The sequence below is a fragment of the Mesoterricola sp. JemC181 genome, from assembly GCF_055384585.1.
The window spans coordinates 1,221,488-1,445,623 of record NZ_AP045076.1 but is presented as its reverse complement, the minus strand read 5'-3'; the positions used below and the strand labels follow the sequence as shown (position 1 = coordinate 1,445,623).

Sequence of the window (224,136 nt, the reverse complement as noted above, 5' to 3'; positions counted from 1 at the left end):
CGCCATGGGCCTCGCCCCGGTGTCGCCCAGCGAAGCCCAGGCCATCACCCAGGCCTCCCAGAACGCCCGGGGCGAAGTGCTCAGCCGCCTCCGGGCCAACGTCAAGTCCGAGACCAGCGTCTCCAGCCGGGCCACCGTGACCCAGCAGACCGGAGGCAGGGCCACGGGCACCTCGGAGCAGCAGGTGGGCCAGAACACCAACATCCAGGCCTCGGCCACCGAACTCCCCGGACTTTCGGTGGAGGAGACCTGGGTCGACGTGAAGGGGGCCACGGCCTACGCCCTGGCGTACCTGGACGTGCCCATCGCCGAGCGGGAGCTGCGGGCCCGGTTCACGGCCCAGAAGAACGACCTGTTCCAGGAGTCGGACACCCCCACCGCACCCCGGGAGCGCATGCGCCAGCTCAACCGCCTCAAGAACGCCCAGGTGGAGCTGGCCAAGCTGGACGACATGGCGGCGCTGCTGGCCGCCGGCGGCGGCGACCCCCAGCTCCGCAAGGACATCCGCGCCGGGAAGCTGTCCGTGGACCGCCAGATGGACCAGCTCAGGGGCTCGCTCACCCTGTCCCTGGAAGGGGGTTCCGGCGCCAGCCAGATCGCGGCGATCCTGCGCAACGCCGCCCTGAAGACCGGCCTGGGCTGGGCCGAGCGCGACGGCGAGTTCCAGCTGGTGCTGGACTACCGCTCCGACGCGAAGACCGCCAAGGTCGACGCGAGCCAGAAGCAGTGGAACGGCTGGTGGCGGGGCGGCTGGGTCAGCCATTCCACCACCAAGGACACCGGCATCATCGTGGCGCGGGGCGTCCTCTCCATCACCCTCCGGGACCGCGCCGGCACGGAGTACGAGTCGGTGGAGATCGAGGCCAAGGGCCTGGGCGTCTCGGACTTCCAGGCCGAGAACCGCCTGAAGCAGGACTTCCGCGAGAAGGTCGAGAAGACCTTCACGAAGTGGCTGGAGAACCTGGTGAAGTAGCTACAGCCCGGCGCTGATCTTCTTCATGACGTCTCCCGGCAGGATGCCCGCGGGAGGGTTGGCCTTCTGGAGGCGGATCTCCTGCGCCAGGGCCTTCTTGAATGCGGGGGCGGCCTGGAGCATCTGCCCGACCGTGAGGCCCGAGGCCATGGCGCGGTTGAGGCCGCGCTCGAAGTCCCAGGCGTTCCGGCTCTGGTACAGCGCCGCGAGGTAGAGGCCCTGGACCTCGGCGTTGCCGGGGTCGGCCGCGGCCATGGCCTTGGCCTGGGCCGCGGCCTGGCGGGGATCGGTGTCCAGGAGGGCCAGGACGGCCTTGGTGCCGGTGGGCTCGGCCTTGGGAGGCGCCGCCTTGGGGGGTTCTGCCTTGGGAGGTTCCGGCTTCGGGGGCTCCGGCCTGGGCGGGGCGGGCTTGGCGGTCTCGGTTCTGGCAGGCTCGGCCTTGGCGGGCCCGGCCTTGACGGGCTCGGGCCTGGGCGGCTCGGCCTGGGGCGCGGGAGCCGTCCCGGGGGACCCGGCCTGCGCGGCGGGGGCGGGTTCAGGCCGCTGCGGGGCGGCGGCGGGGGCCGGAGGCTGGACGTCGGGGAGGGGCGCGGGCGTGGTCCTGGGGCGCAGGGCCAGGTAGCCGCCGCCGGCGACGGCCGCCAGGGCCACGGCGCCCACGGCCGCGAAGAGGCCGGTGCGGCTGCCGCCGGCCTTGGCCGGGGCCGGAACGGAAGGCATGAGGGCGGTGCCCTCGGCCGGCGCGACCCGGCCCATGACGGTGGGCGGGGACGGGAGCGGCTGCCGGATGACCTCGGTTTCGTCCGGATGGGCCGGCGGCGTCGCGGCCAGCGCCTCCTGGTGGCGGGTGATCATGGCGGTGGCCTCGTCCAGGGTCCCGGTCCAGCTGGGGTCCTTGCAGGCCCGCAGGGCCTTGCCGAAGTCGTCCGCGGTCTGGAAGCGGTCCCCGGGCTCCTTGGAGAGGGCCTTGTCCAGGACGTTCCGGATGCTGTGGCTGATGCCGTGGATGGTGCTCAGGTCGATGGGGGGCGCCGTCTCGGAGACGATCTTGAACAGGATGGTGGTGGTGTTGTCCCCGGCGAAGGGCTTGCGGCCCGTGAGGCACTCGTAGAGCATCACGCCCACCGCGAAGAGGTCGGACTGGGTCGTGGCGTGGCCGTTCCGGATGTACTCGGGCGCCATGTAGCTGACGGTGCCCATGACGATGCCGGTGGCCGTCATGTTGCTGTCCTCCACCCGGGCGATGCCGAAGTCCATGACCTTGGCCTGGAGGTTCTTGCCGTCCCGGATCACCCGCACGTTGGCGGGCTTGATGTCCCGGTGGATGATGCCGTTGCGGTGGGCGTGGCTGAGGCCGTCGCACACCTGGGCCAGCACCTCCAGGAACTGGGAATGGGACAGGGCCTGGTGCTTGATGACGTCCTCGAGGTCGTCGCCCTTCACGAACTCCATGACCAGGAAGAACGTGTCCCCGTCCTTGTCGAAATCGAAGATGGTGACGATGTTGGGGTGGCTCAGCTTGCCCGCGGCCTCCGCCTCGCGCCGGAACCGGCCCTCGGCCTCCTCGCCCTTGGCCACGTTGGGGAGGATGGTCTTGATGGCCACTTCCCGCCCGATGGCGGCCTGCCTGGCAAGGTACACCTCACCCATGGCGCCTGAACCAAGGGAGCGGATTATTTCATACTTGCCGATGGTCTTTGCCATGTTCAGCCCACTCGAGGATCGATCTCATCATACATGGGTCCGCGCCTTTCACCTTGGGCGTTAATGTAGGACAATCGGGTTTTCAAGCCCACCCATTCGCGAGGTCGGAAATGCCCCATTTCGATACGTTCAATCTCCTCAGGAGTCTCCATGTCATCGCCTTCGCCCTGGCTGGAGGCTCGGCCGCAGTGGTCCTGCTCCTGGTGGGTTTCGAGGAGACCCGCGAGGACCTCCAGGGCCTGACCTCCGTCCTGTGGAAGCGCACCGCCGCCTGGGGATTCCGCATCGCCCTCCTGCTGGGCATCGTGCTCCTGGTGATGAAGTTCCGGGCCGGCGCCGAGCCCTTCCAGGCCCTCTACCTCCACTGGAAGCTGGTCCTGGTGCTCCTGGTGATGATGTTCTCCGAGATGAGCCCCAAGGCCCTGGCGGCCCGCAAGCGCGGCGCGCCGATGCTCGCGTTCCTGCTGTTCCTGCTCACGGTGTTCGTGAGCGTGAACCACGACGCCTTCGGCTTCAGGACCCCCAAGGCGCACCTGGGGACCTACACCGGCAGCATGGAGAAGGGGAAGTAGGTCAGGTCAGAGCGTATCCAGCCAGGGCTCCAGCCCTTCGATGACGTCCCGCACGCCCGGGCCGAACCGTGCGTTGGAGAGCCAGTGGATGCCCTGGGGCAGGCCCTCCACGGCCCTGCGCACGCGGCCGCGGTGGCCCTTCTCGGCGCGGGGGATGGCGTTGGGGCTGATCTCCTCGCGGGTCTGGTACGCGTCGGAAAGCGCGGGCACCCAGTTCCGGAGGCGGCCCAGGGTCCAGGCCCAGTCCTTGGCCGCGCCGGGGTCGGGATCGCGCCACAGGTCCGGGTCGCCGATGAAGCTGCGCAGCTGCATGCGGTCCCCGGGGGCGCACCCGGCGTCGATCCAGCTGGGCACCAGGGAGCCCAGGTAGGGGCGGCCCTCCTTGGGGTGGATGAGGAAGCCGAAGCCGTCCTTGAAGGGGGCCAGGGGCGCGTGGCGGCTGTGCCAGAGCTTGACGGAGGTGTAGGGGATCTCGGCCAGGGCCTTGGCGGAGGCCTCGGCGTGGGGCGCCAGGAGGCGCGCGGCGTCGAAGGCGGGCAGCGCGAGCAGGACCCGGTCGGCGACGCGCTCCAGGCCGTCGCCCTTGACGAGCCACCTGCCGTCGGCGGTGCGCTCCAGGGACTCGGCCCTGAGGCCGGTCTTCACCGCGGCCAGGCGCGAGGCGACGCGCACGGGGAGGCTTCCCATGCCGCCCTCGGGCACCTGCAGGTGGCTGACTCCGGACTTCATGATGCCCTGCAGGAGGCTGCCGTACGCCTCCCACTGGCGCAGCTTGGGGATGGCGTCCACGCTGAGCAGCTCGGCGGGGGAGGCCAGGATGCCGGCCACCATGGGCGGCAGCAGCTCGGTGGCGATGCCCTGGCCGGCCCTCCGGGCCATGAACTCGGACAGGCCCTCCTCGGGCTCCGCGGGCCTCACGGGCATGAAGGGCTCGAAGCACATGCGGAACTTGGTGGACCAGGACATGAGGGCGGTGCCGAAGAGACCCACGGGATGCGCGGGCACGGGCACCAGGCGGCCCCCGGTGCCCACCCAGCGGGCGCCCTTGCCGGGGCTCTTGAGCTGGAGGTCCAAGGCCCTGAAGAGCGTGTCGGTGCGGCTGCCGGGCGTGACCAGGACGCCCTGGGGGCCCTTCTCGATGCGCCCGGGGCGGCCGTCCTCCGTGGCCCAGGGGAGGGTCTTCACCCAGCCGCCCACGGCCTCCTCGGCCTCCCAGACCTCGGTGGCCTCGCCCCGCTCCTGCAGGTAGTAGGCCGCCAGCAGTCCGGTGATGCCTCCGCCGAGAATCAAGGTGGTCATGGGAGCCTCGCTTTCAGATTGCCGACAGGGTGCGCCGCGCAAGACAGCGGATGTACGCGGGGTCGGCGGCCGGGGCGGGGAGGCGCCGGTAGCTGCGGACGCCCGCCTTGAGCGCCACGTCCTTGAAAAGGATATCAAGCTCGTGGAGGGTCTCGATGTGCTCGGTGACGAAGCTCACGGGGAGGACGATGATGTCCTTCCCGCCCAGGGTCCTCAGCACCGAACCCAGCTCGGGCTCCAGCCACTTGATGGGGCCCACCTTGCTCTGGTAGGCCAGCCGGAACCCGCCGGGGATGTCGCCCACACGGGCCTTGAGGGCCTCCACCGTGGCCTCGATCTCCCGCTGGTAGGCGTCGCCCTGCTCGATCTGCCTTGCCGGCAGGCTGTGGGCGGAGAAGACCACGGTGGCGCCGGGCACTTCGCGCAGCGCGGCCTCCAGGGGCCCCGCGAGGCTCTCCAGGTAGTCGGCGTCGGTGGCGTAGTGCAGGACGCCGGGCAGGACCTCCATGCCCAGGGCCCTGGCCTCGCGCTCCAGCTCCACGAGGCTGGAGCCCGTGGTGGCCTTGCAGTCGTGCGGATAGAGGGTGACGGGCACGATGCGCCGGATGCCCTGCCCCTTCAGCGAGCGCAGCACGCCCGCGGCCCGGGGCGAGGTGTAGCGGAAGGCGATCTTCACGGGCTCGGGGCGTCCGGCCTCGCGCAGCGCGGTGCGCAGCGCCGCGGCCTGGCGCGCGGTCTCCCGCAGGATGGGGCTGCCCCCGCCGATCTCGTCGTAGCGGCCTTCGACTTCCTTCCTGCGCCCCTTGGACAGCAGGGTGGCGAACAGCGGCTGCAGGAACGCGGGGCCCGGGAACTTGATGATGTCCCGGTCGGAGAAGAGGCGGTAGAGGAAGCCCTCCACGTCCCGGGAGCGCAGGGGGCCGCCCAGGTTCAGCAGGACGACGGCGGTGTCAGGCTTCACACCGTTCTCGAGAACGGGGTGCTGGCGGCCAGCTTCTTCAGGTAGGCGTCGAAGGGCTGCACGATGTTGCGCACGAAGCGCCGGCCCAGGGGCGTGATGAAGACGCCCTCGTCGCGCACCTCGACGGTGCCGAAGGGCACCTCGGCCCTGAGCTCCTCGATGGCGCCGGCGAAGTGGACCGGGCCGTCCACGCCGAAGCGCTGGCGGAGGTCGTCCCAGCGCAGCTCGAAGGTGCCCATGAGCTCGTGGATGAGCCAGCGGCGCATGAGGTCCTCCCCGTCGAGGCGGTGGCCCTTGTGCACGGAGAAGCGGCCTTCGGCGATGTCCCGCTCCCACTTGGTGAGGATCTTCTCGTTCTGGGAGTAGACGCCGGCCACGTTGGAGATGGCGCTGGGGCCGAAGCCCAGGAGGTCGGAACCCGCGGCCACGGCGTAGCCCATGAAGTTGCGGATGAGGCGGCCTTCCTTGACGGCCTTGGCCATCTCGTCGCCGGGGCGGGCGAAGTGGTCCATGCCGATGGCCACGTAGCCGTGCTTCTCCAGGATGTCCACGGCCAGGAGCAGGAGGTCCAGCCGCAATTCGGGGCTGGGCAGGGTCTCGGCGGGGATGCTGCGCTGGTAGGGCATGACCGAGGGCAGGTAGGCGAAGCCGTAGATGGCCATGCGGTCGGGGTTCAGCTCCAGGGTGCTCTCCAGGGTCCGCCGGAAGGTGGCCATGGTCTGGCCGGGCAGGCCGTAGACCAGGTCCAGGTTCACGCCGGGAAAGCCCAGTTCGCGGGCCTGCTTGACGGTGGTCAGCGTCTGCTCCCAGGTCTGGCCCCGGGTGATCAGCTCCTGCACGTGCTCGTCCAGGTCCTGCACGCCGAAGGACACCCGGTTGAAGCCCATCTCGCGCAGGGCGGGAAGCTGGTCGGGCTCCAGGAAGGTGGGGTCCACCTCGATGGAGACCTCGGCCCCGGGCAGCAGCGGGAAGCGGTCGGTGATGAGCTTGAAGGTGCGCTTGAGGTCGGCCACGTTCAGGTAGGTGGGCGTGCCGCCCCCCCAGTGGAGCTGGATGGCGCCGCGGCGGGTGGGCAGGTGTGAGGCCCACATCTCCACTTCGGTCTCCAGGGACTTCAGGAAGCCGTCCACGGGCGAGTAGTGGGGGCTCACCACCACGTTGCAGCCGCAGTAGGAGCAGCGGCGCTTGCAGAAGGGGAGGTGGGCGTAGAGGGAGAGCGGCTCGGGGTCGGCGTCGGCGCGCGCCAGGGCCTGGGCCACCTCCTCCTGGGGGAACCCCTCGGACCACACCGGCGGCATGGGGTAGCCGGTGTAGCGGGGTCCGGGGCGGTCGTAGTGCTTGATCAGGTCGGAGAGGGACAGGGCCATCTTCGGAACCTCCAGAGTCCATTTTCGCAGATAAAGGGGATGATTCCGGTCAACTATCCCTTGACCGCGTCGATCACCGCACCCACCACCGCCGGGTCCGTCTCGGGCAGCAGCCCGTGGCCGAGGTTGAACACGTGGGGGGCGCCCTTCATCACCTGCACGATGGCCTTGGCCTTGCGGACGGCCGTCTCTTCGCCAGCCAGCAGGGAGGTGGGGTCAAGGTTGCCCTGGAGCACCTTGCCGGGGAACTGGGCCCGGGCCTGGGCCATGGGGACCTGCCAGGACACCGCGAAGCCCTCGCACGGAAGGGTCCCGAGGCTGGCGGGGAGGATGCCCCGGGGGAAGTAGAGCCGGGGGGCGCCTTCCACCTGCGCGAGGGCCCGGTGGGCGGCGGGCAGGGCGAAGGCCTCGAAGTCCTCCCGGTCCAGTTCCCCGGCCCAGGTGTCGAAGAGCTGCACGCCCTGGGCGCCGGCGCCGATGTGGAGGTTGAGCAGGCGCGCCGAGGCGTCCGCGAGGCGGTCCAGCCACTTGCGGGCCTTCTCGGGCTCCTGGTGGAGGTAGGACTTGGCCCGCACCCAGTTCTTGCTGCCCTTGCCCTCCATGCCGTAGGCCAGGAGGGTCCAGGGGGCGCCGGCGAAGCCCAGCAGGGCCTTGTCCTCGGGCAGGGCGGCGCGCACCTTGCGCAGCGCGGCCTGCACGGACTCGAACACCTTCTCGTCCAGGAGGATGTCCGGGTCGATCTGGTCCAGGGTCTTCGTGAGGCGGGGGCCCCCCTCGGGGATCACCACGCCGCAGCCCAGGGCGTCCAGGATCACCAGGATGTCCGAGAAGATGATGGCGCCGTCGAGCTTGGGGAAGCGGCGCACCGGCTGGAGGGTGACCTCGGCGGCCAGGTCGGAGTCGTAGAGCAGGTCCTCGAAGGTGGCCTTCTCGCGGATCTTCCGGTACTCGGGCAGGAACCGCCCCGCCTGGCGCATGAACCAGATGGGGGGCGTGGGCAGAACTTCACCCCGGAGGGCGCGGACGAGCTGAGGAGTCATGGCGGTTCCGTTCTAGGCTTCGTTCTTGAGGGCGGCGGCGACCACGCCGATGGCGCGTTCGACGTGGGCCAGTTCCTCCTCGCCGTGGGCGGCGGAGAGGAAGGCCACTTCGTAGCCGGAGGGGGGGAGGTAGACGCCCTCCTTCAGCAGAAGGCCGTGCATCCTGTTGAACCGGTCGATGGCGCCGGACTCCACGCGGTCGGCGCGCTTGACGCCGGGCTGGAAGAGCGGCCACAGGAGGCTGCCCACGCGGGGCACGTGCAGGCCGGGCATCTTCTCGAAGGCGGCGGCCCACTGGGCCCCCTTCTGGTCGAGGTCGCGGTAGAGGTTGGGGGTGAGGCGCTCGAGGGTGGCCAGGCCCGCGGCCATGGCCACGGGGTTGCCGCTGAGCGTGCCGGCCTGGTACACGGGGCCGTCGGGGGAGATGACGGCCATGATGTCCTTGCGCCCGCCGTAGAGCCCCACCGGCATGCCGCCGCCGATGATCTTGCCGTAGGTCACCAGGTCGGGGGTGATGCCCAGGAGCTCGGCGGCGCCGCCGGGGGCCACGCGGAAGCCGCTGATGACCTCGTCGAAGATCAGCACCACGCCGTAGGCGGTGCACAGTTCGCGCAGGCGCTTGAGGAAGGCCGTGTCCTGCACCAGGAGGCCGTTGTTGGCGGGGATGGGCTCGATGATGGCCGCGGCCAGCTCGTGGCCGAGCTTGTCGAAGGTGGCTTCGAGGGCCTCCAGGTCGTCCAGGCTGATGACCGTGGTCAGGTCGGCGAAGCCCCGGGGCACGCCGGCGCTGCTGGGCTCGCCGAAGGTGACGAGTCCGGAGCCCGCCTTCACGAGCATCGCGTCGCTGTGGCCGTGGTAGCAGCCGTCGAACTTCAGGATGCGGTCGCGCTTCGTGAAGCCGCGGGCGGCGCGCAGGGCGCTCATGACGGCCTCCGTGCCCGAGGACACGAAGCGCATCTTCTCCACGAAGGGGACCATCGACTTGATCCGCCGGGCCAGGGCGATCTCGCGCCGGCTGGGGGCGCCGAAGGTGAGGCCCTCCTGCATGGCCTCCACGGCGGCGGAGATGATCTCGGGCACGGCGTGGCCGAGGATCAGCGGGCCCCAGGACATGCAGAGGTCCACGTAGCGGCGGCCCTCCTCGTCCTCGAAGCGGCTGCCCCAGGCCTTGCGGAAGAACTTCGGGGTCCCGCCCACGGCGCGGAACGCGCGCACGGGACTGGAGACGCCGCCAGGAAAGTGGGTGAGGGCTTCCTGGAACAGGGTGTCGTTGCTCATGGTCAGATCCACTTCTTCTCAAGGGCCTCGCGGGCCACGTAGGTGACGATCCAGTCGGCGCCGGCGCGGCGGATGGCCAGCAGGTGCTCCCTGAAGAGGTTGGCCTCGTCCAGCCAGCCCATGCGGGCCCCGGCCTTGACGCTGCTGAATTCGGAGGAGACGTGGTAGGCGGCGATGGGGCAGAGGGTCTTCTCCCGCAGGCGCCAGATCAGGTCCAGGTTGGGCATGGCGGGCTTGACCATGAGGGCGTCGGCGCCCTCCTCCAGGTCCAGCAGGGCGTCGCGCAGGCCCTCCCTGGCGTTCCTGGGATCCATCTGGTAGCTGCGGCGGTCGCCGAACTTCGGGGAGGAGTCCGCGGCCTCGCGGAAGGGCCCGTAGTAGGCGCCGGCGTGCTTGATGGCGTAGCTGAGGATGCCGGTCTGGGTGAAGCCCTGGGCGTCCATGGCCTCGCGCATGGCGCGGATGCGGCCGTCCATCATGTCGGAGGGGGCCACCATGTCGGCGCCGGCCTCCGCGTGGGCCACGGCCATGCGCGCCAGGATCTCCACGGACTTGTCGTTGACGATCACGGGCCCCTCGTTGACGCCGCAGTGGCCGGTGTCGGTGTAGGCGCAAAGGCACACGTCGGTCATGACGATGACGTCCGAGCCGAACTCCTTCTTCAGGCGGCGCACGGTCACGGGCACGATGCCCTCGTGGTCGTGGGCGGCGTGGGCGTCGGAGGCCTTGTCGGAGGGGTCGGGGACGCCGAAGAAGAGGTGGCTGCGCAGGCCCAGCTTCAGGTCGGACTCCACCTGGCGGACGGTGGCCTCCACGCTGTTGCGGGAGATGCCGGGGAGGCTGGAGATCTCGGTGGAGTCGTTGCCGGGCTGCACGAAGTGGCCCTGGATGAGGTTCCGGGCCTGGACGGTGGTCTCGGCCACGAGGTCCCTCATGGCGTTGGTGGTGCGAAGGCGGCGGGATCGGATCAGCATGGTCAACCTCGTGAAGACAGGAGTTGCTGCAGGGCGGACAGGTGGGGCTCGCACCAGCCATGGGAAGGATATCCCACTTGGGCGAAGGCCCGGTCCGTTCGTTCACCCCAGGCCAGGCGCAGGCGGTCCCCGGAGAGGGGGCCCAGCACTTCGGCCTGGAGGGGGCTGAGGGCCAGCATGGCGTCCAGATCCGGAAGCTCCGGCGGGGGGTCCAGGGGCACTTCCCGGTGGGTGATCCAGGGGAGGACGGTCCACGGGGTGCCCCTCAGGGCCTCCTCCAGGTGCTCCCGGCTGCGCTCGGCCCGGGCCAGGAGGAAGGTCCCGCCCCCGGGGAAGCGGTCCTTGAGCAGCTGCACGAGGCCCTCGGCCTGGGGGATCGCGCTGGTGACCACCTGCCGGCCCTCCAGGGCCCGCGCGGTGGCCGCGCCCTGGGCCAGGCAGGGCACGCCCGGAGGGATCTGGGCGAGCCGGGCAGCGGCCGGGCTGAGGACGATGACGCCGTCGGGGCGCGGATGCGGAGCCGGGGCGCCGGTCGCCTCGAGCGTGGTGACCCGGAAGGTGACGGGTTCCCAGCCCGCGGCCGAGACGGCCCGGCTCATCGCGTCATCCTGGGCGCGGGCGAGGCCCACGCGTTTCACAGCCCCAGCCCCCGGAGGACCTCGGTGACGAGGACATCCTCATCTTTGCTGCGGGACTGGCCCCACCGGATTCCGTCCGGCCCCGCGTAGGCGGCCTGGAGATGGAAGCCGCCGGCCTCCTCCACGCAGAGGGCGCCCAGCGGCTGCTGGCAGCCGCCGCCGATGCCCCGCAGGACTTCCCGCTCGAGCGTCACGCACTTCAGGGTCGGGGCGTGGTGGAAGCCCTTGAGGGCTTCGATGATGGCGACGTCTTCCGCCCGGCATTCCGCCAGGAGGGCGCCCTGGGCCGGGGCCGGGAGCAGCTCCCGGGGCCCGAAGGGCCGCACGTCCAGGCCGGCGAGGTCCAGGCCCAGGCGGCGCAGGCCCGCGGCCGCCAGCACGGTGCCGTGGAGGGGCTCGTCGCGCAGCAGGCCGTCCTTGACCCGCTGGAGCCGGGTGGGGACGTTGCCGCGGATCCAGGTGAAGGAGGCCTTGGGAAGGGCCTGGGAAAGGAACCGCAGGCGCCGTTCGGAGCTGGTGCCGATGACGGGGTTCTCCGGGGCGTCGGGGCGCATGACGAGCCAATCGGCCGAGTCCTCCCGCTCCGGGACGCAGGCGGTGACGATCCCGGCGGGGCGGTCCAGGGCCACGTCCTTGAAGGAGTGGATGAGGAGGTCCACGTCCTTGCACAGGAGGGCGTCCTCCAGTTCCTTGGTGAAGAAGCCCGCGCCCTCCTCCTTGCCCAGGGGGCCGGCGAGCCACTGGTCGCCGTGGGTGGTGAACCGCTTCCAGAGGACTTCATGCCCGGCCGCACGCAGGTGGGCCACCAGGTCTTCCGATTGCTGCACGGCGAGGAGGGAACCCCGCGTGCCCAGTATTATTTTCATCGTCCTTCCAGGGCTGGCTCACGGTGGAGGTTGAGGGCCCGGAAGGCGAGCGTGCGCCCCCGCTTGAGGAGGGCCTCCAGGGCTTCCATCTGGACGGGGTCGAGACCGGCGAGCACACTACCGGGCGCGACGGCTTCCGCCTCCAGGGCCTCCCAGGCTTCCGTGAGGCGATCCTGGGCGGTGCGGTTGGCGTGCTTCTGGATCCGGGCGTCCGCGCGGCGCCGAAGGCGCTCCACGGCGCCGACGATGTAGGGCTCGGCGTGCACCGCGGCTTCCCGCCGCTTCATGCGCCCGCCCTCGGTCTCCGCCAGGAAGGTGGACAGGTCCACGCGGGTGACCCAGGGGATCTCGTCCATCTCGGGTTCGGTGTCGTAGGGGAGGGCCAGGTCCACCAGCCTCACGGGGGGCCGGTCCAGGCGCTCCCAGTTGCCCTTGGTGAAGATGGGGGCCGAGCTGGCGGTGGCCGTGACCACCGCGTCGAAGCCCTCGGGATCCATCTGGAGCTGGGCCAGGGGCACCAGCGGCAGGCCGAAGGCCTCGGCCTTGGACAGGGTCCGGTTGCTCATGGTGATCTGGAAGCCGCGCTCGGGCAGGCGCTGGGCCAGGTACCGGCTCATGGGGCCGACGCCCACGATGGCGACCTTGGCGCCCGGGGCCAGGGTCGTCTCCAGGTGGCGCAGGGCGGCGGTGGCCACGCTGGCGCTGCCGTCGTCCAGGCCGATGCGGGTACGCAGGCGCTGGGCCTCGCGGAGGATGTCCTCGAAGGCCGCCTGGGCCTCGTGGCCCGCGGTGCGGGTCTCCTTGGCCGTCTGCAGGGCCTGCTTCATCTGGCCCACGATCTCCCGGTCGCCCAGGTTGGCGCTGTTGAGGCCGGTGGCCACCTCCAGCAGGTGCCGCCAGGCGGCCTCCCCCTGGAAGCACTCGATGTCGGGGTCGAAGCCCAGCGTGGTGCCGTCCCCGCCCCAGAACATGAAGATGACCCGCTGGCAGGTGGCGAGGTAGACCAGCTCGCAGGCGTCGGAGATGCGCCGCCACATGAGCAGGTGATCGGCCAGATGCGCACGGACCACGTTCCTGGCCACAACCTCTGGGTCATGCCTCGGTATGTAGTAGGAGTAGAGAACAGGATCCATGGGCCGCCATTTAGTCTGTCTAAGGGATCAGGGTATCTTAAATTATTGAATCGACCGAACCGGAAAGTTCACGTTCCGGCGGGAGTCCCGGCGGGTCAAGAGCAGGGTAGGCAGGTAAATTCCCTTTCGCCATATTGTTTTCCCATCGACCGGAGGAAAGGATGAGGAAAGGCGAAAAAAAAGGGTATTGATGGCCATCACAGGGGTCTAGGGTTCCAGGAGCCGTCCGGGCATGTCCGCCAGACCGTACACCGCCACCGCGAGGATGGCCGAGTTCCGGGCCAGGTCCTCCTTGTTGATCTTGTCGAAGGTGTCGGCCTTGGAGTGGTGGACCTCCCAGTACTTGGACGTATCGTGGTTCATGCCCAGGCCGGGGACGCCCACCATGACCGAGGGCTCGATGTCCACGCCGCCGTGGCCCAGCACCAGCCGCCCCGCCTCCAGGGGCTCCAGCATGGGCCGGAGGCCCCCCAGCACCGCCAGGGCCTTCTGGGCGTCCGGGGCCCTGCCGCCCTCCGGGGCGTGCAGTTCCAGGGAGAAGCCCCGGGCCGGGCCGTTGCCCGAATCCGTCTCGATGGCCGCGACGTGGTCCTTCAGTTCGGCGCGGTGCAGGGCCAGGTAGCCCTCCCCGCCCCGGTTCCCGTTCTCCTCGTTGGCGAAGAACACCACCCGCACGGTGCGGGCGGGCTTCAGGCCCTGCTCGCGGATGAGGCTCGCGGCGGCCAGCGACAGGATGCAGCCCACCCCGTCGTCCTGGGCCCCCTGCCCCACGTCCCAGGAATCCAGGTGGCCCCCGACCAGGACGATCTCGCCCGGCCGGGTCGCTCCGGGAAGCTCGCCCACCACGTTGGCGGCCTCGGCGTCGGGAAGCGTCTCGCAGCCCATCTCCAGGTGGACCATGATGCGCTGCCCGCGGTCCCACATCCGCCTCATCATCATGGCGTCCTCCACCGAGACCGCGGCGGCGGGAATGGCCGGCGCGTCGGCGTCGTAGTGGAGGGTCCCGGTGTGGGGCGTGTCGTAGCTCAGGGAGGCCACGGACCTCAGCAGCATGCCCACCGCCCCTTTCCGGGCCGCGGCGGAGGCGCCGGAGAAGCGCATGCGGGCGCCGGGGCCGTAGCCCCTGAAGGGGGACTCGAACAGGACGATGCGGCCTCTCACCTGGTCGTCCTTGAGCCCGGCCAGCTCCTCGAGGGAGGCGACCACCACCACGTCGGCCGTGATGCCGCCCTTGGGCGTGGGGACGCTCATCCCCAGGCCCAGGATGGACACCTCCTTCAGGTTGGGAAGCACCATCCAGGCCGACTCCTGGTTCCGCACCCAGTGGGGCACCATGACCTTCTCGGCGTGCACGTTCTGGAGTCCCGCGTCCCGCATGGCCTGGAGGCCCCAAAGGACGGCCTTGTCGTAGTTGGCGGAACCGCTGAGGCGGTGGCCCACGTCGTCGCAGAGCGAGGCCAGGTTCCGGTAGGCCCGGTCCGAGGCCAGCGCCCGCGCCGCCAGGGCCGAGGCCTGGGCCCGGACCTTCGCCAGGGGGTCCTCCGGCGTCGTGCCCAGCAGGGCGGACGCACCGAAACCCAGGGCGAGAAGCAGGGAGAGGGAACCGCGCATGAAGCCTCCGTCGATGCCTCATTATGTGCGGTATCCACCCCCCTGCCTACCGTTTGGGCGGCGGCGGCTCCCCCTTGTCCTGGAACCCCGGGAGGATCGCCCGGAAAAGCCCGTTCCCGATGAGTCTCCGGATGACCTGCCACTCGCTGGTCTCCGGCGCCCGGGTGGAGCCCGAGATGTGGACGACCGTGGCCACCGAGCGGGAGGACCGGTTCTTGAAGAGCTTCCCGAGGAACTGGAGCACGTGCATCTCCACGCGCTTCCCGAAGCGCTTGTCCTTGTCCTTCGCCTTGTCGTAGACCTGGAGGTTCTTGATGAGCGGCTTCACGTAACCCTCCACCCGGCCATCCTTGACCGTGAGTTCGGTGAAGAGGGAGAAGGATCCCGCGGCCACGTCCACCCCCGCGTGGGCCATGAGCATGTCGTTGAGGCTGGGCAACGGGGCGTCGTCCAGCTTGAAGTGGACATCAAAATCCGCCGTTTTCGCGGAGCCCTGGAATTTCCCGGAGAGGGAGGTCGGGCCGCTACCCATGAATGTGCCATGCGCTTGAAAGGGCGATGGACCGTGGCCGACTTGGTTGTTCAGGTTTTCCAGTTTCAGGTTCACCTTTGTCATGAATACCCGGTAGTGCGGCTGGGTCGCCTCGTTCAGGAACCCCACCTGGCTGTTGGTGAGTTTCAGGGTGTCCAGCCGGAGCTTGAGCTGGGGGGCGTTCCGGAGCTTCCGGGCCAGCTTCACCGCCTGCTTCCCATGCTCCTTCTCGACGGCCACGGTGGCCAGGCTGTGCACGTAGTCCACCCGCAGGTCCTCGAGGTGCATCTCCGTGAGGTGGGCCGTCTGGCCTTCCGGGGTGCTCTCCACGTCCCCGTCCAGGGAGAGGAAGCCGCCCGTGGTCTTGATCTGGTAGGCCTGGGCCAGGGGATTCAGCCGGTCCAGGGGCACCCGCTCCAGGTGGATCCTCCCCTGGGCGGCCACGTAGGGCTCCCGCAGGAAATCCGCCGATCCCTGGAAGCGCAGCTTGCCGGTGTCGAACATCAGGCCTTCCAGGCTGACGGGGGAGGGGTAGGTGCCCCTGGCCGCCGCGATGTTGCGGATGTTCAGGGCCAGCAGGGAGATCCGGGTGAGCTGCAGGGGCTTGCTGGCCGTGTCCGCGGAAAGGTAGAGCAGGGAGCCGTTCCGGACTTCGACCCGGTCGAGCTTGAACGGGAAGACCGACTCCACGGCCCGCTGCCAGCCCCGTTCCTTGAGGCTCACCCGGCTCCGCACCTCCTCGGTGGCCTGCGCCAGGTCGATGTGAAGCGCGGGGCTCTCCAGGGTGAGGTTCCCGGCCACCTTGAACCGGAGCAGCTCCCTGAGGAGCAGCGAGAAGCGGAGCGAGCCGAAATCCGCCACGGGCGGGACCGGATGCGTGTTCTGGGCCACCACCACCTGGTCCAGGTCGAAGGCCAGGCGCCAGAGGTGGGGGTGGGCCCGGGCGATGTGGACCGTGTAGCCCTTGAGCTGCTGGTTCATGGTCCGCTCGGCCCACACCTGCATGGGCCGCGCGAGGAGCCGGTCCACGAAGGCGAGGGCCAGGACCAGGACGAGACCCAGGGCGCCAAGGCCCGTGCGGACGGGATGGGCCCGGCACCGGGCCTTCATCCTGGCCAGGAAAGGACCCCAGCCTGGGACTCCCGGGAGAGGATCCGATTCGGTGTCCATGGGAGGCCTGGTTTTCATGGGGCACAACAGGAGAAATCACGAATTGTAAAAACAAGGCATGAAAAATCGGCCCAGGTCCATGATCTCACACCTGCGGAATTCCCGCGGGAAATGCACGGATCTGCTTTTTTATCTTTTCCATCCCCGTCCATCCCCGTTCATCCCCGGCAATTTAAACGCTGAATTTGCCGGGGATGAACGGGGATGGACGGGGATGGGAACAGGATGAAAAAATCCCCGCCTACACCTGCCCCGTTTCGCCGCAGCCGCAGTGCCGGGCCCGGAAGCCCTGCCGGAACTTCTCCCGCTCCTCCGGAGTCATGCCCTCCCAGCGCCGCATCATGTGATGGCGCCGGTGCCAGCCACCGCCGTGGGACCTGTGGAAGCCCCCGAACAGGATCCGGCTCAGCACCAGGAGGCCCACGGCCTGCCAGAAGTGGATGGCCCGCAGCCCGAAGATCGCCGGCATCAGTCCGTTCCACAGCCCCATCACGACGTACCCCAGCACCGCCACCGCCGCCACGCCCAGGACGGCGATGCCGATCCCCTTGCGGACGCTCATTCCCTTGTGCCTAAACATCGACGTACTCCTCGTAGATCGCCCGCAGGCGCTTGCGCAGATGCACTACTGCGTAGTGTTTCCTCGACAGCAGCGTGTTCACGGGGAGCCCCGTGGCCGCCGCCAGTTCCTTGAAGCTCCGCCCTTCCAGCTCGTGGGCCACGAACACCGCCCGCTGCTCCTCGGGCAGTTCCTCCAGAGCCGCGTCCAGCTCCTCCAGCAGCACCCGCCTCGCGAAGGCGGCCTCGGGCCCCGCGTCCCGGGAGGGCAGCCAGTCCTCCAGGGCCCGCTCCTCGCCCTCCGGGTCCTTTTCGAAGGGGGCCTGCCGCCGGAGCTCGTTCCCCCGGCGCCGGAAGAGGTCGGTGATGCGGTTGCGGGCCACCCGGAACATCCACGCCCCCGCTTCGCGCAGCGGCGTCATCAGGCGCTGGGCTTCCACCAGCTCGAAGAACACCTCCTGGAGGACGTCCTCCGCGTCGGCTTCCTCGGGCACCCATTTCCGGATGAAGTTCCGGAGTCTGGACGCCTCGCGCGCGACGGCTTCGGTGATCTGACGATCCTGCTCGGACATCCAGGCGGCTTCCAGGGGTTCCTCCTTCTATACCTGAAGACGGCGGACCCCGGGGAATATTGTGAGTTTCCTTCCCTTTCCCGGGAAGGGAGACCGAACGCCTTTCATTCCAGAATTTCCTGCATCATGATGAGGACCCGGGATGGATCCGGCCGAGGTTTCCGATGGGCATCGAGGCGTCCCTTGATTTCGCGACGTTGGAGCTGCTGCCCCTGGGCGTGATCGTGGTGAACGACCAGGGCGAGATCCTCTACTACAACCAGCGGGAGGAGCAGATCTCCGGCCGGCGGCGGGAGGAGGTGGTCGGGAGGAACTTCTTCCGGGACGTGGCGCCCTGCACCGAGGTCCGGGAGTTCCACGGCCGGTTCAAGGACCTCATGGAGCGCGGCGAGGACCAGGTCGAATTCGACTTCACGTTCCCCTTCGCCCTGGGGGCGCGCCAGGTGCGGATCCACCTCCACCCCTTCCGGAAGGGCGAGGAGTACCTCTGCGTCATCTTCGTGGCCGACGTGACGGAACGGGAGCTGCTCAGGGAGCGCATCCTGCAGAGCCAGCGCTTCAGCGAGCTGGGCTCGGTGGCCGCCAAGGTGGCCCACAACTTCAACAACCTCCTCACCGTCGTACAGATGAGCGCCGAGGCCGCCCGGGAGCGGGCGGATCCGGACGTGGACCGGCACCTGGCCAGGGTCCTCCAGGCGGTGGGGGACGGCACCTCCCTGGTGAACCGCTGCCTGGAGATCGCCAAGCCCGACCTCCCCCGCGGTCCGGGGCGGCTGGACCTGAACGAGGCCCTCCGCACGGCGGTGGAGTTCGCGCGCTCCTTCGCGGACAGGGCCGCCCTGGACGAAGGGCGCGGCATCCGGTTCCGCACCGACCTCGTCCCCGGGAGCCTGCCGGTCGCGGGGGACGGCCCCGAGCTCCGCGACGCCCTGCTGAACGTGCTGCGCAACGCCGTCGACGCCATCCAGGTCCAGGGCACCGTGCGGGTGCACTCGTTCAGGGAGGCTGGAGGGGCGGTGGTGGAGATCATCGACGACGGGGTGGGCATGACCCCGGACGTGCAGCGCCAGCTCTTCACCCCCATGTTCACCACCAAGGGCGAGCGCGGCACGGGCCTGGGGCTCGCCAGCGTCCATTCGACCCTGCGCCGCCACGGCGGCAGCATCCAGGTCACGAGCGCTCCCGGAAGCGGCAGCCGGTTCCGCATCACCCTGCCGGAAGCTACCTGACCCGCACCCGCACCCGCAGGCGGCCCGAGGCGTCCGCCTCCAGGACCTCCCAGGACAGGGGGCCGTCCCTGCCCGCGGGCGCCTCGCCGGGGCCCACGTTGAAGGCGGCGTCGTCCAGCTGCCACCGGCCCCCGGGATAGCTGGGCGCGGGCGGCTCGGGGGTGCGGGGGTGGGCATCGATGATCCGCACGGGGCCCTTGGGCTCGCCCCGGGTGAGCAGCCCGGGATCCACCCGGGCCACCACCAGACCTTCGAACCCGGGGCCCCAGCGGTCCCCCACCCGGCCCCGGTCGAAGCCCAGGGGGCGGCGCACGTTCAGCTCCCAGAACCGGCCCCGGCGGCGGGGGTCGGGGATCACCAGGCGCTGGGGGAGGTCCCGGGGGGCCCGCTCCAGGGGATCCAGCCAGCCCTCCCAGGCCCGGCGCACCTGCAGGGTGCTCACGGTGTCCTTGAAGGCGCCGTGGTACCAGAGGCGGTCGCGCACCCAGCCCATGGGCTGGGAGGGGCTGTAGGCCGTGTCCTCCTGCCAGGGGCCGGCCTCGGGGTGGAAGCGGTCCCACCCCCGGAACATGCCGGCGTCCATGACGTCCCAGGCGCCGGCGGTGAGCGGGTGCCTGGAATCCAGGTAGAAGTCGTCCACGCGGTTCTCGCCCATGGCGTGGAGGGCCTCGTGGACGATGAAGCCCAGGGGGGTCTCGTCCGTGAAGAAGACCGCGGGCCACTGGACGTAGCGGTTCCACGGGAGGGGCTCCAGGAGGCAGATGGCGGTGAGTTCCTTCACGCTCCGGGTGACCGTGCCCGGGGGGCCGGGCGGGACGACCCACAGGTGGTCGGGCTTGCCGTCCGGACGCAAGGCGCCGGTGCGGTTGTCCACTTGGTCGTAGGCCTTAAGGTCCATGGACTTGATCCGCTCCAGGACCCAGGCGACCAGGGTTCCCCGCTGGGCGTCGGTGCGGGGGGCGGGATGGACGGCGTCGGCCAAGTGGAGGAAGGCCCCCTCCTCCAGCTCCAGGCTCCCCTTGGAGATCTCGTAGAAGTAGTTGGCGGCGCTGGCCTCCCCCGCGCCCCGCCCGAAGAAGAGGGCCCGCAGCTCGGCGTCGGTGCGCAACGGGGCCTGGTCCGGGAAGTCCATGCGCACCACCAGCACCCGCTCCTTCCGGAAGCCCGGGGCCCGGCCCATCACCACCGGGGCCGCCAGCTCCCCCACCGGGACCAGGTCCCGCTGGAACCCGGATTTCTCTACCACCACATGGGTATCGGCCGGGTCCAGGTCCAGGGAGAAGGCCCCCTGGGCGTCGGTATAGGCCACCGGGGGCTGGACCCGCGGCCGCACCCGCACCCCGCGGTCGGGGTGGACCCGGACCCCTTCCAGGCCCCGGGCGCCGTCCGTGACCCGGCCCGTCACGGGCACGGCGAGGGCCGGAAGGCTCAGGAGGAGGGTCAATAGCAGACGTACCATGGATTCAACGATACAATGGACGGTTCTAGGAAACCCCCGGACTGATCCTCAAAAGGCCACGCGTGACCGAATCCAACCTCATCCGCAACTTCTCCATCATCGCCCACATCGACCACGGGAAGTCCACCCTGGCCGACCGGCTCCTGGAGCTCACCAACACCATCGCCCGGCGGGACATGCAGGCCCAGATACTCGACGACATGGAGCTGGAGCGGGAGCGTGGCATCACCATCAAGGCCCACGCGGTGACCCTCAAGTACCCCGCGCTGGACGGCAACATCTACACCCTCAACCTCATCGACACCCCCGGGCACGTGGACTTCACCTACGAGGTGAGCCGGAGCCTGGCCGCGTGCGAGGGGGCCATCCTGGTGGTGGACTCCACCCAGGGCGTGGAGGCCCAGACCCTGGCCAACACCTACCTGGCCCTGGAGAACGAGCTGGAGATCTTCCCGGTCCTGAACAAGACCGACCTGCCCAGCTCGGAGCCCGAGCGCGTGCTGGAGGAGATCAACACCGTCATCGGCCTCGTGGACACGGCGCACGCCATCAACGTCTCCGCCAAGACCGGCGAGAACTGCCTGGCGGTGCTGGAGCAGATCGTCAAGTGCGTCCCGCCCCCCAAGGGCGACCCCAAGGCGCCCCTCCAGGCCCTGGTGTTCGACTGCCACTACGACCAGTACCGGGGCGTGGTGTGCCTCGTGCGCATCTTCAACGGCACCCTCAAGGCCGGGGAGACCATGCACTTCATGGCCACCGGCAGCGACCACCGGGTGGACGAGGTGGGGGTCTTCAACCCCAAGATGAGCAAGGTGGACGAACTGACCGTGGGCGAGGTGGGCTACGTCACCGGCAGCATCAAGACGCTGGCCGACATCAAGGTGGGCGACACCCTCACCCACGCCCTCTCCAACACCACCCGCCCCTCCACGGAGATGCTCAAGGGCTTCAAGGAGCTCCAGCCCGTGGTGTTCGCGGGGATCTTCCCCACCAACAGCGAGGACTACGAGGACCTCCGGGACGCCATGGACAAGCTGCGGCTCAACGACAGCTCGTTCAAGTACGAGCCCGAGACCAGCCAGGCCCTGGGCTTCGGCTTCCGGTGCGGGTTCCTGGGCCTCCTGCACATGGAGATCGTCCAGGAGCGCCTGGAGCGTGAATTCGACCTGGACCTCATCACCACCGCCCCCTCCGTGCGCTACCACGTGTTCCTCACGGACGACACCGAGGTGGACGTGGACAACCCCTCCAAGCTGCCCCCCCTGCCCCGCATCAACCGCATCGAGGAGCCGCTGATCGAGGCCACCATCCTCACCCGCCCCGACTTCGTGGGCGGCCTCCTGAAGCTCTGCGAGGACCGCCGCGGCCTCCAGCAGCGCCTGGAGTACGTGGGCAAGGACCGGGTCATGCTCGTCTACGAGCTGCCCCTGAACGAGGTGGTGCTGGACTTCTACGACAAGCTCAAGTCCATTTCCAAGGGCTACGCCAGCTTCGACTACCACATGAAGGGCTACCGGGAGTCCGACCTGGTGAAGATGGACATCCTCGTCAACGGCGAGCCCGTGGACGCCCTCTCCATCCTCGTGCACCGCTCCAAGAGCCAGGCCATGGGCCACGGCCTGACGGTGCGCATGAAGGAGGTCATCCCCCAGCAGATGTTCGACGTGGCCATCCAGGCCGCCATCGGCGCCAAGATCGTGGCCCGCACCAACGTCAAGGCCCGGCGCAAGGACGTGCTGGCCAAATGCTACGGCGGCGACATCTCCCGCAAGAAGAAGCTCCTGGCCAAGCAGAAGGAAGGCAAGAAGCGCATGAAGTCCATCGGCAGCGTCGACATCCCCCAGGAAGCCTTCCTGGCCATCCTCAAAGTGGAGAGCTGAGCCATGGCCCAGCCGTCCATGGAGGTCACCCAGCAGGCGCCGAAGGCCGGCGTGAAGAGCCTCACCGGCTTCGTCCTCACCGGACCCGAGAAGGGCGTGATCCTCTGCGTGCTGCTGGGGCTCATGTACCTCCGCCTCTACCGCCGGAAGCGGTCGCAGGACAAGATCTGCTCCCACTGCGGCACCCGGAACCCCCCGCACCAGACCAACTGCAGGCAGTGCTCGGCCCCCCTGTTCCATAAATAGCGGCTATCATCTCCCCCAGGTGGGCCCATGAGCAAGATCCGAGTCCTGGTCGCCGACGATGATTCCACGAATCTCGCGCTCCTGGTCCGGGTGCTCAGCAAGGCGGGCATGGAGACCGTGGCCGCGGAGGACGGGGCGGAGGTCCTGGCCTACCTGCGCAAGGCGCCGGAGTCCTTCGACGTCCTCCTCATGGACCTGGTGATGCCCCGCATGAACGGCTTCCAGGTCCTCAAGCGCATGAAGGCCAACGCCCACCTCAAGGACCTCCCCGTCATCCTCCAGACCGCCTCCAACTCCCCCGAGGACATCCAGCGGGGCATGGAGGCCGGCGCCTACTACTACCTCACCAAGCCCTTCACCCAGCGGGTGGTCCTGGGCATCGTCAGGACCGCCGCCCAGGACATCGCCCGCATCCGCGTGCTCCACGCCGAGGTGGAGCGCCTGGGCACGCCGCTCTCCATGATGATGAACGGCCGTTTCCGCTTCCGCACCCTTCTGGAGTGCCACGAGCTCGCCAACCTCCTGGCCAAGGCCTGCCCCGACCCCACCCGGATCGTCACCGGCCTCTCGGAGCTCCTCATCAACGCCCTGGAGCACGGCAACCTGGGCATCACCTACACGGAGAAGGGCGAACTCCTGGAGAAGAACGGCTGGAAGGCCGAGATCAACCGCCGCCAGGCCCTCCCCGAGAACCAGGACAAGTGGGTGGAGGTGGAGGTCACCCGCCACCCGGACCGCATCGCCTTCGAGGTGCGGGACCAGGGCAAGGGCTTCGACTGGAAAACCTACGTGGTGCCCAACCCGGCCAGGCTGTTCGACAACCACGGGAGAGGGATCTTCATGGCGAAGATGGACAGCTTCGACCGCCTGGAATACCTGGGGGCGGGGAACCATGTGCGGGCGGAGGTCCGCCTGGCCTCGGCGTCCAGCTGATCCAGGATTCTTCGGACGGTCTCCTGGAGAGGTCCAATATGGTTGGCGACAACGTCCCAGACGATAGCGTCATCCAGTGAGAAATAGGCATGGGCAAGCACGTCCCTGAAGCCGGCGATACGCTTCCACGGGATTTCGTGACAGGCAGCAATGATTTCTGCCGGTAATCGTTTTACGGCCTCGCCCGCCACCTCCAGGTTGTGGAGAACGGCGTCCCGAGTTCGCCAATCATCTGAAAATCCCTCGAGGTCCAGACCTTCGGCAAGGATCAGAATCTTTGAACAGGCAGCCAGGATGTCCTGGAGATACAACCCCGGATCACGCGACACGGTGCATTTCCGCCAGGACGGCTTCCCGGATCCTGGGCCTCAAGCCGGTCGAAGTGACAAGGTCGACATCCCGCAGCAACAAAGCTTCCAGATCCTCCTTCAGGCCCATGAACCGACTAAAAGTAGGGTCGCCTACGAACGTCACGATGAAGTCCACATCGCTATCCGGTTTCGCATCGCCCCGGGCGAAGCTGCCGAAGAGATCCAGATGGAGAACACCATACCGCTCCATGAGTTCAGGGATCGCGGGCTGGAGCGTGGCTATGATTTCCTGCCGGTCCATGGGTAGGTTCCTTCCGCTACAGGATAATGCCGTCAGGCACTTTCCGGTTGTCGTTATCACATCTGTTGAATTGACAACACCTTCTTCGACGCCATGTGCGCCCACACCACCTGGCAGAACCACAGCGTCGACCGGAACCGCTCCATGTAGTTCACCCTCGCCATCAGCCTGAGGGCCTTCAGGCCGGGGTCGTCCGTGGGCGGCGCCGTCCGGTCCAGGTCCAGGAGCGCGGCGGCGTCGTTCTTCAGGTGGAGGGTCAGGGGCTTCCAGGCCTCGGCCAGGAGCGCGGCCTGGGCGTCGGCGTAGTCCGTGGCCAGCTTCCCGAAGTCGGTGTTCGCGCCGTACTCCATGCGGTCCACGGCCATGACCTCCACCCACCTGACGTTGGGGGGGAGGCGCAGCACCGTCCGGCCCTGGCCGGCGGGGTCCTCGCAGAGGACCTCCAGGGTGCTGCCGGCGGGCGGGACCCGGCCCGTGACCTCCGCCTTGCTCGAGGACAGCAGCCGCATGCCGTCGGCCATGCGCTGGGCCTCGGCGGGACGGTCCAGGCCCTGGCGGAGCAGGGTGGTCTGCCACGCGTTCCAGCGCTGGAGGAGCGGATCCTCCAGGGCCAGGAACGCTCCGTCGAACAGGAACCCGGAAAGGGTCCTGGCCTCCCCGGCCAGGGTGGCGGGAAGGGTGAACTGGGCGCCGGCCTGGCCCAGGGCGGCCAGTTCCCGGGTGCACGCCGCCAGGTAGCGCTCGGCCTCCCGGTAGGAGGCGTCCAGGTCCTTGCGGGTCCGGGCGTAGCCCTTCCGGGCCTCCGCGACGCTGGCGGGCAGGGGCGGGATCCCGGTGGTTGCGGCCTCCAGGACCACCACCTTCCCCGGGGCCTGCCCGTACAGGGCCCCGGCGAGAAGTGCCGTCAGCGCGGCGGGCCTATTCCACATCGGTGCATACGGCGAGCACGTTCCCGCTGGGGTCGGCGAAGTGGAAGCGCCTGCCGCCCGGGAAGCCGAAGATCTCCTTCACGATCCGCCCCCCTCCCTTGGCCACCCGCTCCCTTGCGGCCTCCAGGTCCTTGTTGAAGATCACCGCGAGTGGGGCGCCGCCCGGGCCCGGTTCGTCCCGGGTGAAGCCCCCGGACATGTGGCCGTCCTCGAAGGATGCGTAGTCGGGGCCGTAGTCCGTGAAGGTCCACCCGAACACGGAGCTGTAGAAGGCCTTGGTCGCGGCCAGGTCCGTGGCGGGGAATTCGAGGTAGAAGATGGCGTTCTCGGGGTTGCCCATGGTCGAGCCTCCGCCTCCATCATTCCACCATGGCGCCCTCCAGGGGCACCCGGATGGTCATGCGGGTGAGGCTGCCGGGTTCGCAGTGGATCTCGGGGCCGGCCCCGGGGCCGAAGAGGCTCGCCAGACGCTTCTGGACGATGCGCAGGCCCAGGCCCTCCCTGGAGCGCCGGCCCTCGTCGAAGGCGCCGGCGTCGTCCTCCACGTCGATCCTCAGGGCTCCCCCCTCGGCGAAGGCGAGGATACGCACCGTGCCCTGCCCCGGCACGCGGGAGACGCCGTGGCGGATGGCGTTCTCCAGGAGGGGCTGCAGGGTGAAGGTCGGGACCTTCACGGCCCGGAAGGCCGGGGCCACGTCGATCTCCACCCGGAGCCCCTCGAAGCGGGCCTTCTCGATCTCCAGGTAGGCCCGGATGTGCTCCAATTCCTCCTCCAGGGTGCTGAGCTCCCCGTGGCGCTGGAGGTTCTTGCGGAAATAGCCCGAGAGGTGGCCCACCAGCTCCCGGCCGCGGACCGCGTCGTTGCGGAGGATGGCCATGATGGTGTTCAGGGAGTTGAAGAGGAAGTGGGGGTTCACCTGGGCCCGCAGGAGCCTGAGTTCGCTGAGCACCAGGAGGTTCTTCTGCTCCTCGTACTTGGCGATGAGCAGCTGACTGGAGAGGAGGGCCCCGATGCCCTCCCCGAGGCGGCGGTTCATGTGGAGGAACCGGCGGTTCTTGGGCTCGAAGAGCTGCACGGTGCCCAGCACCGTCCCGTCCACTTCCAGCGGCACCACCAGGGCGGAGTGGAGGGGGCAGTCGCCCGAGACCCCGCACTCGAAGATCTGGTGGATGCCGTCGGCGAAGACCACGGCCCGGTCCTGGATGGCCTGCCGCGTGATGGCCGAGGAGATCGCGCTCCCGGGACGGTGGTGGTCCGAACCCAGCCCCACGAAGCCCAGCACCTTCTCGTTGTCGGTCACCGCCACGGCCCCGACGCCCGTTTCCTCCTTGACGATGGCTGCCATCTCCCCAGCCGTGTCCGGACCGAAGCCGCGACCCAGGAGGCCCAGAGCGCGCTCCGCCACCCTCAGGGCGGCGGCGGAGGAGGCCGCGGCCACCCGGTCGAGGTCCCGCTGCCGGTGCATCAGCACCGCCATGAGCAGGGCGGCCCCCACGGGATTCAGGAAGACCATGGGCGGGGCGATGACCTTGACGATCTCCACCGCCGCCGGGAAGGGCCGGGTCAGGAGCAGCACGATGCCCATGTGCAGCACCTCCCCGGCGAAGGTGGCCAGGAGCGCGGTCCGCATGGTGATGAGCACTTCGGGCCGGTCCCGCAGCCTGCGGTTCAGGAATCCGGCCAGCACACCCTCCAGGGTGGTGGCCACGGCGCCGGACAGGGCGGCGATGCCCCCCAGGCTCATGCGGTGGACGCCCGCGGTGGCGCCCACGAGGCCCCCCAGGACGGGTCCCCCGAGGAGGCCCGCAAGGACCGAGCCCACCGCCCGGGCGTTGATGATCGCCCCGCCTTTCAGCACCGGCGTGCCCAGGTAGTTCCCCAGGATGGTGATGCCGGTGAACACCAGGAACAGGCGCACCCTCCCCCGCGGCCGGGCCCAGTCCGAGGACAGGGGCTGGAACGCGGGGGATTCGCAGTAGAGGTAGAACAGAACCAGGAAGGCCGAGATGGTCTGGAAGAGCGTCACCAGAGATCGCACGGGCCCCCTGCTCAGGTCACTTCAGACGTTTCGCGAGCCTCACGGCGGTGTGCTCGACCTTGATGCCGGACCCCAGCTTATCCAGTCCGCCCCGGATCTGCATCACGCACCCCGGACAGTCCATGGCCACGGAGGTGGCCCCGGTGTCCTTGATGTTCTCGAGCTTGCGCTCGAGGATGGGGGCGCTCAGCTCGGGCAGCTTGAGGGAGTAGGACCCCGCCATGCCGCAGCAGATGTCGCACTCCTTCATCTCGGTGACCGTGAAGCCGGCCTTCTTCAGGAGGTCCCGGGGGGCCTGCTGGGCGTGGAGGGTCCGCTTCAGGTGGCAGGAGTCGTGGTAGGTGACGGTCTCGGCCTGCTGGCCGTCCTTGAACTCCAGCCGGCCTTCGTCCACAAGCTTCTTCACCAGGGTGGCGAAGTCCAGGGTCTTGGCGGCGAGCTTGCGCGCGTCCCCGATGGCGTCCTCCATCCCCAGGCTCTCGAAGGTGGCGATGAAGTCGTCCTTGAGGGCCACCGTGCAGGTGGGGCAGGCGGAGACCACGTAGGTCACGTCCTCCTCCAGCAGGGCCTTGATGTTGTCCCTGGCGTTGCCCGCGGCGGTCTCGTAGGCGCCGTTGTAGCGCGCGGGGGCCCCGCAGCACGTCTGGCCCTCGGGGAAGACGACCTGGATGCCGGCCTTGTTCAGCACGCGCACCACGGACTCGCCCATCTCCGGGTAGGAGAAGTCGATGAGGCAGCCCGCGTAGATGGCGGCCTTCTCCTTGCACTCCGGCTGCACGATCTCCTTGAAGGTGTCCCGGAAGGGCCGGGGCGCGATGGCCGGCAGGCTCCGGAAGTCCGTGAGGTCCGACAGGAACAGCGGCAGGTGGCGGATGAACCCGCCCTTGGCGAAGGGCTTCTGGGCCACGGAGGCCGCCCTCAGCAGGGAGTGGAAGAGCCGCCGGTTGTTGACCACCGCGAAGATGGCCTTCTGGACCAGGGGCATGCCCTTCTCCACCGCCAGGCGCCTGCGCAGCTCGAGGATGAGCTCGGGGATGTCGATGCGGCCGGGGCACACGTCCTTGCAGGCCCCGCACTGGATGCACAGGCCCTGGATGTCGTCGGACTGCTTGAGCTCGTCGAACCAGGCGGTGAGGATCGTCCCGATGCCGCCCGTGTACACCTTTCCGAAGACGTGCCCGCCCACGAGCCGGAACACGGGGCACACGTTGAGGCAGGAGGCGCAGCGGATGCACTGGAGGGCCTGGCGGAACTTGGGGTCCGCCGCCATCTCCGAGCGCTTGTTGTCCATGAGGATGATGTGCAGCTGCTTGGGGCTGCCGTCGGTGTTGGGCACCTGGCCGGTGATGACCGACACGTAGCTGGTGAGCAGCTGACTGGTGGCGTTGCGCGGCAGGGCCTGGAGGATGGGCTGGACGTCCTGGAAGGTGGCCACCAGCTTCTCGATGCCGACGACCGCCACGTGGATTCGCGGCAGCGTGGTCACGAGCCGGGCGTTGCCCTCGTTGGTGATCAGCACGAGACTGCCGGTCTCGGCCACCGCGATGTTGGCGCCGGAGATGCCCATGTCCGCGCCCAGGAACCGGTTCCGCAGCTTGCCGCGGGCGAACTTCACGAGCTTGGGGATGTCGGGCTGCTGGCCCTCCTCCACCTTGGTGGAGAAGACCTCGGCCACCTCCTCCTTGGTCATGTGGATGGCGGGCATCACCATGTGGGAGGGGGTCTGGTGGCACAGCTGGATGATCCACTCGCCCAGGTCGGTCTCATAGACCTCGATGCCCTCGGCCTCCAGGTGCTTGTTGAGGTGGATCTCCTCCGTGGCCATGGACTTGGATTTGACGATGGACCGCACGCCGTTCTCCTTGGCCAGGGCCAGGATGTAGGCCTTCACCTCGGCGGGGTCGGAGGCGCGGTAGACCTTGGCGCCCGCGGCCTCGGCCTTGGCCTTGAAGGCCTCGGCCAGCTCCTCGAGATGCGAGGCGCCGTACGCCTTCACGTCGCGCACGGCGTCCCGCACGGCCTCGAAGTCCATGCCCGCGTACGCCTTTTCCCGGCTGATCTTGTAGGCTTCGGAGAAGCGCCCCAGGGCGCCCCTCAGATTGGGGTTGGCCAGGGCGTCCTGGATGGATTCCTTGAACGTGGTGGTCATGCCGCGCTCCCTTCGACGAAGACGATCACGAGGCGCTCAGGCCCGTGGACGCCGATGGTCAGTACCCGCTCGATGTCCGCGGTGCGGCTGGGGCCCGTGATCATGGACAGGTAGCCGGCCTTGGAGGGCTTGATGCGCCCCAGGACGGAAGCCATGTCGGGCAGGAGCCGGTCCGCCCCGACGAGGGCCACGTGGATCTGAGGCAGGGTCGACACCAGGCGCCCCTCCACCCCCGTGGCGTCCACGACCAGCGTGCCGGTGTCGGCCAGGGCCCAGTCCATCTGGCTGATGCCCACCTTGGCCTCGGCCGCGCGTTCCCGGGTCACGTCGTAGGAGAGGCCCGGGAAGGCCGGGCGGCCCTCAGCCTCCAGGAAGGGGCACGGGGCCCAGAGGGCGGTGCCGCCCACCTCCTTGAGGAGGCCCTGGACGAAGTCCCGGGCCTCGGCGGCCGTGCCGCAGCGGTGCACTTCGGCACTCACGGCCTCGGCGCGTTCCTTGAAAGAAGCGAACAGGTTGTCCATGGTTCACCCTGCCTTATGGCTGGAGGTTGAATGAAATGCGGTAGGACGATGATAGGGAAGGCCGGGGCGGGGTCCGCGGTGGAATCTTGCCTATCGGTTTCAATTCGGACCCAAGCGGTCCAAAACCCGCCCCGACCGGAGGCGGGAAACCCGGGAAATGCTATAGTCAACTGCAATTGTCATGTTTGTCGGAGGTCGCGGAATGCTGCGGGCGGTGCTGGTGGACGACGAGCTCCACGCCAGGGAGGAACTGGAGGCCCTGCTGGCCGAGACCGGCGAGGTCACCGTGGTGGGCACGTGTCCCGGCGCCATGCAGGGGCTGCGAACCCTGCGGGAAACGCGCCCGGACGTGCTCTTCCTGGACATTTCCATGCCCGGCGTCGACGGCATGCAGATGCTCAGCATGATCGAGCCCGAGCTGATGCCCTGCGTGATCTTCGTGACCGCGTACGACGAATACGCCCTGAAGGCCTTCGACCGCAACGCCATCGACTACCTCCTCAAGCCCGTGGAGCCCGCCCGCCTCGCCCAGGCCCTGGAACGCGCCAAGCGCTTCCTGGGAGAAGGCCGCCGCCCCGCACCCGCCGGCCCCCCCATCGACCGCATCCCCTGCATCGCCGGCCCCAACATCAAGCTCGTGGACACCGCCGAGGTGGAGAGCGTGCGTTCCTCCGAAGCCGGCGTCTACGTGGTCACGCCCCGGGGCGAGTTCCTGACGGAACTCACCCTCACGGTCCTCGAGGCCAAGGGCGCCAACCTGGTGCGCTGCCACAAGCAGTACCTGGTGAACCTGGCCTGCATCGACGAGATCGACCGCCGGGACCCCGCCGCGGCCTTCATCCGCACGCGCACGGGGAGGACCGTGCCGGTGAGCCGGCGGTTCCTTGCGCCGCTCAAGGAGCGGCTGGGGATCTAGAAAAAACCGAAATTCCAGAAATGCCTGCCCTAAGCGCATTGCCTGGAAAAGGTCGCTTCCTCTACCCGTAGTGGTCGGCGCGGAGGACACCATAACCAGCCACGGCATCCAGAGTTAATCGAAAAAGGCTATTTACCGAAAACCGCTATGCATGCCAAAAATGATATATATTCAATCAAAATTGATGAGAAAAAACAAATCATGTATAGAAAATTTCGATTAATACGCGTCATCATGAGACTATAAAAAACCGATATCATTCCAATAAGCAAAGGCAAAATCAAAGCCAACCAAAATGAAAATTCATTCATAAAATATTTAACATAGAAGCTAAATAACAGTAGGCTAACTGATATTTGGGCGATGGCTACCCCAAGCAACTTAAGCGAAACCGATAGTGCCGCGACCGTTCGCATACCCATGACATTCCTCATCGCCTAGTGGAGTTGTGGATGCGTATTGCCATATTTACGAGGGAGTCCGTGGCGCTCTTGCAGTTTACAATCACACCCAAATTCATATGTTTTTCCGAACTAATGCCTGCATGAACACGATATGCACGATCAACATCATCGACATAATCAGCACCGCCAATGAAGTTGAGAAATTGAAGATCGTTTAGCGCCTGATTTGCCGCAACTCTATCGGCTTCGGCATCCTGGACCCACGAGCCGACAAGGCCTTGATTTCCCCAACTATAGGTATGCAAAAGGGTCCCATCAGGATTCGTTGTGAATGTAAACGTATGGGAAACGGACCCGATCTTGGCAACATTGCCGGCAATCTTCCTGTTCACCCAGTATGCGCCAGCGCCACCAATTTTTTCCTTGATCAATTGCGCCTTGGCGAGCTCCATGGCTGCCCGGTAATCCCCGGAAGCTACCGCCGAGGCGAGCGAACCCCCTGGCGTCCCCGGATTGGCGACTGCGGTGGTGAAACTGAAGCGTTTGGGATCAATCGGATCTGCCTTTGGCAAAGGCGGAAATTCGACATTTGGAAGGGGAGTCGGCGGCCCACCCCAGAACGGCCGGGACCCTGGATCGGGATAGGCGATGGGAGCCGGGCCCGGGAGGGAGGGAACAGGCAACTTGGGGATCGGGGGCTCCACGTTCCGGGGCGGCCCTGGCACCGGGACGAAGGGAACCGGGTCCGGCATGGTGTCTTCCACCACAACGGTCGCTTCACCTCCATCGATCATTCCGCCCCTCATCGGCACCCCTTGCGGTTTCGGCCTGAACATGAAACCGCTGGGATCCGTGCGCAGGAATGGACTTCCAGCGGCATAGGCGAACTGGTTCGGGGACGCGAGATCAAGGCCTTGGTCGGAATTCACGAACCGCTGCCAGGCGGGACAATAGGTTCGACCCCGCATGTAGATGAGGCCCGTGGCGTCCGCCTGCAGATGTCCCGTAAACCCAGTGAGGGGACGGTATCCGGATGTGTGGAGAACCAGCGCTTCGCCGTATGCGCCGAACGCCTGACGTCCCGCCACCATACCGGTCGACCCGCTAGTGATGACCCGCGGGGTGCCGAGGTGGTCCGAATGCAGTTCCTGGATCCCGGCCTTGCCCACTTCGGCGATGGCCTGGGTCCCAAGGTAGACGACGTCCCGGTGCCAGGTTCCGTCACCCAGGTACTCCCCCAGCAGAAGGCCTCCATCCGTGTATTGGAATTGTCGGTTCAAGGACGCGTCCCCCGTGTCGTCCAGGGTGACCCGCAGACCCGATGGCGCGAAACCATAGTGCTGCAAAGCTCCGGTGGCTGAATCCTGGACCGAGGCCAGGCGCCCCAGGCCATCCCAGTTCAGAGCCAGGAATCGCTTGCCCGAAACTTGCGTTCCGAGAGTGGCGGCCTCCCCGTTGGGACTCACGACCCACCCCGTCAAGCCGCCGTTGGGCTGGAACCCCGGCATCCGGTTGTCCTCCAGGGGCCCAAGGGCGAACGCATTGAAGTCCTTGGGGACGGAGCCCGACCCGGCGTGGGTGATGGCGTTGCCGAAGGCGTCGTACCCGTGGGTGGTGCACAGATCAAAAGCCGAGGCGCGGAGAAGGCGGCCTCCCGAATCGTGCTGGAGCGTCCATTCTCCTGCCACGACCAGATGGCCGAGGGCATCGTACCGATAATTCCGGGCCTCCGTCCCATCAGCGTGGGTCAAATTCCAGGATTGGAGGTGCCGCCCATTCTCATCCCAGGTCCAGTCGCTTCTAGCCCCACTTGAGAAAAGCAGGCGGGTGCGGTTTCCCCAGGCATCGTAGTCCACAGATGCTAAGGCCTTGCCGTCCCGGGCGACCTGTACGATCCGCCTGGATTCGTCCCGAAGATAGGTCACTGTTCCGCCGGAGGGATAGGCGATCTTTGAAAGCGATCCGGATCCGTCATATCCATACCGGACGGTACGTTTCACCCCATGAATCGTCAGGGCCTCGGAATCCAACCGTCCGCCCGGCCCATCGTAGGAGAAGGCTTGGCTGATCCCATCGGAGCCGTGTTTTCCGGTAAGGAAGGGGCCGCGGTACTCCATGGACAGGCTCAGGCCCGGGCCACTCAGGCGGAGCAGCCGGCCAGCGGCGTCAAACGTCCTCTGGGTGGTGCGCTGGTTGGCATCCGTGACTCGCTTCGGCTGGCCCAAGGCCGTGAAATCCTCGAAAGTGGTCCTTCCCGTCTCGGGTTCTTCGCGATGTGTGAGGTGACCCAGGCCATCGAAGGAATAGCTCCGCGTCTGGGTTCGCCCATCAGGGTCCCTGCGCACGATCCGGGTGGGCTGGTCCCATTCCCCATATGTGGTCTCCATCTTGCCAGAGGAATCCGAACGGGAGACCATGCGTCCCCATGGATCCCAGGTCTCCACGACCGGCGAAGCCCCCTCCCGAACCATGGTCACGATGTGATGGATGCCATCTGCCCGGTATTGATAGGTGCGCTCCGGTCCCTGGATGGCGCGATCGGAAACCGCCCGGCCGAGGGCATCGTAGAGCATTTGACGAACGATTCGGGTGGCCTTTCCGTTGCATTCCTCGATGGACACGAGCCGGCCGACCGTATCGGTCCGGTAGGATTCGGTCACCCCGTCTTCGCGCAGTCGTGTTTGCAGGCGCCCGAACCCATCGAACCGCGCGGCGCCGAACTGGCTTCCCTTGCGCCACTCGCAGGTCAGCTCATCCGGATAATGGAAAGCAAGGACCGGGCTGCCAGCAACGTGGTGTGTCAAGGGACGTCCCCACAGGTCGTAGGTACAAGCCACCTTCCGCCCCCAGGAATCGGTGTACTGGGCGACCTGCCCCGTGGCGCCATAGGCCCATGCTTCAACCAGAGGCTCTTCGAGTCCGCTTCCAGTGGTGGTTTTCCTGGTGGGACCAAGGGCACCTGGGTCATACGCCCAGGTCGGCCCGGAAGCGGGAGCCCAGGATGCCACGACGCTGCAGCTCTTCAGCCTGCCAGAGGCGTCATAGACGTAGGAATAGCCCTTTTCCTTGCCACCAACTCGAACCGTGTGCTTGGTGAGCTGCTCCTGGTTTGAAAATGCACGAACGTCCTGAATCTCGAGAAGCCCCGGACGGAGGCGGGTTACGGACGCAAGAAGACCGGGACCCAACTCCAGCATGGGCGCATGGAAGGCGAAGGTACGAGTCTGCACGGTGGTCCCGCCAACCTTCATAACTTCCTCTATCCCACCATCCTTCGGCCCGGCCACCCGCAGAATCTCCACGTCCGGTCTACCGGTGGACTCCATGTGGATCCGGCCCGCCCATAATGGCCCGGTCACTTCCCCGGGTTCATAGGTGGTCGTCTCCGCATTCCCGGATTCCCCCCGTATCTGGAGAGATTTCAAGAATCCCCGTCCAGGCCCGCTGCCATTCCCCTGAAAGATAAAGGCCTCAATGATACCTTCCGTCGGCGACCCATCAGAGTAACCCTCCCTTTTTTCCACCGTCCAGCATTCCCCATCGCCAGGGCCCGCCTTCCGGGACCATGTGCTCTCATGGACCACGCCGGTCGTTCCGTCCACCCTTCGCATCCGGTTCACGCCCCGCAGCACAGAACCATCCGGGAAAGACAAGGTCTCGAACGCAATGTGGGTAGTAACGCCCCAGGGGTCCAGGACGGTGCACAGTTGACTGGCACTAGGGTCGGAATACCTGAAGACCCACTCCCTGCCCGGCACGAGTGGCGCGGTCTGGGCCTTTGGCAGACCCGGCACGAAAGCCGGTAACGGCAGACTCCCGGGGGGTCCCATCAGGATCTCGGTGGGCCGCCCGGCGGGAAAGCCTGTGGCCGGCGAGGCCCCGGATGGAGGGTGCACGGCCTGCCCGGGGTGGCCCCGGACGAGTAGGGAGGGGAATGGGATTCCGATGAAATCGGCCCTCAGGAGTTCCACCGCTCCATCAGTGGCGTCGGAAGGACCCCAGGCCACCTGGACGCCCTTCCCTTCCGCATTCGTGGCATGAAGCATCAAGGTACCTGAGCCTGGTGCCCCGGTGGACCACCACTTGAAGGCCACCCAGTTCCCGAACCGGTCCACCCAAAGCACTGGAACGCAGGCCTTCAAGGCCTCCTGGTAGGTGCATATCCGTGCAAGGTTCCTGTCCATGAGCACCTGGAACTCGGTCGAGCGAGGCAACGCCGATACCTTTGCAGCCCACTTGCCGATGCCGGCCACCGTGGTGGTGAAGCGTCCGTAGGTCCGCGTTCGGTCCGTCGCATATCCCTCAGGAGGAGCACTCAAGCCGAAGGCTCCAGGCAACCGGCCGTTTCCGACCCAACCGGACCAATCGTCCGGTCCAAGCGATGTTCCATCCTCCAGTACCTGGAGACCAGGGCATTGGCCGGGACCCGTGGCCGACCCGAACCCGAAGTGCAGGCAAGCTCGGATTCCGGGGTCGACAATCATCGGAAAAGGAGGCCCCAGAACCGTAGGCCCGGATGCAGGGATTCTGCCCGGGGAGGCCTGATACCGCAGCACAACTGGAATCTCGATGGCCCCAGGCACGACACCCACGGGCAACGTCCAGGAGAGGGCCCCCGTATCTGGCGCCACAACAAACCGACCATGCGCCTCGGGATGGACCCGTGGGTAGCCTTCGGCCGCCACCGGCAGGCCTAAGGGCATGCACAGCCCTGCCATTGCTCGGGTGAGCACAGGTGCGTTCACCTTGATCTCCGCGTGGAATTGAGTGAAAGAGCCAAAAAGGACGGGGGCCTATCGCCCGGCCTTGCCCCGCAAGAACAACGTCTTCCAGGACTCCACGGCACTTCGTGAGGCACCTGCCTTTTCCTCTCCGCAATCCGACAGCTCTGAGTGGGCAGAGCCGACCACCGTGACCGTGCCCCCGGCGCGTTCCCGATCCACCTTGGCGTGGGTCGGAATACCCAGCGGGTCTATACCGGACGCAGCGAATTTTGTTCCATGGAAATTATAGAAATCCGGCTTAAAGATTTGATTGTTCCCGCCATCCCAATCTTCACAATATGGGCAGCTACACCAAATCAATTTGTCAGCAGAGAAGACGACTGCCCGCCCACAGTTTTCAAGGCATAGCATTATTTCATTCAGTGGATAGCCGACAGAAGGCGTCCAAAGTTCGATATTCTTTTCAGTCCGCCAAGCCTTGTCGTTGCTGTATAGCGCAAGGTGGTGAAAGTCGTCACCTTCTTTGAGTGAAAGATAGGATCCTCCCGCAACTTTATAGCTTGATTTATCGCCCAGTCGCTTATACATATACATGAAATCGCCATGGCAGCATGAAAGCGGTGTCTGCCAGAAATCTGGCCGATTCTGGTAAGGCTCGGCGGGTGGGAAGAAATGGATCAATGGACGACGGTCCGGAAAGCCATGCGGCGTGAACCTCGCGGCCCAGTATGTCTTCCCGTCCCAGCCCTCAACGAGATTGATGTTGTTCGGATCTGGATTTGTATCGACAATTTCAAGTTCCCCATCGGAATTCAATCCCATCCTGAATTTTCCGTTTTCCGAAGTCAGGTATTCACCTGCGGTGAGCCTCTCACCTTCCAGGAGGAATGCCTTCGCCTCGACGTTCTGACACAACAAGGCCATCAGAAATGGCCCTAGAAGTCGGATTCCCGTCACCCTATTGGTCCACAACGTGTGTGAATAAAATATGCGCATGGCCGCTCCGTTCGTTTGTGACGTATTCTTTTACGCCGCATCCAACATGTGGCCTGCTATTCGAACTAGTTTCTGCGAAAATCAATTTTTATACATTAAAATTTAGTATTGCAATAATGCCTTAGCTTTTTGTATACCGACGCCTGCCGAGGACCTCCAGTGAACTTCAGGGCGTTGGGCGTTCAGCCACGCCTGAACTGATGGGCGCCCATCACAGCCCGGTTCGACAGCTGGGCGGGCAGCCATACAACCCACGACCTCTAATTTGCCTTCTGCAGCACGTAGAACTGGGGCCGCTGGGCGCGGAGCGTGTAGTCGCCGCTCTTCCATTCGAAGAAGAGATAGGTCGCTCCGCCCATGCGCCGGATCTGGTAGGCGGAGGCGGTCTTGTCGGCGGCGCTCAGCACGAGGCCCCGGGTCCAGGTGGACTTCTCGCTGATCCGGTTCTCCCGGAATCCGAACCGGGTCCTCCCCCCGTCCAGGAATTCGATCCGGTTCAGGAAGAGGTCCCCCATCGACCCGTTCCTGCCGGGATCGAAGGCCTCGGGCGTCCTCACGAAATCGACGGCGACCCACGTTCCCCGCACGTCCGGGTCGTCCACGAAGGGATAGTCGATCCTGTCCTCCACGCGCGTCTCGGGAATCACCAGGCGCTCGTCCCGCACCAGGACGTACCATTTGGGCCTGCGGTGCAGGTAGACGTAATCGCCGCTCTTCCACTGGAAGAAAAGGTAGTCCTTGCCGGCCAGGGTGCGCACCTCGTAGGCGGACGCGGTGTGTTCCCCCGGATGGAGGAACAGGCCCTTCGTCCACGACCAGGCCCAGTTGGTGGTCCCGCCGGGGCGCACGAAGAGCTCCTTGAGGAAGAGATCGGACTTCCACTGGCGGCCTGCGGGGTCGAAATCCTGGGGCTCCGCCACGAAGTCCACGGAACGCCAGCCTCCCAGCACCTGGGGATCCGTCACGAAGGGATAGTCGACGCGATCGACGATGGGCCTGCCGGCGACCTCCTCCGCATGCATCCGCACGCCCAGGGCGCAAAGCGCCACGGCGGCAAAGGCCAGAGAGGGGGCCAGGGTCCAGTGGCGGCGGGGTGCGGCTGCGATCATTCGGATCCTCCTTTTGAAGTGGGTGGCGTTCTCGGAAACGCCGGCGAGGCCGGGCAGAAGCGTGGGCGGGACGGGTTCCAGGAGCTTGATGAGGGTGCGGCCGTAGCCGGGGCCCTCGGGAGAGGTGAGCCTCGCCAGCACCTCCTCGTCGCAGGCCAGTTCCCGGTCCCCCCGCATCTGGTGGAAGGCGATCCACACCAGCGGATTGAACCAGTGCAGGAGCTGCAGGGCGGCGCAAAGCCACCCGAAATGGATGTCCATGCGCCGGAGGTGGGCCAGTTCGTGCAAGAACACGTGGCGGAGCTCCTCGCCGGAGAGGTTCTCCACCAGTGCAGGCGGCATCAGGAGGCGAGGGCGGATGAAGCCGAAGAGCGCCGGTCCCGGCACCCGGTCCGTGACCACGATGCCCAGAAGCGTTCGCACCCCCATGGCCCGCTTGCAGTCCTCCAGCTGTTCCAGCACCCGCTGCGAGGTGAGGACCCGGCCGCGGCGCACGGCCACCCATAGCCGGAGGTTCACCTGGGCCAGGCGCAGGGCCAGGATCAGCATTCCCGCCAGCCAAACGGTCTGCGGCGACGGCAAGGGAAGGCCGGGCGCAGGTGCCCCCGGCGCGGCGGCCTCCCTTTCCACGGCGCGGAGGGCCTTCTCCCCGGTCAGCGCCAGGGCGGGAGGAGAGGGCACCGCGAAACTCCGGCTCACGGAAGGCCGCCACGTCACCACCAACGACACCAGCAGCAGCACCCAGAGGGAGGCCTGCCACCGCGCCGACCAGCGGTTGCGCACCAGGGCCCGCACGCCCAGGATCAGGAGGATGACGGGAATGGCCTGCAGGGATTGGGACAAGGTCCTCGCGCCGGCGACCGCAAGGAGATCAGCGGCCGTCATGGGAACCTCCCTTCCTGTCCAGGAGCTCCTTCAGCCGGGCGATCTCCTCCGGACCCAGGTCCTCCCGCTCCAGGAAGGCCGCCAGCATGGGGGTTAGCGCGCCGTCGAAGACCCGGCGCAGGAAGGAGGAGCTCTCGGCCCGCACGCAATCCGCCTCCGAGGCGATGGGGCTGTAGAGGTATTCCCTCCCCTGCTTGACGAAGGCCAGGGCCTTCTTGGTGACGAGGCGGTTGATGAGGGTCTTGATGGTGGCCGGTCCCCAGGACGTCTTCCCGGTCAGGCTTTCGACCACCTGGCCCGCGGTCTGGGGGTGGGAACGCCAGAGTTCCTTCATCACCACCCATTCGGAATCGGAGATTTTCGGTACGTTCGGTTTCATGGGGTCTCCCGCATGATTACAAACGTAATCTGATTACAAATGTAGTCAAGCCCCTTTTCCGCGCACCGCGCCCCGGGGGGTCTTGAGATATTGACTCGATTTCACGCCGCACCATACTTTGACGTCCGCACCGGGGGCCAGGGCGAACCCCCTCCCCGGCCAGGACCCACAGCCAAGGCGCCCCCGGGGCGCCGTTCAGCAGGAGGTCCCATGTACACGGTCATGCGTCACTACCAGGGCCAGAAGGAACTCGCCGCCGAGCTCACGAAGCACGGCAAGGAGGTGGAGAAGATCATCAGCGCGGTGCCGGGCTTCCTCGCCTACTTTCTTGTCAACGGTTCGGACGGCGTCACGACCATCACCATCTGCGAGAACCGCAAGGGGTGTGAGGAATCGACGAAGATCGCGGCGGACTGGCTCAAGAAGAACCTCCCGAACCTGAGGATAACGGCTCCGCACGTGGCCTCGGGCGAGGTGCCGCTGGCCTTCGACCGGATCCACGCCCACGCGTAGGTTCAGCGCCTTCCGAGGGGCCCCTGGCTCCTGAGTTCCGACAGGATCCCCGGCAGGACGGCCTCCACCCGGGCCACCTCGTCCTCCGTGGTGTACCGGCTCAGGGAGAACCGCACGGCGCCCATCGCGTCCGGGGCTCCCATGGCCCGCAGCACGTGGCTGGGCTCCTTCTGTCCGGTGGTGCAGGCGCTGCCGGTGGACACGCAGACCCCGGCCTCGTCCAGGCGCAGGAGCACGGCCTCGCCCTCCACCTCCCCGAAGCTGATCATCGAGGTGTTGGGCACCCGGGGCGCCTGGGCGCCGTTCACGGCCGAGCCCGGGATGCGGTCCAGGATGAAGGCCTCCAGGCGGTCCCGCAGGGTCCGCACCCGGGAGTCCCCGGCCAGGTGGGTGCGGGCGAGGTCCGCGGCCACGCCAAGGCCCACGATTCCCGGCACGTTCTCGGTGCCGCCGCGCCTGCCGCGCTCCTGGCCGCCGCCGATCATGAAGGGGCGCAGGCGCAGGCCGCGCCTCAGGAAGAGGCCGCCGGCGCCCTTGGGGCCGTGGAACTTGTGGCCGCTGAAATTGAAGAGGTCCACAGGGATCCGGGCGAGGTCCACGGGCACCTTGCCCAGGGCCTGGGTGCCGTCCACGTGGAGGAGGACGCCCCGGGCCTTCACGATGCGGGCGATGTCCTCCAGGGGGAAGAGGACGCCGGTCTCGTTGTTGGCGGCCATGACCGACACCAGGGCGGTGGCGGGGGTGAGGGCGGCCTCCAGCTCCGCCAGGTCCAGGCGGCCCTGGGCGTCCACGCCCAGGACGGTCACCTCGGCGCCCTGCTTGCGCAGCCAGTCGGCGCAGGCCAGGACGGCGCTGTGCTCCACGGCGGTGGTGATGAAGTGGCGCCTGGCGGGCAGGGCCTCGAAGACCCCCCGGAAGGCGTGGTTGATGCCCTCGGTGCCGCCGCTGTTGAAGACCAGTTCGGCAGGAGCGCAGCCCAGGAGCGCGGCCACGCGTTCCCGGGCCACGACCACGGCGCCTTCGGAGAGCCTTCCCAGCCCGTGCGCGCTCCCGGCGTTGCCGAACTGGTCCCCCAGGAAGGGCAGCATGGCCTCCAGGGCCTCGGGGGCGAGGCGGGTGGTGGCGTTGTTGTCAAGGTAGACTGGGGCTTCCGGCATCCGCCTATGCTACCTCAGAACCGCCAGGAGGTTCTTGTCGGTGCGGACGGTGACCTGGAAGGCCGCCTTCTGGTCCTCGGGCAGGTCGCGCCAGGCCCAGCGGTCGATGAGGGCGGCCACGGGGCGGGAGGGATCCTCGGCGCGCAGGCGCTGCGCCATGGGGAGGAGCTGGTCCAGATCCTCCTGGAACCAGCGCGCGCGGGTGCCGGGATCCAGGTGGTCGCGGCCGTAGGCGAGCTCGCCGGTGCCCGCCACCACCACCACCCGCTCCCCGGTGAGGAAGGGCAGCACCTGGTAGTAGTCGCCGCAGCTGATCCACTGGGCCCCCGCCGGGGCCTTGCGGATCAGGGAGCTGGCGTCCTTGGTGGGCGGGGCCACCCGGCTGGCGGCGAAGGTGAGCAGCAGCAGGGCCGCGCCCAGGCCCGCCATGAACCTGGGTCCGGTGAGCGCCCTGGGCCGCAGGCCCCAGCAGCCCATGGCCAGGAAGGCCACGCCGAGGGCCAGGATCCAGGCGGGTCCCGTGAGGTCCTTGACGATGAAGGGCGCCGCCAGGAACAGCACGCCGAGCACCAGGAGCTCCCTTCCGGCGCGGGCCAGGGCGGTCCATTCCTCCCCCTCCTTCTCCAGCGCGCAGGCCAGGGCCAGGAGCGGGACGATGGCGGGATGGATGTAGGGGGGCAGCTTGGAGCCCGAGAGGCTATAGAAGAGCAGCGGGACGGCGGCGCCCAGGATGACGGTGGCCACGGTCCACCGGATGAGGGGCGCGCCTTCGGAGACGGGGCCCGACGTCCGGCGCAGGAAGGCCACGCCCCGGCGCAGGCCCGTCACGCAGGCGCCGAGCCAGGGCAGGACGCCCACCGCCAGGAAGGCCGTGAAGTAGAACTTGTCGAGGACGGGGTTCTTGGAACCGGCGCGGTCGTGGACGTGGCTGGTGTACCTGGCGAAGTGCTCGTGGATGAAGAAGAAATTCGCGTGGCCCGGATTGGCCCGCTCCACCAGGAGGAACCACGGCGCCGCGACGGCGGCGAAGAGGAGCCAGCCCAGGGGGTCCAGGAGGGTCCTCAGCAGGGCCGAGCGCATGCGGGGCGCGGACCAGGCGAAGGGCAGCGAGCAGATGAGGATCCCCCCCACCAGCACCGGCGCCGCCAGCCCCTTGGTGAGCATGGCCAGGGCCATGGACCCGAAGGCCAGGAGGCTCCAGCCGGTGGCGGGGCGCTCCTCGAAACGCGCGGCCACCGCCTCGATGCCGGCCACCAGGGCCAGCACCTGGAAGGCGGAGAAGAGCGCGTCCAGGGTGAGCACCTGGGCGCAGACGTAGGCCAGCACGGCCGTGGCGGCCATGAAGGCCGCCCAGGTGGCCTGGCGCGCCCCCAGGCGCGTGGCCAGCTTCCACGCGCACCACAGGGTGATGAGCGTGGCCAGGGCCAGGGGCAGGCGCGCCGCGAAGGCGTGCAGGCCGAAGGCCTTCATGGAAAGGGCGGAAAGCCAGTACTGGAGGGGCGGCTTCTCGAAGTAGAGGACCTGGTTGAGCCGGGGCGTGAGCCAGTCCGCGCTCGCGAGCATCTCCCGGGGGATCTCGGCGTAGCGGGCCTCGTCAGGTTCCCACAGGGGGCGCATGAAGAGCGGGACCAGGCCGAGGAAGAGCCAGATCCAGAGGAGGGTGCCCCGTTCCTTTTTCGTCAACCCTCGGTCTCCACGATCTTCTCCATGGCCTTGTGCTCTTCCACGAAGAAGTCGATGGCCTTGCGCAGGGCCTCCTTGATGCCGATCTTCGGATCGAAGCCGAAGGTCTCGCGCATGCGCCGGATGCTGGGGGTGCGCACCAGGACGTCCTGGTAGCCCTTGCCGTAGAAGGCGCCGCTGGTCTCCTGCACGATGTGCGACAGGGGGATGTTGCGCTCCAGGCGGAAGGGGTGGTCCTTCCAGATCTCCAGCATGCGCTCGGCGATGTCCTGCACGCTATGGTCGTTGGCGGGGTTGCCGATGTTGAAGATCTTGCCGTCGGCCTTGCCGCCCTCGTTGCGCAGCACGCTCATGAGGCCGTCCATGGCGTCCTCGACGTCGCAGAAGCAGCGGCGCTGGGCGCCGCCGTCCACCAGCTTGAGGGGCTCGCCGTTGAACAGGTTCCAGGCGAACTGGGTCACCAGGCGGCTGGAGCCCTCCTTGGCGGTGTTGAGGCTGTCGAGCTTGGGTCCCATCCAGTTGAAGGGGCGGAACAGGGTGAACTGGAGGTTGTCCCGGAACCCGTAGCCCCAGATGACGCGGTCGAGAAGCTGCTTGGAGGTGGAGTAGATCCACCGCTGCATGGGGATGGGGCCGGTGACCAGGGCCGAGGTCTCCTCGTCGAACTCCGCGTCCGGGCACATGCCGTAGACCTCGGAGGTGCTGGGGAAGACGACCCGCTTCTTGTACTTGACGCACTGGCGGACGATGCGGAGGTTCTCCTCGAAGTCCAGCTCGAACACCCGCAGGGGGTCGGTGACGTAGACCTTGGGGGTGGCGATGGCCACCAGGGGCAGCACCACGTCGCAGTTCTTCACGTGGTACTCGATCCACTCCTTGCTGATGCTGATGTCGCCCTCGCGGAAGTGGAAGCGGGGGTTGTCCAGGTACTCGGCGACCTTGTGGTTGCCGAGATCCATGCCATAGACTTCCCAGGTGGTGTCGCGCAGGATGCGGCCAACGAGATGCGACCCGATGAATCCGTTCACGCCAAGGATGAGGATTTTCACAATGAGCTCCGTTCACAAAAACAGTCCAGTCTATCAGGTCGCCATGGGACGGTCATGAACCTCGTGCTCCTCCGGGAGGAGGACTTCACGGCTCCGGGCCGGGTCCGGCTCCATGGGCGCAGGGAGCGGCACGTCCTGGAGGTGCACCGGGCGGCCGTGGGAGACGAGCTGGTGGTGGGCCTCCTGGGCGGATCCGTGGGCCGGGGCCGGGTGGCCTCGCTGGAGGACGGCCTCCACCTGGAGGTGGTCCTGGACCGGCCGCCGCCCCAGAAGCTGCCCCTGACCCTGGTGCTGGCCCTGCCCCGGCCCAAGGTGCTCAACCGCACCCTGGCGGCCGCCACGAGCCTGGGGGCGGCCCGCATCTTCCTGGTCAACGCCTGGAAGGTGGAAAAAAGCTACTGGAAGAGCCCGCGCCTTTCGGAGGAGAACCTTCTCGAGCAGCGGATCCTGGGCCTGGAGCAGGCCCGGGACACCATCCTCCCGGAGCTGCACCTCCGCCGCCTCCTGAGGCCCTTCGCCGAGGGCGAGCTCCCCGGAATTCTCCAGGGCACCCTCCCGCTCCTGGCGCATCCGGGCGTGCCCGGGCCCTGCCCCCGCGACGCCGGGGGCCCCGTGACCCTGGTGATCGGCCCCGAGGGCGGGTTCATCCCCGCCGAGGTGGAGATGCTCACCCGGAGCGGGTGCAGGCCGGTGAACCTCGGGGAGCGGATCCTCAGGGTGGAGACCGCGGTCGCCGCCCTCACGGGCCGCCTTTTCTGAGGGACCGGGCAGGGATCCGATGAGAAGATGAAGGTTAATCAACATTCATAGGAGACCTCATGGCCACAGGCACGGGACCGCGCATCATCCAGGTCGAGGAGAAGCTCCCCTTCCTCGAAACGATCCCCCTCAGCCTCCAGCATCTCTTCGCGATGTTCGGCGCGACGGTGCTGGTGCCCTTCCTCCTCCACGTGGATCCCGCCACCTCGCTGCTCATGAACGGCGTGGGCACCCTGGTCTACCTGATCGTGACCCGCGGGAGGATCCCGGCCTACCTGGGCTCCAGCTTCGCCTTCATCGCGCCGGTGCTGGCCGTGCTGGCCGTGCCGGCCCTGGGGGGCTACGCCGCCGCGCAGGGCGGCTTCATCGTCTTCGGCCTCTTCTTCATCCTGATATCTTTCATCGTGCAGCAGGTGGGCACGCGCTGGCTGGAGGTGGTGTTCCCGCCCGCCGCCATGGGCGCCGTGGTGGCCATCATCGGCCTCGAGCTGGCCCCCACCGCCGCGCAGATGGCCGGCCTCGTGCAGGGTCCCGCCACCTCGCCCCTGCCCCACGGCCTGAGCCTCGTGGTGTCCCTGTCCACCCTGGCCATCGTCATCCTGGTCTCGCTCTTCGCACGGGGATTCTTCACCATCATCCCGATCCTCATCGGCGTGGTGGCCGGCTACTGCATCTCCCTCTACCTGGGCCTGGTGGACCTCGCCGCCATCCACAACGCCCCGTGGTTCGCCGTGCCCCACCTCTACAAGCCCGTCTACAACCTCCAGGCCATCATGATGATCTTCCCGGCCTGCTTCGTGGTGCTGGCCGAGCACATCGGCCACCTGGTGGTCACCGGCAACATCGTCGACCGCGACCTCATGAAGGACCCCGGACTCCACCGCTCCCTCCTGGGCGACGGCCTCTCCAACGTCCTCTCCGGCCTCACGGGCGCCACCCCCAACACCACCTACGGCGAGAACATCGGCGTCATGGCCATCACCCGCGTGTTCAGCGTCTGGGTCATCGGCGGCGCGGCCTGCATCGCCATCGTCATCTCCTTCGTGGGCAAGATCGGCGCCGTCATCCGCAGCATCCCCGGCCCCGTCATGGGCGGCGTGTGCCTCCTGCTCTTCGGCGTCATCGCCGCCGCGGGCATCCGCATGATCATCGAGAAGAAGGTGGACTACACCAGGCCCGCCAACCTGATCCTGACCGCCGTCACCTTCGTGGTGGGCATCAGCGGCGCGAAGATCACCCTGGGCCACGTGGCGCTGCAGGGCATGGCCCTGGCCACCGTGGTGGCCATCCTGCTCGGGCTGGTGGTGTGGGTGGGCGAGATGTGCGCCCCCGCCCCGGCGGCGGCCCCCGAGCCCGAATAGCCGTCAGGGGGCCGTGGCGCGCACCTTCAGGCCCATCTTCAGGTCCAGCTTGTAGACCCGGTACTTCAGGTCCATGGCCGAACCCAGCTTCCTGAAGGCCAGGAGGGTCTGGGCCACATAGAAGTCATTGTTGTCGAAGGAGGGGTCCTCCACCAGGTCGGAGGCCAGGTTTCCCGCGTAGGCCTGGGCCCGCAGCCGTTCCTCGTAGAAGGAGGACTTGGGGGCCGCGTAGTCGTACCCGTAGATGAACACCGCCCCGCCCTTGCCCATTCCGGCGTCCCCCCCTTCGCCGCCCAGGGCGCGGTTGTCCTTGAAGGTGCAGCCGCGGAGGTCGAGGTCGCCCCACCGGAGGAAGACCGCGCCGCCCATGGCGCCGCCCGCGCCGCCCCGGCCCCCGGTGACCCCGTCGCCAGGCACGCCGTCGCCGCCGAAGACGCCCCCGGCGCCGCCCGCGGCCCCGGGCAGGAACAGCCCCGAGGCGCTGCCTCCGCTGCTGCCGCCGCCCCCGCCGAAGCCGCCGTCGCCGCCCCCGCCCAGGGGCCCCACGCTGAACCCGCCGCCTCCGCCGAACGTGGCGGGGCCTCCGGGCAGGTTGTCCGCCCAGAGGGACACCGGATCCGTCAGCAGGCCGCCCCGGGCCGCGCCGCCTCCGGCGCCATCGCCGTCCACGGCCGGGCCGCCGCCGCTGTCCGTGGTGGCCACGCCGTCCAGGCAGCCTTCGCCCCCGACGCCCAGGAGCCACCCGCCGTCGGCACCCTTGCCGCCCAGGGGCGGACTGTCGCCGCCGAAGCCGGCTCCGCCGCCGTTCTCGCCGTCACTGCCGGGGCCGCTGTTCCCGCCCACGGCGCGGTTGCCGGAGAAGGTCATGCGGCGCAGGAGCACGTTGCCGTCGTTGATGAACAGGCCTCCCCCCATGCCCGCGGCCCCGCCTCCTCCGCCCGGGGCGTCCCCGCCCTTGGCCAGGCCGTTGGCCACCGTGAACCCGTCGAGCACCACGTCGCCCCCGTCCACGGCGAAGGGACGGTGGGCCCCGCCCCCGTCCACCGTCAAGGTCCGGCGGGCGGGGCCCAGGATGCGGACCTTGGCCGCGATGGGGGGAAGGCCGCTCTGGAGGTGGATGGTCCACGGCTCGTCCTGCGGCAGGCCGAACTGGATGCCGACGACGCCGTCGAACCCTTCGGCCGCCTGCAGGACCTCCCGGAGGGTGCCGGGCCCGTCGTCCGCGGCGCTGGTGACGATCCAGGCGTGATCGGCCGGGAGGAGGTCGTAGGGCTCGGACACGAGATCCTCGTCCCCCCCGGCCACGCGCACCTGGTAGGACCCGGCGTCCTCCAGGGCCACGGGGTCCAGCAGGAGGACCTGACCCGTGGCCCCTGCAAGCACCTCGCCGTCCTTCAGCCATTCGAAGGTGTGCTCCCCGGACGCGGCGCCGTGGCCGTCCAGCTTCGCTTCCAGGCGCACAGCCGCGCCCGGGCTGGGCATCGGGTCCACGGGACCCCGGAGCGTGACCGCAAGGGTCGCGGGGTCCCCGCCGCAGGCCAGCAGGGCAAGGAGGGCAAGGCCAGACAGCCAGCGGAGGAGGGAATGCATGGTCGTAACCCGGATCAGGGCCCCGGGGGGGGCGGCATGGATCGAAAGTCAATTTATAATTTATCCGATGTGGAACGCCGGGCAAGATACTAATTCAATCACAACGGGCATTAAGTAATAAAAACACCCGATTGGCAATTTCAAATTAGCAATAATTCATTGACAAACCGCGCCGCTTTCCTACCTTGAGTATCAACTTGCCAACCTTCAACGGGCAACCGCACCTCCCACCCCAGGCCCCTCGCTTCCAGGTCCAGGGCCGCAAACCCCCATCAATGGAGTTCTCCGTGATCCGAAAGGTCCTGACCCCCCTTGTCATCTGCCTGCTCGCCGCAGGCTCCCAGGCCGATGCGCAGTCCAAGCCAGCCTCCAGGAAGGCCGAAGACGGGATGACCAAGCTCTACATGCAGATGAACAACCTGCTGTTCGGCGCCAACAATTCCAAGAGCATGCTCATCCTGCAGCGCCCCGGGACCATGCTGCCCGACGACTTCTCGGAGATGAGCCGGGACCAGAAGGTGATGCTCAACGACATCGTGGACGTGGTGCCCATGGCCAACCCCAACTACGTGGCCAATGGCAACATGCGGTACTCCACGATCTTCAGGGCCATCGCCCAGAACGCCCAGCCCACCGAAAAGGTCAGCCTCACCGCGGCGGAAGAGGCCCAGCTGAAGGCCGCGAAGGCCTACGTCAACGACAAGGCCAAGGTCGGCAAGTACGAGGCCTTGCGGGACGCCTACTGGGAGGCCCTCGCGAATGAGGAGGCCGCGGCCCAGAACGGCAAGGAGGCCCCCTTCATCTACAAGCAGAAGAAGGCCGCCGCCATGACGAAATGGGAGAACGAAGGCGGCAAGATCGAGTACGACAGGCAGACCCAGATCCTCCGGAGCCTGGGGGCCAAGAGCGGCGACGCCTACTGGCAGGCGCTGAACGAGCGGTTGCAGATGGCCACCGTGGATCACAACTTCAACACCTTTTTCTACCCCCAGCCCAAGGACTGGAAGACGAACGACGGCTGGACCGAAATCAGCTTCGACTACGCCAAGAAGGTCGACGAGAACAAGATGAGCCGGGAGGCCATCAATGCCAGCGTCAAGGGCTCCCATTCCTGGTTCAGCCTCGACGGCGCCTTCTCCAAGACGGACTACAGCGCTTCGGCCCTGATGGACCACGAGGACCTCAAGATCACCTTCAAGGTCAAGCGCGTGAACATCTACCGGAGCTGGTTCGACGACCTGGTCCTGAAGAACGACCGCTGGAAGCTCCCGGCGACGGTGAATTTCAAGGAGATCTCCTTCGGCAATCTGGTGACCAACCGGGACAGGACCTGCGCCATGCCCGTGCTCACGACCGCGCTGCTTCTCGTGAAGGACCTCAGGCTGGACACCACCCTGAGCGCGGCCGAGTTGAGCGAATACCAGAACAAGATGTCCGTGAAGGCCAGGATCGGCCTCGGCCCCTTCACCCTCGCGGGCGGCTACGACAAGACCCAGGCAGGCAGGAAGTCCACCACCACCTTCACGGCCACCGGCGTGAGCGCTCCGGACGTGCAGATCCTGGGCCTCATCGGCACCGCTCCCGACCGCTCTCCCGCATCCTGGGTCAAGTAGCCTCTCGCGCCACGGACCCAACCCATGAAGCGCCTCGCCGCCACCTTCCTCGCCGCCGCGCCGGTCCTGCTGGCCGGCCCTGACACCGCCCTCGTGGAGAAGGTCTACGCCAAACTGGCGGAATCCTTTTCCGCGGGCGAGGCCCTGGGCCAGAAGGGGGACTTCCTCCTCCTGGCCCACCCCGGCGTGGCCGTCACCGACGACTTCCTCTCCGATCCCTTCCACGTGGCCAGCCTGGCCGACAGGATCCCCCTTCCCGCCCGCTACTACACCACCGGAAGCCGGACGCTCTCCTCCACCTACCGGACCATCCTGGCTTCGGCTGAAATCACCAACTTCGTGGACCAGGCCAGGAAGCAGAAAGCACTGGAGGCCCGCCGCCTCATCTACGACAGGAGGGCCCCCGGCAAGCCCACCCCGGCCTTTGCGGCCTACCTGGCCTGCAAGGCCGCCTGGGCCTCCGCCATGGACGCCCTCACCCTGGCCCGGACCGAACAGAAGGCCACCGGCAAGGCCGTGCCCGCCGACCTCCAGCGAGCGGTGGACAAGGCCGCCCGGGACCTGGAGGAAAAGGGCCACCGCAAGCTCATCGAGGACGCCCAGAAGGACCTGGAGACCCACTACAACGCCAACGTCAAGGCCCTGTTCAGCAACCTCACCTCCGAACTGGCCGCCTGGTCGAACCATGGCCATGGTGAGGAGTGGTTCTCCGTCACCTGCTCCCCGCCCGCGGAATCCTGGCTGAAGGCGGAAGGCTGGAATCCCTTCAGCCTGACCCAGACGGAAAAGAGCCTGGCCCCCGCGAACCTGGCCGTACCGCTCGAGAAGACGGCGGGCGCGGCCCCGGCCCTGCCTCCCGACTTCCTCGGTTCCGTCACGCTGACCATGGACACCAAGCGGGTGAACTTCGCCCGCCCCTGGCTGGACGCGGGCATCTTCAAGAGCTCCGGCTGGCGCCTCTGGAAGAGCAGCGGGTTCACCATGGTCTCCACCGGCAACCCCGCCGACCGGGATCCCGGCATCATGCCCCTTCTGGTCACCGGCATCCTGCTGTCGCGAAACCTCGCCCTGACGGGCGCCTGGTCCGGCGGAAGCCCCGCTCCCATCAAGGCCCTGGGACCGTTCTCGGTGGAAAAGGCGGTCGTGCGGAACGGCAGGCTCTCCCTCACCGCCAGCGGCGCCCAGATCCTCGGCTTCTTCTGCACGACCGTTCCGAAATCTCCGAACCCCGATCCCGCCAAGGATTTCAGGGCTCCCTGAGGCGTTTCGCCATGCCGCTGCGCACCCCCCTGCCCCGCGCGATCCTGCTGACCGGGCTCGCCTTCGGACGCCTTGCGTCCCAGGATCCCCAGGCCGCGCCCCTCGCCAGGTCCATCTTCGACCCGGGACAGAACCCGCCCTTCGCGGTGGTGAACCCCAGCGGGCCTTCCCCTGCCGCCGGCCCGGGCCCGCGGTACTCGCTGGACGCCACCCGCCAGGAGGTGACGGTCCTGCTCAAGGCCCTCGCGCTCAAGAGCGGAAGGCCCATGGTCATCCTGGAGATGCCCGGGCAGCTGGTGAACGTGAGCTTCAGGGATCTGCCCTTCGAGAAGGCCCTGGCCCAGATCCTGGCCGCGGGGGGCCTGGATTTCCGCAAAGTGGACGACGGCTTTGCCGTGGGCATGTCCATGGACCTGCGCCTGAGGTATCCCCAGGCCGGGGAGGCCGAGCTGGACGCCACCTACCGCTGCCGGCGGGTGAAGGCCAGCGACATGGCCGGAACCCTCGCCGGCCTCCTGCCCGGGATCAAGGCCGTCGCCGGCCCCGTGTTCCTGTCGCCGGAGCTCAAGGAGGGCTCCAGCGGCGAATCCCAGGCGGGGCAGGTCAAGGCCCTGGGCGCCACGGACAAGGACTACCGCACCCACGACGTGGTCATCACCGGCCCCGCGGACCTGGTGCGCCGGGCCCTGACCCTGGCCCAGAAGCTCGACCGGCCCAGGAAGATGGTGCGCCTCAGCGTGAAGGTCATCACCCTCTCGGAAAGCGCCTCCCTCAACCTCGGGGTGGACTGGATGAACTCCGTCGACCTCAAGGCCACGGAGCGGGTCAACGTCGACGCCGCCGGCGCGGCGCCTTCCACCAGCACCGCAACGCTGGTGGACGGGCTCCGGATGGGGAAATTCGCCCACTCGCCGCTGGTGGTCAACGCAACGCTCAACGCCCTGGAGCAGAAGGGCATCGCCAGGACCATCTCCAACCCCACCCTCACGATCCTGGACGGCGAGCGCAGCTTCCTCCTCGACGGCAGGAAGTACGCCTACCCGGAGTTCAAGGGCAGGGAAGGCAGCAACGGTACCGCCATCTATGGGGTCCAGGAGGCCAAGGTCGGCGTGTACCTCCAGGTGGGCGTGCAGGTGGGCCTGGACAACGACATGGTCCTGAGCCTCTACCCGCAGGTCACCGCCGTCGCCGGTTTCACCACCGTCAACGGCGCCCAGGTCCCCAACGTCATCACCTCGGAGGCGCAGACCACGGTGAAGGCCGTCAGCGGCGAAGTCCTCGTGCTGGGAGGACTGACCCGCGAGAACACGGATTCAGGCCGCAACGGGGTGCCCTTCCTTTCCCGGATCCCCCTTCTGGGGCACCTGTTCGCAAGCACCCTGAAGGAGTCCTCCAAATCGGAACTGATGATCATCCTCACGCCCGAACTGGTGGAGGACGCGCCGCCCAGGACCGATGTGAACCTCACCGTCACCGAGGCCCCCGGGGCGTAGATCCGGCTACTGGTAGTAGCCGTACAGGTTCACGTCCATCACCACCGGGGTTCCCCCGGCTTCGAGCTCCGTCAGCTCCCCCTGCACCTCGGCGCCCGCGGGCACCAGGAGGCCCGGCGAGAAGCGCTTGCCCACGATGTTGGCGGTGAGGCGGGACTCCAGGCGGGTGGTGATCCCGGCCAGGTCGTAGCTGGTGCTGCCCTGCTTCAGGATGATGCCCAGCCGCAGGGCCCGGGCGGACCTGTTCACCTTCCCGCGCAGGGTGAAGGCGACCTCGGTGATCACGAGGGTCCGGCCCTGAGGCACCCGGAAGAACTCCCCTTCCCTGGGCAGGGAGAAGAGTCCGTTCTCGCTCAAGGACCAGGCCTTGACCCGGGCGGAATTCCGAACGGCCTTGCCCTGCACGAGCACCAGCGTCCGCTCCGCGCCGAACGCCGCAGCCGCGGCGAGGGCAGCCACCGCTGCGATCCTCAACACCTTCGAACCCATGGGGAACTCCTTGCCATTCAGATGCCGGAATCCCCTCCCAGGTTCACGCGTTTCGAGCGCCAGACCGTCGGGGAGAGCCCCGTCTCCCGGCGGAACATGCGAGCGAAGTACGCCTGTGAACTGAAGCCCAGCGCCTCGGCCACGGCGCCCACGGTGAGGCTGGAATCCGCCAGCATCCGGCAGGCCCGGTCCAGGCGCAGGAGGAGGCGGTAGCGCTGGGGAGCCAGGCCCGTCTGGGCGCGGAAGCTGCGCCGGAACCACGAGTAGCTCACCCCCAGCTCGGCGGCGGCGGCCTCCAGGTTGAGGCGGTCCCCGGCGGGGTCGGCCAGGATGCGCCGGGCGTCGCGCACCAGGCGCCCCCGGCGGCCCTCGGCCCCCCCCTGGCGCCCGGCGATCTCCAGCCTCGCCAGGAGGTCCCCCAGGACTCCCGCCATGAGGAGCCCCGCCCCGGGGGGCGGGTTGCGGGCCAGCTCCCTCAGCTTGACGATGGCCCCCAGGAGGCCCTCGTCGAACCCGGCCCGCACCACCCGGGGAGGGGTTCCGAAAAGGTCAAGTCCCGCCCACCGCTCCATCCATGCGCCGCCGAAATCCACGTGGTGGAAGGTGCAGCCCCGCACGGGATCGGGGACCAGGTCGCAGGCCTCCCGCCCGTCCATGAGCACCACCTCCCCCGCCTCCACCCGAAGGCGGTGCCGTCCCAGCAGCGCCTCCCCGCGCACGAGGTAGAGCAGCCGCCAGCCTCCGGAGGGCGCTCCCATGACCCCCTCCATGGAACCCACGGCCGTGGCGTAGAGGCCCCAGGCTTCCTCGAGGGCGGTGGGCGCGAAGGTGGTGAGTTCGGGCATGGGTCCGGTCCAGTGTCAGAAAGTGCTAACAGTCTGCCAGAAGTGCGGCTATCCGGAGTGTCCGGGGACCCCCTATGCTCTCCATGTCCCCCCTGGAGCGGTCATGCGCGAAGTCCTGAAGCACCTCAAGCAGTACCTGCTGTGCGGGGTCTCCCACGTCATCCCCTTCGTGGCCTGCGGGGGCATCCTCATCGCCTTCTCCATCGCCTTCGCGCCCATGCGGCCCGGTCTGGGGCCCGACTTCAGCCACGCCCCCCTCCTCAAGCTGCTCCTGGACATCGGCTCGGCGGCCTTCACCCTGGTGGTGCCGGTGCTGGCGGGCTACATCGCCTTCGGAATGGCGGACCGGCCCGGCCTCGTCCCGGGCTTCGTGGGGGGCTTCGTGGCCAACACCGTGGGCGCCGGGTTCCTGGGCGGCATCATCGCGGGGCTCCTGGCCGGGGGCGCCGTGATGCTCCTGAAGCGGATTCCCGTGAACCGCCTGCTGCGACCCATCATGCCCATCCTCGTGATCCCGGTGCTCTCCTCGGTGGCGGTGGGCCTGCTGATGTACGGCCTCCTGGGCGCGCCCATCCGGGATCTCATGGTCTTCATGGGCCACGCGCTGCGGAGCCTGGGCAGCGGCAACCAGGTCCTCCTGGGCCTGGTGCTGGGCGCCATGATCGCCTTCGACATGGGCGGCCCCGTGAACAAGACCGCCTTCTTCTTCGGGGTGGCCATGATCAAGGAGGGCAACGTGGCCGTCATGGGCGCCTGCGCCGCGGCCATCTGCATCCCGCCGCTGGGCCTGGGCCTGGCCACGCTGCTGGCCCCCTCCCGCTGGAGCGCCCAGGAGCGGGAGTCGGGACTGGCCGCCCTGGCCATGGGCACCATCGGCATCACCGAGGGCGCCATCCCCTTCGCGGCCGCCGACCCCCTGCGGGTCATCCCCGTCATCATGGGCGGCTCCGCCCTGGGCGCGGTCCTGGCCATGCTGGGCGGGGTGGGCGACCACGCCCCCCACGGCGGCCTCATCGTCATGCCGGTGGTGGACCACCGCCTGTGGTACCTCGCGTCCATCCTGGCGGGCACCCTCGCCGTTGCCGTCGCCATGAATCTCGTCCGGGCCGGAAAGCCCAAGGAGGCCATGTGAAGATCATCGCCATCACGGCCTGCCCCACGGGCATCGCCCACACCTACATGGCCGCCGAGTGCCTGGAGCGCGCCGGAACCGCGCTGGGGCACCAGGTCAAGGTGGAGACCCAGGGCGCCATGGGCGTGGAGAACCGCCTCACGGAAAGTGACATCGAGGGCGCCGACGTCCTCATCCTGGCCGCGGACATCCCCGTGACCGGCCGGGAGCGTTTCGCAGGCGTCCCGCGGATCCTGGAAGTGCCGGTGCAGCAGGCCATCCGGAACCCCGCCGAGATCTTCAGCCGCCTCCAATGACCCGGGAAGCCGCGTTCCCCTTCCCCCTCCCCGGAGGGCTCCACGCGCGGCCCGCGGCCGTGCTGCGGGACCGGGCCCTGGCCTTCGAGGCCCACTGCATGTTCATCAACGACCGCACCGGGGCCCGCGCGCCCCTGGGCAACCTCCTGGGCCTGCTGGCCACCGACACCCGCCACCAGGACCCCTGCCGCATCCTGGCCGAGGGCCCCGAGGGAGAGAAGGCGCTGGCGGACCTGGCCGAATTCATCCACGGCGCCTTCCTGGCCTGCGACACGCCGGGCGAGGCCGCCCAGCCCGGAGCCCGGGCCGGCATCGCCATCCACCGCATCCTCGCCCGGGCCGGCTGCGCCTTCCGGGAGGGCGTCCCGGTGGCCCCCGGCGTGGGTTCGGGCCCGGCCGTGCTGGCCCACGCCCCCAAGGCCGAGATCGCCCAGGGGCCCTGCCTGGACCCCGTGGGGGCCTCCCTGGCCCTGCACGCCGCCCTGGCCAAGGTGCTCGGGGCCCTGCGGGCCGCCGCGGCCCAGCCCGGCGATCCCGCCCGCACCGCGGTGCTGGAGGCCCAGGCCGCCATGCTCCAGGACGAGGAGTGGATCGGCGTCATGGAGGAGGGCCTCGCCCACGGGGCCCCCGCGGCCGTGGACTGGGGCGTGCGGTGGGCCCGGGCCCGGCTCCTGGCCTCCAGCAGCGCCTACCTGCAGGAGCGGGCCCTGGACGTCCAGGACCTGGGCGAACGGCTCCTGGCCGAACTCACCGGCGCCGCGCCGGACGTCCTGGACCTGCCCGGCCCCTGCGTGGTCGTGGCCCACGACCTGACCCCCTCCCGGCTCCTGGCGCTGGACCGCAGCCTCGTCCGCGGCCTGGTGCTCGCCGAGGGCGCCGCCACCTCGCACACGGCGATCCTGGCCCGCAATTTCGGCATCCCCTGCGTGGCCGGCGCCGAAGGACCCGCCTTCCCCGCTGGACAGCGGATCACGGTCGACGGGGACCGGGGCCTCCTGATCCCGGATCCCCCCCCGGCCCTGGACGCCTACTACGCCATCGAGGCCCGCGAACGGTCCCGCCGGCCGGCCCCCCAGTCCGGCCTCACCTCCGACGGCGTGCGCATCGAACTCCAGGCCAACATCCTGGGCGCCCCGGAGGCCGGCCCGGCCTTCGCGTGCGGCGCCGAGGGCATCGGGCTCTTCCGCTCCGAGATGCTCTTCCTGGACCGGGAGTCCGCCCCCGGCGAGGAGGAGCAGTACCAGGCCTACCGCCAGGTCCTGGAGGCCGCCGAGGGCAGGCCCGTGGTGCTTCGGCTCCTGGACGTGGGCGGCGACAAGCCCCTGCCCTACCTGCCCCTGCCCCCGGAGGTCAACCCCTACCTGGGGCGCCGCGGCGTGCGCTGGTACGCCGTCCACCCGGAGCTGGTGCGGACGCAGCTGCGCGCGGCTTCGCGGGCGGCGGCCCACGGGGACCTGCGCCTCATGATCCCCATGGTCGCCGAGGCCGTGGAGATCCGCGCGGTGCGCGCGCTGATGGCCGAGGTGATGCGGGCGCCCCTGCCCCTGGGCATCATGGTGGAAGTGCCCGCCGCGGCCCTGAACCTGGCCTCCCTGGCCCGGGAGGCCGACTTCCTTTGCGTCGGGACCAACGACCTGGTGCAGTACCTCTTCGCGGCGGACCGCGGGGACGCGCGGGTCGCCAAGGCCTCCCACGACTGGCACCCGGCGACGCTCCGGGTGCTGGATCGCATCGTGGCGGAGGCCTCCGGGCGCCCCGTCAGCCTCTGCGGCGAGATGGCGGGCCGACCCTGGCTTCTGCCCCTCCTGGTCGGACTCGGCTTCCGCACGCTGAGCATGGCCCCGGCCCTCCTGCCGGAGGCGCGGAGGACCCTGGCGCACCTGGATTCCGGGCAGTGCCGGGCCCTGGCCGTGCGCGCCCTCGACTCGGACGACGCGGACGGAGTGGAGACCCTCTTGCGCGAGCGCGCCGGGAACCCGCAGGCCGCCGAGCTGGTCACCCTGGACCTCATCGAGGCCCGCGCATCCTGCGCCACCAAGGAGGAGGCCATCAAGCTCCTGGCGGAGCGCATGGCGGCCCTGGGCCGGGCCCGGGACCCGCTGGCCCTGGAGGAGGCGGCCTGGGAGCGCGAGCTCACCTATGCCACGGGCGTCGGCTTCGGCTTCGCGGTGCCCCACTGCAAGTCCTTCGCCGTGGAGACCCCGTCCCTGGCCGTCCTGCGCCTGGCGGAACCCGTCGAGTGGGGCTCCCTGGACGGGCTCCCCGTGGACTGCCTACTGTTCCTGGCCACCCCGGCCGACGACGGCGGCCAGGAGCACCTCCGCATCTTCGCGCGCCTCGCCCGAAAGCTCATGGACGAGGCCTTCCGCGACGCCCTTCGCAGCGCGCCCACGTCCCAGGCCATCCTCTCCCACCTCTTGAGCCAGGTCATCACCCCCGTCTGACAGGAAAAACCCATGCGCAGAACCCTCCTCGCCGCCTCCCTCACCACGTCCCTGGCTTCGCTGATAGCCGCGGCGCCGGACCTCGAAAAGGGCCGGACCCTCTTCGTCGCCAACTACTCCCACCTGGACACCCAGTGGCGGTGGGCCTACCCCCTGGTGGTCCGGGAGATGCTCCGCAACACGCTCTACGACAACTTCCGCATCATGGAGGAGCATCCGGAATACGTCTTCAACTGGTCCGGCGCCGGGCGCTACCAGCTGATCAAGGAGTACTACCCGGCCGAGTACGCGCGCCTCAAGGGCTACGTGGCCAAGGGCCAGTGGTGGCCCTCCTCCAACGCCTGGGAGGAATCGGACGTGAACGTGCCCGCCTCGGAGTCCGTCATCCGCCAGTTGCTGGTGGGCCACACCTTCTTCAAGCGGGAATTCGGCACCGAGAGCTCGGACTTCATGCTGCCGGACTGCTTCGGGTTCCCCGCCTCCCTGCCCTCCATCCTCGCCCACTGCGGCCTCAAGGGCTTCTCCACCCAGAAGCTCACGTGGCACTCCGCCGCGGGCATCCCCTTCAACGTGGGGCGGTGGGAAGGTCCCGACGGGAACTCCGTGGTCGCCGCCCTCAACGCGGGAACCTACGACGCCCACCTCACCGCGCCCCTTGACGGGGAGGCCTGGGTGAAGCGCCTGGACGCCAACGGCGCCGCCTCGGGCCTGAAGGTGGACTACCTCTACAACGGCAACGGGGACGAGGGCGGATCGCCCTTCCCGGATTCCCTGGCCACCCTCTGGGCCGGGCTCAAGGCCAAGGGCCCCGTGAACATCGTCGCGGGCCGGGCGGACCTCATGTTCAACGCCATCACGGACACCCAGAAGGCGAAGCTCCCGTCCTACCGCGGGGACCTCCTCCTCATCGAGCACTCCGCAGGTTCGCTCTCCTCGCAGGCCTTCATGAAGCACCTGAACCGGCGCAACGAACTCCTGGCGGACGCGGCGGAAAAGGCCAGCACCGCGGCCCACCTCCTGGGCGCCGCCCCCTATCCCGCCGCCACGCTGGAGAAGGCCTGGGGCCTGATGCTCCGCAACGAGTTCCACGACATCCTGCCCGGCACCTGCCTGCCCAAGAGCTACGAATACGCCTGGAACGACGAGCTCCTGGCGGCCAAGGCCTTCCAGGGGAGCCTGGAGGACGGAGTCGCCGCCGTCACGCGCGGACTGGACACGCGGGTGGCGGGCGTGCCCCTGGTGGTCTTCAATCCCCTGGGCATCGCCCGGGAGGACGTGGTGGACGCCCTGGTCCCCGCGGCCCTGGCCGGGGCCGGGAACCTCGTCGCCACCGACGGGGCCGGCCGCAAGCTGCCCACCCAGCTCACGGTGGGCGCCGACGGAAAGCGCCACGTGATCTTCCGGGCCAAGGTGCCTTCCGTGGGCTTCGCGGTCTTCGGCCTCCAGGCCGGTCCGGCCGCCGAAGGCAGGGAACTCTCCGTCACGGCCCGGGTGCTGGAGAACGCCCGCTACCGCGTCACGGTCCTGGACTCCGGCGATCTCGGCGGCATCTACGACAAGGTGAACCGCCGCGAGCTCCTGTCGGGGCCGGGGCGCCTGGCCTTCCAGCACGAGAAGCCCTCCCGGTGGCCGGCCTGGAACATGGACTGGACCGACCGCCAGAAACCCGCCCGGGCCTTCGTTTCGGGCCCCGCGCGCATCACGGTCCTGGAGAACGGCCCCGTGCGCGTCTCGCTGCAGGTGGAGCGGGAGTCGGAGGACTCGCGCTTCCAGCAGACCTTCAGCCTCACCCAGGGCGGCGACCGCGTGGAAGTGGCCAACCTCGTGGACTGGAAGTCCTCCCAGAGCTCCCTCAAGGCCGACCTGCCCCTGGCCGTGTCCAACCCCCAGGCCACCTACAACTGGGACCTGGGCACCATCCAGCGGGGCAACAACGACCCGAAGAAGTACGAGGTGCCCACCCACGGCTGGATGGACCTCACCGACGCCAAGGGCGACTACGGCGTCACCGTCCTCACGGGCGCCAAGTACGGCTCCGACAAGCCCGATGACCACACCCTGCGCCTGACCCTCCTCTACACGCCCGGCGTGGACAAGGACTACCGGGAGCAGCGCTGGCAGGACTGGGGCCGGCACGCCTTCACCTACGGCATCGCCGGGCACAAGGGCGACTGGCGCAAGGCCGGCAGCCCCTGGCTGGCCCAGCGCCAGGACCGGCCCCTGGAGGCCTTCCAGGCCACCCCGCACGCGGGGCCCCTGGGCCGGGCCTTCAGCCTCCTGCAGGTCTCGGGGGCCCAGGTGGCCATCCAGGCCGTGAAGCGCGCCGAGGACGGCGAGGGCATCGTGGTGCGGCTCCAGGAACTGGACGGCGCCGCCGCGTCCGTGGCCCTGAAGGCCGCCGGCCCCGTCCTTGCGGCCCGCGAACTGGACGGCCTGGAGCGCCCCCTGGGCTCCGTGGCCGTGAAGGACGGCTCCCTCCAGCTGGCCTTCAAGCCCTACCAGCTGCGCACCCTCGGGCTGCGCCTGGACGCGCCGGCGGCCCTGGCGGCACCGGCCTCCACGCCCCTGGACCTGCCCTTCAACCTGCAGGCCTTCACCACCGACGGCCACCGCGAGGACGGCGCCATGGACGGGGCCTTCACGGGCTACCCCGCCGAGATGATCGAGGATTCGGTCCAGGCCGCGGGCGTCACCTTCCGGATGGGCCCCCGCGCCCCCCGCAGCCCCAATGCCGTCGCCTGCGACGGCCAGACCCTGGCCCTGCCCGCGGGCACGCGCCGGGTGCACCTGCTGCTGGCCGCCTCCGCGGGCAACACCACCGCCGTGTTCACCGCGGGCCCCTCCGGCGTGACGGTGCCCGTGCCCGCCTGGACCGGCTACGTGGGGTCCTGGGACAACCGGGTCTTCGACGGCGAGGTCTCCGACAAGACCTACAGCGTGGACAACGCCCTGGTGCGCCTGGATCCCGCGTTCCTGGCTCCCGGCAGGCCGGCATGGTGGGCCTCGCACCTCCACGCCAAGGGCGAGGACCGGGTGTACGAGTACAGCTACATGTTCTCCGTTCCCGTGGAGATCCCGGAAGGCGTGGCCACCCTGACCCTGCCCCGGGACCGCAACGTGAAGGTCTTCGCCGCCACCGCCGCCACGGTGGACAACGCCGGCGGCGCCTCCCTCCGTCCCTTCCTCCCGGAACTCCTGCGGGACGCGGCCTTCCAGGCGAGGTTCTCCAGACCCTGACGGCCGTATACTTGTGGATCTGGAGAACGCATGATCCGCAGATGTTCCGACCTGCCCATGGAACCCAAGCTGGCCATCCGGGGCGGGACGGGACCCGCGCTGAGCGGCGACTACTTCGGCCAGGGCGCCATGGACGGCGTCCTGGCCGCGGGGCGCACCGTGCTGGAGCCCGGCTCCAGCATCGGCGAACATCCCCATCCCAACACGGACGAACTCTACCTGATCATGGAGGGCCGCGGCACGGGGATCCTGGACGGGGAACGGTTCCCCGTGGGCCCGGGCGATCTCTTCATCCTGAAGGCGGGGCACTCCCACGGGCTGGTGAACGACTCCGGGGAGCGGCTCGTGCTGTTCGGCCTCCTCACCCGGCAGGACGCCAAATCCCCCTTGTGCAAATAAATTAATAATACATATTGTGGGGTATGCCAGGCAGCGGGGCGCTCCAGGGCGACGCCGTGCTGGATCCCTGCCCCACGGCCGGTCATGGAGCCCTGGCGACCTCGCCCACCCATCCGGAGCCGTGCCGAAACAGCATGAACGCCTCGCCCTCACACCTTCGGCTTCTCATGCCATTGCGGGACAAGCATTCCAGGTCATCCGCGCGCACGGGTCCACGCATGCCGCCTTCGATCCGCGGTTTTCCGCTCGTTATCGGCCTGGCAACCGGGCTTTGGGGGCAGGATCGCACGGAGCTCGTGAACCGGTCGGGCCAGCCCTGGACCCTCGCCCTCGCGGAGGGGGCGAAGCCCGGCAGGGGGTCCCTGACCCTCCTGGACAAGTTCACGGGAAAGGTCCAGGCCGAACTGGCGAAGGTCGGGGAGAGCGTCACCCTGCCTCCCCAGGGGCGGTTCCTGGTGATCTTCAACCGCAGCGGGGGCTACCTCTTCCGGGATTTCCTGCTCAAGGACGCGTTCGGCTTCTATGCGGAATATGTGGCAAGCGTCGAGTTCCTGTCGGCGCCGAACATCTCGATCCAGCTTGTGGACCACCACGTGGGTCCCCCCATGGACCGATCGGATGATGGAGCCATCAAACAATACGTCATGGATGCCATCACGCTTGGAAGTGGGAACATCATTATTCATCACGCATCTCTCAAAGGAATAAAAGCGTTCGGACAGTCGTCTTCCTTTTTACCTTCATTTGAACCTGTTGAATTACCAACGAACTAATTTATAGATCTATTGACAAGATCAATGAAGTCCCCCAAACTTGAAGTGCGGATTGAGTCGCAGGCTCGATTCGCGTTGGAAATAAATTAAATATTCCTGATCGCCGCAACGACGGCCCCGCCTTTCTTGGAGCACCCCCGTGAACCCATCCGTTCTCGCAGCCATCCTATGCCCCGTCCTCTCCCTTTCCGCCCAGTCCCCGGCCCGGCCTGCCGATGGGCCCGGCGACGTCCTCCGGGTGGGGGACTACCGGCCCACCCCCGTCGACCAACCCCAGGTCCTGGAAGCCAAAGGTTTTCTCCAGCGAAAGCTCCCCAACCTGACCCTTCTGGACGTGACCCGGGCCTACACCCAGGTGGTGGCCGGAATCAACGTCAAGCTGGTGGCCAAGGTGCTGGACGAGGAGGGGACCATGGACTGGGAGTTCGTGGCGTACCAGAGCCTGGACGGGAAATGGCATCTTACTTCGGCGAACCGCATCTGATCGGCGCGCCTCAATCCGGGAGGCTCCACCAGCCGGGGTCCGGAGCGAAGCGGCTGCCGAGGCGATGCTCCAGGCCCTCGAGGCGGGCCCGCTGGACCGCGGCCCCTTCGTTCCGGTTGTGGTTCATGGGGCCCCCCGTGAAGGGGGCGAAGCCGGTGCCGAAGATCATGCCGGCATCCAGGAGGTCCGCGTCCAGGGTGACCCGTTCCCGGTGGCAGGCCACCGCCTCGTTCAGGAGGCGCAGGACCAGCCGCTGCTCCACGGGGCCCCCCGGCGTGGGCAGGGAGGCCTTGGGAATCCGGGGCCGGTCGCCGCGGTAGTCATAGAAGCCCCGTCCGGTCTTGCGGCCCAGGCGGCCTGCGGCCACCAGCTCCTCCAGGCGCCGGGGAACCGCGCACCCGAAGCTGGCCCCCAGGATCCGGGCCACGGAAAGGCACACGTCCAGCCCCACGGTGTCGGCCAGGAGCACCGGGCCCATGGGCATGCCGAAGGCCAGGGCCGCGCGGTCGATCTCGTGGGCCGGCACGCCCTCCCCCTCCAGGGCCACCGCCTCCAGGAGGTAGGGCATGAGGATGCGGTTCACCAGGAAGCCCGGGGTGCTCCGTACGGGCAGGGGCAGGCGGCGGATGGCGCCCACGAAGGCCATGGCCCGCTCCGAGACGCCCGCGGGCGTGGAGGCCATGGACACCACCTCCACCAGCTGCATGCGGGCCACGGGGTTGAAGAAATGGAGGCCCACGAACCGCTCCGGATGCTCCAGGGCTCCGGCCAGTTCCTCCAGGGGGATGCTGGAGGTGTTGGTGGCCAGGAGGGCCTCCGGCCTCATGCGCGGTTCCAGGGTCCGGTACAGGGCCCGCTTGGCGTCGGCGTCCTCGAAGATGGCCTCGATGACAACATCCGCCCGGGCGGCGCCCTCGCCGGCGAGGTCCCCGCCGATGCGGTCCAGGGCCGCGGCCACCAGGCGGGGGTCCTTGAGTTTCCGGCGGAAGAGTTCGGCGGCGCGCTTCATGACCTGGGCCAGACGCGGGCCGTCCACGTCCTGGATGGTCACCTGGAGGCCCTGGAGGGCGCACCAGGCGGCGATATCGCCGCCCATCGCCCCGGCCCCCGCCACGTGCACGAACCGCGCCGGGGGATGGCCGCCACGGGCGAGGTCCTTGAGCCGCTCCTGCAGCTGGAAGACCCGCACCAGGTTCCTTGAGGCGGGACCGGTGACGAGCTGGGCGACGGACCGCGCCTCGGCCGGATAGGCCGCCTCCGGGGCCCTCGCCTGGGCCTCCCAGAGGGCGATGAGGGCGGAAGGCGCCGGGTAGTGGGCCGGGGGGGCCAGCCGTGCCGCGCGGCCCCGGAGGAAGCGGGCCAGGAGTGGCCTCAGCGGCCAGATCCCGGGAAGCCGCCGGGCCCAGGAAGCCCGCCGGGGCGGCGCGGCCCGCAGCAGGGCGGCCCGCCCGGCCCTGGGGAGCTGGCGCTCCGGAACCACCTCGTCCACGAGCCCCAGTTCGCGCGCCTTGCGGGCGGAAACAGACCGCCCCGTGAGCATCAGATCCAGGGCCGCCACGGGTCCGAGAAGGCGCACCAGGCGGACGGTCCCTCCGAAGCCCGGGTGGATGCCCAGAAGGACCTCCGGCAGGCCCAGCCGCGTCCCGGGGTCGTCGCTGGCGACCCGGTACCGGCAGGCCAGGGCCAGTTCCAGGCCTCCCCCCAGGCAGTAGCCGTGGACCAGGGCCACCGTCGGCAGGGGAAGGGCCTCCAGTTTGGCGAAGACGCCCTGGCCGCGGCCGATCCGCGCGGAGGCCTCCCCCGCCTCCGCCAGGCCCCCGAATTCGGACACGTCGGCGCCCGCGATGAACCCGCCGGCCTTGCCCGAGCGCAGTACCAGACCCTTCCACGCGCCCGCGGCCACCCGGTCCAGCACCCGGTCCAGCTCCTCCAGGACCTCGGCGGAGAGGGTGTTGGCGCTGGCGTGCGCCCGGTCCAGGACCAGGTCCAGGATCCCTTCCTCCCCCGCCTCCCCCCGCCAGTGGCGGAACCCGTCGAAGGCCGTGGACATCAGGCGCCCTCCCGTTCCAGGAGCATGGCCCCGCCCTGCCCGCCTCCGATGCACTGGCTGGCCAGGCCCCGCCGGGCGCCGTTCCGCCGGAGCACGTGGAGGAGGTGCAGGACGATGCGGGCTCCGCTGCAGCCCACGGGGTGGCCCAGGGCGATGCCGCCCCCGTCCACGTTCAGGCGCTCGGGGTCGATGGCGTCGAAGGCGGGGGCGTCCAGTTCGTCCCGGCAGTAGGCGCGGTCCGCCCAGGCCTCCTGGCAGGCCAGGACCTGGGCGGCGAAGGCCTCGTTGATCTCCCAGTAGTCAACGTCCCCGGTGCGCAGGCCGTTCCGCAGGAGGATGGGGCCCATGGCATGCACGGGGCCCAGGCCCATCTGGCTGGGCTCCAGGCCCGCCCACTGGCAGTCCGCCACCCGGCCCAGGCTGGTGAGCCCGTGCCGGCGCATGGCCTCCTCGCTGGCCAGGAGGAGGCAGGCGGCGCCGTCCGTGATCTGGGCGCTGTTGCCGGCGGTGACCCGGCCGTGGGGGGGATCGAAGGCGGGCCTGAGGCGCCCCAGTCCCGCAAGGTCCGCCTCCCGGCGCAGGCCCTCGTCCCGGTCGTAGAAGGTCCCGTCGTCGCCGTAGAGGGGGGCCAGCTCCTCCAGGCGGCCTTCGTCCTGGGCCCGGGCGAGGCGCTGATGGCTGGCCAGGGCGTAGGCGTCCATGCGCTCCCGCGTGAGCCCGAAGCGGTTGGCCAGCAGCTCAGCGGTCTGGCCCATGTTCAGACCGGTGAGGGGATCGGTGAGGCCCCTGGCCAGGCTGATGACGGGCCTGAGGTGCGCCGGCCGGAACCGGGCTGCCGCCCTCACCTTCGCCCACAGGGTCCGGGCGCGGCCCAGGTCCGCCAGCACCCGCACCATCCCGTCGCTGAACAGCACCGGGGAGTGGCTCATGGCCTCCGTGCCCCCTGCGAGCACCAGCTCGGCCCTGCCGCAGGCGATGTCCAGGGCGGCGGCATCGATGGCCTGCATGCCCGATCCGCAGTTCCGCTGCACGGTCCAGGCGGGCACCGCCTTCCCGCACCCCAGGCGCAGGGCGAGCAGGCGCGCGATGTTGGCCTCGTCGGGGCCGGGGACGATGCAACCCAGGATGACCTCGTCCAGGGCCTCCGGCCGGAAGGGCTGCCGTGCGAGAAGGGCCTTGCCCGCCGCCACGGCCAGGTCCGAAGCGCGGAAGGGGCCCGGGGCGCCCCGTGCCTTGAGGAAGGGCGTGCGGGCCCCGTCGACGATGTGGACGGGCCTCCCTCCGGCATAGGCGCCCATGGTCACTCCTTGGGTTGGCCGATCCTGGGGAAGTCATCCACGCGGATGGCCTCGCGGCGGGCTTCCAGGGCCCTGCGAAGGGTCTCTCCCTCGGGTCCCGTGAGGATGCCGGCCTTGATCCCGTCCGCCAGCATGGCGTCATCGGGACCCGCGGCCAGCGCGCCCTTGGCGGCGGCGGCCCAGAGCTTCTTCTCCACCGGTTCCGCGGCGATGACCTTGCGCAGGGCGTCCTCGAGGCGGCCCACCGGCTCCCGGGGGTCCATGGGCACGAAGGCGCCGGCGGTGAGGCGGTCCCGCAAGGCCGACGGCTCCAGCAGGATCTCCGCCAGTTGATGGCCAAGCTGGTCGCTGGGCCCCGCGCAGTGGCGCCCGGTGGGGAAGGTGAGCCAGCGGAGCATCCAGGCCGCGGGGCGGTTGGGCAGGTTCCTGAACAGCCCGTCGAAGGCCTCCTCGATCTTCTGGAATCCGTCCTCGCAGGCCCAGCGCAGGAGCGGCCATTCCCCCGCCGGCCGGCCCCGGTCCTCGAACTGCTTGAGGCAGGCGGAGATCAGGTACAGGTTGCTGAGGATGTCGGCGCACCGGCCCGAGAGCTTCTCCTTGCGCTTGAGCCCGCCGCCCAGGGAGAGGAGGGCGATGTCGGACGCGAAGGCGAAGGCGGCGGAATAGCGGGTCGCCCGCTGGTAGTAGCGCCGGGCGGGGCCTCCGGGGGCATCGGCCAGCAGGCCGCCCGTGAGCCCGTGGACCAGGGACCGCGCCGCTACGGAGAGGGTGAAGGCCACGTGGGCCCCCATGTGCCGGTCGAATTCGCCCAGGGCGTCCGGGTGGCGCAGGGACCGCATCTCGTTCAGCACATGCGGGTGGCACCGGATGACCCCCTGTCCGAAGATGATGAGGGTTCGCGTGAGGATGTTCGCCCCCTCCACCGTGATGCTGATGGGGATGGCCTGGTGGGCCCGCCCCAGGAGGTTGCGGGGCCCGAGGCAGATGCCGCTTCCTCCCAGCACGTCCATGCCGTCGCAGATGAGCCGGCGGCTCCGCTCCGTGCACTGGTACTTCACGATGGCCGAGATGACCGAGGGGCGCTCGCCCTGGTCCAGGGCGCCGCAGGTCATGGTGCGGGCCGCGTCCATGACGTAGGTGTTGGCGGCGATGCGGGCCAGGGGCTCCTCGATGCCCTCGAACTTCCCGATGGGCAGGCGGAACTGCTTGCGCACCCGCGCGTAGGCGCCCACCACCAGGGCGACGATCTTGCCGCCGCCGGTGGACAGGGCGGGCAGCGAAAGGGAGCGGCCCGCGGCCAGGCACTCCATGAGCATCTTCCAGCCCCGGCCGGCCTGGGCGGCGCCCCCGATGATCCAGTCGGTGGGGATGAAGACGTCCCTGCCCCAGTTGGGCCCCACCTGGAAGGGGATCCCCATGGCGTCGTGGCGGGTGCCGATGACCACGCCCGGGGTGGAGGTGGGGATGAGGGCCAGGGTGATGCCCTCGCTGCCCTCGGCCAGGAGATGGCCGGGGTCGGTGAGCCGGAAGGCCAGCCCCAGGAGCGTGGCCACGGGGCCCAGCGTGATGTAGCGCTTGTCCCAGTTCAGGCGGATGCCCACGACCTCCCGGCCCTCGAAGACGCCCCGGCAGACCACGCCGGTGTCGGGGATGGAGGCGGCGTCGCTGCCCGCCTCGGGGGAGGTGAGGGCGAAGCACGGGAGGTCGATCCCCCGGGCCAGGCGGGGCAGGAAATGGTTCTTCTGCTCCTCGGTGCCGTAGTGGTTCAGGAGCTCCGCGGGCCCCAGGGAATTGGGCACCATGACCGTCACCACCGCCGCGGCGCTGCGTCCGGCCAGCTTGATGATCACCTGGGAATGGGCCAGGGCCGAGAAGCCCAGGCCGCCGTACTGGCGCGGGATGATCATCCCGAAGAAGCCCTTCTCCTTCAGGAAGGCCCACACTTCGGGAGGCAGGTCCTTCAGGTCCTCCACGATCCGCCAGTCGTCCAGCATCCCGCAGAGCTCCTCCACCGGCCCGTCCAGGAAGGCCTGCTCCTCGGCGGTGAGGACGGGGGCGGGCTGGGCCAGCAGCTTCCTCCAGGCTGGCCGGCCGCTGAACAGCTCGCCGTCCCACCAGACGGTCCCGGCCTCCAGGGCCTCCTGCTCCGTGCGGGACAGGGGGGGCAGCTTGCCCTTGAAGACGGCCAGGAGGGGCCGCATGACCAGGGCCCGGCGCAAGGGGGGCAGGTTCAGGACGAGGGCCGCCGCGCCGAAGGCGGCCCATGCTGCCGGCGGGACGCCGGCGCGGATCTGGAACGCCGCGAGCGCCAGGCCCGCCAGGGCTGTCCAGAAGGCCAGCCCGGCCCGGAAATAGGCCAGGGTGAAGGCGATCACGATTAATGTTGCCGCCGAGTAGAACTGGATCATCGCAATTCCCTTGAAGGTGGGTGGGGATCGGGTGAAGCCAGTCTACTCAGAAAGGGCTCTCCGGCAAGCCGCATATTCCATCGACTTTGATTCATTTTTTTTAATGAATGGCAAGGCCTTTTGATGGATTTTGCAGCTTATTAACGATATGCATATCCAGTTAGTATTTTCAATTTTTCAAGGACGAGCGAACAACTCGCCAAAAAAGTCCTTCATATGTTGCCAGCTCCGGCGGGCCGCAGCCTCCTGGTAGGCCGCGCCCTTGGACGGGTCGTCCCCGGCCTCCTTCTGGGTGAAGGAATGGACGGCTCCCCCGTAGGCGACGAAGGTATAGTCCGCCTTCGCCTTGCGCATCTCGTCGTGGAAGGCCGCCACGTCCTTGGCCGGCACGAAGGGGTCGTCGGCGCCATGGCAGACGAGGACCTTGGCCGCGATGGGCCCCACGGGACGGTCGGCGGGGACGTCCAGGCCCCCGTGGAACGAGACGACGCCCCTCACGGGCATTCCGGCGCGGGCGGCCTCCAGGGCGCCGGTTCCCCCGAAGCAGAAGCCGATGACCGCGAGGCGTCCCGGGTCCACCGAACCCTGCGCCTTCAGCGTGTCGAGCGCCGCCCGGATCCGCCGCTGGTACAGGGGGCGGTCCCCCTTGAACTTGCCGGCCAGGGCCCCGGCCTCCTTGGTGTCCCTGGGCGTGACCCCCTCCCCGTAGATGTCGGCCGCCAGGGCCACGTAGCCCAGCTTCGCCAGCTCGTCGGCGGTGCGGCGCTCGTGGTCCGTCGGACCCATCCACTGGTGGACGATGACGATGCCGGGCGCCTTCCCCTTCCCGGCGGCGGGCGTGGCCAGGTAGCCGGCGAGACGGGTGGTCCCGTCCTGGTAGACGAGAGGCTGGCCGGCCAGCATGGGGAGGGCGGCCAGGGCGAGGGAGAGATGGGCGCGGCGCATGGGCACCTCCGGAAGTTTGAGGAAGCCTACTCCTGTTTGGGTTGACCCTCACGCGTATTTTTCCGGCAAGGGCCCTCCCGGACGAAATGAATGATAAGTGCAATTATTCGCAACTTGGGGATCGACAGCCCGGGATCCGGGTGGTAACAATCGTGGCCGGGCCCCCATGGGTCCGGTCCCCGCAGCGCCCATTCAAAACCCTATCCAACGGAGCCTTCCGCAGATGAAACGCCTCTTCCGGGCCATGGGCGCAGCCCTGGCCATCCTTGCCAGTCCCCTGGGCGCCCAGCCGTCCCCGACCCTCCTTCCCACCCGCCCGGGCGACCCGGCCTGCTGGGGCACCTTCATCGCCTGCGCCCAGTTCGTCGAACAATGGGCGGGCCCCAGGATGCCGGACTGGGTCGTCCACTCCTCCCTGCTCAGCTACTCGGCCCGCAAACCCCTCTACGGCGACCTGGGCCGCCCCCTCCTGGACGACCGGGGCGTGCAGCGCACCGCGTCCATCCACCAGAGCGGCCGGGTCTTCTTCCCACCGGCCTGGCGTCTGGGCGGGCACCGTCGCATGCCCATCGTCATCTACAGCCACGGCACGTCCCTCCTCAAGGAGGGGGTGGCCTCGCAGTTCGGGGGCCACGAATGGATCCTGGGCGCCGCGGCGGCCGCCTACTACGGCTTCGCCGTGGCCATGCCCGACCAGCCGGGGATGGGAGGGGACGGGACCTCCTTCCACCCCTACTGCCACGGGAAGTCCCTGGCCTACGCCATCGTGGACGGGATCCAGGCCATACGGGACCGGTTCACCGAGGACCCGTACGTGGCGGGGAACGACTACGCGTGGGACGGGAGGATCTTCCTCATGGGCTATTCGGAGGGCGGCTACGCCTCCCTGGCGGCGGCGCGGGAGATGGAGACCCACCGGGCCCTGTACGGAGGGGAGGCGGCCTTCCAGCTTGCGGGTTCGGCCTGCATGGCGGGGCCCTTCGACATCTCGGGCACCACGCGCCGGCAGATCCTGGCCCGGAACCAGCCTTTCAGGCATCCGTTCTTCATCCCCTACGTGCTCCTGGGGTACAACGCAATTTATGGGAGAGTCATGGACCCCCTGGAAACCCTGACCCCGCGGCTGCTCGCCACCGGGGAGGACGGGAACATCCTTCAGTGGATCAATGGTTTCACGGACGGGACCCTGGTGGACGGCCGGATCGCCGCCCGCATGGGACGCGCCCCGGGGACCGTCGTCCTCCGGGATCTGCTCAACCCGGACTGGGTGGCCCGGGACCTGGAGGATCCAGCCTTCGCCACGAGTCCGATGAAGGGGATCCTGGAGGAGAACGACGTGGCGGAGGGCTGGACCCCCACCCGTCCCATCCTCTTCTGCCAGAGCCCCGACGACCGGGACGTGCCGCTCGCGAACACCCTCACCGCCCGGTGGCTCCTGGAGGGCGCCGTGCGCAAGGAGGGCGCGGACCCCACGGGGCTGTTCACCTTCCTGCCCCTGGGCAGGCCCGGGGGCGGGATCACCCACGTGGAGGGCGCCCTCCTGGCCATCCCCACGGCCTTCGACTGGATCTACCGGATGGGCCGGGCCTCGCCGGGCCGGCCGGCAGAATGAATTTCAAATATTGATCCTCATGGGGTTTCCATCGAAATTAATCAAAAGGCGGGTTTCTGCCGTTGTTCCTGGGGACCGGAGCCCCCATGGCCACGAAATCCAATCGAAGGCTCAACCTGTTCGGCCAGACCGTGATGGTGGTGACCTTGTCCCTCCTGCCACTCGTCCTGGTGACCGTCCTGCTGGTCCTCCCCACCGTGGAGAAGCAGGTGACCGAGGACCGGGAGAACGCCACCCGGGTGGCGGTGGAGAGCGTCTTCGGGATCCTCCAGGATTTCGACGCCCGGGCCGGCCGGGGGGAACTCACCCAGGCCCAGGCCAGGACCCAGGCCATGTCCATCATCAAATCGCTGCGCTACAACAAGAACGAGTATTTCTGGATCAACGACCTGACCCCCCGGATGATCATGCACCCCTACAAGCCGGAGCTGGACGGGACGGACCTGAGCCAGAGCAAGGATCCGTCGGGCCGGTTCCTCTTCAACGAGATGGTGGCGGTTTGCCGGGCCAAGGGGGGCGGGTTCGTCCCCTACCTGTGGCCCCGGCAGGGGGAGAACCTCCCCGTTCCCAAGATCTCCTACGTGAAGGCCTTCCTGCCCTGGGACTGGATGGTGGGGAACGGGGTCTACATCGACGACGTGCAGCGCGAGTACGCGGGGATCCGCAACCGCATCGCCCTTTTCACGGCCATCGCCACCCTCGTCGCCCTGGCCAACGGGGTGATTTTCGCCAAGCGGGTGCTCAGCCCCGTGACCTCCCTGGCCGGGAACCTGACGGAGCAGATGGAGGGGCTTTCCAGGGGGGACCTGCGGGTCAGCGCCGCCGAGACGTCCACGGGCGACCTGAGCCGCGTGGCCACGGCCTTCAACCAGGCCGTGGGCGCCTTCGGCGGGCTGGTCAGGGACCTGGGCGCCGTGGCGGCCCGGCTGGACGAGGAGGCGGCCACGCTCCAGGCCAGCGCGGGGTCCATGGCCCGGGAGACCCAGCAACTCTCCCTGGAGATGAACGCGGGGCGCCGGGATGCCGAGGAGGTCTCGGCGGCCATCGGGGGCCTCTCCACCGCCCTGGAGGGCATGGCCGCCAGCCTCGAGGAGGCCCGCGGCCAGGCCCAGGCCACGCTGGAGGCCGCCGCCCAGGGGTCCCGGCACGGCCACGACACCTCCGGGGCCATGGCCTGCATCCGGAGCAGCTTCGGCAAGATGGCCTCGGCGGTCCGCATCATCCAGGACATCGCCCGGCAGACCAACCTCCTGAGCCTCAACGCGGCCATCGAGGCGGCGAAGGCGGGGGCCCAGGGCAAGGGCTTCGCCGTGGTGGCCGAGGAGGTGCGCAAGCTGGCCGAGCGCTCCAGCACCGCGGCCAAGGAGATCTCCGCCCTCATCCAGGAGAGCGACACCACCGTGACCGAGGGCGAGTCCACCGTGGCCGGGATCGTCGAGGCCCTGGGGCGCATCGGGGACCAGACGGAGACCATGGCCGGACGGATCCAGGACCTGGACGCGGCCCTCAAGACCCAGGCCGAGGCCAGCCGGCAGGTGGCGGGCCGGACCCTGGGGGTCGTCGAGCGTCTGGCCCGGGACACCCGGGCCGCCGAGGCCCTCAGCGGGACCGTGGCCGTGGTGGCGCAGACCGCGCAGAACCAGTCCGAATCCGCCGACGGCCTCATGGAGCGCATCCGGAAGTTCCGCACCTGACCCGGGCCAGGCCCGCCACGTAGGCCAAGGCCGCCAGGGGGACCAGGAAGGCAAAGCGCACCGAGCTGAGGTCCGTCACCCAGCCCATGAGGAGCGGCAGGACGGCCCCCCCCACATTGGCCATGACGGCCAGGCCCCCGATCTCCGAGGACCGCTCGGGCCGGGCCTCCAGGGAAAGGGCGAACAGGCAGGGCCAGATGTTCGAGAAGCCCATGCCGCAAAGCGCCACGGAGGCGATGGCCACCCCCCGGGAACCCAGGATCAGGCCGCATAGGCCGACCAGGCACGCGACCGCGCAAGTCAGCATGAACCTCCGGGTCGGCACGCGGGCCAGGACCAGCGCACCGACGAGCCGGCCCGCCCCCTGGCTCACCCAGAAGAGGCCCTGCCCCAGGGTGATGGCCTCCTTCTGGATATCCATGCCGAAGGTGAGCCCCATGTGGCTGGCCAGGAAATTGTTCATACCCATTTCGGAACCCGAGAGGAGGAAGATGCCCAGGACCTTCCAGCGCAGCGGCGGCGCCCCCAGCAGGCCGAGCATGCCCTTCAGGGTGGCGGGGCGCTCCGCGGGGGTCACGGGGAAGGGCACCCAGGTGATGACCGCCCACACGGCAAGCGAGGCCAGGGCGAAGACCGGAAAGACGCCCTTCCAGGTGAGCCCGAGGGCCACGGCCGGGGGCAGCAGGCAGGGTCCCGCGATGGAGCCCAGGCTCTTGAAGAACTGGGCGAAGGTGAGGTTCCGGGAATAGCGGGCGGGTTCGGTCACATCCCGCAGCAGCGGATTGCCCGCCACCAGCAGGAACGTCATCCCCACGCCGATGAGGAAGATGGCGGCCAGAAGGTGCTCATAGCGGGACAGCACGACCCAGGGAAGGGCATGGGCGGCGGCGGTAAGCAGCAGGCCGGCCTGGAGGACGAAGCGCTTGCCCTTCCGGGTGGCAAGGAGCCCCACGGGCAGCGCACACAGGGCGAAGGCCGAGGCGCCGGCCAGGGGGATCAGGGCCCCCTGGGCCGCGGAGATGCCGAAGACCTCCCGGGCGATTCCCAGGAAGCTGCCCCTCAGGTCCCCGAAGCCCATCACCAGGAAGGCCATGAGCAGCGCCGCCATCCGCAGGTTCAAGCGCACCCCCTCCGCCCTGAGTGGCCCGAGGGGCCTGTCGGTTCGATCCTGGAGGTGGCAGGATGGACCCATGCCCGACAACGCCTACGATCCGGAAACCTTTCGCGCGCTCGGCCACCGCGCCGTGGATGCCCTGGCCGACCACCTCGCCCAGGTCCAGGGCGGGACGCCGCCGGTGCTGCCCTGGCGGGAGCCCCCGGAGTCCCTCCGGGCCTGGCCCGCGGACTTCACCCGCGGAGGCGGGGCCGATCCCATGCACCTCATCGCCCGGGTGCTGGAGGGCTCCCACCATCTGCAGCATCCTCGCTACGTGGGCCATCAGTGCTCGGCCCCCCTGCCCCTCACCGCCCTCCTGGGCATGGTCGCGGACCTCCTGAACAACGGCACCGCGGTGTACGAAATGGGACCGGTCTCGACCGCCATGGAGCGGAGCCTCGTCCAGTGGTTCTCGGGCCTCGCGGGCTACGATCCGGCCCGGGCCGGGGGCGTCCTCACCCACGGCGGCAGCGCGGGCAACCTCACGGCGCTGCTCGCGGCGCGCCAGGCCTCCACGCCCTACGACGTGTGGGAGGAGGGCTACCGGGCCCCCATGGACCTGTGCCTGCTGGCCTCGGACCAGACCCACTATTCCGTGCGCCGCTCGGCCCAGGTGCTGGGCCTGGGCGGGAGGAACGTCATCGCGGTGCCCACCGACGAGCGCTTCCGCATGCGCCCCGAAGCCCTGGAGGCGGCCCTGGACGAGGCCGAAGCCCGGGGCCGGAGGGTGCTGGCGGTCGTGGGCAGCGCGGGATCCACCGCCACCGGGGCCATCGACCCGCTGGAGGACATCGCGGCCATCTGCGAGGCGCGGGGCGTCTGGTTCCATGTGGACGGCGCCCACAGCGGCGCCTTCCTGGTATCGGACCGCCTTCGTCCGCGGCTCGCGGGCATCGGGCGCGCCCACAGCCTGGTCATCGACGCCCACAAGATGCTGATGATGCCTTCCCTGGTCACGGCCGTGCTGTTCCGGGACGAGGGCCACTCGTTCGAGACCTTCAGCCAGCAGGCCTCGTACCTTTTCGACCGCAGCGCCCGCCAGGAGTGGTACAACCTCGCCCACCGCACCCTCGAGTGCACCAAGCGCTTCCTGAGCCTGGACCTCTACGTGGCCCTGCAGGTGCTCGGCACCGACTACTTCGCCCGGTACCTCGAATCCCGGGTGGACCTGGCCTCCTGGTTCGCCGATGCCATCGAGGCGCGGCCCGGCTGGGAACTTGCGGTGCGCCCCGAGGGCAACATCGTCTGCTTCCGGGCCGGGGGCGGAGGCGACGCCTTCCAGTCCGCCGCACGGGAGGCCATCGTCCGCGAGGGCTCCTTCCATCTGGTGAAGACCCAGCTGCGGGGCCGCACCTGGCTGCGCACGACCCTCATCAACCCGCTCACCACGCGGGACGACCTCACGGCCCTGATGGACCGGCTGGACCGGCCAGGTACACCCTGAAGGTCGCCCCCTGGCCCGGGGCGGTCTCGAGCTCCAGCCGGGCCCCCATGGCGTCGGCCATGTGCTTGACGATGGAGAGCCCCAGGCCCGAGGAGTGCTCCCCTCCGGTGGGGCGCGCGCTGAGCCGGGTGAAGCGGTGGAAGGCCTTCTCCAGGTCCTCCGGGGTGAATCCAGGGCCCTGGTCGCCCACGGTCAGCAGCGCGCCCTCGCCGTCGGCCTCGGCCCGCATGGTCACGGTGGTGCCGGGCCGGGAGAACTTGATGGCATTGGACAGGAGGTTGTCCAGGATCCCCTTGGTGAACCGCAGGTCCGCATGGGCTTCATGGTCGGCGGGCGGATCCACCCGGAGGACGATGCCCTTGCGGCCCGCCACCGGACCGAACCGCGCGGCCACGTGCGCCGAGAGCAGGGCCAGGGGGAACCTCTCGGGCTCGGGCCTCACGGTGCCGGCCTCGATGGCCGCGTAGTCCAGGAACCGGCCCAGGAGTTCGCTCATGCGCATGCCCTCGGCCCGGATCCGGCGCGAGATCTCCCTCACCTGGCCCGGGTCCATCTCCTCCTCCAGGAGCTCCGAGGAGAGCACGATGGAATTGAGCGGATTGCGCAGGTCGTGGGAGGCGATGCCGAAGAGCTGGTTCTTCTGCTCGTTCAGATCGCTCAGCTGGGCGTTCAGGCCGTGGAGCTCCTGGTTGCGCAGCACCAGCTCCGCCGTGGCGGCGTCCACGCGCAGGGACAGGGCCTGGTTCTGCCGGAGCAGGAAACGGGTGCGTGCGCGCAACGCCAGGTACAACGCCAGGGACGCGGAGCCCAGGAAGCCGGCGTAGGCCCACCAGGTCCGGAACCACGGGGGCAGCACCTGGAACCGGAAGGTCTCCTCGGGGCCCACCATCCCGTAGACGTCCCGGGCCCGCACCCGGAACCGGTAGCCGCCCTCGGCGAGATTCGTGTACTCCTTGAACGGGGCCGCGCTCCAGGGGGACCAGTCCCGGTCGTAGCCCTCCAGGCGCACCTGGTAGCGGTTGGCGGACTCCCGGTCGAAGCTGGGCAGGGCGAAGGTGAAGCGAAGGGACCGGTTCCGGTAGGGGACCCGGGGGGCGGTTCCGGCCAGGGTCCCGCCGTCGCCCCCCTGCACCTGGCGCAGGCGCACCCGCAGGCCCTCACGGGAACCGGTGGCCACGCCGGGGTCGTACCGGAGGAGGCCGTCGGGCCCCGAGAACCACACCACGCCGTCGGCGCCGGGGTGGATCTCGGCCAGGTCGGTCCCCGCGAAGCGCCGGAAGGGGGCCGCCTCCCAGGAGTAGCCGCCGCGGCCGTCCGGAACGGCGGCGCCGGCCTCCTTGACGTTGCGCTCCCGGTCCGTGGTCTGCATCCAGATGCGGCCGCCGGGTCCGGGGCGCAGGAATTCGACGGAACGGGGCCCTTCGGGGAAGAGGGCGCCCAGGGCGGGTTCCGGCACGAACCGCGCCTGGGCCCCGTCGAGGGCGAAGACGCCCGCGGAGGTGCCCACCAGGAGCCGTCCCCCCACGTCCGAAAGCCAGAGGAACCGGTCCACCGGCAGCCCCTGGGCGGTGCCGAACCGGGCCAGGGCCGGGGGGCCCCCGCCGGGCGGGAACGTCATCCGGAGCAGCCCCCGGGACCGGCTCGAGGCCCAGACGACGCCCGGCTCGGGCTCCGCCATGGCGAAGATGTCCTCCTGCGTGCCCGGGACCAGGCCCTCCTCCGTCCAGGCGCCGCCGGCCTTCCTCCGGATGGAGGCGACGCCCGCCGGGCCGCCTATGAAGACCCGCGAGGGATCGGCCCTGGACGCCAGGAGGCACGCCGGGAACGGGATCCCCCGGGCGATGACCTTCGCGCGGCCCTCCCGCACCTCCAGGACCCCCTGCTGGCTGCACACCGCCAGGAGGTCGTCGCCCGCCGCGGCCAACGCGAGGCACTGGCCCTCCACGCCCGCGACGTCCCTGAACCGCGGCGCCAGCCCGCGGGGGTCGAGGTACGAGATCCCCTGCCCCGTGGCGGCGTAGAGGACGCCCTTGTGGCGCACCATGGACCACGGGAAGCTCCGGAGACCGGCGCGCTCGTCGAAGCGGGTCAGGACCGGCCACTCCATGCGGGCCAGGCCGTTGTTCAGCCCCAGCCAGATCCCCCACTGGGTGTCCTGGAAGGCCTGGTAGACCGTATCGTCCCGCAGGCCCGAGGCCTGGTCCAGATGGAAGCGCAGCCTGCCCGAGGGGTCCAGGATGAAGGCCCCGGCCTTCACGGTGGCCACGGCGAGACCGCCGTCGGCCAGGCGCGTGCCGCTGTAGACCTGCCCGGGCCTCAGCAGGGCGTCGACCTCGGTCATGAAGGGCCTCGGGACCCGGCCGTCGAACCGGAAGAACCCGTGGTCCCGGGTGCCCACGAGAAGGTCCGGGCCTTCGAGGGGCAGCATGAAGGCGATGCGGAAGGCCTTCAGGGCGCCGGCGCCGGGCACGGGCCGGAGCCCCTCTCCGCTCCACAGGAACAGGTCCCCGGCCAGGTCCTGGAGGTAGAGCCGCCCCGCGACGGAAAAGGTCTTCCAGACGCCGCCGGGCACCAGGAGGCTCGAGGTCCGGCCTCCCTCGCGGCGCAGGAGCCCCTCCCGGGTGGCGAAGAACAGGCCCTGGGGGAGCAGGTGGATGCCGCGGACCGCGGAGAACGCCCCCTCGGGCTTGCCGAAGGAGACGTAGCGGCTTCCGGTGACGCCGGGCTCCATGCACCCGGTCTCGCCGCCTTCCCCGCCCACGTAGAGTTTCCCGTCCGGGCCCCAGGCCAGGGCGCGCACCGTGCCGCCCGCCTCCAGGAGCCGCCACTTCACGCCGTCGTACTCCAGCACCCCCAGGCCGTTCCCCACGTAGATGAGCCCTCCGGGGCCCTGCGCGAAGGCCCAGTTCTGGGGATGGGAACCCCCGGCCTCGCCGGGGGAGAAGGAACGCAGGAAGGGCGTGCCCGCCTCCCTGGGAACGTCCGCGCCGAGCCCGCCCAGGGCGAGCGCGAAGGTCATGCAGGCTGCCAGGAGGGATCGCGTCATGGGGGAGGGGTCCGGTCCCTCAAGCCTACCAGGGCTCAGCGGCCGCTGCGCTGGAGGCTGGCGTTGGCCCCCGCGGAGATGAGCTTCAGGATCTCCACCACCTCCGCGGCGGTCTGGGGGCGGTCCTCGCTGCGCTTGGCCATGAGCCTCGCCGCCAGGGCGGACAGCTCCTCCGGGGCCTCGGGGCAGACGGCGGACAGCAGGGGCACCGGGGCCTCCAGGTGCTGGTTCAGGAGGTCCGGAACCCGGGTTTCGCCGTAGGGCGGGAAGCCCGCGCACAGCTCGAACAGCATGACGCCCAGGGAATACAGGTCGCAGCGGGCATCGACCCGCTCGCCCCGGATCTGTTCGGGCGACATGTAGCGCGGCGTGCCCACGGTCTGGCCCCCCTGGGCGGCGCCGCCCCGGGCCGGCGCGGCCAGTCCGAAATCCATGATCTTGGCGTCGCCCCGCACGTCGAAGAGCACGTTCATGGGCTTGATGTCCCGGTGGACGACCTGGGCGGCGTGGGCTGCCTCGAGGCCCTCCGCCACCTGGCGCGCGATGCGCAGCACCAGGGGCATCGGGAGGCGCCCCCGGCCATCCATGAGGCCCTGGAGGGTCACGCCCTTCAGGTATTCCATGGTGACGTAGGGCACCCCGCCGCTCTCCCCGAAGTCGTGGGTCCGCATCACGAACCGGTGGGTGATCCGCCGGGCCAGGCGGATCTCCTGCTTGAGCTGATCCAGGAAACCCGGGTCCGCGGCCAGCGTCCCGCGCACCACCTTGAGGGCCACGTCCTCCTCCAGGTGCAGGTCCCACACCTTCAGGACCACGCCCATGCTGCCCCGGCCGAGCACGCCGTCCACCCGGTAGCGGCCGGCGAAGATCCCTCCCACCCGGAGCGCGGGCGGCAGGGGCTCGTCGTCGTCCCGGGGAGGGATCACCAGGGCCCGGGTCTCCTCCGCCGCCGGCGCCCCCGGAAAGGCGGTGTCCGCGGCCTGGCCCGCCGAGGCCAGGAGCCCCAGCAGGTCGTCCTTGGCCCTCAGCTCGGCGAGCATGGACCGGAACGTGCGGGTCAGGACGCCCACTTCGTCCGGGGACGGAACCAGGGGCAGCATGTCGGGCATGTGGCCCTCCGCCAGCGCCCCCGCGGCCGAGGCCAGGGCCTGGAGCGGCGCGGTGACGCTGCGGGCGGAGCGCAGGCCCAGCCACAGGGCCAGGAGGATGCCGGCCACCCCCCCGACCAGGATGGCCCGCTGCAGGGTCCGGAAGGGCGCCAGCAGCGGCTCCGTGGGCAGGAGCAGGGCCGAGGCCATCTCCAGGTCCAGGGCGTTGACGCCCCGGATGGGGGAGATCATCCCCAGGTAGCTGCGCCCGTCCAGGACCAGCGGCAGCACCGGGGACCGCCGGGCGTCGAGGATGCCCGCGCGCGCCGAGAGGAAGGAGGGTTCCCGCGCCAGGAGGCGGTCCAGGGGATCGGCCTGCGCCAGCGTGGAACCGAGGGTCCGGAAATGGCTGAGCAGGGCCACCTGGGCCGCGGGCACGCCCTTCCGGGGCGCCGCGATCGTCTCGGCGCGGATCTCGGTGGCGGCCTGGGCGTCCAGGGGGTTGCCCACCAGCATGGCCCCCAGCAGGGCGCCCCCCGGGGACCGCAGGGTGCGGGCCACGACGTGGTAGACGCCGGGCCGGGGCCCCCAGGGCACGTCCAGGAAGCCGCGGTAGGAGGGGCCGGGGTGCCCGGCATTGCGCGCCTCGTCCGGGTTCAGGGCCATCTGGAGGACGCCCACGTCCTGGAATTCCGTGGGGGCCCCGGTTGCGGTGGAGACCAGCAGGGTGCCGCCGGGCCTCACCACGATCGCGAGGCTGGCGCCCAGGCGCGGCAGGTTGTCCACCAGCGTGTCCCCGAGGCTCCCCGTCTCGCCGGTCTTGAGCACCGTCTCGATGATGGAGACGTTGCCCGAGTACTGGGTGAACACTTCCAGCCCCGCGTCCAGGACCCTGCCCTGCTGGGCCAGGAACCGCTCCAGGACCTGGCTGTAGGCCACGAGGCTGGCGCTGGCGGAATCCCGCGCGGAACGTCCCGCCTGGTAGTAGGCGACCCAGAGCATCGCCGAGACCAGCACGAGGATCGTCGCGGCCTGGCGCAGGAAGAACTTCCAGGCCAGCGTCTGATACCATCGCATCGTCGAACGCATCGTGGGGGTTCCTCGGACCTCAAGATATACTTGGATCCATGGACGGAAGGAACCGATAAATGAAGCCGTTCCTCATCAAGGCGGTGCTGGCGGCGGCGGGTCCGGTCCTCGCGGCGGGGAGCCTGCAGGGCCCGGTGCGGATCCTGGACAGGGACGGCAGGCCCCGGCCCACGCTGAAGGACTGCGTGGCCATCCTGGAGCCCCTGGACGCCGCGGTGCGCGCTCCCGGACCCTCGCGGCCCCTGGTGATCCGCACGGCCAACAAGGAGTTCTCCCCCCGCGTCTCCATCGCCACGCCGGGAACGGAGGTGAGCTTCCCCAACATGGACTCCATCCTGCACAACGTCTTCAGCCTGACCCCCGGCAACCGGTTCGACACGGGCCACTACCTGCCCGGGGACTCCCCCAGGGTGCGGCTCTCCGGCCCCGGCCTGGTGCGGCTCTACTGCAACGTGCACCACCAGATGAACGCCTTCGTCTGGGTGGTGGAGACCCCCTTCGCCCAGGTGCTGGAGCACCGGAAGGACCTCCGCTTCGACAACGTCCCCCCCGGGTCGTACCGCCTCCGCCTCTGGCATCCGGAGGCCGGGGAGCGCACCTGGGCCCTCAGCATCGACGGCGCGGCCACCCGCGGCTCCTGGGACCTGGAGGCCACCCTTCCCGCCACGCCTCCCCACAAGAACAAGTTCGGCAAGGACTATCCTCCGCCCCCGGACGAGACGGGATACTAGAAGCGCTTGAGGACGGTGAAGATCGTCTTTTCGGCCACCTTGGGCGACCTTCGGATGCTCTGCCGGAGGTGCACGAGCGAGACGCTCCAGAGCCCCCGCAGGGGCAGGACCAGTTCCGCCCGGGGCCCCCTGGCGCCGCGGTAGTACCACCACTGGTCGCTGTTGAGGACGTAGAGCTCGCCCGTGGAGGACAGGCGCTGCCAGGTGTAGGAGACCTGGGGCCTGAAGGGCCTCGAGCGGCTGCCGGCGAGCACCTGGAATTCCTCGCTGGTGTCCCGGGTGGAACGCGCCCGGTTGCCGTTCCACCGCACCTCCAGCGGCACGGGGCCCTCCCACTTCGCTGCCGCGCCCACCCCGTCGAGCGACAAGCGCTGCCGCCCCCTGCCGCGGAAGTCGGGGGCGTTGAAGCGGCCCTCGTCCTCGTCCCAGGCGAGGTTCCAGCGATCGGCGTGGAAGGTCCCGGAGAATGCCCCCAGGCCGAGCTTGAGCACCGCCTGGAAGGCGGCGAGGTCCACGTCGTTGCGGGGGTAGACCGTCCGCACCCGGCCCAGGGCGGTGCGCATCGAGGCCTCCTGCACAAGCCCCCCGCGGATCCCGCCGGAGGCCCCCGCGCCCAGGAAGCGCAGGTCCGGGTCCCACATGGCCTGGGAGGCGATGAGGCCCAGCTCCTGGAAGCCGAGGGCCGCCTTCCCGAAAAGGCGCTCGGTGACTCCGGCCAGCTCCACCCGCGCCACGTCCAGCTGGGTGCCGTTGGAGGGCTGCTGATCCCACCGGGGCCGGTTGTTGCTGTTGCCGTCGGACCCCACCGCCGAACGCAGCCCGGCCGTCCAGTCCAGGCCGCCCCATTCCGCGTACCACCGCAGGCGCACCTGTACGCCCTCCCTGCGGATGTCCCCCAGGGGGACCAGCCCGTCGCCGAAGATCCCCCGGATGCTCTCGGTCCGGGCCGTGAGTTCCCAGGCCGGCACCCAGGGCGCGCGCGCCTCCTCGGCGAACGGGACGTCCTGGGCGAGGGCCAGGGTGCACGCCAGGATGGGGATCCAGCGGAGGATGGGCATTCGGGTTCCGGAGTTACGCGGACCATCATGCCATCAACCCTCCGGATGGGTTCGCATTTTCAAACCGGATCTGCCGCCGGGAGCCCCTTCCGCGGACACTGGTGGCGGGACGGCGGGTAGTTGTTGACGGACGCCGGGACCCATACGAACCTTGAGTCCCTTCCGGAGCCCGCCCTTGGTCGACTGGGATCTAGCCATAACACTTGACCGCAGCAAGGACGAGCCCCTCTACCTCCAGGTGGTGGGGTCCGTCGTGGAAGGCATCCGCAAGGGCCGGTTCCGGCCGGGCCAGGCCCTGCCCGGCACCCGGGCCCTGGCGGACCAGCTCGGGGTGAACCGCAACACGGCGCTGGCCGCATACCGCGAGCTGGAAGCCGAGGGGTGGATCGAGGTCTCCCCCGACAAGGGGACCTTCGTTGCCATGGAGTTCCCCGTGGACCTGGAGGGGGAGCCCGGCATCTCGGCGGTGGATTCGGCCTCCTGGAAGCGGCGCTCCACCCCCGGGGACGCGTTCTTCCAGCCCGGCGCCCCCGAGCGGGACACCTTCCGCCTCATCCCCGACCAGCCCGACCTGCGCAACGCGCCCACCGCGGCCATCCACCGCGCCTACGGAAGGGTGCTCAAGCTCCACCCGGGCCGGCTCCTGCAGCCCGCCTGGGACCCCCGGGGCCTCCTGGATCTTCGGCTGTCGCTCTGCAAGATGCTCCGGGACATGCGCGGGCTTTCCGTGGACCCCGGCAACCTCGTGCTCACCCGCGGCCTCATGGCCACCCTGAACCTGGTGGCCCGCACCCTCTTCGGCCCCGGCGATGCGGTGGCCGTCGAGGACCCCGGGTTCTTCCGCGTGGCCGAGGCCCTGCGGGCCGCGGGGGCCCGGCTCCATCCCGTGCCCGTGGGGCCCCGGGGACTGGACCTGGACGCCCTGGAGGAGCTCCTGGGCCGGGAGCCCATCCGGCTCCTGTGCCTGTCCTCCAACCCGCAGCACCCCACCCAGGCGTGCCTGGACGCCGCGGGGCGCGCGCGGCTCCTGGAGCTTTCCAGGACCCGGGGCTTCCGCATCCTGGAGGCCGACCCCTGGCTGGGCTTCCACCGGGAGAAGAACCCCAGCCTGCCCCTGGCCAGCGAGGACCGCGAGGGTCGCGTCGTCTACTACAGCGGCCTGGAGCAGATCCTGGCACCGGGGCTCCAGGTGGGCTTCCTGGCGGGCTCGGCCGACCTCATCAAGGAGATGGCCCGGCAGCGCCAGCTGGTGGACTGGCCCGGGAACCAGGTGCAGGAGGCCACCATCGAGGAGATCCTGCGGGACGGCGAGGTCCTCCGCCACCTGCGCCGCACCCGCAAGCTCGCCGACGAGCGCCGCGAGACCATGGTGGACCGCCTCCTCCTGCATCTCCACCCCGCCCTGCAGGTGCGGGACCCCAAGGAGGGCCTGGCCCTCTGGGCCCGGGTGGACGACAGCGTCCCCCTGGCGAAGTGGACCGAGCGCTGCGTGGCCCGGGGCGTGGTCTTCTACCCCGGCTCCCTCTACGACTTCCACCGCCGGGAGATCCCCTGGATCTGCCTGGGCTTCGCCGCCCACGACGTGGACGAGCAGAACGAGGCCTGCGCGCGCATGGCGCTCGCCCTGAAGGACGTGCGGGGTTGAGGGATCAGACCGTCCTGGCCCGGCCAAGCTCCGTCAGCATCTGCGCCAGCACGTTGCCCGTGACCACCTGCCGGTAGTGGGCGGAGGCGCGGATGTCGTCGATGGGGGAGATGTCCTCCAGCACCGCGCGGCGGGCCTCCTCGATGGGCAGCGCGTCCAGCGCGCGGCCCGCCACGACCGCCTCGGCGTGCCGCGCCCGCAGGGGCACGGGGGCCACGGAGCCCAGCCCCACCCGCAGCTCGGCCACCACGCGGCCCTCGATGCGGGCGTAGGCGGCGAGGCAGACCTTCGAGATGGCCTGGGCCTGGCGCGTGCCCACCTTGCGGTAGAAGTGGAAGCCCCGGCCCTGGGGCTTGGGCAGGCGGATGCGCGCCACCAGCTCGTCGGGGGCCAGGTCCATCTTCTTGTAGTCCAGGTGGAAGGCGTCGTAGGCCACCCAGCGCGAGCCCCGCACCGAGACCAGCTGCACCTCGGCGCCGTAGGCCAGGAGGCTCGGGGGGGTGTCGGCGGCGGGGCTGGCGTTGACGATGTTGCCCCCCAGGGTGCCGCGGTTCTGGATGGCCAGGGCGCCCGTGGCACGGGCGCTCTTCACCAGGTTGGGGAAGAACTGGTGAACGGCGCGCTGCTCGAGCAGCTCGGTGTAGGTGATCAGGGACCCGAGGGAGAGCCGAGCGGGGTCGTCCTCGATGCCGCGCAGCTCGTAGATCCGGGAAAGGTCCAGGAGCCTGCGGCCCTGGAGCCGGCCCGCGTTGAACAGCACCATGAGGTCGGTGCCGCCGGCGATGGGGGTCCACGCGCCGGGCTCGGCGGCCATCAGGCGCAGGGCCTCGGCCAGGGTTCCGGGCGCCTGGATGGCGTAGTCGGGAAGGAAGGATCTCATCGGCCCTCCCCCTGCCGGGCCACGGACCGCACCGCGTCCACGATCTTGGAGTAGCCGGTGCACCGGCAGAGGTTCCCGGCCAGGCCCTCCTGGACCTGCTCCTTGTCCGGGTTCGGGCAGCGGCGCAGCAGGTCGTCGGCGGCCATCAGCATCCCCGGCGTGCAGAAGCCGCACTGGGCGGCGTTGTGGGTGAGGAAGGCGTCCTGGATGGGCGAGAGGTCGTCCCCCTCGGCCAGGCCCTCGACGGTCACCACCACCCCGTCCTGGGCCTGCAGGGCCGGGATGAGGCAGCTGTTCACGACGCGGCCGTTGAGCAGGACCGTGCAGGCCCCGCACTCGCCCTCGCCGCAGCCCTCCTTGGTGCCGGTGAGGCGCAGGCCGTCGCGGAGCACGTCCAGGAGCCGTGCCATGGGATGGGTGTCGACCGTGCGGCGCACGCCGTTGACCTGGAGGGTGAGCAGGATGGTGTCAGGCATGGCGGGCCTCCTCCAGGCGGTTCAGGATCCGTTCGGGGGTCATGGGAACCTCGTCCAGGCGCAGGTCGCCCAGGGCGTCCCGCAGGGCGTTGAGGAGGGCCGGGCCCGGGCCGTCCATGGGCAGTTCCCCGATGCCCTTGGCCCCGCCCGGGCCGAAGGGGCTCCCCCCCTCCACGAAGGCCACCCGGATGTGGGGCAGGTCGGCGGACGTGGGGATGATGTAGTTGGTGAGCTGGTTGTTGGCCATGCGGCCTTCCCGGAAGGTGACCTCCTCCCAGAGCCCCCAGCCGATGCCCTGGGCCACGCCGCCCTGGATCTGCCCGGTGGCCAGCGTCGGGTTCACCACGCGGCCCACCTCCTGGACCGTGGCGAAGTCCTCCACCTTGACCTCGAAGGTGACCAGGTCGACGGCCACCGCGGCCGCATAGCAGGCCCAGGAGAAGTTGGGGTAGGCGTCGCCCTGGTAGGTCTTGTCGTCCCAGGAGAAGCCTGGGTTGGCGCGGTACTGGCCGTAGGTCTTCAGGGACCCGAGCCTGCCGTGGGCGGTCCGCATGGCCTCGCGGAACTCCGCGGGCGTGTAGGGCTCGGCGAGGAACCCGCCCTGCACCAGCGCCAGGCGCAGGCCCCGGGCGGCGTCCTCCAGGATGCGCCCGACCACCATGGTGCTGCGGGAGGCGACGGTGGGGCCGCTGTTGGGCACGAACATCGTGTCCACCTCGGCCATGTCCACCATGTCCACCGGCAGGCCCAGGGTCTCGGCCACGATCTGGCAGAACACGGTGTTCTTGCCCTGGCCCATCTCGGTGGAGGCCGCCAGGATGGCGACGGTGCCGTCCTTCAGCCCCTCGACCCCGGCCACGGAGGCCATGGTGGCCTCGCCGCTGCCGGTGAAGCCGCAGCCGTGCATGAACACGGAGAGCCCCACGCCCCGCTTGACGGGGTCGTCCCAGGCGTTGCGGACGGCGTAGGCCTTCTGCAGCTCCCGGTAGTGGATCTCCTCCATGGCGCGGTCCATGAGGCCGTCCAGGCCCGGCTCGTCCCGCATGAGCTGGCCCGTGGCCATGGTGTCGCCCTGGTGCAGGAAGTTCAGGCGCCGGAGGTCCACGGGATCCATCCCCATGCGGAGCGCGCAGACGTCCATGTGGCGTTCGATGGCGAACAGGCTCTGGGGGGCGCCGAAGCCCCGGAAGGCGCCGCAGGGCGGCGTGTTGGTGGCCACGGCGCGGGCCAGGATCCGCACGTGGGGGCAGCGGTAGACGCCCGCGGCGTGCAGGGCGCCCCGGCTCAGCACCACGGGGGACAGGGTGGTGAAGGCGCCGCCGTCCAGGGCGAAGTCGATGTCCAGCGCCAGGAGGCGGCCCTGGGCGTCGAAGGCCGAACGGATGCGGGTGCGCGAGGGATGGCGCTTGGTGGTGGCGGCCATGTCCTCCTCGCGGTCGTAGGCGATCTTCACGGGGCGGCCGCTCTTGAGGGCCAGCAGCGCGGCGTGGCCGGCGATGACGGAGGGGTAGTCCTCCTTGCCCCCGAAGGCGCCGCCCATCTCCAGGGCCACCACCCGCACCTGCTCGCCGGGGATCCCGAAGAGCTGCTTCATGGCGTCGTGCACGTAGTAGGGGCACTGCAGCGAACCCGACACGGTGACCTCGAGGCCCCCGGGTCCCCGCTCCACGGTGCCGATCATGACGTTGGGCTCCAGGTAGAGCTGCTCCTGGGCCCCGGTGCGGTAGACCCCCTCGATGACGTGGGCGGCCCCCGCCCAGACCGGCTCCGGGTCGCCCTTGGCGATGCGGATCTCCTTGAGGACGTTGCGCTCGCCGTGGATGACCCGGGCGCAGGCCAGGGCCTCCTCGATGTCGAGCAGCGGGGGGAGCTCCTCGACCTCCAGCTTCACCAGCCGCCGGGCCTTCTCGGCCACGGACCGGTCCGCGTGGGCCAGGAGGAGCACGGGCTGCTCGGCGTGGGCGATCACGCCGCCCACCGGCACCAGGAAGGGCTGGTCGTCCACATGGCCCGCGACGAAGTTCTTCCCGGGGATGTCCGCGGCGGTCACCACCGTGATCTCGTCCCAGGGGACCCCTTCAAGGAAGGTGATGCCCTTGAGCACGCCCCGGGCGCAGCGGGAGCGGACGGTCATGCCTAGCAAGCAGCCGGGCAGCTCCACGTCATCCGTGTATCTGGCGGAGCCCATGACCTTGCCCCGGCCCTCCTTGCGAATGGTAGAAGCCCCGATCACGTCCACCTCCCAGGAACCTGCGCCTGAAACTCATCTTCAGGGTCCAGTATGACTCAGCGGGCGCCGAGAGGCCAATCCCCTCGGCGCCCGCCGGGCCATTCAGCTTGTTGCGGCTACTTCTTGGGGAGGGTGGAAGCCACGCCCTGGACGTAGTAGTCCATGGCGCCCAGCTCCGCGTCGGTCATGTTCTTGCCCTTGGCGACCTTCTCCTTGCCGTCCTGCGCGACCACGGGGCCGGCGAAGGGATGCAGCTTGCCGGCGGCGATGGCCTTCTCCTCCTTCTCGACCAGGGCCTTCACGTCGGCCGGGATGGCCTTGTTGAGGGGGGCCAGCTTGATCATGCCCTCCTTGAAGCCGCCCCAGACGTTGGTGCCCTTCCAGGTGCCGGCCAGGACCTCCTTGACGGTCTTGGTGTAGAAGGCGCCCCAGTGGTGCGTGGTGCCGGAGAGCTGGGCGGTGGGGCCGTACTTGCTCATGTCGGAGTGGTAGGAGAAGGCGTAGAGGTTCTTGTTCTCCTTGTGCTTCTCCTCGGCGGCCTGGACGATGGCGGTGGAGTCGGTGTGGTGCGTGATCATGTCGGCGCCCTGGGAGATCAGGGTGAGGGCGGCTTCGCGCTCCTTGCCGGGATCGAACCAGGAGTTGACCCAGATGACGCGGACTTCGGCCTTGGGGTTGACGCTGCGCATGCCCTGGGTGAAGGCGTTGATGCCCTGCATGACCTCGGGGATGGGGAACGCCGCGACGTAGCCCGCGATGTTCGACTTGGTCATCTTGCCGGCGATGACGCCGTTCAGGTAGCGGCCTTCATAGAAGCGGGCGTTGTAGATGCCCATGTTGGGGCCGGTCTTGTAGCCGGTGGCGTGGAAGAAGAACTTGTCGGGGAAGGCCTTGGCGACCTTCTCGGTGGGGTTCATGTAGCCGAAGGAGGTCGTGAAGACGATCTTGGCGCCGCCGGTGATGAGGCCGCGGACCACGCGCTCGGCATCGGCGCCTTCGGGGACGTTCTCGACGAACTTGGTGGTGACCTGGCCGGCCAGGGCCTTCTCCATCTCCTTGCGGCCGATGTCGTGCTGGTAGGTCCAGCCCGCGTCCCCGACCGGGCTGACGTAGACGAAGCCTACCTGGGTGGGCGCGGCGGCGGGGGGCGCGGCGGCGAGGACGGAGGCTGCGATCAGGCCGCCCAGGGTGGTCACGACGGTTTTCCGGGAATTCATGTGATTCCTCCAGAAGGATTGAGGTGGGGGGGGGAAATAATTCAGGCTTCGGGACTGAAGGGCTGGCCCAGCGAAGCGGGGGAATTGAGCCGGATGGTGTTCTTGTTGTGGGAGATGATGACCAGGACAATGATAGTGGCCGCGTAGGGCAGGGCCGAAAGGAATTGGGACGGGATGTTCAGCTGGATCCCGGAGCCCTGCACGAACATCTGGGTGATCATGCAGCCACCGAACAGGTAGGCGCCCACCATCACCCGCGCGGGCCGCCAGGTGGCGAAAACCACCAGGGCCAATGCGATCCAGCCGCGGCCGGCCACCATTCCCTCCACCCACAGCGGGGTGTAGAAGACGGACAGGAAGGCGCCGCCGATGCCGGCCATGGCGCCGCCGAAGATGACAGCCACGTATCGGATCCGCACCACGTTGTAGCCGACCGAATGAGCGGCCACGGGGGCCTCGCCCACCGCCCTCAGCACGAGGCCAAGGCGGCTGCGGTACAGGAACCACGCCACCGCGCCCAGGAGGGCCCAGGAGAAGTACACCAGCCCCTGGTGCTCGAAGAACGCGTGGCCCAGCAGGGGGATCTTGTGCAGGCCCGGGACGTTCCAGGCGGCGACGCTGGGCAGGGTCTGGGACTCGTAGGGCTTGCCGATGAAGGCGGAAAGGCCCACCCCGAAGATGGACAGCGCCAGGCCGGAGGCGACCTGGTTGGCCATGAAGGTCAGCGCCGCGACGGCGAAGATGAGGCCCATGCCCATGCCCGCGACCATGCCGGCCAGGATGCCCAGGATGGGATTGCCCGTATGGACGGTGACGGCGAAGGCGGCCACGGCCCCCATGGACATGATGCCCTCGGCGCCCAGGTTCAGGACGCCGGACTTCTCCGTGACGAGCTCGCCCACGGCGGTGATGATCAGCGGGGTGCCGGCCACGATGGTGGCGAACAGGATGGAGGAAAGGAGACTTGGCTGCATCACGATCTCCTATTTCTTCCAGCGGATGCGATGGGTGATGAAGACGTCCGAACAGAGCAGGAAGAACAGCAGCAGGCCCTGGAACACCTTCGAGATGGAGTAGGGGAGGGCCAGGTACTGCTGGGCCTGCTCCCCGCCCAGGTAGAGGAGGGCCATCAGGAGCCCGGAGAAGAAGATGCCGATGGGGTCCAGGCGGCCCACGAAGGCCACGATCATGGCCGCGAAGCCGTACCCCGGCGAGATGTGCTCGGTGATCTGCCCCACGGGACCGGCGATCTCGGCCACGCCCGCGATGCCGGCCATGGCCCCGCCCACCAGCATGCCGATCCACACGGTGCGCCGCGCCGAGAAGCCCGCGTAGCGCCCGGCGTTCTCCGCCTGGCCCGCGACCTTCATCTGGTAGCCCATGAAGCTGCGGTTCATGAAGATCCAGCCCGCGATGAGCGCGCCGATGGCGATGAGGAGTCCGGCGTTCACGCGGGTGCCCGCCACCAGGATGGGCATGGTGGCCTTGGCCTGGAACAGCCGGGTCTGGGGGAAGTTGAACCCGTCGGGGTCCATCCAGGGGCCGTGCACCAGCCAGGACACGATCAGCTCGGCGATGTAGACCAGCATCAGGCTCGTGAGGATCTCGTTGGCGTTGAACCGCGTCTTCAGCCAGGCCGGGATGGCGGCCCAGAACATGCCGCCCAGGGCCCCGGCGATGATCATGGCCGGCAGCAGGAGAAGGCTGCTGGTGTCGTGGAAGTGGAGGGCCAGGCCTCCCCCGGCCAGGGCGCCGATGAGCAGCTGGCCCTCGGCGCCGATGTTCCAGATGTTGCCCCGGAAGCCCACCGCCAGGCCCACCGCGCAGAGGATGAGGGGCGTGGCCTTCAGGAACAGCTCGGCGATGCCGTACTTGTCCTGGATGGGGTTCAGGAAGAAGACCTTGAACCCCTCGACCGGGCTCTTGCCCAGGAGGTGGAAGAGGAGCATGCCCGAGGCCACCATCAGGCCCACCGCGAGGAGCGGGGACAGGTAGCGCATGAGCCGGGAGGGTTCGGGACGCTGTTCGAACTTAAGCCACATGAGGCGCCTCATCCTTGGCGGGTTCCGCGTCCGGCCACATTCCGCTCATCCAGACGCCCACTTCCTCCACGCCCGTGTCCGAGGTGGCCTTGGAAGGCGAAAGGCGGCCCTTGGCGATCACCACGAGGCGGTCGCAGATCTCGAACAGTTCGTCCAGCTCCTCGGAGATCACCAGGACGGCGGTGCCGGTCTCCCGGAGGCCGAGCAGCTGCTGCCGGATGAAGGAGGCCGCGCCCACGTCCACGCCCCAGGTGGGCTGGGCCAGCACCAGGACCTTGGGCTCCTGGAGGATCTCCCGGCCCACGATGAACTTCTGGAGGTTGCCGCCGGACAGGGACTTGGCCTCGCTCCCCGCCCCGCCGCACTTGACGTCGAACAGCCGGATGCAGTCGTCGGCGAAGCTCTTGGCCGCCTTGCGGCGGATCATGCCGAAGCGCACCATCTTCCGGCGGAAGGCGGTGAGCAGCACGTTGTCCGTCAGGGAGAGGCGCGGCACCGCGCCCCGGCCCAGGCGCTCCTCGGGCACGAAGCACATGCCCAGGGCCCGGCGCCTGGAGGCGTTCATGCGGCCCGCGGGCACGCCGCAGACGTGGATCCAGCGCTTGTCCAGCACCGGCTCCTCGCCGGAGATGGCCCGGAGCAGCTCCTGCTGGCCGTTGCCCGAGACGCCGGCGATGCCCACGATCTCGCCGCTGTGGACTTCCAGGCGGATGTCCTTGAGGTCCACGCCGAAGGGGTCGTCGGACTTGACGGTGAGGCCGTCGATGCGCAGGCGCACCTCCCGGCCCTCCTCGGGCTCCCCGTGCCGGAAGGTGGGCAGGTCCTCGCCGATCATCAGGCGGGCCATGGTCTTCGGGGTCTCCTGGGAGGGGGTGCAGTGGCCCGTCACCCGGCCGTTGCGCAGCACCGTGGCGGTGTGGCACAGCTCCTGGATCTCGTCCAGCTTGTGGCTGATGTAGAGGATGCTGACCCCTTCCGAGGCCAGCTGGCGCAGCGTCTCGAAGAGCTTGCGCACCGCCTGGGGCGTCAGCACGGAAGTGGGCTCGTCCAGGATGAGCAGGCGGGGGTTCTGCAGCAGGCAGCGGATGATCTCCACCCGCTGGCGCTCGCCGACGCTAAGGGCGTGCACCAGCCTGCGCGGGTCCACCGGCAGCCCGTACTTCTCCGAGATCTCCTCGATCCGCCTGGAGAGCCCGGCCAGGTCGAGCCTGCCGGGGACGGCCAGGGCCACGTTCTGGGCCACCGTGAGGGTCTCGAAGAGGGAGAAGTGCTGGAACACCATCCCGATGCCCAGTTCCCGGGCATGGGCGGGGTTCTGCACCGACACCGGCCTGCCCTCCCAGAGGATCTCGCCCTTGTCCGGGCGGGTGACGCCATAGATGATCTTCATCAGGGTCGACTTGCCCGCCCCGTTCTCGCCCAGGACGGCCCGGATCTCCCCGGGCATGATCGTCAGGTCGACGTTGTCGTTGGCGATGACCGAGGGGTAGATCTTGCTGACCCCCTTGATGACTAGCCGCGGTGTCTCGGATTGCGCGTTCGGCATTGGTGATCCCACACAGGCTGACGTTCGGTCCGGCAACTTCCGGGCGAGTCCCGAGCTGCGGGAGGATCGCCGTATTAATTGATTATTTCACCAACCCAATGGCGTTGCCTTAAATTATGACCGAGAGGTCGTTTCAAGGCAGGGCAGGAAGAGAAAGAGTCACTGGACGCGGTATGGAAGTGAGGATAAACAAAAAAGAGACCATCGTGTCAAAATATTTTCAGTCATGAACCGCCCAGGTTTCCCCAGCCGTCGCACCGTGTCTATAACCTTATCATTACCAATATTAAAATCAACACGCCCACCCGGAAAATGACAGCAGTCACACCCCTTCCGCCGCCAGGAGCCCCCATGAACGAGCCCAACCTCCTCGTCTGCCGCTGCCGCTTCATGCTCCCCCTGGCCGCACCGGACCGGTCCCTCCGGATCCACGACGGCTACGTCCTCGCCCGGAACGGGGAGATCCTCGAGGCCGGCCCCTACGACCCGGCCGTGGGCAGGCGCCTGGCCGATACCTGGGGCACCCGCCTGCGCGTCCTGCACACCCGGCGGGAGGTGCCCTCCGGCGACCCAGTGCCCATGCAGGACATGGTCCTGCTCCCCGCCTTCGTGAAGGCCCACGGCCACGACCACGAGCAGCCCCTCATCGGGATCGCCCGGGACGAGCCCCTCACCGCCTGGCTCGACCACGCCGTGAACCCCTTCACGGGCTTCCTCAACGCCCGGAGGGAGGAGCTCCGCGAGCGCCTGGGCTGCACCCCCCAGGCGGCCACCTACCGCATGGCGCGCCTGTGCGACATCCACTACGGCATCACCGCCTCCATGGTCCACCACTGCAACTGGAACAAGTACCACCTGGAGGACATCGCCCAGGCCAACGAGGCCGCGGGCACCACCATGATCGTGGCGGTGGGCGGCCAGGACCGGTTCTACGCCAGGGAGCTCCTGGACCGGCCCGGCGACGCCGTCGCGCGCCTGGAGAAGGCCCTGGAGATCCAGGCCGGGTGCGAGCGCACCCGCTTCGTGCCCGGGCCCGACCAGTGCTTCTCCAACAGCCGGGCCGTGCTCGTGCCCCAGAAGGCCTGGGCCCGGGACCACGGGACCCTCTTCCACATCCACAGTTCCGAGGAGCCGCGCACCACGAAGTGGTTCACGGAATCCATCGAGCCCGGCCTCACGCCGGTGGAGTACTTCCAGGAGATCGGCATCCTGGACGAAGGCACCGTCCTGGCCCATCAGGTGAACTGCGGCCCGCGGGACATCGAGCTCATCGCCCGCAGCGGCGCCGCGGTGGTGCACAACCCGCTGGCCAACACCATCCTCGGCTCGGGCATGCCCCCCCTCATCGACATGCTCAAGGCCGGCGTGCGCGTCGCCATCTCCACGGACGGTTCCGGCTCCGCCGACAACCAGAACATCCTCGCCGCGGCGCGCCTGGCCTCCCAGTACCAGAAGGCCCTGCACCAGGACGCCACCCTCCTGCCCTCCCAGCAGCTGATGGAGATGATCACGGTCGCCCCCAACCAGATCCTGCGCCTCAACCAGGGCGAGCTGGCCCCGGGGCGGCAGGCGGACTGGGTGCTCGTCGATCTGGCCCGGCCCAACATGGTCCCCACCCGCCTGGACAACGTCACGGAGAACCTCATCTGGGCCGCGGACGGCTCGGAGGTGGATACGGTGGTGGCCCACGGCGCGGTGCTGAAGCTGGACGGGCAGCTCCTCCCGTGGCGGGACGGCACCCGTCCGGAGGCCATCCTCGCCCAGGTCCAGGCCCTCTCGGAGTGGTTCGCGGACTACCGGGACGGGGCGCCGGAAGTGACGGGAACCGGCGCCCACGGCTGACGGGGCGCCGGAAATGAAGTTTTTTTTACATGTCTGTCGCTTGTTGAAAACCGTGACCCGAAAGCAACAAAATACAGAGTCTCAATCTCATTGCTAAAAGCTGAAAATAGATGACTTGAAAAATAGTTTCTCGATTTTGAAATCATGTAACTTTTTTTCTTGATTTCACGTGAATGGAAATTATTCTTTCAGTCACCAATCAACAGCCAAAGGAGGCTCTGTGCCGAGATCTCGTGGGTCCCTTACCCTTTTTGCATTCGCACTCGTGGCTGTCCCCACCGCCCTGGTGGCGCAGACCAGCTCCACGTCGGCCCTCAGCGGCGTGATCAAGGACGCCTCCGGCAAGCCCGTGGCCGGCGCCCTGGTCCGCATCAATTCCGCCACCATGATCGGCGGCGAGAGGTCCACGGTCAGCGCCGAGAACGGCCTCTACCGCTTCGCGGCCCTTCCTCCCGGCACCTTCAGGATCGCCGTGTCGGCCAAGGGCCTGATGACCCAGACCCAGACCGCCCTCCTGGAGCTGGGCCGCACCGCCACGGTGAACTGGCGGCTGCCGGCCGCCAACGCCGGCGCCACGGTGGAGGTGGTGGCCACCTCCGCCCGCGTCGACGACGCCGCGGTGGGCCAGACCCAGAACTTCGACACCGCGGCCCTGGCCACCCTGCCCGTGGACCGCACGATCACCGCCATCATGGACCTGACCCCCGGCGTCAACGGGAACAGGGCCTGGGGCGGCTACTCGGGCGAGAACGCCTACATGATGGACGGCGTGAACATCAGCGATCCCTCCGGCGGCACGGTGTGGATCTACCCCAACATCGACTGGTTCTCCGAAGTGCAGGTGGCCGGCCTGGGCGCCAACGCCGAATTCGGCGGCTACATGGGCGGCTTCGTCAACGGCCTGGTCAAGCGCGGCGGCAACACCTTCGAAGGCACGGTAAGCGCCTACTACGCAGATTCCAAATGGCAGGCCCGAATCAACGCCAACCACCCCGACCTGCCGCCCGAGGACAAGAACATCCTCCCCTCCAAGAACTGGGACGTGGCCGCCAGCGTGGGCGGCCCCATCATCAAGGACAAGCTGTGGTTCTTCGTCTCCGCCGAGCGGTCCGAGATCCAGAGCACCCCCACGGGCGCCGAGCTTCCCGAACGCGACCAGAAGGTCATGGCCCTGGCCAAGCTCACCTGGGCCCCCACGACCAGCACCACCATCGAGTTCCTGGCCGAGCACGACTACGTGGGCCGGGACCGGCGCTACATCGACAAGTACACCATGCCCATCGCCACCCAGAAGGAATCCGCCCCGAACCGCTCCTTCAGCCTCACCTGGACCCAGACCATGGGCTCGGACAAGGTCCTGACCGTCAAGGCCTTCGGCTACTCCGGCCGCTACGACATGCCCGGCTACGGCGGCAACGCGCTCAGCCTGGACACCGCCGACCTCTGGAAGTACGACCCCAACAAGCCGGCCCGGGAGTTCTTCAACAACTCCACCTACGAGGACTTCAACTACCGGTCCAGGGCCACGGTGCAGGCCACCTTCGACTGGTTCAAGACCGGCCTGTTCACCCCCGGCGACAGCCACGCCTTCCGCTTCGGCATCGAGCGCGAACAGGCGTCGGACGAGGAGCTGGAGCGCTTCCCCGGCAACTTGAACCTCAACGCGACGATCTACGAGTATAACGACGGCACCCTGGAACTGGACGGCGACTATCTCATCCAGGGCGGGGGCTGGAACGTGCGCCAGCGCGTGGACCGCCTCGCCGCCTTCGCCCAGGACACCTGGCACGTCAACGACCGCCTCACCATCAGCCCCGGCGTGCGCTTCGAGCAGTTCAAAGCCCGCTTCTACGGCGGCGAGACCCTCTGGAACAAGAACACCTACGCTCCGCGCCTGGGCCTGGCCTACGCCGTCACGGCGGACCAGAAGACCATGCTGAAGGCCCACTGGGGCAAGTACTACGCGGGCTACTCCACCTACTTCATCGACCGCGCCATCCAGTCCGCCATCCCCATGAAGCGGTACTACAGCTGGGGCAACTACCCGGTCATCGACAGCGTCCTCGACCCCAAGAACTGGCCCGACTACACCCCAGGCACCGCGGACAACTACGAGTACCGGCGCGTGAACGACATCACCGCGGTGGACCCCAACGCCCGCCAGCCCTACACGATCGAGACCACGGTCTCCCTCGACCAGAAGCTCGGCACCCTCTGGAGCGCCAGCGCCTCCTATGTGTCGCGCGACTTCAAGGACAGCCTGGTCCGCACCGACCAGGGCGTCGACCCCAAGGGCGCCTACAACGTCTTCGTGAACCCCCTGAACCACCAGAACATCAACATCTGGAAGCCCGGCACCTACTACGACGCCGCCCTGGACTTCAGCCTCGAGAGCCACAACTACGTCACCAAGAACGACGACAGTGCCAAGCGCAAGTACGAGGCCGTCACCGTCACCCTGGACCGGATCCTGGCGAATGCCTGGAGCGTGAACATGAGCTACACCCACGCTTCCCTCAAGGGCAACATCCAGCGCGCGGACAGCTACGACAAGGTCTACTACAACCCCAACCTCCAGACCAACTCCTACGGGAACCTGCCGGGCGTCAACGACAACGAGTTCAAGGCCCGGGGGATGTACGAGCTTCCGTGGAACATGCGCGTTTCCGGCACGTTCACCTACCTGAGCGGCACCCACTGGACGCCCACCTACCGCACCGACTCCTACAACGGCACCCGCTACGCCGTGAACCTCGAGCCCCTGGGCAGCCAGACCTATCCCAGCCGCACCCTCCTGGACCTGCGCGTCACCCAGATGTTCAACTTCACCAAGAAGGCCCGCATGGAGGTCTTCGTCGAGGTCCTCAACGTGCTGAACCGCCAGTCCGCCACCAGCTACATCACCCGGGCGAACTCCAGCACCAGCGACACCTCCGGAGTCTACGTCGACTACAAGTATCCCTCCACCCTCGATGCGGGCCGACGCCTCCAGCTGGGTGCCCGCTATAATTTCTAGTCCGATCCGAAGAACGGGCGCGGCGCGGCGGGTCTCCGGACCCCCCGCCCGCGGCCTCGCCGAAAGGAAGTCATGCTCCGCAGTCTCTGCCTCCTCCTCCTGACGTGCCTCCTGGGCGCGGCCGCTCCCAAGGGAACCCTGGTCATCGTGGGCGGCCACGGCACCACGCCCGACATCATGGACGCCTTCCTGAAGGGCGCCGGCGGGCGGGGAGGAATCATCGGAATCATCCCCACCGCCACCTCGGACCCCGAGGGGGAACTCAAGGACTGGAAGGAGACCCTTCCCCCCCACGGCATCACCCTGGTGCCCCTGGACGTGCGCAAGCGCGAGGATTCCTCCACCCCGGCCATGCTCGAGGCCGCCGCGCGCTGCACGGGGTTCTGGTTCTCCGGCGGGGACCAGGCCCTGGTGGGCGACAAGATCGTTGGGACGCCGCTCCACAAGCTCATCAAGGACAAGTACCAGGACGGCGCCGTCGTGGGCGGCACCAGCGCGGGCGCCGCCATCATGTCGAAGATCATGCTCGTGGGCGAGGACATCTTCGGAAAACTGGAACTTCGCGAGATGGGGCCCAAGGCCTACATCACCCGCGAAGGCATGGGTTTCCTGCCCCCCGACGTGGTCATCGACCAGCACTTCATCAAGCGGGGCCGCGAGAACCGCCTGCTCAGCATCGGCATGACCTTCCCCGGCGTCCTGGCCATCGGCGTGGACGAGACCACCGCGCTGGTGGTGCGCAAGGGCGTGGGCACGGTGCACGGCGCCAGCGGCGTCCTGGTCTTCGACTCCAGGGGCATGCAGCTGAAGAACGGCGGCTTCACCGGCCTGACGCTCCACTTCCTCCGCAAGGGCGGCACGATCGATCTGGCCACCCGGAAGGTGAAGCCCTGACATGCGCCTCCTCCCCTTCCTCCTCGCCTCGACCCTGATGGCCGCCCCCGGGGAGCAGCGCGTCCCCGCCGATCCCCTCCGCCTGAAGGCCTCCATCTCCTACGCGGACATGGAGGCCTTCCTGGCGGAGGTGGCGAAGCCGGGCCTCATCACGGTCACCGAGGAGGGCCGCAGCGTCGAAGGCCGCGCCATCCGCCTGGTGCGCCTGAACCGGGGCGGCGCCAAGGCCCGCTTCAAGGTCCTCTTCTACGCCCAGCAGCACGGCAACGAGATCTCCGGCAAGGATGCCCAGCTCTGCCTGATCCGGGCCATCGCGGAAAAGCCCGCCCTCCTGCCGGAGGACGTGGACCTCTACCTCATGCCCATGATGAACCCCGACGGGGCCGAGGCCGGGCGGCGCACCAACGGCGCCGGGGCCGACCTGAACCGGGACCACATCCGCCTCCTGCAGCCGGAGACCCGCGCCCTCCACGCCGTGGCCCGGCGCATCCTCCCCCACCTGGCCGTGGACAGCCACGAGTTCACCCGGGACGGCAAGGACTGGGACGCCAAGGGCTGGGACTGCTGGCCGCTGATCACCATGGACGGCCTGAACGTCCCCTGGATCCCCGCGGCGCTGCGCAGGGAGGCCCTGGCCCGGGTGGAATCCGCCCGGCCCGTCATGGCGAAGGCCGGCTACGCCTACACGCGCTACACCGTGGGCGGCCTGCCCCCCCTGGACGAGATCCGCCCTTCCACCACCGAGGTGGACGACGGCCGCAACAGCCTGGGCTGCATGGGCACCCTCTCCTTCATCATCGAGGCCGGCACCCGGCGCCAGCCCGGCGCGCCCCAGGACCTCCCGGCCCGCGCCGACGCCTACACCCGGCTCTACCGGCACCTGCTGGGCACCGCCGCCTCCCGGCGGAAGGTGGAGGCCCTGTGCGAAGCCGCCCGCAGGGAGCCCCTCCCGGCCTACCTGCCCACGAACTTCTTCTGGGCCAGCCTGGATGGACGGGCTCCCGTCGTGAAGGTGACGGAGCGCGCCACGGGCAAGGTGCTGGACATCCCCTCCCCCGGCCTCATGACCGACCTGGTGGTGAAGGGAAGCGTCCCCACCCCCAGGGCCTACGTCATCGACGCCGCGGCCGCAGAAACCTTCAAGGCCCTCCTGGACCGCCACGGGATCCGCTACGCCAGGACCGGCGCCGCCCCCATCCAGGCCGAGCGGTGCCGCCTCCTCCGGGTGGAGGCCGGCTACGACGATCTCTACGGCCGCTATGAGAACCGCCAGATCGTGGCCCGGGACCCCGTCTCCGGCCACGCCTTCCCGGAGGGCTCCCTCGTGGTGCCCCTCGACCAGCCCCTGGCGCGCTGCGCCATCGGCATCCTCGAACCCTGCCTCCTGTACGGGCTCTACAGCTACCGGGATTTCAGCACCCTGGCCCTGCCCGATGGTACCCTTCCGGTCTGGCGAGCCTTCTAGCCGGACCCTGGAGTCGCACGATGCTCCTCATCAAGAACGCCGAAATCCATTCCCCTTCCCCCGAAGGCCGGTGCGACCTGCTCGCCGGCGGGGGAAAGATCCTGCGCATGCATCCGGACATCCGGATCCCCCGCCGCTACTGCGACGTCATCGACGCCCGGAACCTCATCGCCGTGCCCGGCTTCATCGACGGCCACGTCCACATCATGGGCGGCGGCGGCGAGGGAGGTCCGGCCACGCGAACGCCGGAACTGGTCCTGTCCGACGCCGTCATGGGCGGCGTGACCACCATCGTGGGCTGCCTGGGCACCGACGGGGTCACCCGCACGATGGCGGGCCTGCTGGCCAAGGCCCAGGGACTCGAAGCCGAAGGCATCACCACCTTCGCCCTCACCGGCCACTATGCGGTGCCGGTGCGCACCCTCACGGGCACCATCGAGGGGGACCTCCTGTGCATCGAGAAGATCCTGGGCGTGGGCGAGGTCGCCCTGAGCGACCACCGCTCCTCCCAGCCCACCTTCGAGGCCTTCGCCCAGCTCGCCGGGGAGACCCGCCGCGGCGGCATCCTCTCCGGCAAGGCCGGGGTGGTGAACATCCACCTGGGCGACGGCCGGCGCGGCCTGGAGTACCTGAGGCGGCTGCTCCTGGAGACCGAGATCCCGGCCCGCCAGTTCCTGCCCACCCACATCAACCGCAACCCCTCCCTCTTCGAGGAGGGCACCGCCTACGCCCTCTCGGGGGGCTTCGTGGACTTCACCACCTCCACCGTCCCCGCCTTCGTCGAGGCCGGCGAGATCAAGCCCTCGGAGGGCCTCCGGCGCATGCTGGACGCCGGCGTGGACCCCGGCCACATCACCTTCACCTCCGACGGCCAGGGCAGCCTGCCCGACTTCGACGCCAACGGGCGCATCCAGGGCGTGGGCGTGGGCCGGGTCACGAGCCTGTTCCCGGAGGTGCGCGACGCGGTCCTGAAGGAGGACATCCCCCTGGCCACCGCCCTGCGGGTCATCACCTCCAACCCCGCGCGCATCTTCAAGCTCCAGGGCAAGGGAGCGCTGGCCCCGGGCATGGACGCCGACATCGTGCTCCTGGACCCCCGGGACCTCACCATCCACACCATGATCGCCAAGGGCCGCGTCCTCATGAAGGCGCGCAAGGTCCTGGTCAAGGGAACCTTCGAGTGACCGAACTGCTGGGCCGGCCCGCCGGCGACTGGATCGCCGAATACGGCCTGCCCCTCCACTTGACCTGGCTGCCCCGGGTCCGCGAGAACGTGCGGGCCTTCGCCCGGGTCTTCCGGGACCTCTATCCCCGGGGCGCCCTGCGGTACGCCGTGAAGGCCTCCGCCCACCCCGTCCTGCTCGCCGCCATCCGCGCCGAGGGGGCCGGGGCGGACGTGGCCTCCCCCTTCGAGACCCGCATGGCCCTGCAGGCCGGCATGGACCCGCGCACCCTGGACCTCAACGGCAACTGCAAGGAGGACGAACTCATCCGGGAGGCCATCGGCTCGAGGATGCTCATCGTGGCCGACTCCGCAGAGGAACTGGCCCTGGTGGAGGCCACGGCCCGGGGCATGGACCGGCGCGCGAGGGTCCTCCTACGACTCTCCGGCTTCGACCTGGGCCGGGTGACGGGGGACGACATCTTCACGGCCGGCCTCTGGTCCAAGTTCGGCATCCCCCTGGGGGAGGTCCCGCTCGTCCTGGAGAGCCTGGGCAGCTTCCCATCGGTGCGCTTCCTGGGCTTCCACACCCACATCGGCTCCCAGATCACCCGGCCCGAGCCCTACCTGGCCGTCCTGGGACGCATGGTGGAACTGGGCCGGGTGCTCAAGGACCGCACCGGCGCCTGCCCCATCCTGAACCTGGGCGGTGGCTTTCCCGTCAACTACCTGGAGGAGGCGGCCTGGGACGAGCTGCGCCGGCGCACCGCCGCCCGGGACGGGTTCAGCTGGAACCTGGGCACGGCCGGCATGGACGCTGGCGGCGCCTGGCACGGCGAGGCCTATTTCTCCCCCTGGCCCAAGGAGCGGATGCTCGAAGCCGTCCTGAAGGGCGAGGTCACCGTGGACGGCGAGACCCTGGGCACCCTGAAGGCCCTGGAGTCCCTGGACGCCCCCGAACTCCTGGTGGAACCGGGCCGCGCCATCGCCGAGGACGCCGGGGTCACCCTCTGCCGCGTCGCCCACGTGCGCAGGGCCGCGGGCGCCCACAACCTGGTCACCGTGGAGATGGGCGTCCTGAACCACGCCGACGCGATGCTGGAGGGCCTCCCAAACCGCTGGGACGTGCTGGAGGGCGCCGACGACCCGGAGCCCTTCGAGACGTTCGTGGCCGGCAACCTCTGCTTCTCGGGCGACCTGCTGGCGAGGTTCCAGACCCGCCTGAGGCGGCGCCCCCGGCGCGGCGACACGCTGCTGATCCGCGACACCGGCGCCTACACGGCCCACTTCTTGGCGAGCAACGCGAACGCCTATCCGCGGCCGCCTCGGGTGTTGGTGCATGGGGACGGGGACGTGACGGTGATGACGCGGCGGGACCGGTACGAGGATCTGTTCGCCTGACCGCGAGCCGAAAGGCCGGCTCAGGCTCCTGTCCCCTTCTCCCGCAGGAGACGCATCATGGCGCGAAGCCCCAAGGCATGGATGTTCCCCCGCATGGGAAAGGGATCCTCTCCGGGGTAGACGACGAGGGCCTGTTCCGGCCGGAGGTCGTCGATCGCTTCATGGAATCCCCGTTCCACCTTGGGGGCGAGGCCCCGCTTGATCTCGATGACCCAGACGTTCCCTCCTGGCCATTCCAGCACCAGATCCACCTCCGCGCCTCGGGCAGTCCGGTAGAAATAAGGCCTGACGGTATCGGGCGCCGCGGAGATCAGGTTTTCCACCACGAACCCCTCCCAGCTCGCCCCCAGGACCGGATGGGACAGAAGCGTCTCGAGGTCCTGGATCCCCAGCAGGGCGTGGACCAGACCGCTGTCCCGGATATAGACCTTTGGCGCCTTCACCAGACGCTTGCCCACGTTCGCATGCCATGGAGCCAGCCTGCGCACCAGGAGCAGGTCCTCCAGGAGATCCAGGTACCGGGCCGCAGTCCGCTGGTCGATCCCGAGATTGCGGGCAAACAGGGCTGCGTTGTGGAGCCCTCCCTGGCTGTGGGCGAGCATGGTCCAGTAGCGCCGCAGGGGGTCCCCGCCCATCCTGGGATGGAAGAGGGGCACGTCGCGTTCCAGGTAGGTGCGAATGAAATCCTGTCGCCAGCGGAGGCTCCATCGGGCGTCCTCCGCCAGCAGACTGTCCGGAAAACCGCCCCTGAGCCAAAGGGTCTCCAGGGGATGTTGCGAAGCCTCGAGGGCGCTGAGGGGTCCGAGTTCCTGATAGGAGATCCGCCCGGCCAGGGATTCTCCGGACTGATGGAGGATGTCCAGGGAAGCGGAACCAAGGAGGAGATACAAACCTGATCGTTGCCCCGCGTGCCGGGCCTGGTCGATGAGGCCCCGCAGGATGGGGAACAGCGCCGGAGTTCGATGAACCTCATCAAGGATCACCAAGCGGCCGGACAAACTCGGCAGAAACGATTCCGCGTCCGCAAGCTTGATCCGGTCCGCCTCGGATTCCAGATCAAGGTAGACGGCGCCCCGCATAGCCTGGATTTCCCGGGCGAGGGTGGTTTTCCCGGATTGCCGGGGCCCGAGCAGAGCCACTGCCGGCATGTGGTCCAACGCCGCGAGGAGGGTTGGCTTGAGGTCCCGGTCAATCATTGTCGCAATCGTGACATCGTGATGCCACAGATGCAACATTGATATTTAAGTAACTTTATTGCAACCAGAAACGCACGCTAGGCTTCCCCGGAACGCCGCACGGGATAGGGCGCAGGGCTCGCCGCCAAGGCCTTCCCCAGCCAGTCCACGGCCTCGCCAAGGTGCCCCATGTTCCGCAGGGCCTCGGCGTCCGCGGCCACGTCGCCGGGTTCCAGGCCGTAGCCCATGTTCCAGTAGGTGGACCCGGGGACCACCATCTGGGAGATGAAGAAGAGGTGGTTGATGGTGTCGAACACGTGGATGGCCCCGCCCCGGCGCGCGACGACCACCGCGGCGCCGATCTTGCCGGCCAGGCCGCAGCCGTTGGCCATGGCCACGAACCCGGCCCGGTCGATGAGGGCCTTCAGGTCGCTGGTGACGCCCGCGAAGTAGGTGGGCGAACCCAGGAGGATGGCGTCGGCCGCCAGCATCCTCTCGAAGATCCCGTTGAACTCGTCCTTCCCGTAGGAGCAGTGGTTGTCCCGCTTCTCCCAGCACTGGCCGCAGGCGAGGCAGCCGTGGAGGTTCCTGCCGCCCACCTGGACGACCTCGGTCTCCCAGCCGGCCTTGGCGAGGGGCGCCAGGGCGGCCTCCAGCATCTGCCGCGTGTTGCCGTTCTTCCTGGGACTGCCGTTGAGGGCGAGGACTTTCATGGCGGATCTCCTTATTCAAACCTAGCAGACCGAAGGCTTGTAAATTCCTCCTTGAGAATTCAGAATCCATATTCTAAATTTAGATTTGAGGTTCCATCATGAACGCACGCCGCGAAAAGGAACGCCACCAGCGCCGGGGATTGCTCCTCGAGGCCGCCGGCCGGGTCTTCGGGCGCAAGCCCTTCGACGAGGCCACCATGCAGGAGGTCGCCGCGGAAGCGGAGATCGGCATGCAGGGCCTCTACGAGCATTTCGCCTCCAAGCAGGAGCTGTACGAGCAGGTGGTGCAGGAACGGGCCGAGAGCTTCCACCGGAGGGCGAACGCGGCCCTGGCGGAACGCGGGGGCTCGCCCATGGACCGCATCGAGGCGCTGGCCCAGGTGTACGCGGAGACCTTCCAGGACCGTCCCTTCTCCCTGCCCACCTTTGTGCGGGACCGGGTGCAGTTCGACTGGGGCTTCGACTCGCGGTTCATGCCCAGCCTGGGGGAGATCTACCGGGTGGAGCGGGCCCGCCTGAAGGGCCTGGTGCAGGAGGCGCTGGACCAGGGGCTCCTGCGGCCCCTGGATCCTGAGTTCCTCACCCAGCTGGCCATGGAGGTGATCCAGGCCTCCCTGCACTTCGCGCACAGCCGCGTGCCCAGGGAGGAGGCCGGGGCCACCGTGGCCCGGGCCATGGAGTGCCTGCTGCGGGGCGTGGCCCGGGAGGTGCGGTCATGATCCGGCCCGCCCTCCTCCTGCTCCTGGCCTCCGGCGCCCTGGCGGCGCAGGCGCCCCTCACCCTGGCCGCGGCCCTGCGGCAGGCCGGGGCCACCTCCGTGCAGGCCGACCTGGCCGCGCTGTCCCTTCGGGGCGCCCAGGGCGACCGGGACGAGGTGAAGGCCGCCTTCCTCCCCGAGATCGAGCTCAAGGGCGGGCACCTGAACCTGGACCGCGACGCGGCCCTGCGCACGGAGTCCTTCACCGTGGGGCCCATCCCGGTCCTGGGCTCCATCACGGTCCCCTCCCTGGAGCAGCCGGTGGCCCAGAAATCCTCGTGGCGCTACCACCTCACCGCCAGCTACCTGGTCTACGACTTCGGCCGGCGCAGCAGCGCCCTCGCCGCCACGCGGGCCAAGGAACGGGCCGTGGACCTGGGCGGGAGGGACGCCATCAATCGCGCCCAGGCCGACGTGGCGGCCCGGTACATGACGACCGTCAACATCCGGGCCCGGCGCCTCGTGGTGGAGCAGCGGCGCCAGGCGCTGGGGGACCACCTCCGCGACGCGCGGTCCCTGTTCGAGCAGGGCGTGGTGGCGCGCAACGACCTCCTGCGCACGGAAGTGGCCCTGCGGGCCGTGGACGACGCGGGACGGACCCTGGACAACGCCCTGGTCTCCGCCCGGGAGAGCCTGAACATCGCCATGGGCCAGGCCCCGGGCGCCCCCCTTGCCCTGCCGGAGACCCTGCCCCCCCCGCCCGCCATGCCCTGGAACGAGGCGGCGGTGCGGGCCCGGGCCCCCCAGGCCAATGCGGGAGTCAAGGCCCTGGAGGCCAAGGTCCAGGCCGCGGAGGGCCAGGTGGCCTTCCGCAGCCGCGACTTCGCCCCCAGCGTGGTGGCCCAGGTGGGCCACTCCTACGAGGAGAACCGGTTCCTGGCCCATCCCCAGCAGACCACCCTCTACCTCGGGCTCACCTGGAAGCTCTGGGAGGGCGGCGCGCGCTCCGCCCGCGTGAGCCGGTCCAGGGCCGAGGAAGGCTCGGCGCGCCGCGAGCTGATGGAGGCCCGGCGCCAGGTGGAGAACGCCGCGGCCGCGGCCCTGCGGGACTACGGCCAGGCCCTCAACGAGATGGAGACGGCCCGCGCGAACGTCGAGGCCGCCCTCGAGAACCTGCGCATCGTGAGCGAGCAGTACCAGCAGGCCTACGCCAAGAGCGCCGACGTGCTCGACGCCGAGACGGTGCTGGCCGAGAGCCGCTTCAGCCTGTCGGACCGGCTCTGCCGCGCCTACGCCATCCAGGCAGGACTCCTGTCCCTCCTGGGCGAGGACCTGGAAACCTTCTACGCGACCCGTTCGCTGGAGCATTGAACATGGAAAAGCGCACCCGAATGTGGGTCTCCCTGGCCGTGATCCTGGCGCTGGCGGCCGCCGCCGGCGTCTGGGGCTTCCTCAGCTGGCGGCACAACGAGGTCTTCGTGGCCACCGACGACGCGTACGTGAAGGGCCCCGTGGTCGCCGTGGCCTCCCGGGTGCCGGGGGCCATCCTCACCCTCGGGGTGAAGGAGAACGACCCCGTGAAGGCCGGGCAGGTGCTCGCCACCCTGGATCCCAAGGACTTCGAGGCCGCCGAGGCCAAGGCCCAGGGCTCCCTGGCCGAAGCCCGGGCCTCCATGGCCCTCAACCGGTCCCAGATCGCCCAGGCCCAGGCCCAGGTGCGCGCCGCGGAAAGCCAGGAGGGCCTGGCCGCCCTGGAGCGCCAGCGCCTGGAGATCCTGGTGGAGCGGCAGTCCATTCCGCGCCAGAAGCTGGACCAGGCCCGCACGGCCCACCAGGTCGCCACCGCCCAGCTCGACGCGGCCCGCAAGCAGGTCGCCGCCATCCAGGGCGGACTTCAGGTGAGCGGGAGCAAGGAGGCACAGGCCCTGGCCTCCATCGAGCAGGTGCGGCTCCAGAAGGGCTACTGCACCATCGCCGCCCCCTGCGACGGCTACGTCACCCGCAAGCTGGCCGAGGCCGGCATGGTGGTGGCCGCGGGCCAGCCGCTCCTGGCGGTGGTCCCCCTGGGCCGCGACGACCTCTGGGTGGAGGCCAACTTCAAGGAGACCCAGCTCCGGCGCGTGCGCCCGGGCCAGAAGGTCACCCTGCGCGCCGACATCGACGACCGGGACTTCCCGGGCGTCGTGGAGAGCCTCGCGGCGGGCACCGGATCCGCCTTCAGCCTGCTGCCGGCCGAGAACGCCACGGGGAACTGGGTGAAGGTCGTCCAGCGGGTCCCGGTGCGCATCCGCCTGGCTCCCGGCGGCGACCCCGCCCACAAGCTGCGCCTGGGCCTCAGCGTCTCCGCCGTCATCGATACCCGCGAATGAGCGGGACGGACCGGGGCGCGCCCTTCAAGTGGGTCATCGCCCTCGCCCTGATGCTGGGCACGTTCATGGAGGTGCTGGACACCTCGGTGGCCAACGTGGCCCTGCCCCACATGAAGGGCACCTACGCCGCGGGCACGGACGAGATCACCTGGGTGCTCACCAGCTACCTGGTGGCCAACGCCATCGTCCTGCCCATCACGGGGTGGCTGGGCAACCGGTTCGGCCGCAAGCGGCTCTACCTGTTCTGCCTCACGGGCTTCACCCTGGCCTCCCTGGCGGCGGGGGCCGCGCCCACGCTGGGCCTGCTCATCGCGGCCCGGGTGATCCAGGGCCTCACGGGCGGCGCCATGGTGCCCATGTCCCAGGCCATCACCATGGAGGCCTTCCCCCGCTCCGAGCAGGGCATCGCCACGGCGGTCTTCGGCATCGGCGTCATCTGCGGCCCCATCGTGGGGCCGCTGGTGGGCGGCTGGGTCACGGACAACTGGAGCTGGCCCTGGATCTTCTGGATCAACATCCCCGTGGGGATCCTCTCCTACGCCCTGGCTTCGGCCTTCGTGGACGAGGCGCCGGACCGCAAGCCCGAGGGCGCCATGGACTACTGGAGCCTGATCTTCATCGCCGTGGGGCTGGGGTGCCTGGAGCTCTTCCTGAACCGGGGCGAGCGCCTGGACTGGTTCGAGAGCCGGACCGTCACGCTCTACGCGGCCTGCTCGGCCCTGGGCATCATCCTTTTCCTGTGGCGGTCCTTCACCGCCGAACGGCCCCTGGTCGACCTGCGGATGTTCAAGCTGCCGGAGTACGCGTCGGGGATGTTCCTGATCTTCGGGGCGAGCTTCGGGATGTACGCGGCCTTCGTCATGCTGCCGCTGTTCGTGCAGACCTTCCTGGGCTGGACCCCCACCTGGGCGGGGATCATGCTGAGCCCGGGCGGCGTCGCCAGCGTGGTGGCCATGATGGTGGCCGGGCTGATCATGGGCAAGGTCGACGTGAGGTACACCGTGGCGGCGGGCTTCCTCGCCCAGATCTATTCCAGCTGGCTGCTCACGTCGATCAACCTGCATTCCGGCATGGGCTACCTGGTCTACGCCTGGTGCTTCCGGGGCCTGGGACTGGGGTTCGTCTTCGTGCCCATCGCCACGGTGGCCATGCGCCGGATCCCGCGGGAGGCCATGGGCGTGGCCGCGGGATTCTTCAACCTCATGCGCAACGAGGGGGGCAGCGTGGGCATCGCCGTGGCCGCCACCCTCCTGCAGACCCGCAGCCAGTTCCACCACGCCCGCCTCGCCGAGCACATGACGCCCTACAGCGGCGCTCTCCAGCAGGGCGCCCACCGGCTCCACCTGGCCCTGGGCGCCTCCTCCGGCCTGGACCCGCAGAGCAGCGGGAGGCTGGCCCAGGGCATGCTGGGCTTCGAGGTGCTCCGCCAGTCGTACGTCATGGCCTTCGTGGACGTCTTCGCCTTCCTGGTGCTGGTGTACATCGTGTGTCTGCCGTTCGTGATGCTCCTCAAGGACCCCGGCAGCGGGTCGGGCGGGATGCAGATCCACTGATCAGCCTGGAGGGACCAGCGCCTCCAGCTTCCGGTGCAGCTCTTCCAGGGAGAAGGGCTTGGACAGGCTCGCGGCCCTGTCGTCCCCCTGGAGCAGGAGGACCGTGGAAGGGTCCATGAAGCCCGTGGCCACCAGCACCGGAAGCTTCGGCCGCAGCCTGCGCAGGCGCAGGTAGGCGGCCTCGCCGCCCATGCCGGGCATGTTCAGGTCCAGGATCACCGCGTCGGCCTCCAGGCCCTTCTCCAGCAGGTCCAGGGCCTCCTCTCCGCTCATGGCGGCCACGGGCGTGTGGCCGAGGTGGTGGAGCAGGAGCGGGACGGTCGCCTGGATCAGCTCGTCGTCGTCGACCACCAGGATCCTCAGCGCCCGGCGCCGGGCGCCTGCGACCCCGTGGCCGTGCTCTTCCAGGGCGGCCCCGGCCACGGCGGGAAGGCGGACGTGGATCCGGGTGCCCCGGCCCACCGCGCTGCGGATCTCCACGGTGCCGCCGTGCGCCTTTATGGTGCCGTGGACCATGGCCAGGCCGAGCCCCGTGCCCTTCCCGGCCTCCTTGGTGGTGAAGAAGGGCTCCAACGCGCGCTTGACGACCTCGGGAGGCATGCCGGTGCCCGAGTCCTCCACGATCAGCTCCATCCACCCCGGCTCGGCGTCCCGGGTGCGCAGGGCCAGGACGCCGCCATCGGGCATGGCGTCCACCGCGTTCACACAGAGGTTCATGAGGGCGCTCCCGAAGTTGCCGGCCTCGCCCAGGAAGGGCGGCAGGGGCTCGTGCAGGTCCACCTCCAGGCGGATCTTATGGCGGAGGGTGCGTTCCAGGAGGGCCGCCTCGTCCTTGACGAGGCGGTTGAGGTCCAGGGGTTCGGCCGCACGCAGGTCCTTGCGGGCGAAGTTGGTGAGGCCCCGCACCAGGTCCCGGCCCCGGTTGGCGGCCTTGATGATGGTGTCCAGGGCCGAGGCCATCCCCGGGTCCTCCTCGGATTTGAGCTGCAGGACCTGGCCGACGGCGAGGATCGCGGCCAGGACGTTGTTCATGTCGTGGGCCACGCCGGTGGCGAGGCTGCCCAGGCTCTCCAGCTTCTCGGTGTGCCGGATCTGCTCTTCCAGGACCCGGCGCGCGGTCTCCTCCGTCTTGCGCTGGGTGATGTTGTCGAAGACCACCACGAATTCGTCCCGGGCCGGGCTGTAGATGGAGTTGGAATACCAGGTGTCCGTCGTCTGAACGAACAGCTCGAGCCGCTCGGGAACGCCCGTCGCGGCGACCCTGGCGAAGGCCTCCATGAAGTTCGGCTCGGCCTCGAGGATTCCGGGAATGACGTCGGTCAGCCTCTTCCCCACCACGTCCCTGAACCCCGTGAGCCGCTCGAAGGCGGGGTTCACGTCCACGTAGACCCAGTCCACGGCCTCGCCGCGCTCCCGGATGATCCGGGCGTGGGCGTAGCCGTCCAGCATGTTCTCGAACAGCGACCGGTAGCGGCTTTCGCTGGCCCGCAGGGCCCGCTCGGCCTCGAGGCGGATGGAGCGGCCGCGCGCCTCCTCCAGGCAGTGGACGAGGGCCTGGCTGAGCCGGGCCGGGCGGTCCTTCCAAACGAAATCCCAGACCCCCTGCCGGAGGAGCTCCACCGCGGCCTCCTCGCCGATGCTGCCGGAGACCAGGATGAAGGGGACGTCGGGCAGCTTCCTGCGGACCAGGGCCAGGACCTGGGTGAACTCCAGCTGGGGCAGGCTGTAGTCGGAGATGACGGCGTCCCACGCATGGTCCTGCAGGGCCGTCTCCAGGGCGGCCAGGGTGTCCACCCTGTGGAAGTCGGCCACCGTGCCGTGCTTCGTGAGGTTGCGGACGTGGAGGGAGAAGTCCGCCTCGGAGTCCTCCACCACCAGGAGCTTCAGCCGGGGCCGCACCGTCAGCTCCATGAGCGCGGCGCATCGTTCACCGCCACCCAGTAGACCCCCAGCCTGCCCACCTTCTCGGCGAATTCGGCGAAGTCCACGGGCTTGCGGACGAAGCTGTTGGCGCCTCCGAGCAGGCTCGCGAGGCGGTCCTCCTCCTCGCTGGAGGAGGTGAAGATCACCACCGGCAGGGCCCGGGTGCGCTCGTCCTTGCGGATCCGGGCCAGCACCTCCAGGCCCCCCAGGCGGGGGAGCCCCAGGTCCAGGAGCACCAGGGCCGGGAGGTCCGGCCCGGGCCTGCCGGCGAACTCCCCCTCCCGGAACAGGAAGTCCACGGCCTGCTGGCCGTCCCGGACCACCTCCACCAGGTTCCCCAGGTTCACCTTGCGCAGGGAGCGCAGCGTGAGCATCTCGTCCTGGGGGTTGTCCTCGACCATGAGGATCACGGGCACGTTGTTCATGGCGACTCCTGGGGTGCGGAGGAAGGAAGGGAGACCAGGAAGGCGGCCCCCTGGCCGGGGGCGGACTCGGCGCGCAGGCGCCCTCCGTGGCGGCTCACGATGCGCTGGGTCGTGGCGAGCCCGATGCCCAGGCCCGGGTACTCGTCCTGGCGGTGCAGGCGCTGGAACGGCTTCCAGAGCTTGTCCGCGAAGGCCATGTCGAAGCCGCAGCCGTTGTCCCGGATGCGGATCCAGGCCGACCCGCCCTCCTGGACGCGGTCCACTTCGATGAGGGGATCGGGCGACCTTCCGGTGTACTTCCAGGCGTTGCCCAGGAGGTTGGTGAAGGCCGCCCTCAGCATCCGGGGATCCCCCTCGGCCAGGATCCCGGGTTCCACCCGCCAGCGGGGGGGGCGCTCCCCGTCGGCCTTCCGGAGTCCCTCGAGCACACCTTCGGCCAGGGCGGAGATGTCCACCGGCACCCGCTCCAGGTCCCCCCGGGTGGCCCTGGAGAGGAGCAGGATCCCGTCGATGAGGCCGCTCATGGCGTGGCTGGCCTTGATGATCTGGTCCAGGTAGCCCCGGCCTTCGGCGTCGAGGGACGGGGCGCAGTCCTCCAGGAGGGCGTTGCTGAAGCCGTCCATGGCCCGGAGCGGGGCCCGCAGGTCGTGGGACACGGCGTAGGCGAAGCTCTCCAGCTCCTGGTTGGCGGCCTGGAGCTCCAGGGTGCGCTCGGCCACGCGCCGCTCCAGGGTCGCGTTCAGGGTCCGCACCTCGGCCTCGGCCCGCTTGCGGGCGGAGATGTCCTCGATGATGCTCACGAAGTGCATGGCCTCCTGCCCGGGCCCGGTCAGGGGTCTCACGGTGAGCGCGGCCCACACGGTGGCTCCGTCCTTGCGCAGGTAGCGCTTTTCGGAGGCGAAGCCCTGGATCTCACCCCTGGCCAGACGTTGGGTCTCGGTCACGTTCCGGTCCAGGTCGCCGGGGTGGGTCACATCCTGGAACCGCATCCCCAGGAGTTCCGCCTCGCCGTAGCAGAGGATCTCGCAGAACCGGCCGTTGACCCGCACGAACCTGCCGCTGGCCGCGTCCACCTCCACGACCCCCACCCCGGCCTGCTCGAACAGGGCCCGGAACCGCGCCTCGCTGTCGCGCAGGGCCAGCTCCATGGCCTTGCGGTCGGAGATGTCCTGCATGGCGCCCTGCACCTTCACCACCCGGCCGCCCTCCACCACGGGCTGGCCCGTGGTGCGCACCCATTTGCGGTTGCCCGCGGCGCTCACGAGCTCCAGTTCGAGCGCGTAGGGGATCCCCTCCTCCACGGCGCGGCGCACGGCCTCGGCGATGGCCGGGCGGTCCCGCTCCAGATAGTAGCTCAGGCCCATCTCCACGTTCGGCTGGGTGGAGGGGTCCAGGTCGTGGATCCGGGCGACCTCCGCCGTCCAGGAACCCGCATGGGTGGCCGCGTCGAACTCCCACCCGCCCACCTGGGCCGTGCGGCTCGTGCGCTCCAGCAGCCCGTCCCGTTCCCGGAGCCGGGCCTCGGCGGCCTCGAGCTTGGCCTTGCGCAGGCGTTCGTGGAACGAGGAGAAGAGCAGGCCCATGCCGATGAAGGCGACCGCATTGACGTAGGCGCCCGGCCGCGCCTTGAGGAGCGTGTGGACGGGCTCCATGAAGAACCACCACACAAGCCCGGTGGAAAGGAAGGTGGCCGCCAGGCCCGACGCGAAGCCCCCGAGCCAGGAGCTGAGGAAGACCGTCGGATAGAACAGGAACCACACGAAGGGGACGATCACCGGCCAGCACAGCCATTGCATGAAACAGGCCGCCACGGGGAGGAGTGCGGCAGCGATGCGGCGCGGGGCGGAGAGGGATGCGGGAACGCTCATGGGTGGGTGCAACCTAGCATTTGTGGGGGGTTGCGATGAATGATAGACCCTTTGAATTTTTCAAGTGAACTGAATTTCCAAATCCCCAATGACCGGTTTATGCATATTCCTCATTAATGCAATTCGATGAAAAATCCACGATTGCGTTCCTTTCGGATGGCCCTATCCTGAATCTCTGGTGCCCATGGTCCGCCATCTCCTCAACCTCATCGCCCTGCTCGCCCTCGTCCTTTCGGGGCCGGCCCAGGGCCTGCTGGTTGCCGGCGCGCCGCCCGCCGCCTGTTGCTGCTGCGGCGGAGAAGCCCAGGACCCGAGTCCCTGCGGCATGCCCAAGGTCCCCTGCGCCCCCCGCTGCCCCACCGGGGCCTCCCAGTCCACCGTGGCGCCCGCCGCCCTGGTGTCCCGGGTCCGCACCGCGCAGATCCGGAAGGCCGCGCCCCGCAAGGAACCCGCGCCCTGGCCCGCCGTCGCCGCCCGCCCCGAAGGCCGGACCGCCTTCCTGGAGGCGGCGCCCGCCCACGCCCCGCCCCTTCCCACCCGCCGGGATCCCCAGGCACAACTCAGCCAATTCCGTATCTGAGACGCGTTCGCTTGTCGTAGGCTTCATCACGAGCACGCAGTCCCAGCATACGGAGTTCTCCATGCGCATGGCGCCCATTCTGGCCCTAGGCCTCCTCCCCGCGGCGTGCCTGGCCCAGGCACCCGAAGACCCCCAGCTCTCGGCCCTCGTCCAGGAGGCCCTCGCCCGCAACCCTGACGCGGCCCGCTCCCGGGCCATGGCCCAGGCCGAAGCGGAACGCATCCCCCAGGCGGGGGCCCTTCCCGACCCGGTCCTCTCCCTCGGCATCCAGAACGACGGGTTCAAGAAGATCCAGGTCGGCCAGATGGAGAGCAGCTACTACTCGATCATGGTCACCCAGCCCCTGCTCTGGCCCGGCAAGCGGGGCCTGCGCGGGGACATCGCCCGCATGGGCTCCCAGGCGGCCATGGAGTCCTCGAGCCGCGTGCGGCTCACCCTGGAGGCCGACGTGCGCCGGGGCTACGTGGCCCTGCTCCTCGCCCGGAGCCAGCTCCGGCTCCTGGACGAACAGGCCCTCTTCCTCCGCCAGGCCGAGGCCACGGCCCGGTCGCGCTACGAGGTGGGCCAGGGGTCCCAGGCGGACCTGCTGCGGGCCCAGCTGGAGCGCACGCGGCTGGAACAGTCCCGGCTCGACCTCCAGTCCGAGGAGCGCGGCACCCTGGCCTCCCTGAACCGGCTGCGCGCCCTGCCCCCCGACGCTCCGCTGCCCACGGAGCGCACCCTGGAGCAGCTGCCCGAGCCCCCCGCGATCGACGTACCGGAGGCCGCGGCCAGCGCCCGGAACCTCAGCCCCGAGCTGAAGGCGGCGCGCATCGGCGTGACCCAGGCCGGGAAGTCCCTGGAGCTGGCCCACCTGGACCGGCGCCCGGACTTCGCCTTGAGCGCGGGCTACATGCCCAGGGGCGGCCTGGATCCCATGTGGACCGCCAGCGTCTCCATCTCCCTCCCCGTGTGGCAGAAGCGCAAGCAGTCCCAGGCCATCGCCGAGCAGGAGCACCGCCGGAAGGCTTCGGGCTCCGAGGTGGAGAGCCTCGAGGCCCTGCTGGGCCAGCGCGTCCAGGAGCGGGCCGCCCAGATGGACGCGGCCCTGGGCGTCATCCGGCTCTACCGGAGCGGACTCCTGGTGCAGAGCGAGACCAGCTTTCGCGCGACCCTCTCCCAGTACGAGGTGGGCAAGGTGCCCTTCCTGTCGGTGCTGGAGGCCCTCAACGGCTGGATCGCCGACCAGAGCGGGCTCCTCCAGGCCCAGGCCAGGGCCCAGGCCATCCACATCGCCCAGCGCGAACTGAACCTGGGCTCCGCTCCCCCCATCGGCGCCACGTCCCTGGGCGGCACGGCCCTGGGCGGCGGCGGGGGGGCTTCCGCGTCCGCAGGCGCCCGGAAGGGCGCTGCGGCGGGGACCCCGAGCGAATCGTCATCCATGAAATCCATGTAGAGAGAACGCCATGAGCCCCACCACCTCCTCCCTTCCCCGCACCGCAGCCCTCATGCTCCTGGCCCTGGCCGCGGGCGTGGGCGGCACGCTCCTCCTCCGGCCCCACCCCAAGGAGGCCGCCCGCCAGGAACCCAAGAAGGTCATGTACCAGTGCCCCATGCATCCCCAGATCATCCAGGACCACCCGGGGGACTGCCCCCTGTGCGGCATGGCCCTGGTGGCCATGGACGGTTCCGGCGCCTCCGGCCATGACGGCCCCGAAGGCCATTCCACCGTCACCATCGACCTGGAGCGCCAGCAGCTCATCGGACTCACGACCACCCCCGTGACGGAAGGCGCGGTGGGCGGCGAGATCCGCACCACCGCGCGCATCGCCCCGGACGAGACGCGGATCCGCCACATGCACGTCAAGGTGGACGGCTACGTGGAAAAGCTGTTCGTGGACTTCGTGGGCATGCCGGTGGCCAAGGGCCAGCCGCTGTTCACCTTCTACAGCCCCGACTTCGTCTCGGCCCAGAAGGAGTATCTCCTGGCCCTGCGCACGCGCAAGGCCCTCAAGGGCGGTGAGCGCGAGGGCAGCGGCCAGGATCTCCTGGATTCCGCCCGGCGCCGCATGGCCCTTTGGGACGTGGCCCCGGCCGAGCTGGACGAGCTGGAGCGCTCCGGCGAGGCCAGGAAGTCCCTCACCCTGCGCTCCCCCATCGCCGGCGTGGTCACCGCCAAGACGGCGGTGGAGGGCAATCGCCTGACCCCCGCGGACATCCCGTTCGAGATCACCGACCTGGGCCACCTGTGGGCCATCGCCGACGTCTACGAGCCCGAGCTGCCGCGCCTCAAGGTGGGCATGGCCGCCGCGCTCACCCTCGGAGCCTTCCCCGGGAAGACCTTCACGGGCCGCGTCGCCTTCATCGATCCCCAGGTGGACCCGAAGACGCGCACCACCAAGGCCCGCGTGGAGATCGCCAACCCCTCCGGCCTCCTGAAGCCCGAGATGTACGGCGAGATGGTGATCCGCAGCCAGGCCCGCAAGGGCCTGGTGGTGCCCGTGGACGCGGTGCTGGACGCCGGCACCCGCAAGATCGTCTTCGTGGCCATGGGCGACGGCCGGTTCGAGCCCCGGGAGGTGCAGACGGGGGCGAACCTGGGGGAGTCGGTGGAGGTGCTCTCGGGCGTCAAGGCCGGCGAGAGCGTGGTCAACCGCGCGAACTTCCTCGTGGATTCCGAGTCCCGCCTGAAGGCGGCCCTCTCTCACATGGCGCACGGCGCCGGAAAGAGCTGAGGCGGCCATGATCCAGCGAATCATCCGGTTCTCCGCGGAGAACAAGTTCCTGGTGCTGGCGGCGGGCCTCGTCGCCCTCGTCCTGTCCTTCTGGGCCATGCGCACCATCCCCCTGGACGCCCTGCCGGACCTCTCCGACACCCAGGTGATCGTGTACTCCAAGTGGGACCGCAGTCCCGACCAGGTGGAGGACCAGGTCACCTACCCCATCGTCACCAGCCTTCTGGGGGCCCCCAAGGTCAAGGCCGTGCGCGGGCTCTCGGATTTCGGCTTCAGCTACGTGTACGTCATCTTCGAGGACGGCACCGACATCTACTGGGCGCGCTCGCGCGTCCTGGAATACCTCAGCAAGATCACCGCCAGCCTGCCCCAGGGCGTCAAGACCGAGCTGGGCCCGGACGCCACGGCCGTGGGGTGGGTGTACCAGTACGCCCTCGTGGACAAGAGCGGCCGGCACAGCACCGACGAACTGCGGTCCACGCAGGACTGGTTCATCCGGTACGCCCTGCAGGCCGTCCCCGGCGTGGCCGAAGTGGCCACCGTGGGCGGCCAGGCCCGCCAGTTCCAGGTGAGCCTCAATCCCAACAAGATGGCCACCTACCGCATCACCATCGACAAGGTCATCGCGGCGGTGAAGGCCGCCAACAACGAGGGCGGCGGGCGCCTGGTGGAGTTCAGCGGCCGGGAGTACATGGTGCGCGGACGGGGCTACGCCCGCACCACCAAGGACCTGGAGAGCGCCGTGCTCAAGGTCGAGGGGGGCACGCCCGTGCGCCTCTCGGACGTGGCCACCGTCAGCCTGGGTCCCGAGATGCGCCGCGGCCTGGCGGACCTGGACGGCCAGGGCGACGTGGTGGGCGGCATCGTCGTCATGCGCCAGGGCGAGAACGCCCTGGCCGTCATCGGCAGGGTGAAGGACAAGCTCAAGGAGCTCAAGTCCTCGCTGCCCGCGGGCGTGGAGGTCCTGCCCGTGTACGACCGCTCCACCCTCATCGAGAAGGCCATCGCCACGGTGAAGGACAAGCTGGTGGAGGAGATGATCGTCGTCTCCATCATCATCCTCATCTTCCTCTGGCACATCCCCTCGGCCATCGTGCCCATCGTCACCATCCCCCTGAGCGTGGCCCTGGCCTTCATCCCCATGCTGTTCATGGGCCAGAACGCCAACCTCATGTCCCTGGCCGGCATCGCCATCTCCATCGGCGTGCTGGTGGACGGGGCCATCGTGGAGGTGGAGAACGCCTACAAGAAGCTGGAGCACTGGGTGAGCGGCGGCCGCGTGGGCGACTTCCACAAGGTGCGCCTGGAGGCCCTGCTGGAGGTGGGACCCAGCGTCTTCTTCTCGCTGCTGGTCATCGCCATCGCCTTCATGCCCGTGTTCACCCTGGTGGACCAGGAGGGGCGCCTCTTCCGGCCCCTGGCGTACTCCAAGAACCTGGCCATGGCCATCGCGGCCATCCTGGCCCTGACGGTGGACCCCGCCCTGCGCATGCTCTTCGCCCGCATGGATCCCTTCACCTTCAAGCCGAAGTGGCTGGCCTGGACCGCCACCCAGGCCCTCGTGGGCACCTACTACCCCGAGGAGAAGCACCCCGTCAGCCGCTTCCTCCACCGCATCTACGAGCGGCCCTGCCGCTTCGTGCTGCGCCACGCCAAGGCCACCATCGCCGTGGCCGTGCTCATGGTGGTGGCCACGATCCCCGTGTTCATGCGCCTGGGATCCGAGTTCATGCCCCGCCTGGGGGAGGGCACCCTCCTCTACATGCCCTCCACCCTGCCGGGACTCAGCCAGACCGAGGCCCAGCGCATCCTCCAGGTGCAGGACCGCCTCATCCGCACCGTGCCCGAGGTGGAGCGCGTCTTCGGGAAGGCGGGCCGGGCCGACACCGCCACGGACCCCGCGCCCTTCTCCATGATGGAGACGGTGATCCAGCTCAAGCCCGAGGAGCAGTGGCGGGAGACGAAGCGCTGGTACTCCTCCTGGGCGCCCAACTGGGCCAAGTCCGTCCTGCGGTCCTTCTGGCGCGACCGCATCACCGAGGAGGACATCGTGGCCGACCTGGACCGCGCCGTGCGGCTCCCGGCCATCCCCAACGCCTGGACCATGCCCATCAAGGCCCGCATCGACATGCTCTCCACGGGCATCCGCACCCCGGTGGGCCTGAAGGTCAACGGCGCCGACCTGAAGGTGATCCAGCAGATCGCCGTGGAGGCCGAGGGCATCCTGCGCAACGTGCCGGGCACCCGCAGCGCCCTGGCCGAGCGCACCGCGGAAGGCTACTTCCTGGACTTCGAGCTCAAGCGGGAGGAGCTGGCCCGCTACGGCCTGAGCGTCGAGGAGGCCAACATGATGGTCATGACCGCCATCGGCGGCGACAACCAGACCACCATCTTCGACGGCCGCGCCCGCTACCCCGTGAACGTGCGGTACGCCCGGGACTACCGGGAGAACCCCGCCGCCCTGGGGCGCGTCCTGGTGCCCCTGCCCAACGGTTCCGCGGTGCCCATGGAAGCCATCGCCGACCTCAAGCTGGTGCTGGGTCCCGGCATGATCCGGGACGAGAACGCCATGCTCAACGGCTACGTGCTGGTGGACTTCGACACCTCGAAGACGGACGTGGGCACCTACGTGAAGAACGCCAAGGCCGCCATCGAGAAGGAGCTCAAGCTCCCGGCCGGCTACAGCCTGGACTGGAGCGGCCAGTTCGAGAACATGATCCGGGTGAAGGAGCGCCTGAAGCTCATCGTCCCCATCACGCTCGTCCTCATCTTCGGCCTGCTCTACGCCAACACCAGGAGCGCCTTCAAGGCCTCCCTGGTGATGATGGCCGTGCCGTTCTCCGCCATCGGGGCCTTCTGGCTCATGTGGATCCTGGGCTACAACACGTCGATCGCCGTGTGGGTGGGCCTCATCGCCCTCCTGGGCCTGGACGCCGAGACCGGGGTCTTCATGCTGCTCTTCCTCGACCTCTCCCATGAGGAAGCGAGGAAGGCCGGGCGCCTGAACACCACCGGCGACCTGGTGGAGGCCATCATCCACGGCGCCGTCAAGCGCGTGCGCCCCAAGGCCATGACCGTCTTCGCCGCCTTCATCGGCCTCTTGCCCATCATGTGGTCCACGGGCACCGGCGCCGACGTGATGAAGCGGATCGCGGCGCCGATGGTGGGAGGCCTGGCGACGAGCTTCCTTCTCGAACTGCTGGTATACCCCGCCGTCTACTACCTGTGGAAGAAGAAGGAAGTGTCCGAAGGCCCCGAATCTCCACTGGCAGTCTAGAGCGGGGATTACCTGTTCTTCATCCTTCCTTCATCCCCGTCCAGTCGGGTAGGCCGGGGAGCTTGCGCCCCCGGCCCCCCTCAGATCCGGACGTGCGGGACTACCGCATCCGGCTCCTCGTCACGGTCGCTGAGGACGTAGTTTCGATGCGTAACTGATGGCTGGGGCCAGTGGGAACCGAGCCAGAAGCTTGTTCATGCGATCCCAGGTCATGCGGGCCCGCTGGGACCTCCGGTTGAGCCATCCACGCCACCTTCGCCCAACTTCATAGCGGAAGTGCGCCAGGGCCCTGGAGTTCCCCGTGATCCCGTAATACCTGAAGTGACCGACCAGTTTCTGGTTGATCGTCCGCCATTGCTCACGCACCGGGAGGTGGCGGTGTTTGGCCATCCACTCCCCGATCTTCGTGAGCGCCCGACTCATCCGGCTCTTCGCGGTCTTCCGCTTCACCACCCACCGGCCGTTCTTGGCCGTGGCCCAGTAGTGGGTGAATCCCAGGAAGTCGAAGTGGCCTGGTCCCCCATTGGGGTCCCTGGGCTCCCTCGGCTTCCAGAACTCCACCAGCCGGGTCTTATCCGGGTGGATCGTCAGGCCATACCGCTCGAACCGCTTGGGCAGGACTTCCATAACCCGCTTGGCATCCTCCTCCTGGGCAAAGCCCATCACGAAGTCGTCCGCGTAGCGCACCAGGAAGGCCCGACCCCGGAGTCGGGGCTTGACCTCCCTTTCAAACCACACGTCCAGCACCTCGTGGAGGTAGATGTTGGCGAGCATCGGACTGACCACCCCGCCCTGGGGCGAGCCGGTTTCCGGGTGCGTGATGCATCCTTTCTCCAGCACGCCCGCGTTGAGCCATTTGCCGATCAGGCGCCTCAGAACGCCGTCCTTCATCCGCAGGTCAAGGATTTCCCGCAGCTTCCCGTGGTCCAAAGTATCGAAATACTTACGGATATCCACGTCAAGCACCCAGCCTCCCCCCATGTCCATCAACCCCTGCCAAATCGCCTCCAGCGCCATGTGCGCGGAGCGCCCGGGCCTGAACCCGTAGGAGCAGTCCAGGAAGTCCTGCTCATAGAGCGGTTCCATCACCATCACCACGGCCCTTTGCAGGACCTTGTCTTCGAAGGCGGGAATGCCCAGGGGGCGTTGGCTGCCATCCCCTTTCGGGATGTAGGTTCTCCGGACTGGAGGGGCCTTGTAGGTGTCGCCGTTCTTAGCCCGGTTCAGGAGGCTCTGGAGGTTGGACTCCAGGTTTTCCCCGTATTCCTTGCCCGTCACGCCGTCCACCCCGGTCGCCCCATCCTTGCGGGTGCGCCCGAAGGCTTCCTTCATCCAGTCCAGGTCCATGTGGTAGGCCAAGGAGGTGAAAGCCACCTCCGGGTGGATCCTGGCCAGTTCTGCGATCCGTTGTTGTTTCGTGGAGACGCTGTTGGATGTCATTGCACCCATTATCTTTCCCTTCAACGGTTCCGTGATCCGGCAGCTCCTTGGCTCCAGCGGGTCCCGGCGGCCCGGTTCCCCGCGATCATCGCTACTATGAGCTGCTCCGACTTCCGGCCACCCCTCCCGCGCTCCTTCGTTTCCTTCAGTTTGCGGTACCGCCCTGTGCCGGCTGTTCGCTCCCGCCGGGGGCGGCACCCCCCGGCGAGCCTGGGTTCGTTTTACGTGGCTTCCCTCACCACTGGGTTGTTGGCGGAGATGGCTGGATCTCCCAGGTTCCTGGGGAACCCCTGTGCACGTGCCCTGCTCTATGACCCCGGTGGGACCCTACGGTCAGGCCCTTGCGACCTTCGGGTGCTGTCTTCCGATCGGAGAACGGCGTCGACTCCCACGGTTGGATGCTTTCGGGGCTCCATCACACGGCCCATGCACTCCCTGTCTACGCTTCACGAGGTCGGTCGCCCTTCCCCACGCAAGACTCGGTTCCGGCTGCTGGCCAGCTTTGCCGGGCGGGGCTTGCTGCCTCCCCGCTGGGCTCCATTGCGAGGTTTCAGTCTGTCTTAGGTCATCCATCCTCCTCGCCCAGGCTTGGCCTGGCGCACTCCCCGTTCATCCCCGGCAAATCAAGCGCTTGTTTCGCCGGGGATGAACGGGGATGGACGGGGATGAAAGCAGGATGAAAAGCAGTCATCCTCGACTTCTCCGGCTACTGCTCCACCAGGATCGCCTCCACCAGCCTCGCGATGGAGGCCACGCTGCGCAGGCGCTCCAGGTGGATCTGGGCCAGCCGCGTGCCCGCGGCCAGGACCAGGGCCCCCTCGGGGGTGCAGAGGTCCTCGACCAGGCACATGCCGGGCGTCAGCTCCCGGATGGCCACGAGCCTGCGGCCGGGGTCCGCGCCCTCGGCGGCCGGCGGCTGAACCTGCAGGAGCTCCTCCAGCACGCCCAGGACCCGCGGGTCGTAGGCGCCCTTGGCCAGCTTGAGCTGCTCCAGCACGACCGTCTTCGACCGGCGCAGGCGGAGGCCCTCCAGGAAGTCCGTCAGCACGCGCAGGATCCGCGACTCCAGCGGGATCTCCTCGCCGCGGACCCCGTCCTCGGGGTAGCCGGCGCCGTCGAAGTTCTTGGTCGCGTACCGGATGATCCGGGCCACGGGCTGCAGGCGGGGGATGTTCCCCACGATGCGGGCCCCGCTCTCGGGTATCCGCACGAATACGGCCTGTTCGGCCGGGGTGAGGGGCTCCGACCAGTTCAGCTTGGACTGGATCGGCAGGGGCAGGGCCATGCGCCCCACCGGCGCGAGCAGGGCCGCCAGGCCCAGGTCCCAGGGGGACGGGATGCCCAGCTTCCCGGCGATCCTCAGGGCGTACTCGCGGGTCTCCTGGGCCTGGCCGAAGGCCTTGGGATCGAACACCGACAGCAGGTCCACCAGCACCTGCACGCTGCCGGCGAGGGTCTCCTCGAGGAGGACCCGGCTGGAGCAGAGCAGGTCGTACTGGCGCACGCCGGCCTCCAGCACCGCGGCCACGGCCCGGTTGTCGCAGGGCTTGGTGAGGAAGCGGAAGACGTTGCCGCTGTTCAGGGCCTCCACGGCGGTCAGCTGGTCCTCCTGGCCCGTGAGCATGATCCGAGTGGAGTCGGGGGACAGGGACTGGACCTCCTGCAGAAGCTCGACGCCGTCCATCCCGGGCATCCGCATGTCGCAGACGATGGCCGCGAAGGGGGGGGAATCCATGATGAGGTCCAGGGCCTCGTGGCCGGACCCGGCCACGGTCACCTCGTACAGGTCCCGGAAGGTCCTTTCCATGGCCTTCAGGTGGAGAAGGTTGTCGTCCACGAACAGGACCCTAGCTGGCATGGGATTCCCCTTTTTCGGCATTCGCGTGGTGCATGGCCGCAAGGATGCGGGAGACCGTGGCCAGGCCCTCCATGGACTCGGCCAGGACCTTCGGGAGCTCGTCATGCAGGAAGGGCAGGTCCAGTTCGCCCTCCACCCGGAGCAGGTGCTCGGCGACCTCCCGGGGATAGGCCCCCATGGCCGCGTGGTGGGCCTCCAGGATCCGGGAGAGCCGGCGGCACCCGTGCTGAAGGAAGCTCAGATTGAGGGCCAGGTACTGGATGGGCGTGTTCATCTCGTGGAGGAACTCCCCCAGCTGGGAGTCGGCCTCGCTGGTGTCCGGGGGGGTCGTTCGTTCCTGCTCGGCCATGTGCCTCCGGGTTCCGGACCCTTCGGGTCCCGTCCCTGGAGAAAACCTACGCCCACAGCCGAATGATGACCATAGGGTAGATTACCTACACCAGCTGGGCCTTGATCGCGAGCCGCGCCAGGGCGGTGGCGTTGTGCAGGTCCAGCTTGCGCATCAGGTTGGTGCGGTGGACATCCACGGTGCGGGGGCTGATGCCCAGCTCGGCGGCGATCTCCTTGGTGACCAGGCCGCGGCCGATGTTGACGAGCACCTCGGTCTCGCGCTCGGTCAGGAGCCCCGCCAGCTGCTCCCGGGAAACCTGGGCCTCCCGCGTCAGGAGGGGAACCATCTCCTTCCGGCGGAGCCGCCCGCCGATGGCCGCCAAAAGCTCGGACGGCGTGAAGGGCTTGGTGAGGTAGTCATCGGCCCCGGCTATCATTCCTGCCCGCATGCTCTCCCGGTCGTCCAGGGAGGTCATGAAGATCACCGTCGTGTCCGTCAGGAGGGGGTCGGCCCGCACCTCGCCCAGCAGGGCCATCCCGTCCATGCCCGGCATGCGGATATCCGTGACCAGCACGTCGAAGGCCTGGAGCCTCAGCTGCTCGAGGGCCTCCGAGGCCGACCGGGCCATGACCACTTCCCACTCCGGCTGCTCCAGCCTGAAGGAGCGCTGGAGGGCCAGGAGGAGGATGGGCTCATCATCGACGATCAGGATTCGCATGGGGCTCAGGGGAAAATTGAATAACCCAATGATACGCCCGAACCTTCGTCACTCACCAGGGATTCAGAGTTCGAGGGTGATGCCCTGGGCCAGCTCGACCTTCCCGCTGAAGTTGATCGCGCTCGTCTGCCTGCGCATGTAGGCCTTCCACGCGTCGGAGCCGCTTTCGCGCCCCCCGCCGGTCTCCTTCTCACCGCCGAAGGCGCCCCCGATCTCGGCGCCGCTGGTGCCGGTGTTCACGTTGGCGATGCCGCAGTCGCTGCCGGCGGCGGACAGGAAGAGCTCGGACTCCCGCATGTCGTTGGTGATGATGGCGCTGGACAGGCCCTGGGGGACGTCGTTCTGGATGGCGATGGCCTCCTCGATGGTCGAGTACCGGGTGAGGTAGAGCACCGGGGCGAAGGTCTCCTCCCGGGTCATGGGCAGTTCCGCGGGCACCTCGGCGAGGCAGGGGGTGATGTAGCACCCGCCGGGGAGGGGCAGGCGCTCGCCGCCGGCCAGGATGGTGCCGCCCTGGGCCTTGATGGTCCCGATGGCCTCCAGCATGGTGGCCACCGCGCCGCCGTCCACCAGGGGGCCCATGAGGTTGCTGGCGTCCCTCGGGTCGCCGATGCGGGTCTTGGCGTACATGTCCTTGAGCCTGGCCACGAACCCGTCGTAGATGGACTCGTGGACGATCACGCGCCGGGTGGAGGTGCAGCGCTGGCCCGAGGTGCCGATGGCGCCGAAGTAGACCGAGGTCAGGGCCGTCTCCAGATCCCCCTTCTCGCTGACGATCACGGCGCCGTTGCCGCCCAGTTCGAGGATGTGGCGGCCGAAGCGCTCCTGCACCAGCCTGCCCACGTGGCGCCCGCCGGGAACCGAGCCCGTGTAGGACACCAGGGCCACCCGGGGGTCGGTGTTGATGAGGTCGCCGATGTCGCTGCCCCTGCCGATGGCCAGGCTGCAGATGGCGGGATCGTAGCCGAACTTGCGCAGGACGCGCTCGGCGATGCGGGTGCAGGCGATGGCGGTCAGGGGCGTCTTGCTGGAGGGCTTCCACAGCACCGTGTCGCCGCACACCAGGGCGATGGCGGTGTTCCAGCTCCACACGGCCACGGGGAAGTTGAAGGCGGTGATCACGCCCACGACGCCCAGGGGGAGCCACTGCTCCTGCAGGCGGTGCATGCGGCGCTCGCTGGGCATGGTCAGGCCGTAGAGCTGCCGGGACAGGCCCACCGCCAGGTCGCAGATGTCGATCATCTCCTGGACCTCGCCCAGGCCCTCCCGCAGCGTCTTGCCCATCTCCAGGGTGACCAGCTCGGCCAGGGCCTCCTTGTTGCGGCGCAGCTCGTCGCCCAGCTCCTTGACCACCTCGCCCCGCTTGGGGGCGGGCACCAGGCGCCAGGACTTCCAGGCCTCGTGGGTCCGGGCCAGCACGGCGTCGAACTCCTCCTTGGTGATGTTGGCCACGGTGGCCAGCGTGGCGCCGTCCACCGGGGAGACGACATCCTGGTTGCGGCCGCTGCCGATCCATTCCCCGTTGAACCCGCCCAGGTTGTGCTCCGCGATTCCGAGTTTCGCCAGGACCTTCTCCATGACTGCCTGCATGTCGTTCACCTCTGGCCTAGATATATACGCCCATTGAAACTGACACTCAAAATCGTTCTTTTCACGCCAACTATGAGTACAATTCATGGATATGGCCAACCAACTAGACCTGTACCAATTGCGAGCCTTCCACGCCCTGGGCACCACCGGGAGCTTCACCCGGGCCGCCCGGAAGCTGAACCTCACGCAGTCCGCCATCAGCCACGCGGTGGCCAAGCTGGAGGCCGGCGCCGGCACCCTCCTGGTGGACCGCCGGAACCGGGAGCCGCGCCTGACCGAGGATGGGCGGCACCTCTTCCAGGCCTGCGAGGAGGTCTTCGCGACCCTGGAGGCCGCCGCCGAGGGCCTGGGCCTGGCCACGGCGGGGGGGCGCCTGCGCCTGGGGGCCACGGTCGAATTCGGCAGCAGCATCCTCATGCGCCACATGGGCCCCTTCCTGGCGGAGCACCCGGACCTGGAGATCGACTTCACCCTCGCCCACGACCTGCTCACGCCCCTCCTGCGGGACGACCTGGACATCATCATCGACTGCCGGGAGCACCTCCTGCCCGACCTGCAGAAGCTCCCCTGGTTCATCGAGACCTACGTGGTGGCCGCCGCCCCGTCCTTCCTGGCCACCGGCGGGATCGCCTCCCCCGGGGACCTGGGCTCCCGGCCGGTGCTCTCCCTGGACAAGGCGGGCGCCTGGTGGCATCGATTCCTCCTGGCCCTTCCCGAGGAGGGCCGGCCCGACTTCCACCGGATCATCGAGGTCAACCACATCCGGGCCATGATCAACGCCGCCGTGGAGGGCCTCGGGGTCCTGCTGGCCCCCACCTACAGCGTGCTGGGCGAACTGGAGCGGGGGGCGCTCACCGCGGTTCTGCCGGGTGTCCGGCCCCGGGAGGACCGGTTCTTCATCTACCAGAAGAAGCGCCGGGCGGCTCTGGGCCGTCACCGGCTGCTCACCGACTACCTGAGGACCCTCACGCCGCCGGAGTTCTAGTCTTTTTTGTCCAGGAAGGTGGACCCGACCCCCGGTTGGATATAATCACGGCATGAACAAGTCGAGGAAGAACGCCTCCGCCGCCAAAGCAGGAGCCAAATCCCGGCGTCCCATGCACCTGGATGCCCTCCGGGAGCTGGTGGAGCCCGGCTTCCCGGACGCCACGGAGCTCTTCGAGAAGGGCCTCAAGCTGCTGGTGTCCCAGCTGATGGTGGACCGGGCCGTCATCGTCCGGATCACCGACCTGGGCTACGAGACCCTCTGGTGGGCGACCCTGGACGGCTCCGACCTGGACCTCTCCACCTTCGACCCCAACAAGAACTTCTGCCCCCAGGTGCTGGAGCACTCGCCGCGGACGCTGGTGATCCGGGACGCCAAGGAGGACACGGACCTCAAGGGCCACAGCGCCTTCCAGGACATGGCCGTGCGCTCCTACATCGGGGTGCCCCTGCGAAAGGGCGACAAGGTCATCGGCGTGCTGAGCGTCCAGAGCTCCACCCCCCAGAAATACTCCCGCGCCGACATCGTCTTCGTGAGCATGGTGGCCAACCTCCTGGGCAGCGCCATGGAGATCGAGCTCCTCAAGCAGGAGCTCCACATGACGCGGGAGGCCCTGGACCTCACCATGTCCGTGGTGGAGGACAGCGCCCTGGAGGCCCAGGCCACGCGCCTCCCCAGCCGGCGCTACCTCGACATCTGGCTCAAGGCCTACCTCTTCATGGCCCGCAGGCGCTCCGAGCCCATGGCCCTGGTGGCCTGGAAGACCTCGCTGAACCGGGACACACGCAAGGCCCTGCGCGAGATCTCCGACCAGGCCCGCGGCGAGGACCTGCTGGTGGACATGGGCAAGGAGACCTTCCTGCTCCTGCTGCCCCGCACCTCGCTGGACGGCGCGGAATTCCTGGTGCAGCGGGTGCGCGCGAAGTTCGGTCCCATCGCCGTGGGCATCGCCCTGTGGGACCCCGCGGACCCCGCGGACCGCGACGACTTCACGATCCGCGAGGCCCTGCGAAGGGCCATGGATGGCCTCAACCCGGCTCCGGGAGCGCTTGCCTAGATTTTTTTCTCGGCGAACCTCGGCCGCCTCGGCGATGCATTCATTTTCCATGCTCTTGCGGCGCAAAGAATCAATGCGCCGGAGCGTCTTGAAACGGAATGCATCGCCGAGGCGGCCGAGGTTCGCCGAGAAAGGAATGAAAAACGTTCAGTGCTTGCGCTTGCGCTGCATCTCCGCGATCTCGCCCACGGCCGAAACCGCCGCAGCGATGTGCGCGGACGTGTTGAAGGGGCCGATGCCGAAGCGCGCGGCGCCGTGGAGCCTGTCCGTGCCCAGGTGCTCGTGGACCATGGGGGTGCAGTGCAGGCCGGTGCGGCAGGCGATGTTGTAGTCCACGTCCAGCATGGTGCCGGTGTCGGCGGCCTCCAGGCCGTCCACGTTGAAGGTCAGGACGCTGATGCGCTCCTTGCCGGCGTCCTCCTGGCAGTAGAGCGTGACGCCCTCGATGGCCTTCAGGCCGTCCCGCAGCTGGCGCCACAGCTCCATCTCGTGGTGGTGGATGGCCCCGAGGCCGTGGCGGTTCACCCAGTTGACGCCGGCGTTGAGGCCCGCGATGCCGGGGAGGTTGGGGGTGCCGTACTCCATGCGGTAGGGATACTCGTCCAGGTGGTTGCGCTGGGCGCTGCGCACGCCGGTGCCGCCGGCGCGGGTGTGCCGGATCTCCACGCCCTCCCGCACGTACATCCCGCCGATGCCCATGGGGCCCATGAGGCTCTTGTGGCCGGTGAAGCAGACGATGTCCGCCCCCAGCTCGTCCATCTTCACGGGCACCATGCCCGCGGTCTGGCTCACGTCCAGGATGAAAAGGATTCCGCGTTCCCTGCATGCGCGTCCCACCGCCGCGGCGTCCTGCACCGTGCCCAGCACGTTGCTGCCGTGGTTCATGACCACGGCGCGGGTGCCCTTCATCATGCGGGCGATGATCTTCGCGGGATCCACGTAGCCGTCGTCCTCGAAGTCCACCCAGTCCACCTGGGTGCCGGCCTCCTGGAGGTGCCAGAGGGGGCGCAGCGTGGCGTTGTGCTCCAGGTGGGTGGTGATGACGTGGTCCCCTTCGGCGAGGGTGCCGAAGATGGCCAGGTTCAGGGCGTCGGTGGAGTTGTAGCCGAAGACGAGGCGGTTGGGGTCCGTGCCTCCGAAGAAGGCGGTGAGCAGCTTGCGGGTGGTGTCGAGCAGCGTGCCCGCCTCGATGCAGAGGTCGAAGCCGCTGCGGCCCGGGTTCACGCCGTAGGTGCGGTAGAAGGTGTCCATGAACTCGTAGACTTCCGGCGGCTTGGGGAAGGACGTCGCCCCGTTGTCGAGGTACGTCAGCCCCCCCGCGGGGGAATGGGCCTGGAAGGGGGAAAGGGTTCCGGTCTGGGTCATGGCTCACCTGTGGGGGGTTCGGTCACCAGTGCGTCGGCCACCATCTCGGCGACCGTCTTGATCTGGACGTTCAGCTTGTATTCCTTGTTCAGTTCCGAGAGCTGGTCGATGCAGTTGTGGCAGGGCGCCACCACGACCTTGGCGCCCGAGTCGCGTATCTGCTGCGCCTTCATGCCGCCCGAGCGCATGCGGCGCTCCTTGTAGGCGCCCATGGCCAGCTGGCCCCCGCCGCCGCCGCAGCAGAAGTTCTCCGCGCGGTTGGGGGTCATTTCGCGAAAACTGGAGACCGTCTTCGCCAGGATGCGCCGCTGCGGCTCGGTGACGCCGCCGTGGCGCACCAGGTTGCAGGGGTCGTGGAGCGTGACGGCCTTGGTGTTCATGCCCGGGTCCACCCGGATGCGGCCCTGCTCCAGGTACTCGTCCATGACCTCTAGGAAGCTGCGCACCTTGAAGGGATAGGCCGCCTGGAGCCACTCGGGCCCCTCCCATCGGGCGCTGGCGAAGCCGTGGCCGCACTCCCCGATCACCAGGGTCTCGCAGCCCAGGCGCTCCATGGCGTCGACCAGGCTCTGCGTGATCGTCCCGGCTTCCTTGTCGTTGCAGTTGAAGAGGCCGTAATTGGTGAGGTCCCACCCCTCCGAGGCCAGGGTCCAGTCCTCCCCGGCGGCCCAGAACACCTTGGCGCTGGCCTGGAGGGAGAGGGGGAAGAACTTGGGCTCGCGGGGGTTGACGGTGAACAGGATCTTCGCGCCGTGGCGGTCCATGGGCATCTCGGCCAGGGGGTCTCCGGTCTCCGCCCGGAGCTCGTCCTGCAGCCAGTCCACGGTCTCCACCCAGTCCTCCCGGGTGATGGCCATGTTGTTGCCGTGGCGCAGCGAGTTGTCCACGGTGGCCTGCAGGTCCGCGGGCGCCAGGCCCATGGCCGTCAGGGCGGCCCGGGCGGCCTTGAAGACCCGCGGCAGGTTGATGCCCACGGTGCAGTTCAGGGAGCATCGCCCGCACAGGGAGCATCGCCCGTACACCGCGTCCAGCCAGGCCTTGGCCATGGCGTCGTCCAGGGCCGCACCCTGGAGGCCCAGCCTGCCCAGGACCGTGAAGTGCCGGCGGAAGACCTGGGCGACGAGGTCCAGCTTGCGGGCGGGGACGTTCTCCAGCTGCGGGTCCATGCGGTAGTAGTGGCAGCTCTGGGCGCAGAGGCCGCAGTGCACGCAGGCGTTGAGGTGGGCGGCGTCCGCTTCCCCGAGCCGGGCCCGGAAGGCCTGGAGGCCCTTCTCGAGATCGATGGTTTCAACCATGGAGGCGCTCCTGGGCCGCGGGGGGGAAGGTGCCCCGGCGCCCGAAGAAGGCCCCGAGGTGGTAGCGGCTGAGGAAGAAGAAGGCGCAGTGGCGGATCTTGCCCAGGGGGATGTACACCAGCAGGGCCGCGCAGGCCCAGGGCAGGATGCGCGACGTGGCCGGGCCGGCCGCGGCGATGCCGGCGAAGGCCGTCGCCAGGGCATTGGACACGAAGTCGTCGGCGTTGGAGAGCCCGCGCAGGTGGGGCATCACGATCCGCTTCGCCAGCAGCGAGCAGCCCGCAAGCGCCCCCAGGAGGGCCAGGGCCGCCAGGGCCCGGGAGGGGACGAACACCAGGGCGAAGGCCGCCGCGATGCCCAGGTGGTAGGCGATGCCGGCGGCGTACGAACCTGGATTCAGGCGCACGCTCTCCTTCGCCCAGGGCAGCATGGCCCCGGTGAAGGCGTAGCGCACGCCGGCTGCGGGATCGCCCGCGGCCGGGGCGAAGAGCGGCCTGCGTCCGAGGGCCCGGGCCCGCAGTAGCTGGGCCCCCAGCAGGAGGCCGCACCACAGTCCGGCGGGGAGCGCGGGATTCACGGCTACACGCAGCCGTCGGGCTTGGGCAGGCCCGCGAGCTTGCAGGCCCCCCGGGCCGGGCCGCCGGGGAAGAGATCGTAGATCTGCTTGAGGGGCACGCCGGAGCCCTTGCACACCTGGCGCACCATGGGGGCGGCCTCGTGCTCCAGGAAGTGGCCCCGGATGAACCGGATCACGGACCAGTGCTGCTCGTTGAGCGCCTCGAGGCCCTCCTCCTGCCTTGCGAGGGCCAGGGCCAGATCCTCGTCCCAGACCCCGGGATCCACCAGGAAGCCCTCTTCATTCAGTTCCACCGCGGTTCCCCTGCACGTCACACTGGGCATGGCCTGTCCTCCGGGTTCCATTTTGTGTGCACGTGTCGCATGATTGTATGCATGACAATGTGGGTACCTCATCTCCCGGCCTCGGACCAGCCCGCCTACCTCGCCATCGCCGACGCCATCGGTGACGCGATCCGGCTGGGCCGCCTCAGGCCCGGGGACCAGCTCCCCACCCACCGGCTCCTGGCCGATCTCCTGGGCGTGAACGTGAGCACCGTGAGCCGCGCCTACCGCGAGGCCGCCCGCAGGCGCTACCTGGGGGGCGAGGTGGGCCGGGGCACCTACGTGCTGGGAGTGGCCTCCGAGGCCGCGCTGTTCGCCCTGCAGCAGAAGCCCCTGGGCGGGGTCATCGACCTTTCCGCCAACATCCCCCCCGTGGCCGCGAGCGACCCGGACCTGGCCGCGGCCCTGCGCCGCCTGGACGCGGGGGCCGCGGCGCGGCTCCTGCACTACCCCGGGGCCGGGGACACCCTGGCGCACCTGGACGCCGTCTGCCGGTGGCTGAAACGCCGGTCCGTGGAGACCGCGCCTGGGGACCTCCTGGTGTGCGCCGGCGCCCAGCACGCCATGGACACCGCCATCTCCCTCTTCCCCGACGCCGAGGAGATCGCCTGCGAGAGCCTGGTCTACCCCGGCCTCAAGGCCGCGGCCCGGCACTGGAAGCGGCGCCTGCACGCCCTGGCCATGGACGCCGAGGGCATCCTCCCCAGCGCCTTCGAGGGCGCGTGCCGGGCCGGGATCCGGCTCGCGGTGTTCTCCCCCACGCTCCAGAACCCCACCACCGCCACCCTGGGCCTGGACCGGCGGCGCACCCTGGTGGCCATAGCCAGGAAGTGGGACGTCCTGATCATCGAGGAGGACGTCTACGGGCTGCTCAGCGAGGACGCCCCCCCGGCCCTGGCGGCCCTGGCCCCGGAGCGGGTGGTCTACCTCACGGGGCTCTCCAAGACCGTCGCCCCGGGCCTGCGCCTGGGCTACCTCGCCTTCCCCCGGGACCAGAGGGCCCGCGCCCGGGACGCCGAGCACCACACCAGCTGGTACGTCTCGCCCCTGGCCATGGCCCTGGCCACCCGGTGGATGGAGGACGGCACCGCCTGGCGGCGCCTCGTGGCCCAGCGCAAGGAGCTGGCGGCCCGCCACCGGATCGCCCGGGACCAGCTGGAAGGCCTGGCCTGGCGGGGGGAGCCGCACTGCCCCCACCTCTGGCTCACGGCCCCTCCCGGCGGGTCCGCGGCCTTCGCCCAGGCCGCCGCCGCGGCCGGGGTGGTGGTCGTGCCCGCGGGCGTCTTCGCCTCGGGGCGCCAGAACCCGGACGGGGTGCGCATCTCCCTGGGGGCGGCCACGGACCGGGCGGCGCTGGCCGATGCCCTCGGAAGGCTGGCGGCCCTGGGCGGTCGCCCCTGATCCGGCGGGCTCCGAAGTTCCTTGTCACAGGGCGGCCCCTGGGCGCACCCTAATCCCTAGCGACTGAATCCGCGTATCAAGATAGCCGCATCCCGCGGTTCCGGATACCGGATCCACCTGCAAGGAGACAACATGATCACCAAGCTCATCGGGGCAGCCACCCTCTTCAGCGCAGGCGCCGTCCTCCTCACGGGCACCCCCACCATCGCCGCCACCCGGGTCGCCACCCAGGGGCAGGGCGCCGCGCTCACCGCCGCCGGGTCCTGCGGCGCCGACGCCAAGAAGGACGATGCCGCCAAGGGGAAGAAGGAGGAAGGCGCCAAGGCCAAGAAGGACGGCTCCTGCGGCAAGGACAAGAAGGTCAAGAAGGACGGCTCGTGCGGCAAGGACGGCTCCTGCGGCAAGGACGGTTCCTGCGGCAAGGACAAGAAGGAGAAGAAGGACCCCGCCCCGGCGAAGCCCTAGGCCCGCCATGGAGCGGACCCCCTTCACCGGCATCGGCCTGGGCCTGCGGCGTCCCCACATGGAGGCCGTGGCCCGGGATCCGGGGCTGGGGGTCCCGTTCTGGGAGACCTGCCCCGAGAACCTCATCGGGGAAGGGGGCCGCCACCACCGGTGGGCCATGGCGGTGCTGGAACGGGACGCGGTCCTCACCCACGGCCTCGCGATCTCCCTGGGGGGCTTCGATCCCTGGGACAAGGACTACCTGTTGGAACTGGGCAAGTTCCTGACGCGGACCGGCACCCCCTGGCATTCCGAGCACCTGTGTTTCACCAGCGTTGACGGCAGCTGCCTTCACGACCTGCTCCCCCTGCCCTTCACCCGGGAGGCGGCGCGGCACACCATCCGCCGGGCCCGGGACCTGCAGGCGCGCCTGCCGGTGCCCCTGATCCTCGAGAACATCACCTACTACGCCCCCCTGGGCCGGGGGGAGATGGACGAGGCCCAGTTCATCGCCGAGGTGCTGGAAGGCGCTGACGCGGGCTGGCTCCTGGACATCAACAACGTCTACGTCAACGCCCTGAACTTCGGGTTCGACCCCCGGGAATGGCTGGCCTCCATGCCCCTGCACCGGGTGGTCCAGATGCACATCGCCGGGCACCGGAAGATCGGGGACCTGACGGTGGACACCCACGGCGCCCCGGTCATCGGGCCGGTGGCCGAGCTCATGCGCTGGACCCTCCAGCGCATCGGCAGGCGGGTCCCCGTGCTGCTGGAACGGGACAGCCACATCCCGGAGCTGGCCGAGCTCCTGGCGGAGCGCGAGGCGCTCCAGGCCGTCTACGACGAGGCCCTGGGGCCGGTCCATGCCTGAGTCCCGGACCCTGCACCTCCAGCGTTCCCTGGCGGCCCTCGTGCTGGACGCCGTCCCCCCCTCCGGCGAGCCCTTCGACGGCCTGCGGGAGGGGCTCCTGGCCTACCGGGACCTGGCCCGGCCGAGCCTGGTGGACCCCCTGGAGACCATGTTCCCCGTCACCCTGGCCCTGCTCGAGGAGGAGCACGCATGGACACCCTGCGTGGACGCCTTCCTCGAGGCCCGCTGCGTCCCCAGCCAGCACCACCGGGACATCGCGCCGGCCTTCCTGGGCTGGCTGGCGCGCACCGGCTGGGGCCTGGACCGCTGGCCCTTCCTGCAGGAGCTGGTCCACTGGGAGCTCCTGGAGACCCTCGTGTACCGCTTCGAGGACCTGCCCGCCCCGGAGGGCCTCGCCCCCTCGCCCGGACCCGGGTCCCGGGTGGTGCTGGATGCAGCCACGCGGCTGGTGTCGTACGCCCACGCCGTGCACCTCGCCTCGGAGGCGGCTCCCCGCCCGGAGCCGGGAACCGTCCACCTCCTCGCCTATCGCGACCGCGAGGGCCTCTTCGAGGCCCTGGAACTGACCCCGGCCACGGCCTACCTGCTCACGGAGGGCGCCTCCCGGCCCCTGGGGGAGGTGCTCGAGGAGCTGGGCATCGCGGACACCGGGCCTTCCGTGGCGTTCCTGGAGGATTTGCGCGAGACGGGCGCCATCGCGGGGTTTACCCTAGCGGGACGATGACAGGGACTCCCCCGACCGAAGCGCAGCTCATCCGACTGGCCTCCCAGGGCGATTCGGACGCCTTCGGCGACCTCGTGCGGCCCCACCTGAGCCTCTTCCACAACGGCATCAACCGCATCCTGGGCAACGTCTCGGACACCCAGGACGCCCTGCAGGACGCGCTCATCGGCATCTTCCGGGACCTGCCCGGCTTCGAGGGCCGCAGCCGCTTCTCCAGCTGGGCCTACAAGGTGTGCATCAATTCCGCCCTCATGCACCGCCGCACCCGGAGCCGGAACCCCGAACCCGCCGACTTCCCCGGCCTGGGTCCTTTCGACCGGGACGGCCACCACCAGGAGCGGCACGGCCCCGAGTGGCACGTGGAGGCCGAGGCCCACGGCCTGGTGGAGAAGCGGGAGCTCCGCGAATGCCTCCTGGCCGCCCTGGACGACCTCCCCGACGGCCACCGGGACGTCTTCGTCCTCAAGGACCTCGAGGACTGGGAGACCTCCGACATCGCCCGCCACCTCGGGCTGGAACCCGCCACGGTGCGCCAGCGCCTGCACCGCGCCCGCGTCCTGGTCCAGTCCCGCCTTCGAACCTTCGTCCAGGGAGGCCGCCCGTGAAGCTCATGCCCACCTGCCGCGAGGTCCAGACCCTGGCCACCGAGTACCGGGAAGGATCCCTTCCCTTCGCCCAGCGCCTGGGCATCGCCATCCATCTGGCCCTGTGCTGGGCCTGCAGGGCTTTCCTGAGAGGCTTGGAGGCCTTGCCGGGCATCGGGAGGAGGGCCCTGAAGCCGGAGCCCGACGCGCCGCCGGAGGCCCTGGACGCGCTGGCGGGGGCGCTGAAGGAGATCAGGCGTTAGCTATTCGTACCTCAGCGCATCGATCACATCCAGCCGTGAGGCCTTCAGCGCCGGGAGAAATCCCGCCAGCACCCCCACCGTCCCGCTGAAGCCCAGGCCCAGCGCAACGGCCCAGGTCTCCATCACCGCGGGGGTCGTGGTCGCGCTGCGCAGGATCCAGAGGGTCGCGCCGGCCAGGGCGATGCCGATGGCCCCGCCCAGGATGGACATCACCACGGCCTCCGTGAGGAACTGCAGCAGGATCGTGCGCCGCAGGGCCCCGATGGCGCGCCGGACGCCGATCTCCCGGGTGCGCTCGGTGACCGACACCAGCATGATGTTGGAGATGCCGATGCCGCCCACCACCAGGGAGATGGCGGCCGCCAGGGCCAGGAAGAGGGTCAGCACATCGGCCTGCTGGCTCATCATCTTCACCAGGTCGTCCTGCTTGCGGATCGTGAAGGGGGACTCGTCCCTGTCGGCCACGCGCAGGCGCTGCCGGAGCAGGGCCCTGATCTCGTTCTCGGCGAGCTGGGCCCGGCCCTCCTGCGCGCTCACCAGGAGGTTGGAGATCCGGTCCCGGCCCATGAGCTTGTGCATCACGGTGGAATAGGGTGCGACGATGACGTCGTCCTGGTCCCCCATCATGCCGGCGCCCTTGGACTCCAGGAGGCCGACGATCTCGAAGGGGAGCTTGCCGATGCGGATGACCTGGCCGATGGGATCCTCCCCGCCGGGGAAGAGGTTCTTGACGACGGTGGTGCCCACCACGCACACCTTGGCCTGGCTCTTCACCTCGCCCTTCGTGAAGACCCGGCCGTCCCGGACCGTCCAGCCCTGGATGCGCGCGAAGCCTTCCCCTGCGCCCTGGATGCTGGTGAGGTAGTTGAAGCTCTGGAAGACCGCGGCCTGGGAGGTCCTCACCTGCGGGGTGGCGGCCACCACGCTGGTGGCGCAGAGCTCCTGCTCGATGAGGGCGGCGTCCTCCTCACGGAGCACCTCCACGCCCCCCGCGGCCATGGGCCCCATGCGGCTGTTGGCGGAACTCCCGCCGTTGAAGATGATGAGCGTGTTGGATCCCATGTTCTGGATGACGGCCAGGGTGGCCTCCTTGGAGCCCGTGCCGATGCCGATCATCACGATGACGGACCCCACGCCGATGATGATCCCCAGCATGGTGAGGATGGCCCGGGAAAGGTTGCGGGTGAGGGATGCCAGGGCCAGGCGGAAGAGCTCGCGGATGTCCATGGCGGCCTCAGCGGGGAGGAGGGCCGCCCGGGCCGCCCAGGGGCGAGGCCTTGGCGGGCGTGGCGGCGGCGGTCTCGGTGCCGGCGAGGATCGTCAGCCCCTCCCGGACGCCCTCCCCGGACACTTCGGAGAACTGGCTGCCGCTGGTGCCGACCTTCACGGGGATCGCCCTGGGGGCGCCGTTCTCCAGCACCCAGACCTTGTCTCCCCTGGGCGCGGGCTGCCCTCCCGGATTGAAGCGCAGGGCCGCGTTGGGCACCCGCAGCACGTTCCTGCGGTCCGCGGTGAGGATGGACACGTTGGCCGTCATGCCCGGGAATAGCGCCATCTCGCCGCGGTAGACGGGGCTTCCGGCGGGGGCGTAGCGCGCCGTGGCGGAGGCCTTCGAGGTCTGTCCCGCGGCGGCGGGGCGGGGCACGTTGGCCACCTCCATCACCACGGAGTAGGTGACCACGTTGCTCGATACCGTGGGGTTGAGCTGCACTTCGCTCACGGAGCCCCGGAAGGCCATGCCCGGGTAGCTGTCCACGGTGAAGGTCGCCTCCTGCCCCGTCCGGATCGACCCGATGTCGGCCTCGTCGATGGCCGCGGTCACCTTCATGCGGGAGAGGTCGTTGGCGATGGAGAAGAGGCTGGGCGTGCTGAAGCTGGCCGCCACCGTCTGCCCCACGTCCACCACGCGGGACACCACCACCCCGTCCACCGGCGCCGTGATGGTGCAGTAGGCGAGGTTGATGCGCGCCTTGCGCACCGAGGCCTGGGCGGACTCCAGGTTGCCCAGGGCGGTCTCATAGGCGTTGACCTTGGCGTCCAGGTCGGCGGTGGACAGGAGCTTCTCCGCGGCCAGGCGCCTGTTCCGCTCCAGGTCGTCCTTCGCCAGGACGCAGGCGGACTTCGCCTTGCGCAGGTTCGCCAGGGCGTCGGCCACCAGGGTCTCGTTCACGGTGGCGTCGATGCGGGCCACGACCTGGCCCTTCTTCACGATGCTGTTGAAGTCCGCGTAGAGGCTGGTCACCACGCCCGACACCTGGGTGCCCACGGACACCTGGGTCAGGGCGTTCACGGTGCCCGTGGCCGTGACCTTCCGGCTCACGTCCCCCACTTCCACCTTGGCGAACCGCCACTGCGCCTGGGGCTTGGGCCTGATGGCCACCCAGGCGGCGCAGCCCGCCAGGGCGAAGGCGACGGGGATTCCCAGAAGGACGGCAGGTCTCATGGCGGATTCCAAGGAGCAGGCGGGTCAAGATCCAGCTTCCTGAGGATAGACGGGCCAGGCCCGCCGCCGTTCAGACCTGCCGCCGGATCGAGGGCATTCGCCGCCGGGCGTCGATCCTGCGCCGGTGAATGCCCGCCCTTCCGGAATGCGGGGACCGTCCGCTCAGAACTTGGCGAATTCCGGATCCTCCTTGAGGGGGAGGCGAGGCGCTACGTGGGCGTTCCTGGGCGGAGGCGGGGTGCGCACCGGGGCCTTCCGGGGCCGCGGCGCCTCCTCGAGATGGAAGAAGGCGATGGTCGACTGCATTTCCAGGGCCTGGGCGTTCACCTCCTCGGAGGTGGACGCCAGCTCCTCGGAGGCCGCGGCATTCTGCGCCACGGCCGTACTGATCTGACCGATGGCCTGGCTTATCTGGGTGATGGCACCGTTGATCTGGACGACCCCCGTGTTCTGTTCCGTCGAGGCGGCGGCGATCTCCAGCACCAGGTCGGAGGTCTTCTGGATGGACGGCACGATGGTCGCCAGGAGGGCTCCGGCCCGCTCCGCCAGGACCACGCTCCCGGAGGCCAGTTCGCCGATCTCCGCGGCGGCCTCCTGGCTGCGCTCCGCCAGCTTGCGCACCTCCGCCGCCACCACCGCGAAGCCCTTGCCGTGCTCACCCGCACGGCCCGCCTCGATGGCGGCGTTCAAGGCCAGCAGGTTCGTCTGGTAGGCGATGTCATCGATGATGCCGATCTTCTTGGCGATGAGTTTCATGGCCCCAACGGTCTCCTGGACGGCCTGGCCCCCTTCGACCGTTTCCCGGGAGGTCCGGATGGCGATATCCCCGGTCACCTTGGCGTTTTCATTGTTCTGGGAAATGGAGGCGCTCATTTCCTCCATGGAGGCGCTGGTCTGCTCCAAGGACGAGCTGGTTTCCTCCACGCTGGAGGCCTGTTCGCTGGCCCCCTGGCTCAGCGACTGCGCGGTGGCGCTCAGCTGGTCCGAGGCCCCCACCATGGACGCGGAGGCTTCCTGGATCCGGGCCACGACCTCCGAAAGCTTCTTCACCATGTCCCGGATGGAGGCCATCATGCTGTCCCCATCCCCGGGAACGGTCGCCACCTCCATGGTCAGATCCCCGATGGCGACCCGCCGGGCAATGGCCGCGGCGTCTGCCGGTTCCCCGCCCACTTGCTTCTTGATGTGCCGGGCCACCAGGAACCCGATGCCCAACGCGGCCGCGAAACCCGCCAGGACGATCAGGCCGGTCTGGATCCGGAGGCTGGAGACCACCGCGGCGCTCTGCTGGTGGGTGCTTTCCGCATCCCGGATGTTGAGGTCCTGGATCCGGGTCAGGGCGGCGTCCAGGGCATGGGTCTTGGGCCGGACCTCCGCGAAAAGGTACTGCCGCGCGTCCTCGAGCCTGCCGGAATCGACCATGGCGAGGTAGCGCCCCACCCCGTCCTCGTACGCCGGCCAGGCCGCGTCAAAGGCGCTCCAGAGGGCCACCTCCTCGGGCACCATCCGGGTGGCCCTTTCCTTGGCCACCATGTCGAACAGCTCCTTCCGGGCCTTCTCCATGGAGGCCCTCGCCTCCCGCCGCCGTTCCGCGTCCGGCGCGACGAAATAGATGTTCGCCACCCGGGCGAACATGATGAAGGAGCTTCGCGCTTCGCCCACGTATTTCAGGGACATGAGGTTGTTGTCGAACATGTCCTTCATCATCCCGTCCACCTTGCCGGTGTTGGACATGCCCAGGAGGCCCACCGTGACGGAAACCAGAGCGACCAACGAAAAGGCGAGCATCAGCTGCGTAGCCAGTTTCAATGATTTATACCATTCCATGGCTCAGCCCTCCCGAGGCGCCTTCAGGTACAGACCCGCGCCACGCCCGCACGCAAAAAGCGTGCAGGCAGTCCTTGGCACCGGGCTCTGATTAGATGCCCAGGGCGGCTCCTTGTGCCATCGCCTCCCTCCTTAATAGGCCTTGTCGTGCACCCCCGCCACGGCCCGCCCCGACGGGTCGGCCCGGTCCTTGAACGAGGGGTCCCACGCCAGGGCCGCCGCTGTGGAGCAGGCCACGCTGGCCTCGAAGGGCACGCAGTTCACGGCGGTGGCCATGGGGAAGTGGGACTCGAAGAGCTGGCGGTAGAGGTAGGCCTCCTTGGTGAGCGGCGTCTTCACGGGGAAGCGCTCCCCGGCCCCGCGCATCATGCCGTCGGTGATCTCGGCCTCGGCATGGGCCTTGAGGGCGTTGATCCAGCCGTAGCCCACCCCGTCGGAGAACTGCTCCTTCTGGCGCCACAGCACCTCGTCGGGGAGCCAGCCGTCGAAGGCCTCGCGCAGGAGGTGCTTCTCGATGTTGCGGGGGGTGTTGCGGGGGATCTTGAGGGAGGGGTCGAGGTTCATGGCCACGTCCAGGAACTCCCGGTCCAGGAAGGGGACCCGGGCCTCCACGCTCCAGGCGGCGGCGGACTTGTTGGCCCGGAGGCAGTCGTAGAGGTGGAGCTTCGAGAGCTTGTTCACCGTCTCCTCGTGCAGGGCGGGCCCCGAGGGGGCCTTGTGGAAGTAGAGGTAGCCCCCGAAGATCTCGTCGGCGCCCTCCCCGCTCAGGACCATCTTGATGCCCATGGCGCGGATCTTCCGCATCATGAGGAACATGGGGGTGGAGGCCCGGATGGTGGTGATGTCGAAGGTCTCCAGGTGGTAGACGACGTCCGACAGCGCGTCGATGCCCTCCTGGATGGTGAAGTGGATCTCGTGGTGGATGGCGCCGATGTGCTCGGCGACCTTGCGCGCGGGCGCCAGGTCCGGGGCGTCCTTGAGGCCCACCGCGAAGGAGTGGATGCGGGGCCACCAGGCCGGGCCGCGGTCGTCCTCCTCGACCCGGTTCTCCCGGTAGCGCGCGGCGATGGCCGCGATGATGGAGGAGTCCACGCCACCCGAGATGAGGAGGCCGTAGGGCACGTCGCACATGAGCTGCCGGTGCACGGCGTCGGTGAGGGCCTTGCGCAGCGCCTGGGCGTCGTAGGGCCTGGACGGGACGAAGCCGGGCTCCGCCCACTTCGGCTCGTAGTACCGCTGGAACCCCTTCTCCTTCTCGTGCCCCTGGTAGAAGCACCCCGCCGGGAACTCCTGGATGCGCTCGCAGTGGCCCGTCAGGGCCTTGAGTTCGGAGGCCACGTAGAGGTTCTCCTGGCGGTCCCAGCCCAGGTAGAGGGGCACGACGCCGATGGGGTCCCGGGCGATGAGGTAGCTGCCGTTGCGGGGATCGTAGAGCACGAACGCGAAGATCCCGTTCATGGCGTTGAGGAACTTCTTCGGGGATTCCTCGTCGTAGAGGTAGAGGATCACCTCGCAGTCGGACTTCGTCTGGAAGTCGTGGCGCTCCCGGAGCCCCCTCTGGAGGTCCTTGTGGTTGTAGATCTCCCCGTTGACCGTGAGGAGGTTGCCGGTGAGCGTGTCCACCAGGGGCTGGGCGCCGTGCTCCACGTCCACGATGGAGAGCCGCTCATGGGCGAGGATGGCGTGGTCGTCGCTGTAGATGCCGCTCCAGTCGGGCCCCCGGTGTCTGAGCTTCCGGGCCATGGAGAGGGCCTGCCTGCGGAGCTCGCCGGAATTGGAACGGGTCGGGTCGATGTCGAGAATGGCCAGGATGCCGCACATGGGAGGTCCTTTCGGGGAGATAAAAAAAGCCCCACGCGTGAACGTGGGGCGGAAGCGAGGACGATCCGGTCAGATCACCAACTCCACCCCGGGGGCGGATTGTTATTGGCGAAGTTGACGGACGCGAAAGTCATGGTGGAAGTATTGGGCATGGGGCATCCCGGGTCAAGCCAGGAAGAAGCGGTAGGCCGGATTGTCCTTCTCGTCCGTCCATTCGTACCCCAGCTCCCCCAGGAAGGTCCAGAAGGCGCCCTCGTCCTCCCGCGGCACCTCCATGCCCGCGAGCACCCGGCCCACGTCGGCGCCGTGGTTGCGGTAGTGGAAGAGCGTGATGTTCCAGCCCTGGCTCATGCGCGTCAGGAAGCGCAGCAGAGCGCCGGGGCGCTCGGGGAACTCGAACCGGTACACCCGCTCCAGCTCCGGGTTGGGCGTGAAGCCCCAGGCCAGGTGGCGCAGGTGGAGCTTGGCCAGCTCGTTGTCGGTGAGGTCCACCGCCACGAGTCCGTTGGCGTGGAAGAGCGCCATGAGCGCGTCCACCTCCCCGCGGCCCGACACCTGGATCCCCACGAAGATCCGCGCGCTGGACGCGTCCGAGTAGCGGTAGTTGAACTCCGTGATGGAGCGGTTCCCGATGAGCTCGCAGAAGGCCCGGAAGCTGCCGGGGCGCTCGGGGATGACCACCGCGAACAGGGCCTCCCGCTGTTCCCCGGACCCCGCCCGTTCCGCCACGAAGCGGAGCCGGTCGAAGTTGAGGTTCGCCCCGCTGAGGATGGCCGCCAGGTCCAGGCCCTTCCTGCCCTCCGACCACTTCCGCAGGCCCGCCACCGACAGGGCGCCGCTGGGTTCCAGCACGGTGCGGTTCTCGGAGAAGACGTCCTTGATGGCCGCGCAGATCTCGTCCGTGCCCACCCGCACCACCTCGTCGACGGTGTTGCGGCACAGGCGGAAGGGGAGCTCCCCCACCTGGCGCACCGCCACGCCGTCCGCGAAGATCCCGGCGTGGTCGAGCTTCACGGGCCGGCCCGCGGCCAGGGCCCGGGCCAGGCAGTCGGAGTCCGCGGGCTCGACGCCGATGACGCGGATGGCGGGCAGGAGCCGCTTGATGCAGGTGGCCACGCCGGCGATGAGCCCGCCCCCGCCCACCGGGACGAACACCGCGTCCAGGCCCCGGGGCCGCTGGCGGAGCAGTTCCAGACCGACCGTGCCCTGCCCGGCGATGACGTCCGGGTCGTCGTAGGGGTGGATGGGCGTCAGCCCCTCCTCCGCCAGGCGCCGGGCCTCGGCGGCGGCCTCGTCGAAGGAGTCGCCGTGGAGCCGCACCTCCCCGCCCAGGCGCCGCACCGCGTCCACCTTGATGGCAGGGGTCGTCAGGGGCATGACGATGACCGCCCTGCAGCCCAGCCTCTTCGCCGCCAGGGCCACGCCCTGGGCGTGGTTCCCCGCCGAGGCCGCCACCACGCCCCGGGCGAGCTCGTCCGTCCCGAGCTTAACCATCTTGGCGTAGGCTCCCCGCAGCTTGAAGGAGAAGACGGGCTGCAGGTCCTCGCGCTTGAACCAGACCCGGTTGCCCAGGGCGGCGGAGAGGAGCGGGGCGGCCTCCAGGGGGGACTCCACGGCCACGTCGTACACGGGCGCGGTGAGCATGCCGTTGAAGACCGCCAGACCCTCCGGATCTAGGCTGCCCTGCATTTGAACCTCCGGGCCGTCTGGTCGAGGAAGTCGCCGGCCAGGGGCGAGGCGCCCCGGGTGCGGCGCCAGGCCACCCGGATGTCCCGGCCGATGGACTGGGACTTCATGCGCGGCGCGACGAGGCTGCCGTCCTTCAGCTCCCGCTCAAGACAGAGCCGGGGCAGGATGGCGATGCCGGCGCCGGCGGCGACGAAGCGCTTGATGGACTCGAGGCTGGGCAGCTCCATGGCGACCCGGAGCGCGACCCCTTCCTGTCCGAACTGGTAGTCCAGGCGCTTGCGGCTGGGCGAGGCGGCCGAGTGGGCCAGAAAGGCCTCCCCCGCCATCTGCTGGAAGCTCACCTGGCTGAAGCGCGCGAAGGGGTGCTGCGGGGGCACCGCCAGCACCAGGTCGTCCCGGAAGAGGGCCTGGGTCTCCAGGTCCCGGTGGCTGGGCGCATAGGAGAGGAAGCCGAAATCCAGGTCCTGGTCCAGGAGGGCCGTGGGGATCCCGGAGGCCGGACACTGCACCAGCTCGATCTTGGCGTGCGGGTGGTCCAGACGGAAGCCCTCGATGAGGGACGGCAGGAGGTAGTCGCACAGGAGCCCGTTGGCCGCAAGGCGGAGCACCCCTCGCTTGCCGTTGCGGCGCTCCGCCATGGTCTTGACCGCCCCGTCCCACAGGTGGAGCATGCGCCCGGCGTAGGACACCAGCGCCGAGCCGGCCCCCGTGAGCACCGCGCGCCGGGAGGTGCGGTCCAGGAGCTGCACCTCGAAGGTCTCCTCCAGGCGCCGGATGGCCTGGCTCACGGCGGGCTGGGAGCGGTTGAGCTTCTCGGCGACGCGGGAGAAGCTCCCCTCCTCGGCGAGGCACACCAGGATCTCGAGATCGGACAGGTTCATGGAGGGCTCCAGAACGAAAAAGCCCCGCGACCTTTGGGGTGCGGGGCGGAAGGGGTGAACTGGTTCTGCTGGCTAGATGGCCCCCGCCCCGTGGTCAATAATTACGACCACCGACAGGTTGCTAAGGGCGAGGACGGTCCCGAGCGCGCGGACGCCGGCCAAACCGGCGTGGCCGGCGGCGGGGGCGAAGGTGCGGGACATGGTCATCATTGATTTCAACTAGAAACAGGGTGCAATGGCGATGTCAAGGGTTCCGTGCAGGGAGCGATTTGAAATCTGATATATTAGATATCAGCTTTCCTCTGGAGTCCCCCATGCCCGGTTCCCTTCCCTGCGCGGAGCGCCGCAACCGCCTCAAGGCGCAGATTCCCTCGGGCATCCTGCTCCTCCTCGGCAACGAGGAGAGCCCCATGAACTACGCCGACAACGCCTTCCCGTTCCGGCAGGACAGCACCTTCCTCTATTTCACGGGCGTGGACCGCCCGGGCTTCGCGGCCATCCTGGACCTGGACGAGGACCGCGCCACCCTGTTCGGGGACGACTGCACCCTGGACGACATCGTGTGGATGGGGCCCCAGCCCCTGGTGCGGGACCTCGCCGACGCCGCCGGCATCGCCTACACCGCCCCCGCAGCGGCCCTGAAGGAGCACCTCTGCCGTGCCCAGGCCTCCGGGCGTCCCGTGCACATCCTGCCTCCCTACCGGGCCGAACACCACCTGCGCCTCCTCGAGGGCCTGGGCCCCCGCGCTCCCCAGCCCTCGGCGGCCTTCATCCGCGCCGTGGCGGAACTGCGCATCCGGAAGTCCCCCGCGGAAGTCGAGGAGATCGAACGCGCCGTGGACACCTCGGTGCGCATGCACCTGGAGGCCATGGCCATGGCCCGCCCCGGCATGCGGGAGGCCGAGATCATGGGCCGCGTCACCGACATCGCCCTGGCCGCCGGCGGCGGGCTCTCCTTCCCCGTCATCGCCACCGTCCGGGGCGGCGTGCTACACAACCACCACTACGGCAACACCCTGGAGAGCGGCCAGCTCTTCCTCCTGGACGCGGGCGCGGAGACGGCGGGCCACTACGCCGGGGACCTGTCCAGCACCTTCCCCGTGGACTGCGCGTTCACCGCGCGCCAGCGGGACATCCACGACCTGGTCCTCGGGGCCTTCCTGGCCGCGGAGGGGGCGCTGCGCCCGGGCATCGACTTCAAGGAGGTCCATCTCCTGGCCTGCCGGACCCTCGCGGCCGGCCTCAAGGACCTGGGACTGATGAAGGGAGACGTCGAGGACGCCGTGGACCAGGGGGCCCACGCCCTCTTCTTCCCCTGCGGGCTGGGGCACCTCATGGGCCTGGACGTGCACGACATGGAGAACCTGGGCGAAACCCTGGTGGGCTACGAGGGCCGGCCCCGCAGCACCCAGTTCGGCCTGAAGTCCCTGCGCCTGGCCCGGGAGCTCCAGGAGGGCTTCGTCCTCACGGTGGAGCCCGGCATCTACTTCATGCCCGAGCTGACGGAGCGCTGGCGCGCCGAGGGCCGCTTCAGGGACTTCATCGACTACGGCGCCCTGGAGGCCTACGCGGGCTTCGGCGGCCTGCGCATCGAGGAGGACTTCCTGGTGACCGCCACCGGAGCCCGCCGCCTGGGCCCGCCCAAGCCCCGCACCGCCCTCGAGATCGAAGCGGCCCGGGGGTGACCATGGGCATCGTCGCGAAGTCCCTGCGGGAACAGGTCTACGACCACCTGAAGGCCGAGCTCAAGTCGGGCGCGCTGACCAGCTCGGCCTTCCTGGACCTCAACCGCCTCGCCGCGGAACTGGGGGTGAGCCGGACCCCGCTGCGGGACGCCCTTATCCAGCTCGAGGCCGAGGAGTTCGTCACCATCTCCCCCCGCCGGGGGGTATCGGTGCGGGCCCTGGACGCCACGGACATCAAGGAGATCTACCAGCTGGTGGGGGCCCTGGAAGCCAGCGCCGTGCTGGCCTCGGCGCCCCTGGGCCCCGGGGACCTCGCCCGGCTCCGGGAGCTGGACCGGCTGGCCACCGCGGCCGTGGAAGCCGGGGACTGGCACGCCTACTACGCCCACAACTACGCGTTCCACGACTTCTTCCTGGAGCGCCAGGGGAACCGGCGCATCACCGCCCTGGTCCACCTGAAAAAGCAGCAGCTCTACGACTGGAGCCGGAAGTTCGAGCGGATCCACACCAGCTGGGAGAACAGCGGCCTGCGGGAGCACGAGGAGATGGTCGACCTCCTGGAAAAGGGCCGGTTCGAGGACGCGGCGGCCTACCTCCGGGACGTGCACTGGGGCTTCAAGGTGCAGGAGGCCTTCGTCAACCAGGTCTACTTCCAGGAGCGCGCGTGAAGGGACGGGTCTTCAACATCCAGCGTTTCTCCCTCCACGACGGCCCGGGCCTGCGCACCACCGTGTTCATGAAAGGCTGCCCCCTGGACTGCGCCTGGTGCCACAACCCCGAGAGCCAGTCCCCCTGCCGGGAGGCGGTGCTCCAGGAGGGCCTGTGCATCCGGTGCGGCACCTGCGGCCCCTTCCCGGAGGACGCCAAGGCGGAAGCCTGCCCCACCGGCGCGCGCCGCATGCTGGGCCGGGACGTGGAGGTGGAGGAGCTGGTGGAGGAGGTGCTGCGGGACCGCATCTTCTTCGACGAGTCCGGCGGGGGCGTCACCTTCTCGGGTGGCGAGCCCCTGCTCCAGGCCGCGTTCGTGGGGGCGGCCCTGGCCGCGCTGCGTGCCCGGGGCGTGCATACGGCCCTGGACACCTGCGGCCTGCCCGCAGGGCGCCTGCAGGAGACCGCCGCGCTGGCAGACCTCGTCCTCTTCGACCTCAAGCACATGGATGGCCCGCGCCACCTGCACTGGACGGGCGTGGACAACGCGGAGATCCTCGCGGCGCTGGCGGCCCTGGGAAGCACCCACGGGAACCTCCGGGTCCGCGTGCCGGTGGTCCCGGGGGTCAACGACGACGACGCGAACATGGACGCCACGGCCCGCTTCGTGGCCACCCTTCCCGGCGCGCAGGTGGACCTCCTGCCCTACCACGCCACCGGTTCGGCGAAGTTCGCGCGCCTGGGCAGGAACTACGCCCTGGACGGCCTCCGGCCCCCCGCGCCAGAGCGCATGAAGGAGCTGGCGCAGCGCTTCAGGAACCATGGAATCAAGGTCGGAGGTCAGTCATGAACGAACGCACCGCCCGTCTCCGCCAGGAAAGCCTGGAGGCCGTCCCCTCCCTGAGCCCCGAACGGGCGCAGCTGGTCACCGCCTTCTACCGTGAGCACCTGGGCAAGCACGCCGTCCCGGTCATGCGGGCCCTGGCCTTCCAGCACCTCTGCCGGCACAAGACGGTGTGGATCGGCGACGGGGAACTGATCGTGGGCGAGCGCGGACCGCGCCCCAAGGCCGTGCCCACCTTCCCCGAACTCACCTGCCATTCCGTGGAGGACCTGCGCATCCTGGACTCCCGGCCCATGACCCGCTACCGCGTGGACGCGGCCATGGTCGAGGCCTACGAGCGGGACGTCATCCCCTACTGGCGGGACCGGAGCCTGCGGGACCAGATCTGGGCCCTGCTGCCGCCGGAGTGGCTCGAGGCCTACGACGCGGGGGTCTTCACGGAGTTCATGGAGCAGCGGGCGCCGGGGCACACCGTCCTGGACGGCAAGATCTACACCCGGGGCCTTCGGGACTTCCAGGAGGACATCCGCCGCAGCGACGCGGCCCTGGATTTCGAAAGGGATCCCGAGGCCGGCGACAAGCGCGCCGAGCTGGAAGCCATGCGCATCTCCTGCGACGCCCTGATCCTCCTTGCGGAGCGTCACGCGCAGGAGGCGGAACGCCAGGCCCTGGCGTGCGGCCCGGCTCGACGGGAGGAGCTGCTGCGCATCGCCGCGGTGTGCCGGCGGGTGCCGGCCCAGGCGCCGCGGGATTTCCAGGAGGCGCTGCAGTACTACTGGTTCTGCCACCAGGGCGTCATCACCGAGCTCAACGGCTGGGACGCCTTCAGCCCCGGGCACCTGGACCAGCACCTCCTGCCCTTCTACCGGGCCGGACTGAAGGACGGCACCCTCACCCGGGAGGCGGCGCGGGAGCTGCTGGAGTGCTTCTTCGTGAAGTTCAACAACCACACCGCGCCCCCCAAGGTGGGCGTCACGGCGGCCGAGAGCGGCACCTACACCGATTTCGCCAACCTGAACCTGGCCGGGCTCCTGCCGGACGGCAGCGACGGCAGCAACGAGCTCACGGAGCTCCTGCTGGAGATCGTCGAGGAGATGCACCTCCTCCAGCCCAGCAGCAACGTGCAGGTCTCCCGCAAGACCCCCGACGCCGTGCTCAGGCGCGCGCTGCGGGTGATCCGCAACGGCTACGGATTCCCTTCGCTGTTCAACGCGGACGCGGTGGTGGAGGAGCAGCTGCGCCAGGGCAAGTCCCTGGAGGACGCCCGGGAGGGCGGGTGCTCCGGGTGCGTGGAGGTGGGCGCCTTCGGCAAGGAGGCCTACATCCTCACCGGCTACTTCAACCTGCCCAAGATGCTCGAGCTGGCCCTCCACGACGGCGTGGACGCCCGCACCGGAATGCCCCTGGGGCCGCGCACGGGAACGCCCGCCACCTTCGAGGAGGCCATGGCCGCCTTCGAGGCCCAGACCCGCCATTTCCTGGACATCAAGATCCGCGGCAACCAGCTCATCGAGCGCCTCTACGCCACGCGCATGCCCGCGCCCTTCCTGTCCGTGCTCACCGACGACTGCATCAAGCGGGGCCAGGACTACAACGCGGGCGGCGCCCGGTACAACAACACCTTCATCCAGGCCGTGGGCATCGGCACCGTCACCGACAGCCTTGCCGCCATCAAGGCCCTGGGCCCGTCCGCGCTGCCGGAACTCGTCGCGGCCCTGGACGCGGATTTCGCCGGCAGCGAGGTCCTGCGCCAGCACCTCCTCCACAAGGCCCCGAAGTACGGCAACGACGACCCGGCGGCGGACGACGTCATGGTGCGGGTCTTCCGGTTCCTCTTCCACGCCGTGGACGGCCGCCCCAACGGCAAGGGCGGCGCCTACCGCCTGGAGATGCTGCCCACCACCTGCCACGTGTACTTCGGCCAGGTGTGCCAGGCGTCGGCCGACGGCAGGAAGGCCGGGGAGCCCGTCTCCGAGGGCATCTCCCCCGTGCAGGGCGCGGACCGGTCCGGCCCCACCGCCGTCCTGCGCTCCGCCGGGAAGATGGACCACGTGAAGACCGGCGGCACCCTCCTCAACATGAAGTTCACGCCGGGCCTCCTGGCCGGGGAGGACGGCATCGACCGCCTCCTCCATCTGGTGCGCGGCTACTTCAAGATGGACGGCCACCACGTCCAGTTCAACGTGGTCACCGCCGCCACCCTGAAGGAGGCCCAGGCCGACCCGGGCGGCCACCGGGACCTCATCGTGCGGGTGGCGGGATACTCGGACTACTTCTGCGACCTGTCACGGGAACTGCAGAACGAGATCATCCACCGGACTGAGCACCAGGAATTCTAGCCCGTCACCCATTTCCGGAACCGGGGCAGGACCACGTCCGGCGCGAACCGGGCCTGGCAGGCGTTAAGCGCCCTAAGGCGCATCTGGTCGGCCTCGGCGTCGCTGCTGCGGAACACGGTGCACAGGGTCTCGGCCAGCGCCACCGGGGCGTGGGGCGGGACGCACCAGCCGTAGCGGCCGCCTCCCAGGATCTCCTCGGGACCGCCGTGGTCGGGGCCGATGAGGAGGAGGCCCGCCGCGGCCGCCTCAGGGTAGACCATGCCGAACGGCTCGTCCCAGGGCACCAGGGCGAAGACGTCGCAGGACTGGCGGAGCGCCCTCAGTTCGGCGTCGGAGAGGAAGCCGTGGAAGGTCACCGCGTCGTCCAGTTCCAGCTCCTTCACCAGGGCCTGGAGGCTCTCCAGGGCCTCGCCCTTGCCCACCACGTGGAGCCTGGCCTGGGAGCCCAGGTGGGGCCTGGCCAGCCGGAAGCCGCGGATCACGGTGTCGACGTTCTTCATGAGCTCGAGGCGGGTCTGGACCAGCACCTGGAGCCCGTCCCGGTTGATCCCGGACCGGTGCGGCAGGGGGTCCATGGGCACCACGGGGTAGTGCACCTCCGCCGGGCGTCCTCCGTAGGCCGCGGCCACGCTGGCGCGGGTGTACGAGCTGTTGGCGGCGATGCCGTCCAGCTTGGCGATCCCGGCCTGGTCGAATTCAACGCCGCGCCGCCAGTCCCACTTGTTCTCCCGTTCCCGGGACAGGTGGCGGTCCATGCCCCGGGCCAGCTCCGGGTGGCCGGAAAGGAGGCCCTTGGCGTTGGCCTCGGTGAGGAACCGGTTGGTCTGGCGGGGGTAGAGTCCCCGGGGGGGTTCGTGGCAGAACCAGAGCTTCCGGGCGTCCACGGCGCAGGCGCCGAGCATGGCGGGGGAGGGATGGTTGTGGGCCAGCACCACGTCGGGGGCCAGCGTCCGGAGCAGGGCCGCCACCCGCTTGGTCCGGTGCCGGAGCATGGCGTTCCGGTCCAGGGCGAAGGGCAGGTCGGTCCAATGGTGCCTGGGCACCAGGTGCACCGGGATCTCCTCCAGGGGGCCCTTCCAGTGGACCGGGTCGTAGGCGAAGGTGACCACCTGCACGTCGACCCCCGCCCTGACGAGATCCTGGGCCTGCACCAGGGCCAGGATCTCCGCCCCGCCCCGCGCCAGGAACCCTCTGTGCAGAATCACAAGCCGCATGCACCATCTCCAGTCGATTTCCAATGTGGCACGGCCGCGTGCTGCCCTTTGACGCCACCGCCGAACGTCGAATCCGCAGGGGCGAACGGGGCCCGGCGAGGGCCGGGGGTTCGCTCCGGGAATGCGCGGATTCGCATCCAGGATAACTTCCCGGCCCTTCGCGTCCAACGATCTTCGGAAGGATCTTCCGGAAGACCTGGAAAAAACAGCGGGATCCGCGTCAGGTGCGCGGCAGCTCCATCACGGCGCCGCGGCTGGCGCTGGTCACCAGGTGGGCGTACCGGCCCAGCCAGCCCCGGGTGATCTTGGGCGCGGGGCGGACCCACTGCGCGCGCCGGCGCTCCATTTCGTCCGCGTCCACCACGATGTCCAGGGTGCGGGCCGGGATGTCGATGCGGACCCGGTCCCCGGTGCGCACCAGGGCGATGGGGCCGCCCTCCATGGCCTCGGGGCTCACGTGGCCGATGCAGAGGCCCGCCGTGCCGCCCGAGAAGCGCCCGTCGGTGATCAGCGCCACCGACGTTCCCAGCCCCTGCCCCTTGATCATGGCCGTGGGCGAGAGCATCTCCGGCATGCCCGGGCCCCCGCGGGGCCCCTCGTAGCGGATGATGACCGCGTGGCCGGGCTTCACCTGGCGCAGCATCAGGGCCGCCAGGCACTCGTCCTGGCTCTCGAAGACCAGGGCCTCCCCCTCGAACACGAGGCACGCGGGATCAACGCCGGCGCTCTTCACGATGCTGCCCTGGGGCGCGATGTTGCCGAAGAGCACCGCCAGCCCCCCGTCCGCGGAGTAGGGATCCTCCAGCGTCCGGATCACCGCCGGGTCCTTGATGGAGGCGGAGGCGATGGTCTGGCCCAGGGTCCGGCCCGTCACCGTGGGCGCCTCCAGGTTCAGGAGCCCCGGGCGGCGGGACAGCTCCTTGAGGATGGCGCTGATCCCCCCGGCCCGGTCCACGTCCTGGATGTGCACGTGGGACACCGAGGGCGAGACCTTGCAGATGCAGGGGGTCACCGCCGAGATCTCGTTGAGCCTGGCGAGGGGGAAGTCCACGCCCGCCTCGTGGGCGATGGCCAGGCCGTGGAGCACGGTGTTGGTGGAGCCGCCCATGGCCATGTCCAGGGCGAAGGCGTTGTGGAGCGAGGCCGCCGTCACCAGGTCCCTGGGCTTCAGGTCCCGGTCCAGCAGGTCGAAGATCTGCAGGGCCGCCGCCTTGGCCAGGAAGGGGCGGCGCGGGTCCACCGCGGGGATGGTGCCGTTGCCCGGCAGCGCCAGCCCGATGGCCTCCAGGAGGCAGTTCATGGAATTGGCCGTGAACATCCCCGAGCAGGAGCCGCAGGTGGGGCAGGCGCTGGCCTCGATGGCGTCCAGCTCCTTCTCCGTCATCTCGCCGCTCTGCACCTTGCCCACGCCCTCGAACACCGTGATCAGGTCGGACCGCGAACCGTCCGGCTTCTGGCCGGCCATCATGGGCCCGCCCGTGACGAAGATGGTGGGCACGTTCACCCGCAGCGCCCCCAGGACCATGCCCGGCGTGATCTTGTCGCAGTTCGAGATGCAGATGAGCGCGTCGAAGCAGTGGGCCATGGCCATGGTCTCCACCGCGTCCGCGATGAGCTCCCGGCTGGGCAGGGAGTACCGCATGCCCAGGTGTCCCATGGCGATGCCGTCGTCCACGGCGATGGTGTTGAACTCGAAGGGCACGCCCCCCGCCTCCCGCACGGCCTCCTTCACCACCTTGGCGAACTCGTGCAGGTGGGTGTGCCCCGGCACGATGTCGGTGTAGGAGTTCGAGATCCCGATGAACGGCTTGGCGAAGTCCTCGTCCTTGAGCCCCGCGGCCCGCAGGAGGCTGCGGTGCCCGGCGCGTTCGATGCCCTTTTTCACGGTGTCGGATCGCATGGAAGGCTCCCTGGCTTCATCCTATCGCCATATGGGGGGAGGATCGGATCACCCGTGGATACCCTAATGGATCTAATCGTTTTCCTAATCGTGTTCCAGCATCCGCGCAACCACCCGCTCGAACTGGCTCTGGAAGACGACGTCATGGGCGTCCCGTCCGCAGGACACCACGTTGGGTGAAGTGGCGTCCAACTCAAGCACCCGGCGCACCTTCTGGGCCTCGGCCAGCGCGTAGGGGAAGGACTGGTTCCCGATGAAGAGCCTGCAGGACCGGATCATGCCCGCCAACTGCAGGAAGTCCTTGACGGGGGCGTAGCTCAGGCGCGGAAGGGTCCTGCGCATGTCCGCGAATTCCTCCTCCAGCCCGCAGAAGACGAGATCCGGATACCGGTCAAGGAAGTGGTAGTCGAGGCAAAGGTTGCGATAGCGCGCGCTGCGCGCGATGATCACGCTCCCGGCGAAGGCCGGCACCTCCGGCGCCTCCAGCCAGGGTTCGGAGAGGTCCGCTGAGACCGCCAGGTGGTAGAAATACCAGCGGCTGATCCCGAGCCGGTCCTGGGGGATGGGGGAGGTGCGGAACAGATCGAGGTCAAAGTCCACGGGCTCGGAGGCCAGGACCCCGACCGATTCCAGGTACGGCTGCGCTTCGAGCAGGGGCGCCAACAGGCGGAACATGGCCTGGTTGAGCATGACGCCGCCCAGGGGGTGCGAGCTGCGCAGGTGGCGCGTGTGGACGGGCGTGTCCAGGACGAGGCGGAGCCGGCCGCCTCCGCCGCCACACAGGGCCCGGATGGCGGGAAGGGCGTAGATGATGTCGCCGGCGTTGCCGGAGTGCTTGAAGCAGGGGTGGTTCCCCTCGAACTGCGCGGGCATCCGGAGGGTCGCGTTGTAGGCCAGGAGATCGGCCTGCCTCCTGCGGGCCTGCAGGGCCTCCTTGTTCCGGTAGTAGCGGCCGGGATCCAGGACCTTGAGGAGGAGCATGCCAACGGCCGTGGCACCGAACCCTTCAAGGCTGTTTCCCGACATCCCGGCTCCCGCGTGAAAAGCCAGTATATTCCGGATCCCGAGACGGGCATGCCGCCCGCTTATTTGATGGCGCCGAAGGGCCAGGAAAAGGATCAGATCTCAGCCCGGGTAGCACCCCGGAATCAGGAGCCCGGCCGTCTCCGGCAGGCCCAGTGCCAGGTTCATGCACTGCACGGCCTGGGAGGCCATGCCCTTGCCCAGGTTGTCGATGGCGGTCATCACCACGCCGTTCCGGCCGTCCGACGCCGTCGCGACGTCGCAGAAGGCGCCGCCGGCCACGGCGCCCACCCGGGGGGAGCCGGTGACGATGCGCACGAAGGGGGCGTCCTGGAAGGCCTCGGCGGTCCGGGCGGCCAGGCCCTCCCCGGTGAGGCCCTGGGGAAGGCGGAACTGCAAGGACATGAAGATGCCCCGCACCATGGGAGCGCTCTGGGGCACGAAGGCCAGGTCGCCCTGGATGCCCAGCTCGGCCATGGCGGCGTTGACCTCGGCCATGTGCTGGTGGGCCAAGGGCTTGTAGGCGCGGAAATCCTGGGCGCGCAGGGGGTGGTGGGTTCCCTCCACGGGAGTGGCGCCGCTGCCGCTGGAGCCGGTGGCGCCGGTGGCGGCCAGGAAGCCCACGTCCAGGCCGCGCAGGGGCAGGAGGGCCAGCTCCAGGGCGGTGGCGAAGCAGCCCGCGCAGGCCACGCGCCGGGCGCCCCTGAGCGCGGCGCGGTTCCATTCGGGCTGGCCGTAGACGAAGCGGGGGCGGTGCTCCACGCCCCGGAAGTCGGTGCTCAGGTCCAGGAGGAGGACCTTGTCCGCGATGCCGGCCTTGTCCCAGGCGCGCTCCAGGCCGGGCAGCAGGGCCGCCAGCTCCCCGTGGGGCAGGGCCGAGAAGACCACGGGCTGTTCGCTGCCCGTGAACGAGGACCAGTCGATGGCCTCCTCCAGGACCCCGGGCACGATGCCGCGCAGGTTGGGATGCACGTCGCCGAAGGCCCGGCCCGCGTGGCGTGAGGTGCCGCGCAGGCTTGCGCATGCGGGGTGGCCCGAGAGCCACCGCAGCAGTTCCCCGCCCCCGTAGCCGGAGGCGCCCAGGATGGCGGCGTCGAGCTTCACGGCTTCACCTCCAGGGCGGCCCGCACCTTTTCCAGGACGAGAGCGCCCAGTTCCCTGGCCTGGGACCGGGCGTTGTGGGCCGGCAGGCCCAGGGTGGCCACGAAGCGGCCCCCCACGCGGTTGTCCGTGGCCGGGCCGGCCACCACGTCCACCTGGATGCCGTAGGCCTCCTTCAGGTTCCTGACGCCGCCCTCGACGCCGACGGGGTCGTTGGCGCACAGGACGTAGGCCACGCCCCACTTGCGCAGGGCCTCGTCCTCCAGGATGGCCTGGACGCCGTACTCGCCCATGATGCCGTCGCCGGTCTCGGCGATGATCAGGTCCACGCCCCGGTCCGCCAGTTCCGTGAAGATGGCGCGGGCCGCGCCGGGCGCGGTGGCGGGGCCGGTGCAGGTGACGCCGGCGTCCGTGAAGTCCAGGATGGCCTCGGCGCCGTAGTCCTGCATGGCCAGGATGTCCCGCTGGAGGCTGACGCCGGTGAGCTTGGCGCCGCCGACCTTGTAGCCCGCCTGGGTGAAGGCGCGCACCAGGACGCAGGCGGCGAGGGTCTTGCCGGCGTTCATGCAGGTGCCGGCCACGTACACCACGGGCACGGGCGTGGCCAGGGGCTTGCCCTGCACCGCCTTCTCCTGGATGAACGCGGGCTGGCCCAGGCGGCTCCCGAACTGGGGGAAGCTGAGCACCTGGCCCAGCACCTCCACTTCGAAGGGGGCGCCCACTCCCGGGTTGCTGGAGACGCAGTGGCCCAGCACCCCGCCCAGGTTCAGGAGGTGGAGCCGGTCGCCGGGGGCGACCTTGGTGGGCAGCACGCCCTCGTAGCCCTGCAGCGCGTTGCGGTGGCCCAGGGCGCCCACGATGATGTCGCCGTCGTGGAGCACGCTCATGCGGCCGTGGACGTCCTCCAGCTCGTTGTAGACGGTCTTCTCGCCGCAGATGCGGCCGGCGATGACCGAGCCCTCCCGGGCCTCGACGGCCTCGCCCAGGGTGACCCAGCGGCCCAGGCCCAGGTTCCTCGTCACCGAGGCGATCTTGTCCAGGTGGATGCGCATCGAAGCTCCCTTCATCCCTTGGCCTTGAGGGCGATCATCTGGGGCACGCCGAAGATGTGCGCGAAGCCCGCGGCCTCGGCGCCCGTCCAGAGGCGGGTGCTCTCGCCGTAGCTGGCCATGTCCGGGCGCACGAGGCTGCGCGGGGACTTGACGCCCTGGACGGCGAAGGCGCGGGGGCGCAGCTCCAGGCGCACGTCGCCCGTGACCGCGTCCTGGGTGGAGGCCAGGAAGGCCTCCAGGTCCCGGCAGATGGGGTCGAAGAAGTGCCCCTCGTGCAGGAGGCTGCCGTAGAGGTTGCCCAGGGACTCCTTCCAGAAGAGCTGCTTGCCGGTGAGGACGAGCTTCTCCAGCTCCCGGTGGGCGGTGATGACCAGGTGGGCGCCGGGGGCCTCGAAGGCCACGCGGCCCTTGATGCCCAGGATGGTGTCGCCCAGGTGGATGCCGCGGCCGATGCCGTAGGTGCTCCCCACCTCGTTGAGGGCCTGGATCACGCCGACGGGGCCCCGTTCCGCGCCGTCCAGCGAAACGGGGACGCCGTTGGAGAACCCCAGGACCAGGGTGCGGGCCGGGGTGAGCGGGTCCACCTCGCCGCCGGGATAGGCGGCCTCGGGCAGGTTCTGCCAGGGGTCCAGGGTCTCCTTGCCGCCGATGCTCGTGCCCCACATGCCTTCGTTGACGCTGTAGGACTCCACCTTCTCGGGGAAGGGGAAGCCGCGCTCGGCCAGGTACGTCCTCTCCTCGGCGCGGCTGGGGGCCAGTTCCCGGATGGGGGCCATGAGGGCCAGGTCCGGCGCCAGGGCCCGGAAGGCCACGTCGAAGCGCACCTGGTCGTTGCCGGCGCCGGTGGAGCCGTGGGCCAGGGCCGTGGCCTGGATGTCCCGGGCGTGGGTGACCACGCGCCGGGCCTGGCAGACCCGCTCGGCGCTCACGGACAGCGGATAGAGCCCGCCCCGCAGGACGTTGCCGGCCACCAGGTGGCGCAGGTAGTCCTGGAACAGCTCCTCCCGGGCGTCGAGGGTGGCGTGGGAGGCCGAACCCAGCTTCGCGGCCATGCCCTCGATGCGCTCCAGTTCGGCCGGGGAGAAGCCGCCGGTGTCCACGGTGACGGTGTGGACCTCGTGGCCGAGCGACTTCAGGTAGAGGACGCAGTACGAGGTGTCGAGGCCCCCGGAGAAGGCGAGAAGGACGCGGTGGCTCATTTGGCACCCCAGGCGAAGAGTTGTTCGTAGGTCGTTTTCAGGAAGGCCCGGCGGCCCTTGATCCAGGCGGAGGACGAAGCCAGGGCCTCGGCGGTGCGCTCCAGGCCCAGGCGCACGGCCACGGCGGACTCGGGGCGGAAGGTGCCGTCCTGGATCTCGCGGGCCACCTGGACGTAGGCGTCGCGGAAGGGCTGGCCCTCGGCAGCGAGGCGGCAGGCCCGGGCGGCGGCGTGGAGCTCCTGGGTGATGGCGGCGGCGCAGGCCTCCCGGTCCACCTTGAGGCCGGGCAGGAGCCGGGAGGTGATGCGGAAGAGCTCCTCGCCCTTGCCCAGGAGCTCCACGAAGGGCGCCTTCAGGAGCTGATGGTCCCGGTGGTAGCTGGAGGGGAGGCCCCCCGCGAGGTGCCCCAGGAGGCCCGCCAGGCCCCGCAGTTCCCGGCAGCGGGCCCGGGCCAGTTCGAGGGCGTCGGGGTTGCGCTTCTGGGGCATGAGGCTGCTGCCCGTGGTGAAGGCGTCGGGCAGGGTCACGAAACCGAAGGACTCGGTGCTGTAGAGGTTCAGGTCCCAGAGGGCCTTCTCGAGGGTGCCGGCGGCGGAGACGATCCAGGCGGCCAGGGCCTGCTCGTACCGGCCCCGGCTGTTCATCACGTCCATGGGGCTGTTCTGCACGCGGCTGAAGCCCAGGAGCGCGGCGCTGAGGCCCCGGTCCACGGCGACGGGGGCGCCGAAGCCGGCGGCGGCGCCCAGGGGGCACCGGTCCAGGCGGCCCCAAAGGGCCGGCAGGGCCTCCAGCTCCTCCAGCAGGCCCTCGGCGAAGGCCGAGGCCCACATGCCCCAGGTGGCGGGCATGGCCTTGCGCAGGTGGGTGAAGCCCGGCAGGGGCGTGGTCTCCTCGCGCACGGCCAGGTCCAGGAAGGCCCGGGCGACGGCGTGCATGGCCGAGCCCAGGTCCAGGGCCCGGTCCCGCATGTGGAGGCGCAGGGCCGTGGCCACCTGGTCGTTGCGGGACCGGGCCAGGTGGATGCGGCGGCCGGTCTCCCCGAGACGGCGCTCCAGGGCGTGCTCCAGGGCGGTGTGGCCGTCCTCCTCCTCGGGCAGGATCACCAGTTCGCCCCGCAGGGCCTCCTGGCGCAGGCCGTCCAGGGCGCCCACCAGGGCCCGGGCCTCGGCTTCGGCCAGGAAGCCCGTCTCGCCCAGCATCCGCGCATGGGCGGCGCTGCCGGCGGCGTCGCTGGCGAGGAGGTGGAGGTCGGTCTCGGGATCGTCCCCGACGGTGAAGCGGTGGAGTTCCTCGTCCAGGGGGAGGTCCTTGGCCCAGAGCGGCTTAGACACGGCAGGCCTCCTTGGCGTATTCCCGGGCCAAAGCCGCGTAGAACGCGATGCCGCCTTCCAGCTCGGACAGGGAGATCCATTCGTCGGGGCGGTGGCTTCGGTGCGTGTCGCCGGGGCCCGCCTTCACGGCGGGGAGGTGGGCCAGGAAGGCCCAGTCGGAAGCCGTGGCGGAGCCTCGGGGCGCCTTGCGGCCCGAGGCGGCCAGGGCCGCCTTCACCACCGGCTCGTCCAGGCCGGTGGCCACGGCCTCGTAGCGCATGGAGTGCACGGCCACTTCGCTCTCCAGCACCAGCGCGATGCGCTCGGCGGTGAGGGCGTGGTCCAGGTTGGGGGTGGTGCGCAGGTCCACGAAGAACTCGCAGCTGTCGGGCACCTGGTTGCGGGCCCTGCCGCCCTGCACCTGGGTCACCTGGGCGCGGGTCTCGCCCAGGAGGGGGTGGGGCTCGAAGGTCATGGCGGCGAGCTTCTGGATGTCGCGGGCCGCCTTGTGGATGGCGTTCTCGCCCAGGGGGCTGTGGGCCACGTGGGCGGCCTCGCCCCGGGCGGTGCAGCGCAGGATGAGCATGCCCCGCTGGGCGGCGCAGATCTCCAGGCCGGTGGGCTCCCCCACCACGGCGGCGTCCAGCCTGCCCAGGTCCGGCAGCACCTCCCGGATGCCCTTGCCGCCCACCTCCTCGCCCTCGGTGAAGGCGAACACGGCTCGGGCGCCCTTGAGGCCGCGCAGCTCCACGGCCGCCAGGATCATGGCCGCCACGCAGCCCTTGGCGTCGTTGGCGCCCAGCCCGGTGAGGCGGTCGCCGTTCCAGGACGGGGTGAAGGGGTCGCTGCTCCAGCCGTCGCAGGGGGGCACGGTGTCCAGGTGGCTGGCGAAGAGGATGCGGGGACCTTCGGTGCCCACCTCGAACCAGAGGCTGTTGCCCGTGCGGCGCACCTCGAAGCCCTCGGCGCCCAGCAGGGCCGCGACGTGGTCCGCCACGGCCTGTTCGGCGTGGGACACGCTGGGAATGGCCACCAGGGATTCCAGGAGGGCCGCGGGCGCCATCATGCGCCCACCTCGTTCCGGTCGGCCACCAGCATGGTGCCGCTGCCCTCGTTGGTGAACACCTCGGCCAGGATGGCGTCGGGCCTGCTGCCCGATACCAGGTGGACGCTCTTCACGCCGCCCTCCAGGGCCCGCCGGGCCGCGGTGATCTTCGGCTTCATGCCGTCCTTGATGGCGCCTTCCAGCTCCTTGAGGGTCTGCAGGTCGGCCAGAGGCACCAGGCTGCTGGGCACGGCCACGTCCCGCAGGAGTCCGGGGACCTTCAGGATGAAGAACAGCTTCTCCACCCCCAGGGCCGCGGCGATCTCGGCGGCGATGGTGTCGGCGTTGGTGTTGAGCACCTGGCCCTCGGCCGTGGCGGAGAAGGGCGCCACCACGGGGACGTAGCCGCCGTCCAGGAGGTGCCGGAGGACCGAGGGGTCCACGGTGTCCACGTCGCCCACGAGCCCGTAGTCCACCTCGCCCACGGGCCGCTTGTGGGACTTCACGAGGCCCGCGTCCTGGCCGGAGAGGCCCACCGCGGGAAGCCCGGCGACCTCCAGCGAAGCGAGGAGGTCCATCTGGATGCGGCCCTTGAAGGCCATCTTGGCGGCGTCCAGCACGGGGGCCGAGGTCACGCGCCGGCCGGCGACCTTGGTGGTCTCCAGGCCCAGCTCGTTGCAGAGCGCGTCCAGGCCGGCGCCGCCGCCGTGGACGATCACCAGGGGGATGGAGAAGCTCCACAGCAGGGCCAGCTGGGTGCAGACGGCCTTGCGCAGGGCGGGATCCTCCAGGATCTCGCCGCCGAGCTTGACCACGAAGGGCTTGCCGCGGAACTTCCGCACGTACTTGGCGGCGTTGTGCAGGGCGTCGAAGGGATTCGAGGAACGTACCATTGTCTAGGCCTCCAGAAGCCACTGGACCAGGGACCGCTGCACGTGGAAGCGGTTCTCCGCCTCGTCCACGACCCGGCTCCAGGGGCCGTCCAGGACGCCGTCGGCCACTTCGACGTTGCGGCGCACGGGAAGGCAGTGCATGAAGATCGCGTCCTGGGCGGCCTTGCGCATCAGGTCAGGGGAGCAGATCCAGTCGGGGTGGTCCTTGACGGCCTCCGCCTTCAGGCCGCCCTCCGTGGACGGGCCCCAGGCCTTGGCGTAGACCACGCGGCTGCCGGCTGCGGCCTCGCCCTGGTCCTTCGTGAAGGAGACACTGCCGCCCGCGCCCTTGGCCAGGGCCTGGGCCTGGGCAAGGACCTCGCCCTGGAGCTCGAAGCCCTCGGGGTGGGCCACGCGCACCTCGCAGCCGGCCGCCGCTGCGGTGAGCAGGAAGCTGTTGGGCACGGCCTTGGGCAGCGGCTTGATGTGGGGGGCCCAGGTGAGGGTCACGGGCAGGCCCCTGGTGGAGCCGAAGGTCTCCCGGGCCGTCATGAGGTCGGCGAGGCCCTGGCAGGGGTGCTCCCGGGCGCTCTCCATGCTGAGGGTGGGCACGGTGGAGTGGTTGCGGAAGCCGTTCATGACGGGATCCGCGTGGTCCTCCGCGTCGCTGACGCCCGCGGCGAAGGTGCGCACGGCGAGCAGGTCCACGTAGCGCGCCAGGACGGGCGCGGCCTCCTTGATGTGCTCGGCCCGGTCCCCGTCCATCACGGCGCCGGTGCGGTCCTCCAGCTTCCACACGCCGTTGCCCACTTCCAGAACGATGGACGAGCCGCCGCCCCGGGCCATCACGGCCTCGAAGGAGGCGCGGGTGCGCAGGCTGGGGTTGAAGAACACCATGCCGAGGATCCGGTCCACGAGGTGCTTCGGATGCGTTCCCGCCTTCCACTGGATGGCGCGGGCGAGGATCTCCTCCAGGCCCTCGATGCCGAAATCGCTGATGCCGGTGGCGTGTCTCATTTGGTATCTCCAGCGGGGAAGGTGCGGACGGCTTCGGCCAGGGCGTCCACCGCGGCCCGGGTCACGTTGAGGGGGGGCATGAGGCGCAGGGCGTCGGGATCGCCGCTGCCGCCCACGAGGATGTGCCGGTCCTGGAGGTGGGCCTTGAGCTGCTTGGCCCGGCCCGGCACCACCAGGCCCAGGAGCAGGCCCGAACCGCGGATCTCCGTGACGCAGGTGCCCGCGAGCGCCTCGCGGATCTCCTGCTCGCGCACGAAGACGTTCTGCAGGAGGCCCTCCTGGCGGATCACCGTGAGGGTGGCCAGGAGCGCGGCGCAGGCCAGGGGCCCGCCGCCGAAGGTGCTGCCCAGGTCCCCGGGCCTGACGGAGGCGGCGGCCTCGGCCGACAGGAGCAGCGCCCCCATGGGCACGCCCGAGGCGAGGCCCTTGGCGGAGGTGATCATGTCGGGGCGGACCCCGTGGAGGCCCGCGGCGAAGGGGTGCCCCAGGCGGCCCATGCCGGTCTGGACCTCGTCGTAGATGAGCATGGCGCCGGCGGCCTTCGTCTTCTCCCGCACCTTGATCATGAAGGGGGCGGTGGCGGGCCGGATGCCCGACATGCTCTGGATGGGCTCCATGATCACGCCGGCCACGTCCGAGAAGTCGGCGGCCTCCAGGGCCTCCACGTCGTTCCAGGGCAGGCGCAGGCAGGGCGCCAGGAGGGGCGCGTAGGGATCCGTGATGGCGGGGTCGTCGGTGACGGACAGGGCGAGGGTGGAGCGCCCGTGCCAGCCGCCCTGGAAGGCCGCGAACTTGTGCCTCCCGGTGAGCCGGCAGGCCATCTTCAGGGCGTTCTCGTTGGCCTCGGCGCCGCTGTTGCAGAAGAAGATGGAGGCCATGCCCGCGTCCCGGCCGGACTCCGCGAAGTCCAGCAGGGCCTTGGCCGCCCGGGACCGCACGGGCAGTTCCGCGGCGGTGCTGTAGAAGATCAGCTCCCGGGCCTGGACCGCGATGGCCTCGGCCACCAGGGGGTGGGAGTGGCCGGTGCTGGCCACGCAGTGCCCGCCGTAGAAGTCCCAGTAGCTCCTTCCCAGGGGATCGAAGACCCGGTCGCGTTCGCCGCGGAGCAGGGGGAAGGGGAAGGGGGTGTAGGTGGGGAGGAGGGCGGGGGGCTGCAAATTTGCGGTCATTGGATGCAAAAACACGGAAATACCGGTCATGTAATGCAAATTGTGCGCCTCCCCGTATGGGGGGTCAAGCGAAAAAGCTACGACGGGACTGTAAATTTATGATTATGAGTGAAACAAGATTGCTTGCAAATTTGTGCAAATCGATGCAAATTAGCCCCATGAACTTGGACGAAGCCATTCTCCGCCATCTCTCCCGCCTGGAAATCACCGAACAGGGGGATCTCCTGGAGCTGCTCCGCAGGGAGGGCTTCGACCTGACGCTCTCCACCCTCTCCCGGCACATGAAGAAGCTGAACATCCGCAAGGAGGAGGGCCGCTACCGCCGCGCCCTGCCCGCCCTGCCCCCCTCCCACCCCTACACGCTCCAGAAGGTTCCCCCCACCCTGCTCATCCTCAAGACCACCCCTGGGTACGCCCAGGCCATGGCCCTGGCCCTGGACCAGGCCGGCCTGCCCTCCCTGGCCGGCACCCTGGCCGGGGACGATACGATCTTCGCGGCGCCCGTGAACAGCAGCTTGCTTGATAGACTGGAACTCGAAATCCGGGAACGTCTGATTCGAGGCATCTGAAGCCGGCCTGCCGAGCGGGCCCCAACCAAGGAGCTGAGCATGTCCCTCATCCAGGAGTTCAAGGCCTTCGTGGCCAAGGGAAACGTGGTGGACCTGGCCGTGGCCGTGGTGGTCGGCGGCGCCTTCGGGGAGATCGTCAAGGCCTTCGTGAGCGGCATCGTCATGCCGCTGGTGAGCTACGTGCTGCCGGCCAACATGGTCTGGGAGCAGTGGGCCGTGGGCAAGCTGCGCATCGGGGTGGTGCTGGGCGCGACCCTGAACTTCCTCATCATCGCCGGGGTCGTCTTCCTCTTCCTGGTGAAGCTGGTGGGCACCCTCATGAAGAAGAAGGAGGAGCCCGCGGCCCCCTCCACCAAGACCTGCCCCGAGTGCCTGGAGACGATTCCCCTCGCGGCCAAACGTTGCAAATTCTGCACTAGCCAGGTCGATTGACCGCTCCGTGACGGTCCTCACTAATAGAAGACTGTAAGGTAGTTGAAAGGCCCCCGGTCCTATACTGCGGGCGGACCCTTCACGGAGCACGTCTTGTTCGACCAGCCCACGGAACGCGAGGCCCGGGAACTCATCGAGTCCCAGGGCCTTCGTTTTGAACCCGGGATGGATGACCTGGTGGGCTGGTACGACGGCGGGCGCCTCGCGGCATGCGGCGCCAGGAAGGGCTATGTCCTCAAGATGCTGGCCATAGCTCCCGAGTTCCAGGGCACGGACACCCTGGGCGCCCTGGTGACCCGGCTCGTCCTCTCGGGCATGGAGGCGGGCCACGGGACCCTCTTCCTCTTCACCCGGCCCCAGAACACCGGGACCTTCGAGGCCCTGAACTTCCGGCTCCTGGCCACCCACGGCACGGCGGCGCTCCTGGAGCACGGGCCGGGCCTGGAGGCCTACCTGGCCTCCCATCCCGCCGCGCCGGGCCGCAACGGCGCCATCGTCCTCAACGGCAACCCCTTCACCCTGGGCCACCTCCACCTGGCGGAACGGGCCGCGAAGGAGGTGGACCGGCTCCTCCTCTTCGTGGTGAGCGAGGACTGCTCCGTCTTCCCCTTCGCGGCGCGCCTGCGCCTGGCCCGGGAGGCCACGGCCCACCTGCCCAACGTCACCGTCCTGGAGACCTCCCGCTACGCGGTGTCCGCCGGGACCTTCCCCGCCTACTTCCTCAAGCGCGAGGACGAGGCCGCCCAGGCCCAGATGCGCCTGGACCTGGATCTCTTCGCCCGGCGCATCGCCCCGGCTTTCCACGTCGTCCGCCGCTTCGCCGGGACCGAGCCCCTCTGCCCCGCGACCCGGGCCTACAACGCCGCCATGGCCGAGATCCTGCCCCCCGCCGGCGTCGCCGTCACGGAAGTGGCCCGCCTCGAGGCCGCCGGCGCCCCGGTCAGCGCGACCCGGGTGCGCGCCGCCTTCGCCGCCGGGGACTTCGGGACCCTGGCGTCCCTGGTGCCCCCTTCCACCCTCCAGTTCCTCCGATCCGACGAAGCCCGGCCCATTGCCGGGCGCCTCCAGGGAGCCTAGTCCATGCAGATCCGACGCAAGTCCACCGCGGGCACCATGCAGTCCAGCGACCTCATGGTCGTGGTCGAGCCCGCCGAAACCCTCCAGATCGACATCGAATCCACCGTGAAGAAGCAGTTCGAGCACCTGATCCGGGCCCGCATCGAGGCGACCCTGCAGGAGCTGGGCGTGGCCGCCGGCCATGTCCGCGTCTCGGACCGGGGCGCCCTGGACTACGCCATCGCCGCCCGGGTGGAAACCGCCATTCACAGAGCTTCCCAGGAGTAGTCATGGACAAGGTATGGTCCCGCGAGTGCGTCACAGGCCGGCGCTTCATCATCAAGATCCAGCCGGGTGCGCGCATCGTCCCCACCCTCCTGGAGTTCTGCAGTTCCCAGAACATCACCTTCGCGTCCATGGTCTCGGCCATCGGTTCGGTGCGTGACGTGGAGTTCAGGGACATCCAGACCGGGGCCCACCTGCCCCTGACCGAACCCCGCACCCGCAAGCACCGGGTGGAAGGCCCCCTGGAGATGCTGGGGCTCTCGGGCAACATCGCCCCGGGCGCCGGCAAGAAGCTGGGCGCCCAGTTCTACATCCTGGCCTCCAAGGCCGGCGGCGAGGTGGTGGGGGGCCAGCTGGTGGACGCCGAGGTGTTCGCCACCTGCGAAATCGTCCTGGCCGAGTACCTGGTGACGGGCATCGAGCGCTACCACTCCACCTCGAGCGGCGTCGACACCCTCTTCTTCGAAGAAAGGTAGGGGATCCATGAAGCTCCGCCGTTCCCTGCTGTACGTCCCCGGCAACATGCCCGGGATGCTGCAGAACATCCCGGTCTTCGAGGCCGACGTCGTCATGATCGACCTGGAGGACGCCGTCCCCCTCCAGGAGAAGGACGCCGCGAGGCTCCTGGCCCGCAACTTCCTGCGGTCCTACACCGACCGCAACAAGGAGATGTTCGTCCGGATCAACGGGCTGGACACGCCCTACGCGCTGGACGACCTGCGGGAGATCCTCCCTGCTCTGCCGGACGGGATCCGCCTGCCCAAGGCCGACAACCCCGAGGTGGTGGAGAAGCTCGACACCCTGCTCACCGAGCAGGAGGAGCACCTGGGCCTGGAGATCGGCCACTTCAAGATCATCCCCTCCATCGAGAGCGCCCAGGGGGTGCTCAACAGCGTGCTGACCGCGGTCAGCTCTCCGCGCCTGGTGGCCCTGGCCTTCGGCGCCGAGGACTTCACGGCCTCCATGGAGATCGACCGCACCAAGACCGGCGAGGAGCTCTTCTCCGCCCGCACCCAGATCGTGTGGGCCGCCAAGGCCGCCGGCCTCCAGGTCATCGACACCATCTTCCCCGACGTCAACGACATGGAGGCGCTGCGCGCCGAGACGGCCCTCATCAAGCGCCTGGGCTTCACGGGCAAGTCCCTGGTGAACCCCAGGCAGATCGAGATCATCCACGAGGTGTTCCGCCCCGCGGCCAAGGAGATCGAGCACGCCCTGGAAGTGATGGACGCCATCAAGCGCGCCCGGGAGATGGGCACCGGCGTGATCTCGCTCAAGGGCAGGATGGTCGACGCGCCCGTCGTCACCCGCGCCGCCCGCGTCCTGAAGACGGCCATCGCCTTCGGGATGATCGACTTTGACCTGACCGACGAGGTGATCCATGGCGAAAAATAGCCTCGGACGGGAGATCCCGGCCCTGTGGAGGGGCCGCACCCTCGACCCCTACGTCGATCCCTGGAACAAGAAGCCCGAGGTCCTGCGGGCCACGCGGCCCCTGGTGCGCCGCCACCCCTCCGACTCCAAGCTCCTGCCCAGCCTGCGGGCCGCGCTGGAGAAGTGCGAGCTCCGGGACGGCATGAACATCTCCACCCACCACCACCTGCGCAACGGCGACCTGCTGCTGAACCTGCTGGTGAAGGAACTGGACGCCATGGGTCTCATGGACATGGGCATCGCCTCCAGCTCCGTGCACGACGTGCACGCGGAGATCATCCCCTACATCCGCAAGGGCGTCATCACCCGCATCGAGACCGGCGTCAACGGCCTCATCGCCCAGATGGTGAGCAAGGGCGAGCTGAAGTGCGACATCATCGTGCGCAGCCACGGCGGCCGGGCCCGGTCCCTGGTCACGGGCGAGGTGGAAGTGGACGCCGCCTTCATCGCGGCCCCCTGCTGCGACGTCACCGGCAACATGAACGGCGTGCACGGGCCGTCGGCCTGCGGCTCCCTGGGCTACGCCTACACCGACGCCCGCTACGCCAAGAAGGTGGTGGCCGTCACCGACAACCTGGTGCGCTACCCCGCGGCCCCCATCAGCATCTCCCAGTCCGACGTGGACTACGTGGTGCAGATCGAGTCCCTGGGCGACCCCAAGAAGATCGTCTCCACCACCACCCGCGTCACCCGCGACCCCGCGGGCCTGCTCATCGCCAAGTACGCCTCCGAGGTCATCCACGCCTCGGGCCTGCTCAAGGACGGCTTCTCCTTCCAGACCGGCGCCGGCGGCACGTCCCTGGCCGTGGCCGACAACGTGCGCCGCCTCATGGCCGAGAACAAGGTCAAGGGCAGCTTCGGCTGCGGCGGCATCACGGGCTACTTCGTCGACATGCTGGAGGAGGGCTACTTCGAGACGCTCTTCGACGTGCAGTGCTTCGACAACCGGGCCGTGGACTCCATGCGGCGCAACCCCTGCCACCGTGAGATCTCCGCCGACCTCTACGCCAGCCCCTTCAACCGCGGGTGCGTGGCCAACATGCTCGACTGCGTCATCCTGGGCGCCACCGAGGTGGACGTGGACTTCAACGTCAACGTCAACACCGAGTCCAGCGGCTACCTCCTGCACAACACCGGCGGCCACTGCGACGTTGCCGCGGGCGCCAAGCTCGCCATCGTGGTGGCCCCCTCCATCCGCGGCCGGCTCCCGGTGGTGCGGGACGCCGTCACCACCGTCACCACCCCCGGGGAGACCGTGGACGTCATCGTCACCGAGCGCGGCATCTGCGTCTCCAGCAAGCACCCCGATCTGGTGGCCGAACTCAAGCGGCGCAACCTCCCGGTGAAGGACATCCGCCAGTTCCACGAGGAGATCACCCGGGTCACCGGCAAGCCCAGGCCCATCGAGTTCGAGGACGAGGTCGTGGCGCTCATCGAGTACCGGGACGGCTCCATCATCGACGTGGTCAGGAAGGTCCATGAATAGCGTCTTCCTCGCCGCCCGCGACGAACGGGAGCGCGAGCTCCGCCGGGCCCTGGCCCAGTGCGGGGACTCCGCCTCCATCCTGTTCGTCAGCTGCAACGTCCCCGGCCCCGCCAAGCACCGCCCGGGCCTCTCCCGGCTGGCGCAGGGGGCCCTGGACGGTCTGGAGGCCGTGGCCGCCCATTCGGGTTTCGATGCCCTGGGTCCCTTCCACATCGCGTTTTCCGCAGGCGACCCCGCCCAGGTCAAGGCCGCCGCCGTGGCCCTGGAGGGCCTGACCCCCTCCGGCCGGATCCTGGACATCGACGTCTACCGCCCCGACGGCACGCAGGTGGACCGGGCCTCCCTGGGCCTGCCCCAGCGCCCCTGCCTCCTCTGCGCGGAACCCGCCCGGGAGTGCATCCGGGCCGGGCGCCACTCCGCCGCCGAGCTCCTGGCCAAGGTGGACGCCCTGCTCCACGAGCACAGCACCCCCCAGCGGCTCCTGCCGGAGACGCTCGCCGCCACCCTCCACCGGGGCGCCCTGCGCGAGCTGGAGCTGACCCCCAAGCCCGGCCTCGTGGACCGCCGCGACTGCGGCTCGCACCCGGACCTCACCTTCGAGGCCATGCGGGCATCGGCGGACCTCCTGCCCCTCTACTACGGGGAGCTGCTGGAGCGCTTCGGCGAGCAGCGGCCCCTGAACGAACTCAACCAGGCCGGCCGCGACGCCGAGGACCGCATGCTGCGGGAGATCGGCTCCAACGGCCACAAGGGCTATATCTTCCTGTCCGGCCTCACGCTGCTGGCGGCCTGCCAGTGCAAGGGCCGCATCTCCCAGCTCCGCGGCGCCATCGCGGACCTGGCCGCGAAGTTCTTCTCGGCCTGCCCGCCCCAGGGCACCATCGGCGCCGAACTGCGCGCCCGCCACGGCCTGGGCGGCATCCAGGCCGAGGCCCTGCAGGGCCTGCCCGCAGTGTTCGAGCACGGCTGGCCCGCCTACCGCGACGCCCTGGAGGCCGGCCTGGAGCCGCGCCTGGCGGGCTTCCACCTCATGGCCACGCTGATGCGCACGGTGGAGGACACCACCGCCGTCCGCCGCTGCGGGCTGGAGGGCCTCGAGCGTCTCCGCCGGGACGGGGCGGCCCTCCAGGGCCTCCTGGACATGGGGCGGGATCCCGAGCCCTTCCTGCTGGCCCTGAACGAGGACTACCGCCGGGACAACCTGACCATGGGCGGCGTGGCGGACTGCATGGCGCTCACCTGGGCCCTCCACGCGGCCTCGGCCTGAACGGGCCTCAATCGTCCAGGGGACGGAAGTTCACATCCAGTGCCGCAAGCCGCGGCCACAGCATGTACTCCATGTGGCGGGGGGTCGCAACGTACTCCGTCCGAAGCAGCCCTTCCGAGCCCAGGACCTGCCTGGCCTCCACGGTGGCATGGCTGGGGTGACCCTCCTCACCGCCCCGAGCCGGACGGCGTGCTCCGCGCCTTCTACCGCAGGATCCGCCCCCCGCGCTGATGTGGGGCCCGGTGGCGCGCGCCTGCGCCGAGGTCGCGCCCCGGAACGATCTGGCCACCGCCTTCCTGAACGGGCTCGCGGGGTGCGCCATGATCTACATGGCCCTGTTCGGGGTGGGGAAGTGCCTGTTCGGGGCCTAGGGCTTGGGGTTGGGGCTCCTGGGCATCGCGGGCGTGTGCGGAGGCGTCCTCCCCTGGCACCTTCGGCGCCAGGGATGGCCGGCGGGATCGAATTAGGCTTTTTGGGTTCTGCGCTAGAATAACGATGCATAATAAGTCTTTAGTTACTTGAAAATAATTAAATATTTCTTTTTAAGTAAATGCCAATTTATAAATAAAATAGACTATTTACTTATTGTTAAATCCCTTTTTATTTTGGTCATCCTTCGGATAACATCGTTACCATGCCAGCTTGATTCAAGCCGGATGGCTGAATCTAAAGCTATTATAAAATCATATTAAGGAGAAAACATGTCCAGAGTGACACCTTTGTGCCTGGCCGGAAGATTGGCGTTCGCGGCCCTTCCGGGGTTCAGCCTGATCTGCAGCCTTGCCGCCGCGGCTACCCCGGGCCCGAATGAACCGAAGCAGGCCATCCCAGTGAGGGCGTGGCGCGATGTCCATGGCGGGGACCGGGTTCCGGGCTCGGAAGTAGTCCTGGATGCCGGGCACTGGAACAACGTGTGGCGAAAGCTCAGGAGGGACACGCCCCCCTTGGATTTCACCACCTGCATCGCAGTGGTGGCGTACGCGGGAGAGAAGGGCACGGGCGGCTACTCCATTAGGTTCATGGAGCCGGTGGCCGAGGGGAACGATTTGCTTATCCGCTGGCAGGTCCTGACGCCCGAACCAGGAAGCATGCAGATGCAGGTCCTCACCCAGCCCTGGGAAGCGCAAGCCTTCGAGCGGCCCAAGGGAGTCGTGCGGGTGCAGCAACTCCCCGATTCCACCGACCTGGCGGGAACAGCCAGGTAGGACTCACGGGCGAGTAACCTACCGCGATCGGCCGACCCTGAGCTGAAGAAGGCATGCTATGCCTGGCTGAAGAACCCCTCGAACCTCACCGCCCACCAGGCAGAGATGCTGGAGGCCCTGCGCAACCCCAACCTGAAGACCGCGGAAGCCTCCCCGGATGCGAGCCCCTCTCCAGGACTTCCACGAGCAGGCCAACCCCAGCTCCTCCAAGTTGTTCCTGCAGGAGTGGATCGCCATGGTCATGGGCTCGGAAATCGAGCTCGTGGCCATGGTGGCCCAGCCCCTTCGATCGCACGTGGAGGGTGTTCTCCGCCGGGCCCGGAGTAATCAGAAGGCCCCTTTCCTCTCGGCCTTTTCCATCAAGTTCCGCTCGAATTGTCCGGCGAGTTCGGCCAGCCCCAATTTCTGGGCCAGGCCCAGCGGAGCGTATCCCCCTCCATCGGCCAGCAGGGGATCCGCTCCCGCGTCGAGCAGCACCTGCACGAGGGCGTGCCCGTCGGTGGAGAAGACAGGGTTTTCCTTCCAGGCCATGACCACACCCAGGAGGGGCGTCAGCCCCCGCTCGTCCATATCGTTTGCCCGCGCACCCGCCCGAAGGGCCTCCTGGACCAGGGGGAGCGAACCGCTCCCGGCGCACCAGGCCAGGATGGAGACGCCGCCAAGGAACCGCGTGGACGGGTCGAGACCGTGCTGGATCCAGAAGGGGACCCAGAGGGCCATCTGCGGACTCTGGCCGGGTATGTCGGCCGCCAGGAAAAGGGCCGCCTTCTGTTCCTGCGGCAGGGCGCGGACAAAGGGGATGGGGTACCAGGGGGGGCCCAGCCTCTCCGCCCCGGCGTTGTGCAGGACACCGGCCAGGGCTTCGTAGGCATCCGCGTCGATGGGGATGACCTTCTCCACCAGGAGCAGCATCGTGGGCAGCAGGGTTCCGGAATGGGCGTCCAGGATGGACTGGATGGCATTGAGGGCCACGTCCGGGGAATCGAGATTCGTGGCGAAGAGGTGCCATGCCTCCCGGGGCGGCCCGATCCCCACGAAATGGTCGCGCCAGGCCCCCAGCAGGGGAGCATCCGCGGGAACCTCCATCTGCCGGAGCCCCCAGGCGGGGCTCCGGTTCACCAGGGAATGCATGGCGAAGTGTCCCGGCCGGAAGGTCCATGCGAAGCCCGGTTCCCGGTTGAGGGTGAAGTCCAGGGTCCCGAAATCCATGCCTTCCCACCCGCCTTTGACGGCTTGCCAAGCGAAGGTCCGGCCTTCCGTCGACACCAGCTCGCACAGGCGATCGAGCTTGCCGGTGGCCTGGGCGAGGCCTGGGCCCCCCTGCCAGGGGCCGTTGAGGAGCGGATCGGGCAGCAGGTGGGCGATGAGGTTCAGCATGTTCCTGAGGCCTGCGCCCTTCAGGTTGTGCGTGCCGTTGCGGTAGACGATGGGCAGGGGATCCCCGGGGTGGTTGAGGCCCGATACGATGGCGCTCCACGCGTCCCGGGCCGCCTGGGTGGTCTGGTGGGCGATGCGGGGGAACCGCCGGTAGAACGCCTGGAGCTCCATCAGCTTTGCCGTGGGGGGAGCCGGGAAGCGGTGCAGGAAGGCGGCGAAGCGGACCTCGGAAAACACCCCCTCATGGGTGAAGGCGATGTTGAAGAAATTGCGCAGGGAGGTTTCCCCGCAGTCCGGATAGCGGGCTTCGCCGTGGCGGGCCATGCCGTAGTTGACGAGTTCGGGAAGGGGTCCCTGGGTGCGCTGGTCGTTCAGGAACACCGCGAGCTGATCGGGAAGAACCGGCTCGCCTCCGCCCGCCCGGTGCACCTCCATGCGTTCCAGAACTCCAGGCAACCGGGCGTCGGGGTAGGCCTGGCCGGCGGGCGGCTGGGGCCTTCTCTCGGGCGGCCCGAGGAGCAGCTCCGGGCTGAAGGCCCGGTACAGTTCATCCACGTGGTCGGCCACCGTCCAGGCATAGCCCAGAAGGGCCATCTCCACCACCCGGGGAGGGTACGCGCGGCCGCCATCGGCCACCTCCTGGCGCACGCCCCGGGCGAGCATCGTCGCGAAGGTGCCCAGGATCCGGTGGTACCCGGAATCGGGATCGGGGGAACCGCCCCCCAGGATCCGTAGCACGTCGGCGCGAAGGTCCCGCTCCGCCCCATCGGGGGAGCCTGTGGCCCGGGAGGAGGAGGCGCCGCGGGCGTCCGCCATGGAGCCCTTGCGGAACGTGATGGCGTCCAGGAGCGCCAGGATCCTGGGCAGTCCCTTCTCGCGCTCCCTGGACAGCGCCCCGATGGGATCCTTCGTGCGCTGGTTGGGCACGAAATTGACGCCGTCCGGGGAAGGGAAAAGGTACTGGATCACCCCTGCCACCGCATCCTGGGGATGGTCATTGGCCCCATGGAGGCCGGGGTGCCGGGGAAGTTCCGCCAGGGGCGCCGGGCCGTAGGCCCCGTACAGGCGCAGGTTCCGGAGCAGGCCTGACTTGAGGGAAACCATGCCCCAGAGGGGGGAGAGTTCCCGGTGGGCGGGAGCCGTCTGGCCGTAGATGCCCAGGGCCTGCTCCGCGGGGATCTCGGCGGACACGGCCAGGCCCAGGGTGGCGGCGAGGATGGGAACAAGGCGGGGGCTGGGCATGGGCTGCCTCTAATTAATATTTAATATTGCCTAAAAGTGCCCAAAGGTTCCCCGGAACCCAGGGCCTGCCCGGGAGCAGGGCGGAGCCCTACTTCCGGGAAGGGAGCCGGGATGAGCGCATCCGCCAGGGCCGAGGTCGAACGCGGATCCGGCGGGCCCTAGAGGGACAGCGACAACCCCAGGAGCAACCCGTACGCCAGCTCCAGGCGCCCCGTGTGGCGCAGAACCGGCAGCAGGTCCTTCCCCATCGCCCCGCCCAGGACGGCCTTCAGGGGCCCGAACGCCAGGGGCGCCACCAGGAACGTGAGCGCGGCCCAGGGGCGCTCCAGGACCGCGGGCACCAGGGCCAGGGCCGCTGCGCCCACCAGAGCGGCGTAGAGCCGGCGCGTTCCCGCGTCGCCCAGCTTCACGGCCAGCGTCAGCTTCCCGGATGCCGCGTCCGTGGGGATGTCCCGGAGGTTGTTCGCCACCAGGATGGCGCAGGCCAGGGCGCCCACCCCCACCGCGGCGCACACCGCGGGCAGGGAGAGCCGCCCCGCCTGGGACCAGGTGGTGCCCAGCACCGCCACCAGGCCGAAGAAGACGAACACGAAAACCTCGCCCAGGCCGCGGTAGCCGTAGGGCCTGCGCCCCCCGGTGTAGAACCATGCGGCGGGAAGGCACGCGGCGCCCACGGCCAGGAGCCACCAGGCCCCGCACAGGGCCACCAGCGCCAGCCCCGCGGCGGCGGCGAAGCCGAAGGAGGCCAGGGCCGCCCCCAGCACGGCGCGGGGACGCGCGGCCCCGGAGCCGGTGAGGCGGAAGGGGCCCACGCGGTTGGCGTCCGTGCCGCGGATGCCGTCGGAATAGTCGTTGGCGAAGTTCACCCCCACCTGCAGGGCCAGGGCCACCGCAAGCGCCAGGGCGGCCCGCAGCGCGCCGGCGCCGTGCAGCGCCGCCGCGGCCCCGGTGCCGGCGGCGACGGGGGCCAGGGCGGCGGGGAGGGTGAAGGGACGGGCGCCCGCCACCCACTGTGCCGCTGTCGCCATGCCCGCCTCCTGGATGGCTCCATTGTGACGCAGGGCCAGCGCCCGGAACCGTCATAATGGAGCATCCCCAGGAGTGTACATGTTCGCCCGGCTCTGCCTCCCCCTCCTCATCGCCGCCTCGCCCCTGCTGGCGCAGGCCCTCACGCCCGAGCGCCTCGACCAGCTCGCGGCCGCCTGTCCCCAGGACGGCGGCTTCCGCGCCCTGAAGAACGCCCTGGCCCAGAACGACGGCCGCAAGCTGGCCGAGGACTGGTCCCGCATCACCGCCGTGGACGCGCACTTCACCAAGCGCATCGCCGACGAGCCCGTGGCCAACCAGATGGCCAGCGGCCGCTGCTGGATGTTCTCCGCCCTGAACATGTTCCGGCGCACGGGCGCCTCAAGGCTGGGCTGCGACAACCTCGAGCTGAGCCAGAACTACCTCTTCTTCTACGACAAGCTGGAGAAGGCCAACCTCTTCCTGGACGCCATCGCCCGCACCCGGGGGGCGGCCCACACGGACCGGCGCGTGGAGTTCCTCCTGGGCAGCCCCGTGCAGGAGGGCGGCAACTGGCAGGGCTTCGTGGACCTGGTGAAGAAGTACGGGGTCGTGCCCAAGGACGTGATGCCCGAGACCTTCAGCTCGTCCAATTCCGCGGCCATGAACCAGGTGCTGTTCCTGCGCCTGAAGGTGGCGGGCGTGCGGATCCGCGCGGCCAAGGACGCCGCCGCCGTGGAGGCCCTCAAGCTGCAGGCCATGAAGGACGTGTACCGCATCCTGGCCATGCACCTGGGCGTCCCTCCGTCGAAGTTCACCTGGCGCCACGTCGCCAAGGACAAGCAGGTGACCCCCCTCAAGGCCTGGACTCCCAAGGACTTCTACAAGACGGCCATCGGCGCCGACCTGGACGACTTCGTGGCCCTCTATTCCATCCCCACCCTGGCCTACCAGAAGAAGTACGAGATCGACCTGGACCGCGCCCTCCTGGACGCCCCCAACATGTTCTTCGTGAACTGCCCCCTGGAGGTCCTGAAGGAGGCGGCCAAGACCTGCGTCCTCTCCGACCGCCTGGTGTGGTTCGGCGCCGACGTGAGCCAGGACATGCAGCGCGAGGAAGGCCTGCTCATGCCCGGCGTGCGCGACTTCACCTCCCTCTACGGCATGGACTTCGCCATGGACCGGCGGGAGTGCTTCGAGAGCCGGCGCAGCGTGCCCAACCACAACATGGTCTTCACGGGCGTGGACATGGCGGACGGCAAGCCGGTGAAGTGGCTGGTGGAGAACTCCTGGGGCGACAAGGGCGGCAAGAAGGGCTACTACACCATGATGGACGGCTGGTTCGACCACTTCGTGCAGGTGGTGGTGGTGCCCCGCTCCGTGGTGCCCAAGGCCGTGCTGGACGTCTTCGGCACCCAGGCGGAGCTGCTGCCGCCCTGGGATCCCATGATGTCCGCCCTCAACGTCGAGTAGCGAACGGACCTCCAAAAAGGGTGTTGACAATTCATGGCTCTTAATTGAGAATTAGTCTCGTTCTCATTACCATGACGTTCTGACACCTGAACGTCCAACCCGCAACCGGAAGACCGGGAGGTAGCATGTCTGCCCGAACACGAAACCTCTGCCTCCTGCCGGGGGCCGGGCTCGCCTTGGCCCTGGCCCTGGCCTGCGGCAGCGCCGTGAAGCCGGCGGACGCCGGCGGTCTCTCCCCGGCCGCCAGCCTGGGCGAGCAGATCTTCAAGGACACCTCGCTTTCCGCCTCGGGGCTGCAGTCCTGCGCCACCTGCCACGTGGCCGAAGCGGCCCATGGGGCGGACAACGACCTGCCCGCCCAGCTGGGCGGCCCGGCCATGAACCTGCAGGGCACGCGGCAGTCCCCCTCCATCCGCTACCTGGCCGGGAACACGGCCTTCCACTACGACTCCGAGGGCACGCCCACGGGCGGGTTCTTCTGGGACGGCCGCGCGGAATCCCTGGCGGCCCAGGCGGGCGGCCCCTTCCTCAATCCGGTGGAGATGGCCATGCCCAGCAAGGCGGCGGTGGTGGCCAAGCTGGCGGCCGCGCCCTACGCCGCGTCCTTCCGGGCGGTCTACGGAGACGCCATCTTCTCGGACCCCGAACAGGCCTACCGCTGCATGACCCTGGCCCTCCAGCAGTACCAGCGGGAGGACGCGGAATTCCAGCCGTTCTCCAGCAAGTACGACGCCTTCCTGCGGGGCAGTGTCCGCCTGTCCGATGCGGAGGCCCGGGGGCTGGCCCTCTTCAACGACCCCCGGAAGGGCAACTGCGCCGCCTGCCACCCCTCGTCGGGCGACCGGCCCCTGTTCACGGACTTCACCTACGACGTGCTGGGCGTCCCCCGCAACCCGGCGCTGTCGGCCAACGCCGATCCCGAGTTCTTCGACCTGGGCCTGGGCGCCCGCGCGGACATCGACCGGCCGGACCTCTACGGGGCCTTCAAGGTGCCCAGCCTGCGCAACGTGGCCCTGCGCCGGGTCCTCTTCCACAACGGGCGCTTCACCTCGCTCAAGGACGCGGTGACGTTCTACGTGCAGCGGGACACCAACCCGGAGAAATACTACCCGGTGGCGCCCGACGGCACGGTGATGAAGTTCGACGATCTGCCATCGAAGTACCACGGGAACGTCAACGTCACCGAAGTCCCCTATAACCGCCTGCCCGGCCAGGCGCCGGCCCTCACCGACGCCGAGGTCGACGACGTCGTCGCCTTCCTGAAGACCCTCACCGACGGCTACACCCGCTAAGGAGCCCCCTTGAAATCCCTGCGCCTTTCCCTGCTCACCGCCTGCCTCGCCCTTTCGGCCCTGCGCGCCCAGGCCCCCCCCGAGGACCTCGCCAAGCGCCTGGACGCCCTGTCCCGCGAGCTCGAGCGCATGAAGGGCGAACTCTCCGCCCGCCCCGCCTCGAACACCGTCCTGGGGGGCTACGGCGAGATCCAGTTCTCCCACTTCTCCAAGGACGGCTCCAGGGACACCGCCGACCTGCGCCGCTTCGTGCTCGCCCTCACCCACCGCTTCGACGACCGCACCGAGCTGGTCACGGAGCTGGAAGTGGAGCACGCCGTGAGCTCGTCCGACGACAAGGGCGAGGTGGAGATCGAACAGGCCTACATCCAGCACCGCCTCTCCCCCACGTGGTCCCTGCGGGGCGGACTCTTCCTGGTGCCCGCGGGCCTGCTCAACGAGCGCCACGAGCCCACCGCCTTCTACGGCGTGGAGCGCAACGCGGTGGAGACCGCCATCATCCCCAGCACCTGGCGCGAGGGGGGCCTCCAGGTGGTGGGCTCCTTCGAGAACGGCATCGTGCTGCAGGCCGGCGTCTCCACCGGGTTCGACTTCTCCAAGTGGGACGCCGCCAGCACGGAGGGCGCCGAGTCGCCCCTGGGGGCGGTGCACCAGGAGCTGAGCGGGGCGAAATCCCACGACCTCGCCGCATTCGCCGCCGTGAACTGGCGCGGCGTGCCGGGCCTCCTCCTGGGAGGTTCCTGGTTCCACGCCAAGGGCGCCCAGGGCCAGCCCGACATGCCCGGCATGGCCGCGACCCTCTGGGACGTCCACGCCCGCTGGACCCCGGGGCCCTTCGACCTCAGCGCCGTCTACGCCCGGGGCACCGTGGCCGACACCGCGGCCTTCAACCAGACCCGCGTGGGCAACCCCACCCTGGTGCCCAGCCGCTTCGAGGGCTGGTACGGCCAGGCCGCGTGGCATGCGTGGTCCGCTGGCTCCTACGCGCTGGCCCCCTTCGTGCGCTACGAGTCCGTCAACACCGCCGCGGCCTTCGAGACTCTGGCCCCCGCCTCCCTCACGCCGGCGGCCGCCCCGTCCGAGAAGATCTGGACCGCGGGCTTCAACTTCAATCTGAACCCCCACGTGGTGCTTAAGGCCGACCTGCGGCGCTTCAAGAACGACACCGCGCAGAACCGGGTGAACCTCGGACTGGGGTGGGCCTTCTAGGGCTTCCAGGCATTCAGGAAGGCCGTCACCTTCTCCCGGCTGTACCCCTTGCCTTCTTCGAGCACGCCGGTGTCCTGGGAATGGAGCACCTTCCCGTCGGCATCCAGGACGAAGAGGTGGGGGTAGCCCGGGACCTTGGGGAACTGGGCCAGGAACGCCTCGTTCTTCGCCTCCTTGCTGTAGTTGACGAGCACGAAGACGAAGTTCTTGTCCCGCAGGTCCTTCACGTCCTTCTGGGCCTCCCAGAAGCCGTGGAGCAGGTGGCACCAGGGGCACCAGTTGCCGCCCACGTCCAGGATGATGCGGCGGCCGGTCTTCCGGGCCTCGGCCTTGGCGAGGTCCAGGTCCTTGAAGCTGTCCCGGGCGGGATCGAAGGGGCCGGTCTTCAGGACCGCCTTCTCGGGGGCCCGGGCCGCGAGGGGCGCGAGGGTGGCGCAGAGAAGCAGGGAAAGGGTGAAGGCTCGCATCGTGGCACTCCTGGATACCCAGTATAACGAAGTATCATTCCCGAACCGTTCTGGATCGTGCCCGTTCCCTATCGCCCGCCGCTGGCTTACCAGACCGGAGGCTGCTCCGCGATCACCCCATCCGAGGCCGTGGCCTGCTCCAGGCTGCCGGCCTTGGCCTGGATCACCAGGAACGTGAGGGGTTCGGTTCCCGTCGCCCTCCAGGCCCGGACGCCCGCAGGTTCGATGCGGATGGCGGAACCGGCCTTGAGCGGAAACCGCTCCCCATCCACCTGCATTTCCCCCTGCCCCGTCAGGAACACGTACAGCTCCTCGTTCTGCTTGTGGGAATGAGAGAAAGGCGAGGCCTCCCCAGGGGCCATGGAACCGAAGGACACCTCCATGCCGGTGAGGCCCAGCACCTGCCCCAGGAAGGTCTTGCCGGTGATCCGGCCACGCCGGGGATGATCCATTTCAAAGGCCCTCCACCGGTCCAGCGCGCCGTAATCCGCGGCGGTGAAGTGGGTGGACCGGGCGAGGGACTGCGCGGCTTGGGTCATGGCGTTCTCTCCTGGAAAGGGGGTGGGAAAGGACGGGTGCACAATTTTAGCACGACCGTTCGTGTTAATTTAACCAATCCGACAATCCGGCGCAAGGGCCGGGTACGCTTTTAAGTCAGGGGCCGTCAGGGCCCGGGACCCTCCAGGAGGTCAGGTTTGGCGGAAAAAGGCGACAGCACCCGGGCGCGCATCCTGGACGAGGCGATGCGCATCGCCAGCCGCGACGGCCTGGAGGGCCTGAGCATCGGCGCCCTGGCCGCGGCCCTGCCCATGTCCAAGAGCGGCCTCTTCGCCCACTTCGGTTCCAAGTCGGCCCTGCAGGTGGCCACCCTGGAGCACGCGGCCCGGACCGTCCGGGAGCGCGCCGCCCCCGGCGCGCGGCTGGCCCCGGGCCCCGAACGCCTCACCTTCATCCTCCAGACGGTCATGGCCTGGATCGACGACCCGGGTCTGCCCGGGGGCTGCCCCATCACCGGCGCCTGCGTGGAATTCGACGACCGGGAAGGTCCCGTGCGGGAGACCCTCCTGCGCCTCCAGCGCGACTCCCAGAGAAAGGCGGCCGAGAGCTTCGCGGGGTTCGCCCACCCCTCCCATGATCCGGATCAATTGGCCTTCGAATTCCGGGCCATCACCCTTGCCTACCACCACGCCTCAAGGTTGTTGCGGGAGGAACGGGCCGGGGACTGGGCCCGCAAGGCGCTGGAAGCCCTCCTCGCAAGGGCCCAGCGCCCGGCCTGATGACTAGGTTGCCTTGAGCCGGGTGAGGGCCACCTTGACGGGTCCGCCGTCCTCCTCCTGGAAGCCGGGCCTGGCGAGGGTCTCCCGGCGGGCCTGGTCGGATGCCACGCGGATCTGGTCCAGCACCTGCACGGCCCGCTCGTGGGCGAGCTCCCCGTCCACCTTCAGGAAGACCTTGCGCAGGCCCAGGGGCTGGAGCATCACGACGGGCACCAGCCGCTCCCGCAGGCTCGCCAGCGTCACCTCCTCGCGCTGCAGGAAGAGCCGGCCCTCGCCGTCCAGGGTGACGACCACCGGCGGCTCCACGGGCTTCTCCTTGCGGCCGTCGACGATGCGGGGAACGGCCACCTCCAGGGCCCTGGAGAGGCCCGGCACCATCACGATGAAGACGATGAGGAGCACCAGGACGATATCGATCAGGGGCGTGATGTTGATGTCCGACTTCGCGCTCTGGCGGCGCACGTCCATGGGGGCCTCCTGGGATTTGCTCCAGGGTCGGTCCCCCGGCCGGCCCGTCAAGGCGCGGCCACAGAAGTTACAACTTCCTGATTAATGGAAGGTTATTGGCCCCTTTGTCACCCGTTCGTCACGGGCCCCAGAACCCGTTTCACGGAGGCGACCTTGTCGGCCATGCGCTGGGGCCGGTCGGAGCGCGTGCCCAGCTTGATGTCCGTGTGGATGCGGGGCACGCCCATGGCGTGGAGCCGCTCGTGGCAGGCGCGGACGGCGCCCATGACCGCGTCCCACTCCCCCTCGACGTTCGTGCCGTTGGCGTGCAGCTCGTACGTGAGCCCGGAATCCGCCAGCACCCGCTCCACTTCCGCGATGTACCGGGAGAGGGAGACCCCGGTGCCCACCGGCACCACCGTGAAATCCACGATCACATGCATGACGCACCTCGTCCCCAGCATCCCACCGGGGCCCCCGGATACGCAACGCGGCGGCCCCCCCGTCGCCGGGAAAGGGCCGCCGCGGCGGGAACCGGGCCTACCAGACCTTGATGCGGTCGGCGGGGGCCAGGTAGAGCTTCTCGCCGGCCTTGACGCCGAAGGCCTCGTACCAGGCGTCCAGGTTGCGCACGACCGTGGGCCGCACGAAACCGGGGGTGTGGGGGTCGGTGGTGATGCGGTTGAGCAGGTTGGCGTCGCGGTAGCGCGAGCGCCAGATCTGGCCGAAGCCCAGGAAGAAGCGCTGGTCGCCGGTGTAGCCGCCCACGACCTTGGCGGGCTTGCCAGCCAGGGACTTGTGGTAGGCGTCCAGGGCGACGGTGACGCCGGCCAGGTCCGCCATGTTCTCGCCCAGGGTCAGCTCGCCGTTGACGTGGGAGCCCTTGAGGGGCTCGTACTCGGCGTACTGCTTGACGACCTTGTCGGTGAGGGCGGTGAAGCGCTTGACGTCCTCCGAGGTCCACCAGTCGGAGAGCTTGCCGTCCATGTCGAACTTGCGGCCCTGGTCGTCGAAGTGGTGGCTGATCTCGTGGCCGATGACGGCGCCGATGCCGCCGTAGTTCACGGCCGGGTCGGCCTTGGGATCGAAGAAGGGGGGCTGCAGGATGGCGGCGGGGAACACGATCTCGTTCCACAGGGGATTGGCGTAGGCGTTGACCGTCATGGGCGTCATGCCCCACTCGGAGCGGTCGATGGGCTTGCCGATCTTGTCCAGCTGGCGCTGGAACCGGAACTCGGCGGCCCGGACGGCGTTGCCCAGGGCGTCGCCGCGCACGATCTCGAGCTTGGAGTAGTCACGCCACTTCTCGGGGTAGCCGATCTTGGGGGTGAACTTGGCGAGCTTGGCCCGGGCCGCGGCCTTGGTCTTGGGGTCCATCCAGGTGAGGTTGGACAGGCGCTGGTCCATGGCCGCGATGATGTTCCTGACCAGGGCGTCCATCTGGGCCTTGGCCTCGGGGGGGAAGTACTTCTTCACGTAGAGCTTGCCCACGGCCTCGCCCAGGGCGCCGGTGGTGAAGTCCGCGCCGCGCTTCCAGCGGGGCTGCATCTCGGGCTGGCCGGAGAGCACCGTGCCGTTGAAGGCGAAATTCTCGGCCACGATGGCCTTGGGCAGGAAGGGGGCGGCGTCCTTGATCGTGTGGAAGGCCAGGTAGTCCTTCCAGGTGTCCAGGGGCTCGCTGGCCAGGAGCCTGGCCGCGCCGGCGATGGCGCTGGGATTGGCGATGATCAGCTGCTTCTGGTCGTTGACGCCGACGGCGGTGAGCAGCGCCGTCCAGTCCAGTCCGGGGTAGGCGGCATCGAGGCCCGTGCGCGGGATGGGGTTGTAGAGCTTCTCGATCTGCCGGTTCTCCACCTGGGTCCAGTGGGCGGTGGCGATCTTCACTTCCAGGTCGTAGATGGCCTTGGCCTTGGCCTCGGGATTGGCGATGCCCGCCAGGCGCAGCATGGCCGCGATGTGGGTCTGGTACTTGGCGCGGATCTCGGCGAACTTGGGGTTCTTGGTGTCGAGGTAGTAGTCCCGGTCCGGCAGGCCCAGGCCGCCCTGGCCCACGTAGACGGAATAGATGGAGGGATCCTTCAGGTCCTGCTCGGGGCCCGCGGCCACGGGCGTGTTGATGCCGATGCGGGAGGCCGCGCCCATGACCTTGGCCAGCTGGGTGCGGTCCGCGATGGCGGCGATGGCGTCCAGCTGGGGCTTGAGGGGGGCGAGCCCCTTGGCCTCGATGGCGGCCTCGTCCAGGAAGCTTGCGTAGAAGTCCCCGACCTTCTGCTCCTCGCTGCCCTTCCTGGCGCCCTTGGCCTTGGCGGCGGCCTCGACGATGCCGCGGGTGCGCTCCTGGCTCAGGTCGCGGAGCTTGTCGAACATCCCGAAGCTGGCGCGGTCCGCGGGGATCTCGAGGTTCTTGAGGTAGACGCCGTTGACGAACTGGCCGAAGTCGTCGCCGGGCTTGACCGCCTTGTCCATGCCGGGGGTGTCGACGCCGAACGCACCGTAGGTGGGACCGGCCTTCGCCGCGGCGGCGGGGGCCTTCTCCGGCGCTGCGGCCAGGACGGGGGTGGCCAGGATCATGGATCCAGCCACGAGTTTCGCCAACAATCCGCTTTTCTGCATAGGGTCTCCTGACCGATGAGGGTTAAAAAGTGTAACGCATTACGAGGTGTCACCGTTTAGGGCAGGGATCACACCTTTCTCGCCCCCCTGCCGCGAGGCTACTCTGTAAAAGGGGTTTGCATGGCGATCCAGACCATCATCGTGGGCACCGGCAGGCACATTCCGGCCGTCATCGTTCCGAATTCGGCCTTCATGCACCATCAGTTCCACGGCCCCGACCACCAGCCGATCGACAAGCCCAACGAGGAGATCCTCGAACAGTTCGAGGCCATCACCGGCATCCATGAGCGGCGCTACGCGCCCGACGACCTCCTGACTTCGGACATGGCCTTCCTGGCCGCCGAGGACGCCCTGGCTTCCTCGGGCATCGACCGGGAGTCCCTGGACGGGCTCATCGTGGCCCACAATTTCGGCAACGTCCGCCCCAACGCCCACCGGTCGGATCTCGTGCCGTCCCTGGCCGCGCGGGTCAAGGCGCGCCTGGGCATCCGGAACCCCGGCGCCGTGGCCTTCGACCTGGTCTTCGGGTGCCCGGGCTGGCTCCAGGGCGTGATCCAGGCCGACTGCATGATCCGCGCGGGCGCGGCCCGGCGGGTGCTGGTCATGGGCGCCGACACCCTCTCGAGGGTCTCGGACCCCCACGACCGGGACAGCCTGATCTACGCCGACGGCGCCGGCGCCGTGATCCTCGAGGGCCGCGAGGGGGAGCCCGGCGAGGGCATCCTGGCCCACGCGGCCCGCTCCGACACCTTCGAGCACTCCACCATGCTGCTCATGGGCCCTTCCTACCGGGACTCGGCCTTCCTCGAGGCCTTCTTCCTGAAGATGGAGGGCCGCAAGCTCTACCGCTACGCCCTCCACCACGTGGCCGGCGCCGTGAAGGACTGCCTGGACAAGGCCGGCGTGGACCTGCGGACGGTCGCCAAGGTCCTCATCCACCAGGCCAACCTCAAGATGGACGAGGCGATCCTGGAGGCGCTGTGCCGGCTCGCGGGCCTGGAGGGCGCCCCTCCCGGGCTCATGCCCATGACCATCTCCTGGCTGGGCAACAGCTCCGTGGCGACGATCCCCACGATGCTGGACCTGATCCTCAAGGGCGACCTGGAGGGCCACGCGATCAGGCCCGGCGACACGGTGGTGTTCGCCTCGGTGGGGGCGGGGATGAACATCAACGCCGTGGTGTACCGCTTCCCTAGGTCGTGAGGACCGCCACCCGGGCTTCCCCCGCCCCGTCCGTGGCGAAGCGGCAGCCGGCGTAGGCCGGGTTCTTGGCCACCAGCGCCTGGATCAGCCGGGCCTGGCCCAGGCCGAACTCGAACAGCACGCGCCCCCCGGGCTTCAGGAAGGCGGGGGCCTCCTGGAGGAAGCGGGAGACGATGGAGATGCCGTAGGGGCCGCCGTCGAAGGCCTCCCGGGGCTCGTGGCGCAGGAGGCCGGCATGCGTCTTCTCCAGGGACGTGGATGGGATGTAGGGCGGGTTCATGGCCACCACGTCCATGGTGCCCTCCAGGCCCCGGCCCTTGAGAGGCTCGAAGAGGTCCCCCCGCGACACCTGGACGCGGTCCTCCAGGCCGTGCAGGCCGACGTTCTCGCGGGTGAGGGCCGCGCAGCTCTCGGTGAGGTCGGAGGCCCAGACCCGCACCCGGGGCTGGAGCACGGCCACCGCGCAGCCCAGGTTGCCCGAGCCGCAGCCCATGTCGATCATGCGGAGCCCGCCCTCCCCGGCCGCCTCGAGCGCGGCCAGGACCTCGCGCCCCAGGATCTCCGTCTCCTCCCGGGCGGCCAGGACGTCGCTGCCCGTGAGCAGTTCGACCCCGAGGAAGGGCTGCCTGCCGAGCACCAGGCCCAGGGGCGCGCCTTCCGCGCGCTTCCCGGACCAGGCCAGCACCTGGGCCTCGGCGTCCGCCGGAGCCATGCCGCGGGCGGCGGCGATGATCCGCGCGGCCTCCGCGCCGGCCTCGCTTCCCGCGACCGGGACCAGGAGCGCTTCCACCTTCGCCTTGAGCCCGTCCAGATCCACGTCAGACATGTTTCCTCCTCAGAGGCCCGTGAGGCTCGAGTCGTCGCCCCGGCCCTCGATGACGTCCACGATGCGTTTGCCCAGGAGGGGCGCGGCCCTTCTGGCGAATTCGGCCGACGGATGCGAATCCCCCGCCGTGACGGAACGGCCGGGCTTCAGGTACAGGCCGCCGTCGGTCTCCAGGTCCCGGAAGTCCCACACGAAGATGTTGTCGCCCTTCTCGTCCCAGGTGTCCTTCACCCAGGCGGCGAACTGGCGCGCGCGCTCGGCGTCCTCCGGGCGGGTGGCGGCCTCGGTGAGGGCCGCCCCGGTCCAGACGATGAAGGTCTTGCCCGGGTACTCGCGCATTCGGGCCTTGAGCGCCTCGTACTGGAGCTTGTAGTTGGCCAGGGTCTTCTTCCGGGACGAGGCCGAGGGGGCGCCGTCGTCCTCCCGGATGGAGCTCACGGGGAAGCAGTGCTTGAACACGATCACGTCGTAGGCCCCGGCCAGGTCGTCCAGGTTGGCCTCGGACCGGTCCCGGGCCGCGCCGCGGTGGGCCACCCAGAGGTTCCAGTAGTCGTAGGGGTAGTTCTCCCACGGGTAGTGGTCCCGGAAGAACAGGTTGAAGACCCGCGAGGGCAGCAGCCGGCCCAGGCGGGGGTGGTTCCCCTTGGCGAGGGGGTAGCTCTGCTCGGTGATGCTGTAGGCGGTGCCGTGCTCGGCATTCCAGGCCTCCACGAAGGCGGCCACGCCGCCCTTCCAGATCTCCTCCCCCGTGCTGTGGTGGAGGAGCACGATGCGGACCGGAGGGTGGGCCATGGTGGTCTCCTTGGGTCGGGTACCGGGGCAGGAAACGCAGAGGCCCGCCACCAGCCCGATGGCGGCAATGCGCAGGTTCCGCGGGAAGGCCATGGGAAGCCTCAGCTCCTGGCCGGGGCGGGCCGCTCCATGCCCGCCATGTCCAGAGGGGGCGTGCGCAGGTAGTGGGTGGCCCGGGTCTTCCGGTTGAAGTCGTCGAAGGCGTTGCGCACCTGCGCGGGGGAGAGGTCCAGGGCCTGGGCGGTCTCCTCCAGGCTGATGCCGTTCTCCTGGGCGTACCAGAGCAGGTCCATGGTGGCGAAGGGCATGCGGAAGAAGAACTCCTCCTGGGTGGCGGGGGCGCTGTAGGTGTCCGAGGTGGGGGTGCGCTCCTGGATGATGCGCGGCACGTCCAGGTGGGCCGCCAGCTGGTACACCTGGGTCTTGTAGAGGTGCACGATGGGCTTGAGGTCCACGCCCCCGTCGCCGAACTTCACGAAGAACCCCTGGTCGTGCTCGTTCTTGTTGGGCGTGCCCACCACCGCGTGGTTCCGCAGTTCGGCGTGGTAGTAGAGCATGGCGGTGCGGGTGCGCTGCTTGAAGTTGGATGCGGCCACGATCTGGGCGAACTCCGCCGGGCCAAGGCGCGCCGTCTTCTCGATGCCGTCCGGGGTGATGATGGTGAGGGAATAGACGTTCAGGGTGCCGTTGTCCAGCAGGCCCGGCGGAAGCACGATCTTGGCCAGGTAGCCCTTGCGGGCGTCGAACTCTGGGAACACCCGCGCGATCGCCTCGTCGCGGCGCCCGTAGCAGTCGAAGCCGTCCAGGGCGGGGGTGATGACCTCCTTGATGGGGGTGAGGCCGTAGTGGGCCGCCAGCATGCGGGCCAGGTCCTCCGACGCCGGCTCCGAGTCCTTCTCGGGAAGGATGAGGGGCACCACGCGCTCGGGGCCGAAGGCCTTGACGCAGAGCGCAAGGCAAACGGAGGAGTCGATGCCGCCGCTGATCCCCATGACGGCGCCGGTCTTGTGGAGGCCCCGCATGTTCTCCCTGAGCCACGTCACGATGCGGTCCGTCTCCGCGGCGGGATCGATGTCGAGGATGTGCCTGTTCATTGCCATGGTCAGTCCTGCTGCGATGCCCCGGGCCCGGCGACGAGCTTGACGTCGTCGGAGGCGTCCAGGGGGGGGGAGGGCTTGAAGCCCGAAAGGAACTGGCGGTGAAGAAGCTGGGTGGAGATGATGCCGGCCAGGGCCATGTCGTCGGTCTCGCTGTGGGCGTGGCCCTGCTTGAGCTTGGTGACCAGGTGCTCCACGGCCCGCGGGTTGAAGTACCCCGTATCGGCGACGGCGGCGGGGGAGAGGAGCTCCTCCATGTAGTCCGGCGCCGAATCGCCGAAAAAGGCCCGCTGGATGGGGGCCCGGAAGGGCTGCTTGGGCCGGTCCGTGATCTCCGGGGGCAGCCACTCGCGGCTCACCTCCTTGAGCAGGAACTTCTCGGTCAGCCCCTGGAGCTTGAGGGCGGGGGGGAGGCGGTTGCAGAACTCCACCATGCGGTAGTCGAGGAACGGGAACCGCCCCTCGACGGAATGGCCCATGGCCATGCGGTCGCTCTGGGACGACAGGAGGTACTGGGACAGGAAGATGGATATCTCCAGGTACTGGGCCTGGTGGAGCGGGTCCCACCCGTCGAAGCCGTCCGGGTAGGCGGGGCCGCGTGTCCCTCCCGCACGCTCCAGGAAGCCGGCGCTGAAGAAGCGCTTGGCCCGGGAGGTGGTGCGCCAGCGGATGGCGTGGGAATAGTCCCGGGCGTCCGTCTCGGAAAGGCCCATGCCGAAGAAGGCCGAGGCGTAGTTCGCGTTGCCCTTGGTGAGGCCCGCGATCCAGGGGTAGATGCGGCTGAACAGGTCCTGGCGCATCTTCGAATCGGGCCGGGCCGCCCAGAAGCGGCGGATCTTGGCCTCCTTGAAGAGGTCGTAGCCCGCCATGAACTCGTCGGCGCCCTCGCCGGTGAGCACGACCTTGAAGTTCTTCCGCCGCACGAGCCCCGAAAGCAGGAACATGGGCGCCGGGGACGTCCGCATGAGGGGCGTCTCGGCGTGCCAGACGACCTCCGGGAAGATCCGCCCGATGTCGGCGTGGCTCGCGCGGACCACGTGGTGGTTCGTCCCGAGGGACTTCGCCATGCTGGCCTGGAAGCCGCTCTCGTCGAAGGCCGGGTCGTCGAAGGCGATGGAGAAGGTCTCCAGCGGGTTGGTGGTGAAGGTGCGGATGATGGCCGTGATGGTGGAGGAATCGAGCCCCCCGCTGAGGTAGGCCCCCACGGGCACGTCCGCACGGAGGCGCAGCCGGGTGGCGTCGATGAGGAGCTCCCGCAGCTCGGCGGCGCAGTCCTCCACGGACCGGACCGGGCCCGGCTCGGGGAAGGTGAGTTCCCACCAGGGCTCGATGGCCACGCGGCCGTCCCTGACCAGCATGAAGTTGCCCGGCGGCAGCTCCCGCACGCCCTTGAAGAAGGTGCGGGGCGACAGGGTGCTCCAGTAGGTGAAGATCTCGTCCAGGGCGGCGGGATCCGCCTCCGCCGCCACCGCCGGGTGGGCGAGGACGGCCTTGATCTCCGAGCCGAAGACCAGGCTTCCCCCGGCCTCGGCGTAGAAGAGGGGCCGCACCCCGAGGCGGTCCCGGGCCAGGAACAGGGTCCGCTTCACGGTGTCCCAGATGGCGATGGCGAACTGGCCGTTGAACTTCGACAGGCACCGGGGGCCGTACTCCTCGTAGGCGTGGAGGACCGTCTCGGTGTCGCAGGAGGTGGCGTAGCGGTGCCCCAGGGCCTCCAGCTCCTCGCGGAGCTCGGGGTGGTTGAAGATCTCGCCGTTGAAGACGATCCAGAGGGTCCCGTCCTCGTTGGAGATGGGCTGCTGGCCGGTGCTCAGGTCGATGATGCTGAGCCGGGCGTTGCCCAGGCCGGTCCGGCCGTCCAGGTAGATGCCGAACTGGTCGGGGCCGCGGTGGCGGATGGTCCCCAGCATGGCGCGCAGCACCGAAGCCTCGGCCGGGGCCGATGCCCCCAGGCCGCAGAAGCCGACCACGCCGCACATCTAGACCAACCCGAGCTTGCTGATCTTCCCGGAGGAGGTCATGGGAAGTTCCGCCATGAACTCGACGTACCTCGGCACCATGAAGTCCTCCAGATGCCGGCGGCAATGGGCGATGACCTCGGCCTCCGTCAGCTTGGCGCCCGTGCAGACGACGCACGCCTTGATCACCTGCCCGGCCATGGGATCGGGAACGCCCACCACGGCGGCCAGCACCCCGGGCAGCATGTGGAGCACGTTCTCCACCTCCTTGGGCGGGACCTTCTCGCCCCGGCTCTTGATGATGTCGTCCTGGCGGCCCACGAAATAGAAGAAGCCGTCCCCGTCCGTCCGGAAGAGGTCGCCGGAGTAGCAGAGGCGCTCGCCGGGGATCGGGCCGGGCCGGTAGCGGCGGGCGGTGGCCTCGGGGGCCTCCCAGTAGCCCCGCATCACGTGGCGGCCCCGCACCACCAGCTCGCCGGTCTCGCCCGGACCCAGCCTCCGGCCCGTGCCGTCCTCGAGCCACGCCTCGGTGCCGGGGATGGGGATGCCCACCGAGCCGGGCCTGGCATCCAGTTCCGAAGGCGGGAGGTAGAGGGTGCGCTTGGTCTCGGTGAGGCCGTACATCGAATAGAGGGTGGTGCCCGGGAACGCGGCCCGCAGGTCCTGGATGTGGCTGGGCGGCAGCGCCGCTGCGGTGTTGGTGAGGTAGCGCAGGCTGGAGAGGTCGAAGGAGCTGCGGTCCAGGGCCAGGATCATCGCGAAGATGGTGGGCACGCCGGGGAGGCCCGTGACGCGCTCCTCCTGGATCCGCTGGAGGATCAGGGCAGGATAGGTGAAGCTGCGCTCCAGCACCAGCGTCCCGCCGAACTTGACGGTCATCAGGAGCTGGTAGAGGCCGTAGTCGAAGGAGAGCGGCAGCACGCCCAGGACGACGTCCTCCTCGCGGTTCTCCAGGTAGGTGATGATCGAGGTCGAGGCGAAGTCCACGTTGCTGTGGTCGCACATGACGCCCTTGGGCTCGCCGGTGCTGCCGGAGGTGTACACCAGGCAGGCCAGGTCCAGATCGATGTTGACGATGGGCAGGGGCGCCCCGGAGGCCTCCGACTGGATCTCCTCGAAGGTCCGGACGCGGCCCTCCGCCGCGCGGGTGGAGAAACAGGACACGCCCAGGATCAGGGAAGGGACGTCGGACCAGAGGTCCTGGAAGCCCACCACCCGCTCGTCCATGAGCAGCGCCGAGGCGCGGCAGTTGTTGAGGATGAACTTCAACTTGTCCAGCTTGGTGGAGGCGTTGATGAAGACGAAGGTTCCGCCGGCCTTCAGGGTCCCGAAGATCCCCGCCACCGCTTCCACCGAGTTGTGCAGGTGGATGGCCACCCGGTCCCCCCGGCCGACGCCGCCTTCCGTCAGGGCACGGCCCAGGCGGTTGGACATCTCCTCCAGCTCCGCGTAGGTGACCCGCTGCTTGCCGCACACCAGCGCGACCTTGTCAGGTAGGCGGGCTGCCGCAGCCGAGAGGAATTGATGGACCAGCATGGGCGCGCCCCCCTCAGGAGGCCTTTAGCGACTTGCCCGCCACGTACGCGCTCAGCTTCGCCACCGAATCGAAATTGTCGGGCAGCAGCTCGCTGTCGCTCACGGAGATGCCGAACTCCTTCTCGACGAAGGAGACCAGTTCGATGATCCCCAGGGAATCGATGATCCCCTCCTCGAGGAACGAGGACTCGTCGCCGTAGCCGTAGCCCTGGTCGCTGAAGAGGAAGTTTCTCGCGATGTACTCGCGGATCTTCGGAGCAACAGAGGTCGTGTCCAAAGCCATTCGTGATCCCCTCAGCAGGGCGGGTGATTGACGGGCCAACTTGCATATGAACTGCTGGTATTATCTCGTTCACAGTTTATCCGAACTTCGGTCCCTTGCAACATGCCCGATGCAGGGAATTCCCAACCAGCCCATCTATCTGGTTAAGGTTGGGCGGAGGTGATCCCCCACCAGGGTCCCTCCGGACCGCCCACCTCGAGACCCCGCCCATGATTCGAAAGACCGTCCCTGGAACCGGTGTCAAACCGGGGCTCCATCCCCGAAACCGCCACCGTGAACGCTACGACATCCCGGCCCTGGTGGAGGCCTGCCCGGAGCTGTCCCCCTTCCTCCGGCCCAATCCCCTGGGGGAACCCACCATCGACTTCGCGGACCCCGCGGCCGTGCGCACCCTGAACCGGGCCCTCCTGGCCTCGGCCTACGGGATCCGGGGCTGGGATCTACCCGGAGGCTTCCTGTGCCCCCCCGTCCCGGGGCGGGCCGACTACCTGCACCACCTGGCCGACCTCCTGGCCACGGGCGGGTCCCCCCCCCGGGGTCCCGGGATCCGGATCCTGGACGTGGGCGTGGGGGCCAACGCCATCTATCCCCTGGTGGGCCACCGGGAGTACGGCTGGACCTTCCTGGGCACGGACATCGACCCCGCGGCCCTGGCCAGCGCCCGCGCCATCCTCGCGGCCAACCCGGGCCTGGAGGACGCGATCGAGCTCCGCCTCCAGAAGGACCCGCGGCGGATCCTGGCCGGGGTCGTGCTGCCGGGCGAGACGTTCGAGGCCTGCATGTGCAATCCGCCCTTCCACGGCTCCCCGGCCGAGGCAAGGGAGGGGACCCAGCGCAAGTGGCGCAACCTGGGACGGTCCTCCGCGCCGGTACTGAACTTCGGGGGCCAGGGGGCCGAGCTCTGGTGCGAGGGCGGGGAGGTGGCCTTCGTGGGCCGGATGGTGGAGGAGAGCGCCGAGCGGCCGGACTGCTGCCGCTGGTTCACCAGCCTCCTGTCCAAGTCCGCCAGCCTCCCCCCGGTTCAGGCCGCCCTGCGCAGGGCCGGGGCGGGCCGGGTGCGGGTCGTGGAGATGAGCCAGGGGCAGAAGCGCAGCCGGATCGTCGCCTGGGGCTTCTGAAGCCTATTCGTGTGCCTGGATGTGTCCGCGCTCGGCAAGCTTGCGGGCCAGGCGCTCGGCCACGTCGATGGCGAAGTCGATGTCGCCGTCGCTGAGGCCCGAGCTGCCGCCGGCCGCCATGCTGTTCAGCATGATCAGCGCGTAGTGCTCCACGCGCTTGAGGTTCCAGGCGGGCACGGTGGGCCTTGGAAGGGAGATTTCCCGGGGATCGGTCATGGGGGCTTCCTTTGCTGGAAGGATAGTCCCCCGCATCCGGATATCCCCGCAAAAAACCAGGGACATCTAACCTTCTTCAGATGTAGTGGTTAAAAATAATTGCAAAATCCGGTACGAATTTCTGGTTTCGCGGTGGAAGTACGTCATGATGATCCTAGAGAATCCATACGTCGTGGGTAATCTACGCTGGGCCGGCCACTGTCTCGACTCGCACACAGCGCTTAAATTCGAGACAACTTCAGGATCTCCAATGGCTCAAGGTACTGTTAAGTGGTTCAACGCTGAAAAGGGTTTCGGCTTCATCACCCCCGATGGTGGTGGCGCTGACCTGTTCGTCCATCACACCGCCATCCAGGGTTCGGGCTTCAAGACGCTGGACGAGAACCAGCGCGTGAGCTTCGAGAGCGGACAGGGCCAGAAGGGCCCCCAGGCGATCAACGTCACCAAGCTCTAGTCCGGCGTAATCCGGTTCCGGCCCGCCCCTGCTACAGGTGGCGGGCCTGTTTTTTTCAGGAGTCCCCATGGCCAGAGTGAACTACCAGCGCGACAAGCGGCTCAAGGACCTGGACAGGCAGCGCAAGCAGGAAGAGAAGCGTGCCAAGAAGCTGCAAAAGGATCTGGCCCCCGCCGAAGGCGAGGCCCAGGTTCCGGAAGAGGGGCAGGACACCGCCCCGGTCCAGGAATAAGCCAGCGAACATCGCGGGAAGGGCCGCCGCCGGGAAGTTCCCGGTGGTGGCCCTTCCTCCGTTAGACTGTCGAACCTTCAAGGGGACCGCCATGAGACCGCCGCTGCCGCCGATCCTCTTCTCCACATGCCTGTTGGCTGGCTGGGCTGCCGGAAGGTTCCACCCCCTGAACCTGGGCCCCTTCCCTTTCCGGACTCCGCTCACGATCCTGCTCCTGGTCCTGCCCCTGGTCCTGGCCGCCTGGGCCCTGCTCACCTTCCGCCGCCACCGCACGACGCCCGAACCCCACGGGACCCCCACCGCCATGGTGGAGGACGGTCCCTACCGCTTCACCCGCAACCCGATGTATTTGAGCCTGGTGATCCTGCTCACGGGCTTCGCCCTCCTGCTGGATTCCCTGTGGGTGCTTGTCCTGGTGCCGGTGCTGGCGGCGCTCCTGGACCGGCTGATCATTCCCGGCGAGGAGGCGCGGCTCCAGAGGATCTTCGGGGAGGGCTACACCGGCTACACCCGGCGCGTGAGGCGCTGGATCTAGGGGTTCTGGGGGGCGTGGCCATGGCATGCAGCTGCCGGAGGTCCACGTGGTCGGTCTCCGTTCCAGGGCGACCTTATCAGGTCAGGCCCGGCCAGGGCGTGGAGGCGCGGCCCCGGGCCTTCCGGAACGCGGCGCGGATGCGCTCCGCCGCGGCCGGGTCCAGCGGGCCCTTCTCCAGGAGGCGGAGATTGGCCTCGGCGTTGGCCGGGCGGGTGGTGCCGATGGAGACGACGTCGACCCCGGGCTGGGCCAGGGTGAAGCGCAGGGCGATCTCCATCCAGGGGTCCTCCCCCTCAAAGCCCAGCTCCCGCGGGTCCAGCGCCATGGCTGCGAACCGCTCCGCGTAGGGCTTCACGTAGTCCCGGTAGATGCCCTGCTGGGCCTCGGCGGGCTTCCAGGCCCCGTTGGCCACGGGGCGCTTGGCGATGACGCCCGTGCCGGCCCTGGCGGCGGCGGGAACCGCCCCTTCCAGGTTGACCTGGTCGCAGAGGTTCACCGAGCACATGAGCACGTCCACCCCCGGGAGGCCCACGGCGAAGGCGGCCGCGTCGTTGTCCCCCGAATAGCCCGCGAAGCGGATCTTCCCGGCCTCCCGGGCCCGGAGGAGGGCCCCCAGGGCCTCCCCCTTCTCCAGCACCTCCCGGGTGCAGGAATGGAGCAGCATCACGTCCAGGTGATCCGTGCCCAGGCGGCGCAGGGACCGGTCCACGGTCGCCGCGACGACCTTCGCCGACCAGTCCTCCCCCTCGATCCCCTCCACCTTCCGGCCGCACTTGGAGAGCAGGACGAAGTCCCCGCGGCGGTGGCCCACGGCCCTGCCGATGAGCTCCTCCGAGCCCAGATAGGCCGCCGCCGTGTCGATGAGGTTCACCCCGCGGTCCAGGAGCAGGTTGAGCACCTGTCCCGCCTGTTCCCCGCTCGCGCCCAGGTACCCGATGGGACCCGCGCCGAAGGCGATGCGCGACACCTTCAGCCCCGTCCTGCCCAGCGTCCCGTAGTCCATGGCCTGCCTCCAGACCCAGGATTCTACCCGGCCCCTCCGGTCCCCGCGATATCATGGCTCATCCCCACCCAAATCAGGTTCCAACCCCTCCGGAGGGATCCATGGACCGCCGCGCCTTCCTCAGAGACTCCGCCGCAACCCTGGGCGGCCTGGCCGCCCTGGACGCCCTCCCCCTTCGCGCGGCGCCCGCCCCGAGGCCCGACCTCGCGGTGGCCCACGGCGCCTCCCCGGAGCGCATCGTGCGCGCCGCCGTGGACGCCCTCGGCGGCATCCGGCGCTTCATCGCCAAGGGGGACGTGGTGGTGGTCAAGCCCAACATCGGCTGGGACCGGACCCCGGAACAGGCCGCCTGCACCAACCCCGAGGTGGTCGCCACCCTGGTGCGCCTCTGCCTGGAGGCCGGCGCGAAGACCGTGAAGGTCTTCGACCGCACCTGCAACGACGCCCGGCGGTGCTACGTGCAGAGCGGCATCGAGGCCGCGGCCAGGGCCGCCGGCGCCGAGGTGAGCCACATCGACGAGCGGCGCTTCCGCGAGGTGAAGATCCCCAGGGGCGTGGCGATCCAGGCCTGGCCCATCTACATCGACGTCCTCGAGGCGGACAAGCTCATCAACGTCCCCATCGCCAAGCACCACAGCCTGGGCAGGCTCACCCTCTCCCTGAAGAACTGGATGGGCGTGATGGGCGAGAACCGGGGCCGCATCCACCAGCGCCTGGACGAGACCCTGGTGGACATCGCCACCGTCGTCCGGCCCTGCCTGACGGTGCTGGACGCGGTGCGCATCCTAACCGCCCACGGCCCGGTGGGCGGGAACCTCGCCGACGTCAAGCGCCTCGACACGGTCGTGGCCGGCACGGACCAGATCGCCGTCGACGCCTACGGCGCCACCCTCTTCGGCCTGACCGGCGCGGACCTGGGCTACGTGCGGGAAGGCGCCCGCCGGGGCCTCGGGGTCATGGACCTCGGCAGGCTCGTCGTGAAGAAGCTCGAGGCCTAGGGTGATCTGGGCCCGGCGCGTCTCCCAGGGGGCCTTCCTCCTCCTCTTCATCGTCCTCTTCCTCCAGACGGAGCAGAAGGGCGCGGACCACCTGGGGTACCCCGCGAAGCTCTTCCTGGACTTCGATCCCCTGCTGGCCCTGGCCACCCTCCTCTCCGCCCGGGCCGTGGCCGCGGGCTTCGCCCTCTGCCTGGTCCTGGTGGCGGCCACCGCGCTGCTGGGACGGGTCTTCTGCGGCTGGGCGTGCCCCCTGGGGACGCTCCACAACCTGGTGGGCGCCCTCAAGCGCTGGAAGGGCCCCCAGCGCGTGCGGGGCTGGTTCCGGACCAAGTACCTCCTGCTGGTCTTCCTGCTGGCGGGGAGCGCGGTGGGCATCCAGCTCACCGGGATCTTCGACCCCCTCTCGCTCCTGGTGCGCCATCTGTCGCTGGGTCCCTACCCGGCCCTCAACGCCGCCGCCAACGGCCTCATGGACGCCGCGTACCGGACCGGCTCCCGACCGCTCACCGCGGTGGCCGACGCCGCCTTCGGCTTCCTGAAGAGGACCCTCCTGGCCTACCAGCAGCCGCACTTCGCCCAGGGGGCGCTCCTCACCGTCCTGCTCCTGGCCATCCTGCTCCTGAACCTCTCCGAACGGCGCTTCTGGTGCCGCTACCTCTGCCCTCTGGGCGCGCTGCTGGGGCTCCTGGGCCGCTGGTCCCTCCTGAAGCGCGAGACGGCCGAAGGCTGCAACGCCTGCGGGGTCTGCGACCGGGACTGCCAGGCCGGGCTCGCCGCCTCCAGAGCCGGTGCCTGGAACGCCGGCGAGTGCCTCTACTGCATGGCCTGCGACGACGCCTGCCCGAAGAACGCCGTGACCTTCGGCTTCTCCCGCAGGCCCGCCCCGGCCGCCCTGGACCTGGGCCGGCGCAACGTCCTCCTCGCCGGGGGCGCGGGCCTGGCCTCCGTGGCCGTCTCCCGCGCGACGCCCCCCTTCGATCCCGGCCGGGCCAATCCCGCCCTGCTGCGCCCCCCCGGGGCCTGCCCCGAACCCGAATTCCTGGCCCGCTGCGTGAAGTGCGGCGAATGCATGAAGGTCTGCACCACCAACGGCCTCCAGCCCACCTTCCTGGAGGCCGGGGCCGAGGGCATCTGGTCCCCCATCCTGGTGCCGGCCCGCGGCTACTGCGAGTTCCGGTGCACCCTCTGCGGCCAGGTGTGCCCCACGGGCGCCATCCGCACCCTCACCCAGGCCCGGAAGGCCGAGTGGCGCATCGGCACGGCCATGTTCGACCGGGGCCGCTGCCTGCCCCACGCCCACGCCACCCCCTGCATCGTCTGCGAGGAGGTCTGCCCCACCCCCACCAAGGCCATCTGGTTCGAGGAGGTGACGGTGAAGGACCGGGACGGCCGGGACGTGCGCGTCAAGCAGCCCCACGTGGACCTGAAGCTCTGCATCGGCTGCGGCATCTGCGAGGCGAAGTGCCCCGTCTCCGACAGGCCGGCGGTGTACGTCACGTCCATCGGCGAGACCCGCTCCAGGCGCAACCAGCTGCTGCTGGACGCCGGCTCCCCGTACTAGCACTACTGTGTCATAATATTGGCGCCTTGGTTTTTCCCACATGTCGGACAGTAGGCGAGAGAACCCACGAGAATCCGCTCCAGCCTTCGACGTAGCGTCGTTATGGAATAGGGCGAATGCCGCTCAGGGCGGAAGGGCGCGGTGTCCTCTGGGAAGGGGGGCGGGCTGGGGTGGTGCGTGAATGAAGCCAAAGATGGATTGGATCGTAGGGGGGGAAAGGCGGCTTCGTTCCGCCACAATGAAGGCATACGTGGCGGCGCATAGACTCAAGTGATGGTGGAATCCCCGCCATCCACGGCCCTCATAGTGGTCCAGGCCGAGTTCGTCTTTCATCTCCTGGTAGTCCCGCTCGATCCGCCAGCGCAGTTTCGTGACCCGGACCAATTGCCGGAGTGGCGTGGCCTCTGGCAGGGTCGAAAACCAATACTTGGTGGGCTCCTGCTCGGATTCGGGCCACTCAATCAACAACCACTCCTCCGGGTGCATTTCCGCTCGAGTGTTGTCTCGATGAGCGGGACGAACGCGCAGCGCCGCGAACCGGGATTCCATGATGCCCCGGGTTCCCTCTCCCCACGGCACCTTCGCCCAGGCGGCCTTGGGCAGGGCCTCCGCCAGGGCTTTGACCGTCTCGGGCTGATGCTCATCATCCCTCCTCAGTCTCTTGGCCGGATGTCCCTTTCCGCCGGGTTTTCTGGGGGGCAGCGGCCCATTGCCGTTCGCCCAGACGGTCGTGGTTTTGCTGACCCCCACTGCGTAGACGAGGTGCCGTTCCGTCAACCCTTCCCTGAAACCGAAAATGTCGCCGTAGCCCGCATCAGCCAGCACGGGCAGGTCAGGTTCCTTGTCCGTGCGCTGACCATCAATGAGGGCGAGCGCAATTTGCCATTTGGGCTGAAAGACAACCGCCTCGGGAACACCGGCCTCGGCACGGCGTTCCATGTCCTTGGCCCAGGCCTCCGGAAGATACAACCGGAACGCCACGGGCACACTGCTCCAGCGGGAGGCCATGGACAAGCTCACGGCGCATTGGCAATTGGAGGTCTTTCCGAATGGCCCGCAATACTGATGGGCCACGCCAACCGAGTGCGTCCCCTTTTTGGGGAAACCTGTGTCATCGACAATCCAGGCTTCAATCGGCCCCTGGATCTCCATGGCTTCGCGAGCATAGTCCCGGGCCACCCGGAGAACCGCGTCATCACTCCAACCCGCTTGAGCCACCAGGTGGTGCAAGGATTGGTGCCGGGCCTGGACGTGCACCGGGTCCAACCGCGCTGCCATCGGCTCAACGCTTTTTCGATCCCCGGGCAGGATCAAACCCTGGCAATAGAGCGCCATTGGCTCACGGCGATCGGCATGGCCGGCCGCCTTCGCCAGTAATCCGGCGTAGGCATCGAAACGCGCACGGCTTTCGGCAGTCTCAACCATAGGTAGCCCTAGCCTATAGGATAGGCAGGGCGGGGAGGCTGTCAATACTTATGACACAGTAGTGCTAGGAGCCTGTCTACGTAATAGGAGGCCCCGCGATGATGGCACCGGGGCTAGCAAATCAAGGAAGGCGAGGAAAGCCGCAGCGGGACTGCGGTTGACGAGCCTGACGCAGAGTTGCTGGCCCCGCTGCCATCACCCGAAGGGCGGCGCCCAGAAGCGCGCTTATCGTGTGCAAGTCCCTTGAAGGATTGACCTAATCCTCCTGCGGGCCTTGCGCTCGATAATCACGCTTCTGGGCGCCGTCGCGGGGCCTCCTATAACGTAGACAGGCTCCTAGAGGTCCCCCACCCGGCTGACCAGCCTGACCCAGAGGCTGCCGCCGCTCAAGCCGTTCGTCAGGATCACCAGCCCCGTGCCCCGGGCGGGATCGAACTGGCTGAAGCACCGGAAGCCGGTCTGGTTCGAGCCGGAGTGGTGGAAGATGTCCCCCCTCCGGGTGGCGTTCACGGACCAGCCCAGGCACCAGCCCACCCCCAGCCCCCGGGCCGCGCCGGGACGCTCCATGGGCTCCCGGGCGTCCAGCTTCACCTGGGCGGTGAGCGCGGCCTTGAGCCCGGCCGCCGACAGGCCCCCCTTGGCCGGGTCCAGGAAGGCCAGCAGGAACCGGGCGTAGTCGTCCGCGGTGGTGTAGAGGGTGTAGGCCGCGTTGGCGTGGAGGTAGCGGGAGCGGACGTTGAAGCTCCCGTCCGCCTTGTGGCCGGCGGCGAGCGAGGCCTCGACGGCCGGGGTCCACACGAAGCTGGACCGGCCCATGCCCAGCGGCCTGAAGACCATGCGCTCCGCCAGCAGCTCCAGGGGTTCGTCGGCGATGCGCTCCACCACCCGCTGGAGGAGGAACATCCCCTCCCCCGAGTAGAGGAACCGCGACCCGGGCTTGAACGCCACCGGCACCGGCCCCTCCCGCTCCTCGCCTTCCTTGCGCCAGTTGGGCAGGCCCGACGTGTGGGAGAGGACCATGCGCGCCGTGATGAGCCGGTACTCGGCCTGGGCGGGGAGCCCGTCCCCGGGAAGGTAGGCGCAGAGGGGCCGGTCCAGGTCCAGCTGGCCCCGGTCCGCCAGGAGGAGCGCGAGGTACGCGAACACCGGCTTGGACATGGAGCAGGCCTCGAACACGGTTTCCCGCGCCGCGGGGGTGCCCGCCAGGGCGTCCGCGACGCCGAAGGCTCCGCTCCACACGATCTCCCGGTCCCGGATCACGGCGATGGACACGCCCGGCACCTTCAGTTCCTTCATCAGCCGCGGCGCCAGCGCCCGGATCGTCTCGACGGTGCCGCCGGGCGCCGCCCCCATGCGGTCCAGGGCCCAGGACGCCGCCCACCGCACGTCCTCGTCGGGGTCGGCCAGGGCCTCCCGCAGCGCGGGCGCGCCCGCCCCGGCCGCGCCCAGCGCGAAGGCCGCGTCCTGGCGTTCGGCTCCGTCCTTCGCCGCCAGGGCCTTGACGAGGCCCGGCTCCGCCGGCGCCGCCGCGGAGCCCAGGCATCCCAGGGCGGTGGCGGCGCCCTTGCGCACCGCGGCCTCCGGCGAGTCCAGGGCCCCGGCCAGGACCGGCACGGCCCCGGGCCCGAGCCTGCCCAGGGCCAGGGCGGCCTGGCCCTGGACGTAGATGTCCGCATCGGCCAGGGCCTCCGCCAGTGCCCGCGCCGAAGGCGCCGCGCAGGTTCCCAGGGCCCCCAGGGCCTGAGCGGCGCGCTCCCGGACCAGCGCCTCGGGGTCCTTCAGGGCCCGGCCCAGGGACGGCGCCGCCGCACAGGCCGCGGGGCCCAGCCGCGCCAGCACCCGGGCCGCGGCCTCCCGGCCCGCGGCGTCGCCGGTCTCCAGGACCCGGACGGCCTCGGGCACCGCCCCGGCACCCTGGGCGGCCAGAGCCACCACCGCCCTCCAGCGCACCGCCGGATCCGGGTCGGAAAGGCCTGCGGCCAGGCCCGGGAAGGCGAGGCAGAGGATGAGGCCGGCCACGGACGGGGATGGGATCGGCATGATTTGCTCCTGGGAGTAGGGCCAGTGTACCGGGCTCGCCGGGAATTCAAGTCGTGACCTGATTGGTTCCTTTGGTATTCTGGTGGCTTGCCAAAAAAATGAGGATCTAATGCAAAAACCCATGCGCCGCACCCTGACCTGCACCGCCCTGACCCTTGCCCTGGCGCCCGCGGCCCTGGCCTCGGGCTTCCAGCTGCGGGAGCAGAGCCCCAGCGCCCAGGGGAACTCCTTCGCGGGCATTTCCGCCGGGGGCACCGATATCGGCTCCATGTTCTTCAATCCGGCCACCCTGACCCGTTTCCAGGGCAACGAATTCGTGGGCGGCGCCAGCCAGATCCAGCCCTCCGCGAAGCTGGAGGGCGGCAGCGCCTCCCGTGCCGCGGCCCTGGGCGGGAGCGCCATCACCGGCACCTCCGGCGGCGATGCCGGCCGGAGCGCGGCCCTACCGGTCCTCTACGCGCTGTGGAGCCTCAGCCCCGACCTCAAGCTGGGGTTCTCCCTGAACAGCCCCTTCGGGCTCACCAGCGAGTACGGCTCCGACTGGATCGGGCGCTACCACGCCATGAAGTCCACCATGACCATCGTCGAGGTCGCTCCCAACGTGGCCTGGCGCATCAGCCCGAAGTGGTCGGTGGGCGCGGCCGTGGTGGCCCGCCACGTGGACGCCACCCTCAGCAATGCCGTCGACTTCGGCGCCGTGGGCGCCGCCTACCGCATCCCAGGCTTCGCGCCCGGGGCCCAGGACGGCATCGCCACCGTGAAGGGAAAGCAGTGGCGCCCCGGCTACAAGCTGGGAATCCTCTTCGAGCCCCGGGCCGACGTGCGGATCGGCGCGGCCTACCAGTCCGCCATCGACTTCAAGCTCAAGGGGGAGGTGACCTACCAGGGCGTCCCGGCCGCCCTGGCCGCCAACTTCCGCAACGGCGGCGCCACGCCCATGGCGAACCAGCCCGGCACCGCCTCCCTGGGCGCGGCCTGGGACGCCACCCCGGCCCTCACCCTGCAGGCCGAAGCGGCCCGCACCTTCTGGTCGCACTTCAAGGAGATCCGCATCGCCTTCGCCACCGGCCAGGCCGATTCGGTCACGCCCGAGCACTGGAAGGACTCCTGGTTCCTGGCCCTGGGCCTCACCTGGCGCCCCGGCGGAGCATGGACGCTGCGCACCGGCGTGGCCCTGGACCAGACGCCCACCACCGACACCTACCGCACCCCCCGCATCCCCGACTCCGAAAGAACCTGGGCCTCCGCCGGCGCCGGCTACGCGGTCACCCGGGCCTTCTCCGTGGACGTGAGCTACAGCCGCCTCTTCGTGAAGAACTCCAACCTCGACCTCACGGCGACCGCGGGCGGTCCGGACTTCTTCCGGGGCACCATCCATGGAACCTTCCACAACCGGGTGGACATCATCGCCCTGCAGGGGCGCCTGAAGTTCTGACCGTTCAGGGGGCTTCCGGGAAGAACTGCCGGGTGCACTCGGGGCAGATCCCGTGGGTGAAGTCGGCCTGGGAGTGGTCGCGGATGTAGCTCTCGATCTGCGTCCAGTAGCCCTTGTCGTCGCGGATCTTCTTGCAGTGGGAGCAGATGGGCAGCAGCCCCGAGAGGGTCCGCACCTCCTGCAGCGCGGCCCTCAGGTTCCGTATGAGCTCCTCCCGCTCCAGCTCCACCCGCTTGCGTTCGGTGATGTCCTTGGAGATGCACACCACCGAGGTGACGCTGCCTTCGGACCCGCGGATGGGTTTCACGGACGTGATGTAGAAGGTGTCCCCCTGGGCCGTGGGCACCCGCACCTCGAAGACGATGGGCTGGCCCGTCGCGAAGGCCTTGCGCACCACGGTCATGCGCTTCTCGGCCTCGTCCGGGGAGAAGAGGTCGTAGATCCGGCCCCCGATGACCTGCCCCGGCTCCCGGCCGAAGGGGGTGGAGAAGGCCCGGTTCACGTAACGGTAGGTCCCGTCCTCCAGGATGTTGAAGATGGGGTCCGTGGACTCGTCCAGGACCGCCTCGAGAATGTCCATGCGCCGCCTGGGGGCGGCCGGGCCCGCGTGGTCCTCCTGGACCAAAGAATCATCCAAGGGTTTCTCCTGATTGGAATTTTCAGGGTACCCCGGCGTCCTTTCCCGGTCTAGGCCTCCCTGGCGCGCCGGGCCTGGTAGGTGCGCAGGCTCGCGTCCACCAGGGCCAGCATGGGAAGGGGGCCCGCCCCGCGGCGGAGCAGGTCGCCGATGATGTGGCCGCCCTCGATGCGCCCGCCGGCCTCGAGGTCCCGGAACATCGAGGACGTCATGGCCGACCCCGGCTCCGTGAGGATGGCCCGGGCCTTCTCAAGGCTTTGCGCCCGGGGCGCGTGGCCGTGGGCGGCCGCCACGGAAGCGCACTCCTCAAGCAGGGCCACCCCCAGGCCGGCGTTGCCCGCGGCCACGATGTCGCCCACCGAGCCCCGCAGGAGGCAGGTGATCCCGGCGGCGGAGGCGATGAACACCCACTTCTCCCAGAGCTCCTGGACGATGTCCCCGCTCAGGCGGCCGTCGAACCCGGCCCCGCAGAGCTGGGCCTCCAGGGCCTCCGCCCGGGGCGTGCGCTCCCCGTTCCGCTCGCCGAAGACCAGGCCGTGCAGGCGGTTGAAATGCACCACGGCGCCCTCGGCGTCCAGGGCCGATGAGATGAAGCAGGACCCGCCCAGGACCCGCCCGGCGCCGAAGCGCCTGTCCAGCAGGTCGAAGTGCCCCATGCCGTTGAGCAGGGGCAGGACGGCCGTCCCGGGCCCCACCGCCGGCGCGAAGGCCTCCACGGCCTCATCCAGGTCGTAGGCCTTGCAGCTGAGCAGCACCAGATCGAAGGGCTCCCCCAGGTCCCCGGCCAGGACCGTGGGCGGCGCGCTGCGGTGGACGTCCCCGAAGGGGCTGCGGATGGACAGCCCCGCCGCGGCCAGCTTCCGGGCCCGCTCCGGGCGCACCAGGAACGTGACGTCCCGCCCCGCCTCCAGGAGCCTCCCCCCGTAGTAACCCCCGATGCCGCCGGCGCCAACGATCAGAATCCGCATGACAGATGCTCCTCCGACCCAGGATACGACGCGCTTGAGCTACGCTGGAACCATCGGTTTGCGATGGAGGCACCCATGCGGTTCGTCACTCTGGCCTCGGCCCTGCTCGTCACGGCCCTGTCCGCCGGGAGTCCGCCTCCCACCCGGTTCGAGCGCTCCGGGGGCCTCGAGACGCCCCGGCTGGCCGAGACGGTGGAGGAATGCAGGGCCCTGGCCAAGGCCTCGCCCTGGGTGCGGGTGGGCACCTTCGGCCGCAGCCCCCAGGGCCGCGCCCTGCCCCTGGTGATCGTGGACCGGGACCGCGCCTTCGACCCGGCCCGCGCCCGGGCCAAGGGCAAGCTGGTGGTCATGATCCAGGCCTGCATCCACGCCGGCGAATCCGACGGCAAGGACGCGGGGCTGCGCTTCCTCAAGGAGCTGTGCGTCGACCGGAAGCACGGGGCCCTCCTGGACCGGCTCGTTTTCCTGTTCCTGCCCGTCTTCAACGTGGACGGCCACGAGCGCTTCGGCCCGCACAACCGCATCAACCAGAACGGCCCCAAGGAGATGGGCTGGCGCAGCAACGCGGCCGGGCTGAACCTGAACCGGGACTACCTCAAGGCGGACGCCCCCGAGATGCGGGCCTGGCTGAAGCTGCACCAGGCCTGGCTCCCGGACGTCTTCCTCGACTGCCACGCCACCGACGGAGCCGACTACCAGTATCCCCTCACCATCGCCCGCGAGGCGGGCCCCGGGGACACCTGGTTCCTGGAAGCGGGTCTGGGCGCCTGGATCCGGGACAGCTTCCTGCCAGGGCTCCGGTCCGGACTGGAGGCCGACGGCGTGCCCACCACCGAGTACATCGTCTTCCGCACCTGGCACGACCCCCGCAGCGGCCTCGTCATCGGTCCTTCCGGCCCCCGCTACTCCCAGGGGTACCAGTCGGCGCAGAACCGCATGGGACTCCTCCTGGAGACCCACATGCTCAAGCCCTACGCCGTGCGGGTGGAGGCCACCCGGCTGGCGCTGCTGCGCACGTCCGAACTCGTGGCCCGGGAGCGGGACACCGTGGTCCGCCTCAACCGCGCCGCCGACGCCTTCACCGCCAGCGCCGCCTTCCGCGCGGTCCCCATGCCCCTGGGCTTCAGGGACGACGGCACCTCCGAGCCCATGGCCTTCAAGGGTTTCGCCTACGACCGCACCACCAGCGACCTCACGGGCGGGGACTGGTTCACCTACGACCCCTCGCGCCCCCAGACCTTCCAGATCCCCCGCTTCGGCCACCTGAAGGTCACCGCCTCGGCCCGGGTGCCCGAGGCCTACCTCGTCCCCCCCGAGTGGACCGAGGTCATCGCCCGCATCGAGGCCCAGGGCATCCCCCACCGCCGCCTGGCGAAGCCCGTGACGCTGCCGGTCTCCGGCTGGCGCTTCCGGGACGTGGTCTTCCGCCGGACCCCCACCGAGGGCCGCCAGCGGGTGGAGAGCCTGGTGCAGGAGGCGTTCGACGGCACCCGGGAGTTCCCCGCGGGCACGGTGGTGGTGCCCACCGGCAACCGCCTGGCGCGGATCATCGTCCACCTGCTGGAGCCCGCCTCCGAGGAGAGCCTGCTGCGGTGGGGCTTCTTCAACACCATCTTCGAGCAGAAGGAGTACGGCGAGAGCTACGTGCTCGAGCCCCTGGCCCGGAAGATGCTCGCGGCCGACCCCGCCCTCAAGGCCGCCTACGAGCGCCGCAAGGCCGAGGACAAGGCCTTCGCCGCCGACCCGGACGCCCAGCTCAACTGGTTCTACCAGCGCTCCCCCTGGGGGGATCCGAACCTGGGGATCTACCCGGTAGGCCGGATCTTCGACGCCGCGGCGGCCGCGAGCCTCTAGGGGGCCTCCTATTACGTAGACAGGCTCCTAGAACTGGCCGGATCGGAATTGATCCCAACTGACGGTTCCGATGCGGCCAGACGGACGTACCCTGGAGGTCCGGGGGAGCGCCATGCTGCTGAAACTGGAGGAGGGACCGAGTCCCAAGGGCCGCCAGATCGTCGACCAGGTCCAGCGTCTGATCCGGGATGGACACCTGAATCCGGGCGAGGCCCTGCCTTCCACCCGCCATCTGGCGGAGCGCCTCGCCCTGCACCGGTCCACGGTGGCCACGGCCTACCAGGAGCTGTGGGCCCTGGGCTGGCTGGAACTGCGTCCCGGGGCCGTCCCCAGGGTCCGGCGGCGGGGAGCGCTCGCGGCACCCGCCCTCCCGGAGCGGGGGGCCTTCCCGTGGCGGGAACGGCTCACCCTGCCCCTGGAGCCGCCGCCCCGGCCCCGGCCCGAAGGTCTCATTTCCTTCAACAGCCTCGGGATGGACCCCCGCCTGATCCCCGTGGAACCCCTGGCGCGGTCCCTGAAGGCAGCCCTCCACCGCGAGGGCGCCCGGCTCCTGGACTACGGCGATCCCCGGGGCCTCCCCTCCCTGCGGGCCGTGCTGGCCCAGCGCATGGGACGCCACGGCGTCCAGGCCGCCCCGGAGGAGATCCTCGTCACCCATGGGGCCCAGCAGGCCCTGGACCTGGCCCTCAGGGCCCTCACCCGCCCCGGGGACGCGGTCCTGGTCGAAGCCCCCACCTACGATCACATGCTCCGCCTCCTGGCCCTCCACCGGCTGCGGCCCCTGGCCATCCCCGAGGGCCCGGAAGGCCCGGACCTGGCCGCCCTGGAGCGGCTCGCGCAACGGGAGCGCCCGGTTCTCCTGTACACCATGCCCAGCTTCCAGAACCCCACGGGCCGCTGCCTTCCCCAGTCCCAGCGGGAGGGCCTGCTGGCCCTCTGCGAGCGCCTGGCCCTGCCCATCCTGGAGGACGGCTTCGAGGAGGAGATGAAGTACTTCGGCCGCGCCATGCTGCCCCTCAAGTCCATGGACCGCGCGGGCCTCGTGCTCTATGCCGGCACCTTCTCCAAGGTCCTGGCCCCCGGCCTGCGCCTGGGCTGGCTCGCGGGCTCCGCCACCTGCCTGGGGGCCCTGGCCGGCCTCCGGCGCTCCACGGACCTGGGCCCCTCCCCCATCCTCCAGGCCGCCCTGGAGGACTTCCTGCTCAAGGGCCACTTCGACCAGCACCTCGCGCGGCTCCACCGCACCTTCCGGCGCCGCATGGAGACCGCCCTGGCCGCGCTGCGCCGGGAGCTCGACCCCGCCCTCGCCACCTTGACGGCCCCTTCGGGAGGCTACCTCATCTGGCTCGCCCTGCACGGGACCCCTCCGGCCGGCCTGGAGGCGGCCCTGCACGCCCACGGGGTGGACGCCCGCAGCGGCTCGTCCTACTTCAACGACCCGGAATCCGGGAAACCCTTCCTCCGCCTTTCCATCTCCGGCCTGGACGAGGCGGAGATCACCGAAGGCATCGCCCGACTGGGCCGCGCCCTGGGAGCCCTCCGCCATGAATGAATCCGCGACGACCTTCGCCAACGCGTACGACGACGAGCTCCGCGCCGCCTCCTACGCGGCCCTGGAGTTTCCCGGCACCTACCACCTGGCCTTCCGGGACCTGCCGGACCTCCTCGGGCGGCCCGTCCCCGGGGCCCGGGCCCTGGACTTCGGCTGCGGCGCAGGCCGCTCCACCCGGTTCCTCGCGGACCTGGGCTTCCGGGCCGAGGGCGCGGACCTCTCGGAGGCCATGCTGGCCGAGGCCCGGGCCCGGGACCCCCGGGGCAGCTACCGCAGGGTGCCCGACGGGGACCTGTCGGCCCTGGCCGGGAACCGCTACCACCGGATCCTGTCGGCCTTCACCTTCGACAACGTGAGGACCGGCTCCAAGCCGGGCCTGTTCCGCCAGCTGGCGGGACTCCTGGAACCGGAAGGGACCCTGCTGAACCTGGTGAGCTCCGAGGAGCTCTACCGCCTGGAGTGGGCGTCCTTCAGCACCGCGGCCTTCCCCGGCAACGCGGCCCCGGAGCCGGGCGCTGCCGTGTTCACGGTGATGAAGGACGTGCCGGACGCCAGGCCCGTGGAGGACATCTTCTGCCCGGAGGCCGAGTACCTGGAGCTGTACCGCCGGGCCGGCCTCGTGCGCGTCCTCGCCCACCGCCCCCTGGGGCGCCCCGACGAGCCCTTCGGCTGGGTCAACGAGCTCCGGGTCGCGCCCTGGCGCATCGACGTGCTGCGCAGGGCCTGACCAGGGCTCCGCCCCGGAACCCTCCGTCGCTGCGGGAGGATGCCGGGGCGGAATGCGGCCGGACTACTTGTTGTAGATGTGGTATCCGAGGCGGGCGGAATCCGTCTCGACGGCGGCCTGGACTTCGGCCATGGTCTTCTGGATCCACTCGGAGGCCGTGTAGGTGGGGTTCCCGGCGAGAATGGACGGCTGACGGTAGAAGCTCTTGTCGGCGGCGGGATTGGCCGCGCCCCAGGCGAGGTCGCCGATGGTGTCGATGCGGGCGTCCCAGGCGGCGGAAGTGGCCGTGCCCACCGTGCTCAGGAAGACCGGGTCGTTGCCGTTGAAATTGGCCACGCTGCTATTGATGACAGCGGCGGCGCCGTTGGTCAGGTGGGCGGCGTCGGGGAGCGCCGCGCCCGAGTTCTTCATCAGGAAGGTGGCGCCCGGAGCGAGGGTGCCCGAAATGAGCGCGGTCTTGAAGGAAGTGGAGCTGGGGTTGCTCCACAGGCAGAGGTAGATCGGGGTGACGGCGGCGTCGTAGGTGCCGGAGCCGACGTTGGTGACCTCGATCCACTTGTCGAGGCTGGCGCCTTCGTAGTACTGGCTGATGATCAGGGAGGGCGCGCCCGGGACGCCGCCGGGGGTGACGGTGAGCGTGAACGTCGCCGTCGTGCTGGCGCCGTCGCCGTCGGTGACGGTCAGGGTGACGATGGCCGAACCGGTGGCGCCGGCGGCCGGGATCAGGGCCAGGGTGCAGGTGCCGGCGGCGTTGTCCACGACCAGGGCGGAAGGCAGCAGGACGGTGTTGTCGGCGGTGGCGGTGACGGTGAGGGCGCCGGGAGCGGTGGAGTCGTCGGCCACCTTGAAGGAGGCGGTGACGGTGGAGCCCGCGGTGGTGGACTGGTTGGACACGCCCGTGAAGGTGGGGGCCTCGTTGCCGCCCTTCACCTTGATGACGCGGGTGATGGTGTTGCTGGCGCCCAGGCTGTCCTGGACCGTGAAGGAGGCGGAGAAGGAACCGCCCAGGGAATACGTGTGGCTGGCGGTCATGCCGGTGGAAACCGGCGTCCCGTCGCCGAAGTTCCAGGTGGCCGAGGCGATGGCGGTGCCCGCGGCGGAGGCGGAATTCGGGGTGGCGGCGCCCGCGAAGGTCACGGTGTCGTTGATGTTCACGGTGGTGTCCCAGCTGGGCTCGACCATGTGGACGTTGGGGCCCGAGGTCTGCTCGAAGGGGGCGCGCCAGCCGCGCACTTCAACGTTGGCCTTCCAGGCGGGGATGTCGAGGCCGGGGGCCACGGCCTGGAGGTTGGGGAAGAAGTCCAGCCCGGTGAGGGCCTCGATGCGGGCGACGGAGGTGACGTAGGTCGTGAGGGTTTCCGGGGCGTTGACCAGGCCCCAGGCGTTGGGAAGGATCAGGGCCAGGGCCTTGGGCTGGCCGGGGGTGGCCTCGGAAACCACGATCTTGTAGCAGGCCGTGGGGATGGCGATGTTCAGGCCGGGCTGGGCCTTGGAGGCCCACCATGCGGGGCTGGGGGGGAAGTAGGAACCGGTGTAGACCCACACCCGGCCCAGGTACGAGGTGATGCCGTCGGTGTCGCCGCCCTGGCTGCCGCCGATGGTCTCCTCCAGCCGTTGCCAGAGCTGCTGGTTGAACTGGGAGATCTGGGGCACGAGGTTGCTCATGATGGTGGCGTCGTCGCCGGCCACCGGGGTGTACCGGTAGGAGACGTCGGCCCGGGGCACCTGGTGGCCGCGGTCGTAGCTGTCCGGCGAGTTCGCGCCGCCCGTGTAGATGCCGGTGTAGTCGTCCTTGCCCACCTGGGGCGCCGCCAGGCGCGTGTCGGCGACGTAGTCCATTTTGGAATTGGCGTAGGGCTGGTGGACGGGGAAGACCAGGTACGAGGTCCAGACCGGGTTCTTCAGGGACTCGTCATAGCCCAGGCGGAAGGCGCCGTTGGGATAGTTCACGGGGTCCACGTGGAGGGAAGGCAGCACCGTGAGGGGCCGGCTGGGTACGGGGACCGGATCGCCCGCGTAGACGGGGCTGGGCACGGAGGCCGTGGCGTAGACGGCGGCGCTCTCCACCTGGAAGGTGCCGTCGCTCACCAGGACGGAGTAGGCGTCCGCGTTGGTGGGGAACTCGGTCGAGGCCACGGTGTAGGAGGCGGTGGTGGCGCCGTCGATGGCGGTGCCGTTCTTCCTCCAGGAATACGTGAGGGCGCCGCCGTGGTTCGCGGTGGCCGAGACGGTGAACGTCACGGCGTCCGGAGGCAGGACGGTGCGGCTCTGGGGCTGGGCCAGGATGGTCGGCGGCGCGTGGACGGCGACGGCGGCGGCCAGGGATGCGGTGGAGGTCACCGTTCCGTCGAGGGTGCAGGTCGCCACGGCGTCATAGCTCCCCGCGTCGGAGACGGCGATGGCCGCGATGCCGAACTCGGTCGAGGTCGCCCCGGCAATGGGCTGGCCGTCCTTGCGCCACTGGTAGGCGAGGGAGCCCTGGTTCGCGGAGGCCGCGACGCTGAGGGCCAGGGGCGCGCCCAGGTCCACGGTCTGGGAAACCGGCTGGAGGGTGAAGACCGGGGGCACGTTGACCTGGAGGGCGGCCGCCGTGGACGTGGCGGACGTGACCGTGCCGTTCACGGTGTTGGTGACCACCGCGTCATAGGTGCCGGCGCTGGCGGCCGTCACGGCGGCCAGGTTCAGGGTGGCGGAGGTGGCCCCGGCCAGGGCCGAGCCCCCCTTGCGCCACTGGTAGCCCAGGGTGCCATTGCCCTTGGCCGCAACGGAGAAGGAGGCGTTCGCGCCCTGCACCACGGTGAGGCCGGCGGGCTGGGCGGTGATGACCGGAGGGACATTGATGGCCAGGGTGGCAGGGTGGCTGTGGACCCAGCCCGTCGGATTGCTCACGATCACCGTGTAGACGCCGGCGCTGGCGGCCGTGGTGGCGGGGATCGTGTAGCTGGCGGAATCGCCGCCCACCCGGTGGTGCCCCTTCAGCCATTGGTAATGGAACCTGCTGGGCTTGCCGGTCACTTCCACCTTGAAGGTCACGGCCTGGCCGCTGACGATGGTCTGGCTCAGGGGCTGGGTGACGATCTTCAGGTGATCGGGCTTGTGGACCCAGCCGAGGTGCCGGCCCTGGTCGTGGTCACGTCCCGGACCTTCAGCCCGGGCGGGGGAGGTGGTGGTGCCAAGGCCGAGCACGGCCAGGCACAGGCTCCAATGAGCCAAGTTTCGTAGGACCTTCATGACGGTCTCCTGGGAATTCGCTTGCTGATGATGAAGAAATTATCCAGGCCCCGTCATTCCTAATCAAGTTAAAACTTGTGAATTCCCGGCAACAATACGGATTGGCCACGCAGGGCGGAAACGCTCGCTCGCCCTCATCCCCCGTGGTCACCTCCGGCGCAGGGCGACGAGGGTGATGTCGTCCGAAGGCTCGAAGCCGGCCGCGTGTTCCCGCACGGCGTCTACGACCGCGCCGAGCCATTCGCCGGCCGAATGGCCATGGGGCACCTCCAGCAGGCGCCCCTCCCCGAAGAACCCCCCGGCGCCCCGGGCCTCCGTCACCCCGTCGGTGAAGACCAGCAGCCCCTCGCCGGGCGAGATCGCCTCCCTCGCCACGCGGAAGGCGGACCCCGGCATGAGCCCGAGCGCCGGGCCCGTGGGGGCGAGCCGGGCCCGCACCGCGCTCCCTGCCGCGAGAACCGGCGCGTCGTGGCCGCAGTTCACGTAGGCGAACTCCCCCGATCCGGGGTCGACGATGCCCAGGAAGGCGGTGGCGAACATGCTGGAGCGCTCGTGGACGGTGGCGATGTAGTCGTTGGTGGTGCGGGCGGCGCACGCCAGGATCCGGTCCGGATCCCCTTCGGCGCCGGTGGCAGCGGCGCGGATGAGGCTCCGGAAGAGGGCCATGTAGAGCGCCGCCCCCACGCCCTTCCCGCACACGTCGGCGACGACCAGCATCGTGAGGCCCCCGGCCACGGCGAAGGCGTCGTAGAAGTCGCCGGCCACCTGCCGCGCCGGGGCGAACCGCGCGGCGAGGTCCCACCCGTCCAGGGCCGGCAGCGCCTCGGGCAGGAAGCCCTTCTGGATCTCATGCCCGATCTCCAGTTCCCGCTCGAGGCTCGCGGCGTAGAGGCGTTCCCGGTCCCGCAAGCGCTTCTTGTCCAGGGAGGCCGAGACCCGGGCCTTCAGGATCACGGGGTTGAAGGGCTTGGGGAGGTAGTCCTCCGCCCCCAGCTCGATGCAGCGCACCACGCTCCCGAGTTCCTCCACCGCCGAGATCATGATGACCGGCAGATGGCGCAGGGCCTCGTCGGCCTTGAGGCGGGAGAGCACCTCGTAGCCGTCCATGCCCGGCATCATGATGTCCAGCAGCACGACGTCGAAGCCCCCGCCCGCCACCATCGCGAGCGCCTCGGCCCCGCCGGCCGCGGCTTCGGCCTCGAGGCCCAGCTTCTGGAGCCTGCGGATGAGCAGGTCCCGGTTCGCCTCGACGTCGTCGACGACGAGGATCCGGCCCGGGGACCCGGTCACGCCCCGACCGGGGCGTCCGCCAGGAGCCTGCGCAGGTAGGGGACCTGCTCCTCCGCGGCCTGCTCCCCGACCTCCATGATGTAGGGGATCTTCTCCGTGTCGAAGAGCCCCACCCGCTTCTCGAACTTCGGCACGATGAGGATGACCTCGGAGTGGTGGGTGAGGTTGTGGAAGGCGAAGCGGGACTTCAGCAGGTTGTTGGTCATGATGCTGCTCAGCTGGAAGGAGAAGCGGCCGAGGGTGTTGAACTTCCGCTGGAAGGGGCTCTCGAAGCCGATGGCGATGATCACGTCCGCGCCCTCGCGCATGGCCACGTTCACCGGCAGCGGGTCCGACATGAAGCCGTCGATGAGGAGCCGGTCCCCGATGCGGTGCGGGTTGAAGATGTAGGGGATGGAGATGCTCGCGCGGATGGCGTCCACCACGCTTCCCCGGGAGAGGATGACCTGGTCGCCGTTGGCAAGGTCGGTGGCGGTGATGAACAGCGGCACCTTCGCGTCCTCGATGGCCAGGGTCCCGAACGTCTCCCGCAGGCGGCGCATGACCAGCACGTCCTTGCGCATTCCGAACGTGGCGTCCCGTCCGAAGATGCGCCCGAAGAGGATGCGCAGCATGGCCATGCGGTCCCGCTGGCTGGTGAGCTCCCGGGTCCACAGCCGCGTGGTCATCTCCCGGGTGGTCTCGATGTCGTGGCCCGCGGCGATCATGGCCGCGTAGATGCTCCCGGCGCTGCACCCGACCACCAGGTCGATCCCGATGCCCTCCCGCCTCAGGACGTGCTGCACGCCCAGGGCCGCGGCGCACTTCACGCTGCCCGCCCCGATGACCAGCGCCACCTTTTTCGAGTGCCTCGAGTCCATGGGTCTACCTTCCATAGCTGGCCACCGCGTCGTCGATCCCCGGGAACAGCTTCAGGATGCCGGTGAACCCGCTGATCTCCAGCACCCGGTTCACGTCCGGCCTGACCGCCCCCAGGCGGAAGTCCCCGCCGGCGCGCCGCGCCTCCTTCACCACCGCCAGGAGCGTGCGCAGGCCCGCGCTGCTGGTGTAGTCCACCGCGCTGAAGTCCACCGCCAGGCGGGCCCTCCCGCCCCGCACCTGCTCCTCCAGGGCGTCCTGCAGGGCCCCCGCGGTCAGGCCGTCGATGCTGCCGACCACCGTGGCCACGGTCACGTCCCCCACGTCCTTCACCGACAGTTCCATCACGGCCTCCCTGGCTTCGATTTGACGAGCGTCACCCGGTTCCCCCGGGGCGGAACCGGCTGGTAGAGCACCTGGTCCACCATGGCCCGCACGAGGCTCCAGCCGTGCCCGCCGGGCCTGCGTTCCCGCCACCCCGAGGTCAGGTCGGGCCCGGGGGCCGAGGCGGGATCGAAGACCGGCGCGCGGTCCTCCACGACGACCTCGTACGAGCCCCGGCCCTCCCGGAAGGCGAGGCGGATGGGCCCCGGGGCGCCTGGAGCGTAGCCGTGCCGGATGATGTTGGTGCAGACCTCCTCCACCGCCAGCCGGAGGTCGTGGCGCACGGGATCGGCCAGGCCGGCGCGGTCGCAGGCGAGCCCGATGAAGGCCAGGATGCACCCCAACCCGGCCTCGTCCGCGGCCACCTCCAGGGTGCCCGTGTCCCCATCCCCGATCATCGAAGGATCTCCGCGAGCAATGAATCATTCAATCCGGTCACCCCCGAAGGCGGTCCTCTGCTAGGTCGATTGAGTTCGAAATGCGACTCATTCTCGCACGATCAAGTGTACGAACACCTGAAATTTCAGGGAGATTCCGGAGGAACCAGGGCCGCGATCTTGGCGAGCAGCCCATCGAAGTCCACGGGCTTGGTGCCGTAGTCGTCGCACCCGGCCCCGAGGGCCTTCTCCCGGTCCCCGCTCATGGCGTGGGCCGTGAGGGCGATGATGGGGATGGGGCGGGTGGCCGCCTCCGACTTCAGCAGCCGCGCCGCGTCCCAGCCGTCCAGGCCCGGCAGGCTCATGTCCAGGAGGATCAGCTCCGGGGCGCCGGTGCGGGCCAGGGCCACCCCCTCCAGGCCGTCGGCGGCGGTGAGCACCTCGTGGCCCCGGCGCCGCAGGCGGCGGCTCAGCATGTCCCGGTTGTTCTCGTTGTCCTCCACGAGCAGGATCCGCGTCACGGCTCCCCTCCCGGCTCCGGGGCCCGGGCCGGGAGGCGCAGGGTGAACGTGGAGCCCTGGCCGGACACGCTCTCCACCTGGATGTCCCCGCCCATCATCCGCGCCAGGAGCCGCCCCACGGCGAGTCCGAGGCCGGTGCCGCCGAAGCGCCGGGTCGTGGAGCTGTCGGCCTGGGAGAAGTTCTGGAAGAGCCTGCCGATCTGCTCGGGCGTGAGGCCGATGCCGGTGTCCCGCACGGCGAAGGCGAGCCAGCCGCCTTCCCGGTCCACGTCCAGGGCCACGGTGCCGTTGGACGTGAACTTGCAGGCGTTGCCCAGCAGGTTGAGAAGCACCTGGCGCACCTTGGTGATGTCGCTGCGCATGGCCCCGGCGCCGGGGGCGCAGCGGAGCTCCAGGGCGTTGCCGTTCCTCCCGGCCAGGGGCAGGGTCATGGACACGAGTTCCTGGACCAGGGGCTCCACCTCGAAGGCTTCCAGGTGGAGTTCCATCTTCCCGGCCTCGATCTTGGAGAGGTCGAGGATGTCGTTGACCAGCAGGAGCAGGTGCTTCCCGGCTCCCGTGATGCGCCGCAGGTCCTCCACCATGGAGGTCTGGCCCGCGTCCCCGGCGTCCTCCTGGAGCATCTCCCCGTAGCCGATGATGGCGTTGAGGGGGGTGCGCAGCTCGTGGCTCATGCGCGAGAGGAACTCGCTCTTGGCGCGGGTGGCCTCCTCGGCGGCCGCGTAGAGGACCTCCAGGTGCCGCTTCTCCTCCAGCTCCGCCAGGAGCCGGGTGGTGCGGATCTTGGCGGCGGCCATGTGGCCGGCGACCGCCAGGAGGCGCAGGTCCTCCCCGGTGAACGCGCCCCGCAGGAGGCCGGCGTCCAGGTAGATGACCCCCAGGACCTCGCCGTCGTGCTCCAGGGGCACCATCATGACCGAGGTGGCCCCGCTGGCCACGATCGACTGGGCCTGGGCGAACTGGGCGTCCAGGATGGGGTTGTTGATTAGAAGGGCCTTGCGGCCCTCCACCACCTTCTCCAGCAGGGTCCGGGAGGGCTGGACCTGGAAACCGGCGCCCTGCCTGCGGGTTCGCGCCGCCACCTGGACCATGGCGCCCCCCGCGTCCAGCAGCAGCGCCGCGCCGCGGTCGGGCCGGAGGAAGGGGAAGACCCGCTCGAGCAGGTTCCCCAGCATCACCTCGGCCGGGACGTCCCCGAGCATGTCCAGGCTCAGCCCGTGGATGAGGTCCAGGGCCTCCTTCCAGCCCAGGACGCCCTCGGGGGCCTGGATCCCGGGCGACGAGGCCCGCAGCTGCTCCACCTCCATGATGAAGGAGATCGAGGGATCCTCGGCCCGTTCCAGGGCGAGGCTGATCCGGCCCAGGACGATGAGGTCCCCCGGGGCCACGGCCCGGGGCTCCAGGAGGAGCTCCCCGTTGACCTGGGTGCCGTTGCGGGACCCCAGGTCCTCCAGCATGGCGCGGCCGTCCTCCAGGAACAGCCGCGCGTGGTTGCGGGAGAGGCTGGGGTCGTAAACCACCAGGTCGCTGGAGGGATCCCGGCCGATGACGAGGGAAGGCCGTTCCTTCCCCAGCTTTGCGGGGGGACCGTCGGGAGGGCGGAGCCAGAGTTCGTCCATGGGTATGACCTGTTGATGGGCCATCTTGAATGGTTTCCCAGGCCTGTCAACTATAAATAATTTAATAATTCCGTGCATCCCTCCGGCGAGGGCTACACTTGGAGCCATACCCAGATGCCGGGAGGATTCGTGCTTCGAACGGTGTGCTCGGCCTTCCTCCTGCTCTGCCTCGCCCGCCCCGTCCCGGCGCAGGACATCAAGCTCGCGCGGATGGCACAGAAGCAGCAGCACTTCGAAATCATCCGGACGCTCCAGCCCCGCATCGACCGGCAGGAGGCCGTGCCTTCCGCGCAGCTGATGTTCCTGGCCGGGGCCTATTCCGAGACGCGCAACTACAGCCGCCTGTTTCCCACCTGCGACCGCCTTCAGCGCCAGATCGAAGGGGGGGACGCCCGCATGTTCGGGGGCGACCTCTCCGCCCTGCCCCACTTCATGCGGGCCAACGCCTTCCTGGACCTGGGCGATCCCGAACGGGCCCTGATGGAGGCCCAGGCGGCCGACGCCATCCTCGCCGGGCAGACTTCCAGCGCCAACGCCTTCCTGGACGCCTTCCACTTCGAGACCTGGGGCGCCCTGGGCGTGGCCCAGGCCCTCCTCGGGCATTCCGGCCAGGCCCGGGCCTGCGTCGCGCGTCTGGAGGGCGTGGACCTGGGCGCGACCCTCAACGGCCCCCAGAAGTTCACCGCCATCGCCAAGATCCACATAGCCCTGGGCGACTACGCCAAGGCCCTGGAGGCCGTGCGGAACCCCAGGGCCGAGTACCACGGCCTGGCCTCCCTGCTCTACGACAACACGTTCCAGGTCATCCCCCTGGCCTACATCCAGGCCAGGTGCCAGCTGGAGACGGGCCGGGTGGAGGAGGCCCGGGCCGGCTACGACCGCCTCCTCAGGCACCCCCGCCTGGCGGAGGTCGGCGGCCTCCACTGGCCGGTGCTCCTCGACCGGGCGCGCATCGCCCTCCGGGACGGCCAGGACCCGCTGGCGGAGGACCTCCTTCGCAGGTCGGTGGAAGTCGTCGAGCGGCAGCGGGCCTCCATCGGCACCGAGGCCGGCCGCATCGGCTTCGTGGGCGACAAGCAGGCCTGCTACGAGGAACTCGTCGCGCTGCTGGCGAGGCTCGGCCGCGCACGGGAGGCCTTCGAGTTCGTGGAACGCGCCAAGGGCCGGGCCCTCGTCGATCTCCTGGCCTCCCAGAAGCAGCTGGGCCGCCCCGGGGACCAGGCCGTGCTGGCCCGGCTCGACTCGCCCGGGCTCGACCTCCGCGCGATCCCCGACCCCGCGGCCCCGGACAGCCGCGGCATCCTCGTCGCCGCGCGCAGGGAGCTCCAGGCCCGGGCGCCGGAGCTGGCCTCGCTGGTCAGCGTCCAGGACGTGCGGGCCGGGGCGATCCAGGCGCGGCTGGGCACGGACGAGACCCTGGTGGAATACTACGCCGCCGGCCCCCGCTGGATGGCCTTCGTGGTGACCCGCACGGCCCTCACGGCGCACGCCCTCGAGGCCCCGGACCTGGAGGCCAGGGTTCGGGAGCTGCGCCGGACCCTCGCCGATCCCAGCCGGGAGCCCGCCCAGACCCGGGAACTCCAGCGGATGCTCCTCGACCCCCTGGACCTGGCGACTCCGCGCCTCACCATCGTCCCCCACGGGGTCCTGCACTACGTGCCCTTCTGCGCCCTGGGCACCCGGGACGCCGCGCTCCTGGACCGGTTCAGCCTGCGCATCCTGCCCAGCGCCACGCTGCTCACCTTCCTGAAGCCCCGCAAGGCCGGAGGCGGTTCGCTGATCCTCGGGAATCCCGACCTGGGGCAGGCCGCCCTGGACCTCCCCTTCGCCCAGGAGGAGGCCGAGGCCCTGGCCCGCATCCTCCCGGAGCCCTCCCTGCGCCTGCGCGAGGCGGCCACGGCCGGGGAGGTGGCCAAGGGCGCGGGGCGCTTCCGGATCATCCACCTGGCCGCACACGGGTTCTTCGACGACGCCCACCCGCTGGAATCGGCCCTCTTCCTGGCCCGGGGCGCGCTGAAGGTGGCCGACCTCTACCGCCTGGACCTGGACGCCGACCTGGTCACCCTGAGCGCATGCGAGACGGCCCTGTCCACGGTGTCCCGGGGCGACGAGGTGGTGGGGTTCACCCGGGGCCTCCTGTACGCGGGCTCCCGGTCGGTGCTCTCCAGCCTCTGGAAGGTGGACGACCGCTGCACCCGGGACCTCATGGTGGCGTTCTACCGGAACCTCCCCGGCAGCACCAAGACGGAGGCCCTGCGGGACGCCCAGCGCGCGGTGCGCGCCGGGCATCCCCATCCCTACTACTGGGCCGCGTTCAGGGTGACGGGCAACCTCGAGTAGCGGTCACTGGACGTCGCTGACCCTTCCGTTCAGGAAGGTGATCTTGAGGTCGGGGTAGACGTAGATCTTCTTGGCCCCCAGGTCGACGGTGTTCTTCGGCCGGCCCAGGGCGCCCTCCACCTGGGAGGTCGTCATGCCCAGGGAGATGGTCGTCCCGGTGGGGGCGGCGTCGCCGCCGGCGTTGATGAGGGTGCGCTCGGAGCTGTTGGCCTCGCCCACGGCCCGGGAGAGCTCGGCCTGGGCGTCCGCGTCGGGCTGGAGGTCCTGGGCGTAGGAGGCGTTCTCGGCGCCGATGGCCGAAGCCGGCAGGGCCGGGATGCCGTTGCGGCCCTGGTCGGTCTGGAGCTTGGCCAGGCCGCGCTCCATCGACGCCTGCAGGGTGTTCTGCATCTCCTGCAGGTCCGTGGTCCGCACGGAGACGTAGCTGCCCCGGGGGCAGCTGGCGCCGCGGGTGGACAGCACCCGCACCTCGGCCCATTCGGCGCCCTGGGAGGGCGTCTGGGAGAGCTGGAGCACGTCGCCTTCCACCAGGGAGCACTCCCGGTCGCCGGCATAGGCCATCACGCCGGCCGCCACCACGAAGATCCGGGGCCCCCGGGCCGTGAAGATCGGCGGTGGGGCCGACCCGGTCCCGGCGTCCTGGTCGGCCCTGGCCTGGTCCATCTGCCGGCGGACCTCCTCGGCGATAGCGTCCTTCACCTCGGGCGACATGCCCGTGGAGTTGTCGTAGATGACGGGGGGCGCCGAGACCGTGACGTTCTGGGCCATGTAGGCGGATTCCAGCGAGGCGGCGATGATGAAGTCCGCCAGCCAGAAGGCGGGGCTCCGGTAGACCGGGTAGGGCGCGAAGTAGCCGCCGTAGTAGCCGTACCAGGGCCGGGACGACCAGCCCCAGCTGTAGGACACCGGGCGGGCCCAGGGGGAGTAGCACCAGGAGTAGAAGGCCGGGCGGTAGTGGTGGTGGGGCATGTAGACGTGGTACTCCCGTCCTCCGTAGGACCAGGGCCGGTACATCGAGGCGTGCGGCACGCCGTTGACGATGTAGGTCCGCTGCACGTAGGCGTGGCCGCGCACCTCCAGCGGCCGCTGGATGTAGCCCACGCGCCCCGTGGCGTTGGCCACGATCACGCGGCCCCCGGGGCGGACGACCTCCACCTGCCGCACCCCGCTGGGCGAGTGCCGGATCACGGCGCCCCCGGGGGTGCGCACCTCCCGGATGGCCCCGGTGGGCGTCCGGCGGATCTCGCCGCCTTCCCGGGTGCGCACGACCTCGTGGACCGGACCGCGCCCGGCGGGCCCGGGACGGAACTCGGCGGGACGGCCCTCGTTCCGGTGCTCGGGCCTCGTCTCGATCCTCCGGTCGATGCGGGGTTCCGGCCTCGCCTCGATCTTCCGGTCGATGTGGGGTTCCGGCCTCGTCTCGATCTTCCGGTCGATGTGCGGTTCAGGCCTCGTCTCGATCTTCCGGTCGATCCGGGGTTCCGGCCTCGTCTCGATCTTCCGGTCGATGTGGGGTTCCGGCCTCGTCTCGATCTTCCGTTCGATACGGGGTTCGGGCCTGGCCTCGATCTTCCGCTCGACCCTGGGTTCGGGCCTGGCCTCGGGCTTCCGCTCCACGCGGGGCTCGGGCCTGGGCTCGGCCTTGGGCGCGGGCCGCGCCTGCTCCTGCTTCTTCTCCCGGCCCTCCTCCTTCCTCTTGTCCTCGGCGTGGAGGACGAGCGTGGCCGCCACGAGGGTGAGAAGGACCCTCCCGCCAGCCGTCATAGCCATTCGGAACCCGCCGGTGCCCAAGGACATGGGATCTCCTGGTGATAGGTGACCACTCTACACCCTGGCCCGGGAATCGGAGCCTCCCCCTATGAAAATCAAGGCCCCTTGGGAACCCCGCAGAGCGCCCTGATGGCGGTGACGTCCTCCGGGGCCGGTTCCCATGCGTCCGACAGCATCATGGGGTACATGATCGCCTGCGGATCCGCGCCGTGCGGGAGCCCCAGCGCGTGGCCCAGCTCGTGGGCCAGGACGCGCACCAGGGTCCCCTTGCCGGAGAAGCAGTAGATGGTGATGGTCTGGCGCCCGCGCTCCCGGGCGTAGACCCCCTCGTCGAAGGCCTCCTGCATGAGGGATCCCGCCTCCCGGTAGTCGGCGACCTGGGCCCGCTGACCCGCCACCAGCCGGTTCAGATCCTCCACCGCGGCCATCAGGGCCTCCCTGACGCCTTCCAGCTCCCCCTCCCGACGGCGGAGCGAATCCAGGACGGCCTTGATGTCGCCCTGCTCCGAGGCGAGGCGCCGGACCTCGTTCTCCGTGGCGTCCCCGCGCCTCCGGAGGGCCTCGCTGCCGGCGTTGAATGCGGCCACCTTCCCGTTGAAGGCGGCCTGGTCGGCCCGGAGGGCGTCCCGTCTCCGCTCGTACTCGGCCCGGAGCCCCTCGCACCGGGCCTTCTGCTCCTCGATGGGACCCCGGGCCCTGGAGATCCCGTGGTCCAGGTTCCGGAGGCGGTCCAGGGCCTCCTGCCGCTGGTCGAAGACCAGGCTGATCTCGATGTCCCCCTTCGGGTCCTCCCGGAAGAGCGCCCGGTCCACGGGGGCCCTCCAGATGCCGACGGCGGTGCGCACGGCCTCCGACACCTCGTCCCGGGTCAGCCCGAAACGCGGATCGACGGCCCCGATCCGGTAGGTCAGCACGGACCTTCCGGGGCGGGGCCGCTGCAGGTAGATCCCCGCGCACGCCAGGAGGATGGCGAGGAGGGCGGGGATCCGCCAGGTCAGGTCGTGTCGGCTGGCCATGGCAGGCCAGTATAGACCTCAGTAGCCGCCACCGCCGCCGCCCGTGGAGCCGCCGCCCCCACCGCCGGTGGTGGTGCCGGAATCGCCGGGGATCTGCCCGCGGATCTCGCCGGCGGAGAAGGCGACGCTGTGCACGTTCACGTAGAGGCTGCCGGCCCTCAGGCTCGCGAACTGGTCCGGCGTGAGCACCGTCCCCGCGGGCACGGTCCAGGACCCGTCCGCGTGGGCGTCCAGGGGGATCGTGACGGGGCCGGCGACGCCCACGGCGCCGGTGTGGATGTGGGCGGCCACGCCGGTGATGCCGGTGGTGACGACGCCGCCCCGAAGCTCGAGGGTCACGGGATCGAGGGAGAAGGTGCCGGCGCCCGAGGCCGTGGAGGCGTTGGCGGGCACCTCGCTGGCGCCGGAAAGGGTGGTGGTCCGGATCGTGGGGCTGGCCAGGGTGAGCTGGCCCCGGATCTCGCCGCCGGCGAAGGCGGCGGTGTGGACGTTGGCGTAGAGGCCCCCGGCCAGGAAGGTGGTCACCTGGGCCGCGGTCAGGTTCGACCCGGCCGGCAGGGTCCAGCCCGAGGCGCCCGAGGCCTGGAACGGCAGGATCACGGGGCCGGCGACGCCCATGGCGCCGTCATGCACGTGGGCGTCCGTACCCGTGATGCCCGCGGTCTGGATGGCGCCGAAGGCCGCGCCCGAGGACGGATTCACGCTCACCACGGCCCATCCCGAGGCCGTGCTGGCGTTGGCGGGGGTCTCCTGGGTGCCGTCCAGGGACGCGAACCGGGTCGTCAGTTCGATCTGGCCGCGGATCTCGCCGGCGGGATTGGCCGCGGAGTGGATGTTGAAGTAGTAGTTCCCGGCCTGGAGGCTGGCGTACTGGGCGGCGGTGAGCACCGTGCCCGGGGCGGTGGTCCAGACGCCGCCGGCGCCCCCGGTGAGCGGGATCACCACCGAGCCGGCCACGCCCTTGGCGCCGTCATGGATGTGGGCCTGGGTGCCGTCGATCCCGGAGGAGACAACCGTGGCCTGGATGGCCAGGGTGGAAGGGTTCACGGTCACGGCGCCGCTGGCCCGGGCGGTGGAGGCGTTGGCCGGCACCTCGTCGGCCCCGCTGAGGGAGGCGGTGCGCACGAAGGGGGGGGGCGGGGGCGGGGGAGGAGGCGCGGCAGGGGTGGAATCCCCGCCCCCTCCGCCGCCGCACGCCAGGGCCGCCACCAGGGACAGCCCGCCCAGGACCCGCGCCCAGGGCTTCCAGGTTCCGGCAAAAGGAAGTGCAGATTTCGTCTCGAACATAGGTCCTCCTGGATGGAACGTGACTGCCGGTTTTTTCACCCACGGCCGTTGCTGTGGACGTTGAACAATGCATCCGGAAGGACCGGGGAGACAGATCCGGTCCACCGATGGCGACCCATCCGGTCGATCGGTTGTGACGGAGGTCCGGAGGGGCCTGCCGATCCCTTAGGGGTACAGGTTTGGAATTCCCCCATCCGAGGCCCCATGAACCGGACCCCCAAGGCCGCCCTGGCCGCCGTCGCGCTCCTCTGCCTCACGGCGTGCGGGGGAGGATCCTCCGCGCCGGGCCCGGTGACCCTGACGGAAGCCAGCCTTTCCGCCCCGGTCGAGGCCCTGCAGGTCTCCGGCGACCCCGCGAACCGCATCAACCTGGTTCTCCTGGGCGACGGCTACCGCGAAGCGGACCAGGCCAAGCTCACCCAGGATGCCCGGGCCTGGCTCGCCGCCTTCCGCCAGACCGCTCCCTTCTCCAACTACGCAAACTATTTCAACATCAAGCTGGTCCACCTGGTCTCCGCGGAGGACGGCGCGGCCAACGGGATGCACGGCCTGGGCACCCCCCGGGCCACGGTCCTCGGGGCCACCTTCCAGAACGCCAACCCCGCCGGGCAGGCTCCGGACTACCGCCTCCTGGTGGTGGACAACGCCCGGGCCCTGGCCGTGGCCCTGGCCCGGGCGCCCGAGTGCACCCGGGTGCTGGTCCTGGTGAACGACACGAACTACGGCGGTTCCGGTGGAACCATCCCCGTCTTCTCCGCCAATCCCGCCTCCTGCGCCATCGCGCTGCACGAGTTCGGCCATGCCTTCGGCGGCCTGGCCGACGAGTATGCCTGCGGCGACACCAGCCCCCTGCCCGCTTCCCTGGAGGCCTTCCCCAATGTCACCGCCCAGCCGGGCTCCATCAAGTGGGCCGCCTGGATCAACCCCGGCACGCCCCTGCCGACGCCCGCCTTCTGTCCGGACCTGGGGCTCTTCGAGGGCGCCTACTATCACGACACCGGCGTCTTCCGACCCCGCCCGTCCTGCCGCATGCGATGCCTCACGGACACCTTCTGCGAGGTGTGCAGCGAGGCCATCGTCCGAAGCATCTACAACCAGGTGCGCCCCGTGGACACCCTCACCGCGGACGGCGGAACCCTCACCCTCACCCGCCCGGTCCCCCTGCCCGACACGTTCCGGATCGCATGGACCGTGGATGGGGAGGCCGCCGGTACGGGCGACCGGCTCACCCTTCCGGCGGGCACCCATCAGGTGAGCGCCCGGGTGGTGGACGCCACGCCCCTGGTGCGCGCCGGCGCGGACCGCCTGGCCGACGTCCGCACCTGGACCAGCGGCGGAGCTTCCGTCCAGGCGGACGTCATGCCGGCCCGGCACCGGGTCGTCCAGGTGATCCGGACCCCCGCGGGCTTCCAGGTGGCGGGCGAGACGATCGTCGACCTGCCGCTGCCCGCCGAACCGGACACTCCCGCCTGGACGGTCTCCGCCGTGGACCCGGAGGGCCGGATGCTGTTCCGCGCGGGAATCGAAGACCCCACCCTCCTGCGCGGGGAGTTCCAGCATGCCGAGGCGTCCGACCGGATCCAGGGCAGCCGCCTGGATGGCAGCCGCCCCGTCTCCTTCCTGGTCCGTCTGCCGGTCATCGAGGCCGACCACCTCGAGGTCGCAGCGAACCCCGGGCCGCGCCACCCTACGCCGGACTGATCTCCCCCGCGGGGTCCAGGGCGGGCTGGAAGGCCACCGCCAGCCCGTGAACCGTGGCCGCGATGCGCACGGCTTCGAAGACCTGGGCCTCGGAGAGGCCCCCCTCCACGAGAGCCCGCTCATGGGCCCGCACGCAGGTCTCGCAGCCGTTCACGGCGCTCACCGCCAGGCAGAACAGTTCGAAGTCCAGCCTGGGACCGGCGGTGCGGGCGATGCGGTTCATGCGCAGGCGCACCGGAAGCTGCGCGTAGCTCTCCTTGCCCACCAGGTGGCGGAAGCGGTAGACGATGTTCGTCATGCCCATGAGGGCCGCCGCGGCCAGCGCGTCCTCCACCACCGCTTCGCCGGCGGCCTCGAGGGTCCGGGCCCGGAGTTCCCGCACCAGGTCCGCATTGCGCGAGGCGGCGGCGGAAGCGAGGGCGGTGCCCAGGCGCTGGGCCATGTCCAGGGGGGAGTCGCCGAGCACGGCCTGGAGGTTGAGCTTGAGGTCCCGGGCGTAGCCGGGGAGGGTTTCGAGGGTCGCCATGGTCACGCCTTCAGGGTCGCTTCGCCCTTGCGCCAGTTGCAGGGGCAGAGCTCATCGGTCTGGAGGGCGTCCAGCACGCGCAGCACCTCCTCCACGCTGCGCCCGACGCTCAGGTCGTTGACGCTGACGTGGCGGATGACGCCCTGGGGGTCCACGACGAACGTGGCCCGCAGGGGCACGCCCTCGGTGCGGTGCAGAACGCCCAGGGCCGCGCTCAGCTCGCGCTTCGTGTCGGCCAGCATGGGGAAGGGGAGGTCCTGGAGATCGGGGTGCTGGTTCCTCCAGGCCAGGTGCACGAAGTGGGTGTCGGTGCTGGCGCCCAGCAGCTGGGCATCCCGGTCCAGGAAGTCGCCGTTGCGTTTCCCGAAGGCGGCGATCTCGGTGGGGCAGACGAAGGTGAAGTCCATGGGCCAGAGGAAGAGGACCTTCCACTGCCCCGCGAAGCTCTCGTGGGTGAGGGTCTGGAACTCCTTGCCGGCGGTCACGGCCTGGAGGGAGAAGGAGGGGAGGTGGTCGCCGACGGTCAGCATGGGGTTTCCTCTGGGGATGGGGAGCAGGATCGCTCCGCCTGACCAGCTTCGCTCCGGCGGCAACCCAGGTCCAAGATATCGATTCTATGTAAGTGATAGGATATGCCTATGGACACCGCCCCCCTTCCCTTCACCCTCCGCCAGATGCAGTACGCCCTCGCCGTGGCGGAGAACCTCAGCTTCAGGAAGGCCGCGGACCTCTGCGCCGTGGCCCAGCCTTCCCTCAGCGCCCAGGTTGCCGCCCTGGAGGAGGCGCTAGGCGTGACCCTCTTCGAGCGGGGGCGGGGGGGCGTGCGGGTCACGCCCCCGGGCCGGGCCCTGCTCGTCCGCATGGGCCGCATGCTCAGGGAGGGGTCGGACCTGGCGCAGGAGGCCCGGTCCTTCGTGGATCCGCTGGCGGGGCCCCTGCGCCTGGGCATCCTCCCCACGCTCGCGCCCTATGTGCTTTCCTTTCTCACGCCGGCCCTGCAGGCGGCGTTCCCCCGCCTGCAGCCCATCTGGATCGAGGGCACCACCGCCACCCTGACCGCGGGACTGCGGGACGGCGGCCTGGAGGGCGCGCTGCTGGCCCTGGAAGCGGACCTCGGCGACCTCGAGACCTTCCCCCTGGGACAGGACCCCTTCCAGGTGTGCCTGCCCGCGGGCCACCGGCTGGCCCGGGGCACGCGCCCCCTGGACATGGAGGCCCTGGAGGGCGAGCGCATCCTCCTGCTGGATGACGGCCACTGCCTCCGCCACCAGGCCCTGGCCGCCTGCGGCCGCACCCGGGTGGAGGAGCTCGGGTTCCGCGCCACCAGCCTGTCCACCCTGGTCCACATGGTGGCCGGCGGCCTGGGGATCACGCTGCTGCCGCGCCTGGCCGTCGGGACCGAGGCCGCCCGGGCCACGGTGATCCTCCGGCCCCTGGCCCCGCCGGTGCCCTTCCGCACCCTGGCCCTGGCCTGGCGCCCAGGGTCCTACGCCGGCCCTTCCCTCCGGCAGGTGGGGGCGGAGGTGGCGGCCGCCTTCCGGAAGCATCCGGACGGCGGTCGATAATTTTGTGAATTGAACATAATTTAATTGATATCGAGACTCAATCTCGATATTCTTTCTCCGGCGCCGTCAAGGAAACCGGCGTCCAGCTTCTGCCAGGATGACCTCAGCCCCAGGACAACCCGCATGAAAATTTTAACCGATCTCCAGAACCGGTTCCGCCTGAAGGCGGAGGGCCCCGGCGCCTGGAACCCCCTGC

190 protein-coding genes and 3 pseudogenes (2 of these 193 only partly in view) are annotated in these 224,136 nt (G+C 69.4%); 81 read left to right on the top strand and 112 right to left on the bottom strand.

Translation table 11 applies throughout. The features are described from left to right. Positions 1-973: the 3' portion of a hypothetical protein gene (locus tag ACZ5MC_RS06380; RefSeq protein ID WP_306599484.1), read on the top strand. The gene continues 131 nt to the left of window position 1, outside the view; only the last 973 of its 1,104 coding nucleotides appear in the window; its start codon lies beyond the left edge, outside the window; its stop codon occupies positions 971-973. Here ACZ5MC_RS06380 and ACZ5MC_RS06375 read toward each other — a convergent pair whose 3' ends face one another. Then, a complete protein-coding gene (locus ACZ5MC_RS06375) occupies positions 974-2,677 on the bottom strand; it encodes a serine/threonine protein kinase (protein WP_464517330.1) in 1,704 nt (567 codons plus the stop codon). A gap of 110 nt (positions 2,678-2,787) precedes the next feature. On the opposite strand from ACZ5MC_RS06375, the gene ACZ5MC_RS06370 reads away from it, so the two are divergent. Beyond that, positions 2,788-3,249: a hypothetical protein gene (locus ACZ5MC_RS06370; RefSeq protein WP_306599482.1), complete on the top strand. Its 462-nt coding sequence runs from the start codon at positions 2,788-2,790 to the stop codon at positions 3,247-3,249. 6 nt (positions 3,250-3,255) lie between these two features. Here the strand turns inward: ACZ5MC_RS06370 and ACZ5MC_RS06365 are convergent, their stop codons facing one another. From ACZ5MC_RS06365 to ACZ5MC_RS06305, 13 genes are all read right to left on the bottom strand, one after another. Continuing rightward, on the bottom strand, positions 3,256-4,548 hold the full coding sequence (locus ACZ5MC_RS06365; protein ID WP_464517329.1) for a protoporphyrinogen/coproporphyrinogen oxidase: 1,293 nt from the start codon (positions 4,546-4,548) through the stop codon (positions 3,256-3,258). 13 nt (positions 4,549-4,561) lie between these two features. Then, complete coding sequence (hemH, locus tag ACZ5MC_RS06360; RefSeq protein WP_464517328.1) at positions 4,562-5,509, bottom strand: ferrochelatase; 948 nt, start codon at positions 5,507-5,509, stop codon at positions 4,562-4,564. Beyond that, complete coding sequence (gene hemN, locus ACZ5MC_RS06355) at positions 5,506-6,876, bottom strand: oxygen-independent coproporphyrinogen III oxidase (RefSeq protein ID WP_306599479.1); 1,371 nt, start codon at positions 6,874-6,876, stop codon at positions 5,506-5,508. Before hemN ends, hemH begins: the two co-directional genes overlap by 4 nt. 53 nt (positions 6,877-6,929) lie before the next feature. Continuing rightward, positions 6,930-7,916 carry a uroporphyrinogen decarboxylase gene (gene hemE, locus ACZ5MC_RS06350; RefSeq protein ID WP_306599478.1) on the bottom strand — a complete coding sequence of 329 codons (987 nt, stop codon included), beginning with the start codon at positions 7,914-7,916 and terminating at the stop codon, positions 6,930-6,932. A 12-nt stretch (positions 7,917-7,928) separates the two neighbouring features. Continuing rightward, on the bottom strand, positions 7,929-9,194 hold the full coding sequence (gene hemL, locus ACZ5MC_RS06345) for a glutamate-1-semialdehyde 2,1-aminomutase (RefSeq protein WP_464517327.1): 1,266 nt from the start codon (positions 9,192-9,194) through the stop codon (positions 7,929-7,931). A 2-nt stretch (positions 9,195-9,196) separates the two neighbouring features. Then, positions 9,197-10,168, bottom strand: coding sequence for a porphobilinogen synthase (gene hemB / locus ACZ5MC_RS06340; RefSeq protein ID WP_464517326.1), 972 nt, complete (start codon positions 10,166-10,168; stop codon positions 9,197-9,199). Between the two features lie 2 nt (positions 10,169-10,170). Beyond that, positions 10,171-10,806, bottom strand: a complete 636-nt coding sequence (locus ACZ5MC_RS06335) for a uroporphyrinogen-III synthase (protein WP_306599475.1) — start codon at positions 10,804-10,806, stop codon at positions 10,171-10,173. Then, positions 10,803-11,672: a hydroxymethylbilane synthase gene (gene hemC, locus ACZ5MC_RS06330; protein WP_306599474.1), complete on the bottom strand. Its 870-nt coding sequence runs from the start codon at positions 11,670-11,672 to the stop codon at positions 10,803-10,805. Before hemC ends, ACZ5MC_RS06335 begins: the two co-directional genes overlap by 4 nt. Then, positions 11,669-12,742 (bottom strand): glutamyl-tRNA reductase, encoded by a 1,074-nt coding sequence (locus ACZ5MC_RS06325; protein ID WP_306599473.1) that lies wholly within the window; start codon positions 12,740-12,742, stop codon positions 11,669-11,671. Before ACZ5MC_RS06325 ends, hemC begins: the two co-directional genes overlap by 4 nt. A 270-nt stretch (positions 12,743-13,012) precedes the next feature. After that, a complete protein-coding gene (locus tag ACZ5MC_RS06320) occupies positions 13,013-14,416 on the bottom strand; it encodes a M20/M25/M40 family metallo-hydrolase (RefSeq protein WP_306599472.1) in 1,404 nt (467 codons plus the stop codon). Positions 14,417-14,462: 46 nt separating this feature from the next. Then, positions 14,463-16,058 (bottom strand): DUF748 domain-containing protein, encoded by a 1,596-nt coding sequence (locus ACZ5MC_RS06315; RefSeq protein WP_464517325.1) that lies wholly within the window; start codon positions 16,056-16,058, stop codon positions 14,463-14,465. 301 nt (positions 16,059-16,359) lie between these two features. Then, positions 16,360-16,698 (bottom strand): hypothetical protein, encoded by a 339-nt coding sequence (locus ACZ5MC_RS06310; RefSeq protein ID WP_464517324.1) that lies wholly within the window; start codon positions 16,696-16,698, stop codon positions 16,360-16,362. Beyond that, entirely contained in the window at positions 16,691-17,248 is a 558-nt protein-coding gene (locus tag ACZ5MC_RS06305; protein ID WP_464517323.1) for an RNA polymerase sigma factor, read from the bottom strand. The genes ACZ5MC_RS06310 and ACZ5MC_RS06305 overlap by 8 nt, the downstream gene beginning before the upstream one ends. A 164-nt stretch (positions 17,249-17,412) precedes the next feature. On the opposite strand from ACZ5MC_RS06305, the gene ACZ5MC_RS06300 reads away from it, so the two are divergent. Then, the gene (locus ACZ5MC_RS06300) at positions 17,413-18,477 is read left to right on the top strand and encodes a two-component system sensor histidine kinase NtrB (RefSeq protein ID WP_464517322.1); all 1,065 of its coding nucleotides are present in this window, start codon (positions 17,413-17,415) and stop codon (positions 18,475-18,477) included. Here ACZ5MC_RS06300 and ACZ5MC_RS06295 read toward each other — a convergent pair. Beyond that, entirely contained in the window at positions 18,470-19,936 is a 1,467-nt protein-coding gene (locus ACZ5MC_RS06295) for a carboxypeptidase-like regulatory domain-containing protein (RefSeq protein WP_464517321.1), read from the bottom strand. The two genes, ACZ5MC_RS06300 and ACZ5MC_RS06295, sit on opposite strands and share 8 nt — an antisense overlap. Positions 19,937-19,998: 62 nt before the next feature. Between ACZ5MC_RS06295 and lepA the strand changes: the two genes are divergently transcribed. Genes lepA through ACZ5MC_RS06280 form a run of 3 tightly spaced genes read left to right on the top strand, consistent with a single transcriptional unit; the run spans position 19,999 to position 22,995 of the window. Then, positions 19,999-21,816: a translation elongation factor 4 gene (gene lepA, locus ACZ5MC_RS06290; protein WP_306599466.1), complete on the top strand. Its 1,818-nt coding sequence runs from the start codon at positions 19,999-20,001 to the stop codon at positions 21,814-21,816. A 3-nt stretch (positions 21,817-21,819) separates the two neighbouring features. Then, on the top strand, positions 21,820-22,062 hold the full coding sequence (locus ACZ5MC_RS06285) for a hypothetical protein (RefSeq protein ID WP_306599465.1): 243 nt from the start codon (positions 21,820-21,822) through the stop codon (positions 22,060-22,062). A gap of 27 nt (positions 22,063-22,089) precedes the next feature. Continuing rightward, complete coding sequence (locus tag ACZ5MC_RS06280; RefSeq protein WP_464517320.1) at positions 22,090-22,995, top strand: response regulator; 906 nt, start codon at positions 22,090-22,092, stop codon at positions 22,993-22,995. Positions 22,996-23,012: 17 nt separating this feature from the next. Here ACZ5MC_RS06280 and ACZ5MC_RS06275 read toward each other — a convergent pair. The 7 genes and pseudogenes from ACZ5MC_RS06275 to ACZ5MC_RS06245 all read right to left on the bottom strand — a co-directional run. Beyond that, positions 23,013-23,324, bottom strand: a pseudogene (locus tag ACZ5MC_RS06275) (HepT-like ribonuclease domain-containing protein); the annotation flags it as partial. Beyond that, positions 23,314-23,607: a nucleotidyltransferase family protein gene (locus ACZ5MC_RS06270; protein ID WP_306599462.1), complete on the bottom strand. Its 294-nt coding sequence runs from the start codon at positions 23,605-23,607 to the stop codon at positions 23,314-23,316. The pseudogene ACZ5MC_RS06275 and the gene ACZ5MC_RS06270, both read right to left, overlap by 11 nt. Positions 23,608-23,663: 56 nt before the next feature. Next, positions 23,664-24,536, bottom strand: coding sequence for a hypothetical protein (locus tag ACZ5MC_RS06265; RefSeq protein ID WP_306599461.1), 873 nt, complete (start codon positions 24,534-24,536; stop codon positions 23,664-23,666). Then, positions 24,526-24,876 carry a VOC family protein gene (locus ACZ5MC_RS06260; RefSeq protein ID WP_306599460.1) on the bottom strand — a complete coding sequence of 117 codons (351 nt, stop codon included), beginning with the start codon at positions 24,874-24,876 and terminating at the stop codon, positions 24,526-24,528. Before ACZ5MC_RS06260 ends, ACZ5MC_RS06265 begins: the two co-directional genes overlap by 11 nt. Before the next feature lie 19 nt (positions 24,877-24,895). Further along, a complete protein-coding gene (locus tag ACZ5MC_RS06255; protein ID WP_464517319.1) occupies positions 24,896-26,575 on the bottom strand; it encodes a LytS/YhcK type 5TM receptor domain-containing protein in 1,680 nt (559 codons plus the stop codon). A 16-nt stretch (positions 26,576-26,591) separates the two neighbouring features. Next, complete coding sequence (gene ldhH / locus ACZ5MC_RS06250; protein ID WP_464517318.1) at positions 26,592-28,724, bottom strand: L-lactate dehydrogenase (quinone) large subunit LdhH; 2,133 nt, start codon at positions 28,722-28,724, stop codon at positions 26,592-26,594. Further along, positions 28,721-29,245, bottom strand: a complete 525-nt coding sequence (locus ACZ5MC_RS06245) for a LutC/YkgG family protein (protein ID WP_464517317.1) — start codon at positions 29,243-29,245, stop codon at positions 28,721-28,723. Before ACZ5MC_RS06245 ends, ldhH begins: the two co-directional genes overlap by 4 nt. Positions 29,246-29,447: 202 nt before the next feature. Between ACZ5MC_RS06245 and btsR the strand changes: the two genes are divergently transcribed. Next, positions 29,448-30,161 carry a two-component system response regulator BtsR gene (gene btsR, locus ACZ5MC_RS06240; RefSeq protein WP_306599456.1) on the top strand — a complete coding sequence of 238 codons (714 nt, stop codon included), beginning with the start codon at positions 29,448-29,450 and terminating at the stop codon, positions 30,159-30,161. A 430-nt stretch (positions 30,162-30,591) separates the two neighbouring features. Here the strand turns inward: btsR and ACZ5MC_RS06235 are convergent, their stop codons facing one another. The 4 genes from ACZ5MC_RS06235 to ACZ5MC_RS06220 form a co-directional block, all read right to left on the bottom strand. Further along, on the bottom strand, positions 30,592-33,867 hold the full coding sequence (locus ACZ5MC_RS06235) for an RHS repeat domain-containing protein (RefSeq protein WP_464517316.1): 3,276 nt from the start codon (positions 33,865-33,867) through the stop codon (positions 30,592-30,594). A gap of 1,491 nt (positions 33,868-35,358) precedes the next feature. Next, positions 35,359-36,204: a hypothetical protein gene (locus tag ACZ5MC_RS06230; RefSeq protein WP_464517315.1), complete on the bottom strand. Its 846-nt coding sequence runs from the start codon at positions 36,202-36,204 to the stop codon at positions 35,359-35,361. 341 nt (positions 36,205-36,545) lie between these two features. After that, complete coding sequence (locus ACZ5MC_RS06225) at positions 36,546-38,279, bottom strand: M56 family metallopeptidase (protein WP_464517314.1); 1,734 nt, start codon at positions 38,277-38,279, stop codon at positions 36,546-36,548. Further along, a complete protein-coding gene (locus tag ACZ5MC_RS06220) occupies positions 38,266-38,658 on the bottom strand; it encodes a BlaI/MecI/CopY family transcriptional regulator (protein WP_306599454.1) in 393 nt (130 codons plus the stop codon). Before ACZ5MC_RS06220 ends, ACZ5MC_RS06225 begins: the two co-directional genes overlap by 14 nt. A 210-nt stretch (positions 38,659-38,868) precedes the next feature. On the opposite strand from ACZ5MC_RS06220, the gene ACZ5MC_RS06215 reads away from it, so the two are divergent. Next, on the top strand, positions 38,869-39,171 hold the full coding sequence (locus tag ACZ5MC_RS06215; RefSeq protein ID WP_306599453.1) for a hypothetical protein: 303 nt from the start codon (positions 38,869-38,871) through the stop codon (positions 39,169-39,171). Positions 39,172-39,173: 2 nt separating this feature from the next. Here the strand turns inward: ACZ5MC_RS06215 and ACZ5MC_RS06210 are convergent, their stop codons facing one another. From ACZ5MC_RS06210 to ACZ5MC_RS06200, 3 genes are read right to left on the bottom strand one after another with little or no spacing between them, the layout of a single operon-like run. Then, the gene (locus ACZ5MC_RS06210) at positions 39,174-40,328 is read right to left on the bottom strand and encodes a cysteine desulfurase family protein (RefSeq protein ID WP_306599452.1); all 1,155 of its coding nucleotides are present in this window, start codon (positions 40,326-40,328) and stop codon (positions 39,174-39,176) included. A gap of 9 nt (positions 40,329-40,337) precedes the next feature. Further along, complete coding sequence (locus tag ACZ5MC_RS06205) at positions 40,338-42,011, bottom strand: glycosyltransferase family 39 protein (protein ID WP_464517313.1); 1,674 nt, start codon at positions 42,009-42,011, stop codon at positions 40,338-40,340. Next, complete coding sequence (locus ACZ5MC_RS06200; RefSeq protein ID WP_306599450.1) at positions 42,008-43,060, bottom strand: bifunctional UDP-4-keto-pentose/UDP-xylose synthase; 1,053 nt, start codon at positions 43,058-43,060, stop codon at positions 42,008-42,010. Before ACZ5MC_RS06200 ends, ACZ5MC_RS06205 begins: the two co-directional genes overlap by 4 nt. A gap of 54 nt (positions 43,061-43,114) precedes the next feature. Here ACZ5MC_RS06200 and ACZ5MC_RS06195 point away from each other — a divergent pair, with 54 nt between their 5' ends. Both ACZ5MC_RS06195 and uraA read left to right on the top strand, forming a co-directional pair. Next, positions 43,115-43,819, top strand: a complete 705-nt coding sequence (locus ACZ5MC_RS06195) for a 16S rRNA (uracil(1498)-N(3))-methyltransferase (protein WP_306599449.1) — start codon at positions 43,115-43,117, stop codon at positions 43,817-43,819. Between the two features lie 59 nt (positions 43,820-43,878). Next, a complete protein-coding gene (gene uraA / locus ACZ5MC_RS06190; protein WP_306599448.1) occupies positions 43,879-45,180 on the top strand; it encodes a uracil permease in 1,302 nt (433 codons plus the stop codon). Positions 45,181-45,183: 3 nt separating this feature from the next. On the opposite strand, the gene ACZ5MC_RS06185 is transcribed toward uraA, so the two are convergent. Beyond that, positions 45,184-46,770, bottom strand: a complete 1,587-nt coding sequence (locus tag ACZ5MC_RS06185) for a hypothetical protein (protein WP_464517312.1) — start codon at positions 46,768-46,770, stop codon at positions 45,184-45,186. A gap of 287 nt (positions 46,771-47,057) precedes the next feature. On the opposite strand from ACZ5MC_RS06185, the gene ACZ5MC_RS06180 reads away from it, so the two are divergent. The 3 genes from ACZ5MC_RS06180 to ACZ5MC_RS06170 are packed head-to-tail and all read left to right on the top strand — an operon-like array spanning position 47,058 to position 51,136. Further along, positions 47,058-48,383 (top strand): hypothetical protein, encoded by a 1,326-nt coding sequence (locus ACZ5MC_RS06180; RefSeq protein ID WP_464517311.1) that lies wholly within the window; start codon positions 47,058-47,060, stop codon positions 48,381-48,383. 24 nt (positions 48,384-48,407) lie between these two features. Next, positions 48,408-49,643 (top strand): hypothetical protein, encoded by a 1,236-nt coding sequence (locus ACZ5MC_RS06175; RefSeq protein WP_306599445.1) that lies wholly within the window; start codon positions 48,408-48,410, stop codon positions 49,641-49,643. A gap of 11 nt (positions 49,644-49,654) precedes the next feature. After that, the gene (locus ACZ5MC_RS06170; RefSeq protein ID WP_464517310.1) at positions 49,655-51,136 is read left to right on the top strand and encodes a type II secretion system protein GspD; all 1,482 of its coding nucleotides are present in this window, start codon (positions 49,655-49,657) and stop codon (positions 51,134-51,136) included. A 6-nt stretch (positions 51,137-51,142) separates the two neighbouring features. On the opposite strand, the gene ACZ5MC_RS06165 is transcribed toward ACZ5MC_RS06170, so the two are convergent. Then, positions 51,143-51,625 carry a hypothetical protein gene (locus ACZ5MC_RS06165; protein ID WP_464517309.1) on the bottom strand — a complete coding sequence of 161 codons (483 nt, stop codon included), beginning with the start codon at positions 51,623-51,625 and terminating at the stop codon, positions 51,143-51,145. Positions 51,626-51,642: 17 nt separating this feature from the next. Further along, positions 51,643-52,470 (bottom strand): helix-turn-helix domain-containing protein, encoded by an 828-nt coding sequence (locus tag ACZ5MC_RS06160; RefSeq protein ID WP_464517308.1) that lies wholly within the window; start codon positions 52,468-52,470, stop codon positions 51,643-51,645. A 103-nt stretch (positions 52,471-52,573) separates the two neighbouring features. Between ACZ5MC_RS06160 and ACZ5MC_RS06155 the strand changes: the two genes are divergently transcribed. The 7 genes from ACZ5MC_RS06155 to ACZ5MC_RS06125 all read left to right on the top strand — a co-directional run bounded on the left by ACZ5MC_RS06155 (position 52,574) and on the right by ACZ5MC_RS06125 (position 61,235). After that, positions 52,574-53,602 (top strand): PTS fructose transporter subunit IIC, encoded by a 1,029-nt coding sequence (locus ACZ5MC_RS06155; RefSeq protein WP_306599441.1) that lies wholly within the window; start codon positions 52,574-52,576, stop codon positions 53,600-53,602. Further along, entirely contained in the window at positions 53,599-53,898 is a 300-nt protein-coding gene (locus ACZ5MC_RS06150) for a PTS fructose transporter subunit IIB (RefSeq protein ID WP_464517307.1), read from the top strand. Before ACZ5MC_RS06155 ends, ACZ5MC_RS06150 begins: the two co-directional genes overlap by 4 nt. Beyond that, positions 53,895-56,342, top strand: coding sequence for a phosphoenolpyruvate--protein phosphotransferase (ptsP, locus tag ACZ5MC_RS06145; RefSeq protein WP_464517306.1), 2,448 nt, complete (start codon positions 53,895-53,897; stop codon positions 56,340-56,342). Before ACZ5MC_RS06150 ends, ptsP begins: the two co-directional genes overlap by 4 nt. Before the next feature lie 12 nt (positions 56,343-56,354). Next, positions 56,355-59,579 (top strand): alpha-mannosidase, encoded by a 3,225-nt coding sequence (locus tag ACZ5MC_RS06140; RefSeq protein ID WP_464517305.1) that lies wholly within the window; start codon positions 56,355-56,357, stop codon positions 59,577-59,579. A gap of 30 nt (positions 59,580-59,609) precedes the next feature. Then, complete coding sequence (locus ACZ5MC_RS06135) at positions 59,610-59,978, top strand: cupin domain-containing protein (RefSeq protein WP_306599437.1); 369 nt, start codon at positions 59,610-59,612, stop codon at positions 59,976-59,978. 218 nt (positions 59,979-60,196) lie between these two features. Next, positions 60,197-60,751, top strand: coding sequence for a hypothetical protein (locus ACZ5MC_RS06130; RefSeq protein WP_464517304.1), 555 nt, complete (start codon positions 60,197-60,199; stop codon positions 60,749-60,751). A gap of 139 nt (positions 60,752-60,890) precedes the next feature. Next, positions 60,891-61,235 (top strand): cystatin family protein, encoded by a 345-nt coding sequence (locus ACZ5MC_RS06125; protein ID WP_306599435.1) that lies wholly within the window; start codon positions 60,891-60,893, stop codon positions 61,233-61,235. Between the two features lie 10 nt (positions 61,236-61,245). Here ACZ5MC_RS06125 and ACZ5MC_RS06120 read toward each other — a convergent pair whose 3' ends face one another. The 4 genes from ACZ5MC_RS06120 to ACZ5MC_RS06105 all read right to left on the bottom strand — a co-directional run bounded on the left by ACZ5MC_RS06120 (position 61,246) and on the right by ACZ5MC_RS06105 (position 67,936). After that, positions 61,246-63,285 (bottom strand): 3-hydroxyacyl-CoA dehydrogenase NAD-binding domain-containing protein, encoded by a 2,040-nt coding sequence (locus ACZ5MC_RS06120; RefSeq protein ID WP_464517303.1) that lies wholly within the window; start codon positions 63,283-63,285, stop codon positions 61,246-61,248. Continuing rightward, a complete protein-coding gene (locus tag ACZ5MC_RS06115; RefSeq protein ID WP_306599433.1) occupies positions 63,285-64,583 on the bottom strand; it encodes an acetyl-CoA C-acetyltransferase in 1,299 nt (432 codons plus the stop codon). The genes ACZ5MC_RS06120 and ACZ5MC_RS06115 overlap by 1 nt, the downstream gene beginning before the upstream one ends. 2 nt (positions 64,584-64,585) lie before the next feature. Next, a complete protein-coding gene (locus ACZ5MC_RS06110) occupies positions 64,586-66,991 on the bottom strand; it encodes an acyl-CoA dehydrogenase (protein ID WP_464517302.1) in 2,406 nt (801 codons plus the stop codon). A 177-nt stretch (positions 66,992-67,168) separates the two neighbouring features. Then, positions 67,169-67,936 carry a dienelactone hydrolase family protein gene (locus tag ACZ5MC_RS06105; protein WP_306599431.1) on the bottom strand — a complete coding sequence of 256 codons (768 nt, stop codon included), beginning with the start codon at positions 67,934-67,936 and terminating at the stop codon, positions 67,169-67,171. 223 nt (positions 67,937-68,159) lie between these two features. Here ACZ5MC_RS06105 and ACZ5MC_RS06100 point away from each other — a divergent pair, with 223 nt between their 5' ends. The 3 genes and pseudogenes from ACZ5MC_RS06100 to ACZ5MC_RS06090 all read left to right on the top strand — a co-directional run bounded on the left by ACZ5MC_RS06100 (position 68,160) and on the right by ACZ5MC_RS06090 (position 71,242). Then, positions 68,160-69,548, top strand: coding sequence for a lipase family protein (locus ACZ5MC_RS06100; RefSeq protein WP_464517301.1), 1,389 nt, complete (start codon positions 68,160-68,162; stop codon positions 69,546-69,548). Positions 69,549-69,634: 86 nt separating this feature from the next. Beyond that, positions 69,635-70,267: pseudogene (locus tag ACZ5MC_RS06095) on the top strand (cache domain-containing protein); the annotation flags it as partial. A gap of 63 nt (positions 70,268-70,330) precedes the next feature. Beyond that, positions 70,331-71,242: a methyl-accepting chemotaxis protein gene (locus ACZ5MC_RS06090; RefSeq protein ID WP_464517778.1), complete on the top strand. Its 912-nt coding sequence runs from the start codon at positions 70,331-70,333 to the stop codon at positions 71,240-71,242. On the opposite strand, the gene ACZ5MC_RS06085 is transcribed toward ACZ5MC_RS06090, so the two are convergent. Then, a complete protein-coding gene (locus ACZ5MC_RS06085) occupies positions 71,211-72,362 on the bottom strand; it encodes an MFS transporter (protein WP_464517300.1) in 1,152 nt (383 codons plus the stop codon). The genes ACZ5MC_RS06090 and ACZ5MC_RS06085 overlap by 32 nt on opposite strands. A gap of 70 nt (positions 72,363-72,432) precedes the next feature. On the opposite strand from ACZ5MC_RS06085, the gene ACZ5MC_RS06080 reads away from it, so the two are divergent. Continuing rightward, positions 72,433-73,842, top strand: a complete 1,410-nt coding sequence (locus ACZ5MC_RS06080; RefSeq protein WP_464517299.1) for a pyridoxal phosphate-dependent decarboxylase family protein — start codon at positions 72,433-72,435, stop codon at positions 73,840-73,842. Here the strand turns inward: ACZ5MC_RS06080 and ACZ5MC_RS06075 are convergent. Both ACZ5MC_RS06075 and ACZ5MC_RS06070 read right to left on the bottom strand, forming a co-directional pair. Beyond that, entirely contained in the window at positions 73,799-76,888 is a 3,090-nt protein-coding gene (locus ACZ5MC_RS06075; protein ID WP_464517298.1) for an ATP-binding protein, read from the bottom strand. The two genes, ACZ5MC_RS06080 and ACZ5MC_RS06075, sit on opposite strands and share 44 nt — an antisense overlap. Before the next feature lie 35 nt (positions 76,889-76,923). Further along, positions 76,924-79,053, bottom strand: a complete 2,130-nt coding sequence (locus ACZ5MC_RS06070) for a serine/threonine-protein kinase (protein ID WP_306599425.1) — start codon at positions 79,051-79,053, stop codon at positions 76,924-76,926. A 71-nt stretch (positions 79,054-79,124) separates the two neighbouring features. Here ACZ5MC_RS06070 and ACZ5MC_RS06065 point away from each other — a divergent pair, with 71 nt between their 5' ends. Further along, the gene (locus tag ACZ5MC_RS06065; protein WP_464517297.1) at positions 79,125-79,796 is read left to right on the top strand and encodes a cupredoxin domain-containing protein; all 672 of its coding nucleotides are present in this window, start codon (positions 79,125-79,127) and stop codon (positions 79,794-79,796) included. Here ACZ5MC_RS06065 and ACZ5MC_RS06060 read toward each other — a convergent pair. After that, positions 79,793-80,854, bottom strand: a complete 1,062-nt coding sequence (locus ACZ5MC_RS06060) for a hypothetical protein (RefSeq protein WP_464517296.1) — start codon at positions 80,852-80,854, stop codon at positions 79,793-79,795. The two genes, ACZ5MC_RS06065 and ACZ5MC_RS06060, sit on opposite strands and share 4 nt — an antisense overlap. A gap of 175 nt (positions 80,855-81,029) precedes the next feature. Between ACZ5MC_RS06060 and ACZ5MC_RS06055 the strand changes: the two genes are divergently transcribed. Continuing rightward, complete coding sequence (locus tag ACZ5MC_RS06055; protein ID WP_306599422.1) at positions 81,030-82,499, top strand: aminotransferase-like domain-containing protein; 1,470 nt, start codon at positions 81,030-81,032, stop codon at positions 82,497-82,499. A gap of 4 nt (positions 82,500-82,503) precedes the next feature. Here the strand turns inward: ACZ5MC_RS06055 and ACZ5MC_RS06050 are convergent, their stop codons facing one another. The 7 genes from ACZ5MC_RS06050 to ACZ5MC_RS06020 all read right to left on the bottom strand — a co-directional run bounded on the left by ACZ5MC_RS06050 (position 82,504) and on the right by ACZ5MC_RS06020 (position 90,890). Continuing rightward, positions 82,504-83,379: an FAD binding domain-containing protein gene (locus ACZ5MC_RS06050; RefSeq protein ID WP_464517295.1), complete on the bottom strand. Its 876-nt coding sequence runs from the start codon at positions 83,377-83,379 to the stop codon at positions 82,504-82,506. After that, a complete protein-coding gene (locus tag ACZ5MC_RS06045) occupies positions 83,376-83,855 on the bottom strand; it encodes a (2Fe-2S)-binding protein (protein ID WP_306599420.1) in 480 nt (159 codons plus the stop codon). The genes ACZ5MC_RS06050 and ACZ5MC_RS06045 overlap by 4 nt, the downstream gene beginning before the upstream one ends. Then, positions 83,848-86,088, bottom strand: coding sequence for a xanthine dehydrogenase family protein molybdopterin-binding subunit (locus ACZ5MC_RS06040; protein WP_464517294.1), 2,241 nt, complete (start codon positions 86,086-86,088; stop codon positions 83,848-83,850). The genes ACZ5MC_RS06045 and ACZ5MC_RS06040 overlap by 8 nt, the downstream gene beginning before the upstream one ends. 113 nt (positions 86,089-86,201) lie before the next feature. Beyond that, positions 86,202-87,302, bottom strand: coding sequence for a BMP family ABC transporter substrate-binding protein (locus ACZ5MC_RS06035; protein WP_306599418.1), 1,101 nt, complete (start codon positions 87,300-87,302; stop codon positions 86,202-86,204). Positions 87,303-87,343: 41 nt separating this feature from the next. After that, positions 87,344-88,276, bottom strand: a complete 933-nt coding sequence (locus tag ACZ5MC_RS06030) for an ABC transporter permease (protein WP_306599417.1) — start codon at positions 88,274-88,276, stop codon at positions 87,344-87,346. Between the two features lie 9 nt (positions 88,277-88,285). Further along, entirely contained in the window at positions 88,286-89,344 is a 1,059-nt protein-coding gene (locus tag ACZ5MC_RS06025) for an ABC transporter permease (protein ID WP_306599416.1), read from the bottom strand. Next, positions 89,334-90,890: an ABC transporter ATP-binding protein gene (locus tag ACZ5MC_RS06020; RefSeq protein ID WP_306599415.1), complete on the bottom strand. Its 1,557-nt coding sequence runs from the start codon at positions 90,888-90,890 to the stop codon at positions 89,334-89,336. The genes ACZ5MC_RS06025 and ACZ5MC_RS06020 overlap by 11 nt, the downstream gene beginning before the upstream one ends. A gap of 351 nt (positions 90,891-91,241) precedes the next feature. Between ACZ5MC_RS06020 and ACZ5MC_RS06015 the strand changes: the two genes are divergently transcribed. The 6 genes from ACZ5MC_RS06015 to ACZ5MC_RS05990 all read left to right on the top strand — a co-directional run bounded on the left by ACZ5MC_RS06015 (position 91,242) and on the right by ACZ5MC_RS05990 (position 100,670). Then, positions 91,242-92,732, top strand: a complete 1,491-nt coding sequence (locus tag ACZ5MC_RS06015) for an amidohydrolase family protein (RefSeq protein ID WP_306599414.1) — start codon at positions 91,242-91,244, stop codon at positions 92,730-92,732. Positions 92,733-92,997: 265 nt separating this feature from the next. Further along, positions 92,998-95,748, top strand: coding sequence for a TonB-dependent receptor (locus tag ACZ5MC_RS06010; protein ID WP_306599413.1), 2,751 nt, complete (start codon positions 92,998-93,000; stop codon positions 95,746-95,748). Between the two features lie 72 nt (positions 95,749-95,820). Further along, on the top strand, positions 95,821-96,642 hold the full coding sequence (locus ACZ5MC_RS06005) for a cyanophycinase (RefSeq protein ID WP_306599412.1): 822 nt from the start codon (positions 95,821-95,823) through the stop codon (positions 96,640-96,642). A gap of 1 nt (position 96,643) precedes the next feature. Next, positions 96,644-98,107: a M14 family zinc carboxypeptidase gene (locus ACZ5MC_RS06000; RefSeq protein WP_306599411.1), complete on the top strand. Its 1,464-nt coding sequence runs from the start codon at positions 96,644-96,646 to the stop codon at positions 98,105-98,107. A gap of 20 nt (positions 98,108-98,127) precedes the next feature. Beyond that, the gene (iadA, locus tag ACZ5MC_RS05995; RefSeq protein ID WP_464517293.1) at positions 98,128-99,291 is read left to right on the top strand and encodes a beta-aspartyl-peptidase; all 1,164 of its coding nucleotides are present in this window, start codon (positions 98,128-98,130) and stop codon (positions 99,289-99,291) included. Further along, on the top strand, positions 99,288-100,670 hold the full coding sequence (locus ACZ5MC_RS05990) for a diaminopimelate decarboxylase family protein (RefSeq protein ID WP_306599409.1): 1,383 nt from the start codon (positions 99,288-99,290) through the stop codon (positions 100,668-100,670). The genes iadA and ACZ5MC_RS05990 overlap by 4 nt, the downstream gene beginning before the upstream one ends. 20 nt (positions 100,671-100,690) lie before the next feature. On the opposite strand, the gene ACZ5MC_RS05985 is transcribed toward ACZ5MC_RS05990, so the two are convergent. From ACZ5MC_RS05985 to ACZ5MC_RS05975, 3 genes and pseudogenes are all read right to left on the bottom strand, one after another. Then, positions 100,691-101,326, bottom strand: coding sequence for a DUF4143 domain-containing protein (locus ACZ5MC_RS05985; protein ID WP_306599408.1), 636 nt, complete (start codon positions 101,324-101,326; stop codon positions 100,691-100,693). 186 nt (positions 101,327-101,512) lie between these two features. Then, positions 101,513-101,758: pseudogene (locus tag ACZ5MC_RS05980) on the bottom strand (AAA family ATPase); the annotation flags it as partial. A 185-nt stretch (positions 101,759-101,943) separates the two neighbouring features. Continuing rightward, the gene (locus tag ACZ5MC_RS05975; protein WP_306599406.1) at positions 101,944-102,558 is read right to left on the bottom strand and encodes a flavodoxin family protein; all 615 of its coding nucleotides are present in this window, start codon (positions 102,556-102,558) and stop codon (positions 101,944-101,946) included. Positions 102,559-102,656: 98 nt separating this feature from the next. Between ACZ5MC_RS05975 and ACZ5MC_RS05970 the strand changes: the two genes are divergently transcribed. From ACZ5MC_RS05970 to ACZ5MC_RS05955, 4 genes are read left to right on the top strand one after another with little or no spacing between them, the layout of a single operon-like run. After that, complete coding sequence (locus tag ACZ5MC_RS05970) at positions 102,657-103,277, top strand: TetR/AcrR family transcriptional regulator (protein WP_306599405.1); 621 nt, start codon at positions 102,657-102,659, stop codon at positions 103,275-103,277. Then, positions 103,274-104,626, top strand: a complete 1,353-nt coding sequence (locus ACZ5MC_RS05965; protein ID WP_306599404.1) for a TolC family protein — start codon at positions 103,274-103,276, stop codon at positions 104,624-104,626. The genes ACZ5MC_RS05970 and ACZ5MC_RS05965 overlap by 4 nt, the downstream gene beginning before the upstream one ends. A gap of 2 nt (positions 104,627-104,628) precedes the next feature. Beyond that, entirely contained in the window at positions 104,629-105,624 is a 996-nt protein-coding gene (locus ACZ5MC_RS05960) for an HlyD family secretion protein (RefSeq protein ID WP_306599403.1), read from the top strand. Further along, the gene (locus tag ACZ5MC_RS05955) at positions 105,621-107,177 is read left to right on the top strand and encodes a DHA2 family efflux MFS transporter permease subunit (RefSeq protein ID WP_306599402.1); all 1,557 of its coding nucleotides are present in this window, start codon (positions 105,621-105,623) and stop codon (positions 107,175-107,177) included. Before ACZ5MC_RS05960 ends, ACZ5MC_RS05955 begins: the two co-directional genes overlap by 4 nt. Here the strand turns inward: ACZ5MC_RS05955 and ACZ5MC_RS05950 are convergent, their stop codons facing one another. The 3 genes from ACZ5MC_RS05950 to ACZ5MC_RS05940 are packed head-to-tail and all read right to left on the bottom strand — an operon-like array spanning position 107,178 to position 111,393. Continuing rightward, positions 107,178-109,076 carry a hybrid sensor histidine kinase/response regulator gene (locus ACZ5MC_RS05950; protein ID WP_306599401.1) on the bottom strand — a complete coding sequence of 633 codons (1,899 nt, stop codon included), beginning with the start codon at positions 109,074-109,076 and terminating at the stop codon, positions 107,178-107,180. A 2-nt stretch (positions 109,077-109,078) separates the two neighbouring features. Then, positions 109,079-109,525 (bottom strand): response regulator, encoded by a 447-nt coding sequence (locus ACZ5MC_RS05945; RefSeq protein ID WP_464517292.1) that lies wholly within the window; start codon positions 109,523-109,525, stop codon positions 109,079-109,081. Next, the gene (locus tag ACZ5MC_RS05940; RefSeq protein ID WP_464517291.1) at positions 109,522-111,393 is read right to left on the bottom strand and encodes a PAS domain S-box protein; all 1,872 of its coding nucleotides are present in this window, start codon (positions 111,391-111,393) and stop codon (positions 109,522-109,524) included. The genes ACZ5MC_RS05945 and ACZ5MC_RS05940 overlap by 4 nt, the downstream gene beginning before the upstream one ends. Before the next feature lie 184 nt (positions 111,394-111,577). Between ACZ5MC_RS05940 and ACZ5MC_RS05935 the strand changes: the two genes are divergently transcribed. The 4 genes from ACZ5MC_RS05935 to ACZ5MC_RS05920 all read left to right on the top strand — a co-directional run bounded on the left by ACZ5MC_RS05935 (position 111,578) and on the right by ACZ5MC_RS05920 (position 117,964). Further along, complete coding sequence (locus tag ACZ5MC_RS05935) at positions 111,578-111,973, top strand: hypothetical protein (RefSeq protein ID WP_306599398.1); 396 nt, start codon at positions 111,578-111,580, stop codon at positions 111,971-111,973. A gap of 61 nt (positions 111,974-112,034) precedes the next feature. Next, positions 112,035-113,408 (top strand): TolC family protein, encoded by a 1,374-nt coding sequence (locus ACZ5MC_RS05930; protein ID WP_464517290.1) that lies wholly within the window; start codon positions 112,035-112,037, stop codon positions 113,406-113,408. Positions 113,409-113,418: 10 nt separating this feature from the next. Next, a complete protein-coding gene (locus ACZ5MC_RS05925; protein ID WP_464517289.1) occupies positions 113,419-114,687 on the top strand; it encodes an efflux RND transporter periplasmic adaptor subunit in 1,269 nt (422 codons plus the stop codon). A gap of 7 nt (positions 114,688-114,694) precedes the next feature. Then, positions 114,695-117,964 (top strand): efflux RND transporter permease subunit, encoded by a 3,270-nt coding sequence (locus ACZ5MC_RS05920; RefSeq protein ID WP_464517288.1) that lies wholly within the window; start codon positions 114,695-114,697, stop codon positions 117,962-117,964. 120 nt (positions 117,965-118,084) lie between these two features. Here ACZ5MC_RS05920 and ltrA read toward each other — a convergent pair whose 3' ends face one another. The 5 genes from ltrA to amaB all read right to left on the bottom strand — a co-directional run bounded on the left by ltrA (position 118,085) and on the right by amaB (position 123,901). Beyond that, complete coding sequence (ltrA, locus tag ACZ5MC_RS05915; protein ID WP_464516197.1) at positions 118,085-119,413, bottom strand: group II intron reverse transcriptase/maturase; 1,329 nt, start codon at positions 119,411-119,413, stop codon at positions 118,085-118,087. A 697-nt stretch (positions 119,414-120,110) separates the two neighbouring features. Beyond that, positions 120,111-121,262: an HD domain-containing phosphohydrolase gene (locus ACZ5MC_RS05910; RefSeq protein WP_306599394.1), complete on the bottom strand. Its 1,152-nt coding sequence runs from the start codon at positions 121,260-121,262 to the stop codon at positions 120,111-120,113. Further along, positions 121,252-121,611 (bottom strand): hypothetical protein, encoded by a 360-nt coding sequence (locus ACZ5MC_RS05905; RefSeq protein ID WP_306599393.1) that lies wholly within the window; start codon positions 121,609-121,611, stop codon positions 121,252-121,254. Before ACZ5MC_RS05905 ends, ACZ5MC_RS05910 begins: the two co-directional genes overlap by 11 nt. A gap of 85 nt (positions 121,612-121,696) precedes the next feature. Next, entirely contained in the window at positions 121,697-122,311 is a 615-nt protein-coding gene (locus ACZ5MC_RS05900; protein WP_306599392.1) for a response regulator transcription factor, read from the bottom strand. 63 nt (positions 122,312-122,374) lie between these two features. Continuing rightward, positions 122,375-123,901, bottom strand: a complete 1,527-nt coding sequence (gene amaB / locus ACZ5MC_RS05895) for an L-piperidine-6-carboxylate dehydrogenase (RefSeq protein WP_464517287.1) — start codon at positions 123,899-123,901, stop codon at positions 122,375-122,377. Positions 123,902-123,992: 91 nt separating this feature from the next. Here amaB and ACZ5MC_RS05890 point away from each other — a divergent pair, with 91 nt between their 5' ends. Both ACZ5MC_RS05890 and ACZ5MC_RS05885 read left to right on the top strand, forming a co-directional pair. Beyond that, complete coding sequence (locus tag ACZ5MC_RS05890; protein ID WP_306599390.1) at positions 123,993-124,886, top strand: LysR family transcriptional regulator; 894 nt, start codon at positions 123,993-123,995, stop codon at positions 124,884-124,886. 52 nt (positions 124,887-124,938) lie between these two features. Then, on the top strand, positions 124,939-125,943 hold the full coding sequence (locus tag ACZ5MC_RS05885) for a GAF domain-containing protein (protein WP_306599389.1): 1,005 nt from the start codon (positions 124,939-124,941) through the stop codon (positions 125,941-125,943). 147 nt (positions 125,944-126,090) lie between these two features. Here the strand turns inward: ACZ5MC_RS05885 and ACZ5MC_RS05880 are convergent, their stop codons facing one another. From ACZ5MC_RS05880 to ACZ5MC_RS05865, 4 genes are read right to left on the bottom strand one after another with little or no spacing between them, the layout of a single operon-like run. Further along, positions 126,091-127,308 carry an aminotransferase class V-fold PLP-dependent enzyme gene (locus ACZ5MC_RS05880; RefSeq protein WP_306599388.1) on the bottom strand — a complete coding sequence of 406 codons (1,218 nt, stop codon included), beginning with the start codon at positions 127,306-127,308 and terminating at the stop codon, positions 126,091-126,093. Then, a complete protein-coding gene (locus ACZ5MC_RS05875) occupies positions 127,305-128,603 on the bottom strand; it encodes a (Fe-S)-binding protein (protein WP_464517286.1) in 1,299 nt (432 codons plus the stop codon). Before ACZ5MC_RS05875 ends, ACZ5MC_RS05880 begins: the two co-directional genes overlap by 4 nt. Then, positions 128,596-129,180 carry a hypothetical protein gene (locus ACZ5MC_RS05870; protein WP_306599386.1) on the bottom strand — a complete coding sequence of 195 codons (585 nt, stop codon included), beginning with the start codon at positions 129,178-129,180 and terminating at the stop codon, positions 128,596-128,598. The genes ACZ5MC_RS05875 and ACZ5MC_RS05870 overlap by 8 nt, the downstream gene beginning before the upstream one ends. Positions 129,181-129,182: 2 nt before the next feature. Then, entirely contained in the window at positions 129,183-129,503 is a 321-nt protein-coding gene (locus ACZ5MC_RS05865) for a TusE/DsrC/DsvC family sulfur relay protein (protein WP_464517285.1), read from the bottom strand. 51 nt (positions 129,504-129,554) lie between these two features. On the opposite strand from ACZ5MC_RS05865, the gene ACZ5MC_RS05860 reads away from it, so the two are divergent. The 6 genes from ACZ5MC_RS05860 to ACZ5MC_RS05835 all read left to right on the top strand — a co-directional run bounded on the left by ACZ5MC_RS05860 (position 129,555) and on the right by ACZ5MC_RS05835 (position 133,790). After that, entirely contained in the window at positions 129,555-130,904 is a 1,350-nt protein-coding gene (locus ACZ5MC_RS05860) for an aminotransferase-like domain-containing protein (protein WP_306599384.1), read from the top strand. Positions 130,905-131,036: 132 nt separating this feature from the next. Next, on the top strand, positions 131,037-131,369 hold the full coding sequence (locus ACZ5MC_RS05855) for a hypothetical protein (protein WP_464517284.1): 333 nt from the start codon (positions 131,037-131,039) through the stop codon (positions 131,367-131,369). Between the two features lie 7 nt (positions 131,370-131,376). Further along, positions 131,377-132,219, top strand: coding sequence for an MbnB/TglH/ChrH family RiPP precursor modification enzyme (locus tag ACZ5MC_RS05850; protein WP_464517283.1), 843 nt, complete (start codon positions 131,377-131,379; stop codon positions 132,217-132,219). After that, positions 132,212-132,943, top strand: a complete 732-nt coding sequence (locus ACZ5MC_RS05845) for an HvfC/BufC family peptide modification chaperone (protein WP_464517282.1) — start codon at positions 132,212-132,214, stop codon at positions 132,941-132,943. The genes ACZ5MC_RS05850 and ACZ5MC_RS05845 overlap by 8 nt, the downstream gene beginning before the upstream one ends. Beyond that, entirely contained in the window at positions 132,940-133,548 is a 609-nt protein-coding gene (locus ACZ5MC_RS05840; RefSeq protein ID WP_464517281.1) for an RNA polymerase sigma factor, read from the top strand. Before ACZ5MC_RS05845 ends, ACZ5MC_RS05840 begins: the two co-directional genes overlap by 4 nt. Next, positions 133,545-133,790, top strand: a complete 246-nt coding sequence (locus ACZ5MC_RS05835; RefSeq protein WP_464517280.1) for a cupin domain-containing protein — start codon at positions 133,545-133,547, stop codon at positions 133,788-133,790. The genes ACZ5MC_RS05840 and ACZ5MC_RS05835 overlap by 4 nt, the downstream gene beginning before the upstream one ends. On the opposite strand, the gene ACZ5MC_RS05830 is transcribed toward ACZ5MC_RS05835, so the two are convergent. The 7 genes from ACZ5MC_RS05830 to ACZ5MC_RS05800 form a co-directional block, all read right to left on the bottom strand. Then, positions 133,791-135,017, bottom strand: a complete 1,227-nt coding sequence (locus ACZ5MC_RS05830; protein WP_464517279.1) for an ABC transporter permease — start codon at positions 135,015-135,017, stop codon at positions 133,791-133,793. A 7-nt stretch (positions 135,018-135,024) separates the two neighbouring features. Beyond that, positions 135,025-136,233, bottom strand: a complete 1,209-nt coding sequence (locus tag ACZ5MC_RS05825; RefSeq protein ID WP_464517278.1) for an efflux RND transporter periplasmic adaptor subunit — start codon at positions 136,231-136,233, stop codon at positions 135,025-135,027. Positions 136,234-136,395: 162 nt separating this feature from the next. After that, complete coding sequence (locus ACZ5MC_RS05820) at positions 136,396-138,060, bottom strand: methyl-accepting chemotaxis protein (protein ID WP_464517277.1); 1,665 nt, start codon at positions 138,058-138,060, stop codon at positions 136,396-136,398. 132 nt (positions 138,061-138,192) lie between these two features. After that, positions 138,193-139,881: an asparagine synthase B gene (asnB, locus tag ACZ5MC_RS05815; protein ID WP_464517276.1), complete on the bottom strand. Its 1,689-nt coding sequence runs from the start codon at positions 139,879-139,881 to the stop codon at positions 138,193-138,195. 165 nt (positions 139,882-140,046) lie between these two features. Next, positions 140,047-141,570, bottom strand: coding sequence for a threonine ammonia-lyase, biosynthetic (gene ilvA / locus ACZ5MC_RS05810; RefSeq protein ID WP_464517275.1), 1,524 nt, complete (start codon positions 141,568-141,570; stop codon positions 140,047-140,049). Next, on the bottom strand, positions 141,555-142,451 hold the full coding sequence (locus ACZ5MC_RS05805) for a LysR family transcriptional regulator (protein ID WP_306599373.1): 897 nt from the start codon (positions 142,449-142,451) through the stop codon (positions 141,555-141,557). Before ACZ5MC_RS05805 ends, ilvA begins: the two co-directional genes overlap by 16 nt. A gap of 72 nt (positions 142,452-142,523) precedes the next feature. Next, positions 142,524-142,658 (bottom strand): hypothetical protein, encoded by a 135-nt coding sequence (locus ACZ5MC_RS05800; RefSeq protein WP_306599372.1) that lies wholly within the window; start codon positions 142,656-142,658, stop codon positions 142,524-142,526. Positions 142,659-142,765: 107 nt separating this feature from the next. Here ACZ5MC_RS05800 and ACZ5MC_RS05795 point away from each other — a divergent pair, with 107 nt between their 5' ends. From ACZ5MC_RS05795 to hypD, 4 genes are read left to right on the top strand one after another with little or no spacing between them, the layout of a single operon-like run. Continuing rightward, positions 142,766-144,136, top strand: coding sequence for an aminopeptidase P family protein (locus tag ACZ5MC_RS05795; RefSeq protein ID WP_464517274.1), 1,371 nt, complete (start codon positions 142,766-142,768; stop codon positions 144,134-144,136). Positions 144,137-144,138: 2 nt separating this feature from the next. Continuing rightward, positions 144,139-144,804, top strand: a complete 666-nt coding sequence (locus ACZ5MC_RS05790; protein ID WP_464517273.1) for a GntR family transcriptional regulator — start codon at positions 144,139-144,141, stop codon at positions 144,802-144,804. After that, positions 144,801-145,634, top strand: a complete 834-nt coding sequence (locus tag ACZ5MC_RS05785) for a glycyl-radical enzyme activating protein (RefSeq protein ID WP_464517272.1) — start codon at positions 144,801-144,803, stop codon at positions 145,632-145,634. The genes ACZ5MC_RS05790 and ACZ5MC_RS05785 overlap by 4 nt, the downstream gene beginning before the upstream one ends. Beyond that, the gene (hypD, locus tag ACZ5MC_RS05780) at positions 145,631-147,967 is read left to right on the top strand and encodes a trans-4-hydroxy-L-proline dehydratase (RefSeq protein ID WP_464517271.1); all 2,337 of its coding nucleotides are present in this window, start codon (positions 145,631-145,633) and stop codon (positions 147,965-147,967) included. Before ACZ5MC_RS05785 ends, hypD begins: the two co-directional genes overlap by 4 nt. Here the strand turns inward: hypD and ACZ5MC_RS05775 are convergent. From ACZ5MC_RS05775 to ACZ5MC_RS05725, 11 genes are all read right to left on the bottom strand, one after another. Next, positions 147,964-149,181 carry a glycosyltransferase family 4 protein gene (locus ACZ5MC_RS05775; RefSeq protein WP_306599367.1) on the bottom strand — a complete coding sequence of 406 codons (1,218 nt, stop codon included), beginning with the start codon at positions 149,179-149,181 and terminating at the stop codon, positions 147,964-147,966. The two genes, hypD and ACZ5MC_RS05775, sit on opposite strands and share 4 nt — an antisense overlap. Before the next feature lie 220 nt (positions 149,182-149,401). Beyond that, positions 149,402-151,081 carry a dihydroxy-acid dehydratase gene (ilvD, locus tag ACZ5MC_RS05770; protein WP_464517270.1) on the bottom strand — a complete coding sequence of 560 codons (1,680 nt, stop codon included), beginning with the start codon at positions 151,079-151,081 and terminating at the stop codon, positions 149,402-149,404. Positions 151,082-151,165: 84 nt separating this feature from the next. Further along, on the bottom strand, positions 151,166-152,107 hold the full coding sequence (locus ACZ5MC_RS05765; RefSeq protein ID WP_464517269.1) for a hypothetical protein: 942 nt from the start codon (positions 152,105-152,107) through the stop codon (positions 151,166-151,168). Between the two features lie 99 nt (positions 152,108-152,206). Beyond that, positions 152,207-153,208, bottom strand: coding sequence for an N-acetyl-gamma-glutamyl-phosphate reductase (argC, locus tag ACZ5MC_RS05760; RefSeq protein WP_464517268.1), 1,002 nt, complete (start codon positions 153,206-153,208; stop codon positions 152,207-152,209). After that, positions 153,205-154,257, bottom strand: a complete 1,053-nt coding sequence (locus tag ACZ5MC_RS05755; protein WP_306599362.1) for a hypothetical protein — start codon at positions 154,255-154,257, stop codon at positions 153,205-153,207. The genes argC and ACZ5MC_RS05755 overlap by 4 nt, the downstream gene beginning before the upstream one ends. A gap of 11 nt (positions 154,258-154,268) precedes the next feature. Continuing rightward, complete coding sequence (argG, locus tag ACZ5MC_RS05750) at positions 154,269-155,456, bottom strand: argininosuccinate synthase (protein WP_464517267.1); 1,188 nt, start codon at positions 155,454-155,456, stop codon at positions 154,269-154,271. After that, the gene (locus tag ACZ5MC_RS05745) at positions 155,453-156,787 is read right to left on the bottom strand and encodes a lyase family protein (protein ID WP_464517266.1); all 1,335 of its coding nucleotides are present in this window, start codon (positions 156,785-156,787) and stop codon (positions 155,453-155,455) included. The genes argG and ACZ5MC_RS05745 overlap by 4 nt, the downstream gene beginning before the upstream one ends. Continuing rightward, entirely contained in the window at positions 156,780-157,829 is a 1,050-nt protein-coding gene (locus ACZ5MC_RS05740) for a M20/M25/M40 family metallo-hydrolase (protein WP_373432586.1), read from the bottom strand. The genes ACZ5MC_RS05745 and ACZ5MC_RS05740 overlap by 8 nt, the downstream gene beginning before the upstream one ends. Next, entirely contained in the window at positions 157,829-158,704 is an 876-nt protein-coding gene (gene argB, locus ACZ5MC_RS05735; RefSeq protein ID WP_306599358.1) for an acetylglutamate kinase, read from the bottom strand. Before argB ends, ACZ5MC_RS05740 begins: the two co-directional genes overlap by 1 nt. 3 nt (positions 158,705-158,707) lie before the next feature. After that, a complete protein-coding gene (locus ACZ5MC_RS05730) occupies positions 158,708-159,700 on the bottom strand; it encodes an N-acetylornithine carbamoyltransferase (protein WP_464517265.1) in 993 nt (330 codons plus the stop codon). Continuing rightward, positions 159,697-160,869 (bottom strand): aspartate aminotransferase family protein, encoded by a 1,173-nt coding sequence (locus tag ACZ5MC_RS05725; RefSeq protein ID WP_464517264.1) that lies wholly within the window; start codon positions 160,867-160,869, stop codon positions 159,697-159,699. Before ACZ5MC_RS05725 ends, ACZ5MC_RS05730 begins: the two co-directional genes overlap by 4 nt. Positions 160,870-161,027: 158 nt before the next feature. Between ACZ5MC_RS05725 and ACZ5MC_RS05720 the strand changes: the two genes are divergently transcribed. The 8 genes from ACZ5MC_RS05720 to ACZ5MC_RS05685 all read left to right on the top strand — a co-directional run bounded on the left by ACZ5MC_RS05720 (position 161,028) and on the right by ACZ5MC_RS05685 (position 167,398). Further along, entirely contained in the window at positions 161,028-161,438 is a 411-nt protein-coding gene (locus ACZ5MC_RS05720) for an arginine repressor (protein WP_306599355.1), read from the top strand. A 39-nt stretch (positions 161,439-161,477) separates the two neighbouring features. After that, positions 161,478-161,870 (top strand): large conductance mechanosensitive channel protein MscL, encoded by a 393-nt coding sequence (gene mscL, locus ACZ5MC_RS05715; protein ID WP_306599354.1) that lies wholly within the window; start codon positions 161,478-161,480, stop codon positions 161,868-161,870. Positions 161,871-161,963: 93 nt separating this feature from the next. Continuing rightward, positions 161,964-162,947 (top strand): [citrate (pro-3S)-lyase] ligase, encoded by a 984-nt coding sequence (locus ACZ5MC_RS05710; protein WP_464517263.1) that lies wholly within the window; start codon positions 161,964-161,966, stop codon positions 162,945-162,947. A 3-nt stretch (positions 162,948-162,950) separates the two neighbouring features. Then, entirely contained in the window at positions 162,951-163,214 is a 264-nt protein-coding gene (citD, locus tag ACZ5MC_RS05705) for a citrate lyase acyl carrier protein (RefSeq protein ID WP_306599352.1), read from the top strand. Positions 163,215-163,216: 2 nt separating this feature from the next. Then, a complete protein-coding gene (locus ACZ5MC_RS05700) occupies positions 163,217-163,687 on the top strand; it encodes a PPC domain-containing DNA-binding protein (RefSeq protein ID WP_306599351.1) in 471 nt (156 codons plus the stop codon). A gap of 7 nt (positions 163,688-163,694) precedes the next feature. Further along, positions 163,695-164,606, top strand: a complete 912-nt coding sequence (locus tag ACZ5MC_RS05695; protein WP_306599350.1) for an HpcH/HpaI aldolase/citrate lyase family protein — start codon at positions 163,695-163,697, stop codon at positions 164,604-164,606. After that, complete coding sequence (citF, locus tag ACZ5MC_RS05690) at positions 164,593-166,131, top strand: citrate lyase subunit alpha (RefSeq protein WP_306599349.1); 1,539 nt, start codon at positions 164,593-164,595, stop codon at positions 166,129-166,131. The genes ACZ5MC_RS05695 and citF overlap by 14 nt, the downstream gene beginning before the upstream one ends. Next, a complete protein-coding gene (locus tag ACZ5MC_RS05685) occupies positions 166,124-167,398 on the top strand; it encodes a triphosphoribosyl-dephospho-CoA synthase (RefSeq protein ID WP_464517262.1) in 1,275 nt (424 codons plus the stop codon). Before citF ends, ACZ5MC_RS05685 begins: the two co-directional genes overlap by 8 nt. A gap of 7 nt (positions 167,399-167,405) precedes the next feature. On the opposite strand, the gene ACZ5MC_RS05680 is transcribed toward ACZ5MC_RS05685, so the two are convergent. Beyond that, positions 167,406-167,540 carry a family 20 glycosylhydrolase gene (locus ACZ5MC_RS05680; protein WP_464517261.1) on the bottom strand — a complete coding sequence of 45 codons (135 nt, stop codon included), beginning with the start codon at positions 167,538-167,540 and terminating at the stop codon, positions 167,406-167,408. 88 nt (positions 167,541-167,628) lie between these two features. Here ACZ5MC_RS05680 and ACZ5MC_RS05675 point away from each other — a divergent pair, with 88 nt between their 5' ends. Beyond that, positions 167,629-167,769 carry a hypothetical protein gene (locus tag ACZ5MC_RS05675; RefSeq protein WP_464517260.1) on the top strand — a complete coding sequence of 47 codons (141 nt, stop codon included), beginning with the start codon at positions 167,629-167,631 and terminating at the stop codon, positions 167,767-167,769. Between the two features lie 573 nt (positions 167,770-168,342). Continuing rightward, positions 168,343-168,603 (top strand): protease complex subunit PrcB family protein, encoded by a 261-nt coding sequence (locus ACZ5MC_RS05670; RefSeq protein ID WP_464517259.1) that lies wholly within the window; start codon positions 168,343-168,345, stop codon positions 168,601-168,603. A gap of 327 nt (positions 168,604-168,930) precedes the next feature. Here the strand turns inward: ACZ5MC_RS05670 and ACZ5MC_RS05665 are convergent, their stop codons facing one another. Next, positions 168,931-171,222: an ankyrin repeat domain-containing protein gene (locus tag ACZ5MC_RS05665; protein ID WP_464517258.1), complete on the bottom strand. Its 2,292-nt coding sequence runs from the start codon at positions 171,220-171,222 to the stop codon at positions 168,931-168,933. A gap of 158 nt (positions 171,223-171,380) precedes the next feature. Beyond that, a complete protein-coding gene (locus ACZ5MC_RS05660) occupies positions 171,381-172,250 on the bottom strand; it encodes a 1,4-dihydroxy-2-naphthoate polyprenyltransferase (RefSeq protein WP_464517257.1) in 870 nt (289 codons plus the stop codon). A 79-nt stretch (positions 172,251-172,329) separates the two neighbouring features. On the opposite strand from ACZ5MC_RS05660, the gene ACZ5MC_RS05655 reads away from it, so the two are divergent. The 3 genes from ACZ5MC_RS05655 to ACZ5MC_RS05645 all read left to right on the top strand — a co-directional run bounded on the left by ACZ5MC_RS05655 (position 172,330) and on the right by ACZ5MC_RS05645 (position 176,201). Continuing rightward, positions 172,330-173,700, top strand: a complete 1,371-nt coding sequence (locus tag ACZ5MC_RS05655; RefSeq protein ID WP_306599344.1) for a C1 family peptidase — start codon at positions 172,330-172,332, stop codon at positions 173,698-173,700. A 125-nt stretch (positions 173,701-173,825) separates the two neighbouring features. Next, positions 173,826-174,992, top strand: a complete 1,167-nt coding sequence (locus tag ACZ5MC_RS05650) for a cytochrome-c peroxidase (RefSeq protein ID WP_464517256.1) — start codon at positions 173,826-173,828, stop codon at positions 174,990-174,992. A 9-nt stretch (positions 174,993-175,001) separates the two neighbouring features. After that, on the top strand, positions 175,002-176,201 hold the full coding sequence (locus tag ACZ5MC_RS05645; protein ID WP_464517255.1) for a hypothetical protein: 1,200 nt from the start codon (positions 175,002-175,004) through the stop codon (positions 176,199-176,201). On the opposite strand, the gene ACZ5MC_RS05640 is transcribed toward ACZ5MC_RS05645, so the two are convergent. Together ACZ5MC_RS05640 and ACZ5MC_RS05635 are read right to left on the bottom strand one after the other, a co-directional pair. Then, on the bottom strand, positions 176,198-176,668 hold the full coding sequence (locus ACZ5MC_RS05640; protein ID WP_464517254.1) for a thioredoxin family protein: 471 nt from the start codon (positions 176,666-176,668) through the stop codon (positions 176,198-176,200). The genes ACZ5MC_RS05645 and ACZ5MC_RS05640 overlap by 4 nt on opposite strands. Before the next feature lie 86 nt (positions 176,669-176,754). Further along, complete coding sequence (locus tag ACZ5MC_RS05635) at positions 176,755-177,207, bottom strand: cupin domain-containing protein (RefSeq protein ID WP_464517253.1); 453 nt, start codon at positions 177,205-177,207, stop codon at positions 176,755-176,757. A 156-nt stretch (positions 177,208-177,363) separates the two neighbouring features. Here ACZ5MC_RS05635 and ACZ5MC_RS05630 point away from each other — a divergent pair, with 156 nt between their 5' ends. Then, on the top strand, positions 177,364-177,945 hold the full coding sequence (locus ACZ5MC_RS05630; RefSeq protein WP_464517252.1) for a TetR/AcrR family transcriptional regulator: 582 nt from the start codon (positions 177,364-177,366) through the stop codon (positions 177,943-177,945). Positions 177,946-177,948: 3 nt separating this feature from the next. Here ACZ5MC_RS05630 and ACZ5MC_RS05625 read toward each other — a convergent pair whose 3' ends face one another. The 3 genes from ACZ5MC_RS05625 to ACZ5MC_RS05615 form a co-directional block, all read right to left on the bottom strand. Then, entirely contained in the window at positions 177,949-178,413 is a 465-nt protein-coding gene (locus ACZ5MC_RS05625) for an ExbD/TolR family protein (RefSeq protein ID WP_464517251.1), read from the bottom strand. Between the two features lie 107 nt (positions 178,414-178,520). Then, the gene (locus tag ACZ5MC_RS05620; RefSeq protein WP_306599337.1) at positions 178,521-178,835 is read right to left on the bottom strand and encodes an MTH1187 family thiamine-binding protein; all 315 of its coding nucleotides are present in this window, start codon (positions 178,833-178,835) and stop codon (positions 178,521-178,523) included. 97 nt (positions 178,836-178,932) lie between these two features. Further along, complete coding sequence (locus tag ACZ5MC_RS05615; protein WP_306599336.1) at positions 178,933-180,963, bottom strand: M13 family metallopeptidase; 2,031 nt, start codon at positions 180,961-180,963, stop codon at positions 178,933-178,935. Positions 180,964-181,125: 162 nt separating this feature from the next. Between ACZ5MC_RS05615 and ACZ5MC_RS05610 the strand changes: the two genes are divergently transcribed. Beyond that, positions 181,126-182,208, top strand: a complete 1,083-nt coding sequence (locus tag ACZ5MC_RS05610; protein WP_464517250.1) for a 3-oxoacyl-ACP synthase III family protein — start codon at positions 181,126-181,128, stop codon at positions 182,206-182,208. On the opposite strand, the gene ACZ5MC_RS05605 is transcribed toward ACZ5MC_RS05610, so the two are convergent. The 6 genes from ACZ5MC_RS05605 to ACZ5MC_RS05580 are packed head-to-tail and all read right to left on the bottom strand — an operon-like array spanning position 182,198 to position 188,700. Further along, entirely contained in the window at positions 182,198-183,034 is an 837-nt protein-coding gene (locus ACZ5MC_RS05605) for a N5-glutamine methyltransferase family protein (protein WP_464517249.1), read from the bottom strand. The two genes, ACZ5MC_RS05610 and ACZ5MC_RS05605, sit on opposite strands and share 11 nt — an antisense overlap. 9 nt (positions 183,035-183,043) lie before the next feature. Beyond that, positions 183,044-183,919, bottom strand: a complete 876-nt coding sequence (locus ACZ5MC_RS05600) for a hypothetical protein (RefSeq protein ID WP_464517248.1) — start codon at positions 183,917-183,919, stop codon at positions 183,044-183,046. Positions 183,920-183,927: 8 nt separating this feature from the next. Then, positions 183,928-184,926 carry an NAD(+) synthase gene (gene nadE, locus ACZ5MC_RS05595; protein ID WP_306599332.1) on the bottom strand — a complete coding sequence of 333 codons (999 nt, stop codon included), beginning with the start codon at positions 184,924-184,926 and terminating at the stop codon, positions 183,928-183,930. A 2-nt stretch (positions 184,927-184,928) separates the two neighbouring features. Beyond that, positions 184,929-186,902 (bottom strand): asparagine synthase (glutamine-hydrolyzing), encoded by a 1,974-nt coding sequence (gene asnB / locus ACZ5MC_RS05590; RefSeq protein WP_306599331.1) that lies wholly within the window; start codon positions 186,900-186,902, stop codon positions 184,929-184,931. Next, entirely contained in the window at positions 186,903-188,417 is a 1,515-nt protein-coding gene (locus tag ACZ5MC_RS05585; protein WP_464517247.1) for a class I adenylate-forming enzyme family protein, read from the bottom strand. Positions 188,418-188,430: 13 nt separating this feature from the next. After that, positions 188,431-188,700 (bottom strand): acyl carrier protein, encoded by a 270-nt coding sequence (locus ACZ5MC_RS05580; RefSeq protein ID WP_306599329.1) that lies wholly within the window; start codon positions 188,698-188,700, stop codon positions 188,431-188,433. 209 nt (positions 188,701-188,909) lie between these two features. Here ACZ5MC_RS05580 and rlmF point away from each other — a divergent pair, with 209 nt between their 5' ends. Then, on the top strand, positions 188,910-189,818 hold the full coding sequence (rlmF, locus tag ACZ5MC_RS05575) for a 23S rRNA (adenine(1618)-N(6))-methyltransferase RlmF (protein ID WP_464517246.1): 909 nt from the start codon (positions 188,910-188,912) through the stop codon (positions 189,816-189,818). A 3-nt stretch (positions 189,819-189,821) separates the two neighbouring features. On the opposite strand, the gene ACZ5MC_RS05570 is transcribed toward rlmF, so the two are convergent. After that, entirely contained in the window at positions 189,822-190,034 is a 213-nt protein-coding gene (locus tag ACZ5MC_RS05570; RefSeq protein WP_464517245.1) for a hypothetical protein, read from the bottom strand. A 250-nt stretch (positions 190,035-190,284) separates the two neighbouring features. Between ACZ5MC_RS05570 and ACZ5MC_RS05565 the strand changes: the two genes are divergently transcribed. From ACZ5MC_RS05565 to ACZ5MC_RS05555, 3 genes are all read left to right on the top strand, one after another. Further along, positions 190,285-190,488, top strand: a complete 204-nt coding sequence (locus ACZ5MC_RS05565) for a cold-shock protein (protein ID WP_306599326.1) — start codon at positions 190,285-190,287, stop codon at positions 190,486-190,488. Between the two features lie 67 nt (positions 190,489-190,555). Beyond that, a complete protein-coding gene (locus ACZ5MC_RS05560; protein ID WP_306599325.1) occupies positions 190,556-190,720 on the top strand; it encodes a hypothetical protein in 165 nt (54 codons plus the stop codon). A gap of 91 nt (positions 190,721-190,811) precedes the next feature. Next, on the top strand, positions 190,812-191,255 hold the full coding sequence (locus ACZ5MC_RS05555) for a methyltransferase family protein (protein WP_464517244.1): 444 nt from the start codon (positions 190,812-190,814) through the stop codon (positions 191,253-191,255). Between the two features lie 76 nt (positions 191,256-191,331). On the opposite strand, the gene ACZ5MC_RS05550 is transcribed toward ACZ5MC_RS05555, so the two are convergent. Further along, the gene (locus tag ACZ5MC_RS05550; protein WP_306599323.1) at positions 191,332-192,258 is read right to left on the bottom strand and encodes an aldo/keto reductase; all 927 of its coding nucleotides are present in this window, start codon (positions 192,256-192,258) and stop codon (positions 191,332-191,334) included. A gap of 101 nt (positions 192,259-192,359) precedes the next feature. Here ACZ5MC_RS05550 and ACZ5MC_RS05545 point away from each other — a divergent pair, with 101 nt between their 5' ends. Next, a complete protein-coding gene (locus tag ACZ5MC_RS05545) occupies positions 192,360-193,256 on the top strand; it encodes a DUF362 domain-containing protein (protein ID WP_306599322.1) in 897 nt (298 codons plus the stop codon). A gap of 1 nt (position 193,257) precedes the next feature. Beyond that, positions 193,258-194,817 carry a 4Fe-4S binding protein gene (locus ACZ5MC_RS05540; RefSeq protein WP_306599321.1) on the top strand — a complete coding sequence of 520 codons (1,560 nt, stop codon included), beginning with the start codon at positions 193,258-193,260 and terminating at the stop codon, positions 194,815-194,817. Between the two features lie 123 nt (positions 194,818-194,940). Here the strand turns inward: ACZ5MC_RS05540 and ACZ5MC_RS05535 are convergent, their stop codons facing one another. Both ACZ5MC_RS05535 and ACZ5MC_RS05530 read right to left on the bottom strand, forming a co-directional pair. Then, positions 194,941-196,242, bottom strand: a complete 1,302-nt coding sequence (locus tag ACZ5MC_RS05535; RefSeq protein WP_306598195.1) for an IS701 family transposase — start codon at positions 196,240-196,242, stop codon at positions 194,941-194,943. A 336-nt stretch (positions 196,243-196,578) separates the two neighbouring features. Continuing rightward, entirely contained in the window at positions 196,579-198,282 is a 1,704-nt protein-coding gene (locus ACZ5MC_RS05530; RefSeq protein WP_464517243.1) for a serine hydrolase, read from the bottom strand. A 109-nt stretch (positions 198,283-198,391) separates the two neighbouring features. Here ACZ5MC_RS05530 and ACZ5MC_RS05525 point away from each other — a divergent pair, with 109 nt between their 5' ends. Then, positions 198,392-199,717 carry an OmpP1/FadL family transporter gene (locus tag ACZ5MC_RS05525; RefSeq protein WP_464517242.1) on the top strand — a complete coding sequence of 442 codons (1,326 nt, stop codon included), beginning with the start codon at positions 198,392-198,394 and terminating at the stop codon, positions 199,715-199,717. A gap of 4 nt (positions 199,718-199,721) precedes the next feature. Here the strand turns inward: ACZ5MC_RS05525 and ACZ5MC_RS05520 are convergent, their stop codons facing one another. Both ACZ5MC_RS05520 and panE read right to left on the bottom strand, forming a co-directional pair. Then, entirely contained in the window at positions 199,722-200,354 is a 633-nt protein-coding gene (locus tag ACZ5MC_RS05520; protein WP_306599318.1) for a PAS domain-containing protein, read from the bottom strand. Positions 200,355-200,404: 50 nt separating this feature from the next. Beyond that, the gene (gene panE, locus ACZ5MC_RS05515) at positions 200,405-201,322 is read right to left on the bottom strand and encodes a 2-dehydropantoate 2-reductase (RefSeq protein WP_306599317.1); all 918 of its coding nucleotides are present in this window, start codon (positions 201,320-201,322) and stop codon (positions 200,405-200,407) included. A 75-nt stretch (positions 201,323-201,397) separates the two neighbouring features. Between panE and ACZ5MC_RS05510 the strand changes: the two genes are divergently transcribed. From ACZ5MC_RS05510 to ACZ5MC_RS05500, 3 genes are all read left to right on the top strand, one after another. Continuing rightward, on the top strand, positions 201,398-203,176 hold the full coding sequence (locus ACZ5MC_RS05510) for a M14 family metallopeptidase (protein ID WP_306599316.1): 1,779 nt from the start codon (positions 201,398-201,400) through the stop codon (positions 203,174-203,176). Between the two features lie 112 nt (positions 203,177-203,288). Next, positions 203,289-204,728 (top strand): aminotransferase-like domain-containing protein, encoded by a 1,440-nt coding sequence (locus ACZ5MC_RS05505; protein WP_464517241.1) that lies wholly within the window; start codon positions 203,289-203,291, stop codon positions 204,726-204,728. Beyond that, positions 204,721-205,455 carry a class I SAM-dependent DNA methyltransferase gene (locus ACZ5MC_RS05500; protein WP_464517240.1) on the top strand — a complete coding sequence of 245 codons (735 nt, stop codon included), beginning with the start codon at positions 204,721-204,723 and terminating at the stop codon, positions 205,453-205,455. Before ACZ5MC_RS05505 ends, ACZ5MC_RS05500 begins: the two co-directional genes overlap by 8 nt. A gap of 63 nt (positions 205,456-205,518) precedes the next feature. Here ACZ5MC_RS05500 and ACZ5MC_RS05495 read toward each other — a convergent pair whose 3' ends face one another. The 7 genes from ACZ5MC_RS05495 to ACZ5MC_RS05465 form a co-directional block, all read right to left on the bottom strand. Next, positions 205,519-208,686, bottom strand: coding sequence for an immunoglobulin domain-containing protein (locus ACZ5MC_RS05495; protein ID WP_464517239.1), 3,168 nt, complete (start codon positions 208,684-208,686; stop codon positions 205,519-205,521). A 147-nt stretch (positions 208,687-208,833) separates the two neighbouring features. Continuing rightward, positions 208,834-209,976 carry a PP2C family protein-serine/threonine phosphatase gene (locus ACZ5MC_RS05490; RefSeq protein WP_464517238.1) on the bottom strand — a complete coding sequence of 381 codons (1,143 nt, stop codon included), beginning with the start codon at positions 209,974-209,976 and terminating at the stop codon, positions 208,834-208,836. Further along, positions 209,973-210,836 carry a patatin-like phospholipase family protein gene (locus ACZ5MC_RS05485; protein WP_464517237.1) on the bottom strand — a complete coding sequence of 288 codons (864 nt, stop codon included), beginning with the start codon at positions 210,834-210,836 and terminating at the stop codon, positions 209,973-209,975. Before ACZ5MC_RS05485 ends, ACZ5MC_RS05490 begins: the two co-directional genes overlap by 4 nt. Positions 210,837-210,840: 4 nt before the next feature. Then, positions 210,841-211,179, bottom strand: coding sequence for an STAS domain-containing protein (locus ACZ5MC_RS05480; RefSeq protein WP_464517236.1), 339 nt, complete (start codon positions 211,177-211,179; stop codon positions 210,841-210,843). Then, positions 211,179-211,616 carry an ATP-binding protein gene (locus tag ACZ5MC_RS05475; protein ID WP_464517235.1) on the bottom strand — a complete coding sequence of 146 codons (438 nt, stop codon included), beginning with the start codon at positions 211,614-211,616 and terminating at the stop codon, positions 211,179-211,181. The genes ACZ5MC_RS05480 and ACZ5MC_RS05475 overlap by 1 nt, the downstream gene beginning before the upstream one ends. A 125-nt stretch (positions 211,617-211,741) precedes the next feature. Further along, positions 211,742-212,116 carry a response regulator gene (locus ACZ5MC_RS05470; protein WP_306599308.1) on the bottom strand — a complete coding sequence of 125 codons (375 nt, stop codon included), beginning with the start codon at positions 212,114-212,116 and terminating at the stop codon, positions 211,742-211,744. Beyond that, entirely contained in the window at positions 212,113-213,735 is a 1,623-nt protein-coding gene (locus ACZ5MC_RS05465) for an ATP-binding protein (RefSeq protein WP_464517234.1), read from the bottom strand. Before ACZ5MC_RS05465 ends, ACZ5MC_RS05470 begins: the two co-directional genes overlap by 4 nt. Before the next feature lie 129 nt (positions 213,736-213,864). On the opposite strand from ACZ5MC_RS05465, the gene ACZ5MC_RS05460 reads away from it, so the two are divergent. After that, positions 213,865-216,075, top strand: a complete 2,211-nt coding sequence (locus ACZ5MC_RS05460) for a CHAT domain-containing protein (protein WP_464517233.1) — start codon at positions 213,865-213,867, stop codon at positions 216,073-216,075. Positions 216,076-216,078: 3 nt separating this feature from the next. Here the strand turns inward: ACZ5MC_RS05460 and ACZ5MC_RS05455 are convergent, their stop codons facing one another. The 3 genes from ACZ5MC_RS05455 to ACZ5MC_RS05445 form a co-directional block, all read right to left on the bottom strand. Continuing rightward, a complete protein-coding gene (locus tag ACZ5MC_RS05455; RefSeq protein WP_464517232.1) occupies positions 216,079-217,872 on the bottom strand; it encodes a hypothetical protein in 1,794 nt (597 codons plus the stop codon). 68 nt (positions 217,873-217,940) lie between these two features. Next, positions 217,941-218,861, bottom strand: coding sequence for a matrixin family metalloprotease (locus ACZ5MC_RS05450; RefSeq protein ID WP_464517231.1), 921 nt, complete (start codon positions 218,859-218,861; stop codon positions 217,941-217,943). Positions 218,862-218,879: 18 nt separating this feature from the next. After that, positions 218,880-220,148 (bottom strand): CHRD domain-containing protein, encoded by a 1,269-nt coding sequence (locus ACZ5MC_RS05445; RefSeq protein WP_306599303.1) that lies wholly within the window; start codon positions 220,146-220,148, stop codon positions 218,880-218,882. Positions 220,149-220,352: 204 nt separating this feature from the next. On the opposite strand from ACZ5MC_RS05445, the gene ACZ5MC_RS05440 reads away from it, so the two are divergent. Then, on the top strand, positions 220,353-221,849 hold the full coding sequence (locus ACZ5MC_RS05440; RefSeq protein WP_464517230.1) for a M64 family metallopeptidase: 1,497 nt from the start codon (positions 220,353-220,355) through the stop codon (positions 221,847-221,849). On the opposite strand, the gene ACZ5MC_RS05435 is transcribed toward ACZ5MC_RS05440, so the two are convergent. Both ACZ5MC_RS05435 and ACZ5MC_RS05430 read right to left on the bottom strand, forming a co-directional pair. Next, entirely contained in the window at positions 221,836-222,375 is a 540-nt protein-coding gene (locus ACZ5MC_RS05435) for a carboxymuconolactone decarboxylase family protein (RefSeq protein ID WP_464517229.1), read from the bottom strand. The two genes, ACZ5MC_RS05440 and ACZ5MC_RS05435, sit on opposite strands and share 14 nt — an antisense overlap. Positions 222,376-222,377: 2 nt before the next feature. Next, on the bottom strand, positions 222,378-222,905 hold the full coding sequence (locus tag ACZ5MC_RS05430; protein WP_306599300.1) for a peroxiredoxin: 528 nt from the start codon (positions 222,903-222,905) through the stop codon (positions 222,378-222,380). A 108-nt stretch (positions 222,906-223,013) separates the two neighbouring features. Between ACZ5MC_RS05430 and ACZ5MC_RS05425 the strand changes: the two genes are divergently transcribed. Continuing rightward, the gene (locus tag ACZ5MC_RS05425) at positions 223,014-223,940 is read left to right on the top strand and encodes a hydrogen peroxide-inducible genes activator (protein ID WP_464517228.1); all 927 of its coding nucleotides are present in this window, start codon (positions 223,014-223,016) and stop codon (positions 223,938-223,940) included. Between the two features lie 123 nt (positions 223,941-224,063). Beyond that, positions 224,064-224,136: the 5' end (the start) of an Nramp family divalent metal transporter gene (locus ACZ5MC_RS05420; RefSeq protein WP_306599297.1), read on the top strand. It continues 1,196 nt past the right edge of the window; the window shows 73 of its 1,269 coding nt (coding positions 1-73); it begins with the start codon at positions 224,064-224,066; the stop codon falls past the right edge of the window.

Excerpts from the sequence above, each read along its gene's own strand:
- ACZ5MC_RS06375 (WP_464517330.1), bottom strand. The coding sequence starts at position 2,677 with ATGGCAAAGACCATCGGCAAGTATGAAATAATCCGCTCCCTTGGTTCA.
- ACZ5MC_RS06370 (WP_306599482.1), top strand. The coding sequence starts at position 2,788 with ATGCCCCATTTCGATACGTTCAATCTCCTCAGGAGTCTCCATGTCATC.
- ACZ5MC_RS06365 (WP_464517329.1), bottom strand. The coding sequence starts at position 4,548 with ATGACCACCTTGATTCTCGGCGGAGGCATCACCGGACTGCTGGCGGCC.
- hemN (WP_306599479.1), bottom strand. The coding sequence starts at position 6,876 with ATGGCCCTGTCCCTCTCCGACCTGATCAAGCACTACGACCGCCCCGGA.
- hemE (WP_306599478.1), bottom strand. The coding sequence starts at position 7,916 with ATGACTCCTCAGCTCGTCCGCGCCCTCCGGGGTGAAGTTCTGCCCACG.
- hemL (WP_464517327.1), bottom strand. The coding sequence starts at position 9,194 with ATGAGCAACGACACCCTGTTCCAGGAAGCCCTCACCCACTTTCCTGGC.
- hemB (WP_464517326.1), bottom strand. The coding sequence starts at position 10,168 with ATGCTGATCCGATCCCGCCGCCTTCGCACCACCAACGCCATGAGGGAC.
- hemC (WP_306599474.1), bottom strand. The coding sequence starts at position 11,672 with ATGAAAATAATACTGGGCACGCGGGGTTCCCTCCTCGCCGTGCAGCAA.
- ACZ5MC_RS06320 (WP_306599472.1), bottom strand. The coding sequence starts at position 14,416 with ATGCGCGGTTCCCTCTCCCTGCTTCTCGCCCTGGGTTTCGGTGCGTCC.
- ACZ5MC_RS06315 (WP_464517325.1), bottom strand. The coding sequence starts at position 16,058 with ATGAAGGCCCGGTGCCGGGCCCATCCCGTCCGCACGGGCCTTGGCGCC.
- ACZ5MC_RS06310 (WP_464517324.1), bottom strand. The coding sequence starts at position 16,698 with ATGTTTAGGCACAAGGGAATGAGCGTCCGCAAGGGGATCGGCATCGCC.
- ACZ5MC_RS06305 (WP_464517323.1), bottom strand. The coding sequence starts at position 17,248 with ATGTCCGAGCAGGATCGTCAGATCACCGAAGCCGTCGCGCGCGAGGCG.
- ACZ5MC_RS06300 (WP_464517322.1), top strand. The coding sequence starts at position 17,413 with ATGGGCATCGAGGCGTCCCTTGATTTCGCGACGTTGGAGCTGCTGCCC.
- ACZ5MC_RS06295 (WP_464517321.1), bottom strand. The coding sequence starts at position 19,936 with ATGGTACGTCTGCTATTGACCCTCCTCCTGAGCCTTCCGGCCCTCGCC.
- ACZ5MC_RS06285 (WP_306599465.1), top strand. The coding sequence starts at position 21,820 with ATGGCCCAGCCGTCCATGGAGGTCACCCAGCAGGCGCCGAAGGCCGGC.
- ACZ5MC_RS06280 (WP_464517320.1), top strand. The coding sequence starts at position 22,090 with ATGAGCAAGATCCGAGTCCTGGTCGCCGACGATGATTCCACGAATCTC.
- ACZ5MC_RS06270 (WP_306599462.1), bottom strand. The coding sequence starts at position 23,607 with ATGGACCGGCAGGAAATCATAGCCACGCTCCAGCCCGCGATCCCTGAA.
- ACZ5MC_RS06265 (WP_306599461.1), bottom strand. The coding sequence starts at position 24,536 with ATGTGGAATAGGCCCGCCGCGCTGACGGCACTTCTCGCCGGGGCCCTG.
- ACZ5MC_RS06260 (WP_306599460.1), bottom strand. The coding sequence starts at position 24,876 with ATGGGCAACCCCGAGAACGCCATCTTCTACCTCGAATTCCCCGCCACG.
- ldhH (WP_464517318.1), bottom strand. The coding sequence starts at position 28,724 with ATGACCACCACGTTCAAGGAATCCATCCAGGACGCCCTGGCCAACCCC.
- ACZ5MC_RS06245 (WP_464517317.1), bottom strand. The coding sequence starts at position 29,245 with ATGGACAACCTGTTCGCTTCTTTCAAGGAACGCGCCGAGGCCGTGAGT.
- btsR (WP_306599456.1), top strand. The coding sequence starts at position 29,448 with ATGCTGCGGGCGGTGCTGGTGGACGACGAGCTCCACGCCAGGGAGGAA.
- ACZ5MC_RS06225 (WP_464517314.1), bottom strand. The coding sequence starts at position 38,279 with ATGACGGCCGCTGATCTCCTTGCGGTCGCCGGCGCGAGGACCTTGTCC.
- ACZ5MC_RS06220 (WP_306599454.1), bottom strand. The coding sequence starts at position 38,658 with ATGAAACCGAACGTACCGAAAATCTCCGATTCCGAATGGGTGGTGATG.
- ACZ5MC_RS06215 (WP_306599453.1), top strand. The coding sequence starts at position 38,869 with ATGTACACGGTCATGCGTCACTACCAGGGCCAGAAGGAACTCGCCGCC.
- ACZ5MC_RS06210 (WP_306599452.1), bottom strand. The coding sequence starts at position 40,328 with ATGCCGGAAGCCCCAGTCTACCTTGACAACAACGCCACCACCCGCCTC.
- ACZ5MC_RS06195 (WP_306599449.1), top strand. The coding sequence starts at position 43,115 with ATGAACCTCGTGCTCCTCCGGGAGGAGGACTTCACGGCTCCGGGCCGG.
- uraA (WP_306599448.1), top strand. The coding sequence starts at position 43,879 with ATGGCCACAGGCACGGGACCGCGCATCATCCAGGTCGAGGAGAAGCTC.
- ACZ5MC_RS06185 (WP_464517312.1), bottom strand. The coding sequence starts at position 46,770 with ATGCATTCCCTCCTCCGCTGGCTGTCTGGCCTTGCCCTCCTTGCCCTG.
- ACZ5MC_RS06175 (WP_306599445.1), top strand. The coding sequence starts at position 48,408 with ATGAAGCGCCTCGCCGCCACCTTCCTCGCCGCCGCGCCGGTCCTGCTG.
- ACZ5MC_RS06170 (WP_464517310.1), top strand. The coding sequence starts at position 49,655 with ATGCCGCTGCGCACCCCCCTGCCCCGCGCGATCCTGCTGACCGGGCTC.
- ACZ5MC_RS06165 (WP_464517309.1), bottom strand. The coding sequence starts at position 51,625 with ATGGGTTCGAAGGTGTTGAGGATCGCAGCGGTGGCTGCCCTCGCCGCG.
- ACZ5MC_RS06160 (WP_464517308.1), bottom strand. The coding sequence starts at position 52,470 with ATGCCCGAACTCACCACCTTCGCGCCCACCGCCCTCGAGGAAGCCTGG.
- ACZ5MC_RS06155 (WP_306599441.1), top strand. The coding sequence starts at position 52,574 with ATGCGCGAAGTCCTGAAGCACCTCAAGCAGTACCTGCTGTGCGGGGTC.
- ptsP (WP_464517306.1), top strand. The coding sequence starts at position 53,895 with ATGACCCGGGAAGCCGCGTTCCCCTTCCCCCTCCCCGGAGGGCTCCAC.
- ACZ5MC_RS06140 (WP_464517305.1), top strand. The coding sequence starts at position 56,355 with ATGCGCAGAACCCTCCTCGCCGCCTCCCTCACCACGTCCCTGGCTTCG.
- ACZ5MC_RS06135 (WP_306599437.1), top strand. The coding sequence starts at position 59,610 with ATGATCCGCAGATGTTCCGACCTGCCCATGGAACCCAAGCTGGCCATC.
- ACZ5MC_RS06130 (WP_464517304.1), top strand. The coding sequence starts at position 60,197 with ATGCCGCCTTCGATCCGCGGTTTTCCGCTCGTTATCGGCCTGGCAACC.
- ACZ5MC_RS06120 (WP_464517303.1), bottom strand. The coding sequence starts at position 63,285 with ATGTCCACGGCCTTCGACGGGTTCCGCCACTGGCGGGGGGAGGCGGGG.
- ACZ5MC_RS06115 (WP_306599433.1), bottom strand. The coding sequence starts at position 64,583 with ATGGGCGCCTATGCCGGAGGGAGGCCCGTCCACATCGTCGACGGGGCC.
- ACZ5MC_RS06110 (WP_464517302.1), bottom strand. The coding sequence starts at position 66,991 with ATGATCCAGTTCTACTCGGCGGCAACATTAATCGTGATCGCCTTCACC.
- ACZ5MC_RS06105 (WP_306599431.1), bottom strand. The coding sequence starts at position 67,936 with ATGCGCCGCGCCCATCTCTCCCTCGCCCTGGCCGCCCTCCCCATGCTG.
- ACZ5MC_RS06100 (WP_464517301.1), top strand. The coding sequence starts at position 68,160 with ATGAAACGCCTCTTCCGGGCCATGGGCGCAGCCCTGGCCATCCTTGCC.
- ACZ5MC_RS06090 (WP_464517778.1), top strand. The coding sequence starts at position 70,331 with ATGGAGGGGCTTTCCAGGGGGGACCTGCGGGTCAGCGCCGCCGAGACG.
- ACZ5MC_RS06080 (WP_464517299.1), top strand. The coding sequence starts at position 72,433 with ATGCCCGACAACGCCTACGATCCGGAAACCTTTCGCGCGCTCGGCCAC.
- ACZ5MC_RS06075 (WP_464517298.1), bottom strand. The coding sequence starts at position 76,888 with ATGACGCGATCCCTCCTGGCAGCCTGCATGACCTTCGCGCTCGCCCTG.
- ACZ5MC_RS06070 (WP_306599425.1), bottom strand. The coding sequence starts at position 79,053 with ATGCGATGGTATCAGACGCTGGCCTGGAAGTTCTTCCTGCGCCAGGCC.
- ACZ5MC_RS06065 (WP_464517297.1), top strand. The coding sequence starts at position 79,125 with ATGAAGCCGTTCCTCATCAAGGCGGTGCTGGCGGCGGCGGGTCCGGTC.
- ACZ5MC_RS06060 (WP_464517296.1), bottom strand. The coding sequence starts at position 80,854 with ATGCCCATCCTCCGCTGGATCCCCATCCTGGCGTGCACCCTGGCCCTC.
- ACZ5MC_RS06050 (WP_464517295.1), bottom strand. The coding sequence starts at position 83,379 with ATGAGATCCTTCCTTCCCGACTACGCCATCCAGGCGCCCGGAACCCTG.
- ACZ5MC_RS06045 (WP_306599420.1), bottom strand. The coding sequence starts at position 83,855 with ATGCCTGACACCATCCTGCTCACCCTCCAGGTCAACGGCGTGCGCCGC.
- ACZ5MC_RS06035 (WP_306599418.1), bottom strand. The coding sequence starts at position 87,302 with ATGAATTCCCGGAAAACCGTCGTGACCACCCTGGGCGGCCTGATCGCA.
- ACZ5MC_RS06030 (WP_306599417.1), bottom strand. The coding sequence starts at position 88,276 with ATGCAGCCAAGTCTCCTTTCCTCCATCCTGTTCGCCACCATCGTGGCC.
- ACZ5MC_RS06025 (WP_306599416.1), bottom strand. The coding sequence starts at position 89,344 with ATGTGGCTTAAGTTCGAACAGCGTCCCGAACCCTCCCGGCTCATGCGC.
- ACZ5MC_RS06020 (WP_306599415.1), bottom strand. The coding sequence starts at position 90,890 with ATGCCGAACGCGCAATCCGAGACACCGCGGCTAGTCATCAAGGGGGTC.
- ACZ5MC_RS06015 (WP_306599414.1), top strand. The coding sequence starts at position 91,242 with ATGAACGAGCCCAACCTCCTCGTCTGCCGCTGCCGCTTCATGCTCCCC.
- ACZ5MC_RS06005 (WP_306599412.1), top strand. The coding sequence starts at position 95,821 with ATGCTCCGCAGTCTCTGCCTCCTCCTCCTGACGTGCCTCCTGGGCGCG.
- ACZ5MC_RS06000 (WP_306599411.1), top strand. The coding sequence starts at position 96,644 with ATGCGCCTCCTCCCCTTCCTCCTCGCCTCGACCCTGATGGCCGCCCCC.
- iadA (WP_464517293.1), top strand. The coding sequence starts at position 98,128 with ATGCTCCTCATCAAGAACGCCGAAATCCATTCCCCTTCCCCCGAAGGC.
- ACZ5MC_RS05975 (WP_306599406.1), bottom strand. The coding sequence starts at position 102,558 with ATGAAAGTCCTCGCCCTCAACGGCAGTCCCAGGAAGAACGGCAACACG.
- ACZ5MC_RS05970 (WP_306599405.1), top strand. The coding sequence starts at position 102,657 with ATGAACGCACGCCGCGAAAAGGAACGCCACCAGCGCCGGGGATTGCTC.
- ACZ5MC_RS05965 (WP_306599404.1), top strand. The coding sequence starts at position 103,274 with ATGATCCGGCCCGCCCTCCTCCTGCTCCTGGCCTCCGGCGCCCTGGCG.
- ACZ5MC_RS05960 (WP_306599403.1), top strand. The coding sequence starts at position 104,629 with ATGGAAAAGCGCACCCGAATGTGGGTCTCCCTGGCCGTGATCCTGGCG.
- ACZ5MC_RS05955 (WP_306599402.1), top strand. The coding sequence starts at position 105,621 with ATGAGCGGGACGGACCGGGGCGCGCCCTTCAAGTGGGTCATCGCCCTC.
- ACZ5MC_RS05945 (WP_464517292.1), bottom strand. The coding sequence starts at position 109,525 with ATGAACAACGTGCCCGTGATCCTCATGGTCGAGGACAACCCCCAGGAC.
- ACZ5MC_RS05940 (WP_464517291.1), bottom strand. The coding sequence starts at position 111,393 with ATGAGCGTTCCCGCATCCCTCTCCGCCCCGCGCCGCATCGCTGCCGCA.
- ACZ5MC_RS05935 (WP_306599398.1), top strand. The coding sequence starts at position 111,578 with ATGGTCCGCCATCTCCTCAACCTCATCGCCCTGCTCGCCCTCGTCCTT.
- ACZ5MC_RS05930 (WP_464517290.1), top strand. The coding sequence starts at position 112,035 with ATGCGCATGGCGCCCATTCTGGCCCTAGGCCTCCTCCCCGCGGCGTGC.
- ACZ5MC_RS05925 (WP_464517289.1), top strand. The coding sequence starts at position 113,419 with ATGAGCCCCACCACCTCCTCCCTTCCCCGCACCGCAGCCCTCATGCTC.
- ACZ5MC_RS05920 (WP_464517288.1), top strand. The coding sequence starts at position 114,695 with ATGATCCAGCGAATCATCCGGTTCTCCGCGGAGAACAAGTTCCTGGTG.
- ltrA (WP_464516197.1), bottom strand. The coding sequence starts at position 119,413 with ATGGGTGCAATGACATCCAACAGCGTCTCCACGAAACAACAACGGATC.
- ACZ5MC_RS05910 (WP_306599394.1), bottom strand. The coding sequence starts at position 121,262 with ATGCCAGCTAGGGTCCTGTTCGTGGACGACAACCTTCTCCACCTGAAG.
- ACZ5MC_RS05905 (WP_306599393.1), bottom strand. The coding sequence starts at position 121,611 with ATGGCCGAGCAGGAACGAACGACCCCCCCGGACACCAGCGAGGCCGAC.
- ACZ5MC_RS05900 (WP_306599392.1), bottom strand. The coding sequence starts at position 122,311 with ATGCGAATCCTGATCGTCGATGATGAGCCCATCCTCCTCCTGGCCCTC.
- amaB (WP_464517287.1), bottom strand. The coding sequence starts at position 123,901 with ATGCAGGCAGTCATGGAGAAGGTCCTGGCGAAACTCGGAATCGCGGAG.
- ACZ5MC_RS05890 (WP_306599390.1), top strand. The coding sequence starts at position 123,993 with ATGGCCAACCAACTAGACCTGTACCAATTGCGAGCCTTCCACGCCCTG.
- ACZ5MC_RS05885 (WP_306599389.1), top strand. The coding sequence starts at position 124,939 with ATGAACAAGTCGAGGAAGAACGCCTCCGCCGCCAAAGCAGGAGCCAAA.
- ACZ5MC_RS05880 (WP_306599388.1), bottom strand. The coding sequence starts at position 127,308 with ATGACCCAGACCGGAACCCTTTCCCCCTTCCAGGCCCATTCCCCCGCG.
- ACZ5MC_RS05875 (WP_464517286.1), bottom strand. The coding sequence starts at position 128,603 with ATGGTTGAAACCATCGATCTCGAGAAGGGCCTCCAGGCCTTCCGGGCC.
- ACZ5MC_RS05865 (WP_464517285.1), bottom strand. The coding sequence starts at position 129,503 with ATGCCCAGTGTGACGTGCAGGGGAACCGCGGTGGAACTGAATGAAGAG.
- ACZ5MC_RS05860 (WP_306599384.1), top strand. The coding sequence starts at position 129,555 with ATGACAATGTGGGTACCTCATCTCCCGGCCTCGGACCAGCCCGCCTAC.
- ACZ5MC_RS05855 (WP_464517284.1), top strand. The coding sequence starts at position 131,037 with ATGATCACCAAGCTCATCGGGGCAGCCACCCTCTTCAGCGCAGGCGCC.
- ACZ5MC_RS05850 (WP_464517283.1), top strand. The coding sequence starts at position 131,377 with ATGGAGCGGACCCCCTTCACCGGCATCGGCCTGGGCCTGCGGCGTCCC.
- ACZ5MC_RS05845 (WP_464517282.1), top strand. The coding sequence starts at position 132,212 with ATGCCTGAGTCCCGGACCCTGCACCTCCAGCGTTCCCTGGCGGCCCTC.
- ACZ5MC_RS05840 (WP_464517281.1), top strand. The coding sequence starts at position 132,940 with ATGACAGGGACTCCCCCGACCGAAGCGCAGCTCATCCGACTGGCCTCC.
- ACZ5MC_RS05830 (WP_464517279.1), bottom strand. The coding sequence starts at position 135,017 with ATGGACATCCGCGAGCTCTTCCGCCTGGCCCTGGCATCCCTCACCCGC.
- ACZ5MC_RS05825 (WP_464517278.1), bottom strand. The coding sequence starts at position 136,233 with ATGAGACCTGCCGTCCTTCTGGGAATCCCCGTCGCCTTCGCCCTGGCG.
- ACZ5MC_RS05820 (WP_464517277.1), bottom strand. The coding sequence starts at position 138,060 with ATGGAATGGTATAAATCATTGAAACTGGCTACGCAGCTGATGCTCGCC.
- asnB (WP_464517276.1), bottom strand. The coding sequence starts at position 139,881 with ATGTGCGGCATCCTGGCCATTCTCGACATCGACCCGACCCGTTCCAAT.
- ilvA (WP_464517275.1), bottom strand. The coding sequence starts at position 141,570 with ATGCAGGGCAGCCTAGATCCGGAGGGTCTGGCGGTCTTCAACGGCATG.
- ACZ5MC_RS05805 (WP_306599373.1), bottom strand. The coding sequence starts at position 142,451 with ATGAACCTGTCCGATCTCGAGATCCTGGTGTGCCTCGCCGAGGAGGGG.
- ACZ5MC_RS05800 (WP_306599372.1), bottom strand. The coding sequence starts at position 142,658 with ATGACCATGTCCCGCACCTTCGCCCCCGCCGCCGGCCACGCCGGTTTG.
- ACZ5MC_RS05795 (WP_464517274.1), top strand. The coding sequence starts at position 142,766 with ATGCCCGGTTCCCTTCCCTGCGCGGAGCGCCGCAACCGCCTCAAGGCG.
- ACZ5MC_RS05790 (WP_464517273.1), top strand. The coding sequence starts at position 144,139 with ATGGGCATCGTCGCGAAGTCCCTGCGGGAACAGGTCTACGACCACCTG.
- hypD (WP_464517271.1), top strand. The coding sequence starts at position 145,631 with ATGAACGAACGCACCGCCCGTCTCCGCCAGGAAAGCCTGGAGGCCGTC.
- ACZ5MC_RS05775 (WP_306599367.1), bottom strand. The coding sequence starts at position 149,181 with ATGCGGCTTGTGATTCTGCACAGAGGGTTCCTGGCGCGGGGCGGGGCG.
- ilvD (WP_464517270.1), bottom strand. The coding sequence starts at position 151,081 with ATGCGATCCGACACCGTGAAAAAGGGCATCGAACGCGCCGGGCACCGC.
- ACZ5MC_RS05765 (WP_464517269.1), bottom strand. The coding sequence starts at position 152,107 with ATGTCGGGAAACAGCCTTGAAGGGTTCGGTGCCACGGCCGTTGGCATG.
- ACZ5MC_RS05755 (WP_306599362.1), bottom strand. The coding sequence starts at position 154,257 with ATGCGCATCCACCTGGACAAGATCGCCTCGGTGACGAGGAACCTGGGC.
- argG (WP_464517267.1), bottom strand. The coding sequence starts at position 155,456 with ATGAGCCACCGCGTCCTTCTCGCCTTCTCCGGGGGCCTCGACACCTCG.
- ACZ5MC_RS05740 (WP_373432586.1), bottom strand. The coding sequence starts at position 157,829 with ATGGCGCCCGCGGCCCTCCTGGAATCCCTGGTGGCCATTCCCAGCGTG.
- argB (WP_306599358.1), bottom strand. The coding sequence starts at position 158,704 with ATGGTACGTTCCTCGAATCCCTTCGACGCCCTGCACAACGCCGCCAAG.
- ACZ5MC_RS05730 (WP_464517265.1), bottom strand. The coding sequence starts at position 159,700 with ATGAGACACGCCACCGGCATCAGCGATTTCGGCATCGAGGGCCTGGAG.
- ACZ5MC_RS05725 (WP_464517264.1), bottom strand. The coding sequence starts at position 160,869 with ATGACCGCAAATTTGCAGCCCCCCGCCCTCCTCCCCACCTACACCCCC.
- ACZ5MC_RS05720 (WP_306599355.1), top strand. The coding sequence starts at position 161,028 with ATGAACTTGGACGAAGCCATTCTCCGCCATCTCTCCCGCCTGGAAATC.
- mscL (WP_306599354.1), top strand. The coding sequence starts at position 161,478 with ATGTCCCTCATCCAGGAGTTCAAGGCCTTCGTGGCCAAGGGAAACGTG.
- citD (WP_306599352.1), top strand. The coding sequence starts at position 162,951 with ATGCAGATCCGACGCAAGTCCACCGCGGGCACCATGCAGTCCAGCGAC.
- ACZ5MC_RS05700 (WP_306599351.1), top strand. The coding sequence starts at position 163,217 with ATGGACAAGGTATGGTCCCGCGAGTGCGTCACAGGCCGGCGCTTCATC.
- ACZ5MC_RS05695 (WP_306599350.1), top strand. The coding sequence starts at position 163,695 with ATGAAGCTCCGCCGTTCCCTGCTGTACGTCCCCGGCAACATGCCCGGG.
- citF (WP_306599349.1), top strand. The coding sequence starts at position 164,593 with ATGGCGAAAAATAGCCTCGGACGGGAGATCCCGGCCCTGTGGAGGGGC.
- ACZ5MC_RS05685 (WP_464517262.1), top strand. The coding sequence starts at position 166,124 with ATGAATAGCGTCTTCCTCGCCGCCCGCGACGAACGGGAGCGCGAGCTC.
- ACZ5MC_RS05675 (WP_464517260.1), top strand. The coding sequence starts at position 167,629 with ATGTGGGGCCCGGTGGCGCGCGCCTGCGCCGAGGTCGCGCCCCGGAAC.
- ACZ5MC_RS05665 (WP_464517258.1), bottom strand. The coding sequence starts at position 171,222 with ATGCCCAGCCCCCGCCTTGTTCCCATCCTCGCCGCCACCCTGGGCCTG.
- ACZ5MC_RS05660 (WP_464517257.1), bottom strand. The coding sequence starts at position 172,250 with ATGGCGACAGCGGCACAGTGGGTGGCGGGCGCCCGTCCCTTCACCCTC.
- ACZ5MC_RS05655 (WP_306599344.1), top strand. The coding sequence starts at position 172,330 with ATGTTCGCCCGGCTCTGCCTCCCCCTCCTCATCGCCGCCTCGCCCCTG.
- ACZ5MC_RS05650 (WP_464517256.1), top strand. The coding sequence starts at position 173,826 with ATGTCTGCCCGAACACGAAACCTCTGCCTCCTGCCGGGGGCCGGGCTC.
- ACZ5MC_RS05640 (WP_464517254.1), bottom strand. The coding sequence starts at position 176,668 with ATGCGAGCCTTCACCCTTTCCCTGCTTCTCTGCGCCACCCTCGCGCCC.
- ACZ5MC_RS05635 (WP_464517253.1), bottom strand. The coding sequence starts at position 177,207 with ATGACCCAAGCCGCGCAGTCCCTCGCCCGGTCCACCCACTTCACCGCC.
- ACZ5MC_RS05625 (WP_464517251.1), bottom strand. The coding sequence starts at position 178,413 with ATGGACGTGCGCCGCCAGAGCGCGAAGTCGGACATCAACATCACGCCC.
- ACZ5MC_RS05620 (WP_306599337.1), bottom strand. The coding sequence starts at position 178,835 with ATGCATGTGATCGTGGATTTCACGGTGGTGCCGGTGGGCACCGGGGTC.
- ACZ5MC_RS05615 (WP_306599336.1), bottom strand. The coding sequence starts at position 180,963 with ATGATCCTGGCCACCCCCGTCCTGGCCGCAGCGCCGGAGAAGGCCCCC.
- ACZ5MC_RS05610 (WP_464517250.1), top strand. The coding sequence starts at position 181,126 with ATGGCGATCCAGACCATCATCGTGGGCACCGGCAGGCACATTCCGGCC.
- ACZ5MC_RS05605 (WP_464517249.1), bottom strand. The coding sequence starts at position 183,034 with ATGTCTGACGTGGATCTGGACGGGCTCAAGGCGAAGGTGGAAGCGCTC.
- ACZ5MC_RS05600 (WP_464517248.1), bottom strand. The coding sequence starts at position 183,919 with ATGGCCTTCCCGCGGAACCTGCGCATTGCCGCCATCGGGCTGGTGGCG.
- nadE (WP_306599332.1), bottom strand. The coding sequence starts at position 184,926 with ATGGCAATGAACAGGCACATCCTCGACATCGATCCCGCCGCGGAGACG.
- asnB (WP_306599331.1), bottom strand. The coding sequence starts at position 186,902 with ATGTGCGGCGTGGTCGGCTTCTGCGGCCTGGGGGCATCGGCCCCGGCC.
- ACZ5MC_RS05585 (WP_464517247.1), bottom strand. The coding sequence starts at position 188,417 with ATGCTGGTCCATCAATTCCTCTCGGCTGCGGCAGCCCGCCTACCTGAC.
- ACZ5MC_RS05580 (WP_306599329.1), bottom strand. The coding sequence starts at position 188,700 with ATGGCTTTGGACACGACCTCTGTTGCTCCGAAGATCCGCGAGTACATC.
- rlmF (WP_464517246.1), top strand. The coding sequence starts at position 188,910 with ATGATTCGAAAGACCGTCCCTGGAACCGGTGTCAAACCGGGGCTCCAT.
- ACZ5MC_RS05570 (WP_464517245.1), bottom strand. The coding sequence starts at position 190,034 with ATGACCGATCCCCGGGAAATCTCCCTTCCAAGGCCCACCGTGCCCGCC.
- ACZ5MC_RS05565 (WP_306599326.1), top strand. The coding sequence starts at position 190,285 with ATGGCTCAAGGTACTGTTAAGTGGTTCAACGCTGAAAAGGGTTTCGGC.
- ACZ5MC_RS05560 (WP_306599325.1), top strand. The coding sequence starts at position 190,556 with ATGGCCAGAGTGAACTACCAGCGCGACAAGCGGCTCAAGGACCTGGAC.
- ACZ5MC_RS05555 (WP_464517244.1), top strand. The coding sequence starts at position 190,812 with ATGAGACCGCCGCTGCCGCCGATCCTCTTCTCCACATGCCTGTTGGCT.
- ACZ5MC_RS05550 (WP_306599323.1), bottom strand. The coding sequence starts at position 192,258 with ATGGACTACGGGACGCTGGGCAGGACGGGGCTGAAGGTGTCGCGCATC.
- ACZ5MC_RS05545 (WP_306599322.1), top strand. The coding sequence starts at position 192,360 with ATGGACCGCCGCGCCTTCCTCAGAGACTCCGCCGCAACCCTGGGCGGC.
- ACZ5MC_RS05535 (WP_306598195.1), bottom strand. The coding sequence starts at position 196,242 with ATGGTTGAGACTGCCGAAAGCCGTGCGCGTTTCGATGCCTACGCCGGA.
- ACZ5MC_RS05530 (WP_464517243.1), bottom strand. The coding sequence starts at position 198,282 with ATGCCGATCCCATCCCCGTCCGTGGCCGGCCTCATCCTCTGCCTCGCC.
- ACZ5MC_RS05525 (WP_464517242.1), top strand. The coding sequence starts at position 198,392 with ATGCAAAAACCCATGCGCCGCACCCTGACCTGCACCGCCCTGACCCTT.
- panE (WP_306599317.1), bottom strand. The coding sequence starts at position 201,322 with ATGCGGATTCTGATCGTTGGCGCCGGCGGCATCGGGGGTTACTACGGG.
- ACZ5MC_RS05510 (WP_306599316.1), top strand. The coding sequence starts at position 201,398 with ATGCGGTTCGTCACTCTGGCCTCGGCCCTGCTCGTCACGGCCCTGTCC.
- ACZ5MC_RS05505 (WP_464517241.1), top strand. The coding sequence starts at position 203,289 with ATGCTGCTGAAACTGGAGGAGGGACCGAGTCCCAAGGGCCGCCAGATC.
- ACZ5MC_RS05500 (WP_464517240.1), top strand. The coding sequence starts at position 204,721 with ATGAATGAATCCGCGACGACCTTCGCCAACGCGTACGACGACGAGCTC.
- ACZ5MC_RS05495 (WP_464517239.1), bottom strand. The coding sequence starts at position 208,686 with ATGAAGGTCCTACGAAACTTGGCTCATTGGAGCCTGTGCCTGGCCGTG.
- ACZ5MC_RS05485 (WP_464517237.1), bottom strand. The coding sequence starts at position 210,836 with ATGGACTCGAGGCACTCGAAAAAGGTGGCGCTGGTCATCGGGGCGGGC.
- ACZ5MC_RS05480 (WP_464517236.1), bottom strand. The coding sequence starts at position 211,179 with ATGGAACTGTCGGTGAAGGACGTGGGGGACGTGACCGTGGCCACGGTG.
- ACZ5MC_RS05475 (WP_464517235.1), bottom strand. The coding sequence starts at position 211,616 with ATGATCGGGGATGGGGACACGGGCACCCTGGAGGTGGCCGCGGACGAG.
- ACZ5MC_RS05465 (WP_464517234.1), bottom strand. The coding sequence starts at position 213,735 with ATGGACGAACTCTGGCTCCGCCCTCCCGACGGTCCCCCCGCAAAGCTG.
- ACZ5MC_RS05455 (WP_464517232.1), bottom strand. The coding sequence starts at position 217,872 with ATGTCCTTGGGCACCGGCGGGTTCCGAATGGCTATGACGGCTGGCGGG.
- ACZ5MC_RS05450 (WP_464517231.1), bottom strand. The coding sequence starts at position 218,861 with ATGGCCAGCCGACACGACCTGACCTGGCGGATCCCCGCCCTCCTCGCC.
- ACZ5MC_RS05445 (WP_306599303.1), bottom strand. The coding sequence starts at position 220,148 with ATGTTCGAGACGAAATCTGCACTTCCTTTTGCCGGAACCTGGAAGCCC.
- ACZ5MC_RS05440 (WP_464517230.1), top strand. The coding sequence starts at position 220,353 with ATGAACCGGACCCCCAAGGCCGCCCTGGCCGCCGTCGCGCTCCTCTGC.
- ACZ5MC_RS05435 (WP_464517229.1), bottom strand. The coding sequence starts at position 222,375 with ATGGCGACCCTCGAAACCCTCCCCGGCTACGCCCGGGACCTCAAGCTC.
- ACZ5MC_RS05430 (WP_306599300.1), bottom strand. The coding sequence starts at position 222,905 with ATGCTGACCGTCGGCGACCACCTCCCCTCCTTCTCCCTCCAGGCCGTG.
- ACZ5MC_RS05425 (WP_464517228.1), top strand. The coding sequence starts at position 223,014 with ATGGACACCGCCCCCCTTCCCTTCACCCTCCGCCAGATGCAGTACGCC.